Raw genomic sequence first — 173,989 nt, 5'->3', positions numbered from 1 at the left:
GTGACGCTGGGTCCGACGGTGACGCTGGGTCCGACGGTGACGCTGGGTCCGACGGTGACGCTGGGTCCGACGGTGACGCTGGGTCCGACGGTGACGCTGGGTCCGACGGTGACGCTGGGTCCGACGGTGACGCCGGCTCCGACGCTGAGGAGTCAGCCGACAGCGATGCGGACCCCGTCGGAGAAGCCGGGCCAGAGCGCGACTGACCACTCGCCGAACTCGCGGTCGCTGAGGGCGACGCAGCCCACGCCCGAGCGGTCGAGCCACATCAGCGTTCCCGACCCCCCGAAGTGTCCGAGGGTGTCCGCACCCGCGGTCGAACCGGTCCAGTGCGGAGACTTGGTTCCGCGTAGTTCCGGCCCGTAGCCCCAGTCACAGGGCCGCTGAACTCCCCAGCCGGGAAGCACGCCGTCGAGTCCCGGCATCTGCACGCTGCGCGCCGCCTCGGCAGTGCCTGGCGCCACCACCGTCGGGTTGCGGTACTCCCCGAGCAGGCGCAACAGGTCGTCCACGTTCGAGTGCATGTCCTTCGCCGCTGATCCCCGAAGCTCGGTGGCCGACATGCCGAGGGGATCCAATACACCCTCCGCCATGTAGTCGGCGAAGGTGATGGCCGTGGTGGCCTCCACATGCGCGGCGAGTACCTCGTAGCCAGTGTTGGAGTAGATACGCCGGGTGCCCGGCTCTGACAGCACGGCACCGCCGTCGAAGTCGTAGCCGCCTGCGTGGCAGAGCAGGTGGGCCACCGTGGAGCCCGGCGGGCCCAGGGGGTCGGCCAGTGCAAACGCTCCTTCCTCCACGGCCAGCAGCACGGCGCGCGCCGTGACCAGCTTCGTCAATGACGCCACGCGCACCACTCGATTGGTGTCACCGTGGGTGGCGAGCACTCCATCGGGTCCGCTGGCGGCGCATGCCGCAAACCCTGCGCCCCAGGAATCCACGGCCGCGAGCGCACGCGCCAGCGCCCCGGCGGATTCAGGCCCCGGGGCGCCGACCGGTACTCTGTGGCTCATCGTTCAACGCATCCCTCTGACATGACCGCATCCTTCGAATCGCTCGGGCTCGACGGCGACATCTGTTCGTCCCTCGCCCAACGTGGCATCGAGACCGCCTTCCCCATCCAGGAGAAGACGATTCCCGACATCCTGTCCGGTCGCGACGTCTGCGGAAAGGCACGCACCGGTTCAGGCAAGACCCTTGCCTTCGGCCTCCCGCTGATCCAGCTGCTCGAGAAGGGCCAGCCTGGACGCCCCACCGCCCTGGCACTGGTTCCGACACGCGAACTGGCCACCCAGGTGCGCGACGAGCTCACGGCGGCTGCACACGCCCGCGGTGTGCGGATCGCGGCGATCTACGGTGGCGACCCGATCGAGAAGCAGATCAAGGCGCTGAAGTCGGGAGTCGATTTCGCGGTGTGCACCCCCGGCCGAGCGATCGACCTCATCGAGCGCGGCGACCTCTCGGTGGCCGACGTGTCCAAGGTCGTGATCGACGAAGCGGACCGCATGGCCGACATGGGCTTCCTACCGCAGGTCGAGTGGATCCTGCGCAACGTCGAGGGCAAGCACCAGACGCTGTTGTTCTCCGCCACGCTCGACGGCGCCATCGACTCGCTGATCAGGCGGTACCAGCACGATCCAGTGCGCCGCGAGGTGGAGTCGAAGGGCGTGTCGGTCGAGAAGATGACCCACGTGTTCCTGCAGGTCCACGAGATGGACAAGGTGAAGGTCGTCGCTGCGATCATCCGGGGCACCGGCCGCACGATGGTGTTCAGCGCCACCAAGCACGGAGCGGACCGCCTGGCCCGGAAGCTGGGCGACGAGGGGGTGGAGGCCCGTGCAATCCACGGCGACCTCCGCCAGAACCTCCGCGAGCGCTCGCTGGCGGCGTTCTCGAAGGGCAAGGTGCAGGCTCTCGTGGCAACCGACGTCGCCGCTCGCGGCATCCACGTCGACGATGTCGACGTGGTGATCCACTACGACCCGCCGTCGGACCACAAGACCTACGTGCACCGCTCGGGCCGCACGGCCCGCGCCGGTGAGGCCGGCGTGGTCGTGACTCTCGTGTTGTGGAACGAGGAGCTCGAGGTGCGGCGCATGCAGAAGCGCCTCGGCATGAACCTCCAGCCCGTCGAGGTGTTCTCCAACGATCCTCGACTCGGCAACCTGCACGAGTTCGAAGGGCTCACCGGCTAGCAGGCACCGCCCATCCGCGAACACCGGCAGCGGGTCGATCAGACTCGGCGGTGATGCCCCCCACGAGCCTTGATGATTCCCGCGCGCTCGTCGCGCTGCACGAGAACGGGATGGACCCCGCGCGCCGGCGCGCTCTCGGCGCCCACTACACGCCCGCGCCGCTTGCGCGGCGCATCGTGCAGCTGGCTTTCGACGAACTGGGCCGGATGCCCAGGATGGTGCTCGACCCGAGCTGTGGGGGAGGCGCGGTGCTGTTGGCCGCGGCCGATGAGCTGGTGCGTCGCGGGCTCGATCCGGCCGACGCCCTCACGCGGATCGCAGGCCAGGACATCGATGCCGACTCGCTCGAGGTTGCGCGGGAGGCATTGCGCCGTTGGGCGGACGAGAACGGGGCCATGGGCGCAGGTGGCGCGCAGCTGTCGGTTGCCGACGCCCTGACGGGTCGGCCGTTGCCCGCAGAAGTCGACGTGGTAGTGGGCAATCCGCCGTTCTCGAGCCCGCTCGACTCGACACACGGCGCGAAGCCCGGTGCCGGTCGACCGGGCGCCTACACCGACTCATCGGCGTTGCACCTGCTCGCGGCGGTGGAGGGCGTCGGCTCGGGTGCGGTGGTGTGCCTGTTGCAGCCGCAGTCGGTGCTGGGAGCGCGGGACGCGGCGCCGGTGCGCGAGTCACTGGCCCGAACAACTGAGCTGTGCGCCTTGTGGGCAACCGATGAGCAGCCATTCGACGCGGCAGTCGAGGTCTGCGCACCGGTGCTGAGGCGTGTGGAGGAGGGACCACACAGGCCCACGGGCGCAACGAAGGTCTCCCTGCTGTGGCGTGACACGCCTGCGCGCCCGATCGCCATCGACTCCGCCGGAAGCTGGAGCCCGTTGCTGGCCGCAGCCCTCGGGGTTCCGCCGGCGGCACACCGCGACCGCTCTTCGATGGTCTCGCTGGGAGAGCGGGCGCATTGCACGGCGGGCTTCCGCGACGAGTTCTACGCCCTGGCCGCAGCAGCGCGCGACCTGGGCCCCGACAATACCGACCCTGCGGGCGACGCGCGGCTGGTCACCTCGGGGATGATCGACCCCGGCGAGCTGCGCTGGGGTCAACGGCCACGGCGGTTGGCGGGCAACTCCGTGCTCCGACCCGTCGTGGCGCTCGATGACCTCGAAGCCGAGTCCACCCGTGTGGCCCAGTGGTCGCGCCGCCGCCTCGTGCCCAAGTTGTTGGTGGCCTCACAGACCAGGGTGATCGAGGCCGTGTGCGACACCGAGGGTGACTGCATCCCGGTCACCCCCGTGGTGAGCGTCGAGCCACTCGATGACGACACGCCCCTCGCGTTGCTGGCTGCGGTGCTCTCGGCCCCGTCCAGCAGCGCCCGACTGGCGCTCGAAGTGGCGGGGACCGGACGAAGCAGCGCGGCGTTGCGAATCAGCGCATCGGCACTCGAATCGATCGCCGTGCCCACGGACCCCACAGGGGTGCGCGATGCGGTATCGGCGTGGCAGGTGCTGTGTGCCCAGCGAGCGAGTCCCGGTGGCCGTAGTTGGGAGGCCGTGGGCAGGCGTCTCGACCGCGCCCTCGGCTTCGAGGACCCCGACGTCGTGCAGTGGTGGGCCTCGCGCCTGCCAGGCAGGGCGCGGGTACGCACTTGACCGCAGGGGTGCGGTTGCGCTTCAGTTGACGCACCATCCGGAGTGGCCCTGAGAGGGGTCCGGCAACCTGGGACGGACACCCAAGGTGCCTGCCTGCCACCGTGCAGGGATGCGGCAGCCCATCGGGCAGCAACCAAGTGTCCGCCACTGGCAGTCGGTCCCGCCCGGGTCCACGTGACACAGGCGACCCAGTTGAGCGCAGAAGGACATCCCTACGAAGACGACCTCCCGGCTACGGGCGCGTGGCGCGAGGGCGACCCGCGCGGTGACCGTCGATTCCACACGGTGTCTCCGGGTCGGCGCTTCGCACTCGAGGGGGGCGGCCATCTCGACCATGTCGAGGTCGCGTACGAAACCTGGGGTGAGCTGGATGCCGAGGCCTCCAATGCGGTGCTGGTCTGTCACGCCCTCACGGGCGACAGCCACGCAGCGGGTCGCACGGGCGAGGGCCATGTGTCGCCCGGCTGGTGGGATCCCCTGATCGGACCCGGCAAGGCGCTCGATACCGACCACGTGTTCGTGGTGTGCATGAACGTGATCGGCGGATGCCAGGGCAGCACCGGCCCCGCGTCGCTCGATCCCGAGACTGCAGATCCGTGGGGGTCGAGCTTCCCGGTGGTGTCGATCCGCGACATGGTCCGCTCGCAGGCCTCTGTGGCCGACTCGCTCGGCATCCTGCGCTGGGCCGGCGTCGTGGGAGGTTCGATGGGGGGCATGCAAGCCGTCGAATGGGCCGTCATGTATCCCGACCGCGTGGGCTCGGCGATGCTCGCGTCGACCACTGCCGAGGCGTCGGCGCAGCAGATCGCATGGAGCCACATTGGTCGCATGGCAGTACAGGCCGACCCACGGTTTCGTGGCGGCGACTACTACGACGCAGTCGACGGTGACGGACCGCATCGTGGCCTGGCAGTCGCGCGGATGCTGGCCCAGGTCACCTACCGCAGCGACGAGGTGTTCACCGACCGCTTCCACCGCACGGTGCTCAACCAACTCGAGTTCTCGCTCGATCGCACTTTCGACATCGAGGGCTACCTCGACTACCACGGTCTGAAGCTGGCCCGCCGTTTCGATGCCAACAGCTATGTCCGGCTCAATCGTGCCATGGACCTGCACGACCTCGGGCGGGGCCGCGGCAGCGTCGAGTCGGCCCTCGCCAGGGTGGACTGTCCGACTGCGGTGGCGGCGGTTCGCAGCGATGGCCTGTACCCGCCCCACCAGCAGCGCCAGCTTCATGACGGACTGACTGCTGCGGGAAACGACAGCACCTGGGTCGACATCGACTCGCCACATGGTCATGACGGCTTCCTGATCGAGACCGACCAGCTTGCCCCGCACATCACGACCCTCCTCGAGAAAGCACTGGACTGAGATGGCAGAAGAGAGAATCGACACGAAATTGGTACGGGCCGGCCGCGGCCACAACGGCCGCGCGTTGGCGCCTGTGATCTGGGCTTCGTCCACGTTCGAGACGCCGACCGTCGCGGATGGCCGCGAGATGGCGCTCTCGGTGGGGGCCACCGAGTTCTACACCCGCTACGGCAACCCCACCGTCAACAACTTCGAGGAGGCTGTTGCCGAACTGGAGGGGGCCGAGGCCGCGAGGGCTTTCGGGTCGGGCATGGGGGCCGTTGCGGCCGTCGTGCTTGGCCTGTGCTCGTCGGGAGACCACATCGTCACCCAGACGCAGCTGTATGCGGGCACCCAGATGTTGCTGCAGGCGGTGTGCCCCCGGATGGGCATCGACGTGACCTTCGTCGACGGAACCGACGCCGATGCCTGGCGTGAAGCCGTGAGGCCGGGCAAGACGATGCTTCTGCTCGCCGAGACGCCCGCCAACCCGAAATTGGACCTCGTGGACCTGAAGTCCCTCGGTGGGATCGCGGGGCCCATGAAGGTGGTGGACTCGACCTTCGCCACCCCCATCGGGCAACGGCCCCTGGAATTCGGTTGCGACCTGGTCGTGCATTCCGCCACGAAGTGCATCGGCGGGCACAACGACGTGACCCTCGGGGTCGTGGCAGGAAGCCGCGAGTTGATCGACTGGGTGTGGGGCTTCGCAGTGCTCCAGGGTGCGGTCGCCAGTCCATACGAGGCAGCCGGTGGCCTGAGGGGCCTGCGGACCCTCGGGGTACGGCTCCGCCACCAGAGCGCCGCGGCGCACGAGGTGGCGACCGCCCTCGAGGCTGACGAACGGGTGGCCGACGTTCGCTACCCGGGGCTCGAGTCACACCCGCAGCACCAACTGGCTGCCCGGCAGATGGACCTCATGGGTGGCCTCGTCACGTTCGATGTAGCCGGTGGCTTCGAAGCAGGACGACACCTCGTGGAGTCCACATCGGTGTGCAGGCTTGCCACATCACTCGGTGGTCCCGAGACGCTGGTCACCCACCCGGCATCGACGACACACGTCAACCTGCTGCCCGACGAGCTCGAGGCGGCGGGGATCGGACCGGGAACCATCCGGATGTCGCTCGGCCTGGAGGACCCGGCGGACGTGATGGCGGACCTGGCCTCAGCGCTTGCGTGACGCCGGCCTTGTATGAGCTCGTCGGGCCGCCGGGGGTAACGTGAGGACCATGGCGCCCCGAAGTCTGCACAGCATGGCGCCGCGGGGGAGCACGGCGCGGCGTCTGATTGCGTTGCCTCTCGTCTGGTTGGTCCTCGTCTCGTTGGCCAGTGTCGGGTTGGGGGGCCCGGTCGGGGCCCAGGAGCCGGACCAACCTGGCGAAGACACAACGACGACCCTCGCCGAACTCGACACTGCGGGCACGCCGGCCAGGGAAGCGCCGCTGACCGAGTCCGAGAAGGCCAGCCGCACGATCAACCTCGTGGTGATCGCCCTGTTGACACTTGCCGCTGTCGTGTTCGTGGCCACCATCGTGTTCTGGCGGCGCACACGGCCCGCGCGGCTCATGGCCAGCGAAGCCACTGAGGTCGCGGACGCCGCACCCTCGTCGCCGCCGCCCGACCCCACACCATTCGCGCAGGCCCCATCGCCCATGCCGTCCCAGGCTCCCGCGCAATCCCCGGCACAACCTCCGGCAGCGGCCCGGTCCGTCCCAGCAGCTCCGTCGGCGCGTCCACCGGCCCTCGCACCCACTGCGCCAGGCTCATGGTCAGCGGTGGCCGCGTCGGTCGGGATCGATCAGCAGGTCCGGGCCACACCCCGACCCGCGTTCGAGACCGACTCCGGCGGAACCTGGGCTTCGCAGGGCTGGGGCGAGAGGACCCCGGATGCCTCGGTGCTTCCGCAGGGATTCTCGGGCACCGAACCGGCCGAAACGTCGCCGAATGATGCCGCCGACGAGGGACCGGGTGCACCCAACCCCTTCGAGTAGTCAGCGCTGACCGCTTCGTCCGGTCAGTCGGAGTGCCGGGTGACGGGGTAGCCGCCCGACTTGCGGGCATACATGTCTGCGTCGCTGCGGGCCACGATCTGCTCGAGGTCATCGGCTGTCTCAGCCATCGCGGTGCCGATGCTCACTGACACGTCGAGGTCCCCGGCTGCGGTGGCCACGGGCTTGTCGAAGGCTGCAGCTATGCGCTCCCGCGTCGCTGCGGCCTGCACGGAGTCCATGCCGGGGGCGCAAACAGCGAATTCGTCGCCGCCGATGCGCCCCACGAAGTCACCTTCGCGGGTCGCCAGCACCAGGCGTTCAGCGATCGATGCCAGGGTCTCGTCACCGACTGTGTGGCCGTGCCTGTCGTTGATCGACTTGAATCGGTCAGCGTCGACGAAGAACACCGCCACAGGGAAGTCGTCCGCACGTGAGTTCAGCTGTTCGATGCGGTCCTCGAAGGCGCGTCGGTTCGGCAGCGCCGTCAGGTGGTCGGTGCTGGCTGCATGGCGCAGCCGCCTGTCGTCGCCCGCCCGGGCGAATGCAAGCGAGGCGAGGCTGACGGCGCGCCCCAGGATCATCTCGTCCCAGGGGTTCGGTCCCTCGTCGCGCGGGTTGGGCATCACAAATGCCGCATGCACCGACTTGCGGTTGTTCTCGGGAACCCCGACGACCCACCGGCGCAGACCGAAGGTGGCGTCATTCGGGGTGTCACGCACGGATGCCAGGATCTCGGCGGAGTTCTCGATGCGATCGTGGTGGCCGTCGCACAGGTGTGTGGCGACACCATCGAAGTCGTGCACCAGGCAGACCCAGTCGAGCCCGAACTGGATACGCAGGAGTTCCATCAGGCTCTCCAGCACCTCTGAGAGCTCGGCGCCGGCGACAAGGCTGTCGAGCACCCGGTCGATGCTGTGCCGCTCGGCGGTGGGGCGGATCACACCCAGCAGGTAGCAGTTCTCGTTGAGCACCCTTCCCGTTGCGGTCCCCGGTACCCAGGTTCCGGTCTTGTGGAGCGCCCGCACGGGCAGCTCGAGCGCCACGGCGGCGGGTGGTCTCTCCAAGGTCTCCTTCTGTTGTTCGAGGATGGCCGCCATCATGGGGGCGACCTCGGCCATGTCGTCGGGGTGCAGCATCTCGACGATGTTGCGACCGACCAGCTCGCTGGGGTCGTAGCCGAGGATGTCGGCGGCCGCCCGGCTGGCCCAGATGATCTGGAGCTCGGGGTCGAGCAGCACCACGAGGAAGGGGAACTGCTCCGCCAGTGCCGCCGCCAACTCCGCTGCGAGGGGCATCCCCTCGAGCGGATCGGCTGGGCGGTCGGCGTCCAGGCGAAGGTGATCGGTAGGACCACTGCACCCCTTGAGACAAGGAGCTCCAGCGTGCCGAATCAGGTCGTTCGGTCCAGTCTCCGCCTCCACACGAAGGTGGTGTTGAGGTACCAGTTGACCACCAGGGCCACCGTTGCCCCGAGCAGGTTGTGCACCACCCGAGCGGCGTCCTCGCCGATCAGGTCGAACAGGAAACCGGTCTCCTGCAGCCACGAGAAAACGGCGATGTGCACCAGGGTGCCGACCAGCGTCATCAGCGCGTAGAGCCCGAACGCCGGCAACAAGCGCCATCCGGTGTAGCGCTGCTCCCAGAACGTGAACTCGTTGTTGATCGCGAACAACAGCAGCGTGGTGAGTGACACACTGAACACGAACGACGAGTAGATCGGGTCGAGTGCGTCGTTGAGACCGGTTTCCACCCTCGGGAATCCCATGGCCTCGAAGATGGTGAACAACACCGAGTTGACCGCGAGGCCGAGGATTCCGACCAGCACGTAGAGCAGGAACACCGGGTTGATCTGTCGGCCGAGGCGAAGCTCCGCCACCGCAAGCAGGTACGAGCGGATCACACTTCGGTTGAGCTTCGTCTCACCGTGCACCCGGTTGGCGAACTCGTATCCGACCTCCGCGACCCGCAGCGACCGATTGCGTCCGATGAACTCCAGCAGGATCTTGAAGCCCATCGGGTTGATCTGTGCGGCTGTGTCCTCGTAGGCGTTGCGCGTGAGCATGAAGAATCCGCTCATCGGGTCATCGGTGGGTACCCGCAGGAACACCTTGGCGATCCCCGCCGCCACCCAGCTCACGAATCGCCGCTGGGCGCTCCACTCGCCATAGCCGCCGCCCTCGCTCTCGCGGGAGCCGACCACCACGTCCGCATCGCCGCTGCGAAGCACCTCGAGCATCCGGGCAAGTGCCGCCGCGTCGTGCTGCAGGTCAGCATCGATCACCGCCAGGTACGAGCCACGCGCGCTGTACATGCCATCCAGCACTGCGGCGCTCAGGCCAGGGTCGTGGAAGCGCCTGATCACCACGATCGTGTCGTCCTCGGCGGCGAGTTCCTCGGCCACCCGCCAGGTTCCGTCGGGGGAATTGTCGTCGGCCACGATGATCTCGTGAGTGGTTCCCTCGAGGGCCGCATGGACCCGGCGAACCAGTTCAGGCAGGTTCTCTGCCTCGCAGTAGGTGGGTGTGATTACCGAGACGACCGGTGGTGAGGCTGTGCGGTTCATGGGGTGCCAAGAGCGTAACTTCGCCGACCTACGCTGGCGCCCATGTGCGGTCGCTTCGTGTCTTCATCCGGTGCGCAGGACATCGCGAAGTACTTCGACGTCGACGAGGTCAGCGAACAGGCTCTCGAACACCGTCCCAACTACAACACGGCGCCGACCACCGATGTGTTCGTGGTGTACTCCGACGGCTCGACCCGCCGGCTCGACACCTTCCATTGGGGACTCGTGCCGAAGTGGGCCAAGGAGCTGAAGGTCGGCAGTCGCATGATCAACGCGAGGGCCGAGACCGTTGCGGAGAAGCCGGCCTTCCGTGCGGCGTACAGGCGTCGCCGCTGCATCGTTCCCGCCGACGGCTTCTATGAGTGGAACAAGCCCGAAGGCGCAGGGGCGAAGCAGCCCTGGTACATCACGCGCCCGGACGGCGAGCCCTACGCGTTCGCCGGGTTGTGGGAGCAGTGGAAGGGTCGGCTTCCCGGTTCTGCCGAGGACTCCGACGAGGTGACGGTGCGGTCCACCACCATCATCACCGGATCACCCAACGACAAGATGGCCGAGCTGCACGACCGGATGCCGGTCATCCTGCCGGCGGCGGCGTGGGAGCAGTGGCTCGACCCGGCCAGCGAGGTCGAGGGAATCGCGAAGTTGCTCGTGCCCGCGCCACCGAAGCTGATCACGTTCCACCCGGTGTCGACGGAAGTCAACAACGTGCGCAACAAGGGTCCGCACCTGATGGACCCAGTCGAGCTGCCCTAGCCGGGAACGCTGTCGCCGTAACCGGCCGAGCGCAGCGCCTTGCGGATTGCCTCGGTGTTGCGGTCCATCTCGGTGGGGTCGGGGTTGTTGTCGGCATTGGCGAAGCTCAGGTCGCTCTCGTGCTCGATGGGCACGAGGTGCACGTGGCAGTGCGGCACTTCCATGCCGAGGATCATCGAGCCCACCCGCGCGGGCGAGAAGACCTCCTGCAAGGCGCTGCCGACCGCCTGTTGCACCTCGGCCATGTGCCCCCAGGTCGCCGCGTCGACGTCGACCCAGTGGTCGACCTGGCGCACGGGCACGACCATGGTGTGACCGGGCTGGATCGGGGCGATGGTGAGGAACGCCACCACGTCGTCGTCGCGCCACACGAAACGGCCGGGCAACTCGCCCTGGATAATCCTCGTGAAGATCGACGGCTCGGGTGAAGGGGAGTCCTCAGCGGTCATCGTCGCAGCATAGGCAGCGTTTGCGGGGAGGCGGGGCGCCCGTGTGCTTCGCCGCGCACCTACAATGAGGCCGTGCCAGAACAGCCCGAGTCCAGCGCGGCGGCCACCCGTCGTGGGCTCGCGGGCGAGGAGATTCCCGAAGGCGAGGACCGCCTGCTCACGGTGCCCAACCTGATAACGCTGGTGCGGCTGTTGTGCATCCCGGTATTCCTGTGGATGTTGTTCGGCCGCGAGCTGCGATGGCAGGCCGCGGTGCTGCTGGGCGTCCTGGGCGCCACCGACTGGGTCGACGGCTGGGTCGCCCGGCGGTTCGGTCAGGTGTCCAACTTCGGCAAGATGTTCGACCCCACCGTCGATCGTCTGCTCATGATCGTCGGTGTCGGTTCGATCATCATCGTGGGCGCCGTGCCGCTGTGGTTCGGCATCCTGGTGATCGCCCGCGAGGTGGTCATGTCGATCTATGTCGTGGCCATCACGGCAATGGGTGCACGCCGCATGGACGTGTCCTTCATCGGCAAGACCGGCACCTTCTGCCAGATGGTCGCATTCCCGCTGTTCCTGATCGCCAGCGACGAGAGCCTCTCCTCGGGGCTTCGTGATGCGATGGAGATCGGAGCCTGGGCGACCGGCATTCCGGGTCTCGTGTTCGGCTACATCGCATTCGCCGGCTACCTGCGTGATGGTCCGACCGCCCTGCGCGAGGGCCGCCAGTCTCACGATGCCGACCTCGCTGCGGACCTGACCCGTGGACTATCCCCCAACCCCAAGGACCTGACGTGAAAGCCGTGATCATGGCCGGAGGTGAGGGCACCCGGTTGAGGCCCCTCACCTCCAACGCCCCCAAGCCGATGATGCCACTCGCGAACCGGCCGATGATGGAGCACATCGTGGAGCTGCTCGTGCGACACGGCATCGACGAGATAGTCGTGACCGTGGCGTTCATGGCCAACACGATCCGCACGTACTTCGGCGACGGCTCCGAGTTCGGAGTGCGCATGGTCTATGCGACCGAGGAGACCCCGCTCGGCACCGCCGGGTCGGTACGCAACGCCATGGACGAGCTCGACGAGACGTTTCTCGTGATCTCGGGCGACGTGCTCACCGACGTGGACCTCGGAGCGATCGTCGACGCCCACAACGAGGCGGGCGCCTTGGCCACGATCGGACTGGTCCGGGTCGAGAACCCACTCGAGTACGGAATAGTCATCACCGACGAAAGCGGCGGGATCGAGAGGTTTCTCGAGAAGCCCACGTGGGGCCAGGTGTTCTCGGACACGATCAACTCGGGCATCTACGTGCTCGAGCCGCGCATATTCGACTGGATCGAGCCCGACGTGGCCGTGGACTTCTCCGGTGAGGTGTTCCCGCAGGTGCTGGCCGACGGCGAGAAGGTGCTCGGTGCGGTGGCCGACGGCTACTGGGAGGACGTGGGCACCCTCGAGTCCTACGTGCGGGCCCACAAGGACATCCTCGATGGCCGCGTCGAGGTGGACATACCCGGTTTCGAGGTGTCAGACGGTGTCTGGGTGGGCGAGGGGGCCGAGATCCATCCCGATGCCTCGCTGACCGGACCGGCGGTGATCGGCGACAACTGCAACATCGACGCAGGTGTGCAGGTTGGTGAGTACGCCGTGCTCGGCACCGGCGTGCGCGTCCGCGGCGATTCCGAGCTCGAGCGAACGGTCGTGCACGACAACGCATACCTCGGCGAAGGGGTGCGCCTGCGCGGCACCGTTGTCGGGCGCTCGGCCGACCTCCGCCGCGGCGCCCGCTGCGAGGAAGGTGTGGTGATCGGCGACGAGGTCTTCGTCGGCGAGGACTCGGTGATCTCCACTGACGTCAAGGTGTACCCGTTCAAGACCATCGAAGCCGGCGCCGTCGTCAACACATCGCTGATCTGGGAGTCGCGCGGCGCGCGCAGCCTGTTCGGTCGCGGAGGGGTGAGCGGACTGGCCAACGTCGACGCCACCCCGGAGCTGGCCGCCAAGGTGGCGCTCGCCTACGCAACATCGCTTCCCAAGCAGTCCCGGGTCGTGGTGTCACGTGACTCGTCTCGGGCCGCGAGGATGCTCAAGAGGGCGATGATCTCGGGCCTGCAGGCGGGCGGCATCAACGTGTTCGACCTGGAGGTGGCCGCAATGCCGGTCACCCGGTTCCACAGCCGCTCTGCCAACGTGGAGGGGGGGATCTCGCTCCGGCTCGCCGACGGTGACCCCGACTCGGTGATCATCCGCTTCCTCGACGGTGGCGGCGCCGACATCACCGAGGCCAGCCAGCGCAAGATTGAGCGGCTCTTCTCGCGTGAGGACTTTCGCCGGGTGCGCCCCGCCGACATCGGCGACATCGACCTGGTGCCCCGGGCACTGGAGCGCTACGCGGTGGCCCTCGAGCAGTCGATCGACACCGGTGCGATCAGCGAGAAGGGCTTCAGGGTCGTAATCGACTATGGCTACGGCTCGGCCAGCCTCGCGATGCCCAATGTGCTCGCGAAGCTGGGCTTGGAGGTGCTGGCGGTCAACCCGTACGTGTCGACTGCCGGCATGCTCGGCTTCGATCGTGAGCAGCACTCCCGTGACACCGCACGCCTCGTCACTGCCGCGGATGCCGACCTCGGCGCCGTGATCGACCCCACAGGCGACCAGCTCACACTCATCGACGGCGAGGGCAACGTCCTGGGTGACACCGAGGCGCTGTTCTGCTTCCTCGAGCTGGTTTGCGGCTCGATGGACGGCGACACCGTGGCCCTGCCGGTGAATGCGCCGCGCGCGGCTGCCGAGCTGGTGGAGCGCGGGGGCGCGAAGGTGCTGTGGACCAAGACATCGGCTCCGGCACTGATGGCGGAGGCCGAGTCACCTGGTGTCGGCTTCGCCGCCAACCTGGAAGGTGGAGTGATCCTCCCCGGGTTCATGCCGGCCTTCGATGGTGCTGCGGGATTGCTCAAGATCCTCGATCTGCTGGCTTCGCGCGACACCTCGCTGGCCGAGGTTCGCAGCGCTGCGCCGGAGTCACACCTGGTGCACGAGACCGTGGTGACCCCGTGGGAGCAGAAGGGCCTGGTCATGCGCAGCCTCGTTGAGCAGACGCAGGGCCGCGACGTCGAACTCATCGATGGCGTGAAGGTCAACCACGATTCCGGCTGGGCTCTGCTGCTGCCCGACCCCGAGGAGCCAGTGACCCACATCTGGGCAGAGGCGGACAGCCCGGCGGAAGCCCGCCAGCTCACCCAGGAGTACGCACGGCGCCTCCGACAGATGGTCAGGTGAGTTAGGTTTGGCCGAATGAACGTCCCGGCGGAACTCAGGTACTCGAAGGATCACGAATGGATCCGCGCCGATAGGGCCACCGTGCGCGTCGGCATCACCGACTACGCACAGGACGCTCTCGGTGACGTGGTGTTCGTCCAGCTGCCGGAGGTGGGTGCGCAGGTCGACTCCGGCGGTGAACTGGGCGAGATCGAGTCGACCAAGTCGGTCTCGGAGCTCTACGCACCCGTGGCCGGTGAGGTCACAGAGGTCAACCTCGCCCTGGAAGACGGCCCGGAGCTCGTCAACAGCGATCCCTACGGTGAGGGTTGGATGGTCACCATCGCAGTGTCGGACCCTGCGGCCCTCGAGGAGCTGCTCGACGCCGATGCCTACAGCGCGTTGATCGAGGGCTGAGCGTGTCAGACGGCGTCACCTGCCCGCGGTGCAGTGTCCGCAATGCCGGCGAGGCGCGGTTCTGCAGTGCGTGCGGGGCCGAGCTGCCCGACGCCGAGGTGGCCACAGGGAGCTGGCCGAAGCTGGGCGTCGACGTGCCCACCGAGGGCGAGGTCGGCCAGATGGTGGTCACCCGGGGGGCGACTGCGGGCGCCCGATATGCGCTGGAGGCGCCCGAGACGTCGATCGGCCGCCATCCCGACAGCGGCATCTTCCTCGACGACGTCACGGTCTCGCGCCGCCACGCAAAGGTGATCACCGAGTCCGAAGGGCAGTACGTGATCGAAGACGTCGGCTCGCTCAACGGCACCTACGTAGATGGCGAGAGGGTCGAGCGGCTCGCGTTGCGCGAGGGGGCCCAGATCCAGATCGGCAAGTTCCGCCTGGTGTTCGTCATCGGCACGCTCGGTGGTGACGCGTGAGCACGGCCGAGCCCGAGACCTCGGCCCCACTGTCGATCGGAGAGGTGCTCTCGGTGCTCACCGAGGAGTTCCCCGACGTCACGATCTCCAAGATCCGCTTCCTGGAGAGTCAGGGTCTGGTGTGCCCGGAGCGCAACGCGTCCGGCTACCGGCAGTTCAGCGATGGCGACGTCGAACGCCTCCGATGGATCCTTCGCCAGCAGCGCGACCACTTCCTGCCCCTGAAGGTGATCAAGAAGGCGCTCGACTCGGGCGTGGAGCTGGTGGACGCCGGTTCGGACCAACCAACTCTGTGGACCGCGCTCGCGGACGAGGCTGCCGAGCAGGCGGCCGGCGCGCCCGACGAGACGACTGACGAGACGCCCGTCGAGGCGAACGACGGTCAACCTGGCGACAAGCCGAACCAGCAGTCGCCGGAGCAGCGCGCAGAGCCGCAGGCGCCGCGCCACGCCACCCCCGCCGATGTCGTGGCGGCGCTGCAGGAAGACCCGCGCAAGCCCAAGGAGCCCGGCCGGTCCACCGCCACGAGCGCTCCGGTCGAGCCACCGCCGCCTGCGGAGGTGGTGGAGGTGCCGGCAGGCCAGCTCACACATGCCGAGTTGCTGGATGCGAGCGGGCTCGACGAGGACTACCTGGCCGCACTGGTCGAGTTCGGCCTGCTCGCCCCACGCGACGTCGGCGGCGAGCCCACCTACGACGACACCGACCTGGTCGTCTGCCGCGCCGCCGCCCGATGCGCCGTGCTTGGTGTCGGACCGCGCCACCTGCGCATCTACAAGGTCGCTGCGGTGCGCGAGGCCGGCCTGGTGGAGCAGGTCGTGATGCCGTTGTTGAAACAGCGCAACCCCGAGGGTCGCATGCAGGCCGCCGAGACCGCCGCCGAGCTGGCCGAGCTCGGTGCAGACGTGCACGCCGCGTTGCTCCGCCGCGAGCTCGGCCCGGACATTGCCCGGCAACGGTAGGATCTGGCAGTGGTCGAGCTGGAACTGCTTGGAGTGCGCGTCGAGTTGCCGAGCAATACGCCCGTGATGCTGCTCGCGGAGCGCGAGGGGCGTCGCCGCCGACTGTCGATATTCATCGGCGGTCCGGAAGCAGCTGCGATTGCGTTCGCACTTGACGGAGTTGAGCCACCGCGGCCGCTCACACACGACCTCGCGTGCGTGCTGCTCGACAACCTCGGGGCATCGCTGGAGCGAGTGGTGATCACCGAGCTGCGTGACACGACCTTCTACGCCGACCTGCACGTGGTGCAGCCCGACGCCGAGGAGGGTGATCCGCCGATGGTGGTTTCCGCCCGCCCCTCGGACGCCGTGGCGCTGGCCGTGCGCACGGGATCTCCGGTCTACGCCACAGAGGAACTCCTCGACGAGGCCGGCTACACCGAGGAGGCCGAGGACGAGTCGCCCGACGAGGTGGTGGAGGAGTTCCGGGAGTTCATCCAGAACGTGTCCCCGGAAGACTTCGCCAGCTGATCCGGGGCCTCGCGACGCCGGGGGAGTGCGGTCGCGCGGAAATCCACCCGATGTGCGCTACACCACGGTAGTTTGGTCGGCCGTGGAAACTTTCGAAGAGGGATTCAGCGGCCGCAAGACGGCCGAGGTGGTCGGCATCAGCTACCGGCAGCTCGACTACTGGGCGCGCACCGACCTGGTGCGTCCTTCGCTGGCCGACGCCAAGGGCTCCGGCACCCGTCGGCGCTACTCCTACCGCGACCTGCTCGAACTCAAGGTCATCAAGCAACTCCTCGACTCTGGTCTGAAGCTCGAATCAGTGCGCGATGTGTTCGCCTACCTGCGTGAGCAGCTGGGCGAGGACATCGCCACCGCCAACCTGGTGATCAACGGAAAGAACTCTGTCGTGGTCGCCTCCGGCGACGAACTGATCGACGTCCTCAACGCGGGCCAGGGTGTATTCAACGTGCTCGCGCTCGGTGGCGTGAAGGACGACCTCGATGCCGCAATCGTCGAGCTGCGTCCGGGCGGGGAAGCCTCCTCGTCGGCCTCCGCGGTCTGAGCCGGGTGCGTTCCTCCCCACTCGACGACCGCCACAGGGCCCTCGAAGCGAAGATGGTCCCGTTCGGGGGCTGGGAGATGCCGTTGTCGTACCCCGCCGGCACCCTCGAAGAGCACCGGGCGTGCCGCGAAGGAGCGGTGGCGTTCGACGTGAGCCACCTCGGCACCGTGCGCGTGGAAGGCCAGGGGGCGCTCGCGGCGTTGCAGGGGACGCTCACCAACGACCTCCAGAAGGTCACACCCGGGCGGGCGCAGTACACACACCTGCTGGCCGCCGACGGCTCGGTGCTCGACGACATCATCGTGTGGTGGATCGATGACGAGGCGTTCGACGTGATGCCCAACGCCTCCAACACGGACCGTGTGGTGGGGGCCATCACCGGCGCTGCGCCGGGTCGCGTGGACGTCCGTGATACCACCGCCGAGAGGGCCGTCATCGCGGTGCAGGGCCCACAGGCGCGCCAGAAGCTGGCGACCGTCAGCGAGTCGGCCTCTTCGGTGGGGCGGTTCCGGGTGCAGGAGTTCGAGTGGAATGGCCACCGCTGCACCGTGGCGGGAACCGGCTACACCGGATCCGATGGAGTCGAGTGCGCCATCCCCGCCGCTGCGGCCGGGGACTTCTGGGACGCCGTGCTGGCCGCGGGGATACAGCCAGCCGGTCTCGGCGCCCGCGACACGCTGCGCCTCGAGGCGGGGCTGCCGCTGCACGGCCATGAGCTGGGTGAGGGGATCACACCGCTCAACGCTGGCCTCGGCTGGGTGGTGGCGTGGGACAAGGGCGGGTTCCCGGGCCGCGAAGCCCTGCTGGCCCAACGCGAGGCCGGGGTGGACCCGGTACTGCGCGGGCTGAAGGTGCAGGGGCGGCGTCCGCCCCGTACGGACCAGCAGGTAATGGCCGGTGGCAAGGTGGTCGGACGGGTGACCTCGGGCAACTTCAGCCCGATGCTCGGATGCGGCATCGCCATGGCCCTGGTCAGCCCCGATGTGGTCGTGGGCGACACCGTCGGCGTCGACGCCCGTGGCACCGAATTGGTCGCCGAGGTGGTCGAGATGCCGTTCTTCAGCGGCTGAGCTCCGGCGCGTTCAGCTCGCGAAGTCCTCCGGGGGCGGGCAGGAGCACACCAGGTTGCGGTCACCGTAGCCTCCGTCGATGCGGCTCACCGGAGGCCAGTACTTCGCGGGCCCGGTGGCGGTTGCTGCCACAGGCCAGGCGGCGGTGCTGCGCTCGTAGGTGTGCTCCCACGAGTCAGCGCCCACCACTTCGGCGGTGTGTGGTGCGTTGGCCAGGGGGTTGTCATCGGTGGGCCACGTGCCGTTGCCGACACGGTCGATCTCGGCGCGGATGGCGATCATCGCGTCGCAGAACCGGTCGATCTCACCGAGCGACTCCGACTCGGTGGGCTCCACCATCAGGGTGCCCGCCACCGGGAAGGAGAGGGTAGGGGCGTGGAAGCCGTAGTCGATCAGTCGCTTGGCGACGTCCTCTGCGCTGACGCCGGTGCTGGATGCGATCTCGCGCAAGTCGAGGATGCACTCGTGCGCGACCAGCCCGTGGCTGCCGGAGTAGAGCACCGGGTAGTGGGACCCGAGGCGTGCCGCGATGTAGTTGGCCGACAGGATCGCCACTGCAGTGGCCTCGGTGAGGGCGTCGCCCATCAGCGCTATGTACGCCCACGAGATCGGCAGGATTCCCGCGGAACCGAACGGTGCAGCAGAGATCGTGGGGCGGTTGCCCGGGCCATCGACGGTGGACACGTCGCGCTCTTGCTCGCGGGGTGAGAAGCGGTGCCCCGGCAGGAACGGTGCCAGGTGTGCCATGGCCGCAACCGGCCCGACGCCCGGGCCGCCGCCGCCGTGGGGGATGCAGAAGGTCTTGTGCAGGTTGAGGTGGCTCACGTCGGCGCCGAACCAGCCGGGCTTGGCCACGCCCACGAGCGCATTGAGGTTGGCCCCGTCGACGTAGACCTGACCGCCATTCTCATGAATGATGCGGCACAGCTCGGTGATGCCCTCCTCGAACACGCCGTGGGTCGAGGGATAGGTCACCATGGCGGCCGCCAGGCGATCGCCATGCTCCTCGGCGCGGGCCCGAAGGTCGGCCATGTCGACGTTGCCGGACTCGTCTGTGTCCACCACGACCACCCGCATGCCGGCCATGACGGCGCTGGCGGCATTGGTGCCGTGCGCGGAAGAAGGGATCAGGCAGACGTCGCGGTCGGGCTCGCCACGCGACGCGTGGTACGCCGAGATGGCCAGCAGTCCGGCCAGCTCGCCCTGTGACCCGGCGTTGGGTTGCAGTGAGACTGCGTCATAGCCGGTCATGGCACAGAGTGCGGCCTCGAGCTCGGAGATCATCTCGAGGTAGCCGGCGGCATGCGCCGGCGGTGCGAATGGATGGATGCCCGAGTACTCCGGCCACGTGACCGGCATCATCTCGACCGCCGCGTTGAGCTTCATCGTGCACGACCCGAGCGGGATCATCGTGCGGTCGAGGGCGAGGTCCGCGTCGGCGAGCTTGCGCAGGTACCGCATCATCTCGGTTTCGGAACGGTGGGCATGGAACGTCGGGTGTTCACAGAAGGTGGAGACCCGCTCCTGGTCCTTGGGCAGTCCGCTGGGTGCGCGGCGCGGCTCGCCCGAGGGCACTCCCGAGAAGGCCTTGAGCACCGCCTCCACCGTCGCCGTGGAGGAGGTCTCATCGAGCGACACACCGACCGTGTCGTGGTCGACGAGGCGCAACAGCAGGCCTGCGGCCTGTGCCGCCGCCACCACTTCGGAGCCATGTCCGGGAACGGACACCGCGAGGGTGTCGAAGAACGTGTCGTTGAGCACCTCGTGGCCCGCGCCGGCCAGCGATGCAGCAAGTTCGGATGCGTGGCCGTTGACCCGCTGTGCGATAGCTGTCAGGCCCTCTGGGCCGTGGTAGACGGCATATGCGGCCGCGACGTTGGCCAGCAGCACCTGCGCGGTACATATGTTGGACGTCGCCTTCTCTCGCCTGATGTGTTGTTCGCGCGTCTGGAGGGCGAGGCGGAACGCCGGCGATCCGGAGCTGTCGACCGACACTCCCACCAACCTGCCGGGCAGGGCGCGGCGGGCCCGGTCGGACACGGCCATGAAGCCGGCATGCGGACCTCCGTAGCCAAGAGGCACCCCGAAGCGCTGGGCGGAGCCGACGACGACGTCCGCGCCCCATGACCCGGGTGGCTCGAGCACGGTGAGGGCGAGCAGGTCGGTGGTGACGCACACGACTGCGCCGGAGTCGCTCGCGGCCGCGGCGCGCGGACGGTGGTCACGTACCGCGCCCGAGCTCCCCGGGTGCGCCAGCAGCACCCCGAACGCGTCGGGTGGGAACGGGTCGTCGCCACGGGGATCGAAGGTGCGTATGTCGATGCCGAGTGGTGCCGCCCGGCCCACGACCACGTCGAGCACCTGGGGATGGCAGTCGGAGTCGACCCAGAACACATTGCCGTCGACCTTCGACTGGCGCCGCGCGAGCGTCATCGCCTCCGCAGCGGCGGTGGCCTCATCGAGCATCGAGGAGTTGGCGATGTCCATGCCGCACAGGTCCGCCACGAGCGTCTGGAAGTTGAGCAGCATCTCTAGGCGGCCCTGGGAGATCTCCGGTTGGTACGGCGTGTAGGCCGTGTACCAACCGGGGTTCTCGATCATGTTGCGCAGGATCACCGGCGGGGTCACCGTGTCGTTCCAGCCGCACCCGATGAGGCTCGTGGCAACGGTGTTGGCCGCAGCGAGTTCCTCGAGCCGTGCGAGGACCGCGGCCTCGCTGCCCGAGCCGGCTCCCTTGACCACTTCGTCGATTCGGAGCGGGTCGGAGGTGCGGATCGAGTCGGGCACGAGGGCATCCAGCAGCGACCCCATGGAGGAATGGCCGACCGCTTCGAGCATCGTGGCGACCTCGGCCTGGTCAGGGCCGATGTGGCGCTGGGCGAAGGCGTTGTCTGCGGAATCGTTCACTGGCTCACCTCGGCGCTGTCTGAATCGGCGCTGTGCTCGTTGATGGCGGCGCCGATTGCGTTCATGGCCGCACCCATCTGCTCGGAGCGGTTGTCGATCACCCACTGCTTGGAGGCGGCGGTGCTGGCGGTACGCCCGTCGAAGTGCGGCAGCACGTAGCGGGCGAACAGCTCGAAGCTCTTGTGGGTGGCAGCGGTGTCGGCCCACTCGTGGGCCTGCAGCAGGATCGTGCCGAACCCGCCATCGGACTGCTCGATGAGCTCTTCGATCAGGGCGATGGCGTCCTCGGGAGTGCCGATGACTCCGCCTCCGCTGTTGTTGAGCACATCGGCCAGCTCGTCGGTGGGCGCATCGGGGAAGATCGGCAGCGCGGCGACGTCGCGGAAGTAGTGCGCATAGTCGTCCAGTCCGAACCGCACGTCGTCATAGGCCTGCTCGCGCGTCTCGGCGAGGTGCATGAGACTCACCAGTCGCCAGTCGCGTCGCTCGGCCCGCTGGCTGAACTGCTCCGAGCGCTGCTCCATCACCCCCCAGTTGGACGACAGCATGTCGATGCCGGCGCGCTGGCTCGCACCGATGGACAACAGTGAGCAGCCGAACCGGCCGGCGGCCCTGGGTCCGGACGGTGAGATCATCGCGGCGACCGCCACCTCGGGGTGCGGTTCGGTGTAGGGGCGCAGCTGCAGCCGGGCGTCGCGCATGGTGAACCACTCGCTCTCATGCGTCACCGGCTCGTCGGTGCGAAGCAGCGTGAGGATGACCTCGAGGGCCTCCTCCATGCGGTGGCGCTGCACGGCGGGGTCGATGCCGAGCATCGCGGCATCCGATGGAAGCGCGCCCGGCCCCACGCCGAGCATCACCCGTCCACGTGTGAGGTGGTCGAGCTGCACGATGCGCTGGGCCACCATGAAGGGATGGTGGTAGGGGAGTGACACCACGCCGGTGCCGAGGCGGATGTGGCGGGTGCGCTCCGCCGCGGTTGCGATGAACAGTTCCGGCGACGCGATGATCTCGTATCCGCCGGAGTGGTGCTCGCCGATCCAGGCCTCGTGGAACCCCAGCCGGTCGAGGTGCTGTACCAGCTCCAGGTCACGCTCGAGGGCAAGGGTGGGGTTCTGCTTGACGGGGTGGAAGGGCGCCATGAAGACGCCGCATCGGAGGGGCCAGTCCATCACCGGAGTTTGTCAGCTTCGGGCCCCATGGGCCGAGCGGAGGGAGGCACTCCACGGCGGTCGAGTTCCTCGTCCGCGAACGACCGTGGATCCTCGAGCGGTTCCACATGGGTGTCCACGGTCAGGAACGGGACCTGGTCGCGCAAGTCGGCCTCGATGCGCTCCACGAGGTCGTGTGAGCGCTGAACGGACCAGCTGCCGGGCACCAGGACGTGCACGGACATGAAGGAGCGGTAGCCGGCCTGGCGGGTGCGCACGCCGTGGAACTGGGTCTGGGCGCTCGTGTACGACTCGAGCACCTCGTCGAGCAGTGAGCGCTCATCGGGCGGGATTGCCGAGTCCATGAGGCCCCGCGACGACCGGGCGACGAGTCGTAGTCCGGCGATGATGATGTTCGCGGCGACCGCGAGGCCGATCACGGGGTCGAGCCATTCGATGCCGGTGATGCCCACCAGCGCGACCGCGACCACAACCCCGGCGGTGGTCCACACGTCGGTCATCAGGTGCTTGCTGTCGCCCTCCAGTGCGATCGAGCGTTCCCGGCGGCCGACCCTCAACAGCACCAGGGCGACGCCGAGGTTGATGAGTGATGCGACGACCGCGATGGCGATGCCGATGCCCAGCTTCTCGAGCTCCTGTGGGTGCAGCAGCCTGTCGATCGCCGCCCACGCGATGGTGGCTGCGGCGAGCATGATCATGAGACCCTCTGCGAGCGAGGAGAAGTACTCCGCCTTGGCGTGTCCGTACTCGTGGTCCTCGTCGGCCGGACGGGCCGCCAGCGACAGCGCCACCACGGCGCCGATCGCGGCGACCAGGTTCACCGATGACTCGAGCGCGTCGGACAGCAGGCCGATCGAGTCGGTTAGCGAATAGGCGACGAACTTGATCACCATCGTCACCACGGCGGCCGATACCGACAGCCATGCGAACTTGACGAGGGTGGAACGGTCCGTGGTCATCGATGCGTGGTCACCCGATCGGGCGCCCGAACGGCAACTCGGCGGTCCAGCCCGACAGGTACTCCTCGGCCATGGCGCATGCGCCCAGCACCGGTCCGTCGTCGTGGCTGAGTGACCGGGCCGCCAGATCGCCGATGGTGCCGGCCGGCTCCATGTCGTGGCGGGCGGCGAGGGAACCCGCGGTGCTGAGGAAGTCGGCCATCACGGTCTTGCCGGCGCGGCCGGCAACGGCGAGTGCCCGCGGGGTGAGCGCGAGGTTGCCGGTGGGCACTAGTACGTTCGCACTGATCGCCTCCACGGTGTCGTGGTTGATGAGGGCCGCCTTCGAGCCGTACAGCAGCACGTCGGCATCGGCATGGAGGGCGTCGGACCCGTCGGCCACCACCTCGGCTCCTGCCGCCTCCAGAGCGGACCGCAACTCGTTGCCCGCTCCGCCGTCGAACTCCACCGCGACCGTCGCTCCCTGCAACGACCGCACGGCGCCTGCAGCCGCGGTCACTCCGGCAGCGAACGCTGCGGCATCGGATGTCACGACGCCGCCCAGAGCAGCCAGGTCCGCCTCATCGACCCCCTTGCCGGCTGCGAGGCTGAGCTCGCCTGCCTCGACGGCGGGGGCCAGCTCGGTGCAGAACGCGCTTAGCGCGTCGGCACGGTCGTCGCCGACGGCGTTGACCGCGGCTGACGCGCCCGAGACCTGCTGGCCGAGCAGCGCCCAGCTGTATGTCCGCGACCTGGCCAGCCATCGTGTCGAGTCGACGAGGACCTTCTTCGCACAGCGCACGATCCCGTCTGCGCTCGCCGCACCGGGGAGGTCGCGCACCACGAAGGCGTTCGTCGATTCGAGTCGCTGCACAGACGGATCGCTCACGGAGCCAGTCTGCCATCCGGGCGGCCGCGGCCACGTCGCCCGAAAAATGCCGGAGGCCCGGTGCGAACGAACCCCCCGAACCGTTCGCACCGGGCCCTTGCCCGGCTACCGGGAACCTTGCGGCTCGACCGGCAGGTAAAGAACCATAGACCACCCGGTGACCATTGTCACCCTGAGACACTGGGCAGATCCACCCGGCGTGGCCACGGCCAGATAAACACCGTTCACCCCGGCATGGTTAGGATCACGGCCAGGAGCTTCCAGGGGGACCCATGGAGAAGTTGTTGATACAGGGCGGCACCGTCGTGGACGGCACGGGATCGGCCCCCAGGCAAGCAGATGTGCTGATCGAAGGGGACCGCATCGCAGCGGTGGGCGTCGGGGTGGGTGACGCCTCGGCCACGACCATCGACGCCACGGGCCAGACGGTGATGCCCGGGCTGATCGACGCCCACTGCCACCTCACCTTCGACGAACCACGAAGCAACGACGAGTTGTTCTTCCACCGGGACCACACGCTGGCCGCGCTCGCCACCGCTCACCACCTTCCCAAGCTGCTCATGGCCGGAGTCACCGGCGTGTGTGACCCCGACACGATCTTCCGCATCGGCCCGTCCATCCGTGACGCGGTGGAGGCCGGTTGGATCGAGGGTCCCCGCATCACCACGGGCGTCGCCGCGCTCCTCACTTCCGTGGGTGGCACCGCAGGCCGCCTCATCCCCGACGAGGGGGAAGTCGGCTATGCGGAGGTCGTCCACACGCTCGACGACATGGTCCTGGCGACCCGCCGCCAGATCAAGCAAGGCGCGGACATCATCAAGATCCACGCCACCGGCTCGATCCCCACGCGCTCCGGCGAGCTCCAGGTGTGGTCGCTCGAGGAGATGAAGGCGGTGTGTGACACGGCGCATGCCCTCGGCATCCCGGTCACCGCACACTGCCGCAATGCCAGCTCCACGCGTGACGCCGCGCTGGCGGGGGTGGACATCATCTACCACGCGTCGTTCATGGATGACGAGGCGCTCGAGGCCGTCGTGGAATCGGGCGCCGCGTTGTGCCCGGTGTTCACGTTCCTGTCCAACCTGTGTGACCACGGCGCGAAGGTCGGAGCGGCCACCAACATGGTCGACATATTCCGCGGCGAGATCCAGGCAACTGCCGAGATGATGCGCCGGGCCTACGACGCCGGCACACCGCTGTTGTGCGGGTCCGAGTCCGGGTTCGTGCTCACCCCCTACGGCCACTGGCACTCGCGCGAGGTGGAGCTGTTCGTGGAGCACCTCGACCTCGATCCGCTCCAGGCGATCCGGTGCGCCACTGCGACCAACGCCCTGACGCTCGGCCTCGAGGGTCGCCTCGGTCTCGTCGAAGAGGACTGCCTCGCCGACGTGATCGTGGTCGACGGCGACCCCACGGTGGATGTGTCGTTGCTGGGAGACCGCAGTCGGCTGGCAGCCGTGCTGTCGCGGGGCCGCCAGGTCGACCTCGAACGGCCGTGGCCGGAGAAGGGCCCCGTGGTCGGCTCCACTGTGGGCAACTGGGCGGCGGAGAAGCTCACCCGAGAAGTAGTGGATGGCGAGTGACCGCCACGCTCACCGACGACGACCTGGTCCGCGAGGCCTTCCGCGGCAAGGACGTGATGCGCCGTGAGCAGCTGCGATCCGATCCGCGCCTTGTCCAGCGTGGTGTGGACGATGCCCGGCGGCTCCACCCGGCGAGTCCTGTGGCCGATACCGAGCTGTCCGACGGCACGCGGCTGGCCAGTGGCGACGCGGTCGTCCTCGACGTTGCCGCCGCCAACCGGTCCGAGAAGCACTTCGGCGGCGGCGGACCCCACGCATGTGTGGGCATGGAGCTCGATGGCGGCACCGAGGACGGAGAGCTCGTGGGCACCGTGTCGGTGATGGTGCAGGCCTTCTTGGACCACGGTGGCCGCCGTGACCCCGCCGAATCCGCGACGCTGGGCGTAAGCAGGAGCCGCAAGCACTTCAGCGCGTACCCGGTGCTGTTCGACGATGGAGGACCCAAGTGATCCGATCTGCGATCGTCACCGGAGCCGGGCGTGGCATAGGTGAGGAGATTGCCCGCCACGCCGCCGCGGCCGGCTACAAGGTCGGCGTGCTCGACATCGATGCAGATGCGGCGTCACGTGTCGCCGGTGACATCGGCGGGCAGGCACTCGTTGCTGCCGTCAACGACGAGGACGCGGTGCTGGCCGCCTTCGACGAGTTCGAGATGGTGCCCGACCTCGTCGTCAACAACGCGGGGATCGTCCGCTTCGGCTCGCTGGCCGAGCTGTCCGCCGCCGACTGGCGCGACACCCTGGATGTGAACCTCACGGGCACCTTTCTCGTCGGGCGCACAGCCGCTGTCCGCATGGCCGAGTCCGGCTCCGGCGCAGTGGTCAACCTCACGTCGATCAACGGAGTCACGCCGGGTCCGTATGCCGGGGCCTACGGTTCCACCAAGGCGGCCATCGCGATACTGACCGCCCAGATGGCCCTCGAGTTCGGCCCGGCCGGAGTGCGGGTCAACAGTGTGGCCCCGGGCTTCATAGACGGCGGCATGTCGGAGCCGCTGTACGCGGATCCGGCGACGCGCGAGGTGCGAACCAACGCCGTCCCCCTGCGACGCCTCGGCACACCGGCCGACATAGCGAACGTCGTGCTGTGGCTCGGTGGCGAGGAAGCCTCCTATGTCAGCGGACAGAACCTGGTGGTGGATGGCGGCGTGGCGAAATCGGTGCTGGCCAACCTGCCCCGTCCGGCGTCCGTGGACGGAGTGGGCGGTGAGGAAGCATGACGCGGCGAGCGTTGCTGCTGAGCGGTGGCAACCATCCGTTCGCAAGGACCACGCCGGTAGTGGCCGGCCTGCTCGATGACGCCGGATACGAATTGACCGTCGTCGGTCATCCCGACGACGCCGTTGCTCCGCTCGCCGAAGAAGTGCCGCCCGACCTCTGGGTCTGCAACACGCTCCGGTTCCGCATGCTGGCGCCGAAGTACGACGACACACGCGACGAGTACGCCTACACCACCACCGCGGAGTTCCGCCGCTCAGCGGAGCACTACGTACGCAACGGCGGTGCCCTGCTCGCCCTGCACGCCGCGCCGATCTGCTTCGACGACTGGAGCGGGTGGGGTGACATCGTGGGCGCGGCATGGAACTGGGAGCGCTCCTCGCATCCCCCGCTGGGGCCGATGGAGGTGCGCATCGTCTCGGACCACCCCATCACGGCGGGGGTCGAGGACTTCACGCTCACCGACGAGCCGTACCGCCACATGGATATGGCAGGGGATGTCGAACCCCTCGCCGTGTCGGCATCAGAGGGCGAGGACCACCCGATGTTGTGGACCAGGAGCATCGACGAGGGCGCGGTCGTCACGTCGACGCTGGGCCACGGGCCCGAGTCGTTCGGACATCCCGCCCATCAGCGCATTCTCCGCCAGGCGATCGAGCTCCTCACCAGGGATCAGGTTTCGTGAGGCTGGTCGAGGGCACCTCGGTGCTTGTAACCGGCGGGGGGTCGGGGCTGGGGGAAGGCGCAGCGGAACTGTTCACCTCGTTGGGAGCCAGGGTCACCATCACGGGTCGTCGGGCGGAGAAGCTGGAAGCGGTTGCGGATCGGCTCGGCGAGGGTTGCGCCGCCGTCACCGGCGACGTGTGCGACCCAGCCGACCGATCCCGAATGATCGACGCCGCCGTGGAGCACGGCGGTGGTCGCCTCGACACCCTCATCTCCAATGCCGGCAACATGTACCGCGGCGCGATCGAGGAACTGGACGAGCAGGCGCTCCTCGACACCTTCCACACCAACGTGGTGGGCGGGATGATGCTCTGCGGGGAGTCGGTCGCCCACCTGGAGCACACCGGTGGCTGCGTCATCTTCGTCGGGTCGGTCCACACCCAGCGGGCGTTTCCCGGAGCATCCCCCTATGCGGCCAGCAAGGGAGCCCTGGAGGCCCTCACGGGAGTGCTTGCAGCCGAACTCGGCCCACGCGGAATCCGGGTGGGCTGCGTGCGCCCCGGCGCTGTCGAGTCGGAGATCAATGTCCGCGCCGGTCTCGTGACCCCCGAGGAGAACCGCGCCAGGCTCGATTCGCTGGCCGATGCACACGCACTCGGTCGGATCGGCACCACGCGGGAGATCGCAGAGGCGTTCGAGTACCTCGCACGGGCGGAGTGGACCACGGGTGCCGTGCTCACGGTCGACGGAGGCCTGGGCCTCGGCGTGACGAACGCATAGGCCTGCAGACGCATACACATCGAACGCATACACACCGAGCGCACAGGGATCCGGCGCATGAACAGGAAGCAGCAATGAGCGAACCAGAAACGGTGACCATCACCACCTACGCAGAGGCACGCGACGCCTACCGCCAGAAGGCATTGCGCCAGGCGCTCTACGACGCCGGCGAGGTGATCATGTCGGACGTGATCGTCAACCTCCACGGGGGCGAGCACCGCTCGCGGCGGCGCCTGGAGAACCGGCTGTTCCGGCGCGACCGGATGGAGGACTACGAGAAGCACCGTTTCCCGGCAGTCATCGAAGCCACCATCGCACCCCACGTGGAGGCCGGTGGGTGTGAGCTGGTGAAGCTCAGCCACCAGCTGATGATGAACCTGGCGGCCACGACCGCCGGAGTGGATCGACCGCTGGGCACCCCGGAGGAGACCTTCCACCTCTACGACTACCTCATGACCTTCATCGAGGGCGCCACGCTCGCGCACTACACGGGCGACAAGGACGAGAAGGCCGCGGAGGTGGCCATGAAGCTCGAGGAATTCGATGCCGAGTTCCTGAGCCCCTCGATCACCCGGCGCCGGCGCGCGCTCGAGGCAGCGCAGGCGGGTGAGATCGCGGAGTCGGAGGTGCCGGTGGACGTGCTCACCACGCTGCTGCGCAACGAGGACGACCTCGAACTTCCGCACGAGACCATTCGCCGCGAGACCGCCTTCTACTTGTTGGCCGGTGCACATACGTCCGCCACCGCATTCGTTCGCACCCTTCACCGGTTGTTCTCCTGGGAGGAGCAGCACCCCGAGGAGCGCGACCTGATCCGCACCGACCCGATAGCCGTGCAGCGTTGCATGCACGAGACCATCCGTCTCGAGCCCTCGTCGCCGGTCGCCCAGCGTTGGGCCCTGGAGGATGTCGAGTTGCGATCAGGCACACAGCTGCCGAAGGGCTCCAAGGTCGTCATCGACCTGACGTCGGTCAATCGCGACCCGGAGGTGTTCGGCGCCGACGCCGAGCAGTTCAATCCCCACCGCGAGCTTCCCGACGGTGTCTCGCCGTGGGGGCTCAGCTTCGGCAGCGGCATGCACGCGTGCATTGGCCAGGACCTCGCTGGCGGGCTGCCGTTCGACGATGGCGACGACATCGAGGAACACCTGCACGGCCTGGTGCCCGTGGCGGTGCAGTGGATGCTCAACCACGGGGCTCGGCCCGATCCCGGCGATCCGCCGCGGATGGACGAGACCACGGCACGCCCGTACTGGGGCCACTACCCGGTGCGCTTCGGCTGAACCGTGCTTGATCTGCACGCGCACGTGGTGCTCGAGGGGGTGCTCGGACGTGCCGGCACCTACGGCCCCGAACTCCTCGATGACCCCGTCTGTCCCACGTTCCGCGTCGGCGGCTACACCCTCGAAGGTGTCCGGTACCGCGGCAGCGCGTTCATGGACGTACAGGTCCGCCTCGAGGCCATGGAGAGACTCGGCATCACCTGGCAGCTGCTGTCACCCAATCCGCTCACGTACCTGAACCACATCGAGGCAGAGGTGGCCTCGGAGTTCGCCCGCTGGCACAACGAGGAGATGGCGGCCGTGGTGGCAGCGGACCCGGCTCGCCTCGGCGGCGCAGCGCAGCTGCCCACCCAGGATCCGCCGGCGGCTGCGGCCGAGTTGCGGCGCTCGGTCCAGGAGCTCGGCCTGATCGCCGCCTACATGGGCACCGACTCCGGAACTGGCGCCGACCGCGTCGAGCTAGACGACCCGCGCATGGACGAGGTCTGGGCCACGGCTGTGGAGCTCGACGTGCCGGTGTTCATCCACCCGGCCCCACCCGGCATCGACTCGGATCTGGCCGATACCCGCGTGCGGCGCTTCGATGCCGACCTGTGGCTGTCGTTCGCCTTCGAGGAGACCCTTGCTATCGCCACACTGGTGTTCGGCGGAGTTCTTGACCGCCACCCCAGCCTGGACGTGTGCGTGTCACACGGAGGGGGAGCCCTGGTCGCCCTGATCGGCAAGATGCGAAGTGCGGCCACGCGCCGGGCGTGGGTGCCCGAGAACCTGCGCGAGAGCGGTGCCCTCGACGCGGTGCTGCGGCGCCTCTGGTACGACGCGCATGTGAGCGACGACCGCGTTCTGGCACTGCTCGCGGACGTCGTGGGGCCGAACCGGCTGGTGGGTGGCACGAACTTCGCCGGCTGGGACCAACCCGAGGCGCCGGTGTCATCGGCAGCGATGGATGCCAACGCACGGCGCCTGTTGCGTCTCGGGCCATAGTCAGGTCTCGATCGGCTCACCCGAATCGTCAAGGAGCAGGATGGCGCCGGACGGGCATCGCCGCGCCGCGGTGAGCAGCTTGGCGTCGTCGAGCGACGAGGCGCCGGGCAACAGTACGGCCAGTTCGTCGTCGTCGAAGCCGAATGCGTCGGGGTTGTCGGCCACGCACTTGCCCGAGCTGACACATTCCTCGACGTCGATGCGCACGGTGTAGCCCATCAGAACTCGATCTGGATCGCTGTGCGGTTGGCCAGCACGGGCTTGATGTAGTCGCCGATCACCTGCTTGTGCGCGTCGTGGTCGCGGTACTCCTCGTAGCCGGCCACATCATCGAAGTCGGCGACCGCGGTGATCTCGGCGTTGCCCTCGGCGAGTCCGGCATCAGCACCCCACACGTAGTTGCGGATGGACGGGATGCGGCCTGGAAGGGTGGCCAGGGCGTCGAGGATTGCCTGGCGGTCATCGTCGGTCGCCGTCTCGGACAAGTCGAGCAGCACAATGTGGCGGATCATCCCCGAGACACTAGTGGTGGGTGATACTTTCGCCGTCGGTCGCATCCAAGGGGGCAAGATGTCGCTGGGCGGAGCCGAGGACGCCGTCGATCCATCCCGACCTCGACACCAACGCCCTTCCGGCCATTCCCGAGCCGGAGGAGGTGGCCCGGGAGTACACCGATGCGCCCGACAAGGGATCGCTGAGGATCTACGACCACCGGTCGGTCTGAGCCATCTCGACATGCCTGACTCGCCCGAGAAGGTCCACCGTGCAATGAACAACGAGGAGGCCGGCCGATGAAGGTCGAGATCACGATCAACGGGATTCGCACCAGCCACGAAGTGGAGCCGCGGACCCTGCTGGTCCACTACATCCGCGAGGTGGAGGGGCTCACCGGCACCCATGTGGGCTGTGACACCTCCAACTGTGGGGCGTGCACCGTTCACCTCGACGGCGAGGCAGTGAAGTCATGCACCGTGCTGGCGGCCCAGGCGGACGGGTCCGAGGTGACCACCATCGAGGGGTTGGCCGACGGCGACGAGTGGCACCCCGTGCAGCAGGGCTTCCACGAGTGCCACGGTCTTCAGTGTGGCTACTGCACCCCCGGCATGGTGATGGCGGCTGCCGCCCTGCTCGAGGAGAACGCGGATCCCACGGAGTTGGAGATCCGCACCAACCTCGAGGGCAATCTCTGTCGTTGCACCGGCTACCAGATGATCGTGGACTCGGTTCGTTGGGCCGCCGACAGGAGCAGTCAGTGATTCCCCCACAGTTCGACTACACACGCGCGGGTTCCGCCGAGGAGGCGATCGCCGCGCTGACCCAACACGGTGACGAGGCGAAGTTGCTCGCCGGGGGCCACTCGTTGATCCCGCTGCTCAAGCTCCGTCTCGCCCAGCCCTCGGTGTTGATCGACATCGGGCGCGTCAAGGACCTGTCCTACGTGCGCACAGAAGGGGACGAGGTTGCCATCGGAGCACTCACGCGGCACCGAGACCTGGAGCGGTCCGACCTGCTCGCCGGCGAGGTGCCCCTGCTCGCCGAAGCCGCCCGCCACGTGGGCGACCCCCAGGTGCGCAACCGGGGCACCATCGGAGGATCGCTCTCACACGGCGACGGTGCATCGGACCTGCCGGCGGTTGTTCTGGCGCTCGGTGGCACGCTGGTGGCCCAGGGGCCCGGTGGTCGTCGCGAGATCGCGGCCGGCGACTTCTTCGAAGGCTTTCTCGAGACCGCCCTCGCCCCGGACGAGCTCCTGGTGGAGGTCCGGGTGCCCAAGGCTCCCGGCGGCTGGTCGTTCCAGAAGTTCAACCGCCGAGCTCAGGACTGGGCCATAGTCGGCGTGGCAGCCGCAACGGTCGGCGACTCGGTCGGCGTCGGACTGGTCAACATGGCATCGGTGCCGGTGCGGGCAACCGCCGTGGAAGACGCGCTGGCCTCCGGCTCGTCGGCTGAGGACGCCGCGGCGCTGGCAGCCGAGGGCACCGAGGCCCCTTCGGACATCCACGGCTCCTCGGAGTACCGCCAGCACCTCGCGAGGGTTCTGGTTGCCAGGGCGCTCGGCGAACTGGCCTGAGGGAGCATTCACCCCCCAGAAGCGGAGCAGGGGCCCATGGGGCCCCTGTCCTTGGAAGCACTCAGGAGATCCAGATCCGAAGCACCAGCCTGGAGAACCCTGTGTTTGTCTGTCACCAGTAGTGACGCTCCCCAGGCCACTAAGTCGCGGCAAAACGGTCAAAATGTGCAGAAATTCGTGATCTTCTCAGGAACCGGTGGGGCCGGCCTGATAGGGGCGCTCCAGCAGCCACCGGTTCGGCAACTGGTGACGCTCGCCCGTTTCGTCCTCAACCTCCACGAACGTGGTGTGCAGCGCCACGATCTGGCCCCGCAATGATCCCACCTCGAGATCCCAACCGGCCCGCAGACGGTGCCTGAGGGCCCGTCCGGCGGCAACCTGGGAGGCCACGCCGCGTCCGCCGAAGGCCGACAGCAGCGCCAGGGCGAGTGCGGGCGCCCCGATGAGCGCCGAGAAGAACACGAGCAGCATGGCGTCGTCAACGCCGGCCACGACGAGGGCGACGACGACGGCAACGGCGACCACGCCGATCTTGAGTCCTCGCTCCAGTGCCACCTGGCGCACCCCGGTGCCCTTGCGGGCGGACTGGCCGACCATGGCCGCCACCGCCAGAGCGACGGCGTAGCCGAGGATCACGACGACCACGGCCAGCAGCACGCGAGGCAGTCCGTCGCTGAGGAGCTCGCCGAAGTCGGCCAACTCGTCGGAGTCGAGGATCGCGGCGGCGCCGACGAGGCCGATGGCAACCGAACCCCAGAAGATCCCCCGTGACACGGCGAGCGCCCGGTCGCGGGTGCTCTCGCTACGGCTGTTGCGGCCCATCGAGGCGCGCACGATGCTCCCGCCGATCTCACCGATCAGCAGGCCCACGCCGATGGCGACGGCTGCCCATATCCACGCGTATTCAGTCATGTTCGTCCTCCCGGATACTGTCGGCCGTGTCGGGCGCGTTGGTTAGCAAATGCCATACGGTCGCGAGTCCGCTTCCGGCGATGTCGGTCACCGTCGAGGTGAGCGAACGCCCCTTCAGCGTCTGGTCGACCTGCGTACGTGCATTGGCGGTCACGTCGTCTGGCACCTGCAGCGCCGCGCGCAACACCGCGCCGAGATCGGGCTCTTCTGGCTCAACCGGCTCGTTCATGGGTTCTCCTCTGTCGGCTCTATGGCCGCGCCGAGGCGCCGGCGGGCCCTGAGAAGTCGTGTCTTGACGGTCGGCACCGCCACATCGAGCGTGTCGGCAATCTCCTGGTAGGTCATGCCCTCCACCTCGCGGAGGATCACAACGGAGCGCGAGAGCTCGTCGAGCTCCTCCAGCGCAGCTCGGACGCTGCGCAGGTCGGCCAGCGCGGTGGTGGAGCGCGCCGGGTCTATGCCACCCACAGTGTCGGGCAGGTCCTCGGGGGCCATGACCCTCTCGCGGCGCCGCCGCAGCATCGAGACCGAGGTGTTGTGCGCGATGCGCAGGATCCAGGACCGCAGTGACGACTCACCGCGGAACTTCGGCAGGCTCTGCCACGCCTTGATCATGGTTTCCTGAACAGCGTCCTCGGCGAGGGAGGGGTTGCGCAGGATGCCGTTGGCCACCCGGAACGCGGCTGCGGCGTGTTCCTCGATCAGTGCATCGAGGTCGCGGTCGAGTCGTTGTGGCGGGTTCTGCGGCACGGCGCCTCAGCTGACCGGCGCGGCTTCGTCGCGGTGGTCCGCGGCCCGCTCCTCGTCGGCGCCGCTGGCAGCCCGTGTGGGCTGCGTGGTGGCACCGATGAACCGCGAGGCAGCGTTGCTCAGGCGGGTCGAGGTGGTCCAGGCGAAGAGCACGATCCCCGCCATGGCCAGGGCGATACCCACCGCCAGGCGGTCGCGGGACTGCCCGGTCGGGCCGGGCCGCTGTCTCATACGGATAATGATCGGTTGCCCGGGCCCGGAGTTGAGGCGCTGTGGCAAGCCGACGCGGCGTTTGCAGGCGATTGGCCCAGCGGGAAGGCTGCGTTCATGCTCAGGGGAATCCCCACACTCGTGGTCCTGCACGGCCATGATGACGACCAGGCCAGCACCCGGGCGTGGGCACAGCGATTGCTGCCACGAGGGTGGCAGGTCGAAACCCCCCAGGCCGTGGGCCTGAGCTGGTTCGAAACCGGACCGCGCGGGGCAGACGAGGCGACGCTGGCACGGTCCGTCGACCAGCTCGAGGCCGTGGTCGCCCGCTCCGCTGGCCGCGGCCCCGTCGTGGTGGCCGGCTTCTCCCAGGGAGCGGCCATGGCCCTGGCACTGGGGGAGGTACCCGGCGTGGAGGGGGTCGTGGCCCTCTGCCCATTCCTCGCGGAGTCCGACGATCACGATCCGACGGCGGGACCACCTGTACTCATGCTTCCCGCGGCCGACGACGAGGTGGTTCCCGCGTTCCTCGGGGAGGACGCCGCGGCGGCCCTGTCCGCCGCGGGTCGGGCGGTCACCCTCGAGACACTGCCGGGTGCACACGCGGCCAGCGAGGAAGCGGCAAGCAGGGCCCGGACCTGGCTGGAGGACAACTGGCCCACGCAGCTCCGCCTGACAGTCGGCCTCCCGGTGGACCGGGTCGAGACCGGATCGGAGCTCGTTTCCGGAGAGGCGATCGCGGAGTTGGCCGCTGCATGGGAGCGCATCGGTTTCGACGCCGCGTACGTGACGGACCACCCTGCCCCTGATGACCGCTGGCTCTCCGGCGGCGGCCACCATGCGCTCGAGCCGACCGTTTCACTCTCGGTCGCGGCCGCAGCGACCTCCACGCTCCTGTTGCACACCCACGTGTACGTGCCCGGGTACCGCAACCCGTTCCTCGCGGCGAAGGCACTCGCCTCGCTCGACGTCATCTCGGGCGGACGCCTGGTGCTCGGAGTCGCCGCCGGTTACCTGCGCCCCGAGTTCGAGGCACTCGGAGCCGAGTTCGACGACCGCGGAGCCGTGCTGGACGAGACCCTGTCGTGGCTTCCGCGGATCTGGTCCGAGTCCGGCGTGGGCGGGGAGGGGAGAGGCTTCAGCGCGCGGTCGGTCACGGCGCTTCCACGTCCGTTGCAGCAGCCGCATCCCCCGATCTGGGTCGGGGGCAACTCGCTGCGGGCAATGCGTCGCGCGGTGGAGTACGGCCAGGGGTGGTGTCCGTTCCCCACACCGGACGGGTTGCACCGCGCGACTCGCACTGCGGCGATCACGGACCACGTCGATCTGGCCGCGCGGCTCGTCCGCATGGAGGAGCTCTGCGCCGAGGCCGAGCGGCCCCTGCCGACCATATGCTTCTCGCCCTTCGCCCTGGGGGACTACCTGCGCGATCCCGATGCGCTCGCTCCGATGGCCGAGGAAGCCGCACAGCTCTGGGACCGCGGTGTCGACTGGCTCGCGCTGTCGGTGCCAGGTCTTGGCCGCTCCGAGGTGGTGGAACGCGCAGAGGCCCTGGCCGACGCGCTCAGGCCCAGTCGCTGAGGACCTCGTCGACCGTCCTCACCCGGGCAAGCATCGCAAGCGTGTTGGCGAGTACTTCGTCTCCATAGGTGGCAGGCACACCCACCACGGCATCCGAGGCGACCGTGACCTCGTAGCCGAGGTCGACTGCACCCATCACCAGGCCTGGCACACCCACATTCAGCGATACGCCGCACACGACGACGCGGCGCACACCGAGTGAGCGCAGCAAGGCATCCAGGTCGGTACCGGTGAACGGAGTCATTCCGTGGTGCCGCACGCTGCGCAGGTCCGCGGATGTGTCGCCGAGTTCGCCGACCAGGTCCACGGCCTGTGTGCCGGCCAGGATCTGGTCGGGATTGCGCGCAAGGGCCCGGGCCAGCGGAGTGTTGAGCGGCGTGCCCGCCCGATTCGCCCTCCACTGCGCGATGCAGTGGACAACCGGCACGCCCGCTGTCCTCGCGCCCTGCACCAGTCGAGCGCAGCCGGCCAGCGTGGAGCGTTCGGTGGCGGCGTCGCGCAGTTCGGTGAGCGTGGCCAGGTCTCCGACCACGCCCCGCTCGAGTTCCATCGTCACCACGGCAGTAGCGTTCACGGCCGCGCAGCGTAGCGTCGCGCAGGTGAACATCGTGCTGGCCTCCGGATCTCCGTACCGCGCGGCGGTGCTTCGTGGCGCCGGCTACGACATCGAGGTGGACCCGCCCCACGTCGACGAGCGCGCCTCCGACTCGCTGTTCGCACGGGGTGCCGAGGTGTTGGCTCTGGAACTCGCTCGCCAGAAGGCCGACGCAGTCGCCCCGCGGCATGTTGCGGACATCGTGTTGGCGGCCGACCAGGTCGGTGTCCTCGACCAGCCCGGTGGCCCTCGCATGCTCACCAAGGCCCCCGGCATCGATGCGGCGGTCGCCCAGCTAATGGCGATGAGCGGCACCACCCACCGGCTGATCAACGCCCTGGTGCTGCTGCACACCGGTACCGGCGAAGCGGTCGACGGTGTCGACGTGCAGGTGGTCAGCATGTGCGAGTACGACGAGTCGGCCGCCCGTGCGTACGTCGAGCGTTTCGAGCCCTTCGACACCGCAGGCAGCTACCGCCTCGAGGACGACGCGGGGCTCGTGGAGTCGGTGCAGGGCGAACACGACTCGGGAGTGCTCGGGATGCCCCTGCCCCTGCTGGGCCGGATGCTCGAACAACTCGGCCGCTGACCCGGTTGCCGACTCGGTCGCCGGGTCAGTCGACAGCGAGTTCGAGGCGGTGGCGGTGGTCGCGCGATGACGCAGACAGGCGGACCTCACGCAGTCCGGTAGGCACGACCCACTCTCCCCGCGACTCGTCCCACTGGCGCAGTGACGGCTCGCCGATGGGTATCTCGACCACTGCGTCCTCGCCGGGGGAGAGGTGCACCTTCGCGAACCCTGCCAGGCGCTGCGGCGGGCGATTGGTGCCGGGGTCGGTGACGTAGCACTGCACCACCTCGGTGCCGCGTCGGGGCCCGGTGTTGGTCACCCGTACCGACGCGGTGCGGGAACCGGCATCGATGGCGGCGTCGCTCCACTGGAACGTGGTCGTGCTCATGCCGTGCCCGAAGCAGAACGCGGGCTCGGTGCCCGCCGAATCGAAGTCGCGGTAGCCGACCCGCAGGCCCTCTTCGTAGCGCACGACGCCATCGCCGCCGGGGAAGTTGGAGTCCGACTCCCAGTCGGACAACTGCCTGCCCCAGGTCGTGGGAAGTCGGCCGCCCGGGTCCGACTCGCCCAGCAGCACATCGGCGATCGCCTCACCCGCCTCCTGGCCCGGGTACCAGCACAGAAGCACCGCCGCGGCCTGCGCGGCACAGGACAGGTCGACGGGTGCCCCGCAGTTGACCACGACCACGGTGCGGTCATTCGCGGCGCAAACCGCCTCGACGAGTTCGGGCTGCCCGGACGGAAGGTCGAATCCGGCGCGGTCCGCTCCCTCGGTCTCCCACTGGTCGTTGCCGCCCACGACCACAACGGCCACGTCGGCGGCGGCAGCCGCCTGCACCGCGGACGCGAGAGGCTCATCTGCGACGGGCTCGAGATGGCCGATCGCCATGCCTCCGACGGGTACGCCATCAACGGGGGAGGTGACGGCCTCCACGCTCACCGGGGTGCCGGCCTCGAGCTGCACGGTGGTTCGGATCTCCTCTGAACCGAGACCGAAGAAGGCCGTACCCGGCTGGCGGTCGTCGCGGTTGTCGAGGACGACCTCGCCATCGAGGGTCAACCAGCCGGTGGCCCCCGTTACGAGGCCGAACGTGTGCTCTCCGGACACAGTCGGCGTGAGGGTCGTCAACAGGCGCACCGAGCTGCCCTGCTCCGGTACGCCGGGCCCGGGCGCACCCATCCACAGCAGCCGGGATGTCAGCGATGGTTCGACGAGCACCGGCTCGCCATCAGGCTCGGGAGTCCCGAAGTGCTCGACCGTGAAGCGTTGTTGCCCATCGACGCTGCAGACCTTGCGGTCCAGCGCAGGGAGGCTGTCGGGCGGGGGAGTGCCTCGTTCGTGGGTGACGGTGACGCCATCGTCCACACGAGCGCTGAGGCTGGACAGGACGTCGGTCACGCGGTGGGGAACGAACGCGGCCGATCCACCGCCCATGATCGCGGTGCTTGCGGCGTTGGGGCCGACCACCGCGATGGAGTCGGCATCGGTGAGCGGCAACAACCCGCCGTCGTTGCGCGCCAGCACGATGGACTCCACCGCCGCGCGGCGCAGCACAGCCCGCTCGGCGGCGTCATCGTGGGAGGTCTCGTCAGCTATCCCGGGGGTCTCGCCTCCCAGGGCTCCGACCCGCTCGGCCATCAGCAGGACTGCGTCGGCCGCCCGCTGCAGCGCCGGGGCTGGAATCGAGCCGTCCTCGATTCCAGCGGCCACCGTCGGTCCGAGGTAGCGGGTGGGCCCGGGCATCTCCACATCCAGACCGCCCTCGAGGGCAGCGGTGTCGTTGGTGCCCCACCAGTCCGACACGACGACCCCGTCGAAGCCCCACTCGTCGCGGAGAACCTCGGTGAGCAGCCAGTGGTGCTGTGAGCAGAACTCGCCGCCGAGGCGGTTGTAGGCCGACATGACCGACCAGGTGCCGGCGTCGCGTACTGCCGCCTCGAAGGGTCGCAGGTAGAGCTCGCGCAGTACGCCCTCGCCGACCTCCGATGAGATCTGGTGGCGATCGGTTTCCTGGTCGTTGGCCACGAAGTGCTTGATGCAGGCACTCACGCCCGCCTGCTGGAGCGCGGTGATGTGTGCGGTGGCCAGCTGCGCGGTCAGCTCGGGGTCCTCTGACATGCACTCGAAGTTGCGCCCGGCCAGGGGATGGCGGTGGAGGTTGACCGTGGGGGCGAGCAGCACGTCGGCGCCCTTGCGCCGCGTCTCCGCGGCGAGCACGCCGGCGACCTCTGCCACTACTTCCCGGCTCCAGGTGGCTCCGAGCGCCGTGCCGCAAGGAACGCATGCAGAGCTGCCGCCGAACCATCGTTCCCCGCGTGCCCCTGCCGGTCCATCGCTCACCTTGATGCCTCGAAGCCCGACCTCGCCGAGCTCGGCGAAGTGCCACATGTCCACACCGGAGGTGAGGCTGGCCAGCCGATCGTTCGGGACATCGCTGAGTTCTGCCATCCGTCGATACTGGCCCATATGGCGTGCCCGTGCCGTTCCCCGGAGCCAGTCATGCACTGGTCGTGGTTGTCCGACCACTGCCGGATTTCGCGACTATGGTTCCTGTTGCAGCGATCCGAGGGGGACCATGCGCTACGACCTGATCGAGTTGGCCCAGCTGGTGTTTGCACTGAGCGTGATGTTCGGTGCCTTCCTCGGGGGCATCGCGGTCGGTTGGTGGCGGTGGGCCAGGCCCGAGAAGGAGCCCGAACCCGAGTCACAGTCACCCCTGCCCTCCGCCGGGCTCTTCTCGGCCCAGCAGCAGGAGCCGCGCTGGGGTGACATGGACCTGGCCACTCAGCTGTTCGACACCACGGCGCACCCGTCGTCGACCCCACAGGTGTTCGCGGCAGCGACGCCCGAGCTGGCTGAGAGCACCGACCTCGACCGGTGACACCCGAACTCCTCGTCGAGGTCGAGCAGATCAAGGCGCTCAAGTACGCCTACCTGCGGTGCCTCGACACAAAGGACTGGGAGGGCATCGCCGAGGTGTTCACGGCGGACGCCACGGCCGCCTACAGCGGTGGTGCCTACTGCGCGGAGGGGCGCGACGCGATAGTCGACTTCCTGGTGCGCAACATGGGCTCGGAGACGTTTCACTCGTCGCATCGCTGCACGCACCCGGAGATCAAAGTCACCGATGACACGGCCACAGGCACCTGGGCGCTCGACGACACGGTGATCGACACGACCCTCGGAATCCTGATCCAGGGCGCCGCGTTCTACGAGGACTCCTACGTCAAGGAGGGTGGCCGGTGGTTGATCTCGACGACCGGCTACAGGCGCAGTTTCGAGTACCTCACGCCGCTGTCGGACCTGCCGAACCTCACCCTGACCGCGAGCTGGTGGGGGACCGAAGGTAGGAGCACGCTGCCCGCAGGCTAGAATCTGACGACTCGTCAGATCTGAGCTGGAGGGCCGATGAGCGACAATGAACTGCCCATGATCGTGAGCGTCGACGACCACGTCGTCGAGCCGGGCGACCTCTGGCAGCGCTGGCTTCCCGAGAAGTACCGCGAGCGCGGCCCCCGTGTGGAGCGCCGGGGGATCGAGTCGATGACGTTCCTCGGTGGCACGCAGTACGACATCGTCTACTCCGATGACGCGCCCCCGGCCGACTGCTGGATCTACGAGGACCTCGTCGCGCCGCACAAGCGCCACGTTGCAGCGGTGGGCTTCCCGCGCGAGGAGATGTCGCTGTCTCCGATCACCTACGACGAGATGCGCCCCGGTTGCTACGACGTGAAGGAGCGCGTCGCCGACATGCTCGCCAACCACGTGGACGTGTCGTTGTCGTTTCCCACCTTCCCGAGGTTCTGTGGCCAGACGTTCCTCGAGGCGGCCGACCGCGAAGTCGCCGAGGCCTGCGTGTACGCATACAACGACTGGATGGTCGAGGAATGGTGCGGCGAGTCCGGCGGCCACCTGGTGCCGCTCATCATCATTCCGCTGTGGGACCCACAGCTGGCCGCCGCCGAGGTGCGTCGCAACGCAGAGCGTGGAGTGCACGCCGTGTGCTTCTCGGAGATCCCGCCGCACCTGGGCCTGCCCAGCGTCCACACCGACCACTGGGACCCGTTCTTTGCCGCGTGTGCCGAGACGCAGACGGTGGTGTGCATGCACATCGGCAGCTCCTCGAAGATGCCGTCCACCTCTGGTGATGCCCCGCCGGCCGTGCAGGCCACGCTGTCGTTCAATAACGCGATGGGCAGCCTCACCGACTTCCTGTTCTCAGGCGTGCTGGTTCGCTTCCCGGAGCTGAAGCTGGCCTACAGCGAAGGCCAGATCGGCTGGATTCCCTACATCATCGAGCGTGCCGACGATGTCTGGCAGGAGCACCGTGCGTGGGGTGGCGTCGCCGACATCGTCCCCGAGCCGCCGTCGACCTACTACTACCGCCAGGTGTTCGGCTGCTTCTTCCGCGACCAGCACGGCCTCGACAGCCTGGACGCGGTCGGCCTGGACAACATCACCTTCGAGACCGACTACCCGCACACCGACACGACCTGGCCCAACTCGAAGGCCGTGGCCGAGAAGATGATGGGCCACCTGCCCGCGGACGTGCAGTACAAGATCCTGCGCGGCAACGCGATCAGGATGCTGTCACTCGACATCGACTGATCCCGGTGGACGAACCGGTGCGCACTCGCAACCAACTCCTGGTGTCGGTGCCGGCGCTGCCCGACGACAACTTCGACCGCACCGTGGTGTACGTGATCGACCACGACGACGGTGGAGCCATCGGCGTCGTGCTCAATCGCCCGGGCGACGTTGAGGTGCCCGAGGAGATCGACGTGGGCATTCCGTGGGCAACACCCGGCGTGCTCTTCGGCGGCGGGCCGGTCTCGCCCGAAGCACTGATACTGCTCGGCCGCCTCCGGATGGGGGAGGAGCCAAGGGGGGTCGCAGCGGTCGGGGGCACGATCGCGGTGGTGGCGGCCGACGCAGTTGAGGCACGCGAGGTCGAAGGCCTGGATCTGCTGCGCGCCTATTCGGGCTACGCGGGCTGGGGCTCGGGTCAGCTCGATGCCGAACTGGACACAGGCGTATGGGTGGTGCTGGATGCGCTGCCTGACGACGTGTTCAGCGCCGAGCCGGAGAAGCTCTGGCGCGCGGTCCTGTCCCGCCAGGGCGGCAAGTTGGCGGCGATCGCCCGCCATCCGGATGACCCGGGGGTCAACTGAGCCCACGCGCAGGGTGTGGCGCCGACTCTGGGTCGCTCGGCCAGGATGGGTCGCCGCAGGTGTCCGCCACGATCGGCACCCCGGGGCAAATGGCCGCGTTCAGCCCTCGGGTGAGTCTGGCTCGTCCTGGCCGACGATGCGCTCATCGATCACCTCGGCGTCCCAGATCTCGTCGAAGGCCTCGTCGAAGGCGGACGAGGCCGACGGGGGCGGGGGACCGGTCGCACCATCGACGCTCGGGTTCGCTGCGAAGTAGTGCTTGGCCGCACGGCCCACCGAGATGGCGAGAGCGGTGTTTCCGGCCGCACCGACGCCTGCACCGATGGTGTAGGGCAGCAGGGCCGCCAGGCCCCAGGGTCCGCCCTTTGAGGCCATCCGGGTCGCCAGCCGCTTGGTGCGTCCGACCCCGGCGGCCGTGGCGGCTGCTGCGCGGGGGAGTCGGGCGGCAATCCTGGCGCCCCCGCTGGCGCCGGCCCGGGCAGCGAGGCCGGTCATTCCCAACGCGGCGCCCTCGGTGGCTCCGAGCGCGCCTGCCACCCAGAGGGCGCGCTCGTCGGCTGTTGCGTCGTGATGGCCGTGAACGATGCCGATGGCCATCACCATCTCGCCCAGCCGGGAGACCCCGGCGATGCTCTCGCTGCCGAACATGGCGGCCGCCGCGGCAGGTCCGGCGACGGGTGCGGCAGCGGCACCGCCTGTGACCGCGCCGCCTATCGCCAGGTCGCGGGCGCACTCGCGGATCAGCATCCTGGTGAGCTCGTCCGCGTCGGCCTCGGGGTGCTGGCTCACCAGTCCGTCGACGGTCTGGCGGGCAGCCTCGTTGCGCTGCTCGGCGACCTGGAGCAGCACATCACGTGCAGTTCCGCCAGCACCGCCCTGCCCGCCGGGGTCGCCCGGCGGTGAACTGTCAGCCATCCGGCAAGGCTACCGGCACGCCCGGTGCCGGGTCGGGCTGCCTGCAGACGCGCTCAGGACGGTGGCAGGTCTCGACGCCGGAGTCGGCAGCCTCAGGCCAGGGCGTCGTAGGCCATGTTGCGGCGCCTGCGCTCGTTGTTGCGCCGCTTCCAGAAGGACTGCTTCCAATGTCGCAACCGCTTGCGAGGTTTGGGCGCCTCACGCGAGCCCGGCTCGTCGTAGACCTCCGTGTAGCCATGGGTGGCATGAGGAAGCTCGAGCACGAGACCGTCGTGGTCGTCGTTCAGGGAGGCCATGTGAAGGGCCTGGTTGACCGTTCGGCGCACCCTGCGGTGCTCAGCCTTGCGGTTCTCCCTGTCCTCTTGCAGGGCCGAAGTAGCTCCGGCCTGCCGAGTGCGGTGGCGGTTGGACATCGACTCACCTCCTGGATTGTTGGCCAGAAGGCGGGACCTTCCGACCCAGGATTCCATGGGACACCATCCGCGCTGCCTTGTAAAGGGTCGCTTCGAGACGGTCCCGCGCGGCCCGTCGGAGCTCTAAGCGACCACCGGAAGTCGCCTGACGGTTCGATTCGGGGAGTTCGCCATGCGGGATCCCCGGATAGGGATGCCTCGCCTTGATTCTGGAAACGGACATAATGGGGATTTCCGGCGTCTTTCTGGTCGCTGACCGGCAGACCGCCTCGCGCTCGGTTTGCGGTTGGATGTCGATATCCTCTCTCCAAAGCAAAAGGTGTCGCGAACAGCACGGAAAGGCTTCCAGAGGCAGAGATGGTGGCCGAGAGGGTCAGTGAGGCGTTCAGGGCCGTGGGACGGTTCGGGCGTCGGCGGCCCAGCATCGTTCCCGTGGGAAGGATTCCCGATTCAGAGCTGATTCGCCTCGGTGGCGGTGACCTGATCCCGACGCCCATGGTCCCGGACCTACCGACCGCGGATGAGGCCTGTCAGCGCGGCCTGTGCGGCGAGTCGCTGGCGTTGCCCCCGGCCGGTGTGCGACTGCTGCGCGACGTCGAGCTGTGCGCGGGTGAGGACGTCGTGAGGATGAGCGATGGCTCCATCGTGGCCAACAACGCGTCAGCCGCCCACCTCTCGGAGCTGGCAAGGCAGGGACCCGGTGGGCCGGTACTCGACCACGAGGGCACCGCAGCGCTCCACATGGTGCCGGCCAACGGCGTGTTCGAATCGCTCGTGGAGGCCTTGCCCCCCGCGGTGCTGATGCAGCATCCCGCCCTCCACCCGCAGGCTCCGGTGACGGTGTTCTACACCAGGGCCGCAACGATGCTCGAGGACTACCTGCTGAACCGTGTGGCCAATCGCCAGGTCAGCATCCAGCGTGTTGGTGCTGGGACCGTAATACGTCCCGCATTGGCCGTGTTCGCTGCCCCGGTGGCCCGCGAAGGAGCCGGTGCGCTTCCCCGCTGGTACCGCAGGTGGGTCGACGAACAGGCCGCCGGATCCGGCGCCGAGCCGGCTGCACGCAAGGTCGTGCTCACCCACGGACCCGATGACCTGTATCTCAAGGAGCCGGCGCTGCTGGAAGCGGCGGCCGCCGCCGGGTTCGTCCACGTGGACACCGTCACCGGCGCCGTCGACGGTGACGGCGCTCTTGATGCCGACGAACTCGTGGCGACGCTGCGAGGTGCGTCGGCGGTGCTTGGCAGCTCCGACGACGCCCTCGGCCACTGCGTCATTGCGAAGCGCGCACACATCGTGCAGGTCGCCATCGAGTCGGAGGTCACTCCCCGCGTCGCCCAACTGGCCGCCTCGCGATCACTCCCCTACACGTTCACCCGGGCTGTCGGGCTCCCGGAGGTACTCGAGGCACTCTGAGCATCGGGTGCCCCGGCGGTCAGGCCGGTTCCGCCGCGAGGCGCCGACCCAGCTCGACGAGGTGCTCGGTGCCTGAGCCGAGCTGCAGCTCCAGCTCCTTGGCCATGAAGAAGTAGCGGTGCAACGGGTAGTCGCGGTCGACGCCGATGCCCCCGTGGAGGTGCTGGCCCGCCTGGATGATGCGGGCACTCCCCCACGCAGCCCAGAACTTCGCCACGTTGATCTCCTTGGCGGCCGGGTGGCCGTTCTCCAGACGCCACATGGCCGACTGGGCGGTGATGTGGATCGCCTCGGAGTCGATGAACGAGTCGGCCGCACGGTGCGCCACCGCCTGGAAGGTGGCGATGGCCACGTCGAACTGCTTGCGCTCCTTGGTGAACTCGGCCGTGAGGTCGAGATCAGCCCCGCAGATGCCTGCCATGAGACAGCACTGCGAAGCCACAGCCCGCTCGTGTGCCCACTCGAGGGTGGAGTGTCCTTCGGCGATCAGCTCGGCCGGCGCCTCGGCCAACAACACAGCCGCCTGCGGATCTCCCATCGTCGTGTCGAGGGATTCGACCGCCACTCCGGAGTCGGCGGTGCGGGCCAGGAACAGGCCTACCGAGCCCCCTTCGATGGCGGCTGGGACCACGACCGCGTCGGCGATCGCGCCGGCGGGAACGCAGATCTTGGTACCGGTGAGCGACCATGAGTCGCCGTTGCGCGCAGCGATCGTGGTGGGAGCAAGTGCCTGTGCGGCGTCTTCGTGCCATGCCGCGGTGAGGATCATCGTCCCCGCAGCCACTTCGGGAAGCACGTCGGCGGCCAGCTCTGCCGGGGCGAACTCGGCGATGGGAAGTGCGCCGAGCGGGACGGTCTCCCAGAACGGAACAGCGGCGGCGGTGCGTCCGGCGGCCTCCAGCGCCTCGCCGAGCGCCACGAGGCCGAGCCCCGCTCCCCCGTGTTCCTCGGGGATGAAGGCACCGAGGATCCCGGTCTCGGCCATGGCCGCCCACAGCTTCGCGTCGTGGCGCGGCCCGTCAGCGCGCTCGATCGCACGCAGGTGGTGGTGGTCGGAAGCGTCGCCCATCACCTGTGCGGTGAGCTGCCTGATTGCTGTGGCCTGTTCGTCGAGTTCGAAGTCCATCGTCGTCCCTGTTGTCCCTGTGGTCGCTGTGTCTGGCGTCTGTGTCGTGGTTGCTTGTGACTGGTGCCGGTCGCGTTGGCTCAGCTGCGCAGGGCCCGCGGCATTCCGAGGCCGAACATGGCGATCAGGTCGCGCTGGATCTCGTTGGTGCCGCCGCCGAAGGTGAGGATCAGCAGCGAGCGGTAGTTGGTCTCGAGTCGACCCTTGAGCACTGCTCCCCTCGAATCGCGTTCGAGGTAGGCGCGGGGTCCCACCACCTCCATCAGGAGGCGAAACGCCTCGACGTAGAACTCGGAGCCGAACGTCTTCACCGTGGAGGCCGTTGCAACATCGAGCGTGTCGGCCGCGGCGACCTTCCAGTTCTCGAGGCGCAGGAACTCGAGGCCGGCGTGAACGCGGGCGAGGTTCATCTGGACCCACTCGTTGTCGATGTGGCGCTTGCCGTTCGCGTCCTTGGTCTCCTGGGACCACCTGCGGACCTCCATGTAGGACTGCTCGAGCAGGCCAGGAGAGAGCAGCGTGACGCGCTCGTGGTTCAGCTGGTTGGTGATGAGTCGCCAGCCGTTGCCCTCGCCGCCCACGAGGTTCGCGTCGGGCACCCGGACGTCTTCGAAGACTGTCTCGTTGATGTCGTGGGTGACCATCAGCTGCAGCGGGTTGACCGTGACTCCGGGCGACTTCATGTCCACCGCGAAGATGGAGATGCCCTTGTGCTTGGCGGCCTCGGGATTGGTGCGCAGTGCGAGCCAGCAGTAGTCGGCGTCGCCTGCGAGGGAGGTCCACATCTTGCGGGCGTTGACGATCCACTCGTCGCCGTCCCTGACCGCCTTGGATGTGAGCGATGCGAGGTCGGTGCCGGCCTCCGCCTCGGAGTATCCGATGCAGAACGTGAGGTCACCGGCGAGGATCTTCGGCAGGAAGAAGGCCTTCTGCTCCTCGGTTCCGAACTCGACGATCGTGGGGCCCACCGTGTTGACCGTGAGGGTGGGCACCGGGGCGCCGCTGCGCATCGACTCGTCGTAGAAGATGAACTGGTCGAACTGGTCGCGGCCCTGCCCGCCGTACTCCTTGGGCCATCCGATCCCCAACCAGCCGTCGGCAGCCATCTGCTTGACCGTGGCCCGGGTGACCGGGCCGCATCCGTGCTCGAGGTGGAGCTCCTCGCGGACCTCGTCGGTCAGCAGCCGGTCATAGTAGCTGCGTAGCTCGTCGCGCAGTGCCAGCTGCTCGTCGGTGTAGGCGATGTGCATTCGGTTCCCCCGGCGTGGGTGGCGGACCGCAGAACTGTAACGCGTTCTACCCTGCCCGTGGCCAGCCGGGAAGGCCCGCGACCGACCAGGGTGAGTGCGGGTTTAGAGGATTACGGGAGCGCCGGTAACGTTGACCGCCATGTCACGTCGTCTTGAGATCGAGCTGACCAGTGTCCGCCCCGACGGATCCTGGACCTGGCGAGCCGCAGGCGCGAAGCAGCCGAAGGGCGACCTCGACGCCAGCCTCGTGCCCGATGGAGCCGCTGTGGGAGCCGTGCTGCGCGCTGAGGCCGAGTTCATGGTGGACGGCATCGAGATCACCGCCCTGCTGCCTGACAAGGAGGCCCGCAAGGAGCCCGAGCGCCTCGAGATCCTCGGCTCCGGCCGCGAGGAGCCGTTGGTGACCACGCAGCTGGCGCCGAAGGGCAAGGGTCGCGGAAAGGGTCGTGGCAAGGGCCGTGGCCGTGGACGCGACGGGGACCGTTCGGACCGGCCCCGGGGCCCAAGGCCCGACCCGGTTCCGGAGCGTCCCCAGCCGAAGCGGTTGCGCCCCCGTCGCGCCAACCGTGACGCAGCCCTCGGCGAGGTACCCGAGGAGCAGCGCCCGATTGCAGAACAGGTGCTCCGTGGCGGCGTGCCGGCCGTGCGCGACGAGGCCCGCAAGCAGAACGACGCCGCCAAGAAGGAGAACCGCCCCGGCATCCCCGTCGACCAGGTCGTGTCCATGGCCGAGGTGCTGCTGCCGAAACTCCGCGAGGCGGAGTGGATGGACCGCGCCGAGGCGGCCAAGGCCGACCTCGAGGAACTCGACCTGCGCGACCTGCGTTCGGTGGTCGTCGCCGCCGACACCGGTGCGAAGGGCGAGGACGCCCGGGCGCTTCGTGACGAGCTGACCGCCGGTCTGACCCGCCGGGTCGAAGAGGAACACAAGCTCTGGATCTCCGACATGGAGGCCAACCTCGATGCGGGTCGCTTCGTGCGTGCCCTGCGGCTCTCCTCGCGTCCGCCCAAGGCGGGCACTCCCCTGCCCCCGGAACTGCAGAAGCGTCTCGTTGCCGACGTATCCAAGGGCCTCGACGCGCGTACCAAGCAGGAGCTGTACGCCGCCACTCTGGACGCGCTCAGCTTCTCGCCGGTTCGCACGCACGTGACTCCGGCAGGCAAGCCCGAGAACCCCTCGGAGGACCTGATCGAGGCCGCCAAGCGCATCGCCGACAAGGCCCCGGCGATCGCCGAGCTGTTCGGTGTGGATCCCAAGGAGGCCGGGGCGGCCCGCAAGCGACGCAAGCGCAATCGTCCGCAGGGTCGTGGCCAGGGCGGAAGGCCAACGGGTCGCAAGGGCGGTGGCAAGGCTGATGGCAAGCCGGAAGGCAAGACCGGCGGTAGGTCAGAGGCCAAGGGAGGCGACAAGCCGGGCGATTCGAAACCCGAGGCCGGGGCACCCGAGGCAGCCGAGGCCGAAACGTCGAAGGCCGCGGAGCCCCAGGCAGGTGAGCCGGAAGCCGAAGCACCCGCCGCGCAGGAAGAAGTCGCCCTCGAGCCCAACGCCGACGAACCCAACTCCGACGAACCAGAGGCCGACGAGCCAGAGGCCGAAGCGTCCGTGTCAGGCGATGCCGCTGATGCAGGCGATGGCGAGTCCTCGGACTCCTGAGCCGTCTGGCTCGGCTTCGCGGTCGCAGAGAGCCCGATCAGAAACCGAGCGCTGCAGGCAGATCCGCTGGTGTGGCCAGGACTTCGCCGGAGGGGCCGGCATGTTGCACGCGCGCGTTCCAGCCCGCCCAGATGAACCTGCATCCGGCCTCCTGCGCGACGCGCAGGTCTCCCCCGCTGTCGCCCACCATCGCCACCTGTGACGCATCGAGTCCGAGCGCCTGGAGCATCGGCAGCAGCGACTTGTGTGCCCACCCGAACGCGTCTGCGCACATCAGTGCCTCCGGCTCCCAACCGAGCCGGTTGAGCTCGGCGATGGCGGAGTCGGGGTGCTTGTTGGACAGCACAGCCCAGCGGGGCAACTCGGAGAGCATCGCCTCGACGCCGTCGTAGGGCTGCACGACCGCGGTGTCGTAGGCGGCCACGTAGTCGTCCATGGAGATCCCCAGCCGGTCGCACTCCTCAGCCACCGCAGAGCCCATGACCACCTCGGAGCGCGACACGCCCAGCATGTCGAAGGGCACGAGCAGCGCCTCGTCGGAGTCGACGAGTGTGCCGTCGAAATCGAACACGACTACTTCAGGGGGCGTGCTGGGCATCGGCGCAACGTACATACCCCTGTGGGTCGGGACCAGATCCCGGTTGCGGCGACGTTCGTCACACCAACTAGACCGCTCGGTCAAGTCTGCGTAGATTCTCCGCCCATGACCGTTGAGTACGAAAAGCAGGGCAACGTCGGCATCATCACGATCAACCGACCCGACGCGCGCAACGCCGTGAACGGCGAGGTCGCGAGTGGCATCGAGTCTGCGATCGACCAGATCGAAGACGACTCCGAAGTCTGGGTCGGCATCCTCACCGGTGCGAAGACCGAGAAGGGCTACATCTTCTGTGCCGGTGCCGACCTCAAGGCGATGAACACCGATCCCGGCGGGATGATGACCGAAAAGGGTGGCTTCGGCGGGTTCGTGACGCGTGAGCGCACCAAGCCGGTGATCGCCGCCGTCGACGGCCCGGCTCTCGCGGGTGGCACCGAGCTCGTGCTCGCAGCCGACATGGTGGTCGCGTCGAACACCGCCAAGTTCGGCATCCCCGAGGTGAAGCGCAACCTGGTGGCCGCAGCCGGCGGCCTGTTCCGCCTGCCCCGCAAGATTCCCCGCAACATCGCCATGGAGCTCGCCCTCACCGGCAGCCTCGACTTCTCCGCCGAGCGGGCGCATCAGTTCGGGCTGGTCAACCGCCTCACCGAGGAGGGTGGCGCCCTTGAGGGTGCGAAGGACCTGGCGGCGGAGATCTGCAGGAATGCTCCTCTCGCAGTGGCCGAGAGCCGCAAGATCATGATCGAGGCCACCGACGAAGACGACGAGGTCGGCTGGAAGATGTCGAACGAGGGAATCGGCAAGATGTTCGGCACCGAGGACTTCAACGAAGGCCTGACGGCCTTCATCGAGAAGCGCGATCCCGAATGGAAGGGTCGCTGAGCGACCCCACCTTCAGGTGAGTGTCTCGATGATGCCTGCGTCGGAGAGGAACTCGGCCAGGCCATCCACGAGGTCGAGCTCGGGGACGGTCCAGACCGGCACCCAGGCGGCTTCGGAGGCGTCGTCGCCGGGCGTCGGTTCGTGGTCGTCCAGCAATGTCACTGCGAAGTCCATCACGACGAAGTGGTGATGGGCGTCAATGATCTCGGTCCACCCAACCAGGGCGCCGCACACACCATGCAGGGCCGTTTCCTCGGCCAGCTCGCGTACCACGGCCTCCGCAAGGGTCTCGCCGGGCTCCACCCTGCCGCCGGGCACCGACCACCGGCCGAGGCCGGGCTGGGTGGCCCGACGAACCATCAGGAGTTCGTTGGTGCGTGTCGCTATCGCGCCCACGCACACCTCGGCGCGCCTCTGGCCCCGCTCCTGCCCCCGGGTCTGCGGCCCGGACTGGTCGGCGACCATCAGGGCTGCGCAGGGCCACTGACCGTGATTGCCCGTGCAACCATGCCGTGGTCCTCGAAGAAGTTCTTCGTATTGCGGTCACCGGGCAGGGTCACGCAGTCCACAGCGGTCGAACCAGCAGCGTCGGCCTCGTCGCGCAGCAGGTCGAGCAGGCTCGATCCAACGCCTACCTCACGGGCCTCTGGATCCACCCACAGCTCCTCGATGACGGCAGGGGCTTGCACCGGCACAGAAGGCCGCAGCACCCCGTAGCCGACCACGGTTACTCCGAGCAGCCCAACGACCACCGACCGCTCGCCCCCTTCGAGGTCGGCCGCGAAGCCCTGCGCCACATCGGCGTGCACGCTGCCCCGGCTCAGCGCGTTGGCGAGCGGTCCTCCCTTCGGAAACGCGCCGAGCGACTCGACCGCGGCAAGGTGCATGCGGGCCAGGTCGGGAGTGTCGTGCCCGACCGCAGGCCGTGCAGTCACACCGTGTGGAGTCGGCTCCGCCTGGTGTGGAGTCGGCTCCGCCTGGTCACCCGCGCTCATCACAAACGGTCAGTCCGCGAGCAGTGCGGTGACGCGGTTGAGGATCGTTCGCCTCTGGCGCTTTGCCGACTCGTAGGCGCCGACGGCTTCCAGCTCCTCGGGAGACAGGGTCGTGAGCCTGGGCACCACCTGAGACGCCGCCAGGCTGTCGTAGTCGGGAATGGCAAGCGTGCTCACGTCAGGTGCCTCTGCGGCCTCGTCGCCGGGTGCCGCTTCGTGTGAGGAGTCCGGTGCAGCGGTCGGCTCGTCCTCGGTCAGCACGCGCAGCACGTCGGTGGACTGCCGGGCTTCGTGTTCGGGTAGGTCCTCGCCCGAGTCACGATCTGGTGAACCCCCGAAGAGCGACCTGGTGCAGGGCAGCATCGACAACAGCGACTGGGAGAACTGCAGCTGTGCCGATGAGCGGTCGATGAGCCGCGGCAGCAGTCCGGCAAGATCTTCGATCAGGGACGGGGCCTCTTCGTGCGAGGTATCCGCCGAGCCCTTGCCGGAGTCTTGTTCGGAGCTATCCGCCGTTGCCGCCATCACTTCAGATTCCCGTGGGTCGTGTGGCCCGCGCGGCCACCGCGTGTGGCCATCATCGGGTTCCGTCAGCCCTTCTTCGCCTTCTTGAGGGCCGCCTCCACCTTCTTGATGGAGGGACAAGGATCGTACCCCTCGGGGCAGTGCAGGTTTCCAGCGCGCCCGAACTGGCGGGGATGCACGATGAGGAAGCACGTATTGCACGTGAACTCGTCCGCACCCTTGGCGGCCACGCGTTCACCCGACTCGGAAGTGGTCTCCTTGGGAGCCTCTTCCTCCTCCTCCTCGTCCTCGTCGTCGCCCGAGGCCATCTTGTCCTTGAGGATGCGATCCAGGTCGGCTTCGACGTCGTCGGGGTCGGCCTCGTCGTCTTCCTCCTCGGCGGTGCCGGGACGCTTGCGGGCCGTGGGGACCTCGTCGGCCTCCTCGTCGTCGTCGTCCGTGGTGGCGTCGTCACCCTCGCCGTCGGCGGCCGGGATGGCGCCGTCCTCGAGCAGCTCGTCGTCGAGCTCTTCGTCGTCAAGTTCTTCTTCGTCGAGCTCTTCGTCTTCCTCGAGCTCGTCGACTTCGTCGTTCATCGCATCCTGATTCGTGTCTCTGTTGCGCCGGCCGCGTGTCGGTGGTGGCGCGAGGGCCGTCGGGGGTCGCATCGACCCGGAACCGGCGCATCATAGACACGGATCGGGCGGTGTGTGTCCACCCGGCAGCGAGATTTCTTGAACGGACCCGAAACGGTCCTCAGGAACCGGCCTCGACCGAGCGCTTCCGTTCAGCTGCACGCTCGGCGCCGATGCGCTCGAGTTCGGCCTCACCGGAGTGGTCCACGAACCGCATCATCTCCGCGATGGCGGTGTGGCCGGCCTCTTCCTCGATCAACCGGTGCATCCGCTGGGCCACGGAGCGGTAGCTCGGATGGCCCTGCACCGAGGACCGTAGCTCCAGCATGTGGATGGCCTCCCGGGCGTTGAATTGCATGACATAGCGCAGGCGGTGTGCCAGCGCCACCGCGTAGGACGCACGCTCGGGGAACTGCTCCGCCAGGGCGCTCCACAGACCCTCGGAGATGTCCATCGCCTCGTCGAACCGGTCGGAGACCCCGGCCTCGTCGATCGAGGCGGGGCGCACGAACCCGTGGCCGGGGCCGAGGTTCTGCCACTCGACCGTGGCGATGCGGTGCCGCTGCAGGTCGCGGAATGCGCCGTAGTCGGACAGTACGTCGAATCGGTAGTCGGTGCGCTCGAGCGCACGGCCGGGCTTGTGGCGCCTGTTGCGCCTCTCCCCCACGTACGAACGCATGACCGACAGCCTGTCCTCCACCGACATGCGGGCAACCTTGTCGAGCACGGAGGTCTCTGGCAGGTCGGTATAGGGGTAGAGCATCGCGGCAACGACCTTGACCTCGCCGTCGGGGTCGAAGTCGACGAGCTCGACGTTGGAGCCGTGTGGGGTCGCCACGTTGTCTTCGGCGAGGACCTCGTAGGCCGTGGCCTCCATGGCCTTGCGGTTGTGCTCCATGTAGGCGGAGGTCTCCATGCCCCGGTCCGGCAGGTCCACGCGCTTGAGGAAGCTGGGGATGACCTTGCGCAGCTCGGTGAGCATGAGCGTGGCGTAGTGGCGTGCCTCGGGCAACGGGTGTGAGCGCATGCGCAAGAGGAGCGCCTCGTAGCCCTGGCCCGAACCGTAGATGCCCACGTTGGACAGAGCGGCCGCGGGCAGCACGCCGCGAACGGCGTCGAACGCCTTGGCCCTCACGGCCTGGCGGTGCACGAAGTCGGAGTCACCCTCGCCCTTCGGGTGAAGTGCGCGGTAGTGCTCGGTCATGGCGGCCACGAGCTCGGAGTAGATCTCGAAGATGGTGTCCATCTCAGCGACGTAGCGGGCGCCGAGGTTGGAAGCGAGGATGTCGGGGTCCCGGTGGTAGCGGTAGCGGCCGGCGAGCCGTTCGTCGTAGGGGATGTAGCGGGTCGACTGCTCGAGGTAGGACATGAGGCGTCCCCACTCGAGGATCTTCGTGAGCAGGTTGGATGCCTGCTCGCACGCCAGGTGCACACCGCCGAGCTGGGCGACGCTGTCGTCGCCGTACTCGAAGAAGACACGGTCATACAGCGCCTCGGCCCGCTCCAGTCCGATCGTGGCGTCCACAGTGGCGTCGCCGGCTGTGTCGAGTTCTCCGACGAACTCGTCGAGGAAGAGGCGTCGCAGCGACTTGGAGGACCGCGAGTAGCGAGCGAAGAGTGCGCCCTTGACCACCTCGGGCAGGTTGACGAGTGCGAACACGGGGCCGTCGAGGTTCGTGAAGTACGGCCTCAGTACCTCACGTTCATCGGAATCGAACTGTTCTGCGGCGTAGTTGCCGAGCTGCGGGGCCCCTGTCACGGCCGACAGCCTATTGCCGCTGCGCAGCCCACGTGTCGATGACCGTGCAGGCCATCGCCCGGGCGCCATCGAGCACTGCTGCGTCACCCTCAGGGCCCCGGGCGAAGCCCGCGAACTCGGGGGTGTGGATCGCCACACCGGGGGGTGCGACGGCGATCATCGGGTGTATGGAGGGCACCTCGTAGCTCACGTTGCCCATGTCGGTGCTGCCCATCACCGGCGTGGCGCCCTCGCGGTCCAGGTGACGGCCGACGGCCTCGGAGTTCTCCGCGTAGCACTGCAGCAGCCACTCGTCGGCCACCATGTCGGTGTAGGGCGGGTCGTGCCAGGCATGGGTCATCGAGGCGCCGGTGGCCGTGGCGCCGGACTCCAGTGCCGCCAGCACCCGTTGCTCGAGTGCGGCGCGGTCTTCGCTGTTCGCGGCGCGCACGTACCAGTGCATCGACGCGTGGGAGGGAACGATGTTGGGCTTGTCGCCGCCGTCGGTGAACACCCCGTGCACCTTCTCGCGGGGGCCGATGTGCTGGCGCAGGGCCGCGACTGCCATGTAGCCGAGCACGGCGGCGTCGAGGGCGTTGACACCCTGTTCGGGTGACGCCGCTGCATGGGCGGCCCTGCCGTGGTACTCGACATCGAGTCGGTGGATGGCCACACAGTCCATGGTTCGGAGGTCGTGGTCGGCGGGGTGGACCATCATCGCCGCCACCAGCCCGTCGAGGGCACCCTCGCGGGCCATCAGCACCTTGCCGCCGCCGCCTTCCTCCGCCGGTGTGCCGAGGATGCGCACCCGGCCGCCGGCATCATCCGCGACCGCGGCCGCAGCGAGTCCGGCACCGAGCCCGGCTGCCGCGATCACGTTGTGCCCGCACGCGTGGCCGATTCCCGGCAGGGCGTCGTACTCGCAGATGACCGCCACGGTCGGGCCATCGGTGCCGCCGGTGGCTTCGAACGCCGTCTCCAGCCCGTAGGCGTGGCGTGTGGGCTCGAGGCCGTGCGCCTCCAGCGCGTCGCACAGCGCGTCGTGGGCGTGGCGTTCCTCGAAGCACAGCTCGGGGTGCTCCCAGATGTCGTGGGAGACCGCAGTGAGCTCTCCGGCCAGTTCATCGATGACGTCGAGCGCCCTCGCCTTCAGTGACTGGACGTCGGGGGCTGCAGGGCTGCTCGGCATCCCCATACGATACGACGGACCACGGGGCATGCTCAGCCGGCCGACGGGTGCTCGAGCACGAGCTTGCCGAGCTGCGCCCCGCCCGCCAGGCGATCCAGCGCCTCGGGGTAGTCGCCGAGTGCGAACACGCCGTCGACCACCACGTCGAGGCCGTCGGTCATCATCGCGGTGACTTCGTCGAACTCGACCTGGCTGGCGCAGCTCGCGCCGATGATGTCGAGCTGCCGCCAGAAGAGCTTCGGCAGGTCGAGTTCCGCGACCGGGCCACTGGTGCCACCGCAGACGCACATCTTGCCGCCGCGGCGTAGCGACCCGATCGCTGCATCCCAGGTGGCCGGGCCGATGCTGTCGACCACGATGTCGATGCCTTCCGGGTAGGGCCCCGCGGAGTCGACCGCCCCCGCTGCGCCGAGCTGCAGGGCGGCGGTCCGCTTCGATTGCTGGCGCGATGTGACGATCACTTCGGCGCCGAGGTGAATGGCCAGCGTCATCGCTGCGGTTGCCACCCCACCGCCGATGCCGGTCACGAGCACCCGGTCCCCGGGGGTGATTCCGGCCCGCCTGAGCAACCGCCATGCCGAACTGAGCGCGATCGGATACGCGGCGCACTCGACCCAACTACGCCCCGATGGGCGAGCACACAACTGGTGGGCATCGACCACGCACAATTCGCCATGGCCCCCCCACGTGTGCTCCCCGAGGATGCGCATCCGCGCATCCAGCACCGAGTCGTACCCGCGCTCCAGCGCTTCGGTAGGCACCAGCGCAGGGTTCGCGACCACCTCGTCGCCCACCTGCCAGCCCTGCACTCCCTCGCCGACGGACTCGACCACCCCGGCAACGTCGGCGCCCGGGACGTGGGGCCAGGAGGGTGGCCGGGGTTTGCGGCGGGTAAGCCAGAGGTCCATGTGGTTCAGTGCCGAGGCGCGCACCGCGAGCCGTACCTGACCCTCTGCGGGCGAGGGCGCCCCGACTTCGCCCCAGCGGTACTCGTCGCTCTCCTCGAGCAGCCACGCCTTCATGGTCACAAGCTAAGCCACCACGGTCATGGCGTCGGGAAGACACTCGATCTCCAGGCGGGTCACGGGGCTGTCGAGAACCACCCCGTCTACGGCCACGGTGGCCGGCGGGTCGAAGGATGCAACGGTCTGCCGCGCCCTCGAGGTGCAAAGCGCCGGATGCGGAAGGTGCGTGCCGGTGGCCATCCGGCCCTTCGCGCGCAATCTGTCCCAGGTGCCCAGCGATCCGTCGGTCACATCCAGCAGGCCGTCGCCGGGATGGGCGCGCGGCCCCAGGTCGTCGCCGCCGCGGTGCGTGGTGTTCATGACCACGAGCGTGCGCCGGGAGAACAACGGCCTCATCCGTGGGCCCTGGACCGCGACCAGGTGTGCTGCGAAGAGCAGGTTCCGTGTCGAGCCGTCGACCGATGTGATCTCGACCGAGCCGACGTCGACCGGATAGCGGACTCCCCTGCCGGCCCTGAGCTCATCCGCGGAGTGTGAGGGCGCACCGAGTGTCGTGTGCAGGTCACCGCCGACGAGGCCGGCCTCCGCAGGGTCGCCGGCCGCGATGATGTCCCCGAGGCACGCAATGAGTGCCGCGTCCGAGTCCACGACCGGGGCGCCCGCGGCCAGCGGCCCGGGTCCACCCCAAGGCTCGCCGCGCCGGAGCGTCACGGCTCGACGCCCGGGCCTGCTGCGACCCCGTCGTTGTCGGAGCTGCTGTCGTCCCGCTCGAGCCCCGAGTTGTCCACGACATCGCGACGCAGCAGGTCCGAAGCCTCGCGGGCCGCCACGGACGTGGGGCCGGCGGTCACCTCGGCGACCTGGCGGAGCACGTCGATGAGTTGGCGGGCGTTGCGCACGAAGTCGCCGCCTGACATGTCCTCCTCGAGGCTCGACTCCAGCCCCTGGCCCGAACACCAGCGCAGCGCCGGCCAGGCGAAGCCGGCCGAGGGTTCCCGCGTGGGGTTGAGGCCGGCGGCCTTCTCGAGCCCTGCGAGCCTACGGTGCAGGCGGGCCATCTCGGCGAACCGGGTCTGGAGGTCCCGCTTGGGAAGCCTCGGCGGCGGTGGCGGGTCCGCACTGCGGTGCTCGTGGGTGAGGCAGCTGACCAGCGAGGCCATCTCCGCCGCGTCGAGGTCTTCGAACAGCCCCGCGCCGATGCACAGCGACGCCAGCAGGTCACACTCGTGGTAAATGCGCCGCAGGCGGCCACCCTCGGCTGTGAGCTCCCAACCGTCGAGGTGCCCGAGTTCGGTGAGGATCCCGACAACTGCGTCGAGACGCGAGCCGAGGTCGGCTCCCCTGCGCGCCAGTTGTCGCTCGGCGGTTCCAATTGCACGAGTCGCCTTGTTGTGGGCGCGTGCGAGGCCGAGGATCTCGGCCGACTGCGGGTGGGCGGCCAGTGGGTGCACCTCGAGAGCCTCGCGTGCCGCGTGCCACCGCTGCGTCGCCTCGTCAGCGTCGGCCCTGCGGCTCGGTGGCTGCAGGCGCTTGCGATTGACCCGGCGCAGGCTGGCAGCGGCCTGCTTGCGGAACTCGGGGTCGTTGGGCACGTACGGCACAGGGAGCTGCACCGTGCCGCAGGCCTCAACCGGTCGGTCCTCGTCGCGGCCGTTGATCCGAACGAGCTTCCCCCTGGGTGTGACGGTGTCGACGCGAACGGACTTCTTGCGCTCCGTGCTCGACACCACCACGACCAGTCGGGAGCCCTCCGAACCCGGCCGCTCGAGCACGTCGCCCGGGCGCAGGTTGGCCAGTGAGTTCTCGATGGCGTTCCGGCCGCGGTCGCGGTGTGAGCGCTGGCGTTGTTCTTCCGCGGCGAGGTCGGCGAAGGCAGCCGCCTCGTCGGCCGAGACGCCTTCGATGGCCTCGAGCCCGTCACGGGCTGCAGCCAGCTCGTCCCGGCGGTGCTGAAGGGCGCGGCGTTCGCCGCTTGCCGCCTCGTCGGCCTGGTACTGGGCGAAGGAGCGTCGCAACACTTCGCGTGCCTCTTCGCGCGGGTACTGCGCAACGAGGTTGACCGCCATGTTGTACGTGGGCTTGAACACCGATGTGAGGGGGAACTCCCGGCTGGCAGCGAGCTCGGCCACCGGCGCGAATGCGATGAAGGGCGACCACAGCACGATGGCGGTGCCGTGGTCGTCGATTCCCCGTCGCCCGGCGCGGCCGGTCAGCTGGGTGAACTGCGCCGGGGTGAGCATGTCGTGGCCGTCGCCCGTGAACTTGGTGAGCCGCTCGATCACCACGCTGCGAGCGGGCATGTTGATGCCGAGCGCCAGTGTCTCGGTTGCGAACACGACCTTGGTGAGCCCCTTCACGAAGCACTCCTCGACTGCCTCGCGAAACGCCGGCACCATGCCGGCGTGGTGGGCGGCCAGGCCCCGTTCGAGGGTCTCGCTGAACCTGCCGAACTCGAGCACTGCCAGGTCCGCGTCGGCCAACGGGGCCACGTGGCGCTCGAGGATCGAGCGCACCTCGGCCGCCTCGTCGCGCGTGGTCAGCCGCACACCGGAGTCGAGTGCCGCGGCGGCGGCGTCGTCGCAACCGGCGCGGCTGAAGATGAAGTTGATGCTCGGAAGGAGGTCTTCCTCGCCAAGCCGGTCGATCACCTCGAGGCGCCGCGGGGTGCGGAACCGGCGCCTCTGGCGGGGCCGCCGCCCGGGTTGTTGCTTGCCGGTGCGATCGCCGTCGAAGCGGTCACCACGCGGGTTGGGCTTGCCGTCCACCAACAGGGGCACGAGGTGGTCGACCTCGGACTGCCGGTCGCCGACGAGCATGGCGGAGCTCAGCTCCACGGGCCTGCGGTGCTCGACGACGGTCGTCGTGGGCCCCCGCAGCGATTCGATCCATCCGCCCAGCTCGGCTGAGTTGGACACCGTCGCCGACAGGCAGGCGAACCGCACCGAGGCGGGCGTGTGGATCAGGACCTCCTCCCAGACCGGACCTCGGTAGGCGTCCTGCAGGAAGTGAACCTCGTCGAGCACGACCCACCGCAATCGTTCGAGCGCGGCCGAGCGGGCATAGACCATGTTGCGGAGCACCTCGGTGGTCATCACCACCACTGGCGCATCCGGGTTGATCGAGTGGTCGCCGGTGAGCAGCCCCACCCGTTCGTCGCCCAGCACGCCGCGCAGGTCGTTGAACTTCTGGTTCGACAGTGCCTTGATCGGCGCCGTGTAGAACGCCCGTCCGCCGGTCTCGAGCGCCGCGGCCACGGCCATCTCCCCGACCACCGTCTTGCCGGACCCAGTCGGCGCGCACACCAGCACGTTGTGGTCCAGCGCCACGGCGTCCGCCGCTTCGACCTGGAACCGGTCGAGGCTGAAGTCGTGATCGAACGGGTTGCTCAGGGTCCGCTCCGATCGGCGTCGGACCCAGCGGCCCTGGCCTCTGCCTCGGCCGCTGCCTTCTCCCGCTTGGTGCGTCGTCTCAACCAGAGTCGCCCGATGAGTAGGCTCACCTCGAACAGCAGGTACATCGGTATCGCCAGCGCGAAGAGGCTGAACGGGTCACCCGAGGGCGTGATGCCCGCGGCGAGCACCACGATCAACAGGATCACCTGCCGGCGCCAGGAAGCCAGCTTCTGGGGGGTGACCACGCCGATGATCTGCAGGGCGACCATGACAACGGGGAACTGGAAGCCGATCCCGAACGCCACCATCATGAACAGCGCCAGGCGGGTGAAGTTGCCGATACCCGCTCGCACCTCCACCTCGGACCCGGCGATTCCGATCAGGAACTCCGTGGCCCGCGAGAGAGTGAAGTACGCGAGGCCCGCGCCGAGGGCGAACAGGACCATCCCCGAGCCGACGAACGCGAATGCGTAGCGCCGCTCCTTGCGGTACAGCCCGGGCGCGATGAACCGCCACAGCTGCCACAGGATCACGGGCATGGCCAGCACGACTGCACCCCACCCGGCGACGCGCATGCGCAGGGCGAACGGGGCAATGATGTCGGTCTCGAGGAACTTGCAGTTGGCCTCGGGGTCGAGTGCCAACACCGCGCTGCAGTAAGGCTCGTTGAGGAAGTCCGCCAGCCATGGATAGGCAAACCAGGCGGGGATGAGTGCCACGGCCACCGTGGCCAGGCAGATGAACAACCTCCGGCGCAGCTCGCGGAGGTGGTCCGACAGCGCCATGTTCGACGGGTCGCGCTCGGCTCCCTTCAGGATGCGGTTCCTCACGGCGCTTCGGTGTCTCCGGCCGTCGCTCCGTCCGGGGTGCCGGCGGTTCCCGGATCATCCTGGGCCTCTCCGGAGTCCCGGGAGTCAGCCGTGTCGGCGGGGGCAGCCTCGGCGGGGTCCGCGTCGCCGTCGTCGTCTCCCTCACGCTCCACGGCCGTGCCAGCCGCGGCTGCTGACTGGCGTACGCCCTCATCGGCGGCCTTCTGGCGCTCGTCGGCCTCGGCCTCCAGTGCATACTCCGCGAGCTTCTGGCGGGGCCTGGCCGCAAACTCACCGAGCTCCTTGATCGGCTGCATCGCCGGGTCGTTGATCACATCGGCCATGTCCCCGCTCAGGTTCGAGCTGAACTTCTTGACGTTGTTGATCATCCGGCCCGCGCTTCTAGCCATCTCGGGTATGCGGTCGGGGCCGAGCACGACGAGCACGAGAAAGGCGATGACGACGACCTCGCCGGCACCGATGTTCTCGACTATCAACCCGAACTGCGATGCCGGGGCCATCCGGCAATGGTACCCGTGGCCCCGTTGGGTGCCCCACTACCGGCGCCGGGCCCATGTGTGCCCGGACAGCAAACTGCCCCGGAGCAAGTCCGGGGCAGGAGCTGCGCGGCCGAGTCAGCGGTCGGTCATCGAGGCGAGGGTCTCGAACCAGCCGGGGGTCGTCAGGATGTCGTGGAAGTCGAGCACGTCGTCGTGGCTGATCGCCTCGCCGTAGTGCGGCTCCTCGAGTTCGGCGGGCAGGTTCCATTCGGTGCAGTGCACGCCTGCCGCCAGCAGGACGTCCACCACGTGGGACTCGGCCGGGCGGACCTCGATCATGCGGCAGACCGGGCAGCGGAAGAGGTAGGTGGCTGCCTGGTTGTCACGGCAGAGACGGACCCGCAGATCGCGCGACCGGAGCTCGACGTCTCCGCAATCACTGCATGTTGCACGGATCAGTGCCATTTGGGGCCTCCTGTTGCGACTCCCCATACCCTTCGGCCGTCCGGTGGGGTGGGTTGACATTTCTCCTGGGATTTCGTCGCGATCCTCTCCGTGGGCCCGCCGCATGTGCTTGCCCCGGGGCGATCGCGAGCACAATGGGCAGCCATGGGTCACGTCTCCGAGTCCATCCTCGATCCACCGATGCTGTTCGCCCGGGTCGGCGACGCTGGACTCGCCGAAGGCGACAGCCTCGACACGTGGACGGTCGCCGCCAGGTTGGGTGCGGATGGCCTCCTGGCGGTCCTGAACCCGGGTGACAAGGGGGATTGGGTCGTTGGACGGGCAAGGGGGCGACTGCGAGGACGCAGCGCCACGGTGCCCCTGCAGGCCCTCTGGGAGGCGGTCGGTGCCACCTCGCTCGATCTAGCGCTGGAGGTGCCCGACGCCGACGCAGGCGCCGTAGTACTCGAGCAAGCGGCCGCTCGCGGCCTCTCCGGGCGCCTGTGGGCCTGTTCGGCGGACCTGGAGACACTTGGCGGCCTTGTCGCAGCCGGCGTGCGCTGCCTGCACTCGTGTGACCCCGAGTCTGAGGGATCCGGGCCCGAGGCCCATGCGGCACACCTGCGCAGGCTGGGCATCGATGGCGCGCTCATCAACGAGGAGCGGGCCACAGCAGGCATGGTGGCGCTCATGCACCGTTTCGGGCGACTGGTGGTTGCTGTGGGGGCGAACTACCGACGAACCGCCGGCAGGGCACTGTCCAATGGCGCGGCTGGGGTGTGCGGCACCGATGCCGAGGCCCTCGCAGACGCACGCGCCGGGAGGACACCCGGCTGATCCGCGGGCGCCGCAGATAGCTGCCGTACGCGGGCTCAGAGTCCCGAGAACCGCGACAGAGGCCAGATGATGGCGAATGCCCGTCCGGTGACCGTGTCGGTAGGAATCGAACCGATGTAGCGGGAGTCCTCCGAATTGCCGCGGTTGTCGCCCAGTACGAACACCTCGCCTTCCGGCACCACCACGGGCTCGTCGATGTCGAATGTGGCGGTTCCCGGGCCCAAATAGGGTTCATCGAGTGGCTTGCCGTCGATGTGCACCACGCCGTCGATCGACTGGATGGTCTCGCCCGGCAGCCCGATGGCACGCTTGATCAGGTCATCGGGGTCACCCGGATCGGCGGGCGCGGTGTCGGGTCGGGAGAACACGATCACGTCGCCCCGGTTGATGTCGTGCAGCCGGTAGCTGAGGTGGTTGACCAGTACACGGTCCCCGATGAGGAGAGTCTCCTCCATCGACCCGGATGGAATCTGGTAGCTCTGCACCACGAAGTTGCGAACCACGAGGGCGATCAGGACTGCTCCGGCGATCACCGCCACCCATTCGACGGTGTTGCGCAACGTCGAATGGGAACGCCGCCGCCCACCATCGGGGCGGGTCGGCTGCGTCGCGCCGGGACCGGTGGGCGACGGCGGATCGTTGCGGGAATCCATCGCCGAAGGCTACCGGCGCGGTCCGTCGGTCTTGTCCACACCGTGGCGCTCGAGCACCCTCGCGGCCACCTCGGCACGGCGCGCCATCAGGTCCTCACCGTTGGCCGAGTCCACAGCAGTGGATCCGTCGGGAAGTCGCAGCAGGAGCCGGTCCAGCCATGACTCGCTGCTGACGCCGAGGCGGACCACCAGTTGGTCACCGGAGTCGTCCCATGCCTGCACCGGGAACGAGTCGACCACCCAGGCGGCGGAGTGGTCGATGTGCAGTTCCACCTGACGCGCTTCGGCGGCGAAGCCCTCGTCGGGCAAGGGTACGTCGCCAGGTGTGTCGAATGCATGGGCGTCGCCCGCGGCCTCCGCGGCGAGGATCCGGTCGAGGCGGAAGTGACGCATGGCGTCGCGGTCGTGGCAGTGGCCCGTGAGGTACCACTCCCCGCGGACGCTTCGGGTTGCCCAGGGGTCGACCACTCGCTCCCCCACCCTGTCCGACCCCCACGAGAAGTAGACGATGCGCACCGAGCGACGCTCGCGGGCCGCCGACCGCAGCAGGTCCAGCACGGCGGGGTCGCCGCTTCCGAGCTCCACCCTGATCGCCGTGCGGGCACCCGGTCCGAGCACGTCGGCCAGCTTGTCGAGCGCGGGCTCGATCGCATCGGCGGCCCCGTGCACCCCCGCCATGGCCTCACCGCTTGCCAGCAGGTGCAGGGCCTCGCTGTGATCGAGGTCGGGTGGCTCCTCGAAGGAGCCCGGCAGGTCGACTGACACGTTGCCGTCGTCATCGGTGAAGACCGACACCATCGTCGACGGGTCACCGATCTCGACGTCGTAGAACACGCGGTCCAGGTCCGCGCTCACCTGCTCCGGATCGGCACCGAAGTGCTCACCGATCTCCTCGAGCGTCGCTCCGTCGCGCGATGCGATCCATGGCAGCACGCACAGCATCAGCTCGACGCGCTCGGTCTCGCTGGGCGTGCTCACTGCGGCGACCCCGCTCGTGCGATCCCCGAGACGTGGTCGACGAAGGCATCGCGTACATCTGGCGGTCCGACCAGCTCCGCACGGTCGATGAAGGACAGCAACCAGCTGAACAGGCCTTCGCGGTTTCGGACGTCGAGTCGCACAACTGTGTGGTCGTCGCCGGCCTCGACCACCTCGAGGCCCGGGTGCTCGGCGAGTGCGACCGTCGCCGACGGTGCATCGAGAGAGATGGTGACCGACTCGACCGGTCCGTCGCCGAACTCCCATGGACGGAAGCGGCCACCTGGTCCTGCGGCGTCAGAGGATTCGATCCCTGCGGCGGGCTTCTCGGCGCGTTCCTCTGCCGGGTCGACCGGGAGCACGGCACCCTCGAGGCGGTCGAGTCGGTAGGTGCGCGAGGCCCCTGCGTCCAGGTCGTGGCAGGTCAGGTACCAGTGACCGCCCATGCTCCAGAGGTGCTGCGGCAACACCTTGCGCGTCCGGTCCGAATGGGTGAAGGCAACAGGCGTACCGTTGAGGATCGCCGAGAACAGCTCGGTCACGTTGGAGTCGAGCCTGATCTCGGCAAGCGTCGGGCCGTCGCCGGCGGGGCCCATCCCCCCGTACTTACGGAGCCCGTCGGTTGCATCTGCCAGACCGGCGCCCTCGTCGCGCAGGGCCATGGCGGTGGCCGCCATGCGAAGCGCAGCCAGTTCAGCGCCGGTGAAACCGGGATCGGCCACAGCGGACCGCTCGCGCCGGATCACGTAGGCCGACCCCGACGGGTCATCGGCGACGTCGAGGGTCCTCAGCGGCACACCCATGTCGAGCAGGTCCTTCTTGTCGCGCTCGAACGCCCTGCGGGCGGTCTCGGGGCGGCTCTGGGTGTAGGAGTCCGGCAGCTCCTCGCGGATCTCCTCGAAGGTCTTGGGTCGGGCACTCTGCTCGAGCAGTGCAACGAGGCTCAGCAGCCGGGTGAACTTGTCCACCGTCCGAGACTAGGGGTGCGGGCGGCGCGGGACGTGCACTCAGTCGGTCAGCTGCGCCGCGAGCACCCCTGCGCCGACCGCTGCATCGAAGAATGGAGGGTCCTCTGCGGGTCCGCGGCCCATCGTGGTCACCGCAAGCGAGTGCCGGCCAAGGATCTCGGCGGCTGCCGGCGTCGTGGCCGGGACCAACGGTTCGCAGGCGGCTCGCACCCCGGCGTCGAGGGTGCCCGCGACGTCTGCGACCACTGGGCGGCAGTGGGTCAGCGAGAGGGCGGTGTGCACGTGGTGTGACACCCCCCGGTGACGCTCGCGCTCGTCGGCCTCGGAGCACCGCACGCACAGCACCGGGCGACCCCCCAGTCGTTGGACGGTGTCGAGTAGGCCTGCCGCCTCCACCGAGGTGGTGCCGAGGGCGCTCGAAGTGCCCACGACGCCCGGCCCCATCGCCACGACCACCGCGTCGGCCTCCAGCACGTGTGTGGCGAGGGTCAGTGCGGATGCGGGTGAAACCGCCTCCAGGTCGCCGCCGAACGCGTGTCCGGCTGTCACCGTCCCCACCAGCAGGTCGCGGTCACGCAGTGCAGCTACGAGGTCCGACATCGCGATCGGCAGTGCGGCGCCGTCGGTCATCACGTAGGCGAGGCGCCGGCCCCTGGACGCGTCCGAGAACGCGGCAGCCACAACCGCCATCTGGCTGTGAAGCGTGCACACCACGACCGGGGTGCCCCCCAGGCGCCGATCGGCCTGTTCCGGATGCGCCAGTTCGCTCGTTCCCACGTCGGCCTGCAGGCTGGTGTAACGGAGCTTCATGACGTGGTCGGGCCCGGGCGCCACGAGGTCGCTGCGCTCCAGGTTCCAGTGCACGACATGCCAACCGCCGGTGCCGAGGCCGAGCTCCACCGCAGTGGTGTTGCACACGACGCGATCACCCGGCGCAGCGTCGCCGGTGAGCTCGGTCAGGCAGTAGGCCCGGGCATCGCTCCCGTCCTGCATGCGGACCGCCAGGCGCTGCAGGCCCTCACGTTCGGCGAGGATCTCGGTGACGGTCGCACTGTGGAAGGTCGGCACGTTGCAGGCGGCTCAGAGGGCGTCGATCAGCCGCTGGACGCGCTCGTCGTGGGAGCGGAACGGGTCCTTGCACAACACCGTGCGCTGCGCCTGGTCGTTGAGCTTCAGGTGGACCCAGTCGACGGTGTAGTCACGCTTGCGTTCCTTGGCCCGGCGGATGAACTCGCCGCGCAACCGTGCGCGAGTGCTCTGGGGTGGCACGTCCATCGCCTCGGCGATGTCGGCATCGGTCACGATGCGCTCCACACGGTCAGCGGCCTGGAGCTTGTAGAACACCGAGCGGTCGCGTCGGATGTCGTGATACTGCAGGTCGAGCAGGGCAACTCGTGGATCGCCGAGTTCGAGGTCATGTCGGGCCATGTACGACTCGATCAGGTTGTGCTTGGTGACCCAGTCGACCTCGCGGTCGAGTCTGAAGGGGTCGTCGGCCAGCCCGACCATGACGTGCTCCCACATGTCGAGCGCCTGTTTCTCCTCGGGGGACAGCTCGTGGGTCTGGCCGTAGCGGATTGCACGCTCCAGGTACTCCGACTGGATCTGCATGGCAGTGAGCTCCCGCCCGTTGGCGAGCCGCACAGGGCGCTGCAGGGTGAGGTCGTGGCTGATCTCGCGGATCGCGCGGATCGGGTTTTCGAGGGTCATGTCGCGCATCACGACGCCCGGGTCCTCGAGCATGCGCAACACCAGCGACGCGGCGCCGACCTTCAAGAAGGTGGCGTACTCGCTCATGTTGGAGTCGCCGACGATCACGTGCAGGCGCCGGTAGCGATCGGAGTCGGCGTGGGGTTCGTCGCGGGTGTTGATGATCGGCCTGGAGCGGGTGGTGGCCGAGGAGACGCCCTCCCAGATGTGCTCGGCGCGCTGGGACACCGAGAACTGCGCGCCGCGGGCGGTGTGCAGCACCTTGCCCGCACCTGCGTAGACCTGTCGGGTCACGAGGAACGGGATCAGCACCTCGGAGTAGCGCACCAGTTCGTCGGTGCGGCTGGTCAGGTAGTTCTCGTGGCAGCCGTAGCTGTTGCCCGCGGAGTCGGTGTTGTTGCGGAACAGGTAGATGTCGCCCCGGATTCCCTCCTCGGACAGCCGCTGTTCGGCCGACTCGAGCAACTGGCCGAGGATCCACTCCCCCGCCTTGTCGTGGGCAACCAGGTCATGCAGCGAGTCGCACTCGGGCGTCGCGTACTCGGGGTGCGAGCCGACATCGAGGTAGAGGCGGGCGCCGTTGGCGAGGAACACGTTGGAGGAGCGGCCCCACGACACGACACGGCGGAACAGGTAGCGGGCCACTTCGTCGGGGCTCAGCCGACGCTGGCCGCGCAAGGTACAGGTGACCCCGTACTCATTCTCGAGTCCGTAAATGCGTCGCTCCACGGAGGTCAACCTATCTGTGCGCGTGGGCCCAGCAACGTCAAAGGGCGTTCGCTGCCGGCCCCCGGCCCGGCGCCGGGCCGGGGGCGCTCGGGTCAGGAGATGGCTTCGGTGACCTCGTCGTCCTCGAGGCGGCGGAAGCAGCGTCTCGTGGCCTCGCGTCCGAGAACGGCCACTTCGAGCTCGGCCGCCTCGAGCGTGCGGTCATCGCCTGCCAGTGCCGACACCGTGGCGCGGAGCGCGCCCGGCAGGTCGAGGCCTTCCTCCCACGCGCCCTGCAGGCGCTCGGAGATGGCTTCCGCTTCCCCACCGAGCACGCTGAAGCTGCTCTCGTCCACGAGGGTGCCGTCGTAGAGGATGTGGAACAGCTGGTCGTCGGCCGGATCGTCGCCGACCTCGCACACGAGGATCTCGACCTCCATCGGCTTCATCTCGTGGGTGAACACGTTGCCGAGGATCTGCGCGTACTGGTTGGCGAGGCTGCGGGCGTCGACGTCCTCGCGCGAGAACGAGAAGCCCTTCAGGTCGGCATGGCGAATGCCGGCAATGCGCAGCTGGTCGAACTCGTTGTACTTGCCGACCCCCGCGAAGGCGATTCGGTCATAGATCTCCGAGACCTTGTGCAGCATCCGCGACGGGTTCTCGGCGCACAGCACTATCCCGTCGGTGGAGATGCAGGCCGCCAGCGCCCGACCCCGGGCGATGCCCTTGCGGGCGTAATCGGCCCGGTCCTTCATCATCTGCTCGGGCGCCACATAGAAGGGCATCGTCATGAGGTCACCTCCCGGGTGGTGTCTGGTGCGTTCATGGGTTGCGCTCCGCGGTGATTGCCTCGAGCAGCACCCGGAACCGTCCAGCCAGGTCGTCGTCCTCGACCCGCTCGAAGCCCTGTGCGGTGATCGTGGCAACGACGGGGTAGATACCGCGCACCAGGTCGGGGCCACCAGTGGCGGAGTCTTCGTCGGCCGCCTCGAGCAGGGCCCGCAGCGCCAGGTCGATCGCGTCGGGCTCGGACAGTGAAGGGGTCCAACCGAGCTTGATGACGGTGGTCGCCTGCATCGAACCGGAGCCGGTCGCGGCGTGGTCGTGCTCCTCGTAGCGCCCCCCGGTCACGTCGTACTGGAAGATCCGCCCAGAGCTGCGGCCGGTGTCGAACCCGGCAAAGATCGGCACGACAGCGAGTCCCGACATGGCTGCGGGCAGATGGTTGCGCACCATCTGCGAGAGCTGGTTGGCCTTGCCCTCGAGGCTGACGGGTGCACCTTCGACCTTCTCGTAGTGCTCGAGCTGCAACTGGAAGAGCTCCACCATCTGCACCGCCGGTCCGGCGGCGCCGGCGATGGCCACACCGCTGTGGCGGTCCGCCGGGAACACCTTCTCGATCGTGCGGTGCGAGATGAAGTTCCCCGCCGTGGCACGCCGGTCGCCGGCCATCACCACGCCTGTGTTGCAGCGGATCGCGACGCACGTGGTGCCGTGGGGGATGTCGAGGCGTCCGTCGAGGCCGTCGACACTGAGGTCCGGGATCGCACCGGTCCGCCGCGCTAGGGCGGCGAAGTCCGGGCCTGGATCGTCCTGGGGCGTGTACAGCGGGAGGTTCACCGCAGGGAGGCTACCGGGCCGCGCTGGCGTTGCTGCGCGCCTGTGTGGTCATGGCGACTGTGCCGTCGCTTGACGGCTACTCGCCGCCTTTCTGGATGTAGGACTTCACGAAGTCCTCGGCGTTGGTTTCCAGGACCTCGTCGATCTCGTCGAGCAGGTCGTCCATCTCCGCCTTGAGCTTGTCGCCGGCTTCGCTCGCCGCGGGCTCCTCCTCGACGGACTCTTCCCGTCGCTGGGGTGCCGGCTTCTTCTTCCGCTCTCGTTCTGCCATGTGAGGTACCTCCGAGGCCGCACGCGGCCTTCGAGACGTCAACCTACCCCGATCGGCTGGGCATCAGGTGGCAAGGTCTCGGTACTGCTGGCGGAATTCCCAGCTCACTTCACGACCGTGAGGGTCGGATTGGGGTCGAACTTCACGTAGTACACAGAGGCGGAACGTCCGCCGTTGGTGGACTCCTGGCCAGCCTCGAAGGAGGCGAAAATGGCCCGCTGCGCACCTTCTTCGTCCTGGAAGAAGCTCAGGGCGCCGGGGCCGGTACGGCCGTTGGATGAGGCGACCCAGGGGCCTGCGGGGTCAGAGAAGCACGGGCCGATGGCGTCGAGGCACCTCGCGATGCCGATCGAGTAGCCGGGCTCGAACCACCGACCTGCCGAGTAGGTGAGGATGTAGCTGTTGCCCACCGGGTCCCACACCATCGCCGGTTGTTCGATGAAGTGGTACTCCCAGGGGTGCTGGCGCGCGAGCAGCGGTATCGGCTCGCCGATCGCATTGGCGTTGGCGTCGAGGGGGATGGACCGGATGGGTGTCTCGGTGTCGCCGAAGGCGGCGAGCAGGAAGTGCCGCCCGCCGACGTCTGTGTAGAGCTCTGGGTCGAGGGCTCCGCCCACGCCGCCGAGACCACAGTGAAACGGTGCCGGCTCAGCCACGAACGGACCCGCCGGGCTGTCGGCCCATGCCCGTCCGATGCACTGCGCGTTGTGGGGCTGGGGTGGGTTGACGCGGTCTGCCGAGAAGAACATCACCCAGCGCCCTGCGTACTGACCGACGGTGGGCGCCCAGAGCTGGGTGGCGGACACGGCCCACGGCGGCTTCATGGGCATTCCCTCGTGGGTCATCGCATTCTTCTCGCCCAGCGTGTACGGACGGCTCACATCCTTGGTCACGAACACCGGCGCTCGCAGGTGGTTGTTGGATCCGTAGATGTAGTACGTGTCGCCGACCCGCACCACGGATGGGTCGGAGGTCTCGGGGAACCTCACCGCCTCGACGAGGGCCAGCCTGGTCGTCGGCCCGAGGCAACCCCCGAGCACCAAGGCGAGGGCTGCGACGCCCAACGCGAGCATCGACGTGCGCAACGCCCTTCGACCCCTGCGGTGTTCACTTGCTCTGGCCACTGCCCCATCCTCCGTGCGCGGCACGCTGTCATGCCGGCCACCCCTGTCGATCGGCTTCTCCGCAGCCCATCTTGACCCGCGGTTTGCCCCTGGGGGTCTCACTGGGTGTGTCCCTATCTCCAGAGCAATGCGGTATCTCCAGAGCAATGCGGTGTCACGCCCGGCGATGAAGGACTGCCCGCTGCGCCGCACGTCAGCCCGGCTGCACTGCACGTGAACGAGCGCATCCAGCAGTGATGATCGGTAGGGCCATCCCATGACAGCAAGACCCGAACCTGAGCGAGGGTTGTGGTCGTGGCTGGCCCGCTGGTTGCGCCGCTGCTCGACGCGCCTTACCTACAGGGGTCGGGGTGTGCCGCACCATCAGCTGTCACGGTCCGCTCGCAGGGAACGCGCTGACTGGGAATGAACTGCACCACTACCGTTGGTGCGCCCATAGGGTCCACCACGACTGTGAAACGTCGCACCCCCATGACTGGCACGCGCACAACAGCCGGATAGCGCCGCCCACGCTTGGGCTGCTAGCACAACAGCTCCCACACCCGCTTCCACTGGTCGTCATCAAGGTCAGTCCGTAGGCCATGACCGCATCGTGGCCGTGCGCGCCTGCCGCGCAACCAACGCACACCGGAATAGGGACACACCCGGTCAGCGCCCGAGTCGCTCCAGCAGGTCAGAGGCGCTGTCGACGTTGTCGATCAGGTCGGCCACGTGCTCGGCACTGCCCCGCCCGGGCTCCATCATCGGAACCCTCTGCAACGACGAGCCGCCGACGTCGAACACGATCGAGTCCCAGTTGGCGGCCACGATCTCGCTGCCGAACAACTCGAGGCATCGGCCGCGGAAGTAGGCGCGGGTGTCCTGCGGTGGCTGTGTGACAGCCTCTCGCACCGCTTCGGGATCGGCGAGCGCCTCGAGGCCGAGCCTCGTCGCGAGCGAGGACGCCGCGCGGAGGTCGTGGTATTGCAGGTCCATCGCGCGTATCCGCGCGTCGTTCCACTGAACTCCATGACGCTCGCGGTATGCGTCGAACAGCCGGTACTTGGCCACCCAGTCAAGCTGGCCCTGCAGCGACATCGGGTCGCCCTCGAGTCCGTCGAGCACGGCTTCCCACCGCTCGAGGATCATGTTGCCAACCTCTTCGCCGCCCACGGAGTCGAGGCCGCGCATCTCAGCCCAGTCGCGGGCGCGCCGCAGCAACTCCCACTGCACCTCGAGGGCGGTCATCGTGCCCCCGGCGGACATCTGGATGGGCTGGCCGAGCGTGAGGTCTCGCGAGACCGTGTGCATCGCCGGCACTGGCAGGGCAAACGAGAGGGGCTCGCCCGCATCTCCGTCCTCGACCATCGAGAGCACCACAGCGGTCGTGCCGAGCTTGAGGAAGGTCGCGACCTCGGCCATGTTGGCGTCGCCGGCGATCACGTGCAGACGCCGGTACTTCTGTGAGTCGGCGTGCGGCTCGTCGCGGGTGTTGACGATCGGGCGCTTGAGCGTCGTCTCGAGGCCGACCTCCTCTTCGAAGAAGTCGGCGCGCTGGGTGATCTGAAATGGCACCTCATCGGTACGGCTGCCTGGGGCCTCAGAGCCGACCTTGCCGGAACCGGTGAAGATCTGTCGGGTCACGAAGTGGGTGGTCGCGTGGGCAACGATGAGGCCGAAGGGCACCGAGCGGCTCATCAGGTAGTTCTCGTGGCAGCCGTAGCTGTTGCCCTTGCCGTCGGAGTTGTTCTTGTAGACGACGATCTCCTGGCCGTCGCCCATCAGGTCGTCGGCGGCAGCCATCGAGAGCCGCAGGATCTCCTCGCCCGCGCGGTCGTGCACGAGTGCGGTGATCGCGTCGGCGCACTCCGGTGCCGAGTACTCGGGGTGGGCGTGGTCCACGTAGTAGCGCGCCCCGTTGGTGAGCACCGCGTTGACCAGGTGGGTTTCCACCTCTGGTGCGAGCGAAAGCCGCAGCGCCTCTTCGCGAGCGTCGTTGCCGGGCATCTCGTCCTCGAAGTCCCAACCGACGCTGGGCCCTGGCGCGCCGACCGAGGTGTCGAGCGAACCCAGATAGGCGTTGATGAGCATGGACGAGGCCGAGATCGGGTTGGCCTCGTCGGTGCCGCGCACCACGATCCCGTACTCGGTCTCGATACCGAGGATCTTCTCTATCGCCATGTGTTTCCGATCGACATCTGGCCGCCACCATACGCACTCGCGCCAGTCTGCCGGTGACGCCTGAGCAGGGCCCGCGCAACGGATGGCGGCGACAGCTCCGTGGCGTGGCCACTCAGCAGGTGGCGCCCGGGCGGCGACGCGGACAGACTGCGGGCTGAGCCAGCCACATAGGAGCAAGCATGAGCCTGAGGGTGATCCAGTGGTCCACCGGCAACGTCGGGCACCACGCACTGCGCCAGATCGCAAGGCATCCCGACCTCGAACTGGTCGGGCTGTGGGTGCACAGCGACGACAAGGTGGGCCGCGATGCCGGCGAGCTGGCCGGGCTCGCCGAGCTGGGGGTTGCCGCCACCAACGACTCTGAGTACCTGCTCGGTCTCGGGGCCGACTGCATCTGCTACACAGCCACCGCAGACATGCGACCCGACGCCGCGATCGCCGACATGGCAGCGATGCTGACGGCCGGGGCGAATGTCGTGTCGAGTTCGGTCGTGCCGCTGATCTATCCGCCGCACGTTGCCGCTGACATGCGCAAGCCGATCGAGGATGCGTGTGAAGTCGGCGGCACGTCCGCGTTCACCTCGGGTATCGACCCCGGGTGGGCCAACGACCTCCTCCCCGCAGTGCTCACGGGTACGTGCGAGTACGTGGACCGGGTGCGTGTGATGGAGATCGTCAACTACGCGACCTACGCGCAACCGCAGGTTCTTTTCGACACGATGGGTTTCGGTCAGCCGCTGGATGCCACCCCGATGCTGCTTGTGCCCGGTGTGCTCGCATTCGCCTGGGGCGGAGTCGTGCGCTCCATCGCCGCCGGCCTCGGGGTGGACATCGAGGAGCTGGAGGAAGTGCATGAGCGCGTGCCGGCTGCGGAGCGAATCGACCTCGGTTTCGGTGTGGTCGAGGCCGGCACCACCGCCGGCATTCGTTTCGAGGTGCGCGGAATCGTTGGCGGCGAGCCGCGGATCGTGCTCGAGCACGTGACCCGCCTGGATGACTCACTGGCGCCCGACTGGCCACAGCCGAGCGGCCATTCCGGGTACCGGGTGATCGTGGAGGGCAATCCCAACTACACCCTCGACCTGCAGATGATGGGCGACGACGGTGACCACAACACCGCTGGCCTCGCCGGCACGGCGGGGCGCATCGTCAACGCCATTCCTGCCGTCGTGGCGGCCGATCCCGGGTTGTTGTCGGTGCACGACCTGCCACTGGTGTCAGGCCGCGGTCTCATGCGCCCCTGAACAGCGGACCGGGGCTACAGGTACTGGCCGGTTGCGACTCGCTCGATGGAGCGGCCGCCGGTGGGATTGTCGTCGTGTTCGTGCACGAGTGTGCGCACGTAGGTGATCCGCTCGCCCTTCTTGCCCGAGATCTTCGCCCAATCGTCGGGGTTGGTGGTGTTGGGCAGGTCTTCGTGCTCCTTGTACTCCTGGTGGATCGAGTCGATGAGGTCGGCAACGCAGATGCCGGCAGCTCCATCGGCCAGTTCGCGCTTGATCGCCAGCTTCTTGGCCCTGCGCACGATGTTCTCGATCATCGCTCCGGAGGAGAAGTCCTTGAAGTACATGACCTCCTTGTCGCCGTTGGCATAGGTGACCTCGAGGAACTGGTTGGCTTCGTCGGTGCGGTACATCTCGGCGACGGTGCGCTCGATCATTGCTGCGGTCGCCTTCGCCCGGTCGCCGCCACCGAGGCTGGCGACCTCGGCTGCGTCGAGCGGCAGCGTGGTGGTGAGGTACTGGGAGAAGATCTGCTGGGCCGACTCCTCGTCGGGCCGGTTGATCTTGATCTTCACGTCCAGGCGACCAGGACGCAGGATGGCCGGGTCGATCAGGTCCTCGCGGTTGGAGGCGCCGATGACGATGACGTTTCGCAGCGTCTCCACGCCGTCGATCTCGGCGAGCAGCTGAGGGACGATCGTGGCTTCCATGTCCGAGGAGATGCCTGATCCGCGGGTGCGGAACAGCGATTCCATCTCGTCGAAGAACACGATGACCGGCGTGCCGTCGGCTGCCTTTTCCCGGGCGCGCTGGAACACGAGGCGGATGTGGCGTTCGGTCTCCCCGACGTACTTGTTGAGCAGCTCGGGGCCCTTGATGTTGAGGAAGAAGCTGCGCGCCTCGCGGCCGGTCACCTCCGTCACCTTGCGTGCCAGGCTGTTGGCGACTGCCTTGGCGATGAGGGTCTTGCCGCAGCCCGGAGGGCCGTACAGCAGGATGCCCTTCGGCGCCGGCAGGTCGTAGGTGGCGAACAGATCCTGGTGAACGAAGGGCAGTTCCACGGCGTCGGTGATCATCTCGATCTGGTCATCGAGTCCACCGATGTCGGAGTAGGCGATGTCGGGCACTTCCTCGAGCACGAGCTCCTCGACCTCCGGGCGCGGGAGGCGCTCGAGCAGGATCCCGGACCGCGAGTCCATCAACACGTTGTCGCCGGACTTGAGCACGGAGGTGTCGAGCGTCTCGCCGAGTTCGGCCACGCGCTCCTCATCGGCACGTCCCACGACGAGCGCCCGCTTCTTGTCCTCGAGCAGTTCCTTGAGGGTCACGATCTCGCCTGACGCTTCGTGGCTGCGGGCCATGATCACGTTGTAGGACTCGTTGAGGACCACCTCGGCGCCACGCACCAGCTCATCGGTTTCGATGTCGGGCGAAACCTCCACGCGCATCTTGCGGCCGGCTGCCTGCACGTCGACCGTGCCGTCATCGTTCTCGCCGAGGAAGGTGGCATAGGCCGAGGGTGGTTGGGTGAGCTTCTCCACTTCCTCGCGAAGCGCCGCGATGTGGTCGCGCGCCTCTCGCAACGTGTAGGAGAGCTTCTCGTTCTGGCTCACCGCCTGTGCCAGCTGGCCCTTGGTCTCCAGCAGACGTTCCTCGAGGGTGCGCACCCTCTTGGGTGCGTCCTGCAGGCGCCGCACGAGCGAAGCGATCTCGTCCTCGAGCTCGCTTACCTGGCCGCGCAGGGCCTCGGCCTCGTCGGAAGCCGTCTGATCGACTCCTTGCTCGACGTGAGCCGACCCTGGGTCGTGTTCGTCCTCGGCTGCCACGGGCACCTCCGTGTGTCCTCACCGTCCGTTCTAGCGCCATCGGCGCTGCAGCGGGCGGAACCCCGGGCTGATTCAGCGGGGCTTCACAGGGTTTGTTTACCCGTTGAATACCGTGCAAATGCCGCGGGCGCTACCCTTGTGTGCGTCAGGCGGTCGCAGTGGCTACCGTCATGGCGGCTGTGGCGGTCAGGGTGACGGCCACAGATCCGAAGCGGAAACCCTCCACGGCCCGAGCGGGCCAGACGAAAGGCCAACAAGATGGCGATGAAGGTGTGGATCGACCAGGACCTGTGCACCGGTGACGGTCTCTGTGAGGAGATCTCCCCCGCCGTGTTCGCACTCCTGGACGACGGTCTCGCATACGTGAAGGAAGGCGACAAGATCTTCAGCGATCCTGGTGGCCCCGAGGGCCTCGCGGTCATCCCCGACGGCGAACTCGACGGAGTCATCGAGTCGGCCGAGGAGTGCCCCGGAGAGTGCATCTTCATCGAAGCCGAGTGACGCCCCGCCCCTGCGGGCTTGAAGTGACGGGAGCTTCGGCTCCCGTCTTTCGCGTCTGGGTTCAGCCGATGCAGTCACCGGTGCTCACGGCTTCGCCCGCGCTCGCCAGGATGGCTGCCACTGCGTTCCCCTGAAGGGCGTAGGCAACGCCCTCACGGTCCGGCGCCACCGCCACGGCGGCGCCCAGGACCCGGCCCTCTGCGTCGATCAGGGCGCTGCCGGAGTCTCCGGGCTCGAGGTCGCTCGCCAGAACCAGCAGGGGGCGGCGCACCAGGGCGGAGTCGTAGATGTCGTAGCCGGTCGCTGTGAGCAGTTCCCCCACCAGGAAGGGCGACGGCTCGAACGCGCCCCCGCCGGGGAATCCGAGCACCAGCCCGGAAGCGGACTCGCTCGGCGTGGCGAACTGCAGCGCGGGGCGAGTGAGGTCCGACGCGATGAGAGCGAGGTCCAACTGGGGATCGAACGCCACCACCGTGCCGGTGTCGGTGGCGCCATCGGCCGTGGTGAGCCGGCTCGATGTGGTGCCGGCCACGACGTGGGCGTTGGTGAGCCAGAGCCCGTCGGCCACCGAGAAGGAGCTGCCTGACTGCACCAGGCCACAGGCCTCGCCCTGGACCCGGGCCGTGCTGGCCGCCACAGCACGTACCACCTCCTGGTCGACCGGGCTACCTTCCGGCGGAGGGGGCAGCTCCGGCGCGGGTCGGAGGCTGGCGAACAGCTGGGGAAAGCTGCCGTTGGCCAGGCCGCGTTCGAGGTCGCGGAGCTGCGGTGGCGGATCCGGCAGGTGGTCGGTCACGGCGCGGGCGAAGGCCGACGTGCGGGTCGTGGATGCCACCCATCCCTGGGTGTTGGCCATCAACGGCACGAGCAGCCAGAGGATGACTCCCACGCCGACGATTCCGAGCATCGACCCGCCGAGCGAGTCGATGCGCCGCAGGTTCTCATCCGCAGGGTGGGGCCGCAGGCGGGAACCGATTGCCACGCCGATGGCCTGCCCCATGGTGAGCAGCAGGATGAAGCTACCGGCGGTCAGGAGCAGCACCCCGGCATCCGATGGTGGGTTCAGCCACCGGCTGAGCACGGGCACGATGGCGATCGCGAACGTCACTCCGAGCAATGCGCCCACCCAGCCGAGCCCCCGGGTGATCAGCCCGAGACGCCAGCCTCCGACCACCGCCAGGGCGACAGCGATCACAACTGCGGCGTCGAACAGGTTCATGGTCTGCTCAGCCGGCTCCGAGCCTGGCGTGGGTCAGAAAGCCCGTGTGTGCGACCATCCGGTGGTCGGGTCGCACCGCCTTGCCTTCTATGTGCCATCCGCGGTTCATCACCTCGAGGGACTCAGAGGCGAAGAACCCGTGGGCGTCGAGAGCATCGCGCAGCTGGGTCACCTGCACGATGCTCGGCGTGTAGGCGCAGAAGATGCCGCCCGAGCGCATCGCCTCGGCAGCGTGCGGGACCACTCGCCAGGGCTCGGGCAGGTCGAGCACGACCCTGTCGAAAGGACGAGCGTCATCGGCTGGATCGATTCCTTCGTAGCAGTCACGTAGCTGCACGTCGTAGCGTGCGAGCGCCTCCGCGCCCAGGAAACGCTCCACGTTGGCCGTCGCCCTGTTCGCGAAGTCCTCACGGATCTCGTAGCCGGTGATCTCCACACCGCAGCGCAGCATCGCCATCGACAGCGCACCGGAGCCGACACCGCTCTCGAGTACGCGCATGCCCGGACCGATGTCGGCCAGCATGAGGATCGGACCGAGGTCCTTCGGGTAGATGACCTGGGCGCCGCGGGGCATCTTGAGGATGAACTCCGACAGTGAAGGCCTCAGGACGGTGAAGACCTGGCTTCGCGACGAGCGCACCACGCTGCCCTCGGGCAGACCGATCAGTTCGTCGTGGCCGATGATCCCGGAGTGGAAGTGGAACTCCTTGCCCGCTGTCAGCTCACCCTGGTACCGGCGGCCCTTGTTGTCGATGAGCTGTACGAGGTCGCCCTCTGCCAGTTCCTGGTTCATGGGGTTTCCTCGGGGGTCTGTTGCAGGCGCTCCACCAGTCGGCAGAAAGCGCAGGTGGATGAGGGTGAGGCTGCACCACAGGTGGAACAGCGCGCCAACGCGGCGCGCTCGGTGTGCGCCGCGGGTTCGAACAGGGGCAGCCCGCGCGCGAGGAACGACAGGTAGAAGTTGGCCTTGATCCCCGGGGACTCGACCTCCAGGTCGTTGAGGGTTGCCTTGTACGAGAGGTGGCGGTTGCCCTCCGCCATTGGGCATTCCTGCACCACGTAGTCGATGCCGGCCACGAGGCAGTACGCAGCGGTCTCGCGCTCGGACAGGCGCACCAGGGGCTTCACCTTGCGTGGACGCCCCCCGTGGGCCTCCAGCACCGGGCTCTGGCGCCCCAGGTAGTCGACGTTCCAGCGCATCATGTTGCCGAACAGCACCGCGGCCTCGTCATCGAGGTTGTGGCCGGTGACCAGGGCGTCGTAGCCGCCGGCGACGGCCTCTGAGTCGAACACGTGGCGCTTGGACAGCCCACACGCCGAGCAGGGCTTGCGGGACGTCTGCTCGGCGGCCGTGGCAATGTCGTACCCGTAGCTGTCGCGGAGGTCGACTTCGCGCAGCACGAGGCCCCGCTGCTGCGCAAACTCCCTGGCATGGCGCCCCGATGTGTCGCTGTAGTCGCCGATTCCGAGACCGACGTAGAGACCGTCGACGTCGTATCCGAGTTCCCTCAGCATCGCCCACAGGGCGAGGGAGTCCTTGCCGCCGGACACCGCCAGCAACAGTCGGTCCCCCGGTTCGAACATGTCGTGATGGGCGATCGCCTTTTCCACCTGGCGATGGCAGAACTCCACGAGGTGTTCCCCGCAGAAGTTGGCGTTGTGGCGCGGCAGGTCGATGACGGCGGGGCCGCGGCAGACCCGGCACTTCACTGCGCGCCCCCGGAGATCACTGGACGTACCTCAACCTCGTCCTCGGCCGACAGTCGGTAGTCGCCAGGCACCAGCTCTCCGTTGCACACCACCAGCACCGACTCCCGGTTGAGCCCGAGCTCCGCGAGCAGTTCGCTCACGCGTCGGGGACCCTGCAATTCGATCTCGCGGGTTGGGTTCCGGAGGCGCACCAGCACCGGACCATTGTGGCCGCCTTCCTGAATCCACACAGCACGGCTTGGCGAGGCGATCCTCAGTCGTAGACGGTCACTCTTGGTTTGCCGCGCGATTGCACCGCCGCAAAGCTCGCCGTGCGACGCAGGTCGAGTTCCTCGTCGACCCGTGCCTTGGCGATGCGAACCTTCGTGAGCTTCTTCGACGGTGCCATGACGCCGTCGAAGCGTTTGGCGGCGACCTTCTCGGCCGCGGCGGCCTTCAGGTGTCGGCGCGTGCCGGTGCGGGTGCGGTCGAGCCTCCGCTGGCTGCGCCGAAGGCGGCGCGCGGCGTTGCGCTGGCGTCTGGTGGTGACACTCAGCTTCTCCTCGGACTGTGCGAGGCCCGCAGACGTCCGGGCGAGCCTGCGCTCGGCGCGCGTGGCGGGCGGCCTGGCGATCACGGTGTAGGTCTCACCGGGCCGCAGCTTCGCGCGCGTGAGGTCGATGTCGTCGCGTGAGACCGCCTTGCGGCCCTCGTCAGCCAGCCAGTCGATCCCCCGGTCGGCCAGGGTCGCGCCGAACCCGCCACCGAATACGTAGCGGACAGCCCAGTCGCGAACGGTGCGCAGCATCAGCCGCGGCGTACCTCGATCACAGCCGAGGCACGCTTGCCTCCCCTGCGGCCGAGGAGGAACGCGGTGATCAACAACAGCAGGCCGATCAGAACGCCGGCGGCCAGGATCTGGTTCTTGGCGCTCTCGACCTGCTGGGTTGCCTCGCCCTGGATCTCCTCGAGCTTGCCCTTCAGGTCACCTGGTGTGATCTGTGCCTCTGTGCTCATTTGCCGACTCCGTTCTCGTTCATGCGCAGCATCACCAGCCGCCCGTACATGCCAGCCACCGCGATGCCGACCACGGTCACGATCAGGTACGGCAGCCATCCCCACGGGCCGCCACCGACCTCGCCGGCCTGATTGAAGAAATTGATCCGCTGCAGCCCGCGCAGCAGCGCAAGCAGTCCGAAGATCCACCCGGCCCCGATCAGGAGTGCTCCGCCTATGCCGAAACCGAGGTGCCTGCCGAGCGTCTTGAGCGGATCGACGGTTTCCTGTCGCGTGTAGGCGACAACCATGTCCTTGAACTCGTTGAGCTGTGTACCCGGGCCCGACGGCTCGGGCGGTGGCGTCCACGGCCTGCGTGTTGTGGTCTCTGCGTCGCTCACGGGGCCTCCTGTAGGAGTCCCTTTGTAGCATGCCGGAGGCGGCACGATTCCGTCATCGGGTCCACCCTCAGTCGTTCCAGTCCAGCCGCCCGGCGATCAGCTCCCGTTGCTCCTCCAGGAAGGATTCGAGCAACGAGCAGCGATTCGAGGGATCGTCCTCGCCGAGAAGCCGTTGACGGTCGAGCGTGGCCAAGGGTGCGAGCAGGGCCAGTTGCCAGAGCCGCTCCTCGGGGTCAGCCGCCAGCTCGAGTTCGACAGGCCACGGCTGGGCGCCCGCACGGGCCGCCAGGCCGCCGACCTCCCGCGCCGCCGTGGTCACGGCCTCGGCCCGATTCCGGGGATCCTCGTCGCCGCTCCAGGCGATGGCCGGCGCCGGCTCGACTACCGCTCGGGGGTACGGATCCTCGGCCAGCCAGTCGACCACGCGTACCCTCCGCACCCCGATCACGGCGATCAGGCTGCGACCGTCATCGGTGTCGGCCTGGCTGACGATCCGCGCCACACACCCGACGGTGGAACGGACGTCGCCGCCGCCCACCTCGCTGCCCCGCTCGATCATGGCCACCACGAATTCGGCGGGGCTTTCCTCGCGCAGGTCGAACAGCATCACCCTGTAGCGGGGCTCGAACACCTGCAACGGCATCAGCTGGCCGGGCAGCAGCACGGTACCGAGCGGAAACGCCGCCATCTCGACCCGCTCGACCATCAGGCGCCCTCGGGTGGCAAGGGGCCGGCCTGTTCGAGGGGTGGGGCCACCGGCTGGTCCAGCAGGGCTGTGAGGACGCGTGACTGCAGCGCGATGTCGTCGGCGTTGACGCGCCGGTCAGAGGTGTTGGTCACGATCTCGAAGTCCAGCGTGGCGCCGGGCCTCGTGACCAGCCAGCCCGACAGGGCCGTGACCTCATTGAGGGTGCCGGTCTTGGCGCGAAGGCGCTCGGCCCACTCGTCGCCGGGGAAGCGGTCAGCGAGTGTGCCCGGTTGGCCCGGGACGGCCAGCCCGGCGGCGAACCCACCGTCGGGGCCTTGGGAACGCAGCACCGATGCCAGGAGCTCGCAGGTGACCAGGTTGGTGGATGACAGCCCCGAGCCATCGGTGACGTTGGCACCTGAAACCGCCAGGCCCTCTGCAGCCGCCCAGTCGGCGACCGCGGCGGCACCGGCAGCCGTGGACCCCTCGGCGGACACCTCCAGCCCGATCTCCTTCAGCAGCAACTCCGCAGTCGTGTTGTCCGAGTAGCGCAGGATCTGGCCCGCCAGGGCCGACACCGGCAGGGATGGCACCGAGAGCAAGGTCTGTGCGTCAGCCGGTGCCACGCCCGATGCGGGAAACGCCCCGAAGGTGACGCCCCGTTCGCTCAACAGGGTGGCCAGCGCAGCCGCGGCGTTGGCGGCGGGGTCGGGCGCAGGGCCACCCGGACCCTCGCCGGTGATCGGGTCCACCTGCCACCCGTCGTTGACGAGCAGCGCCGACAAGGGAGCCACGGTGCCGCCCGCCAGCCATCGCTCAGGCCAGCCCGGCAGCGAGCGCTGTGTGTCGTAGCGCGAGTCGTCGCCTATCAGGGCTCCGGTGACGGCTGTGATCCCGGCTGCCACGACCTGATCGGCCATGGCCTCGAGGTTGGTCTCGGGTTGGGGGCCGCCGCGCTTGCGCCCTTGTCCGGCATCGGAGGTGATGAGTGGGTCTCCCCCGCCCACCATCCACAGGTTGCCTTCGAGCACGCCGTTGACCGGCGGTGCCGCCGCGCGGAATTCCGTGCTCAGCACGGTGTCATCGCCGAGGATCTCCGCAGCGGCGACTGCGGTGAGCAGCTTCTGGTTCGACGCGGGCACGAGCGGCAGCTCGCCGTTGACCACGTACAGGGTCTCGGTGCCGTTGCCGACCTCCACGCACGTACCGGGCGGGGCGGTCGCCACCACCGGCTCGACCGCTGCCACCAGTGACCGATTGGCCATCAGTTCGGTGGTCCACTGCGGCACCCTGCGCGCTGACAGCACCGGGGTCCCCGGCGTCGCCGACGCCTGACTGGGTTCGGGTGGGTCGACGGCCGCCGTGGTGTCGATGATGTACGCAGCGGTCCCCGCTCCCACCGCAGCCAGCAGCGCCACCACCGCAGCGAGGGCCGCTCCCCTTCCGCGGCCTCCTGCAGCACGGGCAGGCCGCTTCACCTCAGTCGGTTTGCCCGCAGGGGTTGCGTCGGAGCTCAAGGGGCGCGCCGCTGCAGGAAACGCGAGCGCTTCACGAGGTGTCCGAGTGCCGTCACCGCCCGGTCGGCCGATGGGTAGCAAAGGCGCCCGGCCGAGCGCACTGCGGCGGGGCCCGCATTGTCGGGGAAGGCCACCGCGAGTTCGGTTGCTGTGAGGATCGGCTTGCCGGTGGCGTCGGAGATCTCCGCGGCCGCCGAGGCGAACCGGGCATCCTGGCGTTCGTGGTACGCCACGATCCGCTGGATGCCCCAGGTGTCGTCGCCCTCCGGGCCGTGGTAGCCACCCTCGCGCAGCATGCGCGCCTGGTTGGACTGGATGCCCAGGCCCAGGTGGATGATTGCGTCCACCCCGTCGTGCGCTGCGATCAAGCCCAGCACCTCGGGGATCGTGTCACGGGTCTCGCCCCCTGCGAGGTCGACCGGGTTGCTGCGGCTCCAGCGTGGAGGCAGCAGCTTGTCGATCTCGGCGCGCAGGTCATCGGGCAGGTCCACCAGCGCGAGGTCGCGGTGGCGCGTGATCGCGTCCGCGGTGACCACTCCCCAGCCGCCGGCGGTGGTCATCACCACCACGCGGTTGCCCCGCGGTGACGGCTGCGTGGCGAACGTGGCGGCAGCCTCGAAGGCCTCCTCGACGGTGCCGGCCCGGGTGACTCCGCTCTGGCGGCACATGCCCTCGAATGTGCGGTCATCGGTGGCCAGTGACCCCGTGTGGCTGGCCGCGGCCCTGGCGCCGCCCGCCGTGGCGCCTCCCTTCATGATGACCGTGGGCATCTCGGCTGCAACCCGGCCAAGGGTCTGCGCCACCGAGCGACCGTCCTCGATGCCTTCCATGTAGGCAAGGGCGACGGTGGTGGCCGGATCGTGGCTGTAGAAGTCGAGAAGGTCGGCGACGGTGGTGGCCGATGCGTTGCCGGCGGAAACCGCCCGAGAGATCCCGACGCCGGTCGCACACGACCAGTTGAGGAAGCTCGACACGAAGTTGCCCGACTGACTGGCAACCCCGATCCCGCCAGCAGGTGGGTATGGGGCGACGATCTGGGCGCACAGCCGTGCGGGGGTGCTAACCACGCCCTGTCCGTTGGGTCCGACCAGCAGGATGCCGAGCTCTTCGCAGAGCGCCACCAGTTCCTGTTCGGCCTTGCGGCCCTCGTCGCCTGCCTCGCCGTACCCGGCCGTTGTGAGGAACGCCGCTTTCACTCCCTTGGCGGCTGCGGATCGCAGCAGGCCTGGATTGGCTGCGGCCGGGGTGCACACGAACATCAGGTCGACATCGCCGTCGGGCAGGTCGTCGATGGACGTGAGGCATTCGATGCCGAGGACGCTCGCGCCGTCGCGGTTGGTGGCGTAGACCTTCCCCGCGTAGCCGCTCGCCAGGATGTTGTGCAGGCTCACGAATCCGAACTTCCCGGGGTGGGTGGAGGCGCCCGCCACCACCACGCCGCGCGGTTCGAAAAGGGCTGCGAAGTGCTGCGGTGTGTGCACGGAGTCGTTCACGACGCCTCCTCGAGTTCCACGAGGGCGTCGACCGCCACCGGCCGCCCGTCACTGATGATCAGCGGGTTGAGATCCACCGACAGGATCGTGGCGCCGTTCGAGGCGGGCGCTGATATCGCCTCGGACAGGCCGGCCAGCACCGCGACGAGGGCTTCACGGTCAACAGCCGGCTGGCCCCGGAACTCCCCTAGGATCGCCTGGGACTGCAGGTCCTCGATCATCTCGTTTGCGTCGACGTCGGTGATCGGCGCCAGGCGCACTGACACGTCGGCCACCGCTTCGGCCAGGACGCCTCCGACGCCCAGGAGCACGGTGGGCCCGAACTGCTCGTCGGTGGAGGCGCCGGCGATCAGTTCGCGGTCACCGCCAACCATCGGGGCGATGAGGACGCCGGTGGCGTTGTCCTCGTCCCGGGCGGCGGCGAGCAGGTCTGCGGCAGCTGCGGCCACGTCGTCGGCGTTGGACAGCCCGAGGCGCACGAGACCGCGCTCGGTCTTGTGGGCGATGTTGTCGCCGCACAGCTTCGCCGCCACCGGCATCCCGAGCCGGTTGGCTGCGTCGACCGCCGCATCGGGATCGGTGACCACCTCCTCGGGCGCGAACGGGATTCCGAGTGGGGCCAGCAGCGACTTCGATTCCGCTTCGGACAGCGTTCTTGGCATCCATGCATGCTACGAGCCGGCGAATCCCCGGCGGAACACCACATCTGTGCAACCTGTACGGTTCGTGCGGAATCGCGAAAGGAAGTCCGATGTGGGGGGTCATCGAGGGGTTCTACGGAACTCCGTGGACCTGGGAAGTGCGCGCCGAGGTGTGCCGGCACCTCGCGGGCCACGGCATGGACACCTGGATCTACGCGCCAAAGGATGACCCGCTGCACCGCGACCGTTGGCGCGAGCCGTACGGCGATGACTTCCTGGCGGACCTGTCGGGGATGGTCGACTCGCAGCCGATGACCGTCGGCTTCGCCGTGTCGCCCGGTCTCTCGCTGGATCCCGACTCCGATTCGGACCGCCGGGCACTGCTGGCCAAGCTCGAATCGGTGCAGGCGGCCGGGGTGCGCACCATGGGCGTGTTCTTCGACGATATTGCGCCCGTCGACGGACTCGGACTGGCCCACGGCCGCGTGACCGCATGGGTGCGCGAGCACCTCGACGCCGACATAGCGCTGTTCATGGCACCCCTGCACTACACGGGTACCAGCTCCGTGCCATACCTGGCGCAGCTGCACCGCACGCTCCCCGCGGAGGTGCCGGTCGCCTGGACGGGCTGTCACGTCGTCAACGACACCATCAGCACCGCCGACGCGCTGGCGTGGAGCAGGGCGATGGGTGGCCGCAAGCCGATCCTGTGGGACAACACGCCCGTCAACGACGCCCTCATGTCGGACCGGCTGTTCATGGCGCCGCTCTCCGGGCGTGATCACGACCTCCCCGATGTGCTGGGTGGCTACCTGGCCAACCCCATGGTCCAGGCCCGTGCTTCGCTGCCGTCGCTCGTTGCGGCCGCCGCGTGGCTGCGGGGCGAGGACCCGGCCGCCGCGTTCGACGCGAGCCTCGGTGAGGCGGCGCTGTTGGCCGAATGCGTGCACCCCCGCCGCCTGGATGCCCTGGCGGACCGAGCGGTCGGCGCAGATGCCGGAGCCATTTCAGAGTTGACGAGCTTCTTCGCCGACGCCGTGTCCTGTGGCGACTCCGGACTCGGCGACGACGTCCGGCCGTGGGTCGACCAGGTCCGCGCCGAGGCCGGGGTCGCGCAGCTCGCGCTCACAGTGCTCGCGGACCCCGCCTCCAAGCGTGCCGGCCAGGCCGCCCTGGTGCTGCTGATGATGTGGCCACCGCTGCGCAGGGCCAAGGTCTCGGTATTCGGGGGACGAGGTGGTGTGCGTCCGGTCATGGGCCAGGACGAACGAAGCGAGTGGGTGCCCACCGGTGACTGCCTGACACCGCCGCGAAACGTGGTGGACCGCCTCGTCGAGGCCGCGTTCGCGGTCCTCCCCTGAGGCTGCGCGGTCCTCTCCGGGGAAGGTCCCGCCGGACGGTCAACCGTCGACAGGGCGATTCCGCGGCGATGGCGGTCAGACCCGGGCGAGGGCGCGGGCCGCGATCACTACGCCGTCGTGGTTTCGGACCAGGCGATCGGGCACGACCAGGTCGAGCCGGTGCGGGCACTGCTGGGCCACCAGGTGGCTCACGATGAACAGCTTGCCGGCGGTCGGCTCGGGCAGGCCCTTCACCTCGCCGTACTCGGTGTGCACCAGCGGCACTTCGCCTCCTGCCAGGCGCATGTCCCTGATCACGTCGCGGACTTCGGCGCAGCGTGCGACGCCGGTCGATGGGATCACGTGCTCGGTCTCCTCGAGGATGAGGCAGATCTCGTGCGGACACAGGTTGACCAGCTCGTCCGCGGCATCGAATGGATCGGGTGCCGTGCGGACATCGCGCGTGCTGCGGACCGTTGGCGTGTCCATCCGTCTCCTGTCGGCACCGTCGCATCGGAATCAAGTGCCGTGTGCATGCCCGGGGGCCGGCCGGGCCGTCGTGCGGTCGCGTGGCGCCCTGGGGTAGACAACGAGGATGCAGATCGTCGCAGCCTTGTTCGCCGAGGACCTCGAGGTTCGCCAGGTGGATGGGCCCTCGACGCGCCTCGATATCGGCGGGATCAAGTTCTCCGAGGTCGCGGAGTTCCCCGCCACCGTCGAGCCGCACCTCTTCGTGATCGTTCGCTGCGCCGCGGGTGAGTCATCCGATGCGGTGCTGGAGGTGAAGTTCATGCGGGGCGACGAGCAGGTTGCACGCAATGTGCAGCCGCTGCAGGTCGAACCAACCAGGTTCGCCTACCGGCTCGTACGGGCCGAGCTCGACTTCGACGGCCCGGGCACGGTCGAAGCCCATTGCTCGATCGACCGGGGTGAACCCGTGATCGTGCCCTTCTCGCTCATCGAGGCCGCCTGAGGTGGCTCCACCTCCGCAGCCGGGTCCTCGGGCGGCGGTGGCCGGCTCCGTGCATCCCGTGCCCGCCCATGCGGTGGCAGAGTGCGCCGGTGCCCTGATCGAGCGCGGGATGTCCTGCGCCGACGCGCTGCTGGTGATCTGTAGTCCTCCGTTCGCGGGTGCAATGTGCGAGATCACCACGACGCTGGCCGAGGTGCTGGGCTGTGGCCAACACCTCGGGGTGGTCGGCGAGTCGGTCGTGCTGGGCGGACGCCTGGCCGAGGGCACGCCTGCGCTCGGCGTGCTGGCGGTGAGGGACGCCGACGCCCGCGTGGCCAGCCTCGGCGAGAGCTCCTCCTACGTCGGTGCTGACGCGACCGCCACAGCAGTGGTTCTCTGGGATCCCTTCTCCGCGTCCGAGGACGTGGTGGCGGGTTGTGGTCTGCAGGGTTCCGTGGTCGGCGGAGCGCTGGCGGCCTCCAGCACCGCCGGTGGGAACCGGCTCGTCGTCAACGGCGTCGAGAACCGCGACGGGGCTGCTGTGCTGGCCATCGGCCACCGTGGGGACGCGGTGGTGGTTTCCGACGGTTGCACGCCCATGGCTGCCCCGATCGCTGTGACGGCCGTGAGTGGCACCAGCATCACCGCGCTCGGAGACATGCCCGCCGCCGAGTGGCTGGAAGCGGCTGCAGGATCCGCCGATACCGGACTCGTGGACGGCGCGGTCGAGCTGGGCCTGCGTCGCTGTGACCCGCGGGGCGGTGCAACAGCGCCGATGGTTCCCGTGCGGCGTACAACCTCGGGTCTGCAGCCGGCCGTCGACTTCGAGGTGGGCGCGGTCGTGCAGCCCGTGGTGCGCTCCGCAGCAGCGGCGCAACGTGAGCTCCCGGAGTTGCTCGGCGACGCCGGCACACACGAGGCGATTCTCACCCTGTGGGATCCGGCGCGGCCGCGTGGCGTGGATCCACACGCGGAGGCAGCGCTTCTGGCCGAGGCCAGCCTGGGCGACGACATCGGACTCGCGTGCGGCGCCGTCGTTCACCTGGAAGGCCATGCCGGCCGGGGTGACCCGCAGGCGTCGCTCGCCGGCCGGGGGGCCGCAGCGATGCTCTGCATCTCGGCCTGAGCCGCGCGCGACCCATGCGCGACGGTTGGCGTGGCGGCCACCTCGGCGGTCGTTAGCATGCCCAAGGTCGGACCTGCCGGGCCGACCACCGCACAGAGAGTGGAGAACTGATGGCTTCAGCGCAGGGCGAGACCGACATCGAGGCGCTCGGGATCAACGTCATCCGCGGGCTCGCGATGGATGGCCCGCGGGCTGCCAACTCGGGCCACCAGGGAACCGCCATGGCGCTCGCCCCGCTGGCACATGTGCTGTTCACGAGGATTCTGCGTTACGACGCATCGGCGCCCCACTGGGCCGACCGCGACCGTTTCATCCTCAGCCCCGGCCACGCGTCGATCCTGCTCTACTCGATGCTCCACCTGACCGGCTACGGACTCACGCTCGAAGACCTCCGCCAGTTCCGCCAGTGGGGATCCGCCACACCTGGCCACCCGGAGGCCGGGCACACCGCCGGAGTCGAGGTGACCACCGGACCGCTGGGGCAGGGCTTCGCGAACGGCGTCGGCATGGCGATGGCCGAGCAGTCACTGCGCGAGCGCTTCGGCACAGAGGTGTCCGACCACCACATCCACGCAATCGTCTCCGATGGCGACCTCGAGGAAGGTGTGTCCCACGAAGCGGCGTCGCTCGCGGGCCACCTGCGTCTCGGCCGGATGGTGTACGTCTATGACGACAACCATGTGTCGATCGACGGGCCCACCGAGATAGCCCTCACCGACGACCCGGTGAAGCGTTTCGAGGCCTATGGCTGGCACGTGCAGGACCTCGGTGAGGCTTCCGAGGACCTCGACGCCCTCGAGGGCGCGATCCGAGCGGGAATGGATGAGCAGGAGCGCCCGAGCCTCGTGATCATGCGCAGCCACATCGGTTATCCGTCGCCCACCCACACCGATGACCCCGCAGCTCACGGCCTCGCGTTCAGCGAGGAGGACATCGCCGAAACAAAGGCTGTCATGGGCATTCCCGACGAGCCCTTCTGGGTGCCCGACGAGGTGCTCGACTACTACCGCGAGGCCGGCCGCCGGGGCTCGGTTGCGCGCACCGACTGGGAGCAGCGCAGCGCGGTCGCCCTCGAGGGCCGGGAGGCCGAATGGGACGCCACAATGGCCGCCCGCCCGGTCGGCGCGGACTGGGATTCGGACCTGCCCACCTTCGGCCCCGAGGATTCCCCGGCGACACGGGCCGCCAACCAGAAGGTGCTGGCAGTGGTCGACCGCCACGTGCCCGGCGTTCTCGGTGGCTCCGCTGACCTCACGGGCAACACGGGCACGAAGCTTCCCGATGCCGATGCACTGGAGCCGGAGACCCGCAGTGGCCGCCAGGTGCACTACGGCATCCGTGAGCACGCGATGGGTTCCGCCATCGTGGGCGCGGCCAAGCACGGCGGTGTGCTGCCCATCTCGGGCACCTTCCTCGTGTTCTCGGACTACATGCGTGGCGCGGTGCGCGTCGCTGCGCTGTCCAAGGCCAAGTGCATCTTCGTCTGGAGCCACGACTCGGTTGGGGTCGGCGAGGACGGGCCCACCCACCAACCGATCGAGCAGGTGATGTCCCTGCGGCTGATTCCGGACCTCACCGTGATACGTCCGGCCGACGGCAACGAGGTGGCCGGCGCATGGAAGGCCGCCGTCGAGGGCAACGGCCCGGTGGCGATGATCACCAGCCGCCAGGCGACGCCCACCCTCACCGGCTCGGCCGAGTTCGCCCGCGAGGGGGTGGCAAATGGTGCCTACGTGCTGCAGGGTGACCCCGGACCGGAGGTGGTGCTCGTCGGAACCGGCACCGAGGTTGCCGTGGCCGCCGAGGCGGCCGACCAACTGCGCTCTGACGGCCTCGCGGTGCGGGTGGTGTCGATGCCTTCATGGGAACTGTTCGACGCCCAGAGCGCGGACTACCGCGAAAGCGTGCTGCCGGCCGGCGTGCCTACGGTGTCGGTCGAAGCGGGCGTGACCACCGGTTGGCAGCGGTGGGCCCAGGCGAGCATTGGAATCGACCGCTTCGGAGCGTCGGCACCCGGCTCCCGGGTGCTGGCCGAGCTGGGAATCACGGCCGACGCGGTGTCGGCGGCTGCTCGCGGCCTGCTGGCCTGAGGGCAAGCCTCACGGGCATGACCAGGTGGTTCGGATAGTGAACTGACTGAGTTCGGAATCCGAACCTTGTTAGGGTGCCGCCGTGGCTGCCAACCCGATACCCGATTCCGACACGTCTGAACCGGCCTGCTCGATCGCTCGCTCCCTCGACGTGATCGGCGACCGCTGGTCGATCCTGATCCTGCGGGACACATTTCGCGGAATCCGCCGCTTCGAGGAGATCCGCCGGGACCTGCACATCCCGCGCGCCGTGCTGTCGGAGCGACTGCACAGTCTCGTGGGCGAGGGCGTGCTGGAGAAGCGCCGCTACATGGAGCATCCGCCCCGTTATGAGTACCGGCTCACCGAGATGGGCCGTCAACTCTCCCCCGTGCTGGTCGGGCTGATGCAGTGGGGAGACCGTTGGCTGAGCGAGGGTGGGCCCCCCACGGTGCTGGTCCACGAACCCTGCGGCACCGAGGTCGACCTCGGCTTCCACTGCGAGTGCTGTGACCGCGAGTTCGGACCCACCGAGATCGCCGGACACCCCGGCCCGGGAGCGTCGCCCGATCGCGTCGAGGTCGGCGTGGCCCAAGGGACTGCCCCATGAACACTCCCCCGCCAGCCGCGCTCACCTCCGCACCGCCCGCTCGCCCGAGCGGCGTCGCCGGTGCGGCCATGAGCGTCGAAGAGGCGCTCTCCTGTGACCAGGCAGAACTCGCAGCCGTGGCGCGCGAGGTCCGCGATGCCCGGTTCGGAACCCGGATCACGTTCTCTCCGAAGGTGTTCATCCCCCTCACGATGCTGTGCCGCGACCGTTGTGGCTACTGCACGTTCGCGCAGCCGCCGGCACGGCTCGATGCGCCGTTCCTCGAGCCCGACGAGGTGCTGGCCATCGCGCGCCGCGGGGCGCGGGCGGGCTGTCACGAAGCACTGTTCACCCTCGGCGAGGCACCCGAGCAGCGCTACCCGGTGGCAGCATCCTGGCTGGAGAGTCACGGCTACTCCTCCACCGTCGACTACCTGGTCGACATCGCCGGTCGCGTCCTGCGCGAAACGGGGCTGCTCCCACATGCCAACCCGGGGGCACTTGGCTCGTCCGAGCTGTCGAGGCTGCGCTCGGTCGCTCCGTCGCAGGGCATGATGCTCGAGACGCTGCGTGACGACCTCGCATGCCACCGCGGCGCACCCGACAAGTCCCCGCAGCGACGACTCGAGACGCTCGAGGCCGCCGGCGAGCTCGGCATCGCCTTCACCACCGGCATCCTCGTCGGCATCGGTGAAGGCCGTCGTGACCGCGCCGAAGCGTTGGCGGCCATCGCCGATTCGCACCTCCGCCACGGCCACGTGCAGGAAGTGATCGTGCAGAACTTCCTGCCGAAGCCGGGTACAGCCATGAGCGACCACCCGCCGTGCCCCGACGACGAGTTCCATGATGCGATCGCCCTGGCCCGGGTGCTGCTGCCCACCGACGTGCACCTCCAGGCACCCCCCAACCTGAGCGAGGACCTGTCACCGCTGTTGCTCGGCGGCATCGACGACTGGGGCGGTGTGTCGCCCGTGACCGCCGACCACGTGAACCCGGAGCGGCCCTGGCCGGCGCTCGAGGCACTTCGAGCGGCCACCGAGACCGGTGGGCACACGCTGGCCCCGAGGCTCACCATCTACCCGGAGCACGCACTCGACCCCGCGCGATGGCTGGATGACGACCTCCGCTTCGCCGTCATGGACCGCAGCGACGCCGAGGGCCTCGCGCGCGACGATCCCGGTTCGGTGTTCCCCGAGAAGACCGCCGAGGCTGCGAAGGCCAAGGTGGGCGACGGCGCCGAGGGCGTGATCATCGGTGACCGCTCGACGCAGTGGTATTCCGGGGCGACCACGGCTCCGATCGAACTGGTGAAACCGCGGAAGGCGGCGCTGAGCGTGGTCGAGGCCCGCCCGACGCTGCGCGGCCCGGTGATGGATGTTCTCGAGGGTGTCGCAATGGGCCAGGAACCCGGTGAGGAGGAGCTCGTGACGCTCTTCACCGCCCGGGGGCGCGAAGTCGCCGAGGTGGCCGCGCTGGCCGACGACCTGCGCCGGCGCATCGTGGGCGACGAGGTCACATGGGTGGCCAACCGCAACATCAACTACACCAACGTGTGCACCTTCAAGTGCAGGTTCTGCGGTTTCTCAAAGGGGCCGCTGAGCCTCAACCTGCGCGGCAACCCCTACCTCCTCACCCTCGACGACATCGCCGGCAGGGCCGCAGAGGCACAGGATGCGGGAGCCACAGAGGTATGCCTGCAAGGCGGGATCCATCCCGATTTCGACGGTGACTACTACGTGGACGTCACGAGAGCCGTGTCGGAGGCGGCACCGGGGATCCACATCCACGGGTTCACCGCCCTGGAGGTCACCGAGGGCGCCAAACGCCTTGGCGAGCCGCTTGGCGACTATCTGCGCAGGCTCATGGATGCCGGGCTGCGGTCGCTTCCCGGCACGGCTGCCGAGATCCTCGACGACGAGGTGCGCGCGGTGCTCTGCCCCGACAAGGTCGACACCGCAGAGTGGCTCGACGCCCACCGCACCGCGCACTCCGTGGGGCTTCGCTCCAACGTCACGATCATGTTCGGATCCATCGAACAACCCCGCAGCTGGGCGCGCCACCTGCTGGTCACCCGCGACCTGCAGCGCGAGACCGGCGGCTTCACCGAGTTCGTGGGCCTGCCGTTCGTGCACATGGCATCGCCGATCTACCTGCAGCGCAAGGCCCGTCGCGGACCGACGTTCCGCGAAGTACTCCTGATGCACGCGGTGGCCCGCATCGCGTATGCGGGTGACATCGACCACATCCAGGGGTCATGGGTGAAACTCGGCATGGACGGCATGCGCCAGCTGCTGCTCGCCGGCGCCAACGACCTTGGCGGCACCCTGATGGACGAGAACATCTCGCGTGCAGCTGGAGCCGAGCACGGCACGGAGGTCGGCGAGCCGGACTTCAGGGCACTGGTGCAACCGCTCGGCCGCACACTGCGCCGGCGCACCACACTGTATGGGCAGCCCTGATCAGCGGCTGCCTGCAGCGTCGCTCAGGCAGCGCAGTCGCCCATCACCCAGGGCCCACCCGCTGCGGGCGGTCCCGCCGTTCTCACACAGCCCGCAAGGTCGTCGTGCTGCAGCACGCCGGCAGTGGAGGGCAGGATTAACACTGTGGCCGGCGTGTCGTCCAGGAACTGCACGATCGAGCGGTTGTTGTGAAGCACTGGGTCCGGATTGTCCGGATCCGGGGGGTCGATGCGCACAGCTTCCGCCGGAGCGTCGCCGTCGGGATCGAAACTCCAAGTGCCGGCCTCCGGCTCTCCGTCCGCCAGCGTGGCCAGCACGGGTGTTCCCGGTGGTTCTGGAACCTCGACGTCTGCGGTGAAGGTGTTGACCTCCCCGCCGCAGGTCGAGATCTCGACGGTCACTCTCTGTGGGCCCGATGCTGCGAAGCGCAGCGCGCCGGAGACGGTTCCGGTAGCCCCGGTTCCACCGGTGCAGGGCCCGTCCACTGCCCAGTCTGTGGCGGCCGTGGGACCGCCGATCCCGTCGACTTGGATCCTGGCCGTGGCCACGGTGCCTTCCGGCAGGTCGGGGTCGGCCCAGTTGACCGAGACCATGCTCACGGATCCGGCGGGCGCGCTGCTGACCACGATCGCGTCAACGGTGAGGGGTAGATCGGGAGTTGCGGTGGTGGGAGGGGTACTGGGTGACAACGGCGGGGCCGCAGGCCCGGCGGCGGGTGGCAGTACCGGCGTCCTGCCGGAGCCGCCGGAGAAGCTCGGCGCCGGGGTGGTGACGCCGGCAATGGTCGGCACCGTGGTCACCGGGATGGTCGTGGGTGCGGGCACGGCCGTCAGCACCGTTCCAGAGCCGGGAGCTGCGGTTTCGGCGCTGTCAGCGTCGGAGTCGGACGACTCCTCGTCGTCGGATTCCTCTGCACTGGAGACGACCTCCTGGGGATCCTCGGAGCCGGTGAGTGCAAGGGCGGTTCCTCCCGCCGCGACCACCAGCGCAACTGCGGCGGCACCGAGCCAGCGCACGCGGCGCGTGCGGGCCGCCAGCACACCGACCACGTACTCGCTGACACCCCGGGCATCGGTGCCGGGCACGGCGATTCCGCTCAGCACATCGTCGAGGGTGCGGGTGCCGAACCGGTCCATCAGGCGACCTGCCCCGGACTCGGGCGCCCCTGGCTCTCGGCGAGCCGACGACCGATTCGCGACAGCGACGACTGCAGCTCGTCGGGATCGATTCCGAGCAGCGAACTGGCATCCTCCGTGGTGACCGACGCCGCCAGCACGGCGTAGCCGACCTGGCGGTCGGTGGCGCGGGAAGCCGCCAGACTGTCCTGCAGCACTGCGTGCGGTACGAGGCCCATCGGCGCCAGCGCCTCGGGATCGCCATCGGGACCCAGTATGGATTCGAGGTCGACTCCTTCGGCAGGGGAAGCCGAGCCGGGGTGGGCCACGAGCGCATCCATCGTGAACTCGGCGACCCTTCGCATCACGGCCCGGGCCGACTCGTCGTCATCGGAGATGCGTTTGCGGGCGCAGTCGGCGAGGGCGCGCATCACCAGCTTGCGGGCTTCCTCCCGGCCCTCCGGGTCGGTGCCTGCAGGGGCGAGCGTGCGACATGCGAGACCCATGGCCGGGTCCAGGCAGCGCTCGACCATCGCGTCGACCGCCGCGCGACGCTTGTCCGTGCCGCGCAGCGGGCTGGCATCGGCAGGCGGCAACGGCGCGACGAGGTCGATGTCATGCTGGGCGCCATCCCCGGCCAGAACACCGTCGATCGGCGCTGCTGTGGGCATGTCGGGCCGCGCCGCCAGGGGCGCGTCGAAGTCTGCGGGGGGCATGAAGGCCTGTCCGCCCGCCCCCGAGACCTCGATGGAGTCACGGGCCTCTGCCATGGCGACCCATTATCGCCGCGCAGTGCCCGGATTCCCACCATGGGGGGCGATCAATGCTCCAGCGGGCCGGCCGCCACCGAGGCCGCGGGATCTCTCCTAGCGGTCCGCGGTCCGGTCCCCGCAACATCCGCACGGCGTCATAGCCTGACGCCATGGCATACAGCACAGGCGACGAGGCCCTGGACAACGCAGCGAGGGCTCTGTTGACCGAGGCGGGGTTGGACCCCGACGACCGGCAGCTGTTCGAGATGACGATCTCCGTGCTCCGCATGGGCAGGGAGAATGCTGACCGGCTGGACCTCAAGATCGTCTCCACCACGCTGAAGGAACTGCGGTACTCCTTCGAGGTGTTCGCGCCTTACCGGCACATCCGCAAGGCAGCCGTGTTCGGCTCAGCGCGCACACAGCCGGGCGACCCGGCCTACGAATCGGCCATCGCCATCGGTTCGGCGCTCGCGGACGTGGGATGGTCGGTCGTGACCGGGGGCGGACCCGGGATCATGACCGCCGCCGTGGAGGGCGCGGGCGGCGACAACAGCTTCGCGGTGAGCATCCAGTTGCCCTTCGAGAAGGACGAAGTCGCCTCGACCCTGCCGCCCGGCAGGTCGGTCAACTTCCGCTACTTCTTCAACCGCAAACTCACCTTCATGAAGGAGTCGTCGGGCTACGTGCTTCTTCCGGGTGGCTTCGGCACCCTCGACGAGGCGTTCGAGCTGCTGACACTGCTGCAGACCGGCCGAGAGATGCCAGCGCCCGTGGTGCTGTTCGAACCCGAGGGTGATGCCTACTGGCGGTCGTTCCGGCACTTTCTCGACGTGGAACTGGCCGATGAGGCGCTGGTGCTCCCCGAGGACCTCGACCTGTTCACCATTACGTCCGACGTGGATGAGGTTGTCGAGGTACTCGAGCTCTTCTACCGCCGTTACCACTCGATGCGATACGTGGGCGGGTACCTGGTGCTCCGGCTCAACACACCGGTGTCAGACGACCTGCTGGCGCACCTCAACGCCCAGTACGCCGACCTGATCGCAGCCGGTGAGATCAAGCGGTGCGAGGCCAGTCGCGTCGAGGTCGACGATGATGACGCTGCCGAGTTGCCAAGGATCAGGTTCCGGTTCGTGGACTCCCGCTTTGCGCGCCTGCACGCGATGATCCGCGACATCAACAACGCGGACTGAGCCGATCAGTCGAAGGTGTCGTCGGGTTCAGCGAGCAGGTTGGCCGCCTTTTCCACCGCACGCCGCGCACGCGTCAGCCGCTTCTCGTCGATGGGCAGCTCGTGGCCGCCGGCATCTATCGACTCGCGAAGGCGCATGATCGCCAGGTCTGCCAGTTCCTCCCCGATCGCCTCCAGCCTCGCGCGTATGTCGTCGAACTCCCCTGCCATCACGTCCTCGCTTCGTGTCGCCCGCCCGCAATCCGCTGGGCGATGATCTCCACCGGGTGTGCCACCGTCAGGCCGCAGGCCTGCAGGTGCATGGCGCAACCGGGGTTGGCGGCGGCGACCAGCGCGGCTCCGGTGGCGCGCACCGCTTGTGCCTTCGATTCTCCCATGACCGCTGCCTCGGCCGGTCGGAGCACCGAGTGGGACCCCCCGGCACCGCAACAGATGTCGTCGTCAGCGACACGGCGCACGTCCGCGTATCGGTCGAGAAGCGACTCCATGGCCTCGACGGTGGGCGGTCCGGCGACGTTGCGCATGTGGCACGGCACCTGGAGCGCCACGACAGGCGCCGCAGACACGGGCGGGGGCGGCAGCGCGTCGCGATGACGCCACAGGAACTCGTTGACGTCGACGATGCGTTCTCCGAGTGACCGCACTGCCCCCGGGGCATCCTCGTGGCGTGCCGCCTCCAGGATTGCAGCCGTGCAACCTGCTGAGTCGGACAGCACGGGCACCTCCGGGGGCAGCGAACCCGCAAGAGCCTCGAGCTGGCGATCAGAGAGCTCATGCAGACCGCGGTGGGCTGCCAACGCGCCACAACAGCCTGCGGTCGGCTGCAGGGCCACGCCGAGACCGGCCGACGCCAGCACCTCGACCACAGCAGCATGCACGCGGCGTTGGGATGCGTCCATCACGCACCCGGTCAGGAGCACGACGTCGCTTCCGGTACCGGCCAACCGGCTCTGGCGGAGCGGAAGCGGGGCCATGTGGGTGAGCGCCGCAATGGGGAGTCGCAGGCGTTGCCCGACCGCTGCGGCGACCACTGCCAGGCGCAAGAGGCGCGGCCGGTCCAGCCGTGACAGCGCGGCTCGTTGCCACCACGGAACCCTGCCCGGGCCGCGCATCTCGGCAAGCGTCTGAGCAACAGGCGCCAGTAGTTCGCCGTACTCGACCCCTGATGGGCACGCGGTCTCACAGCCGAGGCAACCGACGCACGAGTCGATCGACTCCACGAATCCGCCGTCGATGCGGGCCGCACCGCTTTCGACATCGCGCATCGCGTCGATGCGTCCCCTCGGCGAGCGCGCCTCCTCGCCGGTGGCCCGCCAGGTCGGGCAGTGGGGCAGGCAGAGCCCACACTGCACGCAGGAGGCAAGCTTGTCGGCATCTATGCCGAGAGGCCCGCTCACGGTGCCACTCCGCCGCTGCGGGCATCCAAGTCCGCGCCAAGGGGCGACCGGCCGGGGTTGAGGCGACCATCTGGATCGAAGCGCGCCTTCACCTCGCGGTGCAGATCGAGGACGCGTTCTGGCAGCGGGCCGCGCTGCTGGGGCACAGCGCAATGCACGACACCGACGCCGATCTCCGCCACCCAGCTACCGACCGCGGCCGCCTCCATGGCAGAGGCCGGCTGCACCAGTGATGCGGGGTCGACACTCCAGCGGTGTGGAGGCAGCTCCGGGGGGCCCCCGACGTGCTCGCCACACCCTGCACGCTCGAGGTCACGGCGTTGCGCCGCCACGTCGTCGTGATGGCCGGCCAGATGCACCCAGCTCGACTGCCCATCGGTCAGCACAGCCGTTGCGTTGGCTGCGACAGCCGCGGCCACCTGGGCATCGCACCCGCCGCGCAGCCATGCCTCGGCGGGCCAGCGGGGCCGCGTCCGTAGCGTGACCTCGGCCAGCAGGGCCAGCGTGCCGAGTGATCCGGTGAACAGGCGGCACAGGTCGAATCCAGACACGTTCTTCACGGTGGCACCCCCGGCCCGCACGGGTCGACCGGAGCTGTCCACGGCACGGATCCCGAGCACGCTGTCACGCATCGGGCCCACGGCTCGCGAGTGCAGCCCGCTGTGACCGACCGCGACGGCCCCGCCGACCGTACCGCCGGGGCGAACCGGCAGCAGCGTCGTTTGCCCGGAGGCCGCGAGGTGCTCCTCCAGCTCAGCGACCGGCATGCCGGCCGAAACGGTCACCGTTAGCTCGGTGATGTGGTGCTGCAGCACCCCGGTGGGCGCGTCCAACAGCCGGGTTCCGGGATTCAGCCGGCCGCCGAAGTCACCCATGGTGGCGCCACCGCGGACCGACACCGGACCTTCGTTGCCCACCTCGGCTGCAAACCGCTCGAGGACGTTGTCCGCGCTCACACCCACAGGCCCGCCTCCGCACTGTGCGCAGAGCTCCTGATTGCACCGAGCTCCCCGCACCCGACGCCCTCGGGCAGGACCTTCGCCGGGTTGGCATGACCCAGAGGGTCGAATGCGCACCGCAGGCGCGCCTGCGCCCGGAGATCTTCGGGGCCGAACATGGCCGACATGTGCTCGCGCTTCTCCAGGCCGATCCCGTGTTCGCCGGACAGCACTCCTCCCGCGGCCAGGGACACCTCCACGATCCCCCGGCCGGCGCGCTCGACGCGCTCGAGTACGCCCGGCTCGCGGGCGTCGAACACGAGCAACGGATGCAGGTTGCCGTCGCCGGCGTGGAACACGTTGAGCACGGTCAGGTCCTCCGCTGCGGCCACTTCACGCACCTGGGCGAGGACCTCCACGAGTTTGGTGCGGGGCACCACAGTGTCGTGCAGGTAGTAGTCGGGAGCGATCCTGGCCACCGCACCGAAGGCGCTCTTGCGGCCCTTCCACAGGGCGTCGCGCTCAGCGGCATCAGCGGCCTCGCGAACCTCGCGGGCGCCGCGGTCTGCGGCAAGGGTGCGCACGGCTTGCGAGTCCGCCGCCACGGCTGCCGGCTGGCCTTCCAGTTCCACCAGGAGCACCGATGCCGCATCCCTCGGGTAGCCCGCACCGCAGAAGTCCTCGACAGCTGCGGCAAGCGGTCCGTCCATCATCTCGAGCGCTCCCGGCACGATCCCGGCCGCGATCACATCGGACACGCAGCCCGCCGCCTCATCGAGGTCGTCGAAGGTGCACAGCAGGGTGGAGAGAGACGCCGGCAACGGCACCAGTCGCAGCAGGGCAGCGGTGGCCAGACCGAGTGTGCCCTCGCTGCCCACGAAAGCTCCTCGCAGGTCATAGCCGAGGGAGTCCGGCTCGGGCCCGCCGAGCTCCACCACCTCGCCGTCGGCAAGCACCACCTGGAGCCCGAGAACGTGAGCACTCGTGACCCCCAGGCTCAGGCAGTGTGGACCGCCTGAGTTGTTGGCCACGTTGCCGCCGATCGTGCATGCCTGCTGACTGGACGGGTCGGGTGCGAAACGCAACCCGTGAGGCGCGAGCAGCCGCTCGAGGTCGAGGTTGAGCACCCCGGGTTGGACCATCGCAGTGCGGTTCACGGGGTCGATACCCAGAACCTCGTTCATGCGCATGGTCGAGATGACCACTGGTGCATCGAGCGGCACCGCACCACCGGCCAGTCCGGTGCCCGCGCCGCGGGGCACGAACGGCCTGTCGTGACTCACCGCCGCGCGCACACATTTGGCCACTTGGCCGGTCGACGCAGGCAGACAGACCGCGACGGGTGGCTCCCCGCGCATCAGCGACGCGTCGTGGCCGTAAGGACGAAGGGCAGCGGTGTCGGTGAGCACGCGCTCAGCGCCGAGCAGGCCGATCAGTTCCGCGACCAGCGGGTCGGCGGGTGCAGGCGGCCCAGCGGAGCGACGAAGGGCGCGCCCGACGCGGGCCAGTTGCTTTGCCATCGGGCGCATCGCCGCACAGTACCGGCGTGTGGCCTGCGTGGTCCGCACCGCTCGGTAGTCTTCGGCGGTGACAGGCGACCAGACACGGGCGGACTGGCTTTCGTTCGAACACGACGGCGACACATGGATGTTCGACCTCACCTTCCTGCTGAGCAACTACCGGTGCATCTTCGGAGAGGGCTGCAAGGGCGTGCACGAGGAGGACACCGAACACCTCGGGCATGGCTGCTGCTCGCACGGTGCGCACTTCGCCGACAAGGCGGACCGCAAGCGCATCAAGGGACTCATCGAGAGACTCGATGATTCGCAGTGGCAGTTCCGTCGCGAAGCCACGGAACTGGGCGGGGCGGTGTTCCGCAACGACGACGGCGAATGGGTCACCCACACCCACGACGGCGCCTGCATCATGCTGAACCGTGACGACTTCGAGCGCGGCGTCGGATGTGCGCTGCACATCGCTGCGTTGGACCACGACGAGCGCCCGCTCGACTGGAAGCCCGAGGTCTGCTGGCAGTTGCCACTGCGGCTAACCCACCACGTCGATGAAGTGGAGCACTCCACCCAGACGCTGCGCGAGTGGAAGCGCCGCGACTGGGGTGACGGCGGTGACGAGTTCCACTGGTGGTGCACCGACAGCCCTGAGGCCTTCGTCGGCGACCGGACGGTGCTCGAGACCATGGCCGAGGAGATCCGCGAGATGATCGGTGATGACGTCTACGACAAGCTCGTCGCGGAGGTCGCCCTCCGCGAGCAATCGGGCACCTGGGTGCCGCATCCGGCCGTGCGCCGCTGAAGCTCCCTACGGCTGCGTCGCAACGGGTTGCTTCAGTATTCGGCCGCCGGTGCCGATTGGACTTGAGTGACTTCCTTTACCGCGCCAGACCTGTCACGCCTCAGTGAAGACCGGGGCCTCATCTTCCCCGATCATGTGGTCGACCAGCTGGTCGCCGCTCTCGAGGCCGGCAAGCACGTCATCCTCACCGGTCCCCCGGGCACCGGCAAGACAACGCTGGCCTACCTGGCGGCCGAACTCGGTCGCCACGCCATGCTCTGCACCGGCTACCAGCCGACAACCGCCACCTCGGAGTGGACCACCTTCGAGACGATCGGCGGCCTCCAGCCGACTCCGGAGGGGCTCATCTTCCGCCCCGGGCTGTTCGTGGAGGCGATCCAGAGCGGCAAGTGGCTCGTGGTCGACGAGATGAACCGGTCGAACTTCGACCGCGCGTTCGGCCAGTTGTTCACCGTGCTGTCCGGTTCCGCAGTCGTGCTGCCCTACCGCAGGTCGGGCCAGGTGATGCCCGTGTCCATCGTGCCCCACGGCGTGGATGTGCCGGAAGGGACCGACCCGATCCGGGTTCCTTCTTCCTGGCGGATCATCGGCACCATGAACGCAGTCGACAAGAACCTGCTGTTCGACATGTCCTACGCACTCATGCGTCGCTTCGCATTCATCGAGGTGAGCCCGCCTCCGGACTCGGCCTACGAGAAGCTGCTCGAGGGCGGCGGTGAGATCCTCCGCGAACTGCTGCCGCTGCGGCGACTGAACAACCTCGGCCCTGCCATCTACGTCGATGCGCGGCGCTACGTGGAACGCAGGGTCAAGGACGAGGTGGAGCCCTCTCGCCTGCTCTACGAGGTGTTCTACGGGTTCTTCCTGCCACAGTTCGAGGGCATCGACGAGTACCAGGCCGTCGAGCTGTTCAACGAGGTCGCACCGCGCATGGAGGCTGCCGAGCAGGCGGAGACGCGTCGGGTGATCGAGGAGCTGCTCGGTGAGGAGCTCATGGTGTGAGCACAGCGGCCGCCTCTGCGACTGCGCAACTCTGGGACCGGCGCGACCGCAGGGTTCCGGCTGTCGCCGCGGCCGCTGCCCTGACTGGTGTCAAGGGAGCAGTGCTGCGAGATGCGGCCAAGGTGTCGTTTGCGGCATCGGTGGAGTGCGAGTCGATCCTGTCGGGCATGGACACCCGGGTGCGTGCGCTGCCCATGGAGCTCGGCACCGAGCTGGAACGTTGCGTGCACGAGGTGCGCGGCCCGGTCATGTGGTCAGAGACGATCACTGCGCGCGCCAACGCCTTCGGCGACGAGGACGTGTTCGTGTGCAACACGGTACGCAAGGGTTACGACGGCGCCGAGAACCGGCTGCTCGTGTGGCTTCTGAGCGAAGCCGCACATGCATTCCGGGCCGTGAGGGGCCCGTTGGGCGAGTTCATGAGCGCGGGCGACTGCCGCCGCATCGAGGAGATCGCCATCACGGCACGCAAGTGGCGGCTGTCTCCTCGCCTCGCAGGCGTGTCACCGAACCGACCGAGTGCACGCGAGATCTCGCACATGCGTGCCGGCCGTCACGCAGACCAGGTCGAACCGCTGCTGACCGGCCGACGCCGGCTCGTGCAGCCCTTTGTCGCCTCTGACATAGAGGACCTGACAGACCAGGCGACCACGGCGCTGCACGTTGGCGTGCTCGAGATCTTCGAACAGGTGGCAGAAGCGCTCGGCACCGAGATGGTCGTCGGTTTCGCCAACGGTGCCCTGCGATGCGGGCCGGTGTCCTTCAGGCATCCATCCGCGTCGTCCAGCGCGCCGGCTGGCCTGAGTGTGCAGGGAGTCCTCGTGGACGACCTGGATCAGGCCATCGAACTGGCGCGGGCCGCGACCGGCTGAATCTGCGGGCTGGGCGAGCCGGGGCCGCGTTCAGCTCTGGTCGTCGTCGGCGTAGCGGTCGTAGTCGCCGTATTCGTCTTCGGTGTCGCCCGAGCTGTCGCCGTCGTCGGCAGCGGGCTCGACCGAGTCGCCAGAGATGTCGTCGAAGATGCTCTCGATGTCGAGGTCGCCGCCGCGCTTGAGCGCACGGGCTTCCTCGTACCGACGATGCCGACCCTTCTTCACGGTTTCTCCCGTTCCTGAACCCGTGCGGCGCGCACTTCTGCCAAACGGTTGCTTGTCGGTTTCCCGGCTGTGTTCGGGAAACGGCCACGATCTGTAGGGGCCGCCTGGACCGCATGTCCGGACCGGGGGCGACCGAATGCAAGAGTGTAGCGCGGGGTGGGCGAATGGTCATTGTCACCGTCGCACCGCTCAGGGTGTGACATTTGTCCGCACAGCAGCCCCACAGTGGTCCGGATCCGGGCCGGAGGACATCGAGTTGGAACACGACGATCAGCCAGGTGGATGGTGGAACGAGGCAGTCATCTACCAGATCTACCCGCGCAGCTTTGCCGACTCCGATGATGATGGAACCGGGGACCTCGAGGGGATCGTGGGTGCCCTTCCCTACCTCTCCGACCTCGGTGTGGACGCCATCTGGCTGTCACCCACCCAACCGTCCCCGATGGCCGACTTCGGCTATGACGTAGCCGACTACTGCGGCATCGACCCCGTGTTCGGCACCCTCGACGGGTTCGAGCGTCTCGTCGCAGCCACCCATGAGGCCGGGATGCGCCTCGTGATGGACTACGTCCCCAACCACACCTCGGATCAGCACCCGTGGTTCACAGCGGCCAGGTCCGGGCCCGAGGACCCGAAGAGGGACTGGTACGTGTGGCGCGACCCCGGCCCCGATGGAGGTCCTCCGAACAACTGGCGCGCCGCGTTCTCGGACTCCCCGGCGTGGACACTCGACGACCGCAGCGGCCAGTACTACCTACACCTGTTCCTCTCGGAGCAGCCCGACCTCAACTGGGAGAACCCAGCGGTCCGCGAGGCGATGGCCGATGTGCTGCGGTTCTGGATGGACCTGGGCGTCGACGGATTCCGGGCGGACGTGGTACACGCGATCGGCAAGGGCCAGGACCTGCCGGACGCATCCGAGGACCTGGCAGGCCTGCCGGCGTGCATCTTCGACCAGGGCCCGGGCACCCACGATGCGATCAGGCTGCTGCGACGGGTGGTCGATGGCGACGAGCCCGGCGTCCACCTGCTGCTGGGCGAGACCGCCGTGTTCGATCGAGGCCAGCAGCTGAGCTACCTCGGTCGCGGCGACGAACTCCACCTCGGGTTCAACTTCCTGGCTCTGCACACGGCCTGGGAGGCCGATCGCTGGCGAGCAGAACTGGATGCGGCCTACGAGGGCCACGACGCGATCGGAGCATGGCCCACCTGGGTGCTGTCCAACCACGACGTGCCGCGCCACCGGTCCCGCTACGGAAGCGATGCGCGGGCGCGCGCCGCGGCGGTGCTGTTGCTCACGTTGCGCGGCACGCCGTTTCTCTACCAGGGCGAGGAGCTGGGGCTCAGCGACGCCGTGGTGCCGCCCGACCGGGTGCTCGATCCGGGCGGTCGCGACGGTTGCCGGGCACCCGTGCCCTGGACCAGGGACGAAACCGGTGGGTGGGGCCCGCAGTCGTGGTTGCCGCCTCCGCCGAATGCCGCGGAGCTCAGCGTTGCGGCCCAGAGCGGTGACGGGTCCTCGATGCTGGAGCACTACCGCAGCCTGCTGGAGCTGCGGCGACGTTGTGACGTGCTGAGGCGTGGCACCATCGAGCTGCTCGACTCCCCGACGGGGACCCTTCGATACCGCCGCAGCATCGGTGGGGCCGTCAACGGCCCCACCGACGTGGAGGTGGCGATCAACTTCACCGATGGCCCCGTTGACAACGCCGTGTCGCCCGGGCGGACACTCGCGACCTCGATCGGGGAATCCGCAGGTCCCGCCACCACGACCCTGGGGGCCGACGAGGCGCGCGTCGTCGAAGTGGACGGCCTGCGGAGCGGCGCCTGATGCCCCCGGCACCGGCGCTTCTGCTCCTCGGGCTCGCCACGGCGTTCCTCGGGGCCGTCGGTGGAATCGGCGGGGCCACCCTCCTGGTTCCGGTGCTGCTCGTCTATGGGATGGATGTGTTCGAAGCGGCGCCACTCGGATTGCTGGCTGTGGCGGCCACCTCCCTGGCGGCCTCGGTGCGTCAGCTAGAGGACGGACTGGTGCACCACCGGCTGGGTCTGACCGTCGAGTCGGTGGCCTCTGCCACTGCTGTGGCAGGAGCACTCGTGGCCGCTTCGGTGCCCGACGTCTGGCTGGCGCGGATACTGGGCCTCGGTGCCCTCGCCGGCGCCGCGGCGACCCTGGCTCGTCGCGGGGTGCGCAACCTGCCCCAGGACGCCTTCGCAGACGACTCTCCCGGCGAATGGCCCGGCACCCTCGGCGGCACGTACCACCACGGGGGCGCAGCGGTGCCGTACCAGGCCAGGCGCGTTCCGGCCGGCCTGTCGGTTGCGGCCGTCGCTGGGGCCATCTCGGGCATGGCGGGGGTGGGCGGAGGCTTCCTCAAGACACCGGCCATGAGTGAGGTCATGCAGATCCCGGTGAAGGTGGCGGCAGCCACCTCCACCTTCACCATGGGTATCACCGCTGCGGCCGGCCTGATCGTGTTCGCGGGCCAGGGCAGGGTGGAGATGATCCCAGGGGTCGCAGTGGTCCTGGGGGCGCTCGCCGGTGCCGGAGCCGGCGCCCGCGTGCAGACCTCGTTGCCCGCGACCAACGCTCGGCTCGTCACCGGAGGCCTGCTCGCCGTGGTGGGATTCGTGGTGATCGGACGGTCGCTGTGAGCGCGCCACCGGATCCACGCGAGGAGCGCTATCGCCCTCTCGTGCGGCTGCTCATGGCCGGGATCATCGGAGTCGGCCTACTCGGCGTGGTCGCCCTGTTACTGGGCGAGGACCGGGGCGAGGGTGTGGCCGTCGTGATGGTCGTGCTGCTCGTCGGGTTGCCGCTGGTGCGCGTCGCATGGTTCGTCGGCCGCTGGTTCAGGCGCGGAGACACCAGGTACGCCATGGTCGGCGTGGCGGTGCTGTGTGTGCCGTTGGTCGGCTATCTGCTCAGCCGCTGACAGGCCTGCCGCGGGTCAGTCCTGGCGGTCCACGAGCACCAGGCCCGTGCCCTGCTCGAACGCCAGGGCGGCCTCGCCCGAGACGAGCCGACGGATCGGCTCCCCCACAATCTCGGCGCGCCAGCCCTTTGACAGCCGCGCATCGGGGCCGCCGCGAAGCAACTCCTCGAGGTCGTTGCGGGTGGCCAGCAGTGCCGTCTCGATGTCGAGGTCCTTGGCCCGCTGGTTGACCCAGGCGGAGATCAGGGGCACCACCGGGCGCAGTTCCGAGGACAGCTCCCCCGCCGGACGACGACTCTTGCCGCTCGGCCGGGCACCCTTGGAGCTCTGGACGATCTCGAGCAGATCATCGCCACCGCCGCCCTTGAGCACCCGCCCGTCGACGCCACGAAGGCCGCGCAGCTCCTCGATGGTCGAGGGCGCCGATGATGCGACCGACACCACCCCGAGGTCCGAGAGCACGAACCGGGGAGTCACGTCGGTCTCGGCTGCCTTGCGCTCGCGCCAGGCAGCCACCCTCTGGGCAAGCGCCAGGCGGGACCCCTTCAGGTGACGCACCTCCTTGATGCGCCTCCATGCCTCCTCGGGGTCACGCGGGCCTCGGGGGTCGGTGCGCAGGTCCTCGCACATCTCCTCCGCCCAGACCGTGCGTCCACGCTCCTCGAGCTGCCCGGTGAGCCGGTCGTGAAGTGCGAGCAGGTATGCCACGTCGTCGGCGGCGTAGGCCAACTGGCGCTCGGTGAGGGGTCGCTTCAGCCAATCCGTGAGCCGGTCCGCCTTGCCCGTGCGAACACCGAGTTCGCGGTCGAGCAGGGTCGACAGCGACGGTGACGTGTAGCCCAGGAATCCCGCCGCAAGCTGCGTGTCGAGCAGTCGTGCCGGGATCGTGCCACATGCCTGCTCGAGCACTTCCATGTCCTGGCGCGCAGCGTGCATGACGGCGAGGCCCGGTCCCTCGAGGACACCGGCAAACGGTGCGAGGTCGACCTCGAGGGCGTCGACGAGGCTGACACCGTGCTCGTCGGCTATCTGCACGACCGCGACGTGCGGGAAGTACGTGCGTTCGCGGTGGAACTCCGTGTCGATTGCGTACCGGGGCGCGTCGGCGAGCCTCGCTACGAGCTCACCGAAGGCGCGGTCGCTCTCGATCAGGTCGTAGTCGTCAGCCACCGGACTCCGTGGGACGACCGCTGCCGACCCATGCAATGGTGCCGCCGGCGACGTTGACGGCGCTGCGGCCGGCGGCCTGGATGATCTCGCACGCCTTGGCGCTACGGCCTCCGCTTCGGCAGATCACGTAGAGCTCGTCGCCGTCGGGAATGTCGGCCAGGCGCTCAGCGACCTCACCGAGGGGAATGGCGACCACGCCGGGCACGCGCACCTCGGTCAACTCCTTGGGCTCGCGAACGTCGAGCAGGACTGCGCCCGCTTCGAGGCGAGGGGCCAGGTCATCGACGGATATCTGCTCCATGGACTGCTTGTCTCCGCATTGGGGGTCGGTTCGTCAAGGCTACCGGCACAGGGACGTGCCTACGGAGTTGGGGGGCCGTCGAAAGGCGAATCGATGTCGCGGACGCGCTCGGGCACCTCGGGGGTGACCGGGTGCAGCAGGTGGCCCAACAAGGCGTGCATGGACGCGCCGGCGGCCGTGTCGGCTGCTGCGATCTCGGCCACGCCATGGGGGCCCATGGCCACCAGTGACCATTGGGGTCGGTCCTCAACCGTGTAGGCCGCGACCGGGCTGCCGTTGGCCACCTCCCGCATGAGAGCCCGGACATCGCTGTGCTGCAGGCCGGGGAGATCGCACGCTGCCACCATGAGGCCACGGCCGGCAGCTCCCGCGGCCATCGCGGCTGCCCGGTCGGCGAGCGCGCTCGCCGGGCCGGCACCCGGCCGGGTGTCTGCGACGTGATCCCAGCCGAGAGCGGCCACATCGGCGCCCCCGCCCACGAGCGTCACTGGTTCACACCCCGCCCCGGCCAGGGCACGCGCCACCCGCGTGGCCCACGGCGGCTCGCCCATCGTGGCCTTGTCTGTGCCCATCCGCCTGGACTCGCCACCGCAGAGAACGAGTCCGGACCACTCGAGGGAGTCGCTGCCCATGGCGGACGGGATCAGGCTGGTGGCGGGAACTCGGCGGGGTCGAGCTGGTTGAGGAACTGCGCGCAACGTTGCTCCTCATCGGTCTCGCCGATCGCGGCCGCGCACCGCTGCAGTCCCTGCAGGCACGACAGGAACCCCTGGTTGGGTTCGTGGGCCCAGCGCACATAGCCGCTGCCCCGCCAGCCCGCTCCCCGCAGGGAGTCCAGACCGCGGTGGTAGCCGACCCGATAGGCGGCGTAGGACTCGATGTCGTCGCGACCCAGCACCCCGAGTTGGGCCCACGCTGCCTGGTAGCGCGGCCAACGTGCGGCAACTGCGGCCACGGCATCACGCCGCTGGTCTGCGGGTAGCGCAACCGCATCGGCGAGCGCTCTGGCGCTGGCCGGGTCAGGCTCTGGCAGCTCGGTCTCCGGTGGGCCTGATCGGCTGAGGTTCACGGGCGCATCGCTCATTGGCGGAACACTACCGGTGGTCCTCCCGGGTCGTGTCGTCGCCACCCGTGGCGTGCTCGTCCTCCCCGACGCCCGGCTCCCCTGGGGCAGAGTCCTGTTCCGGCATCTCGTCGCCCAGCACGATCGCTCCTGCGGGATCGACCGCCGCGGCTTCAGCAGCGTCGGTGCGTCCCCGTCCAGTAGGCAGGCGCAGTCGTCCAAGCCTGGATCGCCACGAGGCTGCGCTGCGCCGCGCCTTGATCTCGCCCGCCCTCGAATCCAGGAAGGCCCAAGTCGTCGAGTAGCCCTGGTCAATGAGCGCCGCTGTCTCGCTGAAGTCGTGGTACTTGAGCTCGGGCCTCTCCCCTGGCGGCAAGACGATGGCCTCCACGCCTTCGGGTAGGGCCGCGAGGTCGCGCGCGAAGCGGCTGTTGCGCGCAAGCCAGTAAGCCAGGAGCGCGCCGTCGAGGGGACGGCGGATGTCGGCGTCAGGCCGGCCGTGGGGCCCTACCTGGATCACGAACAGGCGCGTGCAACCCAGTTCCACCGCCCGTGCGATCGGCACGTTGTCGACCACACCGCCGTCGACGTACCGCACCCCGTCGATCGTGACCGGTGGGTAGACCGCGGGCAGGGCAGCGGACGCCATGATGGGCTCCACGAGGTCACCCGCTGTGAACCAGTGGGCCATTGCGGTGTCGACGGTGGTGGCAACGCATTCGAACGGCAGGAGCAGCTCGTCGAAGCGCCGCTGGTCGCCCAGCATCGTCTCCACGCTTTCGCGCAGACCGCCGTTGTCGTGAAGGGAGGCGCCCTTGCGCAGCAACTGGAGCGCCGAGGGCAAACGCGACGACGGCATCAGTGTCGGCGAATCGATCGACATCCAGTTCTCGGCCATCCGGGCAACCCCGGCCTGGGTCGGGGCGCGGGCATAGGTGGCGCCGTTGAGGGCGCCGACCGAGCAGCCGAGGACCAGGTCCGGCACGATGGCGTGCTCGGCGAGGGCCTGGAGCATCCCGACCTGCAGCGCGCCGAGGTTGCCTCCGCCGGAGAGCACGAATGCGGTTCGCTCGGAGCGTCGCCGCAAGGCCATCACAGCAGCTCAGCTGAGCCCGCTGACCCAGCGGGAGAACTCGTCGGGGTGCGAGAGGTGCGCTCCGTGGCCGGCGCCCGCGACCTCCTCGATCGGGCTGCCCGCCATCTCGGCCATCGCAGCGGCCGCCGCCCTCAGCCGCCACGAGCTGAGCTCGCCGCGCGCCACATGGGCCGCCGCCCGCAACGCTGCGAAGTCCACAGCGGCGTCGGCTTGGCGCGCGGCCGCCAGCTCGCCCACCAGGGCCGGCCCCTCGGCGAGGCGATCGTGCCTGTCTGCGTCGCGCAATCGTTGCCACACCGCGTCACCCACCATGGCCCGGTAGAAGAACTGTGCCGCCGCGGCCGGTCCCTCCCGCCTTGCCACCGCGAGCGTCACCTCGCCGGATCCCTCGTCGTCGGACTCGAGCCATGGCATCGGCGCCTCGAAGGCTCCCAGTGCCTTGAGGGGCAGCCCGTCGAGGGGGCCCGCTCCCGCGTTCAGGGCTAGCAGTCCGCCGAGGCTGTGGCCGACCACGACCAGGTTCTCCGGTTCGGCCCAGTGGGCGACCTCGCACAGATCCTCCACGTGGGCCCGGAGGTCGCGGGCGACGCCGGCACCGATTGATCCCGCATACCCGCGACGGTCGTACGCGATTACGTCGTGGTGGCCCAGGCGGCGCATCGTGCGCCCGAAGCTGGCGGCGCGATCCATGGCTCCGTGTACCAGCAGCACGGTCGCCCGGGGGTTGTCGGGGCGCCGACGCGTCACCGCAAGCCCGGACACCATGTGCTGGCTACGCGGCGCTGGGGGCGCGCTCATTTCGCTCAGGGCACCTGGGCGAGTCGCAGCATGTCGGTGGAGCGGCCGCCGGTTCCCGCGAGCACGGCCACGATGTCGCCGGAGCGGATGTGGCCGCCTTCGCGGGCAGCCACGATCATCTCCTCCATTGTCTCGACGTTGTCCACGTGGCCGGACGCGAGCACGGGCACGGTGCCCCAGCTCAGCGTGAGCTGGCGCACGGTCCGCTCGTTGGGGCTGAACCCGATGATCGGCATCCGGGGCCTGAACCTGGCGATCGAGCGCACCGTGAAGCCGGAGTCGCTGATGCACAGGATCGCCGATACGCCCATCTCTGTTGCGGCGCGCCAGGTGGCTGCGGTCATGGCATCTGTGATCCTGTCGCCGCCGTCCGGCAGCACCTCGGCACGCAGCTCGCGGATCTGTCGGGCCCACATCTCGTAGTCGAACTCGGCGTCGGCACGCTCCGCCACGCGCGACATCGTGGCCACCGATGCCACGGGGTCGTGGCCGACGGCTGTCTCTGCCGACAGCATCACGGCCGAGGACCCGTCGAAGATGGCGTTGGCAACGTCGCTGACCTCCGCACGCGTCGGCGCGGGCGCAGTGATCATCGATTCGAACATCTGGGTGGCGGTGATGACCGGTTTGCCCCCGGAGATGCAGTCCCGCGTGATCTGCTTCTGGATGTGTGGGAGCTCCTCGATGCCGAGTTCCGAGCCGAGGTCGCCGCGGGCGATCATGATCGCACCGGCCGCCTCGATGGTCCCTTCGCGGTTCTCGCCCGCGGCGCCAGTCTCGCTCTTCGCCCCCAGCAGCGGGCCGCGCGGGTAGGGCGCGGTGCCGACCCGCCGGATGTCGTGTGCCGAACGCACGAACGAGAGCGCAACCATGTCGACCCCGGCGTCCACGAACGCATCGAGCATCCGCAGGTCCTCAGCAGTGGGCGACGAAATGCTGAGGCGGTCTGACGGTATGTGGAGCCCGGGGCGTCCCTGGATCGGGCCGCCGTTGGCGACCATAGCCTTGGCGCTGTCGCCGTCAATCGACTCGATACGCAGAACGACACTTCCATCGCCGACGGCCATGGAGTCACCGGGTTGGATGTCGCGCAGCAGGTTCCCGTAGTCGACACCAACCACATCCAGGTCAGACTCGCTGCGGCCCGGCACGACAGTGAACCGGTGCCCGGTCGCCAGATGTTGTGGGACATCGCCGAAGTTGGCGAGCCTCACCTTCGGTCCGGGCAGATCGACGAGGACACCCACGTTGCGACCGTGCTCGGCCGCGACGCTTCGCACCCGGCGGTAGCGCTCCATCACCTCGTCCAGGGAGTTGTGGGCCAGACCGAGACGCGCCACGTCCATCCCGGCCTCCATCAACGCCGCCAGGGTGCTGCGGTCATCAGAAGTCGGACCGATGGTCGCGACGATCTTGGTGCGTCGGCTCATGGCCTCCACGGTATTGGCTGGAGCCGCTCAAGCCGTACAGCCCCCCTGGGGCCGAGCCGGCCGGCTGCTCATGCCGCGGACGTGGCAGGCCCGCCGATCAGCTGCGCGGCACCTCGGCCCAGGGAAGCTCCTTGTCGACACGCACGTCACCGGGCAGGCCCAGCACGCGCTCGCCGAGGATGTTCTTGAGCACCTCCGAGGTGCCGCCCTCGATGGAGTTGGCACGGGCACGCAGGAAGTTCTCCTGCTGGTCCTCGCCGAACAGGCCGCCCTTGGTCGGGTGGTCCTCATAGGAGGCGTATGTCATGCCGGCAGGACCCATCAGGTCCACGACCGCCTCGTAGATCGACTTGTTGAGTTCGGCCATCGCCAGTTTCGCGACCGACCCCTCGGGCCCGGGAGTGCCGGAGCGACGGTTGGCGGCGGCGCGCAGGTTGGTGAGACGACTCACCTCGGCGTCGACCCACAGCCGCATGACCTTGTCGCGGCTGACGGGATCCGATGATCCGCAGGTCTGCCAGGCGTCGACGAGATCAGCGATGGGTCCCGAGCCGCGCGGTGGGGTGCCGCCACCGATCGACACGCGCTCGTTCATCAGCGTGGTGATGGACACCGCCCAGCCGCGACCCGTGTCGTCGAGGCGCATGCTGTCGGGGACACGTGCGTCGGTGAAGTAGACCTCGTTGAATTCGGCGTCACCTGTCATCTGCCGCAGGGGCCGGGTCTCGACGCCGTCTGCGTGCATGTCGACGATGAAGGCCGTGATTCCGCGGTGCTTTGGCACGTCGGGGTCGGTTCGGGCGATCAGCAGGCCGTAGCTCGAGATGTGCGCAAGCGTGGTCCAGACCTTCTGGCCGTTGATGATCCACTCGTCGCCGTCGCGCTCGGCCTTGCACGCCAGTGAAGCCACGTCCGAGCCGGCGCCGGGCTCCGAGAAGAGCTGGCACCAGATGTGCTCGTTGGAGAACAGCGGCCGCAGCATCTGCTTCTGCTCGGCGCTGCCATGCACCTGCACCGCGGGGCCGCACATGCCGTAACCGATTGGGTTGGCCATGCCACCGATGGGTCCGCCCGCCGACGAGATCGACCGCAACACGTTTCGCTGCAGCTTCGGTGACACGTCGAGGCCACCCTCGCCGACCGGAAAGTGCACCCAGGCGAGCCCGGCGTCGTACTGCGCCTCCAGGAAGGCCTGTTCAGGTGTCGCCTTCGGGTCGTGTTTCGCGATCAGTTCCGCGGTGGCCTCTGCCACCATCTGCTCGTCGGCCGTCGTATCGGTCATCGCAGCCCCCTTCGTTCTCCCCGACCGTACTTGACCGACCGGTCAAGACAAGTGGCGGCGGCCGCGGATCGGTACCATCGCCGGATCGCACACAGTCGACTCGCCGGGCGACCGGCCCGCCACCCCTTCCTCGAACACCATGCGCCGCTCCCCTTCGCCCACCGGGGCGGTACGGAGTCTGCGCCCGAGAACAGCCTGGCCGCCTTCGCGGCGGCGGTGGAGGTGGGCTTCGTCTACCTCGAAACCGACGTGCACCTGAGCGCGGATGGGGTCGTCGTGGCTACCCACGACGAGTCGTTGGGCCGTGTGGCCGATGTCGACGGACTGATCGCCGAGATGACCTGGCCCGAGATCCGCGCAGCACGCCTGGGAGGCACCGAGCCGATTCCCACCTTCGAGGAACTGCTGGAGGCGTTCCCGGACCGCAAGGTCAACATCGACCCCAAGTCCGATGCCGTGGTGGACTCGCTCATGCGGGTCCTCGTGCGCCATGACGCCCTCGAGCGCGTTTGCATCGGCGCCTTCTCCGAGGACCGACTGATTCGCATACGCGAGGCGCTGGGGCCCCATGTCTGCACTTCGGCGAGCCCCCGCGAAACAGGGAGGCTCGTCGCGGCGTCCAGGCTGCCCGGGGGACCTGACAGGCGTCCGCGGTCGACTCCGCCATATCAATGCGTGCAGGTGCCGGTGCGCCACAAGGGAGTCGAGGTGGTGACCCGCCGTTTCATCGGCGCCGCGCATGCGCGTGGCGCGCAGGTGCACGTCTGGACCATCGACGACCCCGCGGAGATGCACCGCCTGCTCGACCTCGGGGTGGACGGCATCATGACCGACCGACCGAGTGTCCTGAGAAGCGTGTTGGAGTCTCGGGGCACCTGGTAGGTCACGGCGGTCTACAGTCGCCACCTACCGGGCGGCTGAATTGCGGCGCGACCGGGCAACCACAGGGGGTGGATGCAACGTGTCAGCGATCCGGACGAACGGCAGCCTGAAGCTGGTCGCCACACTTGTTGCCGCGTTGGCGCTCGTGGCCGGCGCCTGCAGCAGCGGTGGCGACGAAGAGACCGGCGGCGAGTCCACCGACGTCTCCGGGGCCATCAAGACCGGCGGCGACATGGTCTACGCGCTCGAGGCCGAGACCTCGGGCGGATTCTGTTTCTCGGATTCCCAACTGGCGATCTCGGGCATGATGGTCACCCGGTCCATCTACGACCTGCTCACGGTTCCCGCGGAGGGGGGCGGCTTCGCTCCCTACCTGCTGGAGTCCCTGGAGTCGAACGACACGGCTGACAGCTGGACGCTGAAGCTGCGCGAAGACGTCAAGTTCCACGACGGCACCGACCTCGACTCCACGGTGCTCAAGAACAACATCGACGCCTGGCTCGGCCGGTACCCTGCCCGCCCGTCGCTGTTCGGCGTGTTCGTGCTCGAGCCGATCGACACCGTGGAGATCGTCGACGACCTCACGGTGGAGATCACGACGAAGGTGCCGTGGCCGGCCTTCCCCGCCTACCTGTACGGCGGCAGTCGACTCGGGATCATGGGACAGGCACAGCTCGATGACCCCGACAACTGCGACAAGAACCTGATCGGCACCGGACCGTTCAAGCTCGAGGAGTGGGTCATCAACGACAAGATGGTCACCACCCGCAACGAGGACTACTGGGCCACCGACGATGACGGCAACCAGCTCCCGTACCTCGACTCGCTGACGTTCGTGCCCGTGCCCGACAGCCAGGTCCGTGTCAACGGGCTCCTCGCCGGCGAGTACGACGTGATCATGACGGCTGCGGCGCCGGCCACCGAGAACCTCAACGAGGAGGCCGAGGCAGGGTCCGTGTCGCTCTACCAGACCACGGTCAACGCCGAGGTCAACAACCTCATGTTCAACCACGCCCGCCCCCCCTTCGACGACCAGGGCGCCCGTGAAGCGGCGATCCTGGCGATGGACCAGGAAACCCGCGACGAAGTGGTCACCTTCAACCTGTTCGGCCAGGCCAACGGGCCCTTCCCGCCGGGGGCACCGGGATACCTCGAGGACTCGGGCTGGCCCGAATACGACCTCGAGAAGGCAAAGGAACTCGTGGCGGACTACGAGGCCCGCACCGGCCAGCCGCTCGACTTCAGCTACCTGCACGGCAACGACGAGGAGAGCATCCGGTCAGCGTCGTTCAACCAGCAGCAGTTCGAGGCGGCCGGGATGAAGGTCAACATGCAGACCCGCGAGCAGGCGACGCTCATATCGGAGGCCCTCGGCACCGAGTGGGACATGATGGCGTTCCGCAACTTCCCGGCCGGCACTCCCGACGGAAACTACGTGTGGTGGATCTCGGACTCTCCGGTCAACTTCCCCCGCATGAACAGCCCCGAGATCGATGCGCTGCTGAACGAGGGCCGCTCCGAGTTGGACGAGGCAAGGGCGCTGGAGATCTACGAGGAGGTCAACAGGAAGCTCAATGAGGGCAGCCACTTCCTGTGGACCGACTGGGTCCAGTGGACCATCGCCTCGCAGCCCGACATTTCCGGGATCCTCGGCCCAACGCTGCCCGACGGGCAGCAGCCAGGCCTGGGACTGTCGACCGGCCACGCGACGGTCGGACTGCACTACACCGAATAGCTCTGCTACAGATTCGCTTAACGACACCAGTTCGCCACAACGAGACGACCGGCGCAGACGCGCGGGGGGACCAATGCAGATGATCAGGCGGAAGCTCACCATCAAGGTGCTTGCGGTGGCGGCGGCTGTCGCCATGGGGGCAGCCGCGTGCGGTGGCGGCGACGACGGCTCCTCAGCCGGCGACGGCGACGCGAGCGGGTCCGGCGGCGACGGCACCGACGCTGGCCCACCCCAGTACGGAGGTGAGCTCGTCTATGCGCTGGAGGCCGAGAGCTCCGGCGGCTGGTGCCTGCCCGAGACCCAGCTGGCCATCTCCGGCATCCAGGTCGCCCGCTCCATCTATGACACGCTTACGATCCCCGACGAGAACGGTGACTACGTCCCGTTCCTCGCCGAGTCGGTGGAGCCCAACGAGGACCTGACCCAGTGGACCGTGAAGGTCCGCGACGGCGTGACCTTCCACGACGGCTCGCCGCTCACCGCCGAGGTCGTCAAGAACAACATCGATTCCTGGCGCGGCGAGTACCCGGGCCGCACTCCACTGCTGCTCCGTTTCGCCTATGACAACATCGCCGATGTGACGGTCGTCGACGACTCGACCGTGACCATCACGACGAAGGTGCCATGGCCGTCGCTGCCGGCGGCGCTCTACTACACCGGCCGTGTCGGGATCATGGCACAGGCCCAGCTCGACGATCCCGACAACTGCGACAAGAACCTGATCGGCACCGGCCCCTTCATGCTCGACGAGTGGGTCGTGAACGACTTCCTCACCGCCTCGCGCAACCCGGAGTACTGGGCGACTGACGCCGACGGCAACCAGCTTCCCTACCTCGACTCGGTCACATTCCGGCCCTTCCCCGAGGGCGCGGCGCGGACCAACGCCCTTCTCTCGGGCCAGGCGTCGGCACTGCACACATCGTCGGCGATCCAGCTCGAGACACTGCTCGCCGAACAGGATGCAGGGGCCGTGTCGCTCTTCACCTCCGGTGAGTACCCGGAGGTCGCATACGGACTGCTCAACGCGTCCAAGCCCCCGTTCGACAACCCGTTGGCCCGCGAGGCGGCGGCGCTCGCATTCAACCGCGAGCAGGTCAACGAGATCATCAACCTGGACATGTTCGAGATCGCCAACGGTCCCTTCGGCCCCGGTGAGATCGGCTACCTGGATGACACCGGCTGGCCTGCCTACGACGCGGACCGGGCGCGCGAGCTCGCCGAGCAGTACGCGGCCGAGACCGGCCAGCCTCTCGAGTTCACCCTCACCGTCCCCAACACCCAGGAGATCATCCAGACCGCGCAACTGCTCCAGGAGCAGGGCGAGGCCGTAGGTGTGACCATCAATGTGGAGACCGTCGAGCAGGCGGCCATGATCAGCCGGGCAATCGCCGGCGACTACGAGGCCGTCGCGTTCCGCAACCACCCCGGGGGTGACCCCGACAGCCAGTACGTGTGGTGGTACGGCGGTGCTCCGACCAACTTCGGCAAATTCAACGATCCGGAGATCAACGCCCTTCTCGACGAAGGCCGCTCGACTACCGACGAGGCCCGCCGCAAGGAGGTCTACGAGGAGATCAACCGCGAGTTCGCGAAGGAGTTCTACAACCTGTGGCTCAACTGGACTGAGTGGACGATTGCCACGGCGCCGGATGTGAACGGCATCGCGGGTCCATCCAATCCGGACGGGTCGGCTCCGTTCGCGGGCCTGGCGGGCGGCCACAGCCTGGCCGGAACCTGGCTGGCGGGCTGACTCTCTGGCGCACCCTCGGCCCCTTGGCAGTCTGCGCGGCCGCGCCGGTCCTCACGGACGTGGCTGGATCGCAGAGGTCATCGCCACGGCGAGCAGTAGGTCCCGAAGGCCGGCAGCACCGGCCTACCCCCGCCGGGCCCGCAGTGTGACTAATGTAACGCCTCGCGAGTGGCAAGAATTGGCTGTTCGCCTGTCCTAGCGGGGAGACCGTCGATGACACGAATCACTGGACGCAGTCGGATCACGGCAGTGGGGGTCCTTGCGGCGGTTGCGCTGCTGGGTGCTGCCTGCGGAGGAGGTGACTCCGACGAGGCAAGCACTGACAGCGATGGGTCAGACGGCGCGGCCGCCGGCACCCCGGTGGCCGGTGGCGACCTCGTCTACGGTCTGGAGGCCGAGACCTCGGGCGGTTGGTGCCTACCCGAGGCCCAGCTTGCGATCTCGGGCATCCAGGTCGCCCGAACGATCTATGACACGCTCACGGCCCCGAACGAGGACGACGAGTACGTGCCGTTCCTGGCTGAGTCGGTCGAGCCCAACGAGGACTTCACCCAGTGGACCATCAAGCTGCGCGATGGAATCACCTTCCACGACGGAACGCCGCTCACAGCCGAGGTCGTGAAGAACAACCTCGATGCATACCGGGGCCAGTACGAGGGCCGGGCGCCGTTGTTGTTCGTGTTCGTCTTCGAGGACATCGAGTCAGTGGACGTCGTCGACGATCTCACGCTCACCGTGACGACCTCCGTCCCATGGCCAGCGCTGCCTGCCTCGCTCTACGGCAACGGCAGGATCGGCATCGTCGGCCAGGCGCAGCTCGACGACCCCGATACCTGCGACACCAACCTGATCGGGACGGGGCCGTTCATGTTGGAGGAGTGGGTGGTCAATGACCGCCTCACTGCGACCAAGAATCCTGACTACTGGCAGACCGATGACGCGGGCAACCAGCTCCCCTACCTGGACCGGATCGAGTACCGGCCCTTCGTCGAAGAGTCGGCACGTCTCAACTCGCTCGAGTCAGGTGCTCTTCAGGCGATGCACACCAACGACGCCAGCTCTATCGATCAGATCCGTGCCCAGGCTGAATCTGGCGCTCTCGGCAACGTCAACACCGGAATGTTCGAGGAGACCTCGTACGTCATGCTGAACGCGTCGAAGCCGCCGTTCGACAACCCCACCGCCCGCAAGGCGGTTGCGGCGGCGCTCGACCGTGACGAGATGCGATCGGTGTTGTACCTCGATGTCATGGAGATGGCCAGCGGCCCGTTTGCTCCCGGCAATCTCGGCTACCTGGAGGACACCGGATACCCGCAATACGATCCCGAGGCAGCTGCCGAACTGGTCGCCGCCTACGAGCAGGAGACCGGTTCGCCCCTCGAGTTCACGATCACGTCGGCAAACAGTGGCACCACCGTGCAGATAGTCAGCTTCATCCAGGAGGCCTTGGATCAGGTGGGCGTCGAGGTGAACGTGCAGCCGATCGAGCAGGCACAGCTCATCAACACCGCCCTCGGGGACGACTGGCAGGCCATCTACTGGCGGAACCACCCCGGCGGTGACCCCGACACCCAGTACAACTGGTGGTACGGGGGCTCACCGGTGAACTTCGGCAAGTTCTCGGACCCTGAGATCGATGCCCTGCTCGATCAGGGGCGCAGCGAATCCGACCCAGCAGTCCGCAAGACCATCTACGAGGATCTGAACAAGCGCTTCGCCGAGCAGGTCTGGAACGTCTGGACCAATTGGTCGGCATGGACCATCGGCACGGGCGACGACGTCAGCGGGATACTCGGTCCACAGCTGCCCGATGGGACCAGTCCTTTCCAGGGCCTTGGCGGAGGCCACCCGGTGAGCGGTATCTGGATCACCCAGTGACCCTGTCGGCGGGAGCGGGAGCGGAGGCGAACAGGTGAGCGGGGCATCCCTGCTCAAGAAGCTCGCCCAGCTGATCGTCACGGTGTTGGCCGTGACCCTGTTCTCCGCGTTTCTCCTTGAGCTCCTCCCCGGCGACCCCGTGGAGGTTCTGGTGCCCTTCGGCAGTGATGAGCAGCGCGAGTCGGTTCGTGAGGACCTCGAGCTGGACCGTCCGTTCATCGCCCGCTACAGCACCTGGCTCGGTGGTTTCGTGACCGGGGACCTCGGCAACTACTACACGGTGTCCTCCAGCCGGCCCGTCTCCGAACGCCTCGGACAGGCGTTCCCCAAGTCTGCGCAGCTGGTGGTCTATTCACAGATCCTGGCGTTGCTGATCGCGATACCCGTGGGCGTGTTCGCTGCCGCGAAGAAGGACACCTTCTTCGACAGGATGAGCAACACCACCGCATTCGCGATGCTGGCCATCCCGAACTTTGCCCTCGCGCTCGTGTTGCAGTACTACCTGGGCGTGCGCTGGAAGTTGTTACCCACCTCCGGCTACACGCCGATATCGGAAGACCCCGTCGAGCACTTCCGCCAGATGGTGTTGCCCTGCATCACCCTCGCCGTCGGGCAGATCGCCGTCTACATGCGGCTGCTGCGCTCCGACATGATCGCCACACTCCAGCAGGACTTCATCCTGCTGGCCAAGGCCAAGGGCATGCGCCCCAAGCGGATCCTCTTTCGGCACGCGCTGCGGCCCAGCTCGCTCACGCTTCTGACCGTGGCCGGCCTCAACGTCGGTACCCTGATCGGCGGTGCCCTGATCGTGGAGGTGCTGTTCCAGATTCCGGGCGTCGGGTTCATGATGCAGGAGGCCATCGGGCAGCGTCAGATCGTCGCCTTCCAGTCGCTCGTGGCGATCGTCGCCATCATCTACGTACTTGTGAACTTCGGAGTCGATCTGCTCTACACCGCCGTCGACCCGCGAATCCGAAACGAGGGATCCCGATCATGACGGACAATCCCGAGATGCACGGGCACACGGAGGCCGAGACGCCGGGTGTGGGCTTGGCCCCTTCGCTCATCGCCGAGGCGGAGGCCGTCGGGGTCGGAATCGGCGATGAGCCGCCGGAAGGGCCACCTTCTGGCCGAAAGAGGCTGGGCATCGGCGCCTGGCTGGCCATCGTCTGGCTGGGCGGCATGTTCCTGCTGGCCCTGCTGGCTCCCATCCTGCCGATCCCAGACCCCACCGAGACGTTCCCGGAGATCGCCCGCAAGGGCCCCACGAGCGGGCACCCACTGGGAGGCGACGCCCTGGGACGCGACCTGCTGTCACGGATCATCTGGGGTGGACGAGCCAGCTTCGCGGTCGGCCTGGGAGCAGTGGCGGTCGGATTGTTGATCGGCGGCTTCCTCGGTCTCATCACCGGGTTCTTCCGTGGCCGCACCGACACGATCATCACTCCGCTGATGAGCCTGCTGCTCGCCATCCCGCAGTTCGTGCTGGCGCTGTCGCTGGTGACTGTGCTGGCTTCGAGCGACGACGTCAGTTCCACCAGGCGCATCGGCGTCGTCATCATCGGCTTGGGCGTCGTATCGATCCCGATTCTCGGACGCATCACGCGTGCCAACACGCTCGCCTGGTCAGAGCGCGAGTTCGTGACCGCCGCGCAGGCCATGGGTGCCAGGAGCTGGCGGATCATGTTCCGCGACGTGCTCCCGAACGTGGTGCCGGCGATGATGTCGATTGCCATGCTCGGTGTGGGAGTCGCGATCATCGCAGAGGGTGGCCTGAGCGTGTTCGGCGTGGGCGTGCAGCTCCCCACGCCGTCGTGGGGCAACATCATCGCCGAGGCGCGTGGCCAGCTGCGCACCGCACCCCACATCGTGCTGTACACCTCGTTGGTGCTGTTCCTCACGGTGCTGTCACTCAACTTCCTCGGCGACGTGATTTCCAAGCGCTTCGAGGTACGGGAGGGCCAGCTGTGACGACAGCCACCGATTCGGCAGCTGCGGCACCGGTTCCCGGCACCGGCACCATCCTCGAGGTCGACAACCTCGCCACCACTTTCTCGAGCCCTCGCGGCAAGGTGCGCGCCGTCGATGGCGTCAGCTTCAGCCTTGAGCGCGGCCGCACGCTCGGGCTCGTCGGTGAGTCGGGCTCCGGCAAGTCGGTTCTGTCCCGCTCCATCATGGGCCTGCTGGGCAGCACGGCGGAGCGCACCGGTCGCATCACCTTCGAGGGCCATGACCTCACCCAATGGGGCGACGACGAGTACCGCTCCATGTGGGGCATAGAGATGGCGATGATCTTCCAGGATCCGATGACGGCGCTGAACCCCGTCATGAAGATCGGGCGTCAGATCACCGAATCGCTCCGCTTCCATCTCGACATGGACAAGTCGACGGCCAGGGAGACAGCGGTCGAATTGCTCCGTTCGGTGAGGATCCCGGAGCCCGAGAAGCGCTTCAGCACCTACCCACATGAGATGTCGGGCGGCATGCGCCAGCGGGTCGTGATAGCCGTGGCGCTCGCATGTGGACCCAAGCTCCTCTTCGCTGACGAGCCCACCACAGCACTGGATGTCACCGTGCAAGCCCAGGTGCTGGACCTGCTCGCTGAACAGCAAAGGGAGCGTTTCATGGCGATGGTCCTCGTCACCCACGACCTGGGTGTCGTGGCGGGCCGGGCACACGATATTGCCGTGATGTACGCCGGGCGCATAGTGGAGACCGCTCCCACGACGCGCCTCTTCGCGGACATGAAGATGCCCTACACCGAGGCCCTGCTGTCGGCGATCCCCAAGCTGACGGATGCGCCGCACACGCGGCTCGCCGCCATCGGAGGCCGGCCGCCGGATCTGGTCAACCCGCCCAAGGGGTGTTCGTTCGCGCCGCGCTGCCCGTATGCGCGTGAGCTGTGCCACACCGAGAAGCCGGAGCTGCGCGCTGTTGACGGTGACCCCTCGCACCTCTTTGCGTGCCACTATCCGGTCGACTCGCAGGAGACGTTGGAGATCAAGGACCACATGGCGGCCAGCGACATGCTGGCGGCCAGCCCGCCGCCCGATTCGGGCCCATCACCACGGACGGACAGCCATGGCGGGTAGTGGATCGTCGCACCTGCGACCCGACAGTGACTCGCTGCTGAGCGTGGAGAACCTCGTGGTCGAGTTTCCGGTGGGCCGCGGCAAGAAGGTCTCCGCCGTGTCCAATGTGAGCTTCGACCTCGTGCGGGGGGAGACGCTCGGCCTCGTCGGCGAGTCCGGATGCGGCAAGTCCACCACCGGCAAGGCCATCATGCAGCTGCCCGCGCCCACATCGGGCACGGTGCAGCTGGGCGACACCGAACTGACTCGGCTCAGGGGCGCGTCTCTTCGGGCGACACGGCCCCGGATGCAGATGATCTTCCAGGACCCGATCAGCTCGCTGAATCCACGCCGCACGGTCGCTGACATCGTCGAGGAACCACTGCGGATCTGGAAGACCGGCGACGCGGACGCCCGCAGGGCGAAGGTGCAGGAGGTGCTCACGACCGTGGGCATCGACCCCACCGCTGCCTCCGAACGCAAACCCCACGAGTTCTCGGGCGGCCAGTGCCAGCGCATCTCGATTGCCCGCGCAGTGGTGACCGACCCCGAGCTGATCATCTGCGACGAGCCGGTATCGGCGCTGGACGTATCGGTGCAGGCCCAGATTCTCAACCTCCTCGAGGACATGAAGGCCCGATACGGCCTGACCCTCGTCTTCGTGGCCCACGACCTCGCCGTGGTGAAGAACGTGTCCGACCGGGTCGCGGTCATGTATCTGGGCAAGCTGTGCGAGATCGGGCCCCCCTCTGCCCTCTACGAAGAGCCTGCGCACCCCTACACCGAGGCGTTGCTCAACGCGATTCCGGTGCCTGACCCAGCAGCCGACGTGCACGACAAGGAGCATCTCGGCGGCGACCTGCCCTCACCCATCGATCCGCCCTCGGGCTGCCGCTTCCGCACCCGCTGCGACCGCGCCACCGACATCTGCAACAAGGTCGAGCCGCAGATGCAGCCGGTCGGCGATGACCACCACGTGGCCTGTCACCATCCCCTGGTGACGCCGGTCGAGATCAGCGCCCCGCGAGCCTGACCGGGGTCTTCGTCAGGGGCTGTCGGGCCCGCGTATCTCGGTCGAGGCCGACGGGCGGCCCATCTCGGCTTCGGTGTGGTCCCTGAACCCGGCCACGAACGACAGCAGCGCCTCGATGTCCGCCGCATCCGTGGCCCATCCCACCGATGCCCGCAGCGCCGACGCGCCACTCCCACGGGTCTCCCAGAGCGTGTCGTCGAGGTCACAGAAATCGGGAGGGTCCGGCCGCTCGAAGAACGGCTCCATGTCGGCCTCGGTGAGTCCATGGGCCGCCTCACCGCAGCCAGGGTTGCAGAAGCAGCCCGAGCGCAGCGATATCCCGGCGGCAGTCGCCAGTTCCTGGACCCTGCGGTCGTGGATCTGGGTGCCGTCGCGGTCCACGATGTTGAATGCGATCGTGCCGCCCCTCGCTGTTGCATCAGCGGGGCCCAGCAGGGCGACGACGGGATTGCCGTTGGCGTGGGCCAGCTGGCTGAAGCCGTCCAGCAGCGTCTCGGTGGCGGCGGGAACGCGACGGTGGATGGACTCGATTCCTGCAGCTTCGACCGCGTCGAGACCGATCGTGATGCCCGGGATCGACGCGAAGTTGGGTGTGCCGTCCTCGAACCCGGCGTGTCCCCCGACGAGGTGGAAGGCATCCGCTGCGATCGACACCATCGAGATGGTCCCGCCTGCGAATGCCGGGCGCTCGAGTTCGGCCAGAGCGTCCCGCCGCGCCACCAAGGCACCCACACCGGTCGGGAAGCCGAACATCTTGTAGAAGCTGACGCAGGCGAAGTCAGCCTCCACTTCGGACAGGTCGAGCCGGTTCGTAGGTGCGAACGCGGCCGTGTCGAGCAGCACCCGCCAGCCGAGGTCGCGTGCCTCGGCGACCAGTTCGAGCGGATGCTGCACCCCCGAGTAGTTGGACTGCGCCGGGAAGGCGAACAGCCCGGGTGAGTCACCGGGCGGATTTGCGAGCAGGGCGCGGGTGGCCTCCACGTCCGGGCGCAGCTCCGGGGTGAGCAGGGGTGCCACAGCCATCGGAGCCCCGGCGGATCGTGCGTACTCGCGGATCCCGTTGACGGAATTGTGGTTGTCGGCGCTCCACACGTAGGGCCTATCGCCCCCGAACGGGAACGCCTCGCCCACGAGCTTGATGGCACCGGTCGCGTTCGGCGTGAATACGCACTCGTGGTCAGCAGCGTTGAAGAAGCCGAGCACACGCTTGCGGGCGGCCTCCATGAGTTCGGTGGAAGGGGTCGAGGTCGGGTTGTGGGAGTGGGGGTTGCCGAGAGTGGTCTCGCGCAGCAGATCGAAGCATGCGACGAGCTGCGACTCCTGTGCCAACCCTGAGCCGGTGTAGTCGAAGTAGCGGTGGCCGTCGCGGTCGAGGTGGGCGAACTCCGCTGCCCTCAGGGCGTCGAGTTCGGGGGTCTGCAGGTCGATCTCTGCCATGGGCTGCTCCTCAGGTCCCGGGGGTACGGGTGTCGGCTTCCTGCCAGCACCACCACGCCAGCACCGAACGATAGGGGCGGAACGGTTCGCCGACGTGGCCCAGTTCCTCCGGGGTCAGCGTCACCGAGGTGCCGGTGGCCCGCATCCACCCGTTGCGTACACCCACGTCCCCGGTCGGCCAGACATCGGTGCGTCCCAGGCTGAACATCAGGAACATCTGCGCCGACCACGGGCCGATTCCGCGAACTGACGTGAGGTGCTCGACCACGGCGTCGTCGTGCATCCGCGAGGTGGCCGCCAGGTCCAGCCGCCCGTCGATCGTGCGCTCCGACAGGTCCGCCAGTGAACGGGCCTTTGCATTCGACAGGCCGGCGCTGCGCAGCTCGTCGTGGGTGGTGGCTGCGAACGCGTGGGGGTCCACCTCCCCCACCAGGTCGATCACACGAGACCAGATCGTGCCCGCAGCCCGGCCGCTCAGCTGCTGGAAGGCGATGGCTCGCGCGAGCATCTCGAACCGGTCAGCGGGCCGGGTGCGGCGAATCGCGCGGGGTGGTCCGTGCGTTGCGTACAGCTTCGCCGCAATGTCGGAGCGCGACGCCAGGTCTTCGGCGGCCGTCCCCCAGTCCTTGGGCCCACGCGCGCTTCGTGTCCTGCCGGGCCGAACCATGCCCGAAGCATGCCACCACGGCGGCTGTGTGCCCGCACGCCGGGTGTGGTTGTATCGGCCGCGTGCAGTTGAACATGGCGGCGATCAGCGAGGCGGTGGGCGCAGCTCGCCCCGAGAACGACGCCCTGCTGTTCCGTGACAAACGGATCACATGGGGCGAGCTCAACGACCGCACGCGCCGCCTTGGGGCAGTGCTGCACGGAGCCGGTCTGGGGCCCGTGGGCACGCTGGGAGACAGGTCCCGTTGGGAAAGCGTGCATGACCACGTAGCGCTCTACCTGCACAACGGCAACGAGTACCTCGAGGGGATGCTCGGCTCATGGAAGGCGCGTTGTGCACCGTTCAACGTCAACTACCGCTACATCGCAGAGGAGCTCACATACCTGCTCAATGACTCAGCTGCACGCGCGGTGATCGTGCACGAGTGCTTCGCGCCGACGCTCGCGGCGGTTCTCCCCACCCTTGAGTCACCACCGGTTCTGGTGCTGCAGGTTGCCGACGGCTCCGGGCACCCGGTGGATTCCGGCCTGCTGCCGGGCGCGGTCGACTACGAAGCGGCGCTCGCTGCGGCCACGCCCGAGCTCCCGGCAGAGCTGATTGCCGGCTGGTCCGGCGACGACCTGTACCTCTGCTACACCGGCGGCACCACCGGCATGCCGAAGGGTGCGATGTGGCGCCAGGAGGACTTCCTCATCGCGGCGCTGGGCGTGCGCAGGCGCGACGGTTCCGAGTACGCGTCGATGGATGAGCTGGTCGCCCGCGCACGGGGCTCGGTCAGGGCCCTACCGGCTCCGCCCCTGATGCACGGCGCTGCGCACTGGAACGCGCTGTCCTGCTGGGTCGCCGGCGGCACCGTGATCATCCAGGACCATCCGGAGCACTTCCGGGCCCCTGACGTGCTCGACACGGCCCGGCGCCACGGAGCCACCTCGCTGCTCATCGTGGGCGATCCGATGGCCCGCCCGTTGGTCGACGAGCTGGCGGCCCGCTCCCATGACCTTTCCTCGGTGAGGCACATCCTCTCGGGCGGCGCGGTGCTCTCGCCGCGGTCCAAGGCCGAGCTGCAGGAACTGATACCGGGCGTCACCATCGTTGACGTGCTCGGTTCCACCGAGTCGGGCCGCCAAGGTGTCGCCACCACCGCGCCGGGCGGCGACCCGCGCAGCGGGTTCTCGCCCGCGGCAACCTCCGTGGTGCTCAGCGACGACCTGTCGACCCGCATCGAGCCCGGAGACGACCACCTCGGCTGGTTGGCCCAGGGCGGCCGGGTCCCACTCGGCTACCTCGGCGACCCCGACAAGACGGCTGCAACGTTCCCCGAGGTGAAGGGGAATCGGTACGCGGTGGCAGGTGACCGCGCGCGCTGGACCCCCGCCGGCGCAATCGAGCTGCATGGCCGCGACTCGGTGTGCATCAACACCGGTGGCGAGAAGGTGTTCGCCGAAGAGGTCGAGACCGCCCTCAAGACCCACCCGGCGGTCTGGGACGCTGTGGTCTGTGGCCGGGCGAGCGAACGCTGGGGCCAGGAGGTCGTGGCGATCGTGGAGCTGCGCGACGGGGAGTCGCTCGACGACGCCTCGCTGTTGGACGCCGCGGGCGAGCACATCGCCCACTACAAGCTCCCCAAGCAGATCCTGAGGGTGGGCGAGATGGTTCGCTCCCCTTCCGGCAAGGCCGACTACAGGTGGGCCGCCTCGATGGCTGCAGATGACTGAGACCGCTTCGCGCGACTGGGAGCTCGAGCAGCCATATGACCTCGTGGGAACCATGCGCGCGCTGGCCGACAGTGCGTCGGATCCTACGTGGCACGTGGATGAGGCCGGCGACGCCACCCTGGCCGTGCGCGCCATGTGGACAGCAGACGGACCCACAACGGTCGAGTTCCGGAGCCGCCGCAGGCCGCGGGGAGCCACCACCGAGCTGACGGCGACTGCCTACGGCCCGGGAGCGAACTGGGTGGCCGGGCGAGCCGACTGGATGGCCGGCCTGCACGACGACCCGGCCATTCCGGCAGCGGACGTGCATCCGGTGGTGCGTTCCGCGGCCAGGGGGCAGAGCGGGGTGCTGATGGCCCGGTCCTTGAGCCTGTGGGACGTCGTGGTCCCGACCGTGCTCGGCCAGCGCGTCACCAAGGCCGAGGCTCATCGATCCTGGCGAGGCCTGGTGGCCGGCCACGGCTCGCAGGCCCCGGGCCCACACGATGTGCGTCTGGCCCCTTCGCCTCGCACCGTGCTCGACCTCGGCGATGCCCACTGGCACACCCTCGGTGTAGAACGACGCCGTGCGGATGCCGTGCGTGGCATCATCCGGCGCCTGGACACCCTCGAGCGCGTGGCAGGACCGCCGCAGGCCCCGGATGTCTCGCGGACATCGGAATTCCGGCGTGTGGCCGAGACAATCCCGGGAGTCGGTGAGTGGACCTCCACAGCCCTCGCCGCTGCCGTGCTCGGTGATCCCGACGTGGTGTTGCTCGGCGACCTTCACCTACCCAACGGCATCTGCTTTGCCCTCGCCGGCGAACACCGCGGCAGCGACGAACGCATGCTCGAGCTGCTGGAGCCCTTCCGGCCGCAGCGCGGACGCGTCACGCGGCTGCTCAAGACCTCCGGCATGGCATCCGCGCCAAGACGCGGACCGAGGTACAACCCGCTGCCCATAGCCGAGATGTGACGCCTCCGGTGCCCCCCGAGGTCAGTCCTTGGTGGCTACGGCGTTGGGCGTCACGTTCATCTTCGGCTCGTACTCCGCCGCGGCCACTTCACGGGCATCCGCACCGACCGTCGCCCGCAGCACGTCACGGCAGGTTCCACAGGGACCGTAGAAGTGCTGCTCGACGCCCTGTCCACAGCGCGGGCATGCGAAGCCAAGCGGCTCTTCGCCTTCCGTACCGACCGTCTCCACAGATTCGGGGCTCATCTGCACATCATGCCCCCAATTCGTGCACCGGTCGCGGACAGGGTTTTGACTCTGGTTTCCCACAGGCGCACCGTGCGACGGTCAGGGCATGCAGAGCACCTCCGCGATGAGCGAGACCCCGATGAGCGACACAGTCCCGATGAGCGAAACATGCCCCACCCACAAGCCGATCTCCTACACCGTCACCCTGCGAGACGGCGTCGAGGAACGGGTCGTGGGCGCCGATGCCTACCAACAGGAGCAGTCGATGACCACGTTCTTCCGCACCGAAGGGCGCCGGACCGTCGACTGCTGGGCGGTACGGATGGCCAGCTTCCGCACCGACAACATCCTGGCGGTGCGCCGCGAGGAAGCTGCCCTCGGCGCTGCCCAGCAGGAGTCGGTTCCTGAGCAAGTGTGACGGGATGGTTACGAAACAGGGGTGCCGAAGAAGTATCGTTCGGTGCCCGGCCCTCTCCCCGATCCCGGCCGCAGGCTGCCCCAGATGACGAAAGACCCCAACGACAACATCGTCGTGATCGGCGCCGGACCTGCCGGGCTGACCGCCGCGTACGAGCTGGCCAAGGCCGGACGCACCTGCGACATCGTGGAAGCCACTGACGTCGTCGGCGGCATCTCGCAGACCGCCACCCGCGAGGGGTGGCGCTTCGACATCGGCGGCCATCGCTTCTTCACGAAGGTCAAGCCGGTCGAAGCCCTGTGGCACGAGATCCTCGAAGACGACGAGTTCCTCACGCGACCCCGCATGAGCCGCATCTACTACCAGGGCAAGTACTACGACTATCCGATCCGCCCCATGAACGCACTGCGCAACCTGGGCTTCATCGAGGCGGTCCGCTGCGTCGTGTCGTACCTGTGGGCGAAGGTCCGTCCGCCGAAGGACCAGAGCACCCTCGAGGGATATGTGGTGGCCGACTACGGCCGCCGCCTCTATGACCACTTCTTCAAGACCTACAACGAGAAGGTCTGGGGCGTGTCCCCATCGGAGCTGTCAGCAGACTTCGGGGCGCAGCGGATCAAGGGCATGTCACTGTTCCAGGCCGTCTGGGAGCCGATCCGCTCCAAGTTGTTCGGCCGACGCGACGGCTCCAAGCAGGTCACCAGCCTCATCGAGGAGTTCCAGTACCCCAAGTACGGCCCCGGGATGATGTGGGAGCGCTGCGCGGAGATCGTGGACGAGAAGGGTTCACCGGTCCACTTCAACCAGCAGGTCACGTCCGTGCGCCGCGACGACAGCGGTGCCACCGCGGTGGTCGCAGTCGACCCCGACGGCAACGAGACGGTGCACCCTGCGGCCGAGGTGATCTCCTCGATGCCGTTCGCCACGCTGGTCAAGGTGCTCGATCCCCCGCCACCGGCCGAGGTGATCGAGGCCGCAGAGGGCCTGGGCTTCCGGGACTTCCTCACGGTTGCCCTCGTGGTCCCCGAAAAGGACGGCTTCCCGGACAACTGGATCTACATCCACTCCCCCGACGTCGAAGTCGGCCGCATCCAGAACTTCGGCCAGTGGTCTCCCTACATGGTCAAGGACGGCCGCGCCTGCCTCGGACTCGAGTACTTCGTGTTCGAGGGCGACGGCATGTGGACCAAGGACGATACCGACCTGATCGAGCTCGCCAAGAAGGAACTGGGCCTGCTCGGCCTGACGGACCCGGCCACGGTCGAGGCCGGGTACGTGGTGCGCATGCCCAAGGCGTACCCCGTGTACGACGAGGGCTACCAGGCCAAGGTGAAGGTACTGCGTGAATGGCTGACCACCGAGGTACCCAACGTCCACCCGATCGGGCGCAACGGGATGCACAAGTACAACAACCAGGACCACTCGATGCTCACGGCGATGCTCACTGTCAGCAACATCACCGAGGGCACCGACCACGACATCTGGTCGGTCAACGTCGAGGCCGACTACCACGAACAGGACAGCGATCCGGCGGACTGGGTCGGCACCGCCGACAACGGTTCCAGCGGCCGCGACGCGCCGGTGACTCCCAGGCGCTGAGTCAGCCCGGCGACGGTGCGCCGGTGCGCGCGACCTCGGCTACCTGCGGGCCGAGCCAGTCGGCGATCAGCAGCGAGTAGTCGTCACGGAAGTGCAAGCCGTCGTCGCGCTTGGCGGGGTCGAGTTCACCTCCAGGCTGCGCCGCGAGCCAGGCCTGGAAGTCGACGAGCGTCGCCACTCCCGGTCGCAGCGCCACGGCCTCGGCCATGATCTCGTTGAGGCGGTCCACGCGTGCAGGATCCGACTCCGGGAGGCCGGTGTAGCCCTGGTCCCTGCCGGCCTCGAAGTGCGGGTAGGTGAGAAGGACCACTGTGGCGCCGCGTGCGGAGAGAGTGTCGATCGCCGACAGCATCTCCGCCAGCAGGTAGCGGTCGACCACCGTGTCGCCGATGTTGCGGAACCGGTCGTCACCGGGCAGGCGACGGTCGACGACCTCCCAGATGCCGGAGGTCAGAACGACCACCTCCGGGTCGCTCGAGGCCACCCACTCGGGGTACTGGGTGGCCCAGTCGCACTCGGGACCGAATGACTCCAGATCGCGCAGGAACCGGTACTGGCCGCCACGCGCGATCGGGCAACCGAGCTGACCCGCGGACTGCACCCGCACGCCGCTGTTGCCACGCGACCACTCGGTGAGCCCGTAGCCGATGTTGAAGGCAACCGAGTCGCCGACCACGAGAACATCCGCCGTGCGGCCCGGTGGGGCGGTCCTGCGCGCAGTGACCGGGGGCGCCGGGGGCAGAGGTGTCTCTGCTGCTACCTGAGAGGCCGGATCAGGCCTCTCCAGCGGTGGGCGGGCCCCGGCCACGTCCGACGCAGTCGTTGCCGCCAACTGCGACATGCCGACCTCGGTGAGGCCGACTCCGTCGGCAGCACGGCGCTGGGGGTCGAATTCGCCGCCGGGCCATGCCGCGATGGCGTCGGCTGCCTCGAGGATTCCTGCACCCGTGGCCTCTGCTGCCACACGAATGATCTCGTTCCAGCGGTCGATCCGCGCTGGGTCATTGGCCGTGTACCCGTTGCCCGGAGCACCCTGCGCCGCTGCCTCGGAAGCCCGCACAGCAAGGCCCGCGCGTTCGGGATCGGCGGGCAGGACGGGCGCGACGGCCGGTGGCGCCGGCCGCGTGTCGTTCATGTGGGGGGCAGTCGCCAGCAGCACCGCAGCACCGCCCGAGGACAACTGCTCCACGAACCCCGTCACTTCGGTGAGCAGGAAGTCGTCGAGCCCGGGCATCCCGATCGACTCCCATGGCGCCTCGGGCGCGAGACGACGATCCGACACGTCCCGCAGTGCCGAGTCGACGATCACGACGTCGGGCTGCTCCTGGGCGACGAAGGCCAACCACTGCTCCTTGACCTCTCCGCACCGGTCGGTGTCGCCTTCCACGGCCCCGCTGCTCAACTGCACGTAGCCGCCGAGCGCGAGCCCGCAACCGGGAGCCGATGCGACCTTCACCTCGAGGGGGTGGGCGTCGGTGCCCCCCTCGCCGTCCAGCAGGTCCCAGGACGCGGCCAGCTCGTCTCCCAGCACCACCACCCTCGTCGGAGCGGGAGGCAGTGTCGTCGTGGTGGACGGGGCCGCGGCGGCGGCTTCGAGGCGTGAGGGTTCCGGCAGGTCGGAGGTGACCAGGAACGTCGAGAGCAGGATCAGTGCGACCGCGGGAAGCGCCGCTCGGGCTGCGAAGCGGCCGACCACCTTGGGACCGCTGCGGATCGGCATTTCCAGCAGCTTGAACATCACCACCGAGCCGGCCAGCGTGACGGCCATGCGAAGCGCGAACAGCGGCCACTGGCCCCAGCCCACCCTCGTGGGAGTCAGCCAGAGGAACACGGGCCAGTGCAACAGGTAGACGCCGTAGCTGATACGCCCGAGCGCCACGATCGGCCTCAGCGCAAGTGCCTGTGCGAGCAAGCCGCCCTGCAGTGCCCCCACGATCAGTGCAACGCTCGCCCCGGCCGTCAGGAGCAGGCCCCACGGGTACAGCCACCCCGACTCCACCGTGGCTGTGAACCACAGCACGGCCGATGCGGCGAGGCCAATGAATCCCAGCGCGTCGAAGATCCGCCGCCGCCGGGTTGTGGAGCCGCGGATGAGGCGCAGGCCGACACACGCCAGCAGCGCTCCCGCCACGAGTTCCGCGAGGCGGGTATCGGTGCCGAAGTAGGCCCGCGCCACCGACTCCCGGGCCAGGACGCCGTTGAGCACCGCTGACGCCGCGCCGGCGATCACCAGCACGGTCACAAGGAGGCGTAGCGGGGTGGCCGAGGGGCCTTCACGGGTGCGCGAGCCCCGGGCCACGGAGCGCTGTCGAGATGCGCCGAGCGCCCACAACACGACAACCGGGAGGATCAGGTAGAACTGCTGCTCGACCGCCAGGCTCCAGAAATGCTCGATAGGCGATGGAGCTTCGAACTGAGCGCCGTATGTGCGGTCCTGGAAGATGAAGTGCCAGTTGGCCAGCTCTGCGATCGCCCAGGGGACGTCACCGCGCAGGTCGCGCAGCTGCGAGGTGTTCCAGATCCCGAGCCACCCCATCGTGACGACGAGCATGAGGGTGAACCAGGAAGCCGGCAGGAGCCTGCGGAAGCGCCGTGAGAAGAACCCGCGTACGCTGATGGCCCCCGATCGTCGCCACTCCTGCAGCATCAGCGAAGTGATCAGGAACCCGGACAGGGTGAAGAAGGCCGAGACGCCGAGGAAGCCGCCCTTGGCCCAGTCGAAACGGGCGTGGAAGAAGAGCACCGCGAGCACCGCCACGGCCCTGAGGCCATCCAGCGCCGGCTCGTAGCCAAGTGGCACGTGGCCACCCGGCTGTCTGTCGCGGTTCCTGCGGCGTACGACGGGCTCGCGGTCGCTGCTGGCTGGCTGCGACTCTGGACCCGGGAACTCGTCAGCCATCGCCTGGTGGCGGGCCCGCGACCGGGGTACCTGTCGGTCGCACCCTCGAGTGAAGGTAACGTCCCGCCGACGTCTCCCTGAATCGTCCAGTTATGACCGGCGCCCTCAGCGACAGGCCCCACCAGGTGACGCGCAGCTCGGTCTCGACCATCGTGCGCACCACGGCCATCTTCGAGGCCCCCTCGACGCGGTCGAGGAACGTGATCGGGATCTCTGCGACCCGTACGCCCGCCGCGGACAGCCGGAATGCCGTTTCGATCTGGAACAGGTACCCGTTGGCCCGGGTGCCGTCGATGTCGATGCGCTCCAGCACCTCGGCGGAATAGGCACGAAACGCGGTGGTTGCGTCATTGAATGACAGCCGCAGCATGCGCCGTGCATAGGTGTTGCCCAGCCGCGACAGCGTGCGCCGGAACCACGTCCAGTTGGGCACCGAGCCGCCGGGCACGTAGCGCGACCCCACAACCACTTCGATGCCGTCGCGGAGTCCACCGAGCAGGTCCGGCAGGACCTCGGGGTCGTGTGAGAGGTCCGCATCCATCTGGGCGATCACGTCGTGGCCCGCGTCGAGGGCATGGCGGAACCCGTGGCGGTAGGCGGCTCCCAGTCCTGCCTTGCGTGCACGGTGCAGGACCTCGACCCCGCCGATCTCGGCACCGACCTTCTCGGCGATCTCACCGGTGCCGTCGGGGCTGTTGTCGTCAACGATCAGGATCGACACGTCGGGCTCGACCGCGCGCACCTCGCGCAGGAGCTTCTCGACATTTCCCGCCTCCTGGTAGGTCGGTACGACGATGACCGTGGACACCGCCCAACAGTACCGGCCGACGCCCACCAGTCAGAAGCACGGTGGTTGCGTCGCTGGTGTGGGCGCTCAGGTGGGGGTGCACCTTCGGTAGAGCAGGAAGGTTCCGGCATCGAGCACCACGCAGAACTCCTCGCGCACGACGTCGTTGGCGGCCTGCGATCGCCCCATCCTCGAGTCGTTGGGCTCGTCCCAACCCGACCACGCATCCGACAGGATCAGCCAGTCGGCGCCGGCCACCTCCTCAGCGAGGCCGCTGCCTTCGGCGTCCGCTATGCCCGGGTCCATCTCGATAAACCTTGTACCCACCTCGAGTTCGGGGAACAAGTGGTAGAAGAACGCGTCGCTGTAGTTGGCCCTCGACAGGTCGAGCGGTCCCACGACCAGTGAATCACCCGGCTCCGCCAGCGCGTCCAGTTCATCCACCACGGTCTGTGCATCGGCCGCACCGTCCGCGTCGCCGAAGGGGAATGTGCGACCTTCGCGCTCGATCGGGAACCCGAACCTGTTGACGCCGAAGCTCTGGCCGACAAGATCCGTGTACGTGCGAACCGGGTAGAACGGGATCACGAGCACGAGCACTGCAGCGACCGCACCGATCCCCCACGCAACCCGAACAGCTGCCGATGTCGCCGGGCGGTACTCGGCAATCACTATCGCGATCGCAGCGATCGCTAGCGGGAACGTCACACCGGTGACCCACGACAGGTGCGCGGTGTCGGGGCGCTGGATCGCCTGTTGCAGCAGGGCCGCGCCGAACAGCGCGGCGGGCCAGTAGGAACCGGCGCTCACTGACGCGGGCTGCCGCTTGCGCAGCTTCCAGGCGGCGAACAGCACCAGCGCGATCGACAGGGGAACGAGCCAGAACCAGATTGTGATCTGCTGGGAGATGCCCGGCATGGGCAAGGGCCAGCCGCTGGTTCGCAGCGTGCCGGCGCGCTGCAGGAATCCGTCGACCTCTGACCAGCTGGGTGGGATCGGCAGCGACCGGCCGCCCCGTAGTTCGAAGACCGGTTCGAGGAACATGCCCTCGATCGACTCCCCGATGCCTGACCGCAGCAGGTGCGCGATCCACAGCAGGGATGCGCCCAGGAAGCCCCACACGAGAGGTGACCGCTGCCCCTTGGGCAACTGGAGCCACCATGCACCCAGACCGAGCAGTACTGCCAGCACGAGGTCCGGCCGGTAGAGCAGCGCGAGGGCACCCAGCACACCGGCCAGGGCGAGCAGGTTCCTGCGCGCCGGCGAGCCCTCTTCACGCCTCGAGGCGCCGGACGCGACGGCCAGGGCCGCCAGCCCGAGTGCCAGTGCGCCGTTCCATGCCATGGCGGACAGCCCGAGTGGGCCGATCAGGATCACCACCGACGTGACCGCACCGGCGGTCGCGATCGTGCGGCCGAAGGGCCGCAGCAGGAACCACAGTGAGTACGCGATCGCCGCGTGCTGCAGGAGGCCGACCAGGCGTTCCACGTACAGGTGCGTGCCGAAGACCTCGTAGATGGCCGACAGCGCGTAGATGGCGCCCGGACCGTAGAGGTGAAGGAAGTCGCGGTGCGGCACCTGTCCCTGCAGGATCTGCTCGGGGAACACGAGCATGAATCCCTCCTCCATGGGAGGCCCCTGGTAGCGCATCAGGCCCCAGACGGGAAGCAGGAGCGCGACAGCGACGATGCCGAGGCCGACCGCGTCTCGGCGGTCCATGGGCCCGGGGATGCTCTCGTCTGCCACGGCGCACAAGCATCGCACAGCCGCCGACCCCCGCCGGTGTCCCGGAACCAGGCCCGGAGCACGTAGATTCGCCATCGCGATGACCTCCGGCACCGAATCCTCCACCGACCGAGGTGCAGGTGCCGTCGTGCGCGATGCGGCGGTGCGTCGTCGAGCGGTCAGCCGCCGGTGGTGGGTACTGGCGCTCTGCTGCGCCGCCTGCACACTTCCGCTGCTGGTTGCAGCTATCGCCCTCGGCGCGCGGGGTTGGACTCCGGTCGGCGAGTTCGCGCAGGCCGAATTGCGTGTCCGCGACTTCTGGGCACATCCGCCATCACTCGGAGCCGTGGGAAGGCTGCGCACCGAAACCGACGTGAGCTCCCACCCCGGCCCCTCGGCATGGTGGGCGATGTACCCCGTCTATGCCCTGCTCGGCCGCTCAGCGGCGGGCCTCTCGGCCGCCGTTGCAGCAACAGCCGCAGCCTGGTTGGTTGGGTCTCTCGCAGTCGTGTGGCGGCGCGCTGGTGACACCCTCACCGTGTTGCTGGCCCTCGGAGCCCTCGGATTGATCGCCGGCCTCGGACCGTCGGCGTTCGTCGAGCCGTGGAATCCGTGGTTCACGGTGATGCCCTTCCTCTGCATGGTCATGGCGGTGTGGGCGGTGATCGACGGCAGTCGCTGGGCGATCGTGCTCGTGGCCGCCGCAGGTACCTACTGCGTGCACGCACACTTCGGATACACCCCACTCGTGGCAACTCTGGGCGCGACGGCCCTGGTGGGCCTGTGGTGGAGCGGACCGCGGGCTCGGGGCGCCGAGGCGGGCCGGTGGCGCGCGGTTCTCTGGCCGGTGGCTGTGGCAGCGGGCCTCACCGCCGTGATGTGGCTGCCGCCACTGTACGAACAGCTCACCGGGGACCCCGGGAACATCGGGATCATGGTCTCGGCGTACAGCCAGCAGACCGACGCGGAGCCGGAACTCGGAGTCGCAGGTGCCATCAAGCTCGTCGCCGCATGGTCCGACCCGCGCACCCCCTGGCTGCTGCTCGACGACCCCCGCCCCACCGACCGGGGCGTCGGTCTCGGCACGCTGCTGTTCCTGGGTGTCTGGGCGGGCGCAGCATGGGTTGCCTGGCAGGGCAGGGCCACCCGCAGACTGCGGGCGGCAGCACAACTGCAACTGGTCTGTGCTGCCGGATGGCTCGCCGCCCTGGTCGCGTCGTCGCGCATCCCGGGCGAGGTGTTCGGCTACCTGGTTATCTGGCTCGCGGTCCTCGTGACCGCCACCATGGTGGCGATCGCCTGGACTGCGTGGCTGAACCTGAGCGGCGACCGGCCCGCCGGATGGCCCCACGGAGCGCGTCTCGCAGCGGTGACGGTGCTGGGAGTCGGGTCACTCGCGACTGCGGCTGCGTTCTCCGACCCCGATGTGCCTGCTGCACAGCTGTCCGATGTGGCAGATCACCTGGTCGGCGCTGCGTTCGAGGCGTTGCCCGGTGGCGACACGTTCGTCTTGCGCTGGGAGGACCCCCTCGCCTTCGGTGGCATCGGCACTGCAGTCCTGTCCGAACTCGAGCGGCGTGGCGTGCACGTCGGGGTCGACCGCCGTCTGTCCGCCGAGATGCGCCCGCACCGTGTGATCGCGGATGGCACCGCCGATGCGGCGATCTGGGTGGTGACCGGCGACGCCATCCGCCTCTGGAAGGCGCTCCCGGATGCCGAGGAGATCGCCTATCGGGACCCACGAAGCGACGCCGACATCCAACGCCAGGAAGCGCTCGCCACCGAGATCGAGGCCGCATTGGAGCAGGCGGACGCAGCCGAGCTGGTGGCAGAGCTCCCACTCAACCAGTGGGCAGTCCGCTCGGATCCGCGGGTCGGCCCGGCGATCGACGAGCTCATCGACGAATACACGGCCATCGGCCTTCCGACGGCCGTCTTCCTCGCCCCGACTGGGCAGGCCCGGCCCGCGCCCTAGTACCGTGCAAGGGCCATGGTGGAGGGTGTGCTGTGAGCACCACCGACGAGCGCACCGACGTCGACCCACTGGTCGATGACGATGTCGGGAAAGCGCATCCGCAGCACGGTAAGGACGCGCCCGGCGACGAGCCGGCAGCGGTGTCGCCCGCGCCGGCGCACACATCGCTTCCGCACCAGCCGGCACTCGACGGACTGCGCGGCATCGCAGTCGCGGCGGTGGTGCTCTACCACGGGGCTGCCGCCAACGGCATCGGCTGGCTGGAGCCCGTCACCAAGGGTGGCTACCTGGGTGTATCGGCGTTCTTCACCCTGTCGGGCTTCCTGATCGCTTCCCTGCTGCTCGAAGAACGACGCAGCACCGACGGCGTGTCGCTGGCCGGCTTCTGGGAGCGCCGGGCCCGTCGCCTGCTGCCGGCGGTCCTCGTGACCATCGCGGCCGTACTCCTGCTCACGCCCATCATCGGCACCGCCTCACAGCTCGCCAGCCTGCCCGGCGATGCCCTTGCCTCTCTGTTCTACGTGGCCAACTGGCGGTTCGTGTTCGACGGGTCCGACTACAGCGCGATGTTCGCCGGCGACCCATCGCCGCTGCGTCACGTGTGGAGCCTCGCGGTCGAGGAGCAGTGGTACGTCCTGGTGCCGCTGGCCGCACTGCTCGTGGCCCGTACCGGCTGGGGCAGGCCCGGTCGCCGACGGCGCGACCTGACGCTGTTGCTCACGGCTGTGACCGTGGGGGCGACAGCCTGGATGGTGCTCGTTTCCGCCGGCAGCTGGGACAACAGGGCCTACATGGGCACCGACACCCGCCTCGCCGAGATGACCGTCGGAGCGGTCGCCGCCACGCTGCTGGGGCGCCGCTTCGCCATGGCACCCCGAGGCCAGCGCCGGATGCGGCACCTGGCGCCGTTGGCCCTCGTCGCGCTCCTCGTAGCGTGGGCGTTCACCCCCATAACGGCCTCATGGCTGTACCGCGGAGGCCTCACCCTGCACGCCGTGGTGGTGGCGGCGTTGCTCGTGGCCGTCGTTCAGCCCCGTGGTGCGGCCCGCTGGCTGCTGTCCAGGAGACCACTGGCCGCCCTCGGCCGGGTCTCATATGCGGTCTACCTCTTCCACTGGCCGATCATCTGGTGGCTGGGCCCGGACCGACTCGGCATCGGCCCCACGGCCGCGTTCGCCGTGCAGGTCTGTCTCACGCTGGTCCTCGCGGCCATCTCGCTATGGCTGCTGGAGCGTCCGATCCGGAGCCGACGCGTGCTGCTTGGCTACCGCGGTTGGGCAGCGATGTTCGCCGCCTTCGCCATCGTGATCGGACTCGTCGCGACCTTGCCCGAACCAGAGCGCTCCGAGGTGATCGCCCTCGGCAGTGGCGTCGACGTGGCGATCCCCACGACCACGGTCGCTCCGGCCACCCCTTCGGAGCCGGACACGGCAGTCGCCACCACCGCTGCACCCCCACCCCCTCCGATGCGGATCATGGTCGTGGGCGACTCGTTCGCGGAGTCGATCCTCATCGGGCTGCAGCGTTGGGCGCTGACCGACGGCGGAGCCGCAGTGATGGACGCGACCATTCCTGCCTGCGCGTTCGGGCGTGGCGGCTCCAACAAGGGTGTGGGCATACGTCGCACGGAGTCCCAGGAGTGCCGCAACCGCGACGCCATGCTCACCGAGGCGCTCACGTCGTTCGACCCCGAACTGGTGCTGGTGGCCGGCGGCATGTGGGACGTCACCGACCGCAAGCCCTCCGGGTTCCGCCGCTGGACCAGGATCGGCAACCAGGCCTACGACGAGTACCTCTTCGGCGAGCTCAGCCACCTCGTGGATGTGCTCGCGGCCGGCGGTCAACCCGTTCTGTGGGCCAACTCACCGCACTGGGACCCGGTGCCGGGTTCGGTGATCTTCATGGGGCATCCGCCCTACAGCGAGGCCGACCCCGCCCGCGCGGATGCCTACAACGACATGCTGGCCGCGCTCGACACGGCCCGCCCCGAGGTCGAGGTGCTCGACATCGCCGCATGGATGAACTCCCAGCCCGGCGGTGAGTTCGACCCCGCGCTGCGACCCGACGGGGTGCACTTCAGCGAGGCGAGCACAGACGTCGTCGCCGCGTGGCTGGGCCCGGCCCTGCTCGAGCGCTACAGGTCCTGACCACGGGCACTCCCGCGATCCACGGGATCAGGACGGGAAGAACGAGCCGCCGAACGCGTCGGGCGGGTCGGGGTCATTGAAGCGCCCCTTGCGTGACAGCGGCCCATACATCGGGGTCTCGGAGAAGGGCAGCTTCCACCAGATCCGCGGCCCGATGTTGATGTAGTTGAACGACTGGTAGATGTTGAAGCCCACGCCGTGGTGCCAGAAGATCGACGGCACGTTGTCGGAGAGAACGTGCGTGTAGCCGTAGCGGTAGCCGCGGTCCTGCAGGAGCGTGATCGTGTGCCACGCGACGAAGTTGCCGATCTTGCCCCGGCGGTGGTCGGGGTGCAGGAACAGGTCGAACCCGTAGACCTCTTCGCCCGGAATCACGGTGAGGTTCATCACCCCGTTGAAGAGGCCCTTCGTCGACGCCGACGCCAGCCAGAAGTGGCCGATCACGTCGTCGTTGTACAGCAGCACGAGCGCGTACCAGTCACCGCGGTCGAGTTTCTCGATGGCCATCCGTCGCTGCCAGCGCGGCGTGATCTTCGGCACCAGCGGGTGGTCGCCCGACTCCACCACAACGTGGCTGTACTCCTCGCCGAGCTCCACCTTGTCGGGTGTGGTCAGCGGCAGGTCGATGTAGGTCACGTAGCCCGAACCGACCTTCGGCTTGTAAGACTTGACCAGCTCAACGAGCTTCTGCAGTTTCCCCACGACCAGAGGATTGCTCAGCTGGGCGCGCTTTCCCAATCGCCACGCCTTCGTCTGAACGCAACTGCGACGGCAAGCCCTGCGAATACCGCGAACAGCGGCGTGGTCGGGACCTTGAACCGCGGATCACCGAAGAACAGCACGGGCACGACGATGCCGGCGATGGTGAGTCCGACGAGCGCCAACGTCGCAGCGTCGCCGCGGTGCCGCCACCATCGACGGACCCCCATCACCAGCCCGACAGCTGCCGCCACCATGATCAAGGCGTACCCAACGTGGGCGAACGTCAGCCAGGCGCCGCGCCAGGGGCTGTCGAGCACCACGTCGGCACCGTAGGACCCTCCTGCCACGAGGCCGTCGTCATCACTGCGGAAGGTGTAGAAGAGCTTGCGGGCGCTCAGCCAGGGCAACGAGAGCGGCTCGTCGAGGATGTGGTCGGTGGCGAGCCGGCGTGTCTCGGAGTTACGGCGCAGCTCGGCCTCCTTGCCGTCGTTCCAGAACTCGCCGGTGTCGCAGTACTCGATCGGGAACTCGAAGCTGCCGCGCGCTCCCGGGTGGAAGCCGATGCACAGGTTGTCGCCCCCGTTGGTGGAGATCGGCACCGCCTCTCCCAACACGGATGCGTTGCGGATCGTCCACGGCACCACGAACACGCCGACAGCCACCGCCACTGCTGCTGCCAGGCCGACGATGCGCCGCCATCCGAGGCCTGCCAGAAGCCACGCAAGGGCCACCAGCGGCAGACCCAGGAGCACCTGTGGCCGCACCATCGTGGCGGCTCCTGTGGCCAGCGCCGCCACGACGAGGGCCACCGAGCGGGCTCGTCCCGCTTCCGGTTCGACTGCGACGCGCGTCAGGGCCGCCACCGCCACCGCGAACAGGGCCACGAACAACGACTCGGACAACCAGGCCGCCGCGTAGGTGACCAGGTTGGGCCAGCAGGCCAGCACCAGGCCGCCCACCAGGCCGGCGAGGCGCCCCGTGGCCCCGCCGAAGGCCCAACGGGCGGTGAACACCACCGCCATCGCAGCGACTGCCCACAGCAGCGACTGCGCGAGGCCTACGAGCAGGTCGACGTGCCCGTCGAGGCCCAGCACGTCGGCCACCTTGTAGATCGCTCCCAGGAAGAACGGGTAGCCCGGCGGGTAGTAGGCGGTCGGTTCGTCAACAAGGGACTGGTAGCCGCGACCGTTGGATATCCGGATCGCGTAGCCGTGGTAGAGGAACGGGTCGGACAGGCCGCTCGGCAGGCGCACGAAGGCCGCCACCCAGACGGCCCGCAGGCCGAAGGCCACGCCGCCCACCAACCACACGGCGGTGTCGAAGCGCAGGGTCGGCGCGTCCTCGGCGCGACGCCGGCGGCGAACGGGCGCGACCTGCGGCGCGTCCGCGCTGTGGCCCTCTGTGTCCGGCACCTGTGGCACGCGCCGACCATAGACGGCCCGCCCAGAGGCCTCCGGTAACCTCGCTCCCGTCGTGGACGAACCGGCCGGCGAGCAGCCGCACCCTTCCCCCGCCCCTGGACCTGCCATCCCGGCACCGGTGCTGGCAGCAGTCGGCGTGTCGGCCGCCCTGATCCTGTGTGCGGCGTGGATCGGCCGGAACCTGTGGTTCTTCAGCGACGACTGGAACATCTACGCCGACTATCACTCGGGCAACCTGCTCGAGCCGTTCAACGGCCACCTCTCGCTGGTCCCCGCGGGGCTGTACCAGATGGCCTTCCACACCGTGGGGGTCGACTCCTACGTGCCATATCGGATCCTCGGGCTGGTTGCGCTGGGTGTGCTCGCCTTCCAGGCGTGGCGCTTCGCGGGGCGCCAGATGGGGCCCTGGGTCGCGGTTGTCGCAGTCGCAGCGGTGCTGTGGAACAGCGCTGGTGTCACCAACGTGATGTTCCCCTTCCTGATGAACTTCTCGCTGCCGATAGCCGCCCTGCTCGCGATCTGGTGGCACCTCGATGCCCTCGAGCAGCAACCCGGCCACCGCGCCTCGCTAGTTGCCATCGGCCTGTGGACGGCACTGGCGTTGGCGACGTCGGGGCTCGGGGTGGTGCTGGTCGGCGCGGTGATCGTGGAACTGCTGCTCAGGCGGGCGCGCCCCGCCACGTGGCTGGCACTGGCGCTGCCCTCCCTCGCCTGGTTCGCGTGGTGGCTCGGCCACCGCGAGGCCAATGAGATCTCGACCGACATCGGCCAGGTAGTGCCCTACCTGCTGCGAATGCTCTGGGCCGGCACCACCGCAGTCGCCGCTGGCTGGAAGCCCGGTGGGCTGTTGCTGGCCGGACTGCTGGTCGCAGTCGTCGTGGCGGCCACGGTTCATCGACGGCGCCTCGACGCGCGCGTTGGCTCCGCGCTCACCGCGGCGTTCGCCTTCGCCGCCCTCACCGCCCTCACGCGGCAGGACACGATTCCCCCGATCCCGCCCGACGAACTGCGCTACGGCTGGACCATCGGCGCCTTCTTCGTGTTCGCCGCCCTGGCCGCCGGTTGTGCGCTCCTACGGACCGAGGACGACCAGCCGGGGCTGCAGGTGCGCACTGGCGCAACCCTGGGGGGAGCCACGGTCGCGACGGTGGTGCTGGTCATCGGCGCGGCCGTGCTCGTGGACGACATGGGTGACTGGTCCGACACCGTCGAGGTGGCCGCACCGGGCCTGCGCTCCAACATCTATGCCGCGGAGGCCGCCGGCGCGGATCGACTCGACCCCGGCACGGTCATCCGGCCGCTCTCGTTCGTGCCCGTGACCGCCGGCGCATACCTCGATGCGGTGGCTTCGGTCGGGTCGCCCCTGGCGGGCGCGACCGACAGCGACATCGGTGGCCGCACCGACCAGCGAACCGCTGCTGACGAACTGTTCTTCGGCGCTGTGGAACTCGACCTGGCCGTGGTGGACACGGTTGTGGCGGCTGAGCGCGACTGTGGAGCCGAGATGACAGCCCTACCGGGCTCCACAGTGTTGGTGGAGGCCGCGCCGGCAACCGGTGGCCGGGCCATCGAGGACCAGGTCGTGGCGCTGTCACGCTTCGGCGAGGAACCAGTTGTGGAACTCGTGGTTGGCGCCCAGGTCGTGGCACACACGCTCGTGCTGCCCGAAGATGCTCCGGTGGGCACCGAGGTCGTCGTGCCCTACAGGCTCAAGGGCTCCGACGGAGTCAGGGTGTGCGTCGACGCCAGGCCGCCAGGACCCTGACCTCCACCAGTCGGTACGACAGCCAGCCCACCAGGAGCGACGCGGGAACCGCCACCGCGATCTTCACGCCCAGTGGGCTGTCGGGAATGGCCCGCACCGTCCACAGGTAGATGGGCAGGTGCCAGAGGTACAGCGAGTACGAGATCGCTCCCAGGTGCCTGAACAGGCTCCAACCTCCGATCGCGGCCACGACTCCTGACCCGGTGGCGGCCGCGGCCACCACGGCGGCGGCACAAGCGGCGATCACGGTGAAACCACCCTCGAACAGCCAGGGTGATGTCGGTGTGGCCAGCACGACAGCGATGCCCAGCACGACCGCTCCGGCGGCCCCGACGAGGCGGATGGCGCGGTCGCTCGCGAGCCGACTGCGCCAAACCAGCGCCGCGGCCACACCGAGCATCATCGAGTCCGCGCGGGCGTCGGTGCGCTCATAGAGCGCCTCGAGCTCCACGCCGTGGCGGTACAGCCACAGCCGCCACAGGCACACCAGGACCGCGCCGATCGTGAGCAACGCCACGATGCGATCGGCCCGCGTCAAGCGACGCCGGGCCGCCCAGAGACCCACCGCCATGAGCAGGTAGAACTGGGCCTCGAGCGACAGCGACCAGAGGTGCACGAGCTCGAACGGCGGCTGTGACCCCCAGCTGAGCTGCCAGTTGGCGGTGAAGGTGAGCGCCAAGAGGCTCTGGAACAGCTGCTCGCCCAGACGGGTGCCGAGCACCACCGCGACAATGCCCTCAACGACGAGGAACACCACGAGCGGTGGGTACAGTCGGCGTGCTCGGCGCCGGGCGAAGTCGTGGCCGTCGATGCCCGGTTCACCCGTTCGAGCCTCGCTCAGGTCCAACTCTCGCAACAGCACCGCTGCGATCAGGAATGCGGACAGTCCGAGGAACACGTCGACGCCGAGAAAGCCGCCGCGCAATGCGAACCGGTCAGAGCCGGAGTCGAGGAACACGACGTGTGTGCCGAGCACGGCGAGGATGGCAAGGCCGCGCCACCCGTCGAGGCGGGGCTGCGGGCCGAGCTGGCGGGGTTGGGCTGCCGGAGTGCCCCCGCCCCTGCCGGTGGCGATCGTTGTGGCCGGCCGCTCGACGAACCAGTAGGTCAGGGCCGCAAGGGCGGTTGAGCCGACCAGAACTGCGGCGAGCACGCTCGGGAACGGCGCCTGGAACTCGATCAGGCCGCGCTCGAGGAACAGCTCGTGGGTCACCCACTGGTGCCACAGGTACACGCCGTAGGAAGCCAGAGCCGCTCCGGCAGCGAGCCTCGACACCCACGGCTGGGGCCGCCATGCGGGGCGTACCTTGACGCCGCGGCTGTCCAGCGGGCCGGAATCCATGGCCAGCGCAGAAGGGACCACCACGCCGGCCGCCACGACCAGGAACAGCAAGTGGCGAAGGTGTGTCTGTCGACCATCGAAACCGGTGAACACAGGTGGCAGGTCGATCCCCGTGGACACGACCCACAGTGCCGCCGCTGCGATCCCGTAGCTGACGAGGCGCCAGGTGCGACTCAGTGGCTCGGCACGTCCGGTCTCGTGCCACAGTGCGAGTCCGACGCCGACGGCAAAGGCGTCCAGGTGCCCCGGAAGCCAGGTCAGCAAAGCCCCACGCGTGTCGACCGCTTCCGGAGCGGTGAAGTCGAACTGATCGGTGCCGATCACGACCCCCGCTCGCCAGGCGAGCGCAACGAAGAACCACCCGACGAGCCCCCAGGCCACCCAGCGGGCCCTCGCAGCCCGCTCCGTGGTGCCTCGTCGGTCCAGCCACCACGACTGGAGGGCGAACCAGGCGGGCATGAACGCATAGAAGGCGATCTCGGTCGCGAGCGTCCAGCTCTGCGTGATCGGGCCGATCGCCCATCCCGGCACGTAGATGTGCACCAGCAGCACATCGGCCAGCACCTCTCCCCACGAGCCGCGACCGACCGTGATGAGGGTGACCGCGAGGACCACCCAGTACACGGGGTACACCCGCGACAGGCGGCGTACTGCGTAGGTACGGGTGTCGGGAGGGGGCGAGGATGCCAGCACCTTGCGCACGAACGGACGGCTCACCAGAAGACCGGACAGAACGAAGAAGATGGTCACGCCGACATCGAGCCGGGGGAGAATGTCACGCAGCGGAGACGACCACCGCTGCGGGTTGACGACGCCCGTGGCGAACGCAACGTGGGTGATGAGCACTCCGACCGCTGCGATGGAGCGGGTGACGTCGAGCCCGAAGGCGCGCTCGCGGGGCCGGCGCAGCGGTGCGGTCAGAGGGGCTGTCGCAGCGGTCATCCCGGCCAACCCCAACCGGAGACCCAGATGGCCAGCACGAGTGCCGTGGCGGCCGGCACCGCCCACACCACGAAGCCCTTGGGCCATTGCGCCAGCGGGGAGGTGCGCAGGGGCCGTTCCAAGAATCGGTACAGGCCCCATGCGACAAGGAGCGAGGCAGCGAAGCGCACGACGATCAGCGGCCAGCCCACCATCCCCATCCGCTCGGGCTGCATGATCAGCGCCATCGGCCAGTGCACCAGGTACACGGGATAGCTGAGGCGCCCCAGCCACACCAGCGGACCCAAGGACAGCGCGCTGACCATGGGGCCGGCGACGCTGGCGCCGATGATCAGCCCGATGTTCACGATCGAGAACAGTGCGAGCCCACCACCGAGCACCCAGGCGTCATCTTCGTGCACGAACGTCCACGCGAGTACGGCCGCGACCACCGACGCGACCCCCACCCACTTCCACGCCCAACCCTTCGGCAGGCCCTTGTGGTGCACCCACACCGCCAGCAGGCAGCCGGCCACCAGCTCCGAGGCGCGGGTGTCCGTGCCGAAGTACTCGCGTTGCGGGGTGGAGTCGATGAGAACGAGAGACGCTATCGACCACACGCCGACGGCCACGAGCAAGCCGACGAGCCAGCCCGTCATCGCCTTGGCCCGCGCGCTTGCGATTATCACGACCGTGAAGAGGCCCAGGTAGAACTGCTCCTCGAGGCCGAGCGACCAGAACACACCGAGGGGGCCGAGGAGGCGCCAGGTCTCCCCCGCGTCCGCCAGCTGGATCGCCTGCCAGTTCGACAGGCTGAACAAGCCGGCGGCCACGTCGCTGCCGGGCAGGGGCCCCCAGAGGTCGGCAAAGAGCGCCGTGAGCACCGACGCTGCGAGTATCACGGCCACCGACGATGGCAACAGGCGGCGGAACCTGCGTGACCAGAATCCCCGTCCGTCGATCCCGCCGGAGCGTTCGCGTTCGGCGAGCAGCAGCGACGTGATCAGGTAGCCGGACAGCGCGAAGAACGTGGACGGGGCGAAGAACGAACCGGGCGCATAGACCCGGGTCGGGTCCCACCCCGCGGTGATGGAGAAGTGGAACAGGGCGACCGGGAACACCAGCAGGCCACGCAACCCGTCGAGGGCGGGCACGTAGGAGAACTTCGTCGGCCGCCGTACCGCGGCGGTCTGCACCACGCCGCCGATGCTACTTGTGGGCTTCGGCGGGTCCGTGACCATCGAAACCCGCAGCCGGACACTCGGCTAGCTTCGCCCCAATGAGCGGGGCCGCATCCCAGCAGCAGTCCCCTGGCACGGAATCCACCGACCACTCGGGCACAGCAGCACCGTGGTGGCAGCTGGGCCTGTGGTGGCTCGGGTCGCTCGTGGTGGCACTGCTGCACAACGGGCTGTGGGCAACGCCCAACCTGGCCTTCGTGTCGCTGATCGCGCAGCGGCCGGGCGAGAACCCGTTCTCGGAGACCATCGCCGGTGACTACCTGCTGTCCGACCTCTCCATGACCACGGCGGCACGCGTGCTCGGCCAGGCCGACCCCCATGAGGTTGCGCGACTGCACCTGGTGGTGTTGGTGCTCGGCTGGGCCGCCGTGACAGCGCTCGCCCGGCTGCGGTTCGGGCATGCAAGTGCGCGGAACCTGACCGTGCTGCTGGCCGCGTCGCCGCTCGTGACCGTGTCGATGCAGTGGCTGGGCCAGCCGGATCCGGTCACCGGCCTGTGTGGCATCGCCATGGTGCTGGTGCGTCGGCGCTGGGCAGTCATCGCCCTGGGCCTGCTGGCTGGGTTGACGCATCCCGAACAGGCTCTTTTCATGGCGGGGGTCGCCGGCATGGTCCGCTGGGCACTCCCGGACTCCGAGGGCAGCCCCGGGGCGGCAGCCATCGACGTGGGCAGCGCTGCGGGAGGCGTTGCGATCGGCTGGGGGCTCGGCCAGGCCTGGTTCCGACTCAACGACATCGAGATCCTCACCCCGCGCACCGACTTCCTCGACTACGGCCTGTCAGGTTTCGCCGAGCACCACACACAACACCTGCTGGGGCTGACCTGGACACTGTGGGGTCCCCTTTGGCTGGTGATCGTTGCCGTGGCAACACTCTGGTTCATCGGCCGGCGCGGGCCGGCGCAACCGAACCGTGGCGGCCGGGCGTGGCTCGTCATGGCGGCGATGGCCGTTGCTGCCATGGTTCCCGTTGCGATAACGCTGGATGAGACCCGCGTCTACGCCGTGATCACCGCTCCGCTGCTTGCTGGTGGCGCCGTGTGGATCGCTGCGATGTGGCCCGGAGCCATGCTCAGGCGGGCTTCGGTCGGGTTGTTGGTTCTGACGGCGATCCTGCCCGGCGGGTTCGCGACCGGGGTCACGTCGTGGCGGCCCCAGCTCGACACGGCCGACATGGCGGCGTTCCTCGTGCACGGCACGGTTCCCGAAGGCTCCGGGGCCCAGCAGTCAGAACTCACTGCATGGCTGTTGTCGCCTTTCGACTTCGTGATCCCCGAACCCCCCGACTGAGCGCTGTGGCGGCTGGCCGCGGATGCCAGGGACCCTGGGGCCGGGCACCGTCTGGTGGATCCGGCACGAGCCCCGGGACAACTAGATTCGCGGCCAGTCCATGAGCACCGATGCGCCCGCCGAGGCGACCCCCAAGCGGCCCCTCGGCTTCATCCGCCGCCCCGCCATCGGCAGCGTCCTCATGGCGTTGGTCGCGTACCTGCCCCTGCTGGTCACAGCACCGGGCGAGATCGGTGCCGACACGAAGACCTATCTGTACCTGGATCCTGCCCGGCTGCTGAGCCGGGCCGCGTCCATGTGGGACACGAACATCGGCCTTGGCACCGTGACCCACCAGAACATCGGGTACCTGTGGCCGATGGGCCCCTGGTACTGGTTCTGGGACACCCTCGGGGTGCCCGACTGGGTGGCCCAGCGTCTCTGGCTCGGCACGATCATCTTCGCAGCCGGCATGGGTGTGCGGTTCATGATGCGCGAACTGCGCTGGCAGGGCCCGGGCCTCACCGTTGCCGCGTTCGCCTACGCGCTGTCGCCCTACCTGCTGCACTATGGCGCACGCATCTCGGTGATCCTGCTCCCCTTCGCCGGCCTGCCATGGCTGATCGGACTCGCATCGCGGTGCATGCGACGGGGCGGCTGGCGGTGGCCGGCGGTGTTCGCCCTGGTGACCCTCACAGTGGGCGGTGTCAACGCCACCTCCCTGATCCTCGTGATGGCGGGCCCGATCCTCTGGATGGCCCACGCCGTGTGGGTGAGCCGCGAGGTCGCGTTCCGCACCGCCCTCGCCGCCGGACTACGCATAACGTTGCTGACCGGGATCACATCGCTGTGGTGGGTCGCAGGGCTGGCCGTGCAGGGCGCCTTCGGCATACCGATCCTGCGCTACACCGAGACCTACTACACGGTCGCAAACGCCGCCCTCAGCACCGAGTTGCTACGCGGCCTCGGGTACTGGTTCTTCTACGGCCGCGACGCGCTCGGAGCCTGGATCGCCCCCGCGGAGAGAATGGTCGAGAACCCGTGGGCGCTCGCCCTCAGCTTCACTGTTCCGGGCCTCGCCGTCGTGTCGGGATTCGTGACCCGTTTCGCCAACCGCGGGTACTTCGCGGCGCTGGTCGCCGTCGGACTCGTACTCGGCGTCGGGGCGCATCCGTGGGAGCGGTCAACGCCGGCCGGCGCGGTGTTCAAGGCTTGGACCACCACGGATTCCGGCCTCGCATTCCGCTCGACGCCGCGTGCCCTACCGCTCATCGCCCTCGGGCTCGCGGTGCTGCTGGCAGCAGGCCTCGCTGCGGTGGCCCGGCGTTGGCCGGGTTGGCGACTGCCGCTGTCCGGTGCGCTGCTGCTGTTGGTATGCCTCAATCAGTGGGCGTTGTTCGCGGGCCAGATGGTCGACCGCAACCTCAAGCGCGATGAGCACCTCCCGCAATACTGGCTCGATGCAGCCGCCGCGATGGACGCCGGCGGCTACACCCCCGATGGACAACAGAACCGCGTCTATGAGATGCCCGGCACCGACTTCGCCTCGTACCGCTGGGGCAACACCGTCGACCCGATCACGCCGGGGCTGATCGACCGACCATTCGTCGCCCGCGAGCTCATCCCTTACGGCACGGCCAACTCCGCGGACCTGCTCAACGCATGGGACGTGCCGCTGCAGGAGGGGAGCTTCGACCCCGCGACTCTGCAACCGATCGCTCAGTTGCTCGGAATCGGCACGATCGCACACCGCGGGGACCTGCAGTACGAGCGCTTCCGCAGCCCCCGTCCCGACATCGTCTACGCGGATCTGCTGGCAGCCGCCGGCCTTGAGGAGGCCGGCGAGTTCGGAACCGCCACCGCCAACCAGGCTTCCGATGCCCTGCGCCTCGACGACGAGCTGTACTTCGGCCACGAGATCGGCTTGCCGGACGCTCCGGCGGTCTCGCTGTTCGACGTCGGCGACCCGCGCCCCATCGCACGGACCGTGTCGGCGGCAACGCCCACCCTCCTGGCCGGCGACGGTGCAGGCATCGTCGCCTGGGCACGCACCGGTGCGCTGGACCCCGACCGTGCGATCTTCTACCCCGCATCGTTCGCAGAGGATCCCGAGGAGCTCGAGGCGCTGATCGCCACCGACGGAGCACAGCTCGTGGTGACCGACACCAACCGGCGCCAGGGCCGCCGCTGGGGTTCCGTGCGCGAGAACGACGGCTACACCGAACGCTCCGACGAGGAGCCACTCGACCCCGATCCGGGTGACAACAGGCTCGACAAGTTCCCTGGTGCCGGCAACGAGTCATACACGGTCTCCGAGCAGCTCGGGGGTGCGACCGTCTCCGCCTCCGGCTACGGGAACCCTGTCTCGTACACGCCCTCTGACCGCGCTGCGGCGGCCCTCGACGGGGATCCGTCGACAGCCTGGAAGGTGGCGGCCTTCGACGAACCCCGGGGTGAGTTCATCGAGATCGACCTGGACGAGCCGGTGACCGCATCGTCGGTGCGGCTCCTGCAGCGCCAGCCCGTGCCACAACGCCGGATCACCGAGGTCGAGTTGGCCTTCGACGACGGTGACACCGTGACGGTGCCCCTGGGGGAGGCGTCCTGGGCGCCACCGGGCGAACTCGTCGAGTTCGGCGAGCGCACCTTCTCGACCCTGCGGATCACCATCAGCGACCTCAACGTGCCGCGACTCGATCGCTACCTCGGCATGGCCGATGCCGGATTCGCGGAGATCGAGATCGAAGGGGTGGAGCCCGTTGTCGAGGTGATCCGCCCGCCCACCGACCTGCTCGACGCCGCAGGCGAGGACTCGATCGACCACCCACTCACCTACGTCTTCACACGGCGATCCGCCAACCCGTCAGAGGTGGTCGTCAGCGACGAAGAGCCGGCGATGCTGCGCTGGGTGGATGGCCCGCTGGGACGCAGCTACACGGCGTTCGGCAGCGCACGCATGTCGACCACCGCCGACGAGGCCACCATCGATGCCCTGATCGGCATGACGCCCCCCGATGAGGGTGGCGTGCAGGTGACCAGCTCCACGCGCCTGGCGGGCGACCTGCGCTCCCGCGGCGCGTCGGCCCTCGACGGCGATCCCGGCACTGCATGGCAGACCCCCGTGAACGACGTCGTCGGAGCCACGCTAGAGGTCGTTGCGCCGGAGCCATTCGCATTCGACGGGTTCGACCTCACGGTGCGCAACGACCCCCTGCACTCCCTACCCGCCCGGCTGGCGGTCTCTGTGGATGGTGCCGAACCGACCTCCGTGGACGTACCTCGCATCGGCGTGACGGAGGGCGCGGAGCTGGCCACCGAGACGGTCCGGGTGCCGTTCACGTCCACCGAGGCCACCAGCATCAGGATCACCATCGAGGAGATCCAGGAGGCCAACTCCTCCGACTGGTTCTCGGGATTCCCCACTGTGCTTCCCGTCGGCATCGCCGAGCTGGGTCTGCCGGTTCAGCTCGACGTACCACCGGCAGACACACCGCTGGACCCAACGTGTCGAACCGGCATGCTCGAGATCGATGGACTGGACGTGCCCGTGAGCATCGACGGCACCGTCGGCGAGGCCCTGGAACTCAGCCTCATGCCATGGGCGGCATGCACCGACGTGGCGATACCGGCCGGCTCAACCCTGCTGCGCACCGAGCCTGGATCGACCAGCGGATTCGACCTCGACCAGGTGGTACTAGCGTCCGCAGCGGGTGGCTCGGCCGGCCCCGACACACTCGTCGAGGGGCCTGCGCCGGTGGATCCGCCACCCGCCACGCGCGCCGGCACCCCCTCCCGCCTGCGCTGGGAGTACGACGTCGAAGGGGCCACCGAGCCCTACTGGGTGGTACTCGGACAGTCATACAGCCCGGGTTTCGAGGCCGAGGCCAACTCCGCGGTCGACCTTGGTGAACCGACCCTCATCAACGGCTACGCCAACGGCTGGCGGGTCGCTCCCGATGAAGTGGGCTCCGATGCGACGATCAGCGTGCAGTGGACCCCGCAGCGCCTCGTCTGGATCGCCCTGGTGGCCTCCGCGATCGGCGTGCTCGTGTGCATTGCCATGGTGATCCGTCCGCTCCGCCGCTGGGGAGGCGACGCACTGCGGGCCGCACCGAGGTCGATGTCGCCGGCGCTCGTGGACCCGCTCGGAAGTGAGGGGGCGGCGATGTCAGCCGGAGCGGCCGCAGCGGCGGCCCTCGCGACCGGCGTCGTGACCTGGCTGCTGGTCGGGTGGCCCGTCGGGGTCGCCGTGGGCCTCCTCTCAGCGGCGGCGCTCGCGCTCCCGCGGGCCCAGCCCCTGGTTCGCATCGCCGGTATCGTGCTCTACGGCGCGGCCGCCGGATACGTGGTCGCCAAGCAGTGGCGCAATGGCTACCTGGTCGACTTCAACTGGATGAACCAGTTCGAGGTCACCCATGCCTGGACCCTCGCTGCTGTGGCTCTGCTCACCGTGGACCCCTTGGTGTCGTGGCTGCGCCGCAACGCCGCAGCCGCCGGGGCGACCGAGGCCGACTCAGCGGATCGGGCTGCGGCAGACAGCGAATAGCACCAGTGTGGTGTCGTCGATGTCGTCGGTGAGCGCGAACTGATCCTCGGTGATACCCGACGAACCGCCGGTCTGGTCGGTGTTGGTGTAGCGATAGGCAACGCGGCGTCCTGTGGCGTGCAGCCACACGAATGCCCTGCGTGGCAGCTTGTGGCGCAGCCCCAGCGGGTCGAAGCGCAACAGCTTGTCCGCCATTGCGCGCCGGGTCGCGAAATCCTCCTTGACCTCGGCGTCCCCATCGAGGCCGTAGAGCTCCACCGACTCGAAGTGACGTCCCAGCATCTCGCTGAGCGTGTCGGGAGTGAACAGGTACACGTGGTACGGGTTCTCGAAGTCCGCCGGCTCGTTCGGTGTCAGGAAGAACGCAGTTCCGTCCCCGGACAACACCCGCGACACCTCGCGTACGTGGTGTTCGGGGTCGGTGAAGTGCTCGATCAGGTGGCTGGAGCAAACGTCCTGGAACGCGCCGGTCCGCAGGCCGAGCATCGAGCCGTCGGCACACTCGGTGAGCAACCCGGCGTTGCCGTGGGCGCGAACGGCGCTGGCCGCGGTCTCGGCGTCATAGTCGACACCCACCACGAATCGACCCTCGCCGGTGAACCCGACGCTCTCGTCGCCCAGCCCGCAACCGACATCCAGGAACCTGCCGGTACCCATGCGGTCGCGCACCTCGCGGTAGCCGGCGGCGTGTAGCGCCAGGAGGCTGTCGGGTGTCTCGCCCTGCATGGGGCGTTCGCCGGTCAGTTTCACTTGCTGGCCTCCGGGTGCTCGGGATCGCTTCGGCCGCTGCGTAGCATGGGATCCGCCCTGCGGTCCGTGGCTACCCCACAGCCTGGGGGGGCGTTCTGAAGCATAGGAGTTGAGTGAACACACCCGAAGCCAGCGACGAAGTGCGCCGCCGCATTGCGGACCTCGCCGAGGAAGCAGGCATCCGCACGGTACACATGCTCGCGTGGCGTGACCTCGACGACGACGAGGCAGGTGGATCCGAGATCCACGCCCACAACATCGCCTCGATCTGGGTGCAGTCCGGCATCGAGGTGACCCATCGCACCTCGGCTTCGGGCGGCCGGCCACCCGAAGCCGACCGGGAGGGCTACCGGGTGGTGCGACGGGGCAGCCGCTACTCCGTGTTTCCCCGTGCCGGAGTCGCTGAGGCCGTGCACCGCTACGGCCCGTGTGACGGTCTCGTGGAGATCTGGAACGGAATGCCGTTCGCCTCGCCGATCTGGCGTCGCGGCCCCCGAATGATCTGGCTGCACCACATCCACGGTCCTATGTGGGGGATGTCGCTGCCGAAGCCGATCGCCGCCGCGGGGGTGTTCCTCGAGGAGCGCATAGGTCCGAAGCTGTACCGCAACCAACCGATCGTCACCCTGTCGCGGTCCTCCGAGGAGGAGATGCTCGAGCTGGGGTTCCCGGCACAGAACATCACCGTCATAACCCCGGGCGTGGACCCCGGTTACACGCCGAAGGGCCCCAAGAACCCCACCCCACTGGTGATGGCAGTCGGGCGCCTGGTGCCGGTGAAGAACTTCGGCCGCTTGGTGGGCATCTGGTCGAAGGTGGTCGAAAAGGTACCCGATGCCGAACTCGTGATCGTGGGTGAAGGCTACGAACGCCCTGACATCGAAGCCGAGATCGCACGGCTCGGGCTCAGGGACTCCGTGAGGCTGCCCGGCCGGGTGAGCGACGCCGAACTGCTCGACCTCTACCGCCGTAGCTGGGCGGTGGCCTCGGCGTCGGTCAGGGAGGGCTGGGGCATGACGCTCACCGAGGCAGCGGCGTGCGGCACCCCCACCGTTGCCACCGACATCGCAGGTCACGCCGACGCTGTTGCACCCGGCAGCTCGGGCATCCTCGCCGACACCGACGACGACATCGCGGCGGCACTCACCCAGGTACTCACCGACTCCGAACTGCGCGCCCAGCTCTCGGAAGGCGCTGTGCAGCGAGCATCCGAGCTCACGTGGCAGCACGCTGCGTTGGCCAACTTCGAAGTGCTCGCAGCCGACGCCCGGCGTCGCAACTGGGCGATGCGCAACAGCCGATGAGCGAACTGGTACGGGCAGGCGCCAGATGAGCGACGACTTCGTGTTCGGCGTCGACCTCGACGGCGTGTGCGCTGACTACACGGGTGCGTTCCGTGCCGCTGTGGCCCGCCACCGGGGCATCGACGAGTCGGAGCTGACCACCGAGGTCACCTGGGACTACTCCGAATGGGGCCTCGACCGAGACGGCTTCCTCGATCACCACCGGCGCGCCGTGCTCGAGGAGGACATGTTCCTGACCATGGAAGCCATCGAGGGGTGTGCCGAGGCACTCTGGCGACTGTCGGACGCCGGCGTTTGGATCCGCATAATCACCCACCGACTGGTCGGCAACTGGTCGCACGCAAAGGTGGTGGCCGACACCGTGTCGTGGCTCGACGCCAACCGGATCCCCTACCGCGACCTCTGCTTCCTCGGCGCCAAGCCCCAGGTGGAGGCCGCCGCGTACATCGACGACGCGCCGCACAACGTGGAGGCTCTGCGGGCCATGGGCAACACGGTGATCGTCTTCGACCAGCCCTGCAACCAGGGACTGGACGGGCCGCGTGCCAGCCACTGGGACGAGGTCGAGGCGACCGTGTCAGACCTGGTCACCGAGCGACTGGGCGCCTTCCCCGGCCAGCTGCCCGGAATGGACGCCGGGGCCGACCGCCTCGACCGCCATCACGAGTCCTGACCGGGCACCTGTGCACCTGCTGCTCAGCGACGCCAGCGGGTGTGGCGGGTGCCTTCGGGTTCGGTCAGCCAGTCGGCCTCCGCGCCCCAGCATCCATCGTGCACGAACCCCTCGACGGGCATGCGGCGTACCGGCCCCTGACGACCGGCTGGGACCCCGAGCGTGATGGTCGCGGCGAGGAACACGTCGTCGGGAATGCCGAGCACGTCGCGCAGTTCGCCCTCCACAGCGCGGTGCCAGGTCATGATCGTGGCCCCGTAGCCAAGGGCGCGTGCAGCCAGCAGCATGTTCTGGCAGGCCGGATACACCGACGCCCCGATCGTCTCCTCCGGCCCCGGCCGGTGCCGCAGCGCCGCCACGATGACCACAACGGGGATCTGTTCGAAGTTGTCGACGAAGTGCTCCATCGTCGCCGCCATGCGTCCCTTGGGAGAGTCTGGCTCCACCCCGGTCCCCTCGTCGTAGCCGTCGGCCTCGCGCTTGGCGGTCCAGATGTCCCGCGCAACTCCCCCGATGAGCGCCTTGGCGCGGGTCGACTCCTCGCTGTCGCGCAGCACGATGAACCGGAAGTTCTGGCGGTTGGATCCCGACGGTGCTCGGCTGGCGGTGAACAGGATGCGCGACAGGTCCTCTTCGGGCACCGGATCGGTCCTGTACCGCCGCATCGCACGCATGGTGGACATCGCATCCAGGACCTCATCGGCGAACGGATGCCGGTTGGGAAGCTCGTTGGCGTCGGCGGCAGGCATGTCAGGTGTTCTGCACGGTCAGGCCACCGTCCACGGCCAGCACCGCGCCGGTCGTGTAGGTGTTGGCAGGCAGCAGCAGCGACATCGTCATCTGGGCCACTTCAGCCGGATCGCCGTAGCGGCGCATAGGAACCCTGCGGCGGGCGAAGCGCTCCTTGTCGTCGTCGGGGATGATCGCGGTCATCCCGGTGTGGATCGGTCCCGGGCAGATGCAGTTGACCGTGACTCCCCTGCCGGCCAACTCCATCGCCGCCGAACGCGTGAAGCCGATCACGCCGTGCTTCGCGGTCGTGTATGCCGACAGGTAGCGCGTGGCGCCCAGGCCTTCGGTGGATGCGATGTTGACCACGCGGCCGTCGCCATTGCGGCAGAGGTCCTCGATGCAGGTGCGCAACACGTTGGCGGGTCCGGTCAGGTTGACCGCCATCGTCCGATCCCACGCCGCGGTCCACTCAGGCGAGTCGAGGGCGGCCGGAAGGCTGATGCCGGCATTGTTGACAAGGCCGTCCACCCGGCCGAGGTCGGCCACGGTGCGCAGGTGGGCGTCGGCAACCGAGTCGGAATCCGAGACGTCCGCGACGACGGCGAGTGCTTCGCCTGCGTCGCCCGCTGCATCGGTGGCCAACCGGGCGGTCTCCTCGATGGCCTCGCCGTTGAGGTCCCAGCAGCTGACGCGGGCGCCGTGGCGTGCGAGCAGGGTGGCCGTCGCCCGGCCCATTCCGCTGGCCGCGCCGGTCACGACCATCACGCGTCCCGCGATCGACCTGGGGTCACCATCCGTTGATCCGTTCATCGCGGCGAAACTAGCGGGCCTCGGGTGGTTCGGATCCCGGTCGTCACCAGTTCGCCCGGATAGCCGGCCGCGAGCTACCGGTGGTGTTGATACCGCCATGGCCCGGCCCGGGCGATCGCAGCGAGGCCCCGCGGAGCACGGCGGGCGAGGACGGACGTCGTCGCAGACTCGCGTAGCCTGTCCACGTGCCCTGGTCCGAACTGCTGCGGGGCATCGTCGTGACGATGCTGGTCGGGGCGCCACTCGCCCTGAGCGTCTGGGCGCTGCTCGACGCCGCACGGCGACCGCAGTGGGCGTGGGCCCTTGCCGAACGCAACCAGCTCGCCTGGATGACCATGATCCTGCTGGGCATCCTCTTCGTGTGCGCGGGCCTGGCGATCTCCGGCTGGTACCTGCTCAGGGTCCGCCCCGTGGTCGCAGCCGTGGAACGCGGCGAACTCCCACCCACACGCGATTCAGAACCCTGAGCCCGCAATCCGTTGCCCCTGGGTGCCCACGCCGGTGGCTATGTCCCCGTGCCCGAAGCCAGCAGATCCCCGGGGCCCACCCGGCGACCTGACGGCATGCCCCGCCACCTCCGAGGCGTGCCACACCCGCTCTGCTCGTCGAGCACCTTGTCGGACGGTCTGCATGGTGCAGCGGACGCCGCATTAGGTTCGCTGGTTGATGCAGACCGAGGAACTGTCGACCAAGGAGCCGGCGACCGACGACGATCAGGCTGGGGGTGACCAGCCGGCGCAGCAGCCGATGGGTATGAGCCGCCCGGCGGCCCTGGCTGCGATCTTCGTGGTCAGCCTCGCCGGGTTGCTGCTGGAGGTCGCCTACACCCGCGTCATCTCATTCAAGCTCTGGTACTACTACACCTACCTCGTGATCGGGCTGGCGTTGCTGGGGCTCGGCAGTGGCGCGACCGCCGTGGTGCTGTCCAAACGCCTGCGCGGCGCGAACACGCCGGCAGTCCTGCGCTGGTCGTCGCTGCTGGGCGCCCTCAGTGTGGTCGTCGGCTACAGCGTCGTGGCGTGGATCCCCATCGACACGATCGCCCTGTGGGACTACGGCACCGGTAGGTCCCTGCGCAGCTTCGCCGCACTGGGTGTGATCTGCATCGCATTGTTCGCCACGTTCATCGCCATCGGGATCATTGTGGCGACGCTGCTCGGCCGCGGGGGCGACGACGTGGGTCGTCTGTATTTCTCGGACCTGATCGGGGCGGGCATCGGATGCGCCGTGGTGGTGGCGCTCATCTCCACGGTCGGGCCGCCGAGCGTGATCATGTTTGCCGCGGCCACGCTCGCGGCGCTCGGGGCGGCGCTCAGCTGGAACCGCTCCATGGCGATGCGCTGGGGAGCCGTGGGAGTCACGGCGCTGATGGTGGTTCTGGGAGTGCTCGGCGAGGACTCACTCCCCACGATCCGCACCGAGGACGCGAAGGTCGCCAATGAGGGAGCCGAGGCGAGCGGCTGGGGGCCGGTGTTCCGCGTCGATGTGGGTCCTGTGCCGTTCTCCGACGACAGCCTGTTCCTGATCCACGACGGCACCTGGGGATCGGCCATCCACCGCTTCGACGGCGACGTCGACGGCCTCACCCGGTTCGACACAGACCCACGTGCGTGGCCGTTCGACGTGATGGGTGATCCGCCGGAACGCGAGCTGATCATCGGCTCCGCCGGCGGCAACGAGATCCTGGCGTCGCTGTACCGGGGCGTGGAGGACATCGAGGCCGTGGAGCTCAACCCGGTCACGGTCGACCTGCTGCGCGGTGAGTACGCCGACTACTACGGCAACCTCGAGGACTTCGACGAGGTCACTGTCACCCAGGGCGATGGTCGCTCCTACCTTGCCCGATCCAACGGCGACTTCGACCTGGTGTGGTTCGTGGCACCCGACAGCTATGCGGCCAACAACGCCGCTTCCTCCGGCGCCTTCGTCCTCTCTGAGAGCTTCCTGTACACCGAGGACATGATCGAGGAGACCCTCGCCCACCTGAGCGACCGGGGCATGTCCGTCGCCCAGTTCGGCGAGGTCGACTTCGACGCGCGCCCGAACCGCACCGCCCGCTACGTGGTTACCGCCCGCACCGCCCTCGAGGCGTTCGGCGTCGATGACCCCTCCCAGCACCTGCTCGTGGGACGGGGCACGGACCCGCTCTCCGGCGGGCTCTCCACGATCATGGTCAAGCGCACTCCTTTCACCGCCGAGGAGGTGCAGTCGTTCGAGCAGGCGGTGCAGCTCACCCCGGGTGGCGAGGTTGTCTACTCCCCCGGTGGTGCACGGTCCGACAGCCCCGTGGCCGACCTGGCGGCCGCCGAATCACCCGAGGCACTCGACGAGCTGGTGGCCGCCTACCCCGCTGACGTTCGTTCCATCAGCGACGACGCACCATTCTTCTGGCACTTCACGCCCTTCACGGAAGTAGCCGGAGACATGTTCAGCAGTGCCACGATCGAGGACCGCGAGGTGGCCATCGGCGAACGCGTCCTGCTCCTCTTGCTCGGAGTGGCCGCTCTCTTCGCTGTTGTGTTCCTGCTGCTGCCGTTCGTGGTGATCCGCAGGCAGTGGAAGAGGCTCCCTGCCAAGGGCACATCCGCGGTGTACTTCGCAGCGCTCGGACTCGGGTTCATGCTGTTCGAGATCACGATGATCCAGCAGCTCGCCGAGTACCTCGGTTACCCCAGCTACTCGTTGACGGTCACGCTGGCCTCGATCCTGGTCTTCACCGGCATCGGCGCGCTGTGGTCCAACCGGTTCTCCGCCGAGCCCACCCGCGCCCTTCCGGTGCTGCTCGGCGTGCTCGCGTTCCTCACGGTGGCCTACCGCCTGTGGCTGGGCCCCCTGACCGATGCCACGCTGACCGCGCCGTTCCTGGTGCGGGTGCTGATCGCGTTCGTGGTGCTTGCACCTCTCGGGCTGTGCCTCGGCATGTTCATGCCGTTCGGCCTGCGCACCGTGGCGGGGCTCAGCGACCATGCCGACGAATACGTGGCCTGGGGCTGGGCGATCAACGGCGTGTTCTCCGTGATCGGCTCGGTACTCACCACGATCCTCGCCATGTCGTGGGGATTCGGCACCGTGCAACTCATCGCCCTCGGCACCTACGTGATCGCTGTGGCGACGCTGTTCCGACTCAGCTCGGCGGGGGCCCGAACCGTCGCAGCATGAAGTCGCGCACGCCGGCCACCCGTGCTGACGCGTCGAAGACCGGCGGTTGCGTCGAGCGGTCACGCAGCCCGCGGACAATCTGGATCATCGTGAAGCAGATGCGGATGAAGGCGTGGTACCAACCAGACATCTCCTGCACCAGCAGCAGTGTGTTTCTGGTCTGCAGGTAGTCCACCATCCACACCGATGACCCGAGGGTGACGTTGTGCACCATTGCGCCGCGCACCAGCCCCACCTCCCAGCCCGCCTTGCGCGCCCGGAGGGCCAGGTCGGCCTCTTCGCAGTAGGAGAAGAACCGCTCGTCGAACAGGCCCACCTCGGCCAGGCAGCCGCGCCGCAGCATCATCAGGGTTCCGTGCGGATAGTCCACCGGCTCCCAGCCGGGCTCGTTGCCACCGGGCACCGTCATGCCGCCGAAGTACGGGTCGATCACCGGCACCATGGCGTCACCCACGTCGGCGCAACAGAGCCCCGCGGTCGGCACGGCGCCAGCTGCGTCAAGCATCAGCTCGAATGTCTCGCGCCCGACCTCGACATCGTGGGGAACCAGGGCCACCCATTCGCCGTCACCGGGACGCTCCAGGAAGCGTCGCAGGCCAAGGTTGGCCCCGGGGCCGAAACCGAGGTTGGAGCCGGCATCGACGATCTCCGCCGACCCCGCGCCCGGTAGCGCGGCCAGCCGGCTCTCCAGCTCGGCGCGCTCCTCGGCACCCGAGCCGTTGTCGACGATGGTGACGCGCACGGCCACAGTGCTGTCCAGCAGGCGCGTGACTGTGGCCGCGCAGTCAGCAGGGCTGTTCCAGTGGACCACCACCACCCGCAGCGGTGGCTGAGGTGACATGACTCAGGTCATCGGACGGTCGGTGGGAAGCACAGGAGCAGGAAGGTCCGTCTCACCCATGAGGTGGCGGTCGACAGCCGCCGCACACGAGCGGCCTTCCGCGATCGCCCACACGATGAGGCTCTGCCCCCTGCCGGCATCGCCGGCCACGAACACATCGGAGACCGTGGACTCCCAGTCGTCGTTGCGCACCACGTTGCCGCGCTCGTCGAGCTCGACACCGAACTCGTCGAGCAGACCAGTGCGCTCCGGACCGGTGAAGCCCATGGCCAGCAGCACCAGATCGACTTCGAGTTCCGACTCGGTGCCCTCGATCGGCACGAAGTTGGGACGGCCGTCCACCATCTCCTGGCTCACCTCCACGAAGCGGACGGCACGCACGTTGCCGTCCTCGTCGCCGACGAACTCGCTGGTGTTGACCGCATACACCCGCTCCCCGCCTTCCTCGTGGGCAGATGTGACCTTGTAGATGAAGGGCCAGGTGGGCCATGGGTTGGCGGGCGGACGCTCGTCGGGCGGACGCTCCATGATCTCGAACTGGTGAACGGACTCCGCTCCCTGGCGGTGCGACGTGCCGAGGCAGTCCGCACCGGTGTCGCCGCCGCCGATGATCAGCACCTTCCTGCCGGCGGCCGAGATAGGCACCTCGTCGACGGCCAGGTCGCCCTCCTGGGCCTTGTTGGCCCAAGGAAGGAAGTCCATCGCCTGGTGGATGCCACCCAGCTCACAGCCGGGAACGGGTAGGTCGCGAGCCTGGGTGGCCCCGGTGGCGATGACCACCGCGTCGTACCCGGAGCGCAACTGTTCGCCGGTGATGTCCACGCCCACGTTGACATTGCGGCGGAACTCCGTGCCCTCTGCGCGCATCTGTGCGAGCCGGCGGTCCAGCACCGACTTCTCCATCTTGAATTCAGGGATCCCGTAGCGCAGCAGGCCGCCGATTCGGTCCGCCCGCTCGTAGACCACCACGCGGTGCCCGGCTCGCGTCAGCTGCTGTGCCGTTGCCAGGCCCGCCGGCCCGCTGCCGATGACCGCCACGGAGCGACCGGTGTGACGCGTGGGTCGCAGCGGTGCCACCGTGCCGTTGTCCCAGGCGGTGTCGACGATCGTCACCTCGACCTGTTTGATGGCCACCGGAGGCTGGTTGATGCCCACCACGCAGGCCGTCTCACACGGTGCGGGGCACAGGCGACCGGTGAACTCGGGGAAGTTGTTGGTGGCGTGCAGGCGGTCCATGGCCGTGTCCCAGTAGCCGCGGTACACGAGGTCGTTCCAGTCCGGGATGATGTTGCCGAGCGGACACCCGCTGTTGCAGAAGGGGATGCCGCAGTCCATGCAGCGGCTTGCCTGCAGACGCAGTTCCTCGCTCGGGAAGTCCTCGTAGACCTCGTCCCAGTCCTGCAGTCGTACGGGCACCGGCCGGTGCTCGGGCGTGCTGCGCTCGTGCTTCAGGAAGCCCTTAATGTCACCCATCGATCCTCCTACTGCTGGGCCGCGGCCATCACGGTCTCGACCACGTCCAACCCTTCTCGTTCAGCCCTCGCCGTTGCTTCCAGCACCCGGCGATAGTCCCTGGGCATCACCTTCACGAAGCGGCGCAGCTCCGTCTCGAAGTCGTCGAGCACGCCCTGGGCCACCGTCGATCCGGTCTCGCTGCGATGTGCCTCGATGGTGCTGCGCAGGAAGTCCACGTCGGCGGCGTCCATCTCCTCGATCTCGACCATCTCGAAATTGACCCTCGAGGCGAAATCGCCGGTCGCGTCGTGCACGTACGCGATCCCGCCGGACATGCCCGCGCCGAAGTTGCGGCCCGTCTCTCCGAGCACGACCACCCGGCCACCTGTCATGTACTCGCACCCGTGGTCGCCCACGCCCTCGACCACCGCAGTGACTCCGGAGTTGCGCACGCAGAATCGCTCACCGACCACACCACGCAGGTACACCTCGCCGCCGGTGGCGCCGTAGCAGATCACGTTTCCGGCGATGATGTTGTCCTCCGGCACCAGGTCCTTGTGCGAGTCGGCCGGCGGAGCCACCACGATGCGCCCACCCGAAAGGCCCTTGCCGACGTAGTCGTTGGCGTCGCCGTGCAGGCGCAGCGTGATGCCGCGGGGCACGAACGCGCCGAAGCTGTTGCCGGCGGAGCCCTCGAGGTCGATGACGATCGAGTCGTCGGCGAGCCCGGCGGCACCGTGCACCTTTGTGAGTTCGTGGCCGAGCATCGTGCCCACGGTGCGGTTGACGTTGCGGATCGGCACCTTGAGGTGGATCGGCGTGCCGTCGTCGATGGCTTCGAGACACTCCTCGATCAGACTGATGTCGAGAGCCTTGGCCAGGCCATGGTCCTGCTCGCGGACGTTGAGGTAGTCGTCCTCGTCCCAGGGCTCGACCGCCTCGAGGATCGGGCTCAGGTCGAGCCCGCTGGCCTTCCAGTGGTCGACGGCGTCGCTGGTGTCGATCATCTCCACGTGGCCGACGGCCTCGGCGATGCTGCGGAAGCCGAGCTCGGCCAGCAGCTCGCGGGCCTCCTCGGCGATGTAGGTCATGAAGTTCTCGACGAACTCGGCCTTGCCCGAGTACCGCTCGCGCAGCTCGGGGTTCTGGGTGGCTATGCCGACCGGGCAGGTGTCGAGGTGGCAGACGCGCATCATGATGCAGCCCGACACCACCAGCGGTGCTGTGGCGAACCCGAACTCCTCGGCTCCCAGCAGCGCACCGATGACGACGTCTCGGCCGGTCTTCATCTGGCCGTCGACCTGCACAACGATGCGGTCGCGCAGGCCGTTGAGAAGCAGCGTCTGCTGGGTCTCTGCGAGGCCGAGTTCCCACGGTGCACCTGCGTGCTTGATGGATGTCAGCGGGCTGGCACCAGTGCCACCGTCATGACCCGAGATCAGCACCACGTCGGACTTGGCCTTCGCCACCCCGGCCGCGACCGTTCCGACGCCCACCTCGGCGACGAGCTTCACATGGATGCGCGCCGACGGGTTGGAGTTCTTGAGGTCGTGGATCAGCTGGGCCAGGTCCTCGATCGAATAGATGTCGTGGTGTGGTGGCGGGGAGATGAGTCCCACGCCGGGCGTGGAGTGACGCACCTCTGCAACCCACGGGTACACCTTGTGACCGGGCAACTGGCCGCCCTCGCCCGGCTTGGCCCCCTGGGCCATCTTGATCTGGATGTCATCCGCGTTGGTCAGGTAGTTGGCCGTGACCCCGAACCGACCGGACGCCACCTGCTTGATCGCGGACCTGCGCAGGTCGCCGTTGTCGTCCGGCGTGAAGCGATCGGGATCCTCGCCACCCTCACCGGTGTTGGACTTGGCGCCCAGCCGGTTCATGGCGACCGCGAGCGTCTCGTGGGCCTCGGCGGAGATCGAGCCGTAGGACATGGCGCCGGTGGAGAAACGCTTCACGATCTCGGACGCGGACTCGACCTCTTCGACAGGGACTGCGGGCCGCTCACCGGTGCGCAGCTTGAACAGACCACGCAGCGTTGCGAGGTTGCGCGACTGGTCGTCGACCGCGGACGTGTACTCCTTGAAGACGTCGTAGCGCCCGCTGCGCGTGGAGTGCTGGAGCTTGAAGACCGTCTTCGGGTTGAAGAGGTGGTATTCACCCTCGCGACGCCACTGGTACTCGCCGCCGGACTCCAGCCCACGGTGGGACCGACCGGTGGGGCGCAGCGGGTAGGCCTGCGCATGGCGGCGCCGCACCTCCTCGGCGACCTCGTCCAGGCTGACGCCACCGAGACGGCTTACCGTGCCGGTGAAGTACTCCTCGACAAGCTCCTCGCCGAGACCGATCGCCTCGAAGATCTGCGCACCGGTGTAGGAGGCCGCGGTGGAGATGCCCATCTTGGACATCACCTTGAGGATCCCCTTGCCGGAGGCCTTCACGTAGTTGCGCACAGCCTCATCGAAGTCGGTCATCGTGGTCGGGCCATCCTCGATGAGTTGCTCGATCGAGTCGAACGCGAGGTACGGGTTGATGGCCGCGGCGCCGTATCCGAGCAGCAGGCAGTGGTGGTGCACGGTGCGTGCCTCGCCGGTCTCCACGATCAGACCCACCCTTGTGCGGGTCTTCTCGCGGATCATGTGGTGGTGCACCGCAGAGGTGGCCAGCAGCATCGGGATCGGGGCGAGATCCTCATTGGACATCTCGTCGGAGAGCACGATGATGCTCACACCCTCCGCGATCGCCTCCGAGACCTCCGCGCGGATCCGCTCGAGTGCGCGGCGCAGGCCGGGCCCGCCGGAGAATGCCGGGAAGAGGCAGCGGATCTTGCGGGAGCGGAACCGGGCATCGACCTCCTCGATGTGCAGGATCCGCTCAAGGGAGTCGTTGTCGATGATCGGGTATGGCAGCTCGATCAGCTGGCAGCTCTCGGGGCCCGGCTCCAGGATGTTGGCCTCCGGTCCGACGTAACGGTCGAGGCTCGTGACCAGCTCCTCGCGGATGGCGTCCAGAGGCGGATTCGTGACCTGTGCGAACAGCTGCTTGAAGTAGTCGTAGAGCAGCTTGGGACGCTCCGAGAGCACCGCGAGGGGCGTGTCGGTGCCCATCGACCCGAGCGCCTCCATCCCGTTGCGGGCCATGGGCTCGATGAGGACCTTCAGTTCCTCGATCGTGTAGCCGAACGTGCGCTGTTCGCGCAGCACGTCGCGGCGCGACTCGGTGATGTGTGCGATGTAAGGCAGGTCCGCGAGGCGCTTCACGCCCTGTTCGAGCCATTCTCCGTACGGATGCGCAGCGGCGAGCTCGGACTTGATCTCCTCGTCATCGATGATGCGGCCCTCGGATGTGTCAATCAGGAACATGCGTCCGGGCTGGAGCCGTCCCTTCTTCACCACGGTCGACGGGTCGATGTCGAGCGTGCCGACCTCCGATGCCATGACGACGAGGCCGTCGTCGCAGACCCAGTAGCGCGACGGGCGCAGTCCGTTGCGGTCGAGCACCGCGCCGACCACGGTGCCGTCGGTGAACGTCACCGATGCCGGGCCGTCCCACGGTTCCATGATCCCGGCGTGGAAGCGGTAGAAGTCCCGCACCTCCTCGGTCATGTCCTTGTGGTTCTCCCAGGCCTCCGGGATCATCATCAGCATTGCGTGGGGTAGCGAGTAGCCGCCCATGTGCAACAGCTCCAACGCCTCATCGAGGCGTGCGGTGTCGGACGCGCCGGGCGTGCAGATCGGGAAGATCCGCTCCAGCTCCTCGGGGGTCGCGCCGCCGGGCAGCAACGGGGAGCTGAGCAGTGCCTCGCGTGCACGCATCCAGTTCTGGTTGCCCTGCACGGTGTTGATCTCACCGTTGTGGGCCACGTACCGGTAGGGGTGCGCGAGCGGCCAGGAAGGGAAGGTGTTGGTCGAGAACCGCGAGTGGACCAGGCCCAGAGCGGAGGTGAACCTCTCGTCACGCAGATCCGGGAAGAACTCACCGAGCTGGGGAGTGGTGAGCATCCCCTTGTAGACGATCGTGCGGGCAGACAGGGATGGGAAGTAGGTGGCGGACTCGCCATTGGAGCGGAGCACCTCGTGCTCGACGCGCTTGCGCACCACATAGGCGAGTCGGTCCAGGTCGATACCGGCGCGCTCGGAAGTGGCGTCGGCCACGAAGAGCTGGTGGAACGACGGCATGGACTTCCGTGCGGAGGATCCGATCGACGATGGGTCGACGGGAACCTCGCGCCAGCCCAGGACGCGGAGGCCCTCTTCGGCACAGATCTTCTCGATCGAGTCGCCGGCCGCAATTCGCTCGGAGTCGCCAGCGGGCATGAAGCCGATGCCGACCGCGTAATGGCCTGGCGCCGGGAGGTCGAATGGGACCTCGGCGCGCAGGAATTCGTCGGGAACCTGCACGAGGACACCCGCCCCGTCACCGGTGTTGCGCTCGGCGCCGGTGGCTCCACGGTGGTCGAGGTTGCACAGGGAGGTGAGGGCCTTGTCGACCAGGTCGTGGCTTCGGCGGCCGTGCATGTCGACCACGAAGGAGACGCCACATGCGTCGTGCTCCTGGTCTGGCCTGTAGAGCCCGGTGGCTCCGGGGGTCATTGCGTTCATCTGGGTTTCCTCTGCCCGCTCGGGCGCGTCGATGCACTTTTCGGCGTCGTTGCCGTCCGCGTTGTTGCGCGGGGGATGCTCCGTCGTTGGAGCGCTGCCGTTTGCATGGTCACCCCGTCGTTGGGGCCCGGGCCGCAGCACCGCGGCCGTTGCAGCAGTCCGACCAATGTAGCGGAGGGCCCAGCACCGCCCTAACCGCTTGTCTGGCTAACATCGCCCGGTGCCCCAACGCCTGATCGGCCTGTTCCTCGCCGCTGCCGTCCTGGCCGCTTGCAGCGGCGAGTCCGCCACCGAAAGCGCGGGTTCGCCCGCGTCGAGCGACACGACGACCACGGCACCACAGCCCACGACGACCACGGCTTCGACAACGAGCACCACGTCGGTGCAGCAGCGGGGCGAACTGGGCAACGGTGAGACCATCACGCTCGCGTTCGGCGGTGATTCGAGCTTCACAGGGCTCGACGCGGCCCTGCGATCGGACCCGGCGAGACTGCTGGCCCCGATCGCGACGACGCTCTCCGGGGCCGACCGGGCCATGGTCAATCTCGAAGCAGCGCTCACCGAGGGCGGCACACCATCCGCCAAGCAATTCAACTTCCGGGTGCCACCCCAGGCACTCGAGTCGCTGGCGGCTGCCGGTGTCGATGCCGTGTCCGTGGCGAACAACCACGGCATGGACTACGGGCCCGCGGGTTTCGAGGACACGATCGCCGTGCGCGCCACCAGCGCAGACACGTACGGCGTGACCGTGTTGGGCGCCGGCGCGGAGCAAGACGATGCCTACTCGCCGCTGATCGCCGACGTGTCGGGCCAGCGCCTCGGCGTCATTGCCGCCACCGACGTCCTCGACGGCTCCCTGATGGCGGCTTGGACCGCGGGGCCCGACAAGCCCGGCCTGGCCAGCTCAAAGGGTGACCGCGAGCAGCGCCTGATCGACGAGGTCACCAGAACCCGGCCCGAGGTGGACACGCTGGTTGTGTACCTGCACATGGGACGCGAGACAGAGACGTGCCCCAACGCCCGCCAGGTGGAACTCACCAGGGCGCTGCACGCAGCGGGGGCCGACATCGTGGTGGGAACCCATGCCCACCGACTCCAGGGCGCTGGCTACACCGAGGCCGGCGACTTCGCCGCATACGGCCTCGGCAACTACATCTTCGGCACCTCGTCGGCCGCGGGACGGCAGTCGGGCACACTTCTCGTGGACGTCACCGGACAACGCATCGACGACTGGCGCTGGGAACCCGCCAGGATCACCAATTCTGTGCCGATCCCGCTCGAGGGGCGGGGTGCGGACCTCGAGGCGGCGTCCTTTGCCGCGTTGGCCGACTGCGCCGGCCTCACGGTCACGCCCCCGGAGGCGGCATGAATCCGGTCGATGCACTGGCCGACTTCATCCAGCGCTCCCCCACGCCCTGGCATGCAGCGGAGAACGCCGCGGACCGGCTCGCCGGCGCCGGGTTCTCCGCGCTCGACGCGGCGGCGACCTGGGAATCGGTACCCGAGCGTGGCTTCGTCGTCCGTGACGGCTCGCTCGTGGCCTGGTCAGGAGCACCCGGCAACGCTCCGATGCGCCTGCTCGGTGCACACACCGATTCGCCCAACCTGCGCATCCGTCCCGTGCCCGACACGGGTAGCGCCGGTTTCCGCCAGTTGGCGGTCGAAGTGTACGGCGGGGCGCTGGTCAACTCGTGGCTCGACCGTGACCTGGTCCTGGCGGGCCGCGCTGCCGTGGAGGATCCCAGGGCGCCGGGGGGCATCGGCCATCGCCTGTTCCACCACCACGAACCCCTGTTGCGGGTGCCCCAGCTCGCGATCCACCTCGACCGCGAGGTCAACGAGGGACTCAAGCTCAACAAGCAGCAGCACCTCACACCGGTGTGGGGTCTCGGCAAGCCGGACGTGGGCGGCTTCTCGCAGTTCGTGGCCGACGCGGTCGGGGTGGCGGCCGAGCACCTGCTGGGATGGGACGTCGCATGTGCCGACGCGGTGGAGCCCGCCGTCCTGGGCCGCGAGAACGAGCTTCTGGCTGCACCGAGGCTCGACAACCTGGCTTCCTGCTTCGGCGCCGTCGAGGCGCTGGCACGAACCGCACCGGTCGACGGGCCGGCGGTCATCGTGCTGTTCGACCACGAGGAGATCGGCTCCACCAGCGCCACCGGGGCCGTCGGCAACTGGCTTGCGCAGGTGCTCGAACGCTGCGCTGTCGGCTCCGGCGGGAGCCGCACTGGCCTGCTGGAGTCCTTGCCTGCTTCCATGCTGCTGTCCGCCGACATGGCTCACGCCACCCACCCCAACTATGCGGAGCGCCACGAGCCCGGGCACTGGGTCGAGTTGGGGGCCGGCCCGGTCATCAAGCACAACGCGAACGTGCGCTACGCAACCGACTCGCGCGGCGCCGCAGCATTCCGGCGCGCCGCCGCGGCCGCTGGAGCCCCGGCCCAGGACTACTCCCATCGGGGTGACATCCCCTGTGGCTCCACCATTGGCCCGCTAGCGGCAGCGGGGCTTGCACTCGAGACCGTCGACGTGGGCATGGCGATGCTGTCCATGCATTCGATCCGCGAGCTCATGGCGTGCGCAGACGTGGCGCCCATGGTGGACGTGTTCACTTCCTGGCTCTCCTCGCACGGCCGGTAGGGTCCGCGCATGGAGCTCAAGTCGGTTCGCTACGAGGTCACCGATCGGGTGGCCGTGATAACCCTCGACCGGCCCGACCGACTCAACGCCTGGACCGGCCGGATGCACCACGAGTACCGCTGGTGCCTGGAGCGGGCCGACGCGGATGCCGGCGTGCGGGTTGTCGTGGTCACCGGAGCGGGCCGCGGCTTCTGTGCCGGAGCCGACTCCGCAGCACTCGAGAAGCACTCCGAACGCGGCGGCTACGACCCGGGCCTCCCCGAGAAGGTGCCCATGCCGGGCAGCGGCTTCGACGAGCGGTTCGAAGCCGACTTCGCCTACCACTTCGGGCTGTCCACTCCGGTCATGGCGGCGCTCAACGGGCCGGCCGCAGGTGTGGGGCTGGTGCTCGCCTGCTACTGCGACATGCGATTCGCCGTCGAGGGAGCCAAGCTCACCACCGCACATGGAAGGCTCAACCTGCCGGCCGAGTACGGCCTTTCCTGGCTGTTGCCCCGGATCGTGGGCGTGGGCCGTGCCATGGACCTCCTGCTCTCCAGCCGGGTGATCCTGGCCGAGGAGGCACTCGAGTGGGGGCTTGTCAACAGGGTGCTTCCGGCTGACCGGTTGGTGCCCGAGACGATCGACTACGCGAAGGAGCTGGCCGCCACGGTCTCACGGCGCAGCCTCGCGGAGACGCGCAGACAGGTATGGCTCGACCAGCACCGCGACGTGCGAAGCGCCGTCGAGGCGGCGGCACCGCTGCTGGATGAGATGATGGGCGAGGCGGACTACAGCGAGGGTGTGGCGGCGCTGCTCGAGAAGCGCCGCCCCAACTTCTGAGCACGGGCGGGCAGATGACAGAACAGACAACCGGGCAGCAGGATGAGCATCCCGAGGACAAGCCCGACAGCTGGTACGTGAACCGCGTCGGGATGCGGTTGGCCGCCGACACATGGGGCGACCCGACGCATCCCGGCGTGATCCTCATCCACGGCGGGGGCCAGACCCGTCATTCCTGGGGTGGCACCGCCGAAGCCCTGTCGCGCGACGGCTGGCACGCCGTGGCCTATGACCAGCGGGGCCACGGGCGCACCGACCGCGCACCCGATCGCGACTACGGCAACCAGCGATTCGCCGAGGACGCCGTCGACGTCGCCAACGCCGTGCAAGCCGAGTCAGGCATCCCGCCGGTGTTGGTGGGCGCCTCGCTCGGCGGGCTGGCATCGCTGTTGGCCGAGGGCGACCTCTCCCCCGGTGTCTGCACGGCCCTGGTGCTGGTGGACGTGACCCCACGCATGGAGCCGGACGGCGTGCGCCGGATCGTCGGGTTCATGCTCGACAACGTGCATGAGGGCTTCGGTTCCCTGGAGGAGGCCGCCGCGGCAATAGCGGAGTACCAGCCACACCGATCACCGCCGAGTGACCTGCGGGGCCTGTCGAAGAACCTGCGACGCGACCCCGACGGCCGCTGGCGCTGGCACTGGGACCCCGATTTCTTCCTGGGCCCGTACCCGATCGGTTCCGGCCAGTCCTATCCCCGCTTCGAGGCGGCCGCGAAGGCCCTCGACGTGCCCACGATGCTCGTGCGCGGACGGCTGTCCGACCTCGTGTCGGAGGAAACCGCCAAGGAGTTCCTCCAGCTCTGCCCCGACGCGGACTTCGTCGACGTGAGCGAGGCAGGCCACATGGTTGCGGGCGACCGAAACGACGTGTTTACCGAAGCCGTGGCCGGCTTCCTGTCCAGGCTGCACTGACTGCCGGGCGCACCATGGACCGCCCCGAAGCCCTCGGCGTACTGGGTGTCTCCGATGCGGAGGCGTCGGATCCCGGCATCCTGAGGCGCGCCTTTCGGGCGCGGATGATGACGGTCCACCCCGACCTCAACCCCGGCTCCGGGGCCACCGCCGCCACGATGCGGCTGTCGGCCGCGTACGAGGTACTCCTGGGGTCCCCACGGGCGCCAGGCCCGAGGCCTGAGACGGTGACACCACACGTCGAAGTGCTGACGGTCGCGCTGGTGGACGACTCCACCGTGAGACTCGACGCAGGCCGCGATGAGGCTCTCGCCGCGGTGGTCGAGGCTGCGCACCGCCTCGGTGAGATCGGCTATCTCGATGCCCAGGCCGGACTGGTGGAGGTGGTTGTCGAGTTCGTCGAAGCGCCCACGTCGTCGGTCCTGATCACCTTGCAGGGACGCATCGACGGCGTGGACCTGTTCTGCTCGGTGGAACCGCTCTCAGGAGGTGAGTCGCCGCCCCTGGGGGCCGTCACACAGCTTGTGGCTCGAACGCTCAGCGGCCTCACTCGTCGAGGTGGATGACCGGCTGGTCCGTCTGGTAGCCGAACTGCAGGTCGGCCACACCAGAGTCGGTCTCGATGAGAGCAGGCTCGAACACCCAGGCGTCGATCGCCTTGACCTTCGTGTTCGAGTAGTAGAGGCGGTACATGTAGGTGCCCCAGAAGCGCACGATCGGCATGCCCTGGCTGCCGCCATCGGACCAGTTGCCCACCACCGGGATCATGCCGAACCGCGGATCGGTCACCATTGCGTTCTCGAACATCGGCCAGAAGTCGGCGCTGTCGGAGAGGCTCGCCATCTTCGTGTCGACGGTCGTGGGGTCGAGCTCACATGTGTTCTTCAGGTAGTCGGTCGCCTCCGCAAGGGTGAACTCCGTGCCGGTGCTGGCCGTGTCGATCGGCTGCGTCGGGTCGATGAAGAACTCCGTCTGGGCCGGGTGACCCAGGTCGCCGGTGTAGTCGAACCGGTAGCTCTTCACGAAACACTCGAGGCGGTTGTCACCGGCCTCCCAGTAGCTGGAGTTGCTGGGCTCGGTCGACACCGTGTCGGGATCGGTGCCGGGGAAGAAGAGGCCGTCGAACTCGTCGTTGAGCCAGTAGGACACGTGCCGGCCGTTCAGGGACTCGCCGATCACTGATATCCCCGGGCCCGGCCCGGGGTTGTCCTCCCAGTGGTCACAGTTTTCAGGGTCGGTGAGGGCCAGGTTCGCGTCGGTCAGGTCGGGCCGGCGCAGCCGCCCGCAGAAGAGAAGGGTGCCCTGGTCGGTGGAGATCTCCTCGTTTTTGAGCACGCCGTCGGTCAGCGGGGGAACCACGTTGCCCGTGTAGGGGATCAGGTGGTTCGCGTCGTCGCTCGAGGAGAGGTTGTTCGTGGAGCACGGGCTCTTGGTGTCCACATCGCACACCTTCGTGTCGCCCGTGCCGTAGATCGACAGCACATGGTCCACACCCATCGAGTAGTTGATGCGCAGCGAATTCGCCTGCTCACTGGAAGTCGGGAAGTAGATGTTGGTTCGCCGACTGTCGAACGAGCCGAAGTTGCCCGACGAACGACTGGCACAATCCGAGTCGTTTCCGCCGTTCTCGATGCAGATGTTGCCCGAGCCCGCCGCTGCCGCCACCGTGGCGGGAATGATGCGGT

162 protein-coding genes, 2 pseudogenes and 1 riboswitch (1 of these 165 only partly in view) are annotated in these 173,989 nt (G+C 68.5%); of the genes and pseudogenes, 75 read left to right on the top strand and 89 right to left on the bottom strand.

All coding sequences use genetic code 11. From position 1 onward, the window contains the following. Both GY812_12635 and GY812_12630 read right to left on the bottom strand, forming a co-directional pair. Nucleotides 1–146, bottom strand: a pseudogene (locus GY812_12635) (UDP-3-O-(3-hydroxymyristoyl)glucosamine N-acyltransferase). A 6-nt stretch (nt 147–152) separates the two neighbouring features. Further along, on the bottom strand, nt 153–1,013 hold the full coding sequence (locus GY812_12630) for a beta-lactamase family protein (GenBank protein ID MCP4436324.1): 861 nt from the start codon (nt 1,011–1,013) through the stop codon (nt 153–155). Nucleotides 1,014–1,034: 21 nt separating this feature from the next. Here GY812_12630 and GY812_12625 point away from each other — a divergent pair, with 21 nt between their 5' ends. From GY812_12625 to GY812_12605, 5 genes are all read left to right on the top strand, one after another. After that, nucleotides 1,035–2,195, top strand: a complete 1,161-nt coding sequence (locus GY812_12625; protein ID MCP4436323.1) for a DEAD/DEAH box helicase — start codon at nt 1,035–1,037, stop codon at nt 2,193–2,195. Between the two features lie 53 nt (nt 2,196–2,248). After that, nucleotides 2,249–3,838: an N-6 DNA methylase gene (locus tag GY812_12620; GenBank protein ID MCP4436322.1), complete on the top strand. Its 1,590-nt coding sequence runs from the start codon at nt 2,249–2,251 to the stop codon at nt 3,836–3,838. Between the two features lie 28 nt (nt 3,839–3,866). Further along, a riboswitch (SAM riboswitch) is annotated at nt 3,867–3,985 on the top strand. Nucleotides 3,986–4,030: 45 nt separating this feature from the next. After that, nucleotides 4,031–5,209, top strand: a complete 1,179-nt coding sequence (locus tag GY812_12615; GenBank protein ID MCP4436321.1) for a homoserine O-acetyltransferase — start codon at nt 4,031–4,033, stop codon at nt 5,207–5,209. Nucleotide 5,210: 1 nt separating this feature from the next. Then, nucleotides 5,211–6,368 (top strand): aminotransferase class I/II-fold pyridoxal phosphate-dependent enzyme, encoded by a 1,158-nt coding sequence (locus GY812_12610; protein ID MCP4436320.1) that lies wholly within the window; start codon nt 5,211–5,213, stop codon nt 6,366–6,368. Nucleotides 6,369–6,417: 49 nt separating this feature from the next. Then, nucleotides 6,418–7,179, top strand: a complete 762-nt coding sequence (locus GY812_12605; protein ID MCP4436319.1) for a hypothetical protein — start codon at nt 6,418–6,420, stop codon at nt 7,177–7,179. A gap of 23 nt (nt 7,180–7,202) precedes the next feature. Here the strand turns inward: GY812_12605 and GY812_12600 are convergent, their stop codons facing one another. Both GY812_12600 and GY812_12595 read right to left on the bottom strand, forming a co-directional pair. Further along, complete coding sequence (locus tag GY812_12600; protein MCP4436318.1) at nt 7,203–8,474, bottom strand: GGDEF domain-containing protein; 1,272 nt, start codon at nt 8,472–8,474, stop codon at nt 7,203–7,205. Nucleotides 8,475–8,569: 95 nt separating this feature from the next. Beyond that, on the bottom strand, nt 8,570–9,742 hold the full coding sequence (locus GY812_12595) for a glycosyltransferase family 2 protein (protein ID MCP4436317.1): 1,173 nt from the start codon (nt 9,740–9,742) through the stop codon (nt 8,570–8,572). Between the two features lie 42 nt (nt 9,743–9,784). On the opposite strand from GY812_12595, the gene GY812_12590 reads away from it, so the two are divergent. Beyond that, complete coding sequence (locus tag GY812_12590) at nt 9,785–10,495, top strand: SOS response-associated peptidase (GenBank protein ID MCP4436316.1); 711 nt, start codon at nt 9,785–9,787, stop codon at nt 10,493–10,495. Here the strand turns inward: GY812_12590 and GY812_12585 are convergent. Continuing rightward, complete coding sequence (locus GY812_12585; protein MCP4436315.1) at nt 10,492–10,944, bottom strand: HIT family protein; 453 nt, start codon at nt 10,942–10,944, stop codon at nt 10,492–10,494. The two genes, GY812_12590 and GY812_12585, sit on opposite strands and share 4 nt — an antisense overlap. A gap of 72 nt (nt 10,945–11,016) precedes the next feature. Between GY812_12585 and GY812_12580 the strand changes: the two genes are divergently transcribed. The 8 genes and pseudogenes from GY812_12580 to gcvT all read left to right on the top strand — a co-directional run bounded on the left by GY812_12580 (nt 11,017) and on the right by gcvT (nt 18,147). Then, on the top strand, nt 11,017–11,724 hold the full coding sequence (locus tag GY812_12580; protein ID MCP4436314.1) for a CDP-alcohol phosphatidyltransferase family protein: 708 nt from the start codon (nt 11,017–11,019) through the stop codon (nt 11,722–11,724). Then, nucleotides 11,721–14,207 (top strand): NTP transferase domain-containing protein, encoded by a 2,487-nt coding sequence (locus GY812_12575; GenBank protein MCP4436313.1) that lies wholly within the window; start codon nt 11,721–11,723, stop codon nt 14,205–14,207. Before GY812_12580 ends, GY812_12575 begins: the two co-directional genes overlap by 4 nt. A gap of 15 nt (nt 14,208–14,222) precedes the next feature. Continuing rightward, the gene (gene gcvH / locus GY812_12570) at nt 14,223–14,603 is read left to right on the top strand and encodes a glycine cleavage system protein GcvH (protein MCP4436312.1); all 381 of its coding nucleotides are present in this window, start codon (nt 14,223–14,225) and stop codon (nt 14,601–14,603) included. Then, complete coding sequence (locus tag GY812_12565) at nt 14,600–15,064, top strand: FHA domain-containing protein (GenBank protein ID MCP4436311.1); 465 nt, start codon at nt 14,600–14,602, stop codon at nt 15,062–15,064. Before gcvH ends, GY812_12565 begins: the two co-directional genes overlap by 4 nt. A gap of 29 nt (nt 15,065–15,093) precedes the next feature. After that, a pseudogene (locus GY812_12560) lies at nt 15,094–15,315 on the top strand (MerR family transcriptional regulator). A gap of 720 nt (nt 15,316–16,035) precedes the next feature. Further along, nucleotides 16,036–16,536, top strand: coding sequence for a bifunctional nuclease family protein (locus GY812_12555; protein MCP4436310.1), 501 nt, complete (start codon nt 16,036–16,038; stop codon nt 16,534–16,536). A gap of 52 nt (nt 16,537–16,588) precedes the next feature. Continuing rightward, complete coding sequence (locus GY812_12550; GenBank protein MCP4436309.1) at nt 16,589–17,077, top strand: MerR family transcriptional regulator; 489 nt, start codon at nt 16,589–16,591, stop codon at nt 17,075–17,077. Then, nucleotides 17,074–18,147: a glycine cleavage system aminomethyltransferase GcvT gene (gcvT, locus tag GY812_12545; GenBank protein MCP4436308.1), complete on the top strand. Its 1,074-nt coding sequence runs from the start codon at nt 17,074–17,076 to the stop codon at nt 18,145–18,147. The genes GY812_12550 and gcvT overlap by 4 nt, the downstream gene beginning before the upstream one ends. A 12-nt stretch (nt 18,148–18,159) precedes the next feature. On the opposite strand, the gene gcvP is transcribed toward gcvT, so the two are convergent. Genes gcvP through GY812_12525 form a run of 4 tightly spaced genes read right to left on the bottom strand, consistent with a single transcriptional unit; the run spans nt 18,160 to nt 24,053 of the window. Continuing rightward, complete coding sequence (gene gcvP, locus GY812_12540; GenBank protein MCP4436307.1) at nt 18,160–21,054, bottom strand: aminomethyl-transferring glycine dehydrogenase; 2,895 nt, start codon at nt 21,052–21,054, stop codon at nt 18,160–18,162. Further along, nucleotides 21,051–22,229, bottom strand: a complete 1,179-nt coding sequence (locus tag GY812_12535; protein ID MCP4436306.1) for an LLM class flavin-dependent oxidoreductase — start codon at nt 22,227–22,229, stop codon at nt 21,051–21,053. Before GY812_12535 ends, gcvP begins: the two co-directional genes overlap by 4 nt. Continuing rightward, entirely contained in the window at nt 22,226–23,185 is a 960-nt protein-coding gene (locus tag GY812_12530; GenBank protein ID MCP4436305.1) for a cation transporter, read from the bottom strand. Before GY812_12530 ends, GY812_12535 begins: the two co-directional genes overlap by 4 nt. Nucleotides 23,186–23,195: 10 nt before the next feature. Further along, on the bottom strand, nt 23,196–24,053 hold the full coding sequence (locus tag GY812_12525; protein MCP4436304.1) for a hypothetical protein: 858 nt from the start codon (nt 24,051–24,053) through the stop codon (nt 23,196–23,198). Nucleotides 24,054–24,325: 272 nt separating this feature from the next. On the opposite strand from GY812_12525, the gene GY812_12520 reads away from it, so the two are divergent. The 7 genes from GY812_12520 to GY812_12490 all read left to right on the top strand — a co-directional run bounded on the left by GY812_12520 (nt 24,326) and on the right by GY812_12490 (nt 30,566). Then, entirely contained in the window at nt 24,326–25,636 is a 1,311-nt protein-coding gene (locus tag GY812_12520; GenBank protein ID MCP4436303.1) for an amidohydrolase family protein, read from the top strand. Next, the gene (locus tag GY812_12515; GenBank protein MCP4436302.1) at nt 25,633–26,085 is read left to right on the top strand and encodes a hypothetical protein; all 453 of its coding nucleotides are present in this window, start codon (nt 25,633–25,635) and stop codon (nt 26,083–26,085) included. Before GY812_12520 ends, GY812_12515 begins: the two co-directional genes overlap by 4 nt. Next, the gene (locus GY812_12510) at nt 26,085–26,855 is read left to right on the top strand and encodes an SDR family oxidoreductase (protein ID MCP4436301.1); all 771 of its coding nucleotides are present in this window, start codon (nt 26,085–26,087) and stop codon (nt 26,853–26,855) included. Before GY812_12515 ends, GY812_12510 begins: the two co-directional genes overlap by 1 nt. Further along, a complete protein-coding gene (locus tag GY812_12505) occupies nt 26,852–27,538 on the top strand; it encodes a ThuA domain-containing protein (GenBank protein MCP4436300.1) in 687 nt (228 codons plus the stop codon). The genes GY812_12510 and GY812_12505 overlap by 4 nt, the downstream gene beginning before the upstream one ends. Then, nucleotides 27,535–28,299 (top strand): SDR family oxidoreductase, encoded by a 765-nt coding sequence (locus GY812_12500; GenBank protein MCP4436299.1) that lies wholly within the window; start codon nt 27,535–27,537, stop codon nt 28,297–28,299. The genes GY812_12505 and GY812_12500 overlap by 4 nt, the downstream gene beginning before the upstream one ends. 74 nt (nt 28,300–28,373) lie before the next feature. After that, nucleotides 28,374–29,582, top strand: coding sequence for a cytochrome P450 (locus tag GY812_12495; protein ID MCP4436298.1), 1,209 nt, complete (start codon nt 28,374–28,376; stop codon nt 29,580–29,582). A gap of 3 nt (nt 29,583–29,585) precedes the next feature. Then, nucleotides 29,586–30,566, top strand: coding sequence for an amidohydrolase (locus GY812_12490; GenBank protein MCP4436297.1), 981 nt, complete (start codon nt 29,586–29,588; stop codon nt 30,564–30,566). Here the strand turns inward: GY812_12490 and GY812_12485 are convergent, their stop codons facing one another. Continuing rightward, nucleotides 30,567–30,785 carry a ferredoxin gene (locus tag GY812_12485; GenBank protein ID MCP4436296.1) on the bottom strand — a complete coding sequence of 73 codons (219 nt, stop codon included), beginning with the start codon at nt 30,783–30,785 and terminating at the stop codon, nt 30,567–30,569. Continuing rightward, complete coding sequence (locus GY812_12480; GenBank protein ID MCP4436295.1) at nt 30,785–31,078, bottom strand: Dabb family protein; 294 nt, start codon at nt 31,076–31,078, stop codon at nt 30,785–30,787. The genes GY812_12485 and GY812_12480 overlap by 1 nt, the downstream gene beginning before the upstream one ends. Before the next feature lie 20 nt (nt 31,079–31,098). Here GY812_12480 and GY812_12475 point away from each other — a divergent pair, with 20 nt between their 5' ends. From GY812_12475 to GY812_12465, 3 genes are all read left to right on the top strand, one after another. Beyond that, a complete protein-coding gene (locus GY812_12475) occupies nt 31,099–31,290 on the top strand; it encodes a hypothetical protein (protein MCP4436294.1) in 192 nt (63 codons plus the stop codon). A 67-nt stretch (nt 31,291–31,357) separates the two neighbouring features. Further along, nucleotides 31,358–31,822 carry a (2Fe-2S)-binding protein gene (locus tag GY812_12470; GenBank protein MCP4436293.1) on the top strand — a complete coding sequence of 155 codons (465 nt, stop codon included), beginning with the start codon at nt 31,358–31,360 and terminating at the stop codon, nt 31,820–31,822. Further along, nucleotides 31,819–32,637 (top strand): xanthine dehydrogenase family protein subunit M, encoded by an 819-nt coding sequence (locus GY812_12465; protein MCP4436292.1) that lies wholly within the window; start codon nt 31,819–31,821, stop codon nt 32,635–32,637. The genes GY812_12470 and GY812_12465 overlap by 4 nt, the downstream gene beginning before the upstream one ends. Before the next feature lie 186 nt (nt 32,638–32,823). On the opposite strand, the gene GY812_12460 is transcribed toward GY812_12465, so the two are convergent. From GY812_12460 to GY812_12445, 4 genes are read right to left on the bottom strand one after another with little or no spacing between them, the layout of a single operon-like run. Continuing rightward, a complete protein-coding gene (locus tag GY812_12460; GenBank protein MCP4436291.1) occupies nt 32,824–33,549 on the bottom strand; it encodes a hypothetical protein in 726 nt (241 codons plus the stop codon). Further along, the gene (locus tag GY812_12455) at nt 33,542–33,778 is read right to left on the bottom strand and encodes a hypothetical protein (protein ID MCP4436290.1); all 237 of its coding nucleotides are present in this window, start codon (nt 33,776–33,778) and stop codon (nt 33,542–33,544) included. Before GY812_12455 ends, GY812_12460 begins: the two co-directional genes overlap by 8 nt. Then, complete coding sequence (locus GY812_12450) at nt 33,775–34,299, bottom strand: RNA polymerase sigma factor (GenBank protein MCP4436289.1); 525 nt, start codon at nt 34,297–34,299, stop codon at nt 33,775–33,777. Before GY812_12450 ends, GY812_12455 begins: the two co-directional genes overlap by 4 nt. Before the next feature lie 6 nt (nt 34,300–34,305). Continuing rightward, the gene (locus GY812_12445) at nt 34,306–34,530 is read right to left on the bottom strand and encodes a hypothetical protein (GenBank protein MCP4436288.1); all 225 of its coding nucleotides are present in this window, start codon (nt 34,528–34,530) and stop codon (nt 34,306–34,308) included. A 96-nt stretch (nt 34,531–34,626) separates the two neighbouring features. Here GY812_12445 and GY812_12440 point away from each other — a divergent pair, with 96 nt between their 5' ends. After that, nucleotides 34,627–36,090 (top strand): TIGR03619 family F420-dependent LLM class oxidoreductase, encoded by a 1,464-nt coding sequence (locus GY812_12440; GenBank protein ID MCP4436287.1) that lies wholly within the window; start codon nt 34,627–34,629, stop codon nt 36,088–36,090. Here the strand turns inward: GY812_12440 and GY812_12435 are convergent. After that, entirely contained in the window at nt 36,074–36,697 is a 624-nt protein-coding gene (locus GY812_12435) for a cysteine hydrolase (GenBank protein MCP4436286.1), read from the bottom strand. The genes GY812_12440 and GY812_12435 overlap by 17 nt on opposite strands. Here GY812_12435 and GY812_12430 point away from each other — a divergent pair. Further along, entirely contained in the window at nt 36,690–37,274 is a 585-nt protein-coding gene (locus tag GY812_12430; protein ID MCP4436285.1) for a Maf-like protein, read from the top strand. The genes GY812_12435 and GY812_12430 overlap by 8 nt on opposite strands. A 25-nt stretch (nt 37,275–37,299) precedes the next feature. On the opposite strand, the gene GY812_12425 is transcribed toward GY812_12430, so the two are convergent. Further along, nucleotides 37,300–39,705, bottom strand: coding sequence for a glycoside hydrolase family 3 protein (locus GY812_12425; GenBank protein MCP4436284.1), 2,406 nt, complete (start codon nt 39,703–39,705; stop codon nt 37,300–37,302). A 127-nt stretch (nt 39,706–39,832) separates the two neighbouring features. Here GY812_12425 and GY812_12420 point away from each other — a divergent pair, with 127 nt between their 5' ends. Genes GY812_12420 through GY812_12405 form a run of 4 tightly spaced genes read left to right on the top strand, consistent with a single transcriptional unit; the run spans nt 39,833 to nt 42,428 of the window. After that, nucleotides 39,833–40,138 carry a hypothetical protein gene (locus GY812_12420; GenBank protein MCP4436283.1) on the top strand — a complete coding sequence of 102 codons (306 nt, stop codon included), beginning with the start codon at nt 39,833–39,835 and terminating at the stop codon, nt 40,136–40,138. Further along, nucleotides 40,135–40,629 (top strand): nuclear transport factor 2 family protein, encoded by a 495-nt coding sequence (locus GY812_12415; GenBank protein MCP4436282.1) that lies wholly within the window; start codon nt 40,135–40,137, stop codon nt 40,627–40,629. Before GY812_12420 ends, GY812_12415 begins: the two co-directional genes overlap by 4 nt. A gap of 36 nt (nt 40,630–40,665) precedes the next feature. Continuing rightward, the gene (locus tag GY812_12410) at nt 40,666–41,865 is read left to right on the top strand and encodes an amidohydrolase (protein MCP4436281.1); all 1,200 of its coding nucleotides are present in this window, start codon (nt 40,666–40,668) and stop codon (nt 41,863–41,865) included. A 5-nt stretch (nt 41,866–41,870) separates the two neighbouring features. Further along, entirely contained in the window at nt 41,871–42,428 is a 558-nt protein-coding gene (locus GY812_12405; GenBank protein MCP4436280.1) for a hypothetical protein, read from the top strand. Nucleotides 42,429–42,527: 99 nt separating this feature from the next. Here the strand turns inward: GY812_12405 and GY812_12400 are convergent, their stop codons facing one another. Together GY812_12400 and GY812_12395 are read right to left on the bottom strand one after the other, a co-directional pair. Next, nucleotides 42,528–43,343, bottom strand: a complete 816-nt coding sequence (locus tag GY812_12400; GenBank protein ID MCP4436279.1) for a hypothetical protein — start codon at nt 43,341–43,343, stop codon at nt 42,528–42,530. Nucleotides 43,344–43,435: 92 nt separating this feature from the next. Continuing rightward, a complete protein-coding gene (locus GY812_12395) occupies nt 43,436–43,756 on the bottom strand; it encodes a hypothetical protein (protein ID MCP4436278.1) in 321 nt (106 codons plus the stop codon). A 432-nt stretch (nt 43,757–44,188) separates the two neighbouring features. Here GY812_12395 and GY812_12390 point away from each other — a divergent pair, with 432 nt between their 5' ends. After that, nucleotides 44,189–45,172 carry a hypothetical protein gene (locus GY812_12390; GenBank protein MCP4436277.1) on the top strand — a complete coding sequence of 328 codons (984 nt, stop codon included), beginning with the start codon at nt 44,189–44,191 and terminating at the stop codon, nt 45,170–45,172. A 19-nt stretch (nt 45,173–45,191) separates the two neighbouring features. Here GY812_12390 and GY812_12385 read toward each other — a convergent pair whose 3' ends face one another. Then, nucleotides 45,192–46,298 carry an acyl-CoA/acyl-ACP dehydrogenase gene (locus GY812_12385; GenBank protein ID MCP4436276.1) on the bottom strand — a complete coding sequence of 369 codons (1,107 nt, stop codon included), beginning with the start codon at nt 46,296–46,298 and terminating at the stop codon, nt 45,192–45,194. A gap of 80 nt (nt 46,299–46,378) precedes the next feature. Further along, the gene (locus tag GY812_12380; GenBank protein MCP4436275.1) at nt 46,379–47,548 is read right to left on the bottom strand and encodes an acyl-CoA dehydrogenase; all 1,170 of its coding nucleotides are present in this window, start codon (nt 47,546–47,548) and stop codon (nt 46,379–46,381) included. A gap of 139 nt (nt 47,549–47,687) precedes the next feature. Between GY812_12380 and GY812_12375 the strand changes: the two genes are divergently transcribed. Beyond that, on the top strand, nt 47,688–49,202 hold the full coding sequence (locus GY812_12375) for a hypothetical protein (GenBank protein MCP4436274.1): 1,515 nt from the start codon (nt 47,688–47,690) through the stop codon (nt 49,200–49,202). 37 nt (nt 49,203–49,239) lie between these two features. Here the strand turns inward: GY812_12375 and GY812_12370 are convergent, their stop codons facing one another. Beyond that, the gene (locus GY812_12370) at nt 49,240–49,800 is read right to left on the bottom strand and encodes an HAD-IA family hydrolase (protein MCP4436273.1); all 561 of its coding nucleotides are present in this window, start codon (nt 49,798–49,800) and stop codon (nt 49,240–49,242) included. Nucleotides 49,801–49,905: 105 nt separating this feature from the next. Here GY812_12370 and GY812_12365 point away from each other — a divergent pair, with 105 nt between their 5' ends. Next, nucleotides 49,906–50,682, top strand: a complete 777-nt coding sequence (locus GY812_12365; protein ID MCP4436272.1) for a crotonase/enoyl-CoA hydratase family protein — start codon at nt 49,906–49,908, stop codon at nt 50,680–50,682. A 12-nt stretch (nt 50,683–50,694) separates the two neighbouring features. On the opposite strand, the gene GY812_12360 is transcribed toward GY812_12365, so the two are convergent. The 12 genes from GY812_12360 to GY812_12305 all read right to left on the bottom strand — a co-directional run bounded on the left by GY812_12360 (nt 50,695) and on the right by GY812_12305 (nt 61,874). After that, nucleotides 50,695–51,147: an NUDIX domain-containing protein gene (locus tag GY812_12360; protein ID MCP4436271.1), complete on the bottom strand. Its 453-nt coding sequence runs from the start codon at nt 51,145–51,147 to the stop codon at nt 50,695–50,697. Further along, nucleotides 51,147–51,677: a GNAT family N-acetyltransferase gene (locus tag GY812_12355; GenBank protein ID MCP4436270.1), complete on the bottom strand. Its 531-nt coding sequence runs from the start codon at nt 51,675–51,677 to the stop codon at nt 51,147–51,149. Before GY812_12355 ends, GY812_12360 begins: the two co-directional genes overlap by 1 nt. Nucleotides 51,678–51,686: 9 nt before the next feature. Then, nucleotides 51,687–52,202 (bottom strand): hypothetical protein, encoded by a 516-nt coding sequence (locus tag GY812_12350; protein ID MCP4436269.1) that lies wholly within the window; start codon nt 52,200–52,202, stop codon nt 51,687–51,689. Nucleotides 52,203–52,267: 65 nt separating this feature from the next. Continuing rightward, a complete protein-coding gene (locus GY812_12345) occupies nt 52,268–52,777 on the bottom strand; it encodes a hypothetical protein (protein MCP4436268.1) in 510 nt (169 codons plus the stop codon). 160 nt (nt 52,778–52,937) lie between these two features. After that, nucleotides 52,938–54,644, bottom strand: coding sequence for a thymidylate synthase (locus GY812_12340; GenBank protein ID MCP4436267.1), 1,707 nt, complete (start codon nt 54,642–54,644; stop codon nt 52,938–52,940). After that, the gene (locus GY812_12335; GenBank protein MCP4436266.1) at nt 54,586–55,743 is read right to left on the bottom strand and encodes a M20 family metallopeptidase; all 1,158 of its coding nucleotides are present in this window, start codon (nt 55,741–55,743) and stop codon (nt 54,586–54,588) included. The genes GY812_12340 and GY812_12335 overlap by 59 nt, the downstream gene beginning before the upstream one ends. A 32-nt stretch (nt 55,744–55,775) precedes the next feature. Next, the gene (locus GY812_12330) at nt 55,776–56,765 is read right to left on the bottom strand and encodes a zinc-binding dehydrogenase (GenBank protein ID MCP4436265.1); all 990 of its coding nucleotides are present in this window, start codon (nt 56,763–56,765) and stop codon (nt 55,776–55,778) included. Between the two features lie 9 nt (nt 56,766–56,774). Next, nucleotides 56,775–57,419 carry a hypothetical protein gene (locus GY812_12325; protein MCP4436264.1) on the bottom strand — a complete coding sequence of 215 codons (645 nt, stop codon included), beginning with the start codon at nt 57,417–57,419 and terminating at the stop codon, nt 56,775–56,777. Next, nucleotides 57,416–60,034 carry a DEAD/DEAH box helicase gene (locus tag GY812_12320; protein ID MCP4436263.1) on the bottom strand — a complete coding sequence of 873 codons (2,619 nt, stop codon included), beginning with the start codon at nt 60,032–60,034 and terminating at the stop codon, nt 57,416–57,418. The genes GY812_12325 and GY812_12320 overlap by 4 nt, the downstream gene beginning before the upstream one ends. A 59-nt stretch (nt 60,035–60,093) precedes the next feature. After that, nucleotides 60,094–60,930 (bottom strand): twin-arginine translocase subunit TatC, encoded by an 837-nt coding sequence (gene tatC / locus GY812_12315; GenBank protein MCP4436262.1) that lies wholly within the window; start codon nt 60,928–60,930, stop codon nt 60,094–60,096. Beyond that, on the bottom strand, nt 60,927–61,430 hold the full coding sequence (locus tag GY812_12310; protein ID MCP4436261.1) for a hypothetical protein: 504 nt from the start codon (nt 61,428–61,430) through the stop codon (nt 60,927–60,929). The genes tatC and GY812_12310 overlap by 4 nt, the downstream gene beginning before the upstream one ends. Before the next feature lie 114 nt (nt 61,431–61,544). Beyond that, nucleotides 61,545–61,874 carry a hypothetical protein gene (locus tag GY812_12305; protein MCP4436260.1) on the bottom strand — a complete coding sequence of 110 codons (330 nt, stop codon included), beginning with the start codon at nt 61,872–61,874 and terminating at the stop codon, nt 61,545–61,547. Between the two features lie 144 nt (nt 61,875–62,018). Between GY812_12305 and GY812_12300 the strand changes: the two genes are divergently transcribed. After that, nucleotides 62,019–62,690 (top strand): hypothetical protein, encoded by a 672-nt coding sequence (locus GY812_12300; GenBank protein ID MCP4436259.1) that lies wholly within the window; start codon nt 62,019–62,021, stop codon nt 62,688–62,690. Nucleotides 62,691–62,725: 35 nt separating this feature from the next. Here GY812_12300 and lepB read toward each other — a convergent pair whose 3' ends face one another. The 10 genes from lepB to GY812_12250 form a co-directional block, all read right to left on the bottom strand. Then, nucleotides 62,726–63,343, bottom strand: coding sequence for a signal peptidase I (gene lepB, locus GY812_12295; protein ID MCP4436258.1), 618 nt, complete (start codon nt 63,341–63,343; stop codon nt 62,726–62,728). 9 nt (nt 63,344–63,352) lie between these two features. Continuing rightward, complete coding sequence (locus GY812_12290; GenBank protein MCP4436257.1) at nt 63,353–64,321, bottom strand: WYL domain-containing protein; 969 nt, start codon at nt 64,319–64,321, stop codon at nt 63,353–63,355. Further along, nucleotides 64,318–65,289, bottom strand: coding sequence for a WYL domain-containing protein (locus GY812_12285; GenBank protein ID MCP4436256.1), 972 nt, complete (start codon nt 65,287–65,289; stop codon nt 64,318–64,320). The genes GY812_12290 and GY812_12285 overlap by 4 nt, the downstream gene beginning before the upstream one ends. A gap of 39 nt (nt 65,290–65,328) precedes the next feature. After that, the gene (locus GY812_12280) at nt 65,329–66,357 is read right to left on the bottom strand and encodes a DUF3866 family protein (GenBank protein MCP4436255.1); all 1,029 of its coding nucleotides are present in this window, start codon (nt 66,355–66,357) and stop codon (nt 65,329–65,331) included. 12 nt (nt 66,358–66,369) lie between these two features. Beyond that, nucleotides 66,370–67,728, bottom strand: a complete 1,359-nt coding sequence (gene pafA / locus GY812_12275; GenBank protein ID MCP4436254.1) for a Pup--protein ligase — start codon at nt 67,726–67,728, stop codon at nt 66,370–66,372. A gap of 92 nt (nt 67,729–67,820) precedes the next feature. Continuing rightward, entirely contained in the window at nt 67,821–68,498 is a 678-nt protein-coding gene (prcA, locus tag GY812_12270; protein MCP4436253.1) for a proteasome subunit alpha, read from the bottom strand. 31 nt (nt 68,499–68,529) lie between these two features. Then, complete coding sequence (gene prcB, locus GY812_12265) at nt 68,530–69,327, bottom strand: proteasome subunit beta (GenBank protein ID MCP4436252.1); 798 nt, start codon at nt 69,325–69,327, stop codon at nt 68,530–68,532. 76 nt (nt 69,328–69,403) lie between these two features. Next, nucleotides 69,404–69,598 carry a ubiquitin-like protein Pup gene (locus GY812_12260; protein MCP4436251.1) on the bottom strand — a complete coding sequence of 65 codons (195 nt, stop codon included), beginning with the start codon at nt 69,596–69,598 and terminating at the stop codon, nt 69,404–69,406. Between the two features lie 104 nt (nt 69,599–69,702). Continuing rightward, complete coding sequence (locus GY812_12255) at nt 69,703–70,722, bottom strand: family 43 glycosylhydrolase (GenBank protein MCP4436250.1); 1,020 nt, start codon at nt 70,720–70,722, stop codon at nt 69,703–69,705. Nucleotides 70,723–71,370: 648 nt separating this feature from the next. Further along, a complete protein-coding gene (locus tag GY812_12250; GenBank protein MCP4436249.1) occupies nt 71,371–72,882 on the bottom strand; it encodes a proteasome accessory factor PafA2 in 1,512 nt (503 codons plus the stop codon). A gap of 179 nt (nt 72,883–73,061) precedes the next feature. Here GY812_12250 and GY812_12245 point away from each other — a divergent pair, with 179 nt between their 5' ends. Next, nucleotides 73,062–74,126, top strand: coding sequence for a diacylglycerol kinase (locus tag GY812_12245; GenBank protein ID MCP4436248.1), 1,065 nt, complete (start codon nt 73,062–73,064; stop codon nt 74,124–74,126). Nucleotides 74,127–74,140: 14 nt separating this feature from the next. On the opposite strand, the gene arc is transcribed toward GY812_12245, so the two are convergent. Continuing rightward, nucleotides 74,141–75,931 (bottom strand): proteasome ATPase, encoded by a 1,791-nt coding sequence (gene arc / locus GY812_12240; protein MCP4436247.1) that lies wholly within the window; start codon nt 75,929–75,931, stop codon nt 74,141–74,143. Between the two features lie 264 nt (nt 75,932–76,195). On the opposite strand from arc, the gene GY812_12235 reads away from it, so the two are divergent. Then, complete coding sequence (locus GY812_12235; GenBank protein MCP4436246.1) at nt 76,196–76,432, top strand: ferredoxin; 237 nt, start codon at nt 76,196–76,198, stop codon at nt 76,430–76,432. A gap of 61 nt (nt 76,433–76,493) precedes the next feature. Here the strand turns inward: GY812_12235 and GY812_12230 are convergent, their stop codons facing one another. The 11 genes from GY812_12230 to GY812_12180 form a co-directional block, all read right to left on the bottom strand. Continuing rightward, on the bottom strand, nt 76,494–77,651 hold the full coding sequence (locus tag GY812_12230; GenBank protein ID MCP4436245.1) for a MarP family serine protease: 1,158 nt from the start codon (nt 77,649–77,651) through the stop codon (nt 76,494–76,496). Between the two features lie 7 nt (nt 77,652–77,658). Next, nucleotides 77,659–78,444 (bottom strand): tRNA (adenine-N1)-methyltransferase, encoded by a 786-nt coding sequence (locus GY812_12225; GenBank protein MCP4436244.1) that lies wholly within the window; start codon nt 78,442–78,444, stop codon nt 77,659–77,661. Beyond that, nucleotides 78,441–79,361, bottom strand: coding sequence for an adenine nucleotide alpha hydrolase family protein (locus GY812_12220; GenBank protein MCP4436243.1), 921 nt, complete (start codon nt 79,359–79,361; stop codon nt 78,441–78,443). Before GY812_12220 ends, GY812_12225 begins: the two co-directional genes overlap by 4 nt. Beyond that, entirely contained in the window at nt 79,358–79,558 is a 201-nt protein-coding gene (locus GY812_12215) for a MoaD/ThiS family protein (GenBank protein MCP4436242.1), read from the bottom strand. Before GY812_12215 ends, GY812_12220 begins: the two co-directional genes overlap by 4 nt. Nucleotides 79,559–79,614: 56 nt before the next feature. After that, nucleotides 79,615–80,148, bottom strand: a complete 534-nt coding sequence (locus GY812_12210) for a hypothetical protein (GenBank protein MCP4436241.1) — start codon at nt 80,146–80,148, stop codon at nt 79,615–79,617. Beyond that, nucleotides 80,148–80,357 carry a hypothetical protein gene (locus GY812_12205; protein ID MCP4436240.1) on the bottom strand — a complete coding sequence of 70 codons (210 nt, stop codon included), beginning with the start codon at nt 80,355–80,357 and terminating at the stop codon, nt 80,148–80,150. The genes GY812_12210 and GY812_12205 overlap by 1 nt, the downstream gene beginning before the upstream one ends. Beyond that, nucleotides 80,354–80,737, bottom strand: coding sequence for a phage holin family protein (locus GY812_12200; protein MCP4436239.1), 384 nt, complete (start codon nt 80,735–80,737; stop codon nt 80,354–80,356). Before GY812_12200 ends, GY812_12205 begins: the two co-directional genes overlap by 4 nt. A 67-nt stretch (nt 80,738–80,804) precedes the next feature. Continuing rightward, complete coding sequence (locus GY812_12195; protein ID MCP4436238.1) at nt 80,805–81,443, bottom strand: hypothetical protein; 639 nt, start codon at nt 81,441–81,443, stop codon at nt 80,805–80,807. Beyond that, complete coding sequence (locus tag GY812_12190; protein ID MCP4436237.1) at nt 81,443–82,942, bottom strand: hypothetical protein; 1,500 nt, start codon at nt 82,940–82,942, stop codon at nt 81,443–81,445. Before GY812_12190 ends, GY812_12195 begins: the two co-directional genes overlap by 1 nt. Continuing rightward, nucleotides 82,939–84,435: a hypothetical protein gene (locus GY812_12185; protein MCP4436236.1), complete on the bottom strand. Its 1,497-nt coding sequence runs from the start codon at nt 84,433–84,435 to the stop codon at nt 82,939–82,941. Before GY812_12185 ends, GY812_12190 begins: the two co-directional genes overlap by 4 nt. After that, nucleotides 84,432–85,097, bottom strand: a complete 666-nt coding sequence (locus GY812_12180; GenBank protein MCP4436235.1) for a carboxylate--amine ligase — start codon at nt 85,095–85,097, stop codon at nt 84,432–84,434. The genes GY812_12185 and GY812_12180 overlap by 4 nt, the downstream gene beginning before the upstream one ends. An 89-nt stretch (nt 85,098–85,186) precedes the next feature. Here GY812_12180 and GY812_12175 point away from each other — a divergent pair, with 89 nt between their 5' ends. Next, on the top strand, nt 85,187–86,437 hold the full coding sequence (locus tag GY812_12175) for a hypothetical protein (protein MCP4436234.1): 1,251 nt from the start codon (nt 85,187–85,189) through the stop codon (nt 86,435–86,437). 75 nt (nt 86,438–86,512) lie between these two features. On the opposite strand, the gene GY812_12170 is transcribed toward GY812_12175, so the two are convergent. Then, on the bottom strand, nt 86,513–86,905 hold the full coding sequence (locus GY812_12170) for a hypothetical protein (GenBank protein ID MCP4436233.1): 393 nt from the start codon (nt 86,903–86,905) through the stop codon (nt 86,513–86,515). Between the two features lie 106 nt (nt 86,906–87,011). Here GY812_12170 and GY812_12165 point away from each other — a divergent pair, with 106 nt between their 5' ends. From GY812_12165 to cofH, 5 genes are all read left to right on the top strand, one after another. Next, nucleotides 87,012–87,389: a hypothetical protein gene (locus GY812_12165; protein ID MCP4436232.1), complete on the top strand. Its 378-nt coding sequence runs from the start codon at nt 87,012–87,014 to the stop codon at nt 87,387–87,389. Between the two features lie 58 nt (nt 87,390–87,447). Further along, nucleotides 87,448–88,494, top strand: coding sequence for a hypothetical protein (locus GY812_12160; protein MCP4436231.1), 1,047 nt, complete (start codon nt 87,448–87,450; stop codon nt 88,492–88,494). A gap of 110 nt (nt 88,495–88,604) precedes the next feature. Further along, nucleotides 88,605–90,584 (top strand): transketolase, encoded by a 1,980-nt coding sequence (gene tkt, locus GY812_12155; GenBank protein ID MCP4436230.1) that lies wholly within the window; start codon nt 88,605–88,607, stop codon nt 90,582–90,584. Nucleotides 90,585–90,666: 82 nt separating this feature from the next. Continuing rightward, on the top strand, nt 90,667–91,173 hold the full coding sequence (locus tag GY812_12150) for a helix-turn-helix transcriptional regulator (protein MCP4436229.1): 507 nt from the start codon (nt 90,667–90,669) through the stop codon (nt 91,171–91,173). A gap of 68 nt (nt 91,174–91,241) precedes the next feature. Beyond that, the gene (cofH, locus tag GY812_12145; protein ID MCP4436228.1) at nt 91,242–93,611 is read left to right on the top strand and encodes a 5-amino-6-(D-ribitylamino)uracil--L-tyrosine 4-hydroxyphenyl transferase CofH; all 2,370 of its coding nucleotides are present in this window, start codon (nt 91,242–91,244) and stop codon (nt 93,609–93,611) included. 23 nt (nt 93,612–93,634) lie between these two features. Here the strand turns inward: cofH and GY812_12140 are convergent, their stop codons facing one another. Both GY812_12140 and GY812_12135 read right to left on the bottom strand, forming a co-directional pair. Then, nucleotides 93,635–94,747: a hypothetical protein gene (locus GY812_12140; GenBank protein ID MCP4436227.1), complete on the bottom strand. Its 1,113-nt coding sequence runs from the start codon at nt 94,745–94,747 to the stop codon at nt 93,635–93,637. Continuing rightward, nucleotides 94,747–95,496 carry a hypothetical protein gene (locus GY812_12135; GenBank protein ID MCP4436226.1) on the bottom strand — a complete coding sequence of 250 codons (750 nt, stop codon included), beginning with the start codon at nt 95,494–95,496 and terminating at the stop codon, nt 94,747–94,749. The genes GY812_12140 and GY812_12135 overlap by 1 nt, the downstream gene beginning before the upstream one ends. A gap of 152 nt (nt 95,497–95,648) precedes the next feature. On the opposite strand from GY812_12135, the gene GY812_12130 reads away from it, so the two are divergent. Next, entirely contained in the window at nt 95,649–96,674 is a 1,026-nt protein-coding gene (locus GY812_12130) for a TIGR00730 family Rossman fold protein (protein MCP4436225.1), read from the top strand. A 5-nt stretch (nt 96,675–96,679) separates the two neighbouring features. Here the strand turns inward: GY812_12130 and GY812_12125 are convergent, their stop codons facing one another. The 4 genes from GY812_12125 to GY812_12110 are packed head-to-tail and all read right to left on the bottom strand — an operon-like array spanning nt 96,680 to nt 100,528. Next, nucleotides 96,680–96,883, bottom strand: a complete 204-nt coding sequence (locus tag GY812_12125) for a hypothetical protein (protein MCP4436224.1) — start codon at nt 96,881–96,883, stop codon at nt 96,680–96,682. Then, on the bottom strand, nt 96,883–98,070 hold the full coding sequence (locus GY812_12120; GenBank protein MCP4436223.1) for a (Fe-S)-binding protein: 1,188 nt from the start codon (nt 98,068–98,070) through the stop codon (nt 96,883–96,885). Before GY812_12120 ends, GY812_12125 begins: the two co-directional genes overlap by 1 nt. Then, complete coding sequence (locus tag GY812_12115) at nt 98,067–99,026, bottom strand: FAD-binding protein (GenBank protein ID MCP4436222.1); 960 nt, start codon at nt 99,024–99,026, stop codon at nt 98,067–98,069. Before GY812_12115 ends, GY812_12120 begins: the two co-directional genes overlap by 4 nt. Further along, nucleotides 99,023–100,528 carry an FAD-binding protein gene (locus GY812_12110; GenBank protein ID MCP4436221.1) on the bottom strand — a complete coding sequence of 502 codons (1,506 nt, stop codon included), beginning with the start codon at nt 100,526–100,528 and terminating at the stop codon, nt 99,023–99,025. Before GY812_12110 ends, GY812_12115 begins: the two co-directional genes overlap by 4 nt. Before the next feature lie 67 nt (nt 100,529–100,595). On the opposite strand from GY812_12110, the gene GY812_12105 reads away from it, so the two are divergent. The 3 genes from GY812_12105 (at nt 100,596) to GY812_12095 (ending at nt 103,195) form a co-directional block, all read left to right on the top strand. Continuing rightward, nucleotides 100,596–101,321: a hypothetical protein gene (locus GY812_12105; protein ID MCP4436220.1), complete on the top strand. Its 726-nt coding sequence runs from the start codon at nt 100,596–100,598 to the stop codon at nt 101,319–101,321. 66 nt (nt 101,322–101,387) lie between these two features. Continuing rightward, a complete protein-coding gene (locus GY812_12100; GenBank protein MCP4436219.1) occupies nt 101,388–102,323 on the top strand; it encodes an AAA domain-containing protein in 936 nt (311 codons plus the stop codon). Further along, nucleotides 102,320–103,195 (top strand): hypothetical protein, encoded by an 876-nt coding sequence (locus GY812_12095; protein ID MCP4436218.1) that lies wholly within the window; start codon nt 102,320–102,322, stop codon nt 103,193–103,195. Before GY812_12100 ends, GY812_12095 begins: the two co-directional genes overlap by 4 nt. A 30-nt stretch (nt 103,196–103,225) precedes the next feature. Here GY812_12095 and GY812_12090 read toward each other — a convergent pair whose 3' ends face one another. After that, complete coding sequence (locus tag GY812_12090; GenBank protein ID MCP4436217.1) at nt 103,226–103,420, bottom strand: hypothetical protein; 195 nt, start codon at nt 103,418–103,420, stop codon at nt 103,226–103,228. A gap of 136 nt (nt 103,421–103,556) precedes the next feature. Here GY812_12090 and GY812_12085 point away from each other — a divergent pair, with 136 nt between their 5' ends. The 3 genes from GY812_12085 to GY812_12075 are packed head-to-tail and all read left to right on the top strand — an operon-like array spanning nt 103,557 to nt 106,356. Further along, on the top strand, nt 103,557–105,251 hold the full coding sequence (locus tag GY812_12085) for a DUF3459 domain-containing protein (GenBank protein ID MCP4436216.1): 1,695 nt from the start codon (nt 103,557–103,559) through the stop codon (nt 105,249–105,251). Further along, on the top strand, nt 105,251–106,075 hold the full coding sequence (locus GY812_12080; protein ID MCP4436215.1) for a sulfite exporter TauE/SafE family protein: 825 nt from the start codon (nt 105,251–105,253) through the stop codon (nt 106,073–106,075). Before GY812_12085 ends, GY812_12080 begins: the two co-directional genes overlap by 1 nt. Further along, nucleotides 106,072–106,356, top strand: coding sequence for a hypothetical protein (locus GY812_12075; protein ID MCP4436214.1), 285 nt, complete (start codon nt 106,072–106,074; stop codon nt 106,354–106,356). Before GY812_12080 ends, GY812_12075 begins: the two co-directional genes overlap by 4 nt. A 15-nt stretch (nt 106,357–106,371) precedes the next feature. Here GY812_12075 and GY812_12070 read toward each other — a convergent pair whose 3' ends face one another. The 8 genes from GY812_12070 to GY812_12035 all read right to left on the bottom strand — a co-directional run bounded on the left by GY812_12070 (nt 106,372) and on the right by GY812_12035 (nt 113,496). After that, nucleotides 106,372–107,526 carry a ribonuclease D gene (locus GY812_12070; GenBank protein MCP4436213.1) on the bottom strand — a complete coding sequence of 385 codons (1,155 nt, stop codon included), beginning with the start codon at nt 107,524–107,526 and terminating at the stop codon, nt 106,372–106,374. Beyond that, the gene (locus tag GY812_12065; GenBank protein ID MCP4436212.1) at nt 107,519–107,827 is read right to left on the bottom strand and encodes a rhodanese-like domain-containing protein; all 309 of its coding nucleotides are present in this window, start codon (nt 107,825–107,827) and stop codon (nt 107,519–107,521) included. The genes GY812_12070 and GY812_12065 overlap by 8 nt, the downstream gene beginning before the upstream one ends. Before the next feature lie 59 nt (nt 107,828–107,886). Further along, complete coding sequence (locus GY812_12060; protein ID MCP4436211.1) at nt 107,887–108,459, bottom strand: NTP transferase domain-containing protein; 573 nt, start codon at nt 108,457–108,459, stop codon at nt 107,887–107,889. Between the two features lie 11 nt (nt 108,460–108,470). Next, nucleotides 108,471–108,911, bottom strand: coding sequence for a DUF3151 domain-containing protein (locus GY812_12055; GenBank protein ID MCP4436210.1), 441 nt, complete (start codon nt 108,909–108,911; stop codon nt 108,471–108,473). 10 nt (nt 108,912–108,921) lie between these two features. Next, the gene (locus GY812_12050; GenBank protein ID MCP4436209.1) at nt 108,922–109,983 is read right to left on the bottom strand and encodes a patatin-like phospholipase family protein; all 1,062 of its coding nucleotides are present in this window, start codon (nt 109,981–109,983) and stop codon (nt 108,922–108,924) included. A 9-nt stretch (nt 109,984–109,992) separates the two neighbouring features. Next, nucleotides 109,993–110,784, bottom strand: coding sequence for an alpha/beta hydrolase (locus tag GY812_12045; protein MCP4436208.1), 792 nt, complete (start codon nt 110,782–110,784; stop codon nt 109,993–109,995). A gap of 5 nt (nt 110,785–110,789) precedes the next feature. Beyond that, nucleotides 110,790–112,214 carry a pyruvate kinase gene (pyk, locus tag GY812_12040; protein ID MCP4436207.1) on the bottom strand — a complete coding sequence of 475 codons (1,425 nt, stop codon included), beginning with the start codon at nt 112,212–112,214 and terminating at the stop codon, nt 110,790–110,792. A gap of 97 nt (nt 112,215–112,311) precedes the next feature. Further along, nucleotides 112,312–113,496, bottom strand: a complete 1,185-nt coding sequence (locus tag GY812_12035) for an acyl-CoA dehydrogenase (GenBank protein MCP4436206.1) — start codon at nt 113,494–113,496, stop codon at nt 112,312–112,314. 84 nt (nt 113,497–113,580) lie between these two features. On the opposite strand from GY812_12035, the gene GY812_12030 reads away from it, so the two are divergent. The 8 genes from GY812_12030 (at nt 113,581) to GY812_11995 (ending at nt 123,845) form a co-directional block, all read left to right on the top strand. Then, on the top strand, nt 113,581–114,378 hold the full coding sequence (locus tag GY812_12030; GenBank protein ID MCP4436205.1) for a glycerophosphodiester phosphodiesterase: 798 nt from the start codon (nt 113,581–113,583) through the stop codon (nt 114,376–114,378). Nucleotides 114,379–114,457: 79 nt separating this feature from the next. After that, nucleotides 114,458–116,113: an ABC transporter substrate-binding protein gene (locus tag GY812_12025; GenBank protein ID MCP4436204.1), complete on the top strand. Its 1,656-nt coding sequence runs from the start codon at nt 114,458–114,460 to the stop codon at nt 116,111–116,113. Nucleotides 116,114–116,213: 100 nt separating this feature from the next. Beyond that, nucleotides 116,214–117,863, top strand: coding sequence for an ABC transporter substrate-binding protein (locus GY812_12020; GenBank protein ID MCP4436203.1), 1,650 nt, complete (start codon nt 116,214–116,216; stop codon nt 117,861–117,863). 213 nt (nt 117,864–118,076) lie between these two features. Continuing rightward, nucleotides 118,077–119,741, top strand: a complete 1,665-nt coding sequence (locus GY812_12015; protein MCP4436202.1) for an ABC transporter substrate-binding protein — start codon at nt 118,077–118,079, stop codon at nt 119,739–119,741. 34 nt (nt 119,742–119,775) lie between these two features. After that, nucleotides 119,776–120,738 carry an ABC transporter permease gene (locus tag GY812_12010; protein ID MCP4436201.1) on the top strand — a complete coding sequence of 321 codons (963 nt, stop codon included), beginning with the start codon at nt 119,776–119,778 and terminating at the stop codon, nt 120,736–120,738. After that, a complete protein-coding gene (locus GY812_12005; GenBank protein MCP4436200.1) occupies nt 120,735–121,712 on the top strand; it encodes an ABC transporter permease in 978 nt (325 codons plus the stop codon). The genes GY812_12010 and GY812_12005 overlap by 4 nt, the downstream gene beginning before the upstream one ends. A 50-nt stretch (nt 121,713–121,762) precedes the next feature. Beyond that, nucleotides 121,763–122,833, top strand: a complete 1,071-nt coding sequence (locus GY812_12000) for an ABC transporter ATP-binding protein (protein ID MCP4436199.1) — start codon at nt 121,763–121,765, stop codon at nt 122,831–122,833. Further along, nucleotides 122,823–123,845: an ATP-binding cassette domain-containing protein gene (locus GY812_11995; protein ID MCP4436198.1), complete on the top strand. Its 1,023-nt coding sequence runs from the start codon at nt 122,823–122,825 to the stop codon at nt 123,843–123,845. Before GY812_12000 ends, GY812_11995 begins: the two co-directional genes overlap by 11 nt. A 12-nt stretch (nt 123,846–123,857) precedes the next feature. Here GY812_11995 and GY812_11990 read toward each other — a convergent pair whose 3' ends face one another. Both GY812_11990 and GY812_11985 read right to left on the bottom strand, forming a co-directional pair. Further along, nucleotides 123,858–125,282 (bottom strand): aminotransferase class V-fold PLP-dependent enzyme, encoded by a 1,425-nt coding sequence (locus tag GY812_11990; protein ID MCP4436197.1) that lies wholly within the window; start codon nt 125,280–125,282, stop codon nt 123,858–123,860. A 10-nt stretch (nt 125,283–125,292) separates the two neighbouring features. Continuing rightward, nucleotides 125,293–125,790: a DNA-3-methyladenine glycosylase 2 family protein gene (locus GY812_11985; GenBank protein MCP4436196.1), complete on the bottom strand. Its 498-nt coding sequence runs from the start codon at nt 125,788–125,790 to the stop codon at nt 125,293–125,295. 233 nt (nt 125,791–126,023) lie between these two features. Between GY812_11985 and GY812_11980 the strand changes: the two genes are divergently transcribed. Continuing rightward, nucleotides 126,024–127,664: an AMP-binding protein gene (locus GY812_11980; GenBank protein ID MCP4436195.1), complete on the top strand. Its 1,641-nt coding sequence runs from the start codon at nt 126,024–126,026 to the stop codon at nt 127,662–127,664. Further along, the gene (locus GY812_11975) at nt 127,657–128,619 is read left to right on the top strand and encodes a DNA-3-methyladenine glycosylase 2 family protein (protein MCP4436194.1); all 963 of its coding nucleotides are present in this window, start codon (nt 127,657–127,659) and stop codon (nt 128,617–128,619) included. Before GY812_11980 ends, GY812_11975 begins: the two co-directional genes overlap by 8 nt. 21 nt (nt 128,620–128,640) lie before the next feature. Here GY812_11975 and GY812_11970 read toward each other — a convergent pair whose 3' ends face one another. Further along, on the bottom strand, nt 128,641–128,865 hold the full coding sequence (locus tag GY812_11970; protein ID MCP4436193.1) for a hypothetical protein: 225 nt from the start codon (nt 128,863–128,865) through the stop codon (nt 128,641–128,643). An 88-nt stretch (nt 128,866–128,953) separates the two neighbouring features. Here GY812_11970 and GY812_11965 point away from each other — a divergent pair, with 88 nt between their 5' ends. Next, complete coding sequence (locus GY812_11965) at nt 128,954–129,265, top strand: hypothetical protein (protein MCP4436192.1); 312 nt, start codon at nt 128,954–128,956, stop codon at nt 129,263–129,265. Between the two features lie 84 nt (nt 129,266–129,349). Further along, complete coding sequence (locus GY812_11960; protein ID MCP4436191.1) at nt 129,350–130,864, top strand: NAD(P)/FAD-dependent oxidoreductase; 1,515 nt, start codon at nt 129,350–129,352, stop codon at nt 130,862–130,864. 1 nt (nt 130,865) lies between these two features. On the opposite strand, the gene GY812_11955 is transcribed toward GY812_11960, so the two are convergent. The 3 genes from GY812_11955 to GY812_11945 all read right to left on the bottom strand — a co-directional run bounded on the left by GY812_11955 (nt 130,866) and on the right by GY812_11945 (nt 136,296). Continuing rightward, nucleotides 130,866–133,664: an acyltransferase family protein gene (locus GY812_11955; GenBank protein ID MCP4436190.1), complete on the bottom strand. Its 2,799-nt coding sequence runs from the start codon at nt 133,662–133,664 to the stop codon at nt 130,866–130,868. A 91-nt stretch (nt 133,665–133,755) separates the two neighbouring features. After that, nucleotides 133,756–134,601 carry a polyprenol monophosphomannose synthase gene (locus GY812_11950; GenBank protein MCP4436189.1) on the bottom strand — a complete coding sequence of 282 codons (846 nt, stop codon included), beginning with the start codon at nt 134,599–134,601 and terminating at the stop codon, nt 133,756–133,758. Nucleotides 134,602–134,637: 36 nt separating this feature from the next. Continuing rightward, complete coding sequence (locus GY812_11945; protein ID MCP4436188.1) at nt 134,638–136,296, bottom strand: hypothetical protein; 1,659 nt, start codon at nt 136,294–136,296, stop codon at nt 134,638–134,640. 79 nt (nt 136,297–136,375) lie between these two features. Between GY812_11945 and GY812_11940 the strand changes: the two genes are divergently transcribed. Beyond that, a complete protein-coding gene (locus GY812_11940; GenBank protein ID MCP4436187.1) occupies nt 136,376–138,250 on the top strand; it encodes a DUF4404 family protein in 1,875 nt (624 codons plus the stop codon). A 32-nt stretch (nt 138,251–138,282) separates the two neighbouring features. After that, nucleotides 138,283–140,397, top strand: coding sequence for an acyltransferase family protein (locus GY812_11935; protein MCP4436186.1), 2,115 nt, complete (start codon nt 138,283–138,285; stop codon nt 140,395–140,397). 27 nt (nt 140,398–140,424) lie between these two features. On the opposite strand, the gene GY812_11930 is transcribed toward GY812_11935, so the two are convergent. Further along, nucleotides 140,425–141,099: a GNAT family N-acetyltransferase gene (locus GY812_11930; protein MCP4436185.1), complete on the bottom strand. Its 675-nt coding sequence runs from the start codon at nt 141,097–141,099 to the stop codon at nt 140,425–140,427. Between the two features lie 14 nt (nt 141,100–141,113). Continuing rightward, nucleotides 141,114–142,520 carry a hypothetical protein gene (locus tag GY812_11925; GenBank protein ID MCP4436184.1) on the bottom strand — a complete coding sequence of 469 codons (1,407 nt, stop codon included), beginning with the start codon at nt 142,518–142,520 and terminating at the stop codon, nt 141,114–141,116. A gap of 52 nt (nt 142,521–142,572) precedes the next feature. Here GY812_11925 and GY812_11920 point away from each other — a divergent pair, with 52 nt between their 5' ends. Further along, nucleotides 142,573–144,285, top strand: a complete 1,713-nt coding sequence (locus GY812_11920) for a hypothetical protein (GenBank protein MCP4436183.1) — start codon at nt 142,573–142,575, stop codon at nt 144,283–144,285. Here the strand turns inward: GY812_11920 and GY812_11915 are convergent. After that, nucleotides 144,248–146,569, bottom strand: a complete 2,322-nt coding sequence (locus GY812_11915; protein MCP4436182.1) for an acyltransferase — start codon at nt 146,567–146,569, stop codon at nt 144,248–144,250. The two genes, GY812_11920 and GY812_11915, sit on opposite strands and share 38 nt — an antisense overlap. Then, nucleotides 146,566–147,747 carry an acyltransferase gene (locus tag GY812_11910; GenBank protein MCP4436181.1) on the bottom strand — a complete coding sequence of 394 codons (1,182 nt, stop codon included), beginning with the start codon at nt 147,745–147,747 and terminating at the stop codon, nt 146,566–146,568. The genes GY812_11915 and GY812_11910 overlap by 4 nt, the downstream gene beginning before the upstream one ends. A gap of 80 nt (nt 147,748–147,827) precedes the next feature. On the opposite strand from GY812_11910, the gene GY812_11905 reads away from it, so the two are divergent. Continuing rightward, entirely contained in the window at nt 147,828–149,078 is a 1,251-nt protein-coding gene (locus GY812_11905) for a hypothetical protein (protein ID MCP4436180.1), read from the top strand. Nucleotides 149,079–149,178: 100 nt separating this feature from the next. After that, a complete protein-coding gene (locus tag GY812_11900) occupies nt 149,179–153,603 on the top strand; it encodes a DUF3367 domain-containing protein (protein ID MCP4436179.1) in 4,425 nt (1,474 codons plus the stop codon). Here the strand turns inward: GY812_11900 and GY812_11895 are convergent. Further along, nucleotides 153,571–154,353 (bottom strand): class I SAM-dependent methyltransferase, encoded by a 783-nt coding sequence (locus GY812_11895; GenBank protein MCP4436178.1) that lies wholly within the window; start codon nt 154,351–154,353, stop codon nt 153,571–153,573. The two genes, GY812_11900 and GY812_11895, sit on opposite strands and share 33 nt — an antisense overlap. 113 nt (nt 154,354–154,466) lie before the next feature. On the opposite strand from GY812_11895, the gene GY812_11890 reads away from it, so the two are divergent. Both GY812_11890 and GY812_11885 read left to right on the top strand, forming a co-directional pair. Next, entirely contained in the window at nt 154,467–155,657 is a 1,191-nt protein-coding gene (locus tag GY812_11890; GenBank protein ID MCP4436177.1) for a glycosyltransferase family 4 protein, read from the top strand. 25 nt (nt 155,658–155,682) lie between these two features. Further along, on the top strand, nt 155,683–156,330 hold the full coding sequence (locus GY812_11885) for a hypothetical protein (protein MCP4436176.1): 648 nt from the start codon (nt 155,683–155,685) through the stop codon (nt 156,328–156,330). 23 nt (nt 156,331–156,353) lie between these two features. Here GY812_11885 and GY812_11880 read toward each other — a convergent pair whose 3' ends face one another. Together GY812_11880 and GY812_11875 are read right to left on the bottom strand one after the other, a co-directional pair. Beyond that, nucleotides 156,354–157,079 (bottom strand): nitroreductase family protein, encoded by a 726-nt coding sequence (locus GY812_11880; protein ID MCP4436175.1) that lies wholly within the window; start codon nt 157,077–157,079, stop codon nt 156,354–156,356. Between the two features lies 1 nt (nt 157,080). Then, nucleotides 157,081–157,872, bottom strand: a complete 792-nt coding sequence (locus GY812_11875) for an SDR family oxidoreductase (protein MCP4436174.1) — start codon at nt 157,870–157,872, stop codon at nt 157,081–157,083. 185 nt (nt 157,873–158,057) lie between these two features. Here GY812_11875 and GY812_11870 point away from each other — a divergent pair, with 185 nt between their 5' ends. Beyond that, a complete protein-coding gene (locus GY812_11870) occupies nt 158,058–158,339 on the top strand; it encodes a hypothetical protein (GenBank protein MCP4436173.1) in 282 nt (93 codons plus the stop codon). 199 nt (nt 158,340–158,538) lie between these two features. Next, nucleotides 158,539–161,031 carry a hypothetical protein gene (locus tag GY812_11865; protein MCP4436172.1) on the top strand — a complete coding sequence of 831 codons (2,493 nt, stop codon included), beginning with the start codon at nt 158,539–158,541 and terminating at the stop codon, nt 161,029–161,031. Here the strand turns inward: GY812_11865 and GY812_11860 are convergent. From GY812_11860 to gltB, 3 genes are read right to left on the bottom strand one after another with little or no spacing between them, the layout of a single operon-like run. After that, nucleotides 160,997–161,872 carry a glycosyltransferase gene (locus tag GY812_11860; protein ID MCP4436171.1) on the bottom strand — a complete coding sequence of 292 codons (876 nt, stop codon included), beginning with the start codon at nt 161,870–161,872 and terminating at the stop codon, nt 160,997–160,999. The two genes, GY812_11865 and GY812_11860, sit on opposite strands and share 35 nt — an antisense overlap. Nucleotides 161,873–161,875: 3 nt before the next feature. Beyond that, nucleotides 161,876–163,345, bottom strand: coding sequence for a glutamate synthase subunit beta (locus GY812_11855; protein MCP4436170.1), 1,470 nt, complete (start codon nt 163,343–163,345; stop codon nt 161,876–161,878). 8 nt (nt 163,346–163,353) lie between these two features. Beyond that, a complete protein-coding gene (gltB, locus tag GY812_11850; protein ID MCP4436169.1) occupies nt 163,354–167,919 on the bottom strand; it encodes a glutamate synthase large subunit in 4,566 nt (1,521 codons plus the stop codon). Nucleotides 167,920–168,148: 229 nt separating this feature from the next. On the opposite strand from gltB, the gene GY812_11845 reads away from it, so the two are divergent. Genes GY812_11845 through GY812_11825 form a run of 5 tightly spaced genes read left to right on the top strand, consistent with a single transcriptional unit; the run spans nt 168,149 to nt 172,870 of the window. After that, complete coding sequence (locus tag GY812_11845; protein MCP4436168.1) at nt 168,149–169,297, top strand: CapA family protein; 1,149 nt, start codon at nt 168,149–168,151, stop codon at nt 169,295–169,297. Continuing rightward, complete coding sequence (locus GY812_11840) at nt 169,294–170,568, top strand: M18 family aminopeptidase (GenBank protein ID MCP4436167.1); 1,275 nt, start codon at nt 169,294–169,296, stop codon at nt 170,566–170,568. The genes GY812_11845 and GY812_11840 overlap by 4 nt, the downstream gene beginning before the upstream one ends. Before the next feature lie 9 nt (nt 170,569–170,577). After that, complete coding sequence (locus GY812_11835) at nt 170,578–171,390, top strand: enoyl-CoA hydratase (GenBank protein MCP4436166.1); 813 nt, start codon at nt 170,578–170,580, stop codon at nt 171,388–171,390. A gap of 14 nt (nt 171,391–171,404) precedes the next feature. After that, nucleotides 171,405–172,304: an alpha/beta hydrolase gene (locus GY812_11830; protein ID MCP4436165.1), complete on the top strand. Its 900-nt coding sequence runs from the start codon at nt 171,405–171,407 to the stop codon at nt 172,302–172,304. A 14-nt stretch (nt 172,305–172,318) separates the two neighbouring features. Then, the gene (locus GY812_11825; GenBank protein ID MCP4436164.1) at nt 172,319–172,870 is read left to right on the top strand and encodes a J domain-containing protein; all 552 of its coding nucleotides are present in this window, start codon (nt 172,319–172,321) and stop codon (nt 172,868–172,870) included. Here the strand turns inward: GY812_11825 and GY812_11820 are convergent. Continuing rightward, on the bottom strand, nt 172,851–173,989 hold the 3' portion of the coding sequence (locus GY812_11820) for a hypothetical protein (GenBank protein ID MCP4436163.1). It continues 448 nt past the right edge of the window; the window shows 1,139 of its 1,587 coding nt (coding positions 449–1,587); its start codon lies beyond the right edge, outside the window; the stop codon is at nt 172,851–172,853. The genes GY812_11825 and GY812_11820 overlap by 20 nt on opposite strands.

The sequence above is a fragment of the Actinomycetes bacterium genome, assembly GCA_024222295.1.
GTDB lineage: Bacteria > Actinomycetota > Acidimicrobiia > Acidimicrobiales > Microtrichaceae > JAAEPF01.
The sequence above is the reverse complement of the archived record's forward strand: the minus strand, read 5'-3'. Positions and strand labels throughout refer to the sequence as shown.

Coding starts and splice junctions, on each gene's coding strand:
- GY812_12630 (MCP4436324.1), bottom strand. CDS start 1,013: ATGAGCCACAGAGTACCGGTCGGCGCCCCGGGGCCTGAATCCGCCGGG.
- GY812_12625 (MCP4436323.1), top strand. CDS start 1,035: ATGACCGCATCCTTCGAATCGCTCGGGCTCGACGGCGACATCTGTTCG.
- GY812_12620 (MCP4436322.1), top strand. CDS start 2,249: ATGCCCCCCACGAGCCTTGATGATTCCCGCGCGCTCGTCGCGCTGCAC.
- GY812_12610 (MCP4436320.1), top strand. CDS start 5,211: ATGGCAGAAGAGAGAATCGACACGAAATTGGTACGGGCCGGCCGCGGC.
- GY812_12605 (MCP4436319.1), top strand. CDS start 6,418: ATGGCGCCCCGAAGTCTGCACAGCATGGCGCCGCGGGGGAGCACGGCG.
- GY812_12600 (MCP4436318.1), bottom strand. CDS start 8,474: ATGCCCCTCGCAGCGGAGTTGGCGGCGGCACTGGCGGAGCAGTTCCCC.
- GY812_12595 (MCP4436317.1), bottom strand. CDS start 9,742: ATGAACCGCACAGCCTCACCACCGGTCGTCTCGGTAATCACACCCACC.
- GY812_12590 (MCP4436316.1), top strand. CDS start 9,785: ATGTGCGGTCGCTTCGTGTCTTCATCCGGTGCGCAGGACATCGCGAAG.
- GY812_12585 (MCP4436315.1), bottom strand. CDS start 10,944: ATGACCGCTGAGGACTCCCCTTCACCCGAGCCGTCGATCTTCACGAGG.
- gcvH (MCP4436312.1), top strand. CDS start 14,223: ATGAACGTCCCGGCGGAACTCAGGTACTCGAAGGATCACGAATGGATC.
- GY812_12530 (MCP4436305.1), bottom strand. CDS start 23,185: ATGACCACGGACCGTTCCACCCTCGTCAAGTTCGCATGGCTGTCGGTA.
- GY812_12520 (MCP4436303.1), top strand. CDS start 24,326: ATGGAGAAGTTGTTGATACAGGGCGGCACCGTCGTGGACGGCACGGGA.
- GY812_12505 (MCP4436300.1), top strand. CDS start 26,852: ATGACGCGGCGAGCGTTGCTGCTGAGCGGTGGCAACCATCCGTTCGCA.
- GY812_12495 (MCP4436298.1), top strand. CDS start 28,374: ATGAGCGAACCAGAAACGGTGACCATCACCACCTACGCAGAGGCACGC.
- GY812_12485 (MCP4436296.1), bottom strand. CDS start 30,785: ATGGGCTACACCGTGCGCATCGACGTCGAGGAATGTGTCAGCTCGGGC.
- GY812_12480 (MCP4436295.1), bottom strand. CDS start 31,078: ATGATCCGCCACATTGTGCTGCTCGACTTGTCCGAGACGGCGACCGAC.
- GY812_12470 (MCP4436293.1), top strand. CDS start 31,358: ATGAAGGTCGAGATCACGATCAACGGGATTCGCACCAGCCACGAAGTG.
- GY812_12460 (MCP4436291.1), bottom strand. CDS start 33,549: ATGACTGAATACGCGTGGATATGGGCAGCCGTCGCCATCGGCGTGGGC.
- GY812_12455 (MCP4436290.1), bottom strand. CDS start 33,778: ATGAACGAGCCGGTTGAGCCAGAAGAGCCCGATCTCGGCGCGGTGTTG.
- GY812_12445 (MCP4436288.1), bottom strand. CDS start 34,530: ATGAGACAGCGGCCCGGCCCGACCGGGCAGTCCCGCGACCGCCTGGCG.
- GY812_12440 (MCP4436287.1), top strand. CDS start 34,627: ATGCTCAGGGGAATCCCCACACTCGTGGTCCTGCACGGCCATGATGAC.
- GY812_12435 (MCP4436286.1), bottom strand. CDS start 36,697: ATGTTCACCTGCGCGACGCTACGCTGCGCGGCCGTGAACGCTACTGCC.
- GY812_12425 (MCP4436284.1), bottom strand. CDS start 39,705: ATGGCAGAACTCAGCGATGTCCCGAACGATCGGCTGGCCAGCCTCACC.
- GY812_12420 (MCP4436283.1), top strand. CDS start 39,833: ATGCGCTACGACCTGATCGAGTTGGCCCAGCTGGTGTTTGCACTGAGC.
- GY812_12410 (MCP4436281.1), top strand. CDS start 40,666: ATGAGCGACAATGAACTGCCCATGATCGTGAGCGTCGACGACCACGTC.
- GY812_12400 (MCP4436279.1), bottom strand. CDS start 43,343: ATGGCTGACAGTTCACCGCCGGGCGACCCCGGCGGGCAGGGCGGTGCT.
- GY812_12395 (MCP4436278.1), bottom strand. CDS start 43,756: ATGTCCAACCGCCACCGCACTCGGCAGGCCGGAGCTACTTCGGCCCTG.
- GY812_12385 (MCP4436276.1), bottom strand. CDS start 46,298: ATGGACTTCGAACTCGACGAACAGGCCACAGCAATCAGGCAGCTCACC.
- GY812_12380 (MCP4436275.1), bottom strand. CDS start 47,548: ATGCACATCGCCTACACCGACGAGCAGCTGGCACTGCGCGACGAGCTA.
- GY812_12375 (MCP4436274.1), top strand. CDS start 47,688: ATGTCACGTCGTCTTGAGATCGAGCTGACCAGTGTCCGCCCCGACGGA.
- GY812_12370 (MCP4436273.1), bottom strand. CDS start 49,800: ATGCCCAGCACGCCCCCTGAAGTAGTCGTGTTCGATTTCGACGGCACA.
- GY812_12365 (MCP4436272.1), top strand. CDS start 49,906: ATGACCGTTGAGTACGAAAAGCAGGGCAACGTCGGCATCATCACGATC.
- GY812_12360 (MCP4436271.1), bottom strand. CDS start 51,147: ATGGTCGCCGACCAGTCCGGGCCGCAGACCCGGGGGCAGGAGCGGGGC.
- GY812_12355 (MCP4436270.1), bottom strand. CDS start 51,677: ATGAGCGCGGGTGACCAGGCGGAGCCGACTCCACACCAGGCGGAGCCG.
- GY812_12350 (MCP4436269.1), bottom strand. CDS start 52,202: ATGGCGGCAACGGCGGATAGCTCCGAACAAGACTCCGGCAAGGGCTCG.
- GY812_12345 (MCP4436268.1), bottom strand. CDS start 52,777: ATGAACGACGAAGTCGACGAGCTCGAGGAAGACGAAGAGCTCGACGAA.
- GY812_12340 (MCP4436267.1), bottom strand. CDS start 54,644: ATGGCGCCCGGGCGATGGCCTGCACGGTCATCGACACGTGGGCTGCGC.
- GY812_12335 (MCP4436266.1), bottom strand. CDS start 55,743: ATGCCGAGCAGCCCTGCAGCCCCCGACGTCCAGTCACTGAAGGCGAGG.
- GY812_12330 (MCP4436265.1), bottom strand. CDS start 56,765: ATGAAGGCGTGGCTGCTCGAGGAGAGCGACGAGTACCGCTGGGGCGAA.
- GY812_12310 (MCP4436261.1), bottom strand. CDS start 61,430: ATGGCCCCGGCATCGCAGTTCGGGTTGATAGTCGAGAACATCGGTGCC.
- GY812_12305 (MCP4436260.1), bottom strand. CDS start 61,874: ATGGCACTGATCCGTGCAACATGCAGTGATTGCGGAGACGTCGAGCTC.
- GY812_12300 (MCP4436259.1), top strand. CDS start 62,019: ATGGGTCACGTCTCCGAGTCCATCCTCGATCCACCGATGCTGTTCGCC.
- lepB (MCP4436258.1), bottom strand. CDS start 63,343: ATGGATTCCCGCAACGATCCGCCGTCGCCCACCGGTCCCGGCGCGACG.
- prcA (MCP4436253.1), bottom strand. CDS start 68,498: ATGACGATGCCCTTCTATGTGGCGCCCGAGCAGATGATGAAGGACCGG.
- GY812_12260 (MCP4436251.1), bottom strand. CDS start 69,598: ATGGCAGAACGAGAGCGGAAGAAGAAGCCGGCACCCCAGCGACGGGAA.
- GY812_12250 (MCP4436249.1), bottom strand. CDS start 72,882: ATGGCGATAGAGAAGATCCTCGGTATCGAGACCGAGTACGGGATCGTG.
- GY812_12245 (MCP4436248.1), top strand. CDS start 73,062: ATGAGCCTGAGGGTGATCCAGTGGTCCACCGGCAACGTCGGGCACCAC.
- GY812_12235 (MCP4436246.1), top strand. CDS start 76,196: ATGAAGGTGTGGATCGACCAGGACCTGTGCACCGGTGACGGTCTCTGT.
- GY812_12230 (MCP4436245.1), bottom strand. CDS start 77,651: ATGAACCTGTTCGACGCCGCAGTTGTGATCGCTGTCGCCCTGGCGGTG.
- GY812_12225 (MCP4436244.1), bottom strand. CDS start 78,444: ATGAACCAGGAACTGGCAGAGGGCGACCTCGTACAGCTCATCGACAAC.
- GY812_12210 (MCP4436241.1), bottom strand. CDS start 80,148: ATGCTGCGCACCGTTCGCGACTGGGCTGTCCGCTACGTATTCGGTGGC.
- GY812_12205 (MCP4436240.1), bottom strand. CDS start 80,357: ATGAGCACAGAGGCACAGATCACACCAGGTGACCTGAAGGGCAAGCTC.
- GY812_12195 (MCP4436238.1), bottom strand. CDS start 81,443: ATGGTCGAGCGGGTCGAGATGGCGGCGTTTCCGCTCGGTACCGTGCTG.
- GY812_12180 (MCP4436235.1), bottom strand. CDS start 85,097: ATGCCAAGAACGCTGTCCGAAGCGGAATCGAAGTCGCTGCTGGCCCCA.
- GY812_12175 (MCP4436234.1), top strand. CDS start 85,187: ATGTGGGGGGTCATCGAGGGGTTCTACGGAACTCCGTGGACCTGGGAA.
- GY812_12170 (MCP4436233.1), bottom strand. CDS start 86,905: ATGGACACGCCAACGGTCCGCAGCACGCGCGATGTCCGCACGGCACCC.
- GY812_12165 (MCP4436232.1), top strand. CDS start 87,012: ATGCAGATCGTCGCAGCCTTGTTCGCCGAGGACCTCGAGGTTCGCCAG.
- tkt (MCP4436230.1), top strand. CDS start 88,605: ATGGCTTCAGCGCAGGGCGAGACCGACATCGAGGCGCTCGGGATCAAC.
- cofH (MCP4436228.1), top strand. CDS start 91,242: ATGAGCGTCGAAGAGGCGCTCTCCTGTGACCAGGCAGAACTCGCAGCC.
- GY812_12140 (MCP4436227.1), bottom strand. CDS start 94,747: ATGGACCGGTTCGGCACCCGCACCCTCGACGATGTGCTGAGCGGAATC.
- GY812_12135 (MCP4436226.1), bottom strand. CDS start 95,496: ATGGCAGAGGCCCGTGACTCCATCGAGGTCTCGGGGGCGGGCGGACAG.
- GY812_12130 (MCP4436225.1), top strand. CDS start 95,649: ATGGCATACAGCACAGGCGACGAGGCCCTGGACAACGCAGCGAGGGCT.
- GY812_12125 (MCP4436224.1), bottom strand. CDS start 96,883: ATGGCAGGGGAGTTCGACGACATACGCGCGAGGCTGGAGGCGATCGGG.
- GY812_12110 (MCP4436221.1), bottom strand. CDS start 100,528: ATGGCAAAGCAACTGGCCCGCGTCGGGCGCGCCCTTCGTCGCTCCGCT.
- GY812_12085 (MCP4436216.1), top strand. CDS start 103,557: ATGCAAGAGTGTAGCGCGGGGTGGGCGAATGGTCATTGTCACCGTCGC.
- GY812_12080 (MCP4436215.1), top strand. CDS start 105,251: ATGCCCCCGGCACCGGCGCTTCTGCTCCTCGGGCTCGCCACGGCGTTC.
- GY812_12065 (MCP4436212.1), bottom strand. CDS start 107,827: ATGGAGCAGATATCCGTCGATGACCTGGCCCCTCGCCTCGAAGCGGGC.
- GY812_12060 (MCP4436211.1), bottom strand. CDS start 108,459: ATGGGCAGCGACTCCCTCGAGTGGTCCGGACTCGTTCTCTGCGGTGGC.
- GY812_12055 (MCP4436210.1), bottom strand. CDS start 108,911: ATGAGCGATGCGCCCGTGAACCTCAGCCGATCAGGCCCACCGGAGACC.
- GY812_12050 (MCP4436209.1), bottom strand. CDS start 109,983: ATGGCCTTGCGGCGACGCTCCGAGCGAACCGCATTCGTGCTCTCCGGC.
- GY812_12045 (MCP4436208.1), bottom strand. CDS start 110,784: ATGAGCGCGCCCCCAGCGCCGCGTAGCCAGCACATGGTGTCCGGGCTT.
- pyk (MCP4436207.1), bottom strand. CDS start 112,214: ATGAGCCGACGCACCAAGATCGTCGCGACCATCGGTCCGACTTCTGAT.
- GY812_12035 (MCP4436206.1), bottom strand. CDS start 113,496: ATGACCGATACGACGGCCGACGAGCAGATGGTGGCAGAGGCCACCGCG.
- GY812_12015 (MCP4436202.1), top strand. CDS start 118,077: ATGACACGAATCACTGGACGCAGTCGGATCACGGCAGTGGGGGTCCTT.
- GY812_12005 (MCP4436200.1), top strand. CDS start 120,735: ATGACGGACAATCCCGAGATGCACGGGCACACGGAGGCCGAGACGCCG.
- GY812_11995 (MCP4436198.1), top strand. CDS start 122,823: ATGGCGGGTAGTGGATCGTCGCACCTGCGACCCGACAGTGACTCGCTG.
- GY812_11990 (MCP4436197.1), bottom strand. CDS start 125,282: ATGGCAGAGATCGACCTGCAGACCCCCGAACTCGACGCCCTGAGGGCA.
- GY812_11985 (MCP4436196.1), bottom strand. CDS start 125,790: ATGCTCGCGCGAGCCATCGCCTTCCAGCAGCTGAGCGGCCGGGCTGCG.
- GY812_11980 (MCP4436195.1), top strand. CDS start 126,024: ATGGCGGCGATCAGCGAGGCGGTGGGCGCAGCTCGCCCCGAGAACGAC.
- GY812_11975 (MCP4436194.1), top strand. CDS start 127,657: ATGACTGAGACCGCTTCGCGCGACTGGGAGCTCGAGCAGCCATATGAC.
- GY812_11970 (MCP4436193.1), bottom strand. CDS start 128,865: ATGAGCCCCGAATCTGTGGAGACGGTCGGTACGGAAGGCGAAGAGCCG.
- GY812_11965 (MCP4436192.1), top strand. CDS start 128,954: ATGCAGAGCACCTCCGCGATGAGCGAGACCCCGATGAGCGACACAGTC.
- GY812_11960 (MCP4436191.1), top strand. CDS start 129,350: ATGACGAAAGACCCCAACGACAACATCGTCGTGATCGGCGCCGGACCT.
- GY812_11940 (MCP4436187.1), top strand. CDS start 136,376: ATGACCTCCGGCACCGAATCCTCCACCGACCGAGGTGCAGGTGCCGTC.
- GY812_11915 (MCP4436182.1), bottom strand. CDS start 146,569: ATGACCGCTGCGACAGCCCCTCTGACCGCACCGCTGCGCCGGCCCCGC.
- GY812_11905 (MCP4436180.1), top strand. CDS start 147,828: ATGAGCGGGGCCGCATCCCAGCAGCAGTCCCCTGGCACGGAATCCACC.
- GY812_11900 (MCP4436179.1), top strand. CDS start 149,179: ATGAGCACCGATGCGCCCGCCGAGGCGACCCCCAAGCGGCCCCTCGGC.
- GY812_11885 (MCP4436176.1), top strand. CDS start 155,683: ATGAGCGACGACTTCGTGTTCGGCGTCGACCTCGACGGCGTGTGCGCT.
- GY812_11880 (MCP4436175.1), bottom strand. CDS start 157,079: ATGCCTGCCGCCGACGCCAACGAGCTTCCCAACCGGCATCCGTTCGCC.
- GY812_11875 (MCP4436174.1), bottom strand. CDS start 157,872: ATGAACGGATCAACGGATGGTGACCCCAGGTCGATCGCGGGACGCGTG.
- GY812_11865 (MCP4436172.1), top strand. CDS start 158,539: ATGCAGACCGAGGAACTGTCGACCAAGGAGCCGGCGACCGACGACGAT.
- GY812_11860 (MCP4436171.1), bottom strand. CDS start 161,872: ATGTCACCTCAGCCACCGCTGCGGGTGGTGGTGGTCCACTGGAACAGC.
- GY812_11855 (MCP4436170.1), bottom strand. CDS start 163,345: ATGGGTGACATTAAGGGCTTCCTGAAGCACGAGCGCAGCACGCCCGAG.
- gltB (MCP4436169.1), bottom strand. CDS start 167,919: ATGACCCCCGGAGCCACCGGGCTCTACAGGCCAGACCAGGAGCACGAC.
- GY812_11840 (MCP4436167.1), top strand. CDS start 169,294: ATGAATCCGGTCGATGCACTGGCCGACTTCATCCAGCGCTCCCCCACG.
- GY812_11835 (MCP4436166.1), top strand. CDS start 170,578: ATGGAGCTCAAGTCGGTTCGCTACGAGGTCACCGATCGGGTGGCCGTG.
- GY812_11830 (MCP4436165.1), top strand. CDS start 171,405: ATGACAGAACAGACAACCGGGCAGCAGGATGAGCATCCCGAGGACAAG.
- GY812_11825 (MCP4436164.1), top strand. CDS start 172,319: ATGGACCGCCCCGAAGCCCTCGGCGTACTGGGTGTCTCCGATGCGGAG.